223 protein-coding genes and 1 tRNA gene (2 of these 224 only partly in view) are annotated in these 224,149 nt (G+C 70.3%); 119 read left to right on the top strand and 105 right to left on the bottom strand.

Annotation, left to right across the window (positions count from 1 at the left end; genetic code table 11):
- The 5 genes from OHS58_RS36990 to OHS58_RS36970 all read right to left on the bottom strand — a co-directional run.
- A protein-coding gene (locus tag OHS58_RS36990; protein ID WP_328645516.1) for a DUF3558 domain-containing protein crosses the window boundary here: on the bottom strand, positions 1 to 381 show its 5' portion. It extends 237 nt beyond the left edge of the window; 381 of the gene's 618 nt are visible here — the first part of the coding sequence; its start codon is at positions 379 to 381; the stop codon falls past the left edge of the window.
- Positions 378 to 788, bottom strand: a complete 411-nt coding sequence (locus OHS58_RS36985; protein ID WP_328645515.1) for a hypothetical protein — start codon at positions 786 to 788, stop codon at positions 378 to 380. The genes OHS58_RS36990 and OHS58_RS36985 overlap by 4 nt, the downstream gene beginning before the upstream one ends.
- Complete coding sequence (locus OHS58_RS36980; RefSeq protein WP_328645514.1) at positions 785 to 1,531, bottom strand: ESX secretion-associated protein EspG; 747 nt, start codon at positions 1,529 to 1,531, stop codon at positions 785 to 787. Before OHS58_RS36980 ends, OHS58_RS36985 begins: the two co-directional genes overlap by 4 nt.
- Complete coding sequence (locus tag OHS58_RS36975) at positions 1,528 to 2,901, bottom strand: hypothetical protein (protein ID WP_328645513.1); 1,374 nt, start codon at positions 2,899 to 2,901, stop codon at positions 1,528 to 1,530. Before OHS58_RS36975 ends, OHS58_RS36980 begins: the two co-directional genes overlap by 4 nt.
- A 78-nt stretch (positions 2,902 to 2,979) precedes the next feature.
- On the bottom strand, positions 2,980 to 3,360 hold the full coding sequence (locus OHS58_RS36970; protein ID WP_326945392.1) for a hypothetical protein: 381 nt from the start codon (positions 3,358 to 3,360) through the stop codon (positions 2,980 to 2,982).
- A gap of 160 nt (positions 3,361 to 3,520) precedes the next feature.
- Here OHS58_RS36970 and OHS58_RS36965 point away from each other — a divergent pair, with 160 nt between their 5' ends.
- From OHS58_RS36965 to OHS58_RS36930, 8 genes are all read left to right on the top strand, one after another.
- A complete protein-coding gene (locus OHS58_RS36965; RefSeq protein ID WP_328645512.1) occupies positions 3,521 to 4,030 on the top strand; it encodes a YbaB/EbfC family nucleoid-associated protein in 510 nt (169 codons plus the stop codon).
- A gap of 25 nt (positions 4,031 to 4,055) precedes the next feature.
- Positions 4,056 to 4,394, top strand: a complete 339-nt coding sequence (locus tag OHS58_RS36960; RefSeq protein WP_328645511.1) for a hypothetical protein — start codon at positions 4,056 to 4,058, stop codon at positions 4,392 to 4,394.
- Entirely contained in the window at positions 4,387 to 5,418 is a 1,032-nt protein-coding gene (locus tag OHS58_RS36955; protein WP_328645510.1) for a hypothetical protein, read from the top strand. Before OHS58_RS36960 ends, OHS58_RS36955 begins: the two co-directional genes overlap by 8 nt.
- A gap of 49 nt (positions 5,419 to 5,467) precedes the next feature.
- Positions 5,468 to 6,613 carry a DUF6346 domain-containing protein gene (locus OHS58_RS36950; protein ID WP_328645509.1) on the top strand — a complete coding sequence of 382 codons (1,146 nt, stop codon included), beginning with the start codon at positions 5,468 to 5,470 and terminating at the stop codon, positions 6,611 to 6,613.
- 258 nt (positions 6,614 to 6,871) lie between these two features.
- Positions 6,872 to 7,741, top strand: a complete 870-nt coding sequence (locus OHS58_RS36945) for a ribokinase (RefSeq protein ID WP_328645508.1) — start codon at positions 6,872 to 6,874, stop codon at positions 7,739 to 7,741.
- Between the two features lie 121 nt (positions 7,742 to 7,862).
- The gene (locus OHS58_RS36940) at positions 7,863 to 8,519 is read left to right on the top strand and encodes a hypothetical protein (RefSeq protein WP_328645507.1); all 657 of its coding nucleotides are present in this window, start codon (positions 7,863 to 7,865) and stop codon (positions 8,517 to 8,519) included.
- Positions 8,509 to 10,179 carry a phosphoenolpyruvate--protein phosphotransferase gene (gene ptsP / locus OHS58_RS36935; protein ID WP_328645506.1) on the top strand — a complete coding sequence of 557 codons (1,671 nt, stop codon included), beginning with the start codon at positions 8,509 to 8,511 and terminating at the stop codon, positions 10,177 to 10,179. Before OHS58_RS36940 ends, ptsP begins: the two co-directional genes overlap by 11 nt.
- A gap of 685 nt (positions 10,180 to 10,864) precedes the next feature.
- Entirely contained in the window at positions 10,865 to 12,256 is a 1,392-nt protein-coding gene (locus OHS58_RS36930) for an MFS transporter (RefSeq protein ID WP_328645505.1), read from the top strand.
- A gap of 74 nt (positions 12,257 to 12,330) precedes the next feature.
- Here the strand turns inward: OHS58_RS36930 and OHS58_RS36925 are convergent, their stop codons facing one another.
- Positions 12,331 to 12,996: a DUF1707 SHOCT-like domain-containing protein gene (locus tag OHS58_RS36925; protein ID WP_326945384.1), complete on the bottom strand. Its 666-nt coding sequence runs from the start codon at positions 12,994 to 12,996 to the stop codon at positions 12,331 to 12,333.
- Between the two features lie 96 nt (positions 12,997 to 13,092).
- On the opposite strand from OHS58_RS36925, the gene OHS58_RS36920 reads away from it, so the two are divergent.
- Positions 13,093 to 14,115 (top strand): hypothetical protein, encoded by a 1,023-nt coding sequence (locus tag OHS58_RS36920; RefSeq protein ID WP_328645504.1) that lies wholly within the window; start codon positions 13,093 to 13,095, stop codon positions 14,113 to 14,115.
- Here the strand turns inward: OHS58_RS36920 and OHS58_RS36915 are convergent, their stop codons facing one another.
- The 3 genes from OHS58_RS36915 to OHS58_RS36905 are packed head-to-tail and all read right to left on the bottom strand — an operon-like array spanning position 14,116 to position 17,161.
- Entirely contained in the window at positions 14,116 to 14,772 is a 657-nt protein-coding gene (locus tag OHS58_RS36915; RefSeq protein WP_247059576.1) for a response regulator, read from the bottom strand.
- The gene (gene macS / locus OHS58_RS36910; RefSeq protein ID WP_328645503.1) at positions 14,769 to 15,905 is read right to left on the bottom strand and encodes a MacS family sensor histidine kinase; all 1,137 of its coding nucleotides are present in this window, start codon (positions 15,903 to 15,905) and stop codon (positions 14,769 to 14,771) included. The genes OHS58_RS36915 and macS overlap by 4 nt, the downstream gene beginning before the upstream one ends.
- On the bottom strand, positions 15,902 to 17,161 hold the full coding sequence (locus OHS58_RS36905) for an AI-2E family transporter (protein WP_247059573.1): 1,260 nt from the start codon (positions 17,159 to 17,161) through the stop codon (positions 15,902 to 15,904). Before OHS58_RS36905 ends, macS begins: the two co-directional genes overlap by 4 nt.
- A gap of 200 nt (positions 17,162 to 17,361) precedes the next feature.
- Here OHS58_RS36905 and OHS58_RS36900 point away from each other — a divergent pair, with 200 nt between their 5' ends.
- Positions 17,362 to 18,291: a hypothetical protein gene (locus OHS58_RS36900; protein WP_328645502.1), complete on the top strand. Its 930-nt coding sequence runs from the start codon at positions 17,362 to 17,364 to the stop codon at positions 18,289 to 18,291.
- Between the two features lie 210 nt (positions 18,292 to 18,501).
- Entirely contained in the window at positions 18,502 to 21,663 is a 3,162-nt protein-coding gene (locus OHS58_RS36895; protein ID WP_328645501.1) for a beta strand repeat-containing protein, read from the top strand.
- A 154-nt stretch (positions 21,664 to 21,817) separates the two neighbouring features.
- Here OHS58_RS36895 and OHS58_RS36890 read toward each other — a convergent pair whose 3' ends face one another.
- Both OHS58_RS36890 and OHS58_RS36885 read right to left on the bottom strand, forming a co-directional pair.
- Positions 21,818 to 22,582 carry a dioxygenase family protein gene (locus tag OHS58_RS36890; protein WP_247059570.1) on the bottom strand — a complete coding sequence of 255 codons (765 nt, stop codon included), beginning with the start codon at positions 22,580 to 22,582 and terminating at the stop codon, positions 21,818 to 21,820.
- Between the two features lie 67 nt (positions 22,583 to 22,649).
- A complete protein-coding gene (locus OHS58_RS36885; protein ID WP_328645500.1) occupies positions 22,650 to 23,030 on the bottom strand; it encodes a MarR family winged helix-turn-helix transcriptional regulator in 381 nt (126 codons plus the stop codon).
- 65 nt (positions 23,031 to 23,095) lie between these two features.
- Here OHS58_RS36885 and OHS58_RS36880 point away from each other — a divergent pair, with 65 nt between their 5' ends.
- Positions 23,096 to 23,551 carry a MarR family winged helix-turn-helix transcriptional regulator gene (locus OHS58_RS36880; RefSeq protein ID WP_247059568.1) on the top strand — a complete coding sequence of 152 codons (456 nt, stop codon included), beginning with the start codon at positions 23,096 to 23,098 and terminating at the stop codon, positions 23,549 to 23,551.
- 3 nt (positions 23,552 to 23,554) lie between these two features.
- On the opposite strand, the gene dnaB is transcribed toward OHS58_RS36880, so the two are convergent.
- The 12 genes from dnaB to OHS58_RS36820 all read right to left on the bottom strand — a co-directional run bounded on the left by dnaB (position 23,555) and on the right by OHS58_RS36820 (position 33,458).
- The gene (gene dnaB, locus OHS58_RS36875; protein WP_247059567.1) at positions 23,555 to 24,961 is read right to left on the bottom strand and encodes a replicative DNA helicase; all 1,407 of its coding nucleotides are present in this window, start codon (positions 24,959 to 24,961) and stop codon (positions 23,555 to 23,557) included.
- Positions 24,962 to 25,470: 509 nt separating this feature from the next.
- Positions 25,471 to 26,259: an ESX secretion-associated protein EspG gene (locus OHS58_RS36870; protein WP_328645499.1), complete on the bottom strand. Its 789-nt coding sequence runs from the start codon at positions 26,257 to 26,259 to the stop codon at positions 25,471 to 25,473.
- Positions 26,260 to 26,347: 88 nt separating this feature from the next.
- A complete protein-coding gene (locus OHS58_RS36865; RefSeq protein ID WP_328645498.1) occupies positions 26,348 to 27,754 on the bottom strand; it encodes a hypothetical protein in 1,407 nt (468 codons plus the stop codon).
- Position 27,755: 1 nt separating this feature from the next.
- Positions 27,756 to 28,358, bottom strand: a complete 603-nt coding sequence (locus tag OHS58_RS36860) for a DUF3558 domain-containing protein (RefSeq protein WP_247059563.1) — start codon at positions 28,356 to 28,358, stop codon at positions 27,756 to 27,758.
- Complete coding sequence (locus tag OHS58_RS36855; protein ID WP_326945375.1) at positions 28,355 to 28,708, bottom strand: hypothetical protein; 354 nt, start codon at positions 28,706 to 28,708, stop codon at positions 28,355 to 28,357. Before OHS58_RS36855 ends, OHS58_RS36860 begins: the two co-directional genes overlap by 4 nt.
- 127 nt (positions 28,709 to 28,835) lie before the next feature.
- Positions 28,836 to 29,291: a 50S ribosomal protein L9 gene (rplI, locus tag OHS58_RS36850; RefSeq protein ID WP_247059561.1), complete on the bottom strand. Its 456-nt coding sequence runs from the start codon at positions 29,289 to 29,291 to the stop codon at positions 28,836 to 28,838.
- 12 nt (positions 29,292 to 29,303) lie between these two features.
- Positions 29,304 to 29,552: a 30S ribosomal protein S18 gene (gene rpsR, locus OHS58_RS36845; protein ID WP_003098744.1), complete on the bottom strand. Its 249-nt coding sequence runs from the start codon at positions 29,550 to 29,552 to the stop codon at positions 29,304 to 29,306.
- Positions 29,553 to 29,593: 41 nt separating this feature from the next.
- Positions 29,594 to 30,124, bottom strand: a complete 531-nt coding sequence (locus OHS58_RS36840) for a single-stranded DNA-binding protein (RefSeq protein ID WP_328645497.1) — start codon at positions 30,122 to 30,124, stop codon at positions 29,594 to 29,596.
- A gap of 17 nt (positions 30,125 to 30,141) precedes the next feature.
- Entirely contained in the window at positions 30,142 to 30,477 is a 336-nt protein-coding gene (rpsF, locus tag OHS58_RS36835) for a 30S ribosomal protein S6 (protein ID WP_247059559.1), read from the bottom strand.
- A gap of 113 nt (positions 30,478 to 30,590) precedes the next feature.
- Positions 30,591 to 31,505: a hypothetical protein gene (locus OHS58_RS36830; RefSeq protein ID WP_328645496.1), complete on the bottom strand. Its 915-nt coding sequence runs from the start codon at positions 31,503 to 31,505 to the stop codon at positions 30,591 to 30,593.
- 100 nt (positions 31,506 to 31,605) lie between these two features.
- Positions 31,606 to 32,511: a hypothetical protein gene (locus OHS58_RS36825; protein ID WP_328645495.1), complete on the bottom strand. Its 906-nt coding sequence runs from the start codon at positions 32,509 to 32,511 to the stop codon at positions 31,606 to 31,608.
- Between the two features lie 122 nt (positions 32,512 to 32,633).
- A complete protein-coding gene (locus OHS58_RS36820) occupies positions 32,634 to 33,458 on the bottom strand; it encodes a hypothetical protein (RefSeq protein WP_326956490.1) in 825 nt (274 codons plus the stop codon).
- 114 nt (positions 33,459 to 33,572) lie between these two features.
- Between OHS58_RS36820 and OHS58_RS36815 the strand changes: the two genes are divergently transcribed.
- Positions 33,573 to 34,346 carry a deoxyribonuclease IV gene (locus tag OHS58_RS36815; protein ID WP_326945371.1) on the top strand — a complete coding sequence of 258 codons (774 nt, stop codon included), beginning with the start codon at positions 33,573 to 33,575 and terminating at the stop codon, positions 34,344 to 34,346.
- On the opposite strand, the gene OHS58_RS36810 is transcribed toward OHS58_RS36815, so the two are convergent.
- A complete protein-coding gene (locus OHS58_RS36810; RefSeq protein ID WP_326945370.1) occupies positions 34,343 to 35,893 on the bottom strand; it encodes a glycosyltransferase family 87 protein in 1,551 nt (516 codons plus the stop codon). The two genes, OHS58_RS36815 and OHS58_RS36810, sit on opposite strands and share 4 nt — an antisense overlap.
- A gap of 48 nt (positions 35,894 to 35,941) precedes the next feature.
- Positions 35,942 to 37,000, bottom strand: coding sequence for an ROK family transcriptional regulator (locus OHS58_RS36805; protein WP_328645494.1), 1,059 nt, complete (start codon positions 36,998 to 37,000; stop codon positions 35,942 to 35,944).
- Between the two features lie 56 nt (positions 37,001 to 37,056).
- Between OHS58_RS36805 and OHS58_RS36800 the strand changes: the two genes are divergently transcribed.
- Positions 37,057 to 38,103, top strand: a complete 1,047-nt coding sequence (locus OHS58_RS36800) for a Gfo/Idh/MocA family oxidoreductase (protein WP_247059547.1) — start codon at positions 37,057 to 37,059, stop codon at positions 38,101 to 38,103.
- 69 nt (positions 38,104 to 38,172) lie between these two features.
- Here OHS58_RS36800 and OHS58_RS36795 read toward each other — a convergent pair whose 3' ends face one another.
- From OHS58_RS36795 to OHS58_RS36780, 4 genes are all read right to left on the bottom strand, one after another.
- Positions 38,173 to 40,638 carry a transglycosylase domain-containing protein gene (locus OHS58_RS36795; RefSeq protein ID WP_328645493.1) on the bottom strand — a complete coding sequence of 822 codons (2,466 nt, stop codon included), beginning with the start codon at positions 40,636 to 40,638 and terminating at the stop codon, positions 38,173 to 38,175.
- 78 nt (positions 40,639 to 40,716) lie between these two features.
- Positions 40,717 to 42,984 (bottom strand): transglycosylase domain-containing protein, encoded by a 2,268-nt coding sequence (locus OHS58_RS36790; RefSeq protein ID WP_328649917.1) that lies wholly within the window; start codon positions 42,982 to 42,984, stop codon positions 40,717 to 40,719.
- Between the two features lie 407 nt (positions 42,985 to 43,391).
- Positions 43,392 to 45,875, bottom strand: a complete 2,484-nt coding sequence (locus OHS58_RS36785) for a transglycosylase domain-containing protein (RefSeq protein ID WP_328645492.1) — start codon at positions 45,873 to 45,875, stop codon at positions 43,392 to 43,394.
- A gap of 331 nt (positions 45,876 to 46,206) precedes the next feature.
- The gene (locus OHS58_RS36780; protein WP_247059540.1) at positions 46,207 to 46,605 is read right to left on the bottom strand and encodes a DUF5318 domain-containing protein; all 399 of its coding nucleotides are present in this window, start codon (positions 46,603 to 46,605) and stop codon (positions 46,207 to 46,209) included.
- Positions 46,606 to 46,850: 245 nt separating this feature from the next.
- On the opposite strand from OHS58_RS36780, the gene OHS58_RS36775 reads away from it, so the two are divergent.
- The 4 genes from OHS58_RS36775 (at position 46,851) to OHS58_RS36760 (ending at position 49,913) form a co-directional block, all read left to right on the top strand.
- Positions 46,851 to 47,405: a PadR family transcriptional regulator gene (locus OHS58_RS36775; RefSeq protein ID WP_247059539.1), complete on the top strand. Its 555-nt coding sequence runs from the start codon at positions 46,851 to 46,853 to the stop codon at positions 47,403 to 47,405.
- Between the two features lie 68 nt (positions 47,406 to 47,473).
- Complete coding sequence (locus OHS58_RS36770) at positions 47,474 to 48,562, top strand: inositol-3-phosphate synthase (protein WP_247059538.1); 1,089 nt, start codon at positions 47,474 to 47,476, stop codon at positions 48,560 to 48,562.
- A 92-nt stretch (positions 48,563 to 48,654) separates the two neighbouring features.
- A complete protein-coding gene (locus OHS58_RS36765; protein WP_247059537.1) occupies positions 48,655 to 49,185 on the top strand; it encodes an RNA polymerase sigma factor in 531 nt (176 codons plus the stop codon).
- Complete coding sequence (locus tag OHS58_RS36760) at positions 49,182 to 49,913, top strand: hypothetical protein (protein WP_328645491.1); 732 nt, start codon at positions 49,182 to 49,184, stop codon at positions 49,911 to 49,913. Before OHS58_RS36765 ends, OHS58_RS36760 begins: the two co-directional genes overlap by 4 nt.
- Here OHS58_RS36760 and OHS58_RS36755 read toward each other — a convergent pair.
- Complete coding sequence (locus OHS58_RS36755; protein WP_328645490.1) at positions 49,879 to 50,517, bottom strand: HAD family hydrolase; 639 nt, start codon at positions 50,515 to 50,517, stop codon at positions 49,879 to 49,881. The two genes, OHS58_RS36760 and OHS58_RS36755, sit on opposite strands and share 35 nt — an antisense overlap.
- Positions 50,518 to 50,583: 66 nt before the next feature.
- On the opposite strand from OHS58_RS36755, the gene OHS58_RS36750 reads away from it, so the two are divergent.
- The 5 genes from OHS58_RS36750 (at position 50,584) to OHS58_RS36730 (ending at position 56,760) form a co-directional block, all read left to right on the top strand.
- The gene (locus OHS58_RS36750) at positions 50,584 to 51,042 is read left to right on the top strand and encodes a MarR family winged helix-turn-helix transcriptional regulator (RefSeq protein ID WP_326945364.1); all 459 of its coding nucleotides are present in this window, start codon (positions 50,584 to 50,586) and stop codon (positions 51,040 to 51,042) included.
- Positions 51,032 to 52,249, top strand: a complete 1,218-nt coding sequence (locus OHS58_RS36745) for an MFS transporter (protein WP_326956496.1) — start codon at positions 51,032 to 51,034, stop codon at positions 52,247 to 52,249. The genes OHS58_RS36750 and OHS58_RS36745 overlap by 11 nt, the downstream gene beginning before the upstream one ends.
- A gap of 93 nt (positions 52,250 to 52,342) precedes the next feature.
- A complete protein-coding gene (locus OHS58_RS36740) occupies positions 52,343 to 54,388 on the top strand; it encodes a PhoX family protein (protein ID WP_328645489.1) in 2,046 nt (681 codons plus the stop codon).
- 87 nt (positions 54,389 to 54,475) lie between these two features.
- Positions 54,476 to 56,086 (top strand): DUF7850 domain-containing protein, encoded by a 1,611-nt coding sequence (locus tag OHS58_RS36735; protein ID WP_328645488.1) that lies wholly within the window; start codon positions 54,476 to 54,478, stop codon positions 56,084 to 56,086.
- Entirely contained in the window at positions 56,083 to 56,760 is a 678-nt protein-coding gene (locus tag OHS58_RS36730; RefSeq protein ID WP_326956499.1) for an SDR family oxidoreductase, read from the top strand. Before OHS58_RS36735 ends, OHS58_RS36730 begins: the two co-directional genes overlap by 4 nt.
- Positions 56,761 to 56,933: 173 nt before the next feature.
- On the opposite strand, the gene OHS58_RS36725 is transcribed toward OHS58_RS36730, so the two are convergent.
- The 3 genes from OHS58_RS36725 to OHS58_RS36715 are packed head-to-tail and all read right to left on the bottom strand — an operon-like array spanning position 56,934 to position 60,714.
- Positions 56,934 to 58,241 carry an amidohydrolase family protein gene (locus OHS58_RS36725; protein ID WP_328645487.1) on the bottom strand — a complete coding sequence of 436 codons (1,308 nt, stop codon included), beginning with the start codon at positions 58,239 to 58,241 and terminating at the stop codon, positions 56,934 to 56,936.
- 23 nt (positions 58,242 to 58,264) lie between these two features.
- Entirely contained in the window at positions 58,265 to 58,918 is a 654-nt protein-coding gene (locus tag OHS58_RS36720; RefSeq protein WP_326945358.1) for a response regulator transcription factor, read from the bottom strand.
- Positions 58,915 to 60,714 carry a sensor histidine kinase gene (locus OHS58_RS36715; protein WP_326945357.1) on the bottom strand — a complete coding sequence of 600 codons (1,800 nt, stop codon included), beginning with the start codon at positions 60,712 to 60,714 and terminating at the stop codon, positions 58,915 to 58,917. The genes OHS58_RS36720 and OHS58_RS36715 overlap by 4 nt, the downstream gene beginning before the upstream one ends.
- A gap of 172 nt (positions 60,715 to 60,886) precedes the next feature.
- Between OHS58_RS36715 and OHS58_RS36710 the strand changes: the two genes are divergently transcribed.
- Positions 60,887 to 61,588, top strand: coding sequence for an ABC transporter ATP-binding protein (locus OHS58_RS36710; RefSeq protein ID WP_326945356.1), 702 nt, complete (start codon positions 60,887 to 60,889; stop codon positions 61,586 to 61,588).
- On the top strand, positions 61,585 to 63,834 hold the full coding sequence (locus OHS58_RS36705; protein WP_328645486.1) for an FtsX-like permease family protein: 2,250 nt from the start codon (positions 61,585 to 61,587) through the stop codon (positions 63,832 to 63,834). Before OHS58_RS36710 ends, OHS58_RS36705 begins: the two co-directional genes overlap by 4 nt.
- A 101-nt stretch (positions 63,835 to 63,935) precedes the next feature.
- On the opposite strand, the gene trmB is transcribed toward OHS58_RS36705, so the two are convergent.
- The 6 genes from trmB to OHS58_RS36675 all read right to left on the bottom strand — a co-directional run bounded on the left by trmB (position 63,936) and on the right by OHS58_RS36675 (position 68,870).
- Entirely contained in the window at positions 63,936 to 64,607 is a 672-nt protein-coding gene (trmB, locus tag OHS58_RS36700; RefSeq protein ID WP_442875574.1) for a tRNA (guanosine(46)-N7)-methyltransferase TrmB, read from the bottom strand.
- Between the two features lie 44 nt (positions 64,608 to 64,651).
- On the bottom strand, positions 64,652 to 65,203 hold the full coding sequence (locus OHS58_RS36695; RefSeq protein WP_247063827.1) for a hypothetical protein: 552 nt from the start codon (positions 65,201 to 65,203) through the stop codon (positions 64,652 to 64,654).
- A 176-nt stretch (positions 65,204 to 65,379) separates the two neighbouring features.
- Positions 65,380 to 66,141: a hypothetical protein gene (locus OHS58_RS36690; RefSeq protein ID WP_328645484.1), complete on the bottom strand. Its 762-nt coding sequence runs from the start codon at positions 66,139 to 66,141 to the stop codon at positions 65,380 to 65,382.
- Complete coding sequence (locus tag OHS58_RS36685) at positions 66,138 to 67,049, bottom strand: ATP-binding cassette domain-containing protein (RefSeq protein ID WP_328645483.1); 912 nt, start codon at positions 67,047 to 67,049, stop codon at positions 66,138 to 66,140. The genes OHS58_RS36690 and OHS58_RS36685 overlap by 4 nt, the downstream gene beginning before the upstream one ends.
- A gap of 100 nt (positions 67,050 to 67,149) precedes the next feature.
- Complete coding sequence (locus OHS58_RS36680; RefSeq protein ID WP_328645482.1) at positions 67,150 to 67,902, bottom strand: ABC transporter permease; 753 nt, start codon at positions 67,900 to 67,902, stop codon at positions 67,150 to 67,152.
- Positions 67,903 to 67,931: 29 nt separating this feature from the next.
- Positions 67,932 to 68,870, bottom strand: coding sequence for an ABC transporter ATP-binding protein (locus OHS58_RS36675; RefSeq protein ID WP_328645481.1), 939 nt, complete (start codon positions 68,868 to 68,870; stop codon positions 67,932 to 67,934).
- Between the two features lie 207 nt (positions 68,871 to 69,077).
- Between OHS58_RS36675 and OHS58_RS36670 the strand changes: the two genes are divergently transcribed.
- The 3 genes from OHS58_RS36670 (at position 69,078) to OHS58_RS36660 (ending at position 71,629) form a co-directional block, all read left to right on the top strand.
- Entirely contained in the window at positions 69,078 to 69,665 is a 588-nt protein-coding gene (locus OHS58_RS36670; protein ID WP_328645480.1) for a TetR/AcrR family transcriptional regulator, read from the top strand.
- Positions 69,662 to 70,573, top strand: a complete 912-nt coding sequence (locus tag OHS58_RS36665) for an SDR family NAD(P)-dependent oxidoreductase (RefSeq protein WP_328645479.1) — start codon at positions 69,662 to 69,664, stop codon at positions 70,571 to 70,573. The genes OHS58_RS36670 and OHS58_RS36665 overlap by 4 nt, the downstream gene beginning before the upstream one ends.
- Before the next feature lie 231 nt (positions 70,574 to 70,804).
- Positions 70,805 to 71,629, top strand: a complete 825-nt coding sequence (locus OHS58_RS36660) for an endonuclease domain-containing protein (RefSeq protein ID WP_328645478.1) — start codon at positions 70,805 to 70,807, stop codon at positions 71,627 to 71,629.
- A gap of 57 nt (positions 71,630 to 71,686) precedes the next feature.
- Here the strand turns inward: OHS58_RS36660 and OHS58_RS36655 are convergent, their stop codons facing one another.
- Both OHS58_RS36655 and OHS58_RS36650 read right to left on the bottom strand, forming a co-directional pair.
- On the bottom strand, positions 71,687 to 72,343 hold the full coding sequence (locus OHS58_RS36655; protein ID WP_247059510.1) for a response regulator: 657 nt from the start codon (positions 72,341 to 72,343) through the stop codon (positions 71,687 to 71,689).
- Positions 72,340 to 73,518 carry a sensor histidine kinase gene (locus tag OHS58_RS36650; protein WP_442788313.1) on the bottom strand — a complete coding sequence of 393 codons (1,179 nt, stop codon included), beginning with the start codon at positions 73,516 to 73,518 and terminating at the stop codon, positions 72,340 to 72,342. The genes OHS58_RS36655 and OHS58_RS36650 overlap by 4 nt, the downstream gene beginning before the upstream one ends.
- A gap of 189 nt (positions 73,519 to 73,707) precedes the next feature.
- On the opposite strand from OHS58_RS36650, the gene OHS58_RS36645 reads away from it, so the two are divergent.
- The 13 genes from OHS58_RS36645 (at position 73,708) to OHS58_RS36585 (ending at position 86,772) form a co-directional block, all read left to right on the top strand.
- Entirely contained in the window at positions 73,708 to 75,225 is a 1,518-nt protein-coding gene (locus OHS58_RS36645) for a dynamin family protein (RefSeq protein ID WP_328649916.1), read from the top strand.
- 61 nt (positions 75,226 to 75,286) lie between these two features.
- Entirely contained in the window at positions 75,287 to 75,934 is a 648-nt protein-coding gene (locus tag OHS58_RS36640) for a hypothetical protein (protein WP_328645477.1), read from the top strand.
- Between the two features lie 45 nt (positions 75,935 to 75,979).
- Positions 75,980 to 76,459, top strand: a complete 480-nt coding sequence (locus OHS58_RS36635) for a YqeB family protein (protein WP_326945346.1) — start codon at positions 75,980 to 75,982, stop codon at positions 76,457 to 76,459.
- Complete coding sequence (locus OHS58_RS36630; RefSeq protein WP_328645476.1) at positions 76,456 to 77,070, top strand: TetR/AcrR family transcriptional regulator; 615 nt, start codon at positions 76,456 to 76,458, stop codon at positions 77,068 to 77,070. The genes OHS58_RS36635 and OHS58_RS36630 overlap by 4 nt, the downstream gene beginning before the upstream one ends.
- Before the next feature lie 192 nt (positions 77,071 to 77,262).
- Positions 77,263 to 77,604, top strand: a complete 342-nt coding sequence (locus OHS58_RS36625; protein ID WP_442788314.1) for a nucleotide exchange factor GrpE — start codon at positions 77,263 to 77,265, stop codon at positions 77,602 to 77,604.
- Positions 77,601 to 79,439 carry a dynamin family protein gene (locus tag OHS58_RS36620; RefSeq protein ID WP_328645475.1) on the top strand — a complete coding sequence of 613 codons (1,839 nt, stop codon included), beginning with the start codon at positions 77,601 to 77,603 and terminating at the stop codon, positions 79,437 to 79,439. Before OHS58_RS36625 ends, OHS58_RS36620 begins: the two co-directional genes overlap by 4 nt.
- Before the next feature lie 104 nt (positions 79,440 to 79,543).
- Positions 79,544 to 80,257, top strand: a complete 714-nt coding sequence (locus OHS58_RS36615; RefSeq protein ID WP_328645474.1) for a hypothetical protein — start codon at positions 79,544 to 79,546, stop codon at positions 80,255 to 80,257.
- A 350-nt stretch (positions 80,258 to 80,607) separates the two neighbouring features.
- Complete coding sequence (locus OHS58_RS36610) at positions 80,608 to 82,431, top strand: phosphoenolpyruvate carboxykinase (GTP) (RefSeq protein ID WP_328645473.1); 1,824 nt, start codon at positions 80,608 to 80,610, stop codon at positions 82,429 to 82,431.
- A 124-nt stretch (positions 82,432 to 82,555) separates the two neighbouring features.
- Positions 82,556 to 83,398: a TIGR03621 family F420-dependent LLM class oxidoreductase gene (locus tag OHS58_RS36605; RefSeq protein ID WP_326945340.1), complete on the top strand. Its 843-nt coding sequence runs from the start codon at positions 82,556 to 82,558 to the stop codon at positions 83,396 to 83,398.
- Between the two features lie 13 nt (positions 83,399 to 83,411).
- Positions 83,412 to 84,287 carry a TIGR03621 family F420-dependent LLM class oxidoreductase gene (locus OHS58_RS36600; protein WP_328645472.1) on the top strand — a complete coding sequence of 292 codons (876 nt, stop codon included), beginning with the start codon at positions 83,412 to 83,414 and terminating at the stop codon, positions 84,285 to 84,287.
- On the top strand, positions 84,284 to 84,889 hold the full coding sequence (locus OHS58_RS36595; RefSeq protein ID WP_247059500.1) for an ABC transporter ATP-binding protein: 606 nt from the start codon (positions 84,284 to 84,286) through the stop codon (positions 84,887 to 84,889). Before OHS58_RS36600 ends, OHS58_RS36595 begins: the two co-directional genes overlap by 4 nt.
- Positions 84,883 to 86,163: a hypothetical protein gene (locus tag OHS58_RS36590; protein ID WP_328645471.1), complete on the top strand. Its 1,281-nt coding sequence runs from the start codon at positions 84,883 to 84,885 to the stop codon at positions 86,161 to 86,163. Before OHS58_RS36595 ends, OHS58_RS36590 begins: the two co-directional genes overlap by 7 nt.
- Before the next feature lie 30 nt (positions 86,164 to 86,193).
- Positions 86,194 to 86,772 (top strand): EndoU domain-containing protein, encoded by a 579-nt coding sequence (locus OHS58_RS36585; RefSeq protein WP_326945337.1) that lies wholly within the window; start codon positions 86,194 to 86,196, stop codon positions 86,770 to 86,772.
- Positions 86,773 to 86,797: 25 nt separating this feature from the next.
- Here the strand turns inward: OHS58_RS36585 and OHS58_RS36580 are convergent, their stop codons facing one another.
- Both OHS58_RS36580 and OHS58_RS36575 read right to left on the bottom strand, forming a co-directional pair.
- Entirely contained in the window at positions 86,798 to 87,070 is a 273-nt protein-coding gene (locus OHS58_RS36580; RefSeq protein ID WP_326956511.1) for a helix-turn-helix domain-containing protein, read from the bottom strand.
- Positions 87,071 to 87,184: 114 nt separating this feature from the next.
- On the bottom strand, positions 87,185 to 88,804 hold the full coding sequence (locus OHS58_RS36575; RefSeq protein ID WP_328645470.1) for an alpha/beta hydrolase: 1,620 nt from the start codon (positions 88,802 to 88,804) through the stop codon (positions 87,185 to 87,187).
- A 200-nt stretch (positions 88,805 to 89,004) separates the two neighbouring features.
- On the opposite strand from OHS58_RS36575, the gene OHS58_RS36570 reads away from it, so the two are divergent.
- A complete protein-coding gene (locus OHS58_RS36570; RefSeq protein WP_326945334.1) occupies positions 89,005 to 89,286 on the top strand; it encodes a DUF3311 domain-containing protein in 282 nt (93 codons plus the stop codon).
- Complete coding sequence (gene mctP / locus OHS58_RS36565) at positions 89,283 to 90,941, top strand: monocarboxylate uptake permease MctP (protein WP_326945333.1); 1,659 nt, start codon at positions 89,283 to 89,285, stop codon at positions 90,939 to 90,941. The genes OHS58_RS36570 and mctP overlap by 4 nt, the downstream gene beginning before the upstream one ends.
- Here mctP and OHS58_RS36560 read toward each other — a convergent pair.
- Positions 90,935 to 91,540 carry a hypothetical protein gene (locus tag OHS58_RS36560; protein ID WP_328645469.1) on the bottom strand — a complete coding sequence of 202 codons (606 nt, stop codon included), beginning with the start codon at positions 91,538 to 91,540 and terminating at the stop codon, positions 90,935 to 90,937. The genes mctP and OHS58_RS36560 overlap by 7 nt on opposite strands.
- Before the next feature lie 32 nt (positions 91,541 to 91,572).
- Between OHS58_RS36560 and OHS58_RS36555 the strand changes: the two genes are divergently transcribed.
- Entirely contained in the window at positions 91,573 to 92,148 is a 576-nt protein-coding gene (locus tag OHS58_RS36555) for a peroxidase-related enzyme (RefSeq protein WP_326945332.1), read from the top strand.
- On the opposite strand, the gene OHS58_RS36550 is transcribed toward OHS58_RS36555, so the two are convergent.
- The 4 genes from OHS58_RS36550 to OHS58_RS36535 form a co-directional block, all read right to left on the bottom strand.
- Positions 92,145 to 93,071, bottom strand: a complete 927-nt coding sequence (locus OHS58_RS36550) for a bifunctional helix-turn-helix transcriptional regulator/GNAT family N-acetyltransferase (protein ID WP_328645468.1) — start codon at positions 93,069 to 93,071, stop codon at positions 92,145 to 92,147. The genes OHS58_RS36555 and OHS58_RS36550 overlap by 4 nt on opposite strands.
- A gap of 222 nt (positions 93,072 to 93,293) precedes the next feature.
- Entirely contained in the window at positions 93,294 to 93,443 is a 150-nt protein-coding gene (locus OHS58_RS36545; protein ID WP_247059489.1) for a hypothetical protein, read from the bottom strand.
- Positions 93,444 to 93,713: 270 nt separating this feature from the next.
- Positions 93,714 to 94,904: an ATP-binding protein gene (locus OHS58_RS36540; protein WP_247059488.1), complete on the bottom strand. Its 1,191-nt coding sequence runs from the start codon at positions 94,902 to 94,904 to the stop codon at positions 93,714 to 93,716.
- A 207-nt stretch (positions 94,905 to 95,111) separates the two neighbouring features.
- A complete protein-coding gene (locus OHS58_RS36535) occupies positions 95,112 to 95,846 on the bottom strand; it encodes a MerR family transcriptional regulator (RefSeq protein ID WP_328645467.1) in 735 nt (244 codons plus the stop codon).
- 177 nt (positions 95,847 to 96,023) lie between these two features.
- Here OHS58_RS36535 and OHS58_RS36530 point away from each other — a divergent pair, with 177 nt between their 5' ends.
- Complete coding sequence (locus tag OHS58_RS36530; RefSeq protein ID WP_328645466.1) at positions 96,024 to 96,563, top strand: DoxX family protein; 540 nt, start codon at positions 96,024 to 96,026, stop codon at positions 96,561 to 96,563.
- Between the two features lie 50 nt (positions 96,564 to 96,613).
- On the opposite strand, the gene OHS58_RS36525 is transcribed toward OHS58_RS36530, so the two are convergent.
- Entirely contained in the window at positions 96,614 to 97,903 is a 1,290-nt protein-coding gene (locus tag OHS58_RS36525; protein ID WP_328645465.1) for an acetyl-CoA C-acetyltransferase, read from the bottom strand.
- A 93-nt stretch (positions 97,904 to 97,996) separates the two neighbouring features.
- Here OHS58_RS36525 and OHS58_RS36520 point away from each other — a divergent pair, with 93 nt between their 5' ends.
- Entirely contained in the window at positions 97,997 to 99,331 is a 1,335-nt protein-coding gene (locus tag OHS58_RS36520; RefSeq protein ID WP_328645464.1) for a 3-oxoacyl-ACP reductase, read from the top strand.
- Position 99,332: 1 nt separating this feature from the next.
- Entirely contained in the window at positions 99,333 to 100,175 is an 843-nt protein-coding gene (locus OHS58_RS36515) for a MaoC family dehydratase (RefSeq protein WP_328645463.1), read from the top strand.
- On the opposite strand, the gene OHS58_RS36510 is transcribed toward OHS58_RS36515, so the two are convergent.
- Positions 100,167 to 100,685: a hypothetical protein gene (locus OHS58_RS36510; RefSeq protein ID WP_328645462.1), complete on the bottom strand. Its 519-nt coding sequence runs from the start codon at positions 100,683 to 100,685 to the stop codon at positions 100,167 to 100,169. The two genes, OHS58_RS36515 and OHS58_RS36510, sit on opposite strands and share 9 nt — an antisense overlap.
- Entirely contained in the window at positions 100,682 to 101,338 is a 657-nt protein-coding gene (locus OHS58_RS36505) for a TetR/AcrR family transcriptional regulator (RefSeq protein WP_247059480.1), read from the bottom strand. Before OHS58_RS36505 ends, OHS58_RS36510 begins: the two co-directional genes overlap by 4 nt.
- A gap of 127 nt (positions 101,339 to 101,465) precedes the next feature.
- Here OHS58_RS36505 and OHS58_RS36500 point away from each other — a divergent pair, with 127 nt between their 5' ends.
- The 3 genes from OHS58_RS36500 to OHS58_RS36490 all read left to right on the top strand — a co-directional run bounded on the left by OHS58_RS36500 (position 101,466) and on the right by OHS58_RS36490 (position 104,027).
- A complete protein-coding gene (locus OHS58_RS36500) occupies positions 101,466 to 102,128 on the top strand; it encodes an SCP2 sterol-binding domain-containing protein (protein ID WP_328649915.1) in 663 nt (220 codons plus the stop codon).
- Between the two features lie 102 nt (positions 102,129 to 102,230).
- On the top strand, positions 102,231 to 102,782 hold the full coding sequence (locus tag OHS58_RS36495) for an SCP2 sterol-binding domain-containing protein (protein WP_328649914.1): 552 nt from the start codon (positions 102,231 to 102,233) through the stop codon (positions 102,780 to 102,782).
- 54 nt (positions 102,783 to 102,836) lie between these two features.
- Positions 102,837 to 104,027: a YDG/SRA domain-containing protein gene (locus OHS58_RS36490; RefSeq protein ID WP_328645461.1), complete on the top strand. Its 1,191-nt coding sequence runs from the start codon at positions 102,837 to 102,839 to the stop codon at positions 104,025 to 104,027.
- Here the strand turns inward: OHS58_RS36490 and OHS58_RS36485 are convergent, their stop codons facing one another.
- Positions 104,028 to 104,501: an FxsA family protein gene (locus OHS58_RS36485; RefSeq protein WP_326945316.1), complete on the bottom strand. Its 474-nt coding sequence runs from the start codon at positions 104,499 to 104,501 to the stop codon at positions 104,028 to 104,030. It lies immediately after the preceding gene.
- A 182-nt stretch (positions 104,502 to 104,683) separates the two neighbouring features.
- Between OHS58_RS36485 and OHS58_RS36480 the strand changes: the two genes are divergently transcribed.
- Positions 104,684 to 105,073, top strand: coding sequence for a hypothetical protein (locus OHS58_RS36480; RefSeq protein ID WP_328645460.1), 390 nt, complete (start codon positions 104,684 to 104,686; stop codon positions 105,071 to 105,073).
- Here OHS58_RS36480 and OHS58_RS36475 read toward each other — a convergent pair.
- Positions 105,047 to 105,598, bottom strand: coding sequence for a TetR/AcrR family transcriptional regulator (locus OHS58_RS36475; RefSeq protein ID WP_328645459.1), 552 nt, complete (start codon positions 105,596 to 105,598; stop codon positions 105,047 to 105,049). The two genes, OHS58_RS36480 and OHS58_RS36475, sit on opposite strands and share 27 nt — an antisense overlap.
- 85 nt (positions 105,599 to 105,683) lie before the next feature.
- On the opposite strand from OHS58_RS36475, the gene OHS58_RS36470 reads away from it, so the two are divergent.
- A complete protein-coding gene (locus tag OHS58_RS36470; protein WP_328645458.1) occupies positions 105,684 to 106,598 on the top strand; it encodes a quinone oxidoreductase family protein in 915 nt (304 codons plus the stop codon).
- Here the strand turns inward: OHS58_RS36470 and OHS58_RS36465 are convergent.
- The gene (locus tag OHS58_RS36465; protein WP_328645457.1) at positions 106,595 to 108,541 is read right to left on the bottom strand and encodes an ABC transporter ATP-binding protein; all 1,947 of its coding nucleotides are present in this window, start codon (positions 108,539 to 108,541) and stop codon (positions 106,595 to 106,597) included. The genes OHS58_RS36470 and OHS58_RS36465 overlap by 4 nt on opposite strands.
- A gap of 20 nt (positions 108,542 to 108,561) precedes the next feature.
- Positions 108,562 to 109,143, bottom strand: coding sequence for a TetR/AcrR family transcriptional regulator (locus OHS58_RS36460; RefSeq protein WP_247059462.1), 582 nt, complete (start codon positions 109,141 to 109,143; stop codon positions 108,562 to 108,564).
- 95 nt (positions 109,144 to 109,238) lie between these two features.
- Here OHS58_RS36460 and OHS58_RS36455 point away from each other — a divergent pair, with 95 nt between their 5' ends.
- On the top strand, positions 109,239 to 109,532 hold the full coding sequence (locus tag OHS58_RS36455; RefSeq protein WP_326945310.1) for a DUF6191 domain-containing protein: 294 nt from the start codon (positions 109,239 to 109,241) through the stop codon (positions 109,530 to 109,532).
- 49 nt (positions 109,533 to 109,581) lie between these two features.
- Here the strand turns inward: OHS58_RS36455 and OHS58_RS36450 are convergent, their stop codons facing one another.
- From OHS58_RS36450 to pdhA, 3 genes are read right to left on the bottom strand one after another with little or no spacing between them, the layout of a single operon-like run.
- Complete coding sequence (locus OHS58_RS36450) at positions 109,582 to 110,931, bottom strand: dihydrolipoamide acetyltransferase family protein (RefSeq protein WP_328645456.1); 1,350 nt, start codon at positions 110,929 to 110,931, stop codon at positions 109,582 to 109,584.
- Between the two features lie 16 nt (positions 110,932 to 110,947).
- Positions 110,948 to 111,940 (bottom strand): alpha-ketoacid dehydrogenase subunit beta, encoded by a 993-nt coding sequence (locus OHS58_RS36445; protein WP_326945307.1) that lies wholly within the window; start codon positions 111,938 to 111,940, stop codon positions 110,948 to 110,950.
- Entirely contained in the window at positions 111,940 to 113,145 is a 1,206-nt protein-coding gene (gene pdhA, locus OHS58_RS36440; RefSeq protein WP_326945306.1) for a pyruvate dehydrogenase (acetyl-transferring) E1 component subunit alpha, read from the bottom strand. Before pdhA ends, OHS58_RS36445 begins: the two co-directional genes overlap by 1 nt.
- A gap of 373 nt (positions 113,146 to 113,518) precedes the next feature.
- Here pdhA and OHS58_RS36435 point away from each other — a divergent pair, with 373 nt between their 5' ends.
- A complete protein-coding gene (locus OHS58_RS36435; RefSeq protein WP_328645455.1) occupies positions 113,519 to 114,940 on the top strand; it encodes a M20/M25/M40 family metallo-hydrolase in 1,422 nt (473 codons plus the stop codon).
- An 84-nt stretch (positions 114,941 to 115,024) separates the two neighbouring features.
- Here OHS58_RS36435 and OHS58_RS36430 read toward each other — a convergent pair whose 3' ends face one another.
- The 3 genes from OHS58_RS36430 to OHS58_RS36420 are packed head-to-tail and all read right to left on the bottom strand — an operon-like array spanning position 115,025 to position 118,486.
- Entirely contained in the window at positions 115,025 to 115,867 is an 843-nt protein-coding gene (locus tag OHS58_RS36430; RefSeq protein WP_247059456.1) for a transglutaminase family protein, read from the bottom strand.
- On the bottom strand, positions 115,864 to 116,811 hold the full coding sequence (locus tag OHS58_RS36425; RefSeq protein WP_247059455.1) for an alpha-E domain-containing protein: 948 nt from the start codon (positions 116,809 to 116,811) through the stop codon (positions 115,864 to 115,866). The genes OHS58_RS36430 and OHS58_RS36425 overlap by 4 nt, the downstream gene beginning before the upstream one ends.
- A gap of 10 nt (positions 116,812 to 116,821) precedes the next feature.
- A complete protein-coding gene (locus OHS58_RS36420) occupies positions 116,822 to 118,486 on the bottom strand; it encodes a circularly permuted type 2 ATP-grasp protein (protein ID WP_326945303.1) in 1,665 nt (554 codons plus the stop codon).
- 148 nt (positions 118,487 to 118,634) lie between these two features.
- Between OHS58_RS36420 and OHS58_RS36415 the strand changes: the two genes are divergently transcribed.
- The 5 genes from OHS58_RS36415 (at position 118,635) to OHS58_RS36395 (ending at position 124,459) form a co-directional block, all read left to right on the top strand.
- Entirely contained in the window at positions 118,635 to 119,570 is a 936-nt protein-coding gene (locus OHS58_RS36415) for an ABC transporter substrate-binding protein (RefSeq protein WP_328645454.1), read from the top strand.
- Between the two features lie 17 nt (positions 119,571 to 119,587).
- Complete coding sequence (locus tag OHS58_RS36410) at positions 119,588 to 120,523, top strand: amino acid ABC transporter permease (RefSeq protein WP_328645453.1); 936 nt, start codon at positions 119,588 to 119,590, stop codon at positions 120,521 to 120,523.
- Entirely contained in the window at positions 120,520 to 121,293 is a 774-nt protein-coding gene (locus OHS58_RS36405) for an amino acid ABC transporter ATP-binding protein (RefSeq protein WP_328645452.1), read from the top strand. Before OHS58_RS36410 ends, OHS58_RS36405 begins: the two co-directional genes overlap by 4 nt.
- Before the next feature lie 84 nt (positions 121,294 to 121,377).
- The gene (locus tag OHS58_RS36400) at positions 121,378 to 123,693 is read left to right on the top strand and encodes an oxidoreductase (RefSeq protein WP_326945300.1); all 2,316 of its coding nucleotides are present in this window, start codon (positions 121,378 to 121,380) and stop codon (positions 123,691 to 123,693) included.
- A 298-nt stretch (positions 123,694 to 123,991) separates the two neighbouring features.
- Entirely contained in the window at positions 123,992 to 124,459 is a 468-nt protein-coding gene (locus OHS58_RS36395; RefSeq protein WP_326956535.1) for an SRPBCC family protein, read from the top strand.
- Here OHS58_RS36395 and OHS58_RS36390 read toward each other — a convergent pair.
- Positions 124,449 to 125,024: a hypothetical protein gene (locus tag OHS58_RS36390; protein WP_247059447.1), complete on the bottom strand. Its 576-nt coding sequence runs from the start codon at positions 125,022 to 125,024 to the stop codon at positions 124,449 to 124,451. The genes OHS58_RS36395 and OHS58_RS36390 overlap by 11 nt on opposite strands.
- Positions 125,025 to 125,201: 177 nt before the next feature.
- On the opposite strand from OHS58_RS36390, the gene OHS58_RS36385 reads away from it, so the two are divergent.
- From OHS58_RS36385 to OHS58_RS36375, 3 genes are all read left to right on the top strand, one after another.
- A complete protein-coding gene (locus tag OHS58_RS36385; RefSeq protein WP_328649913.1) occupies positions 125,202 to 127,019 on the top strand; it encodes an NHL domain-containing thioredoxin family protein in 1,818 nt (605 codons plus the stop codon).
- Position 127,020: 1 nt separating this feature from the next.
- Positions 127,021 to 127,353 (top strand): GroES family chaperonin, encoded by a 333-nt coding sequence (locus OHS58_RS36380; protein ID WP_328645451.1) that lies wholly within the window; start codon positions 127,021 to 127,023, stop codon positions 127,351 to 127,353.
- Between the two features lie 1,211 nt (positions 127,354 to 128,564).
- Complete coding sequence (locus OHS58_RS36375) at positions 128,565 to 130,388, top strand: VanW family protein (protein ID WP_442875573.1); 1,824 nt, start codon at positions 128,565 to 128,567, stop codon at positions 130,386 to 130,388.
- Between the two features lie 4 nt (positions 130,389 to 130,392).
- Here OHS58_RS36375 and OHS58_RS36370 read toward each other — a convergent pair whose 3' ends face one another.
- Positions 130,393 to 131,157 (bottom strand): leucine-rich repeat domain-containing protein, encoded by a 765-nt coding sequence (locus OHS58_RS36370; protein WP_328645450.1) that lies wholly within the window; start codon positions 131,155 to 131,157, stop codon positions 130,393 to 130,395.
- On the bottom strand, positions 131,154 to 131,999 hold the full coding sequence (locus tag OHS58_RS36365) for a helix-turn-helix transcriptional regulator (protein WP_328645449.1): 846 nt from the start codon (positions 131,997 to 131,999) through the stop codon (positions 131,154 to 131,156). Before OHS58_RS36365 ends, OHS58_RS36370 begins: the two co-directional genes overlap by 4 nt.
- Positions 132,000 to 132,110: 111 nt before the next feature.
- Between OHS58_RS36365 and OHS58_RS36360 the strand changes: the two genes are divergently transcribed.
- A complete protein-coding gene (locus OHS58_RS36360; protein ID WP_328645448.1) occupies positions 132,111 to 133,514 on the top strand; it encodes an MFS transporter in 1,404 nt (467 codons plus the stop codon).
- Here the strand turns inward: OHS58_RS36360 and OHS58_RS36355 are convergent.
- From OHS58_RS36355 to OHS58_RS36330, 6 genes are all read right to left on the bottom strand, one after another.
- Complete coding sequence (locus OHS58_RS36355) at positions 133,504 to 133,797, bottom strand: GlsB/YeaQ/YmgE family stress response membrane protein (protein WP_247059437.1); 294 nt, start codon at positions 133,795 to 133,797, stop codon at positions 133,504 to 133,506. The genes OHS58_RS36360 and OHS58_RS36355 overlap by 11 nt on opposite strands.
- Before the next feature lie 159 nt (positions 133,798 to 133,956).
- On the bottom strand, positions 133,957 to 134,232 hold the full coding sequence (locus OHS58_RS36350; protein WP_326945293.1) for a GlsB/YeaQ/YmgE family stress response membrane protein: 276 nt from the start codon (positions 134,230 to 134,232) through the stop codon (positions 133,957 to 133,959).
- Positions 134,233 to 134,424: 192 nt separating this feature from the next.
- Positions 134,425 to 136,260 (bottom strand): acyl-CoA dehydrogenase, encoded by a 1,836-nt coding sequence (locus OHS58_RS36345; RefSeq protein WP_328645447.1) that lies wholly within the window; start codon positions 136,258 to 136,260, stop codon positions 134,425 to 134,427.
- A gap of 159 nt (positions 136,261 to 136,419) precedes the next feature.
- Entirely contained in the window at positions 136,420 to 137,205 is a 786-nt protein-coding gene (locus OHS58_RS36340; protein ID WP_326945292.1) for a response regulator transcription factor, read from the bottom strand.
- A 371-nt stretch (positions 137,206 to 137,576) separates the two neighbouring features.
- Positions 137,577 to 138,128, bottom strand: a complete 552-nt coding sequence (mug, locus tag OHS58_RS36335) for a G/U mismatch-specific DNA glycosylase (RefSeq protein ID WP_328645446.1) — start codon at positions 138,126 to 138,128, stop codon at positions 137,577 to 137,579.
- Between the two features lie 385 nt (positions 138,129 to 138,513).
- On the bottom strand, positions 138,514 to 139,158 hold the full coding sequence (locus tag OHS58_RS36330) for a VanZ family protein (protein WP_328645445.1): 645 nt from the start codon (positions 139,156 to 139,158) through the stop codon (positions 138,514 to 138,516).
- A 467-nt stretch (positions 139,159 to 139,625) separates the two neighbouring features.
- Between OHS58_RS36330 and OHS58_RS36325 the strand changes: the two genes are divergently transcribed.
- The 4 genes from OHS58_RS36325 to OHS58_RS36310 all read left to right on the top strand — a co-directional run bounded on the left by OHS58_RS36325 (position 139,626) and on the right by OHS58_RS36310 (position 143,710).
- Positions 139,626 to 140,705 carry a Gfo/Idh/MocA family protein gene (locus OHS58_RS36325; RefSeq protein WP_328645444.1) on the top strand — a complete coding sequence of 360 codons (1,080 nt, stop codon included), beginning with the start codon at positions 139,626 to 139,628 and terminating at the stop codon, positions 140,703 to 140,705.
- A 51-nt stretch (positions 140,706 to 140,756) separates the two neighbouring features.
- Positions 140,757 to 141,536 (top strand): alpha/beta fold hydrolase, encoded by a 780-nt coding sequence (locus OHS58_RS36320; protein WP_328645443.1) that lies wholly within the window; start codon positions 140,757 to 140,759, stop codon positions 141,534 to 141,536.
- A 114-nt stretch (positions 141,537 to 141,650) separates the two neighbouring features.
- A complete protein-coding gene (locus tag OHS58_RS36315; protein WP_328645442.1) occupies positions 141,651 to 143,345 on the top strand; it encodes a bifunctional metallophosphatase/5'-nucleotidase in 1,695 nt (564 codons plus the stop codon).
- Positions 143,346 to 143,383: 38 nt separating this feature from the next.
- A complete protein-coding gene (locus tag OHS58_RS36310) occupies positions 143,384 to 143,710 on the top strand; it encodes an MmcQ/YjbR family DNA-binding protein (RefSeq protein ID WP_328645441.1) in 327 nt (108 codons plus the stop codon).
- Here the strand turns inward: OHS58_RS36310 and OHS58_RS36305 are convergent.
- Together OHS58_RS36305 and OHS58_RS36300 are read right to left on the bottom strand one after the other, a co-directional pair.
- Positions 143,700 to 144,233, bottom strand: coding sequence for a GNAT family N-acetyltransferase (locus OHS58_RS36305; protein WP_328645440.1), 534 nt, complete (start codon positions 144,231 to 144,233; stop codon positions 143,700 to 143,702). The two genes, OHS58_RS36310 and OHS58_RS36305, sit on opposite strands and share 11 nt — an antisense overlap.
- Before the next feature lie 8 nt (positions 144,234 to 144,241).
- The gene (locus tag OHS58_RS36300; protein ID WP_328645439.1) at positions 144,242 to 144,619 is read right to left on the bottom strand and encodes a nitroreductase family deazaflavin-dependent oxidoreductase; all 378 of its coding nucleotides are present in this window, start codon (positions 144,617 to 144,619) and stop codon (positions 144,242 to 144,244) included.
- A gap of 88 nt (positions 144,620 to 144,707) precedes the next feature.
- Between OHS58_RS36300 and OHS58_RS36295 the strand changes: the two genes are divergently transcribed.
- From OHS58_RS36295 to OHS58_RS36280, 4 genes are all read left to right on the top strand, one after another.
- Positions 144,708 to 145,358, top strand: a complete 651-nt coding sequence (locus OHS58_RS36295; protein WP_326956545.1) for a hypothetical protein — start codon at positions 144,708 to 144,710, stop codon at positions 145,356 to 145,358.
- A 97-nt stretch (positions 145,359 to 145,455) separates the two neighbouring features.
- Entirely contained in the window at positions 145,456 to 145,806 is a 351-nt protein-coding gene (locus tag OHS58_RS36290) for a YciI family protein (protein ID WP_247059414.1), read from the top strand.
- Positions 145,803 to 147,014, top strand: coding sequence for an RNA polymerase sigma factor (locus tag OHS58_RS36285; RefSeq protein WP_328645438.1), 1,212 nt, complete (start codon positions 145,803 to 145,805; stop codon positions 147,012 to 147,014). Before OHS58_RS36290 ends, OHS58_RS36285 begins: the two co-directional genes overlap by 4 nt.
- Positions 147,011 to 147,304: a hypothetical protein gene (locus tag OHS58_RS36280; RefSeq protein WP_328645437.1), complete on the top strand. Its 294-nt coding sequence runs from the start codon at positions 147,011 to 147,013 to the stop codon at positions 147,302 to 147,304. Before OHS58_RS36285 ends, OHS58_RS36280 begins: the two co-directional genes overlap by 4 nt.
- On the opposite strand, the gene OHS58_RS36275 is transcribed toward OHS58_RS36280, so the two are convergent.
- A tRNA-Gly gene (locus OHS58_RS36275) sits at positions 147,296 to 147,366 on the bottom strand. The two genes, OHS58_RS36280 and OHS58_RS36275, sit on opposite strands and share 9 nt — an antisense overlap.
- A 110-nt stretch (positions 147,367 to 147,476) precedes the next feature.
- Between OHS58_RS36275 and OHS58_RS36270 the strand changes: the two genes are divergently transcribed.
- A complete protein-coding gene (locus OHS58_RS36270; protein ID WP_328645436.1) occupies positions 147,477 to 148,670 on the top strand; it encodes an oxygenase MpaB family protein in 1,194 nt (397 codons plus the stop codon).
- 23 nt (positions 148,671 to 148,693) lie between these two features.
- Positions 148,694 to 149,275 carry a dCTP deaminase gene (gene dcd / locus OHS58_RS36265; protein ID WP_247059392.1) on the top strand — a complete coding sequence of 194 codons (582 nt, stop codon included), beginning with the start codon at positions 148,694 to 148,696 and terminating at the stop codon, positions 149,273 to 149,275.
- On the opposite strand, the gene OHS58_RS36260 is transcribed toward dcd, so the two are convergent.
- On the bottom strand, positions 149,272 to 150,465 hold the full coding sequence (locus OHS58_RS36260) for an FAD-dependent oxidoreductase (RefSeq protein WP_326945279.1): 1,194 nt from the start codon (positions 150,463 to 150,465) through the stop codon (positions 149,272 to 149,274). The two genes, dcd and OHS58_RS36260, sit on opposite strands and share 4 nt — an antisense overlap.
- A gap of 73 nt (positions 150,466 to 150,538) precedes the next feature.
- Between OHS58_RS36260 and OHS58_RS36255 the strand changes: the two genes are divergently transcribed.
- The 3 genes from OHS58_RS36255 (at position 150,539) to OHS58_RS36245 (ending at position 157,764) form a co-directional block, all read left to right on the top strand.
- A complete protein-coding gene (locus OHS58_RS36255) occupies positions 150,539 to 151,009 on the top strand; it encodes a MarR family winged helix-turn-helix transcriptional regulator (protein WP_328645435.1) in 471 nt (156 codons plus the stop codon).
- Between the two features lie 133 nt (positions 151,010 to 151,142).
- The gene (locus OHS58_RS36250) at positions 151,143 to 156,941 is read left to right on the top strand and encodes a DUF7507 domain-containing protein (protein ID WP_328645434.1); all 5,799 of its coding nucleotides are present in this window, start codon (positions 151,143 to 151,145) and stop codon (positions 156,939 to 156,941) included.
- 127 nt (positions 156,942 to 157,068) lie between these two features.
- Positions 157,069 to 157,764, top strand: coding sequence for a CAP domain-containing protein (locus tag OHS58_RS36245; RefSeq protein WP_326945275.1), 696 nt, complete (start codon positions 157,069 to 157,071; stop codon positions 157,762 to 157,764).
- A gap of 1 nt (position 157,765) precedes the next feature.
- Here OHS58_RS36245 and OHS58_RS36240 read toward each other — a convergent pair whose 3' ends face one another.
- The 4 genes from OHS58_RS36240 to OHS58_RS36225 form a co-directional block, all read right to left on the bottom strand.
- The gene (locus OHS58_RS36240; RefSeq protein WP_328645433.1) at positions 157,766 to 158,770 is read right to left on the bottom strand and encodes a cation diffusion facilitator family transporter; all 1,005 of its coding nucleotides are present in this window, start codon (positions 158,768 to 158,770) and stop codon (positions 157,766 to 157,768) included.
- 17 nt (positions 158,771 to 158,787) lie between these two features.
- Positions 158,788 to 159,381, bottom strand: a complete 594-nt coding sequence (locus OHS58_RS36235; RefSeq protein ID WP_328645432.1) for a DUF742 domain-containing protein — start codon at positions 159,379 to 159,381, stop codon at positions 158,788 to 158,790.
- A 219-nt stretch (positions 159,382 to 159,600) separates the two neighbouring features.
- On the bottom strand, positions 159,601 to 160,536 hold the full coding sequence (locus OHS58_RS36230) for a hypothetical protein (protein ID WP_328645431.1): 936 nt from the start codon (positions 160,534 to 160,536) through the stop codon (positions 159,601 to 159,603).
- A gap of 90 nt (positions 160,537 to 160,626) precedes the next feature.
- Positions 160,627 to 162,852 carry a (Fe-S)-binding protein gene (locus OHS58_RS36225; RefSeq protein ID WP_328645430.1) on the bottom strand — a complete coding sequence of 742 codons (2,226 nt, stop codon included), beginning with the start codon at positions 162,850 to 162,852 and terminating at the stop codon, positions 160,627 to 160,629.
- 153 nt (positions 162,853 to 163,005) lie between these two features.
- Between OHS58_RS36225 and OHS58_RS36220 the strand changes: the two genes are divergently transcribed.
- The 4 genes from OHS58_RS36220 to OHS58_RS36205 are packed head-to-tail and all read left to right on the top strand — an operon-like array spanning position 163,006 to position 164,816.
- A complete protein-coding gene (locus OHS58_RS36220; protein ID WP_326945270.1) occupies positions 163,006 to 163,335 on the top strand; it encodes a DMT family transporter in 330 nt (109 codons plus the stop codon).
- Positions 163,332 to 163,892: a TetR/AcrR family transcriptional regulator gene (locus OHS58_RS36215; RefSeq protein WP_247059375.1), complete on the top strand. Its 561-nt coding sequence runs from the start codon at positions 163,332 to 163,334 to the stop codon at positions 163,890 to 163,892. Before OHS58_RS36220 ends, OHS58_RS36215 begins: the two co-directional genes overlap by 4 nt.
- A gap of 14 nt (positions 163,893 to 163,906) precedes the next feature.
- Entirely contained in the window at positions 163,907 to 164,353 is a 447-nt protein-coding gene (gene cynS, locus OHS58_RS36210; protein WP_326945268.1) for a cyanase, read from the top strand.
- A 28-nt stretch (positions 164,354 to 164,381) separates the two neighbouring features.
- Complete coding sequence (locus tag OHS58_RS36205) at positions 164,382 to 164,816, top strand: GNAT family N-acetyltransferase (protein ID WP_247059372.1); 435 nt, start codon at positions 164,382 to 164,384, stop codon at positions 164,814 to 164,816.
- On the opposite strand, the gene OHS58_RS36200 is transcribed toward OHS58_RS36205, so the two are convergent.
- Both OHS58_RS36200 and OHS58_RS36195 read right to left on the bottom strand, forming a co-directional pair.
- Positions 164,794 to 164,976, bottom strand: coding sequence for a GNAT family N-acetyltransferase (locus OHS58_RS36200; RefSeq protein WP_328645429.1), 183 nt, complete (start codon positions 164,974 to 164,976; stop codon positions 164,794 to 164,796). The genes OHS58_RS36205 and OHS58_RS36200 overlap by 23 nt on opposite strands.
- 139 nt (positions 164,977 to 165,115) lie before the next feature.
- Positions 165,116 to 165,649, bottom strand: coding sequence for a YbhB/YbcL family Raf kinase inhibitor-like protein (locus OHS58_RS36195; protein ID WP_247059371.1), 534 nt, complete (start codon positions 165,647 to 165,649; stop codon positions 165,116 to 165,118).
- Positions 165,650 to 165,824: 175 nt separating this feature from the next.
- Between OHS58_RS36195 and OHS58_RS36190 the strand changes: the two genes are divergently transcribed.
- The 7 genes from OHS58_RS36190 (at position 165,825) to OHS58_RS36160 (ending at position 172,781) form a co-directional block, all read left to right on the top strand.
- Positions 165,825 to 166,595 carry a DUF4097 family beta strand repeat-containing protein gene (locus tag OHS58_RS36190; RefSeq protein ID WP_326945265.1) on the top strand — a complete coding sequence of 257 codons (771 nt, stop codon included), beginning with the start codon at positions 165,825 to 165,827 and terminating at the stop codon, positions 166,593 to 166,595.
- 45 nt (positions 166,596 to 166,640) lie between these two features.
- Positions 166,641 to 166,874 (top strand): hypothetical protein, encoded by a 234-nt coding sequence (locus OHS58_RS36185; RefSeq protein WP_328645428.1) that lies wholly within the window; start codon positions 166,641 to 166,643, stop codon positions 166,872 to 166,874.
- A 67-nt stretch (positions 166,875 to 166,941) separates the two neighbouring features.
- Positions 166,942 to 168,417 carry an alpha/beta hydrolase gene (locus OHS58_RS36180; RefSeq protein ID WP_328645427.1) on the top strand — a complete coding sequence of 492 codons (1,476 nt, stop codon included), beginning with the start codon at positions 166,942 to 166,944 and terminating at the stop codon, positions 168,415 to 168,417.
- Between the two features lie 145 nt (positions 168,418 to 168,562).
- Positions 168,563 to 170,431, top strand: coding sequence for a molecular chaperone DnaK (gene dnaK, locus OHS58_RS36175; protein ID WP_326945262.1), 1,869 nt, complete (start codon positions 168,563 to 168,565; stop codon positions 170,429 to 170,431).
- The gene (grpE, locus tag OHS58_RS36170) at positions 170,428 to 171,132 is read left to right on the top strand and encodes a nucleotide exchange factor GrpE (protein WP_326945261.1); all 705 of its coding nucleotides are present in this window, start codon (positions 170,428 to 170,430) and stop codon (positions 171,130 to 171,132) included. The genes dnaK and grpE overlap by 4 nt, the downstream gene beginning before the upstream one ends.
- A gap of 36 nt (positions 171,133 to 171,168) precedes the next feature.
- Positions 171,169 to 172,350 carry a molecular chaperone DnaJ gene (gene dnaJ, locus OHS58_RS36165; RefSeq protein ID WP_326945260.1) on the top strand — a complete coding sequence of 394 codons (1,182 nt, stop codon included), beginning with the start codon at positions 171,169 to 171,171 and terminating at the stop codon, positions 172,348 to 172,350.
- 5 nt (positions 172,351 to 172,355) lie between these two features.
- Positions 172,356 to 172,781, top strand: coding sequence for a heat shock protein transcriptional repressor HspR (locus tag OHS58_RS36160; protein WP_247059360.1), 426 nt, complete (start codon positions 172,356 to 172,358; stop codon positions 172,779 to 172,781).
- Positions 172,782 to 172,861: 80 nt separating this feature from the next.
- On the opposite strand, the gene OHS58_RS36155 is transcribed toward OHS58_RS36160, so the two are convergent.
- The 5 genes from OHS58_RS36155 to OHS58_RS36135 all read right to left on the bottom strand — a co-directional run bounded on the left by OHS58_RS36155 (position 172,862) and on the right by OHS58_RS36135 (position 177,669).
- The gene (locus OHS58_RS36155) at positions 172,862 to 173,401 is read right to left on the bottom strand and encodes a DUF305 domain-containing protein (RefSeq protein WP_328645426.1); all 540 of its coding nucleotides are present in this window, start codon (positions 173,399 to 173,401) and stop codon (positions 172,862 to 172,864) included.
- Positions 173,398 to 174,159 carry a lytic polysaccharide monooxygenase gene (locus OHS58_RS36150; RefSeq protein WP_328645425.1) on the bottom strand — a complete coding sequence of 254 codons (762 nt, stop codon included), beginning with the start codon at positions 174,157 to 174,159 and terminating at the stop codon, positions 173,398 to 173,400. Before OHS58_RS36150 ends, OHS58_RS36155 begins: the two co-directional genes overlap by 4 nt.
- Positions 174,160 to 174,305: 146 nt before the next feature.
- The gene (locus tag OHS58_RS36145) at positions 174,306 to 175,010 is read right to left on the bottom strand and encodes a dienelactone hydrolase family protein (protein WP_326956564.1); all 705 of its coding nucleotides are present in this window, start codon (positions 175,008 to 175,010) and stop codon (positions 174,306 to 174,308) included.
- A 21-nt stretch (positions 175,011 to 175,031) separates the two neighbouring features.
- Positions 175,032 to 176,135 (bottom strand): globin domain-containing protein, encoded by a 1,104-nt coding sequence (locus OHS58_RS36140; protein WP_247059355.1) that lies wholly within the window; start codon positions 176,133 to 176,135, stop codon positions 175,032 to 175,034.
- Between the two features lie 358 nt (positions 176,136 to 176,493).
- Positions 176,494 to 177,669 (bottom strand): globin domain-containing protein, encoded by a 1,176-nt coding sequence (locus tag OHS58_RS36135; protein WP_247059354.1) that lies wholly within the window; start codon positions 177,667 to 177,669, stop codon positions 176,494 to 176,496.
- A 320-nt stretch (positions 177,670 to 177,989) separates the two neighbouring features.
- On the opposite strand from OHS58_RS36135, the gene OHS58_RS36130 reads away from it, so the two are divergent.
- The 3 genes from OHS58_RS36130 (at position 177,990) to clpB (ending at position 182,453) form a co-directional block, all read left to right on the top strand.
- The gene (locus OHS58_RS36130) at positions 177,990 to 178,475 is read left to right on the top strand and encodes a MarR family winged helix-turn-helix transcriptional regulator (protein ID WP_326945256.1); all 486 of its coding nucleotides are present in this window, start codon (positions 177,990 to 177,992) and stop codon (positions 178,473 to 178,475) included.
- A gap of 99 nt (positions 178,476 to 178,574) precedes the next feature.
- Positions 178,575 to 179,762 (top strand): MFS transporter, encoded by a 1,188-nt coding sequence (locus OHS58_RS36125; protein ID WP_328645424.1) that lies wholly within the window; start codon positions 178,575 to 178,577, stop codon positions 179,760 to 179,762.
- Positions 179,763 to 179,858: 96 nt separating this feature from the next.
- Positions 179,859 to 182,453, top strand: coding sequence for an ATP-dependent chaperone ClpB (gene clpB, locus OHS58_RS36120; protein ID WP_328645423.1), 2,595 nt, complete (start codon positions 179,859 to 179,861; stop codon positions 182,451 to 182,453).
- A gap of 32 nt (positions 182,454 to 182,485) precedes the next feature.
- Here the strand turns inward: clpB and OHS58_RS36115 are convergent, their stop codons facing one another.
- Positions 182,486 to 183,166 (bottom strand): SDR family NAD(P)-dependent oxidoreductase, encoded by a 681-nt coding sequence (locus OHS58_RS36115; protein WP_326945254.1) that lies wholly within the window; start codon positions 183,164 to 183,166, stop codon positions 182,486 to 182,488.
- Positions 183,167 to 183,224: 58 nt separating this feature from the next.
- On the opposite strand from OHS58_RS36115, the gene OHS58_RS36110 reads away from it, so the two are divergent.
- Together OHS58_RS36110 and OHS58_RS36105 are read left to right on the top strand one after the other, a co-directional pair.
- Complete coding sequence (locus tag OHS58_RS36110; RefSeq protein WP_328645422.1) at positions 183,225 to 183,659, top strand: MarR family winged helix-turn-helix transcriptional regulator; 435 nt, start codon at positions 183,225 to 183,227, stop codon at positions 183,657 to 183,659.
- A gap of 101 nt (positions 183,660 to 183,760) precedes the next feature.
- Positions 183,761 to 184,519 carry a hypothetical protein gene (locus OHS58_RS36105; RefSeq protein WP_328645421.1) on the top strand — a complete coding sequence of 253 codons (759 nt, stop codon included), beginning with the start codon at positions 183,761 to 183,763 and terminating at the stop codon, positions 184,517 to 184,519.
- Positions 184,520 to 184,533: 14 nt separating this feature from the next.
- Here the strand turns inward: OHS58_RS36105 and OHS58_RS36100 are convergent, their stop codons facing one another.
- The gene (locus tag OHS58_RS36100; RefSeq protein WP_328645420.1) at positions 184,534 to 185,232 is read right to left on the bottom strand and encodes a hypothetical protein; all 699 of its coding nucleotides are present in this window, start codon (positions 185,230 to 185,232) and stop codon (positions 184,534 to 184,536) included.
- A gap of 69 nt (positions 185,233 to 185,301) precedes the next feature.
- On the opposite strand from OHS58_RS36100, the gene OHS58_RS36095 reads away from it, so the two are divergent.
- The 4 genes from OHS58_RS36095 (at position 185,302) to pyrE (ending at position 190,013) form a co-directional block, all read left to right on the top strand.
- Complete coding sequence (locus tag OHS58_RS36095; protein WP_442875487.1) at positions 185,302 to 186,135, top strand: SDR family NAD(P)-dependent oxidoreductase; 834 nt, start codon at positions 185,302 to 185,304, stop codon at positions 186,133 to 186,135.
- Positions 186,136 to 186,210: 75 nt separating this feature from the next.
- Positions 186,211 to 186,972 (top strand): ABC transporter ATP-binding protein, encoded by a 762-nt coding sequence (locus OHS58_RS36090; protein ID WP_247059342.1) that lies wholly within the window; start codon positions 186,211 to 186,213, stop codon positions 186,970 to 186,972.
- The gene (locus OHS58_RS36085) at positions 186,972 to 189,419 is read left to right on the top strand and encodes an ABC transporter permease (protein WP_328645418.1); all 2,448 of its coding nucleotides are present in this window, start codon (positions 186,972 to 186,974) and stop codon (positions 189,417 to 189,419) included. The genes OHS58_RS36090 and OHS58_RS36085 overlap by 1 nt, the downstream gene beginning before the upstream one ends.
- 27 nt (positions 189,420 to 189,446) lie before the next feature.
- Positions 189,447 to 190,013, top strand: a complete 567-nt coding sequence (gene pyrE, locus OHS58_RS36080; protein ID WP_326945248.1) for an orotate phosphoribosyltransferase — start codon at positions 189,447 to 189,449, stop codon at positions 190,011 to 190,013.
- Between the two features lie 36 nt (positions 190,014 to 190,049).
- On the opposite strand, the gene OHS58_RS36075 is transcribed toward pyrE, so the two are convergent.
- Positions 190,050 to 190,238, bottom strand: a complete 189-nt coding sequence (locus tag OHS58_RS36075; protein ID WP_247059337.1) for a CsbD family protein — start codon at positions 190,236 to 190,238, stop codon at positions 190,050 to 190,052.
- 157 nt (positions 190,239 to 190,395) lie between these two features.
- Here OHS58_RS36075 and OHS58_RS36070 point away from each other — a divergent pair, with 157 nt between their 5' ends.
- From OHS58_RS36070 to OHS58_RS36020, 11 genes are all read left to right on the top strand, one after another.
- The gene (locus OHS58_RS36070; protein WP_247059336.1) at positions 190,396 to 190,962 is read left to right on the top strand and encodes an RNA polymerase sigma factor; all 567 of its coding nucleotides are present in this window, start codon (positions 190,396 to 190,398) and stop codon (positions 190,960 to 190,962) included.
- Positions 190,953 to 191,555 carry an Asp23/Gls24 family envelope stress response protein gene (locus OHS58_RS36065; protein WP_326945247.1) on the top strand — a complete coding sequence of 201 codons (603 nt, stop codon included), beginning with the start codon at positions 190,953 to 190,955 and terminating at the stop codon, positions 191,553 to 191,555. The genes OHS58_RS36070 and OHS58_RS36065 overlap by 10 nt, the downstream gene beginning before the upstream one ends.
- On the top strand, positions 191,552 to 191,914 hold the full coding sequence (locus OHS58_RS36060) for an Asp23/Gls24 family envelope stress response protein (protein WP_328645417.1): 363 nt from the start codon (positions 191,552 to 191,554) through the stop codon (positions 191,912 to 191,914). The genes OHS58_RS36065 and OHS58_RS36060 overlap by 4 nt, the downstream gene beginning before the upstream one ends.
- Entirely contained in the window at positions 191,911 to 192,207 is a 297-nt protein-coding gene (locus tag OHS58_RS36055; protein ID WP_328645416.1) for a hypothetical protein, read from the top strand. Before OHS58_RS36060 ends, OHS58_RS36055 begins: the two co-directional genes overlap by 4 nt.
- A gap of 335 nt (positions 192,208 to 192,542) precedes the next feature.
- The gene (locus OHS58_RS36050; RefSeq protein WP_326945244.1) at positions 192,543 to 192,995 is read left to right on the top strand and encodes an Asp23/Gls24 family envelope stress response protein; all 453 of its coding nucleotides are present in this window, start codon (positions 192,543 to 192,545) and stop codon (positions 192,993 to 192,995) included.
- A gap of 2 nt (positions 192,996 to 192,997) precedes the next feature.
- Positions 192,998 to 193,180 carry a hypothetical protein gene (locus tag OHS58_RS36045; RefSeq protein ID WP_326945243.1) on the top strand — a complete coding sequence of 61 codons (183 nt, stop codon included), beginning with the start codon at positions 192,998 to 193,000 and terminating at the stop codon, positions 193,178 to 193,180.
- 4 nt (positions 193,181 to 193,184) lie between these two features.
- Positions 193,185 to 193,538, top strand: a complete 354-nt coding sequence (locus OHS58_RS36040; protein ID WP_328645415.1) for an Asp23/Gls24 family envelope stress response protein — start codon at positions 193,185 to 193,187, stop codon at positions 193,536 to 193,538.
- A gap of 26 nt (positions 193,539 to 193,564) precedes the next feature.
- On the top strand, positions 193,565 to 194,056 hold the full coding sequence (locus tag OHS58_RS36035) for a DUF6286 domain-containing protein (protein WP_326956572.1): 492 nt from the start codon (positions 193,565 to 193,567) through the stop codon (positions 194,054 to 194,056).
- Complete coding sequence (locus OHS58_RS36030) at positions 194,053 to 194,610, top strand: alkaline shock response membrane anchor protein AmaP (protein WP_326956574.1); 558 nt, start codon at positions 194,053 to 194,055, stop codon at positions 194,608 to 194,610. Before OHS58_RS36035 ends, OHS58_RS36030 begins: the two co-directional genes overlap by 4 nt.
- 313 nt (positions 194,611 to 194,923) lie before the next feature.
- Positions 194,924 to 195,316 carry a DUF2784 domain-containing protein gene (locus tag OHS58_RS36025; protein WP_247059320.1) on the top strand — a complete coding sequence of 131 codons (393 nt, stop codon included), beginning with the start codon at positions 194,924 to 194,926 and terminating at the stop codon, positions 195,314 to 195,316.
- A gap of 15 nt (positions 195,317 to 195,331) precedes the next feature.
- Complete coding sequence (locus OHS58_RS36020; RefSeq protein WP_247059319.1) at positions 195,332 to 195,988, top strand: TrmH family RNA methyltransferase; 657 nt, start codon at positions 195,332 to 195,334, stop codon at positions 195,986 to 195,988.
- Here OHS58_RS36020 and OHS58_RS36015 read toward each other — a convergent pair whose 3' ends face one another.
- Entirely contained in the window at positions 195,989 to 198,127 is a 2,139-nt protein-coding gene (locus tag OHS58_RS36015; protein ID WP_328645414.1) for a molybdopterin-dependent oxidoreductase, read from the bottom strand.
- Between the two features lie 72 nt (positions 198,128 to 198,199).
- Between OHS58_RS36015 and OHS58_RS36010 the strand changes: the two genes are divergently transcribed.
- A complete protein-coding gene (locus tag OHS58_RS36010) occupies positions 198,200 to 199,198 on the top strand; it encodes a glycoside hydrolase family 76 protein (protein WP_328645413.1) in 999 nt (332 codons plus the stop codon).
- Between the two features lie 62 nt (positions 199,199 to 199,260).
- Here the strand turns inward: OHS58_RS36010 and OHS58_RS36005 are convergent, their stop codons facing one another.
- The gene (locus OHS58_RS36005; protein WP_326945235.1) at positions 199,261 to 200,127 is read right to left on the bottom strand and encodes a LacI family DNA-binding transcriptional regulator; all 867 of its coding nucleotides are present in this window, start codon (positions 200,125 to 200,127) and stop codon (positions 199,261 to 199,263) included.
- Between the two features lie 69 nt (positions 200,128 to 200,196).
- On the bottom strand, positions 200,197 to 201,234 hold the full coding sequence (locus tag OHS58_RS36000) for a LacI family DNA-binding transcriptional regulator (RefSeq protein ID WP_247059310.1): 1,038 nt from the start codon (positions 201,232 to 201,234) through the stop codon (positions 200,197 to 200,199).
- Between the two features lie 118 nt (positions 201,235 to 201,352).
- On the opposite strand from OHS58_RS36000, the gene OHS58_RS35995 reads away from it, so the two are divergent.
- The 7 genes from OHS58_RS35995 (at position 201,353) to OHS58_RS35965 (ending at position 206,989) form a co-directional block, all read left to right on the top strand.
- The gene (locus OHS58_RS35995) at positions 201,353 to 202,369 is read left to right on the top strand and encodes a substrate-binding domain-containing protein (RefSeq protein WP_328645412.1); all 1,017 of its coding nucleotides are present in this window, start codon (positions 201,353 to 201,355) and stop codon (positions 202,367 to 202,369) included.
- Positions 202,366 to 203,364 (top strand): ABC transporter permease, encoded by a 999-nt coding sequence (locus OHS58_RS35990; protein ID WP_328645411.1) that lies wholly within the window; start codon positions 202,366 to 202,368, stop codon positions 203,362 to 203,364. The genes OHS58_RS35995 and OHS58_RS35990 overlap by 4 nt, the downstream gene beginning before the upstream one ends.
- Complete coding sequence (locus tag OHS58_RS35985) at positions 203,361 to 204,170, top strand: ATP-binding cassette domain-containing protein (protein WP_247059304.1); 810 nt, start codon at positions 203,361 to 203,363, stop codon at positions 204,168 to 204,170. The genes OHS58_RS35990 and OHS58_RS35985 overlap by 4 nt, the downstream gene beginning before the upstream one ends.
- Positions 204,167 to 205,027, top strand: coding sequence for a PfkB family carbohydrate kinase (locus tag OHS58_RS35980; protein WP_328645410.1), 861 nt, complete (start codon positions 204,167 to 204,169; stop codon positions 205,025 to 205,027). The genes OHS58_RS35985 and OHS58_RS35980 overlap by 4 nt, the downstream gene beginning before the upstream one ends.
- A complete protein-coding gene (locus OHS58_RS35975) occupies positions 205,024 to 205,659 on the top strand; it encodes a nucleoside/nucleotide kinase family protein (protein ID WP_247059300.1) in 636 nt (211 codons plus the stop codon). The genes OHS58_RS35980 and OHS58_RS35975 overlap by 4 nt, the downstream gene beginning before the upstream one ends.
- Positions 205,656 to 206,399, top strand: coding sequence for an SDR family oxidoreductase (locus OHS58_RS35970; RefSeq protein WP_328645409.1), 744 nt, complete (start codon positions 205,656 to 205,658; stop codon positions 206,397 to 206,399). Before OHS58_RS35975 ends, OHS58_RS35970 begins: the two co-directional genes overlap by 4 nt.
- A 176-nt stretch (positions 206,400 to 206,575) precedes the next feature.
- Positions 206,576 to 206,989 carry a VOC family protein gene (locus OHS58_RS35965; protein ID WP_247059298.1) on the top strand — a complete coding sequence of 138 codons (414 nt, stop codon included), beginning with the start codon at positions 206,576 to 206,578 and terminating at the stop codon, positions 206,987 to 206,989.
- A gap of 1 nt (position 206,990) precedes the next feature.
- Here the strand turns inward: OHS58_RS35965 and OHS58_RS35960 are convergent, their stop codons facing one another.
- From OHS58_RS35960 to OHS58_RS35945, 4 genes are all read right to left on the bottom strand, one after another.
- On the bottom strand, positions 206,991 to 207,668 hold the full coding sequence (locus OHS58_RS35960; RefSeq protein ID WP_328645408.1) for a DedA family protein: 678 nt from the start codon (positions 207,666 to 207,668) through the stop codon (positions 206,991 to 206,993).
- A 130-nt stretch (positions 207,669 to 207,798) separates the two neighbouring features.
- Positions 207,799 to 208,620: a YceI family protein gene (locus OHS58_RS35955; RefSeq protein ID WP_326945228.1), complete on the bottom strand. Its 822-nt coding sequence runs from the start codon at positions 208,618 to 208,620 to the stop codon at positions 207,799 to 207,801.
- Entirely contained in the window at positions 208,617 to 211,208 is a 2,592-nt protein-coding gene (locus OHS58_RS35950) for an MFS transporter (RefSeq protein ID WP_326945227.1), read from the bottom strand. The genes OHS58_RS35955 and OHS58_RS35950 overlap by 4 nt, the downstream gene beginning before the upstream one ends.
- Positions 211,205 to 211,738, bottom strand: a complete 534-nt coding sequence (locus tag OHS58_RS35945) for a MarR family winged helix-turn-helix transcriptional regulator (protein ID WP_247059290.1) — start codon at positions 211,736 to 211,738, stop codon at positions 211,205 to 211,207. The genes OHS58_RS35950 and OHS58_RS35945 overlap by 4 nt, the downstream gene beginning before the upstream one ends.
- Before the next feature lie 264 nt (positions 211,739 to 212,002).
- Here OHS58_RS35945 and OHS58_RS35940 point away from each other — a divergent pair, with 264 nt between their 5' ends.
- The gene (locus OHS58_RS35940) at positions 212,003 to 212,428 is read left to right on the top strand and encodes a PPOX class F420-dependent oxidoreductase (protein WP_328645407.1); all 426 of its coding nucleotides are present in this window, start codon (positions 212,003 to 212,005) and stop codon (positions 212,426 to 212,428) included.
- Positions 212,429 to 212,559: 131 nt separating this feature from the next.
- The gene (locus tag OHS58_RS35935) at positions 212,560 to 213,951 is read left to right on the top strand and encodes an FAD-binding oxidoreductase (RefSeq protein ID WP_326945225.1); all 1,392 of its coding nucleotides are present in this window, start codon (positions 212,560 to 212,562) and stop codon (positions 213,949 to 213,951) included.
- Between the two features lie 64 nt (positions 213,952 to 214,015).
- Here OHS58_RS35935 and OHS58_RS35930 read toward each other — a convergent pair whose 3' ends face one another.
- The 4 genes from OHS58_RS35930 to OHS58_RS35915 all read right to left on the bottom strand — a co-directional run bounded on the left by OHS58_RS35930 (position 214,016) and on the right by OHS58_RS35915 (position 217,000).
- Positions 214,016 to 214,726, bottom strand: coding sequence for a DedA family protein (locus tag OHS58_RS35930; protein ID WP_326956586.1), 711 nt, complete (start codon positions 214,724 to 214,726; stop codon positions 214,016 to 214,018).
- 45 nt (positions 214,727 to 214,771) lie between these two features.
- Entirely contained in the window at positions 214,772 to 215,161 is a 390-nt protein-coding gene (locus tag OHS58_RS35925) for a hypothetical protein (protein WP_326945223.1), read from the bottom strand.
- Between the two features lie 23 nt (positions 215,162 to 215,184).
- Entirely contained in the window at positions 215,185 to 216,336 is a 1,152-nt protein-coding gene (gene nagA, locus OHS58_RS35920) for an N-acetylglucosamine-6-phosphate deacetylase (RefSeq protein ID WP_326951713.1), read from the bottom strand.
- A gap of 91 nt (positions 216,337 to 216,427) precedes the next feature.
- Entirely contained in the window at positions 216,428 to 217,000 is a 573-nt protein-coding gene (locus OHS58_RS35915) for an RNA polymerase sigma factor (protein ID WP_247063810.1), read from the bottom strand.
- 189 nt (positions 217,001 to 217,189) lie between these two features.
- Between OHS58_RS35915 and OHS58_RS35910 the strand changes: the two genes are divergently transcribed.
- Positions 217,190 to 217,474: a YciI family protein gene (locus tag OHS58_RS35910; protein ID WP_326945222.1), complete on the top strand. Its 285-nt coding sequence runs from the start codon at positions 217,190 to 217,192 to the stop codon at positions 217,472 to 217,474.
- On the opposite strand, the gene OHS58_RS35905 is transcribed toward OHS58_RS35910, so the two are convergent.
- The 6 genes from OHS58_RS35905 to OHS58_RS35880 form a co-directional block, all read right to left on the bottom strand.
- Positions 217,469 to 218,404, bottom strand: a complete 936-nt coding sequence (locus tag OHS58_RS35905; protein ID WP_328645406.1) for a PDR/VanB family oxidoreductase — start codon at positions 218,402 to 218,404, stop codon at positions 217,469 to 217,471. The genes OHS58_RS35910 and OHS58_RS35905 overlap by 6 nt on opposite strands.
- Positions 218,405 to 218,523: 119 nt before the next feature.
- The gene (locus OHS58_RS35900; RefSeq protein WP_328645405.1) at positions 218,524 to 219,393 is read right to left on the bottom strand and encodes a metal-dependent hydrolase; all 870 of its coding nucleotides are present in this window, start codon (positions 219,391 to 219,393) and stop codon (positions 218,524 to 218,526) included.
- The gene (locus OHS58_RS35895; RefSeq protein WP_328645404.1) at positions 219,390 to 220,862 is read right to left on the bottom strand and encodes a flavin-containing monooxygenase; all 1,473 of its coding nucleotides are present in this window, start codon (positions 220,860 to 220,862) and stop codon (positions 219,390 to 219,392) included. Before OHS58_RS35895 ends, OHS58_RS35900 begins: the two co-directional genes overlap by 4 nt.
- 81 nt (positions 220,863 to 220,943) lie before the next feature.
- The gene (locus OHS58_RS35890; protein ID WP_328645403.1) at positions 220,944 to 221,417 is read right to left on the bottom strand and encodes a pyridoxamine 5'-phosphate oxidase family protein; all 474 of its coding nucleotides are present in this window, start codon (positions 221,415 to 221,417) and stop codon (positions 220,944 to 220,946) included.
- A gap of 9 nt (positions 221,418 to 221,426) precedes the next feature.
- On the bottom strand, positions 221,427 to 222,341 hold the full coding sequence (locus OHS58_RS35885) for an SDR family oxidoreductase (RefSeq protein WP_328645402.1): 915 nt from the start codon (positions 222,339 to 222,341) through the stop codon (positions 221,427 to 221,429).
- 82 nt (positions 222,342 to 222,423) lie between these two features.
- Positions 222,424 to 223,332, bottom strand: coding sequence for an aldo/keto reductase (locus OHS58_RS35880; protein WP_326945217.1), 909 nt, complete (start codon positions 223,330 to 223,332; stop codon positions 222,424 to 222,426).
- Positions 223,333 to 223,404: 72 nt separating this feature from the next.
- On the opposite strand from OHS58_RS35880, the gene OHS58_RS35875 reads away from it, so the two are divergent.
- Positions 223,405 to 224,149, top strand: partial view of an LLM class F420-dependent oxidoreductase gene (locus OHS58_RS35875; RefSeq protein ID WP_328645401.1) — the 5' portion only. Its footprint extends 77 nt past the window's final position; only the first 745 of its 822 coding nucleotides appear in the window; its start codon is at positions 223,405 to 223,407; its stop codon lies off the right edge, out of view.

The following is a 224,149-nucleotide window of genomic DNA, read 5'->3' as shown; positions in this document are numbered from 1 at the left end:
GGTGTTCTTGTAGGCGAGGCTCAGGCCTTGGTCCGACTTGGTGTCGTAGCCGACCGTCAGCCCCGCGCCACTTCCGGACGTGCTGTCCCATTGACACAGCGGGCCGAGCTCGGCGTCCTCGGTCTTTCCGGGGCCGGTGTCGCCCAGGAAGTCACTCACCTGCGTGGCCGTGAGAGCGGTGTCGCACGGGCTGCCGGCCAGCACCTGGTCGGGAAGGGGATTGGCGACCGCGGGGGCTCCGTTATTGGGTACGTCGGACCCGGGGGTGGTTGCGGAGCTTGTGGGCGCGGGTGTTGCTGTGCCGTGTTCGCCGTTGCAGCCGCTCAGCAGGGCGGCGCACGTGGCGGCAACGGTCAGGGTGACGATGCTCTGCCTGTTCATTCGGCTATCCCGCGTTTCGTGGAGGTGTCGGCAGCTGCCTGCTGGTCTACGGCTTCAGTGATCCCGAGTGCTTTGCGAAGCCGGCTGATCAACTCGGTCAGGTAGCCGAACTGATAACGAAGGTGGCCCTCGTAGTAGCGGCCGGTTTCGTTGACGCCGTTCTGCCCGTTCACCGCGGCGTTGCTGGCCGGCTCATCCGCCGGAGGATCGGCCCGCGAAAGGTACGACGCGGTGCGGTACTGGGTGCCGATCGTCTGTCGTAGGTCTTCGGCCTTCTTGAGCATTGCCCGCATCTCCGAGCTGCTCATCGCGAACCCCTGCCCACCGGCCGGCCGCGCCGCGCCGCTGGGCATGTCCGTCGCCCAGAAGCCGATGCCGCTGAAGATCGCTCCTCCTGGCGCCGTCATCGCGCTCCTCCTCCCAGTCCGTTGAGCGTCGCGTACAGCACGTCGACCAGTGCCGCTCGGGTGCCCGGCTGGATGCTGACCATCCGTTCTTGCCCCGGGAACGCGTACGTCAGTACTCGTCCGACTCCCGCCGCGTCCACCGCGGTGATCGGGGCGCTGCGGGCACCGCCGTTCACCGCGTAGCACTGGTGCAGCCCCGTTCGCTTCGCCGCCATCAGCCGGCGGGCCCACGGCAGGGGGTCGCGGGTGGCGTCGGACGTCGGGTCGGCCAGGTCGTACGACTCTTCGTGGCCCGAGAACCGCGACTCCGGGATCGCCACCCGCTCGATCCGGGCGGGTGGGACCGGCGGCAGCACGTCCACCAGCGATTCGGCGATCCGCGACGGCTCCACGGCGTCGATCCGGATCGTGTCGGCCTTGCGGATCAGCCGGAACGCGCGCGGGCCGTCGGCCGAGACCAGGGCCGTGCCCGACTCGTCCGCCTCGATGTCGCCCAGCCACGCCGTGAACTGCCGTGGTCCGCGCGCCAGGACGCGCAGGACGTCGCGGAACTCGCGTGTCAGCGTGCCGCCGACGGCGAGGCGAAGCGACGCGAGGACGTCGAGCACCTTCTCGTCGAGCCGCTTGCGGGTCTCGTCGCCGAGCCAGAGGTTGTCCGGGCCGAGGACCGCCGGGGGTGGGCCGTGCCGCTCCCACTCCCAGGCCGTCAGCAGCGCGGACTTGGGCAGGTAAAGCACCGTCACAGCCCGATCACCGGGGGCACGGTCCTCTCGTCGGACGCCCCGAAGATGCTCTCCGGGTCGGCTTCCACCAGGTACGACGCCCGCTGGTGCTCTTCGTCCTCGGTCTTGCCGCCCTTGGCTCCCTGGCCCGTGCCGCCCATCCCCGGCGAGCCCGGCTTGCCCGCCGCGCCGCCGCGGATCCCGCCGGGCGCGCCTGGACGTTCTTCGCCGGGAAGCCCCGCGCCGGTGGACGCGCCGGGAGCACGGGCTCCGGTGGCGCTGCCCGTTCCCGGCGACGAGCCCGGGCCGAACCCGCCGCTGCCGCCTGGGCCGAAGCCACCGCCGGGCCCGAAACCGCCACCACCGGGGCCGAAGCCCGGGCCGAAACCGCTGCCGGGTGAAGAGGGCGAAGAAGGTTGGTAGCCCGGCGGGAACTGCGTCGACGGCGGGACGTAACCCTGCGCGCGGACGCTGTCGTCGACGCCCGGGACCTGCGTGTACGAGCCCGGCGGTGTGACCTGACCCGGAGGCGGCGGCACGACCTGACCAGGAGGCGGTGGTGGCTGCACGCCCGGCGGGTGGACCGCCGGTGGCGGCTGCACCTGCGCGCCGATCGGCCGGTGGTCGTCGTCGCCACCGCCGACGCGGGGACGCTTGGCGGGCGGCTCGACCGGGTTCTTCGGGTCCTTGACCTCGAATTCGCCGCCGGTGTACTCGCGCAGCTGGCCGTAGTCGATCGTCCGGCCCGCGGTGTTCGTGCTCGACTGCTGCGAGTACGAGGTGTACCGCTCGACGTTCTCCTGCGCCTTCCGGTTGTACTGGTTGATCTTGTCTTCGGTGTCGGTGTCCCACGGCGTCGCGACGTCCCAGGCGCTGCGCGTCGGCGGCTGGTCGGTGACGTCCGGGTGCAGCGAGTTCTTCAGCTGGTGGAACTGGTCGATCTGCGTCTGGGACAGCGTCGAGTTGCGGTCCAGCGTCGCCGACGCCGAGGTCGCCGACGCCGTCAGCGGCTGGAGCCGCTCCCGTGCCGCGTCCGCGGCGCCGCCGGTCCACGCGGATTCGAGGCCGGACGTCAGCTCGCGCGTCCCCTGCTCCAGCTGCAGCTGGTACTTCGACTGGTCCACGCCGGCCCGGTGCACGCTCTGCAGCGACTCGGTGCCGGGCCCGGTCAGCACGGCCTGCACCAGCTGCCCGGGTGACAACCCGGCGGCCTGCGGGTTGTCCGCGCCGGTGCCGGTCTGTGAAGCGATGTAGCCACCCGCGATCGCCCCGGGCAGCCCGCCCGCGAGCATGCCGATGCCGGCCCCGTTCAGGACCTTGCCGAGGCCATCGGCCCCCGACTCGACGGTGTGCGCGATCTCCGACCCGACGTGCTTGGCAGCGTCGAGCATGTCACCGAACAACCCCACCGAACTGCGCTCCCCTCGCGTTCGATCTCCCCTCTTGCGTTACGCACAATAGCGCACCGGTTACAGCTGGTGGGAGGAATCGACCTGGTCAGGGGCCCGGGTCTGCCACCGCGTCAGCGGCCGCAGCAGCCACATGCACGGAACGGCCATGCCCAGCGCGCAGAAGAAGTGCACGATCCACGCCCCGGCCAGCGAGGGCCCGCCCCACGACCCGGCCGCGTCGGCGTCGCTCCAGAAGAGCCCGTAGGTCGCGATCCGCCCGACGAGGTACCAGACCAGCAGCGCGACCGGGAACGCCGCGGCACTGGCGCCGACACCTCCCCGCCGGGTTTCGGCGCCCAGCAACCGCCGGGCCAGCCGTCGCCGCACCTCGGGGCCGCCCAGGTGCGCGGGGAGCGCGAGGAGGGCGTAGATCGTCCGCTTCCAGTCAGAAATGCTCATGACGCCGACGCTAGGACGCGCTGAGCAGCGCAAACACCCGGTTGACCGCCCACTTGGGTAGGGAAAGCCACGTCACAAAAAGCGGAACCGCCCGCGACTGTCGGTGCCCTATGCCACACTCGGTCGCCGTACGGTTACTGACGTGAACGGGGAGGTTCGCGTGACGAATCCTGAGCAGCTTTTCGCGGCCTTCGAGGCCAAGATGGCGCAGGCGCAGCAGAAGGCCGACCGGATGCGCGCCGAGATGGCGACGGTCTCCGTCGCCGAGCGCAGCAAAGACGGCCAGATCGCCGTCAAGGTCAACCACCTCGGCAACCTCGTCGGCCTCGAGATCGGCCACGCGGTCCGCGACAAGCCCGATCTGGCCGGGGAGATCCTCCGGACCGTCCAGGTCGCGCAGAGCAGGCTCGCCGCCGCGGTCGAGTCCGGTGTGCCTTCGATCGCGGGCACCGACACGATGCACGAGCTGGTCGGCCAGTTGCACCACGAATACCCCGAACCCGAGCCCGACGGCTTCGTCGAGGGCGGCGGCTACGGGGCTCGCGCCGACGACGGTTCCCGCTTCATCGCCGAAGAAGAACCACCGAAGCCGGCTCCACCCGCGGTTCGCCCGCCGGCGAACGACGGCGTGGACGACGACTACTTCGGCGACGGCGACTACCTGCGCTGAGCGCAGGAAGAGGGGGAAGGTAGACGTGGCCGGACGAACTGGCCCCGGGTTCGACGAGAACCCCGAGGCGATCGACGAGCACGCCAAGCAGATGGAAGCGACGTTCGACGTCCTCAAACAGGCGTTGGCCCTCAGCCGTGACGACCCGATCGGCCCGGACGCGTTCGGGCTGATCGGCCGGCTGTGCCAGCTCAGCACCTGGTGCGGTCACCTGGCGGGCCAGGCGACGGACACGCTCGAGTCAGTGGTCGCCGGAGCCGATTACCACGTACAAGCGGTGCAGGCCTGGGCGAAGGCACGCCGGGTGGACGAAGAATCGGCGTCGGCACTGGTGAACCGGGCCTCGGAGGTCAGCCGTGGCTGAAAGCCCGCTCATGGCGGAAGCCAAGCGCGAGACGGATTCCGAGAAGTACGGCGCCGACAGCCTCCTCGAAGGTGCCGGAGCCCTGCAGGACTACTACGGCGGCTTCGAGAAGATCCTGCACGGCGACTGGACCGAAGGCCTGTTCAGCCTCGCGAACGCCGGCCTCGGTGCCATGGACCTGGTCAAGGACGGGAATCCCCTCGAAACGCTGGTGAGCTGGGGTTTCGGCTGGCTGATCGAGCACCTCGACTTCCTGAAGGAACCGCTCGACTGGGTCACCGGTGACCAGGACGCCCTGGATCTCGAAGGCAAGAAGTGGGAGACGATCGGCGAGCACGTCCAGAAGACCGCCGAGGAAATGACCGCCGAAGTGCGGAAGAACTGTCTCGGCTGGAAGGGCAAGGTCGCCGACCAGTACCGGGTCTATGTCCAGCAGCAGCTGGACGCGTACGCGGCGCTGTCGGACGCGGCGACGAAGGTGGCGCAGGTCATCGGGATCTGCAAAACGATCCTCGACGTCGTCCGCACATTGATCCGTGACCTCATCACCGACACGCTCGCGAAAGTCGTCATGATCCTGCTCCGCTACCCGCCGCCCGGGTATCCCGCGGCGCTGGCCGCGGAAGGCGTGCCGTTCGCGGTGAAGCAGGGCGGGAAGATGGTCGAGGAGTGCAGCCGGCTCGCGCGAGCTTTCTCGCGGGCGAAAGAGTTTCTCGGCGCGCTCGGCGACTTCTTCCGCAGGGTCGTCTCCGCCGTCGGAACCGCGGGCAAGGAAATGTTCGACGGCTTCGCGAAAGCGGCAGCGCGGGAAACCGGCATGAAGGCGTTCGAGCAGCTGGCCACCGGACCCGGTCAATCCGCCGGGGAGTCGCAGCACGACCGCGACGCGACGTCGATCGTCCCGGAAGACCACTCGACCGCTTATCCGGTCGACAAGGTGCCTCGCTCCGGCCCGGTCACCGCCGACGACGGCCGGCCGTTTTCCGGGCAGCCGGGCGCTCAGCGGATCTCCGGGTCGATCTAGCCGCCGTGACCTCGACATCGGAAGAGCTCGGGACCCGGAAGGCCGCCGCATGAACGTTCCCACGGTCGGCCGACCGCAGTGGGTGCGAAGCGTCGTCATCGCGGTTCTCGCCGTGCTGTTCGTGGTGGGGTCGTGGACGGGGGTGGCGTGGGCGACCGCGAGCCACGGTCCGGACCGCGGCGGCACGCCCGTCGCTCTCGCTCGCGTCAAGTCGTGTGAGCGGCTCGGGCCGATCAGCCGCGGGGGTATCGGGTTCTACTGGATCTGCGTGGCCGACGTGACTCCCGTCGGCAGCACGACCAGGTCCGTGCGGTTCGACCTGGACGAACTGACGCCGGACGACTTCGGGAAGGCCGTTCCCGTCGTGGGCTGGGAGACGGATTTCCAGCGTGATGTCGTGAAGCGGAAGATGCCGTCGTGGGTGCCGGCTCTGGTGGTCTTGCTTCTCGTCTTTTTGGGCTGGGCGGAACGTCGACGCCTCAGGCGGCTGCGGCGTCCGGTCGTGCACCACCCGGCCGACGTCCGGCTCACGGAGCCGGTCCGGGTGCCGAACCCGCCGGCTGCCGGCAGTCCCGACCGTGGTGCGTCGGTGATTTCGCCCGCCGAGTGGTCTCCGCGGAGGTACTGGCGCACGGCCGGTGCCTTGGTGGCGGTGGGGGGCGTGATCGCCGCGCTCGCGCTGCCGCTCGACGATCCTGAAAGCCGCACAGCGCTTTTCACCCTCGCGGGGTTCGGGTTCGCCGCGCCGGTCTGGTTGATCTGCTGCACACCGCGCTGGTACCGGAAGAGCTCCCACTCCGCACAACTGATCATTTCGGCCGAAGGAATCAGCTGGAAGCGTCGCCGGCGTGAGGAGTTCTTCGCACTCGCCTGGCCGGACTTGGCCGAGGTCCGGGTCCTCACGGTCACCCACGACCCGCTGACCCTGCGCGTGGTCGATCTGCTCCCCGTCGATCAGGAGGCGCCGGAACGGCGTCCCGAACTCCGCCGCTTCTGGCAGATCGGGGCGAAACTCGGCGTGTACCGGCTGCCCGGGGAGCCTCGGACCGTTCGGGTGCCCGAGGCGTTCAGCGACGCCGCGATCGGTCAGGTGCGGGCGGCGATGGCCGTCTTCCGGCCGGATCTCTTCCGGGAGTACGCCGCGGGCGTGGCGGCGGGGGCGCCGCCGACGCCGATCACTCGGGGGGCTACGTGATCGGCGCCGGCGACCCGATGCCCTGCCCGGCTCGCGCCGGTCGGGCAACGTCATCACGTCTCCGTGCTGACGTTCCAAGAGAGCGGAGCCGGTCTGTGAAGTGACGTCCGGGGGACATGCATCCCCCGAACGAGTGACAGACATCCGCTGCTCGCATGATTGTCGCACTCAGCCCCGGATAAGTTACAAAAACCTTCACTTTCTTCCGGGCCGACCCTGATGACCTGGTCGGACGGCGTTTCGTGGCAAAGTACGGAGATGAACTCCGACGTGCTCGTTGTGGGATCCGCCAACGCCGACCTCGTCGTCGCGGCGGATCGGCGGCCGGGTGGGGGTGAGACCGTGCTGGGCGGGGACACCGTGCTCTCCCCCGGCGGCAAGGGCGCCAACACGGCGGTCGCGGCGGGGCGGCTCGGTGCGGACGTCGCGCTGCTCGGCGCCGTCGGTGACGACACCTACGGCCGGCTGCTGCTCGGTTCGCTCCGCGCGGCGGGCGTCGACACCGGGCTGGTCCGGACCAGTGACCGGCCGACCGGCATCGCCTACATCACCGTCACCCCGGACGGCGAGAACTCGATCCTGGTCTCCCCGGGCGCCAACTCGAGCCTCGAACCGGCCGACGTCGAGGCCGTCTTCGACGGGGTGCGGGTCATGGTCGCCTCCCTCGAGGTGCCGCTGCCGACCGTCGAGCACGCCGTCGCGAAGGCCGCCGAACAGGGCGTCAAGGTCCTGCTGAACCTGTCGCCGGCGGCGAAGCTCTCCGCCGGGACGCTGGCCAAGCTGGACGTCCTGCTGGTCAACGAGCACGAAGCCGCCTGGCTGACCGGACCCGGCGCGGACTTCCGGCAGCTCCTCGACCTCGGGCCGCGCGCCGCCGTCGTCACCCTCGGCGCGGCCGGCGCGGTCGTCGTCGAAGCCGGTTCCACCACCGAAGTCGCGTCGCCGAAGGTCGAAGCCGTCGACAGCACCGGGGCCGGGGACGCCTTCGCCGGCGCGCTCGCGGCGTCCCTCGCCGACGGCGCCGACCTGGTCTCCGCGGCGAAGCACGCGGTGCGCGTGGCGGCGTTCAGCGTGACCCGGCACGGCGCGCAGCCGTCCTACCCGACGGCCGCTGACCTGGGGGAATGATCGTCCGGACGCCCGTGTTGCACCTCACATGGGCGATTCATTCGGCTCGGCCTGGTGGCGTGGCTACGCGGCTCACCTGAGGGCGATCGCCGAAGCGAGACGCGCGGATCACCTCGCGATCATGCCGCTCGACGAGACGCTGAAGGCGCTCGGCAGGCAGTTCGAGATCGACGAAGGCGGCTACGACGTGCCGCTTGAGGACATCGTCGGCACCGTGGCCCGCGCCGGCGACTTCGACCGTGAGTTCCGGCCGCGCAACCGGGCGCTGCGCGAACGCTGGGAGAGCCTGACGCGGACGTCGGCCGAGCTCCCGCCGGTGCGGCTCGTGCGGCTCGAAGGCGTCACCGACATGTTCTTCGTCGACGACGGCCACCACCGCGTCGCCATCGAGCGGGCTCGCGGCGCCCGCACGATCCGCGCGCGGGTCCGGCGGATCTGCACGATCGCGTGCGCGATGCGCTGCCTGACGCTCGCGGACCTGCCGTCGAAGACCGCGGAGCGGCTGTTCCTGGAGCGCGTACCGCTGCCGGACGACGTCCGCTTCGGCCTGTGGCTCGACGATCCGGCCGACTGGTTCCGGCTCGCCGACTCGGCCGAGGCCTGGGGATTCCGTCGTATGCTGGCCGGGCGGCCGGTGTCCAGCCGCGGCGAGCTGGCCGAAGCCTGGTGGCACGAGGAGGTCCGGCCGGTACTCGAACAGGTACGCCGTCGCGGCTTGTGCCCGCCACCACGAGATATCCAGGTCTATCTGAGCTATGGTCTAGACCATGTCGTCTGAGCTTGATGCCGCCTCCGCTGCGGGACGCACGTCGGCGGGGCCTTTGTCCGGGGTCGCCGTCAGCCCCGGCCGCGCGAGTGGTCCCGTCGTCCGCGTCGCGGAGCCGCTGGGTGAGCCCGCCGCCACGCCGGCCCCGGCCGATCCGGCCGCCGAAGCCGCCCGGATCGTGCCCGCCGCCGAAGCCGTGGCCGCGCGCCTGGAGAAACAGGCCGAGACCGCGTCCGGCGAAGCGGCGACGATCCTGATCACGACCGCCGCGATGGCCGCCGACCCGGCGCTCGCCTCGCAGGCGGAACAGCTGGTCAAGACCCAGGGACTGCCCGCCACGCGCGCCGTCTACCAGTCTGCCGAGGGCTTCGCCGAGGCGCTGGCCGCCGCGGGCGGGTACATGGCGGAGCGCGTCCGCGACGTCCGCGACGTGCGTGACCGGCTGATCGCCGAGCTGCTCGGCATCGCGCCGCCCGGGGTGCCCGAGCTGGCGACCCCGAGCGTGCTGGTCGCCCGCGACCTCGCGCCCGCCGACACCGCCGGCCTCGACCCGGCGAAGGTGCTCGCCCTGGTCACCGAAGAGGGCGGCCCGACCAGCCACACCGCGATCCTGGCCCGCGCGCTCGGCATCCCGGCCGTCGTCGCGGTCCGCGGCCTGCTGGCGCTGGACGCGCAAGCGCTTGCGGTCGACGGCGACACGGGTGCCGTCGAGGTCGCCGACCCCGCGGCCCCGGTCGTCACCGCGACGGTGGCCCAGCTGGCCGACTGGAACGGCACCGGCGCGACGTCCGACGGCCACCGCGTGAAGGTCTACGGCAACGTCGGCTCCCCGGCCGACGCGCAGGCCGCGGCGGACGCGGGCGCCGAGGGCGTCGGCCTGTTCCGCACCGAGTTCTGCTACCTGGACGCGCCGGCCGAGCCGTCGGTGGCCGACCAGCGCGCGGCCTACACCGCGGTGCTGTCGCCGTTCCGCGGCAAGCCCGTGATCGTCCGGACCTTGGACGCGGGCGCCGACAAGCCGCTCGCCTTCCTGTCGCCGGAGGCCGAGCCGAACCCGGCGCTCGGAGTGCGCGGGCTGCGCGTGGCGTTCGACCGCCCGGAGATCCTGGACCGCCAGCTCGAAGCCATCGCGGGTGCCGCGGAGGACTCGGGCGCCGAGGTCTCGGTGATGGCGCCGATGGTCGCGACGGTCGAGGAAGCCGCCTGGTTCGCCGACCGCGTCCGCGCGGCGGGCATCGCCCGGGCCGGCGTGATGATCGAAATCCCGGCGGCGGCGCTGAGCGCCCGCGAAATCCTCGAGGCCGTCGACTTCGTCTCGGTCGGCACGAACGACCTGGCGCAGTACACGTTGGCGGCGGACCGCCAGCTGGGCGCGGTCGCGAAGCTGAACGACCCCTGGCAGCCGGCGCTGCTGCGCCTGCTCAAGCTGATCGGCGACGCGGCCAAGGCCACGGGCAAACCGGCAGGAGTCTGCGGCGAAGCGGCGGCCGACCCCCGGCTGGCGCTGGTCCTGGCGGGCCTCGGCCTGACGAGCCTCTCGATGAACGCCCCGGCAGTCCGCACGGTGGGCGCCGGCTTGGCGAGCGTGACGCTGGCGGAGTGCGAGGAGTTGGCGGAAGCGGCCCTGGCGACATCGAATCCGACGGCCGCGCGAGCAGCTACCCGCCCCTGACCTGCGGATCGGCCTTCGGTGCCCGGTCGCGAGGCTGGGCACCGAGGCAGATCCCCCGGAAACGGCGCGAACTCAGCCTCCGATGCAGGGCCCTGGCGAAGTCGCCACTCCGCCCGCCCGACTCACGGTGCCTGGGCGAGGTGCGACCCGGCCGAGATCCAAGACAAGCCGCCGCCGGCCGAGTGCACGAGAGAACCGGCTTGCGAGGGCCCGGCCAGGGAGCCGCTCTGGGAGAGTCCTCGTCAGGTGAGCACGGCAACGGCCACCATGCCGACCGGAGTGGCCAACGCGCCCGACAACGGAGTTCCGCTGTCGGCCTCGCACACCGTTCCCGTAGCCATGTTGGCCGTTTCGGACGGTGTGTCGGTCGTTCCGGAAGAAGTGCGGCGAACGCTTGAACCGACTCGGCCTCCGACGCGCGCCCCCCACCCTCCCCAGGGGGGCAGCCCCACGCTCAGTCTATCGGTCATCACCGACGGTCCGGGTTTGTGCGAACCTAGGACGCGGAGTTGTCCACAACGTTCGAGGGGTGTGGACAACGACGTCCCGTGAAGGCCACTTCGGACCCCGGTCCGAGGTGGCCTTCACGGCGTTCGGACGAAAAGAAGACAGAAGAACTGTCGATTCCGGCCCGGCTCGCTCGACGCGTAGGTGAAGGAGAAAGCCGAGTCGGGAGGTAACGGTCATGACCACAGGTACCCGGGCCGGGCGGCGGGAGTGGGTTGGGCTGGCCGTGCTCGCGCTGCCCACCCTTCTCGTGTCGCTCGATGTCTTCGTGCTCATCCTCGCGCTGCCGAAACTCGCCGTCAGCCTGCACGCCGATGGCACCGAACAGCTGTGGATCATGGACACCTACGGCTTCATGGTCGCCGGGTTCATGGTCACCATGGGGACCCTTGGGGACCGGATCGGACGGCGGAAGCTGCTGCTCATCGGGGCCACCGCCTTCGGGCTCGCCTCCGTCGTCGCCGCGTTCTCCACCAGTGCCGCGATGCTCATCGGGGCGCGGGCCGTGCTCGGGATCGCCGGGGCGACGCTCGCTCCCTCTACCCTCGCGCTCATCGGGACGATGTTCACCGACCCTCGGCAACGCGCGTCGGCGATCGGGATCTGGGCCGGGTGCTTCTCCGTCGGCGCGATCATCGGGCCGGTGGTCGGCGGGTTCCTGCTCGAACACTTCTGGTGGGGCTCGGTCTTCCTGCTCGGCGTCCCGGCCATGGTCCTGCTGCTGGTCATCGGCCCGAAGCTGCTGCCCGAATACCGCGACGAGACCGCCGGCCGCCTCGATCTGCCCAGTGTCGCGCTGTCGCTCGCCGCGATCCTGCCCGCCGTCTACGGCGTCAAGGAGCTCGCTCGCGACGGCGTCCGCCCGCTGCCGGTCGCGGCTCTGATCACCGGGATCGCCGTCGGGTACGTCTTCGTGAAACGGCAGCGGACGCTCGACGAGCCGCTGCTCGACCTGCGGCTCTTCGCCGGGACGGCGTTCCGCACCGCGCTCGGCGGGATGCTGCTGTTCAGCATGCTCGGCGGCACCACGATGCTGTTCGTCGCGCAGTTCTTCCAGCTCGCACTGCACCTTTCGCCCATCGCCGCGGCGCTCGGGCTGCTGCCCGGGATGGTCACCTCGACCATCAGCTTCCTCGTCGCTCCCGTGCTGGCCCGGCGCGTTCCGACCGGCACGCTCATCGCGGGCGGGGTCGTCACCGCCGCGCTCGGCATGGTCGTGCTGGCCTTCGCCGACGCCGACCCCGTGTGGCCGGCGATCGGGTTCGCGGTGACGTCGCTGGGGGTCGGGCCGATGGTCACGCTCGGGACCGATCTCGTCGTCGGGTCCGTGCCGCCGCGCCGGGCCGGGGCCGCCGCGTCGCTCGCCCAGACCGCCAACGAGTTCGGTTACGCCCTCGGCATGGCGACCGTCGGCACCCTGGGCAACGCCATCGTCCGCGCCCACACCGAAGCCGACGGCCTCCACGCCGTCGCCGGGCTGAGCGCGGTCGCCTTCGCCGTCCTCGTCTACTTCGTCGCCCGGCACCTGCGGACCGCCCAGCCGATCGCCGCCCAGCCGGTCGCCGTCTAACGGGCGAAGGCCTCCCCCGCCCGATGCCTGGGCAGGGGAGGCCTTCTTGACGCCGGGGGCAGAGGGGCCCCGGGCTAGCCGAAGAGCCCGCGTCGCGGGTGGCGGATGACCAGCGAACCGCCGTGGACGCGGCCGCTCAGCACGTACCGCGGGTTGCCCATGCGGCCGTTGCTGTGGGTCTTGTCCTCCATCGAGCCGAACTTGACGTCGCTGATCGCGTTGACGTCGACCGCCGCGTGCTCGGGGATGACGATCTCGACCGAGCCCCACTTGGCGTCCAGCTCGATGTGCACCACCGGCGACTGGACCTGGGCCTCGGTGAAGTCCAGCTTGGTCGAGCCGTACTTGTTCCGCACGACCATCTCCGACGGCACCACCCACGGGCCGCCGCGGTGCAGGGACGAGTACTTCGCGTTGAGCTCGAAACGCTGACCGGGCACGTAACCGCCGCTGAAGCCCACCGGGGGCGCGTACGACGGGGCCGCCGCGCCGGCCGCGGCCGGGTGGTAGAGACCGGCGAGGTCGGCCAGCACGGTGTTCAGCTCGCCCCGCGTCTTCGACGCGAGCGCGCGGTCCGTGCGCTCGGTGAACTCGTCCAGGTCGATCATCCCGCGGCCGATGGCCTTCTGGAGCACCCCGACGACGTGCTCGCGCTCGTCGTCGGACACCCGAAGATCGCGCTCGCTCAACGGCTTGGTCTCGGTAGCCGGCTGTACCGTCGTGGTCTCTTCCTCGCCCATGTCCACGATGGTAGAACCGGATTCCTCCAGGGAGATCGGGGGAAAACCCTGAACGGACCCGTACTTCGCGGTGCCGCGCTCGGCGCGGCGCTCTTCGTGCTGGCCGGGTGCACCGGCGACGAGCCCACCCCGCCGCCGGCTCCGGCGCCGACCAGCGCGCCGCCGACCTCCGCGGCTGCCCTGCCGGAGGGCCTTCACGGCGTGGCCGCGTCCGGCGGGATCGGCGTCACCGCGCTGCTCCCCACCACCGGCCCGACCCTCTTCGACGCCGACCGCGGGCCCGCCGGCACTCCGCCCGGTTACCCCGGCGGTGGCGCCGAGATGAGCGTCGTGCGCGTCGGGAAGTCCGCCGTCCTGACCGCCCACCACGACAACGACCTGTTCGACGTCTTCGTTTACACGGGCCCGGCGAGCCCGCCGCGGTCGCTCGGTCGCGCCTGGTCGGTGGCGCCCGGCGTCGACGACGTGAGCGTGTGGGTGATCCGGCAGGACGCGCCGGACAGCTGCCGGCTCCAGCACGTGCAGCTCGACGGCGGCGAGGTCGGCCACGGCCAGCCCGCCAGCTGCCACACCCAGGTCCGCGCCGAAACGAAGAACGGCCTCCTGATCACCATCAACGCCGACGGCGCCGAGTCGACGGACGCGCTCATCGAGCCGGCGACCGGCCGCACCGTGCAGCAGGCGCCGCGCATCCTCGCCGTCGCCGGGGACCGGATGCTGCTCGACGGCCTGACCGATCTCACCCTGGTCGACCTGCGCGACAACAGCCGCAAGAAGCTCAGCCGGCCGACGATCGGGCCCGCGCCCACGGTGGTGCCCTCCCGCGAAGGCGCTCTGTTCGCCGCCGACTTCGCCGTCCACTCCTACCGGGCCACCAACACGCAGCTGCGTGACGTCTGGCTGCTCCGCCCGGACTCGCTGAGCTGGGAACACGCGCCGGGGATGCCGTTCGTCACCGAGCACCTCAACGACGGTGGCGGGATGGACTGGAGTGACTCGGGTGATCTGGTGCTCGCCGACGGCGTCCTCGCCGCGTGGCACCCGGGCGAGCCGGCCTGGCGGCTGGGTAAGGCCGCGCTGCCCGCGGGCGACTGGGGCGGCATCACCGTCCTGCCGTGACTACTCCTCGTCGAGGCCGTGCTCGATCGCGTACCGGGCCAGCTCGACGCGGTTGTGCAGCTGCAGCTTCCGCAGCGTCGACTGCACGTGGTTCTCGACGGTCCGGTGCGACAGCACGAGCCGCTCGGCGATCTGGCGCGCGGTGAGCCCCTTCGCGACCAGGCGCAGGACGTCGGTCTCGCGCTCGGTCAGCCGCGGCGGCTCGGCCCCTTCGGCGGGGGCGTCGGCCATCCGCCGGTACTCGCCGAGCACCAGGCCGGCCAGGCCCGCGGTGAACACCGGGTCGCCGACGGCGGTCCGGCGCACGGCGTCCACCAGCTCGGCCGCGGACGCCGACTTCACCAGGTAACCGGACGCGCCGGCCTTCACCGCTTCGAGGACGTCCTTGTGCTCGCCGCTCGCCGAGAGCACCAGCACCCGCGTCGACGGCAGGGCCGCCGTGATCTCGCGGGTGGCGTCGACGCCGGAGGTGGTGCCGAGGTTGAGGTCCATCAGCACGACGTCCGGCCGCACGGTCCGCGCGATCCGCAGCGCCGCGTCGGCGTCCGGGGCGGTCGCCCGCACGTCGAAGCCGTGTTCGGTGAGGTCGCGGGCCACCCCGTCCCGCCAGATCGGGTGGTCGTCGACCACCATCACCGAAATCCGTGGTTCGCTCATGACGCGCTCCTGGTGCTCGGCACCCTGACCTCCCACTCCGTGCCCCGGCCGGGACCGGTGTCGAGGGCCGCGCTCCCGCCGAGGTCGCGCACCCGGCCCCGGATGGATTCCACCACGCCGAGGTGCCCGTTCGCGGCCGCTCGCTCGAGAACGCCGTCCGGAATGCCCGGTCCGTCGTCGCGGACGCTCACCACCACCTCGGTGCCGAGGTCTTCCAGCAGCACCCACGCGTGCGCGCCCGCCCCCGCGTGCTTCTCGACGTTGGCCAGCGCTTCCCTGGTGACGGCGACGAGCTCGTCCGTGACGTGCGCGGGCAGCTCGACGTCGTCGGCCGGGGTCGCGACCTGCACCGACGGCGTCGCGAGCAGCTGCAACGCCGTGCGCAGGCTCGTCGTCCCGGTCTCGCTCGGCTTCAGCGGTTCCGTCGTCACCAGCGACCGCAGCGCGATCTCCTGCTCGCCCGCCAGCCGGGCCAGCTCGGCCGCCTCGCCGCCGACCTCGTTGCCGCGCTTGCGGACGCGGGCCAGGACCTGCAGCACGCTGTCGTGGATCGACCGGGCCAGCCGCTCGCGTTCGGCGGTCGCCGCTTCCTTCCGCAGCGCCTGCGCCAGCCGGGTCGCGGCCTGCCGGCTCAGCGTCGCCGCCATCCCGACCAGCAGCCCGGCGGCGGCGAGCAGGACGCCGTCCCGCGCGACGTCGAGGTCGAACTTCTCGCGCGCGAGACCGGTCGCCACCCCGACGACCAGGCCGGCGAGCACGCCGCCGACCGCGCCGAACCGCGCGCCCGCGGCCACCGGCGGCACCGCCGCCCACACCGTCGTGATGAGCGGGACGCTCAGCGCGAACTGCGCGTCGCTCAGCACAAAAGGCGAGGTGAGCAGCAGCCCGGTGCCGACCACGACGTCGGCGACGACCAGCCACGGCGGCCGCGTCCGCTCGCGCAGGTACAGCAGGCTGATCACGACCGACCAGACCGCCATCGCGCCCAGCAGCGTCCAGGCCAGCCACTCACGCCGGTACTGCTCGTGCTGCACGACGACCGTGCCACAGGCGAACGCCCAGGTGAGCACGCGGAACGCGTTCACGCCGCGCCACAGCGGCGTGATCGGGTCCGGCGTCCGCGCAGTGGTCATTCCTTCTTGTCGTCCTTGTTCACGGCCGTCGCCGCGCGGGCGTTCTTCTCTTCGTCTTCTTCGTCGTCCTCACCGATCGTCGGCACCTCCGCGTCGGGGGTGCCGGGTTCGGCGTCGTTCGGCTGCGCGGCCTGGTCCTTGAGGACGTCGACCTCGGCCGGGTCCGGGTTCCGCTCGTGCAGCAGCGACCGGACGCCGGCGTTCAGCACGGCCAGCAGCGGCACGGCCAGCAGCGCGCCGGCGATCCCGCCCGCGACCAGGCCGGCGGTGATGGCCAGGACCACGGCCAGCGGGTGCAGCTTCACCGCCCGCCCGAGCAGCAGCGGCTGCAGGATGTGGCTCTCCAGCTGCATCACGCCGATGACGATGCCGAGCACGATGACCGCGCCGATGGGGCCGTTCGTCACCAGCGCGATCAGCACGGCGACACCACCGGTCAGCACGGCGCCGATGATCGGGATGAACGCGCCGATGAAGACCAGCGTCGCCAGCGGGATGACGAGCGGCACACCCATGATCCACAGGCCGACGCCGATGCCGACCGCGTCGACGACGGCGACCGCGGCCGTCGCGCGGACGTAGCTGACCAGCGAGGCGAACCCGCGGCGCCCGGCGACGTCGACCCGGTTGCGGACCCGGCCCGGCACGACGCGGACCAGGAACGTCCAGATGCCGTCGCCGCCGCTGAGGAAGAAGATCGTGATGAACAGCGTCAGCAGGAAGCCGGTGAGGATCTCGCCGACGGTGCTCGCCGTGGTCAGCGCCGTCGTGGTGATGGACGCCTGGTTGTTCTGGATGAAGCCGATCGCCTGGTTGATGAAGTCCTGGATCTGCTCCTGCCGCAGGTGCGGCGGGCCGTTGAGCAGCCAGTTCTTGATCTGGTCGAGGCTCGCGTTCAGCTGTTGCTGCAGCTGCGGCAGGCCGGAGGAGAACTGCGTGATGACGAACGTCAGCAGCCCGCCCAGCACGGCCAGCCCGGCGATCACCACGATCGCGGTCGCCAGCCCGCGGGGGAACTTCAGCGCCACCAGTTTTTGGACGGCCGGCGCGAGCAGCGCCGAAACCAGAAGGGCGATGGACAGCGGGATGACGACCACCGAGAGGTAGCCGATCACCCACACCACCGCGTACAGCGCGGCGACGATCACGATGAACCGCCACGCGAGCGCGGCGCTGATGCGCAGCCCCCGGGGGATCAGTCCCGTGATGTCCTCGTGCTCCGGCAGGAACGGGTCTTCTCCTCGCGCGTGGCTCACCGCCACACCGTACTGGCTGAGACGTCCGATTCGCCGGACTGCCAGCCGTGATCACTGATCGTCAGAACGAAATACACCGTGTGTTCTTCACACGATGGGGGCATCAAGTCGTTTCGAGGGTGCGCGTCACGCCGTGTGTTTGGTTAGGTCGCTACCGCAACGTTATGTGGCAACGGGTCGAGTGCGTCAGGAGACAACGAGTGGCGAACACCGCGACGAACGAGGGGCAGGGCGCCAAGCGCTCACGCCGTCTCGTGTCGCGTGCGCTGCTCGTCCTCGGTGGCGCCGTCGCCGGCACCGCCGCCGCGTGGCTCGTCTCCGGCGGCACCGCGTCCGCCGACACCGTCGAGGTGGGCACCACCCCGATCGCCGAAGCCGCCACCGGCAGCCTCGGCGACGTGAACGAAGGCGCGGCGAACGCGGCGACCGACGTCTCGGCTTCGAGCTGCCACCAGGACGCCACGGCGTGGAGCAAGCCGTGCGCCCGCACCCTCGAGCACGAGGTCTCCGAGCGCGTCAGCGACTCGGTCTCGGACCTGGCCGAGGACGCCGTGGTCAGCCCGGCGCACCGCACCCTGGGCGCGGTCGAGCACATCGCCCGCAAGCCGCAGGACACCCGCGAGGTCCTCGAGCAGACCTTCACCCCCGAGCCGGCGCACGATGTGCTGCAGCTGCTCGACCCCGCCGGCCAGGGCAACCTGGTTCCGCTCCCCCAGCTCCCGGGCCTCGCCCCGGTCGAGCAGCAGGAGCCGGTGACCGAGGAAATCGGTCAGGCCACGGACTCGGTCGCCGTCTCGGCCGTCCAGCTCCCCGCCGTGTTGCGAGCAGCGCTCGCGATGCCGACGGGTGTCCAGCAGAACGACGTCACCGGTGCCGCGGGCGAGTCCCGCGACTCGCACCGTGATCTGCCGTCGTCGCCGCTGGTTCCGGTGCAGCTTCCGGCCGCACCGTCTGTTCCCACCGCCCCGGGTGGCAGCTCTGCCCCCGGTGGTCACCTCGACGGCTTGAACTTCGGCGTCCCCTCGTGGGTCTCCTCGGCCGTCAGCGATGCCGCCGCCAGCGCTTACCGCGGCGGCCTGCGGCACACGCCGCGCACCCCGGGCACGCAGCCCGGTGTCACTCCTGACTGAAACACCTCCCTCCACGGGTAGCTGACGCGCCCAAGTCCGTCTTCATCTGACGGCGCAGCGTCCGCACGAATCCCCGTGGCACGGCGGTGCGCTTTGTTGCGCCCGCAAGAAGTTCCTTCCCCTCCCGGTGCGGCTCGGACTCCATTTCGAATTCGACGAGCGCACCCCCATAAGCCCGTAAGGGAACCCGAAATAAAGGAGAAACACCCCATGCAGACGTGGGCAAAGCGCGGCCTCCAGACCGCGCTGGTCACGGGTGGTTTGCTGATGCTGGGCACCGGCATCGCCTCGGCTGACGAGAACGTCAACCCCGACTCCCCGGCCTCCCCGCTCGACCTGAACGTGACGGCTCCGATCTCGGAAGCCAACAACGCGGTCGGCACCCCGTTCGGCCAGCTGGACCTGCCCGCCGGGCAGACGGAGCTGAGCACCAAGCCGGCCACCAAGGCCGCGAACGAAGCGGTCAAGCAGCTCGACGAAGCGAGCCCGATCAGCCAGAGCACCCTCGGCGGTGCGACCAAGGCTGACGGCGCGGGCGCCTTCACCCCGGGTCACCGCAACCTCAAGGGCAACAAGGTCGCCGGCGACGTCGTCGTGCCGATCCAGATCGTGGACAACGCGGTCGGCGTCATCGGCGACGCGCAGGTCGACGGCACGGACCACTCGCAGACCTGGAGCCACAACCAGGACGTCGCGACCGACGGCTCCAAGTCCGGCCTCGCCGGCAACGCCGTCGTCCTCGACTGGGCGCTCCCGGTCCAGATCGCCGGCAACTCCGGCGGCGTGGCGGGCGGCAGTGGCGCGGTGCACGGCGGCTCGGCCAGCCAGAGCACCAGCGAGACCGGCAACATCGACACCGACGGCACCGGCTCCGGCCTGTCCGGCAACGTGGTGGCCGGCCAGTTCGCCACCCCGGTCCAGGTGACCGGCAACGCCGTGTCCTACCTCCTCGGCAACGCGTACAGCCAGTACGACGCCGACAGCGACGCCACCTCGGGTGGCTCCATCAAGTCCGCCGGTGACGGTGGCTCGGGCTCGGGCAACATCATCGGTGCGCCGATCGCCCTGCCGGTGAAGTTCAACGGCAACGCCGGTGGCGTGTGGGGCTCGGACGCGGACACGCTGTCGAACTCCTCCGCCGACGCCAAGGCCGGGGACACCCGCGAAGGCTCGCTGGGCATCCCGACCTACGAAGAGACGAGCGGCAACGACTCGTTCCTCGACGGCAACGCGGGCGCGGTGTCGCTCTCGCCGGTCGCCAACGTGGCGGGTGTCGCGGCGTCGTGGATCGGCAACGCGGCCACCGGCAACGCGACCGCGGGTCGCGACGGTGAAGAGACCCAGGGCGGCAGCTCCTCCAGCACTGTCGACTCGGGTGGCTTCGTCAAGACGGCCGGCGACGGCTCGGCGGCGGGCGGCAACGTCCTGAACCCGTCGGTCGCGCTCCCGGTCGAGGCGTTCGGCATCGGTGGCACGTACATCGGCAACTCGCACGCCAGCCACGACAACACCACCGACGTCAACGCCGGCAACGGGTCCTACACCAAGGGCAACGACGGCTTCCTCGGCGGCAACATCGTCAACACCCAGACCGCGGGCGCGCCCGAGGTCTACGGCATCGGCGCCAGCCACATCGGCAACGCGACCGGGCAGTCCACCGAGGACAAGACGGTCACCGCCGGGGCGTACGACGGCTCGCAGGGCGACGACTCGTCCGGCTCGGGCAACGTCGTCCAGGTGCCGGTCGCCGTCCCCGCCGAGGTCTTCGGCATCGGTGGCTCGTTCATCGGCCAGGGCTCCGGCTCGGCGGAGGAGACCAAGGTCGTCTCCGGCGGCGGCGGTGGCAGCACCAAGGACGACAACGGATTCCTGAGCTCCAACCTGGGCACCGTCCCGGCGTCGCTCCCGGTGCAGGTCGCCAACATCGGTGGCGCCTTCATCGGCCAGGGCCACGGCAAGGGCTCGACCGACACGACGTCCAACGCGGGCGGCGACGTCACGGCGAACGGCCCCGCGGGTGCGGGCGCCGGCAACATCGTCGAGGCCCCGGTCTCCCTGCCGGTGCTGGCCGCCGGCTCGGGTGCCGCCCTCGGCGGCATCGGCACCGGTGAGAACGACAACATCACCGACTCGTCGGCGGGTGGCGACGCCCTCACCGACGGGCAGGACGGCGCGATCGCCGGCAACATCGTCAAGGCCCCGATCGCGGGTGCCGCGCAGCTGTTCAGCGACGGCGTCGCGGGTGCGGCCCTGGGCCACGGCACCGGCACGAACGACACCGTGTCCACCGCGGGCGGCGACGCCACGACCAACGGTGACCGCGGCGCGATCGCCGGCGACATCGTCGGTGCGGACGCGCTGCCGGTCGTGCAGGTCTTCGGCGACGCGGTGAGCGCGGCCGGGGTCTCCAGCGGCAACGGCATGAACACCACCACCGTCACCAACGCGGGCGAAGACACCACCTCCGGTGTCGAAGGTGCCATCGCGGGCGACATCCTGGACATCCCGGTGACGGCGATCCCCCAGGTGTTCGGTGACGGCGTGGCCGTGGGTGGCGTCGCGCACGCCATCGGCGACAACTCGCTGACCACGGAGAACGGCGGCGAGCCGGTCACCGAGGGTGACGGTTCGAGCCTGTCGGGCTTCGACTTCTACCACGACCTCGTGGTGCCGGTGCAGATCTTCGGGGTCCCCCTGGAGCTGATCGGCAACGCGACCGCCGACGCGACCGACATGACCAGCGTCGACGGTGACGACGCGGACGCGGCCGACGCCATCTCCAACCCGGTCGAGGGTTCGGAGCTGGGTGCCGGCGAGCTGCCGTCGCTGACCGGTCTGGCCAGTGGCCTGCCGACCGCCGGGCTGCCCACCCAGGGCCTGCCCGCGCTGCCGACGGCCATCCCGACCCAGCGCGCCGACGTGCCGGTGAGCGGCCCGATGTCCGGGCTGCCCCACCTGCCGACCCCGGGCCTGCCCACCGCGGGTGGCCTCCCCGGCCTGAGCAGCCTGTCGGCGCTGGGCGGTGCCCTGCCCGGGCACGGCACCGAGCGTGCGGACCTGCCGACCGGTGGCCTGCCGGTGCACGTCCCGGCCCTCGGCGGCGGCCTGCTGCCCACCCTCCCGGCCGTCCCGGCCCTGGGTGGCGGCGTCCCGACGCTGCCCGTCGCGCTCCCGGTGACCCCGGCCCTGCCGGTGAACCCGCAGCTGCCCGCCGCCCCGACGACGCTGCCGGCCGCGCCGGCCGCGCTGCCGGTCAACGCGAAGCTGCCCGTGCTCGACGGTGCGGCCCCGGCCGCGCAGGTCCCGGCCATGTCGGGCCTGGACTCCACCAGCCTCCTCTCGAAGCTGCTGGGTTTCGTCAAGCGCAAGTAGTACCTGCACTACCTGAATTGGTGTCGGGGGCTCCGGGTGGCGGAGCCCCCGGCCCGGGGCGAAGCCCCGGTTGTAACTGAATAGACTCTCCCTCCCTGGAGACGACGAGCCCCAGGAGCCAGCGCCGGCTCCTGGGGCTCGTTCGCGTCCCGGGTCAGGAGAACTGGAGAGACCGCTTCGCCAGGCCGTGCCAGAACCCGTCGATCACCGTGCGCCCTTCGGCGGAACTGGCGCCGAGCGAGACGAACAGCGGCGCGAAGTGCTCGATCCGCGGGTGCGCGAGAGCCGCCGCGGGCGCCTTGTGCCGGAAGTCGAGCAGCGTGTCGACGTCGCCGCTGCGCAGCACCTCGTCACCCCAGTGGTCGAACTCGGCCGACCACGCCGGCGGCGTCCCGTCGGTCGAGCGGGCCATGCCGCTCAGGTTGTGCGTGAAGAAGCCGCTGCCGATGATCAGCACGCCTTCGTCGCGCAACGGCGTCAGCTTGCGGCCGAGGTCGTAGAGCTCCTGCGGGTCGAGTGAAGGCATCGAAACCTGCAGCACCGGGATGTCGGCGTCCGGGTACATCTCGACGAGCGGCACGTAGGCGCCGTGGTCGAGACCGCGGTCGGGCGCGTCGTGGACCGGCGTCTCGGTCGCGCGAAGCAGCTTCTTCACCTTCGCCGCGAGCTCCGGCGCGCCGGGCGACGCGTACTTCACCTGGTAGTAGCGGTCCGGGAAGCCCCAGAAGTCGTAGACCAGCGGCACGGTCGTCGTGGCCGAGAGGGTCAGCGGCGCTTCTTCCCAGTGCGCCGAGACGACCAGGATCGCGGTGGGTTTCGGCAGGCCGGCGGACCAGCCGGCGAGCTGACGGGTCCACGTGGCGTCGTCGGCGAGCGGCGGCGCACCGTGGCTGAGGTAGAGGACCGGGCTGCGGGTCATCGACGGCTCCAGTGCTTGAAAGTTCAACTACTAGAGTACCTGACGCCGACGCGGTCGTGGTTATTCCTCAGGCGGCTTCGAGGTTCGCCGCGCAGCGCTCGAGGGTGCGGATCGTCGTGCGGTAGTCGTCGTCGCTGACGCCGTCGGTCACCGCCGTGCGGAACGCCTTGACGCGCGCTTCGACGCGGGCGTGCGCTTCGCGGCCTTCGCCGGTGAGCTCGCCGGTGTCGGCGACCCAGCCGCGCTCGCGCAGGTCGGCGACCTGGGCGGACGTCGAGCCGAACGGTGCCATGACGACGTCGATCTCCGCCTGCGTGCGGGCGCCGAGGGCGATCGTGTTGAGGACCTGCCACTGCCGGCGGGTCAGCGACTCCGCGTCGAGGGCCCGGGCCATGGAAGTTTCGAGGAGCTCGTGGACGTGGCGAAGCCACCAGCCGAGGGGTTTCATGGATACTCCGAATGTTGTCGGACAACTACATGTAAAAGTACATGCAGTTCGGGAGTGGAGCAACCATGACGGACGCGGTGGCCGAGGTCGAGCGCGCGATGATCGCGATCCGCCGCAGCCAGCAGCGGCGGGCGCTGAGCCGGATCGCCAAGGAGCGCGGCCGCGGCGGGCACGACCCGGTGCACGAGCTGCTCGACGTCGTCGAGGAGCTCGCCGAACGCGGCGAAGCCGGCACGGTGACGGCGCTGAGCACGGCGATGGGCGTCGACCAGCCGCGCGCGAGCCGGCTGGTCGCGCGCGCGGTCGAGCAGGGACTTCTCCGGCGCGAAGCCGATCAGCACGACGGACGGCGTGCGGTGCTCGTGCCTACGGAGGCCGGTCAGGCCCACCTCGACGAGCTGCACACCTTCCGCCGCGCGGTGTTCGCCGAGGTCATGGCCGGCTGGCCGGCCGACGACCGCGAGAACTTCGGCCGGCTGCTGACGGCGTTCGTCCGCGGGTACGGCGAACTCGGCCGCTAGCCGCTAGTCGTGGGACAGGTCGACGAAGCGGCTGTAGTGCAGCTGGTGCGCGACGACGATCGTCGCGGTCGGGCCGGCGCGGTGCTTCGCGATGATCAGGTCCGCTTCGCCGGCGCGCGGGTCGTCCCGCTCCCAGGCGTCCGGCCGGTTGACCAGGATGACGAGGTCGGCGTCCTGCTCCAGCGAGCCGGACTCACGCAGGTCGGACAGCATCGGGCGCTTGTCGGTCCGCTGCTCGGGACCACGGTTCAGCTGGCTGATCGCGATCACCGGGACCTCGATCTCCTTCGCCAGCAGCTTCATCTGCCGCGAGAACTCCGAGACTTCCTGCTGCCGCGACTCGACGCGCTTGCCGGACGTCATCAGCTGCAGGTAGTCGAGGACCACGAGCTTGAGGTCGTGCCGCTGCTTCAGCCGGCGCGCCTTCGCGCGGATCTCCATCATCGTCATGTTCGGCGAGTCGTCGACGAACAGCGGTGCTTCGGAGACCTCGCTCATCCGGCGGGCCAGGCGCGTCCAGTCGTCGTCGGACATCTTGCCACCACGCATGTCGGCGAGGCGGATCTTCGCCTCGGCCGAGAGCATGCGCATGACGATCTCGGTCCGGCTCATCTCCAGCGAGAAGATGACGCTGGTCAGGCCGTGCCGGATGGACGCTGAGCGCGCGAAGTCCAGCCCCAGCGTCGACTTGCCGACACCGGGCCGGGCCGCGACGATGATCATCTGGCCCGGGTGCAGGCCGTTGGTCAGCTCGTCGAAGTCGGTGAAGCCGGTCGGGATGCCCTGGGACTGCCCGCCGCGGGACGCGATCGCGTCGATCTCGTCCATCGTCGGCTGCAGCAGCTCTTCCAGCGCGACGTAGTCCTCGCTGGTCCGGCGCTCGGTGACGTCGTAGATCGCGGCCTGGGCGCGGTCGACGACCTCGTCGATGTTCGCGCCGTCCGCGGCCGCCGCGCCGTAGCCGTACTGCACGATCCGGGTGCCCGCCTCGACCAGCCGGCGCAGCACCGCCTTCTCCGCGACGATCTCCGCGTAGAAACCGGCGTTCGCCGCTGTCGGCACCGTCGCGATCAGGGTGTGCAGGTACGGCGCGCCGCCGATGCGGCCCAGCTCGCCCCGGCGCTCCAGCTCGGCGGAGATGGTGATCGGGTCGGCGGGTTCGCCACGGCCGTAGAGGTCGAGGATGCAGTCGTAGATCGCCTGGTGCGCCGGGCGGTAGAAGTCGTCGGGGCCGAGGGCCTCGATGACGTCGGCGACGGCGTCCTTGGACAGCAGCATGCCGCCGAGCACGGACTGCTCGGCCGTGATGTCCTGCGGCGGCTGGCGGTCGAACCCGCCACCGGAGCCGGGGTCGCTCGGACCCGGGTCGTTCTCCGCATACATCGGACCGCGGTCGTCGGTCAGCGCCACCGCTCCGGACACCTCCTCGTCATCATGCGAACACCCGTTCGATTATGCCGGAACTTCACTCTCGAAGCACGTGGCGCGAGCCGCGCCACCAGTCCTCTTCCGCCGTGTCCACCGATGATCGGCGAAGACGGGTCACGAGTGTCCGACCGCCACGCCGGACACCACCGTGAGTACCGGCTCGGCGGGGACGCTATGTCCCCCGGAAGGCCGAAAGCAATTCAGGGTGGGGACCCATCTGTGGACAACCTGTGGATGAATGGGGGCAACCAGTCACAGGTGCCGCGATAGCTGTGGACAAGTTGGGGACAAGGGTGATCGGCATCCGCGAATCCCCAGGTCAGGGCCTGTGAGTAAGGTGTGGAGAACTTCCGCAAAACTCGTGCGGCGTGTCGTGTGAAACCCGTCGCTCGGCGTGTCGTGGACCAGCTCAGGCCCATTGACCCCCACAGCCTGTGGATGAAAACTACGGACGGTAGAGGCGTAACCCGGTGGGCTGAACGGCCGTCGCGTCACGCCGCGGTGAGCCGGGCCTGTGCGCTGCGTAACCGATCGGCGAGAACGCGCTGGTCGGCCGGGGTGAAGGCGATCCGGCTCTCCCCACGCCCCGGAATCTCCTCGGTCAGCCAGCGGCCTTCCGAGGTATCGATGTAGTTCACCGGCCGTTCGATGCGATGCCACGATCCGGTACGGCTGCGGGCCGCGACGTACAGGCTGCCGCTCCCCATTCGGCGTAGCGCGAGGATCCGCCGGAGCTCGTCGGCCTCCTGCGAGCCGTCGGCCGGCCGGTCGTTGCGCATCAGCGCGAAGCCGTCGTCGTCGCGGCGGCCGCCGCCCTCGAGCTGGCTCTTCGGCACCGCGAGCGGCGTCCCGCGGCCCGGCGCGAGCTTCGGGATCTGGCCGAGGAAGTCGTCCAGCACCTCACCGGGCCGGGTCGACTCCAGCACGACGACGTCCAGCTGCTCGTGCTTGGCCAGCACGAACGCCTCGCCGCCGGCGCTCCCGGCCAGCAGCCGGTAGCTGACCGCCTTGCCCTGGAAACCGCCGTCCACCCAGCCGTAGTACTCCAGCTGCGGCCGCGCGACGGCTTCGATCGTCGCGACGAACCCCGGGTGCATGCCGCGCGGGCCGAACAGCCCCGCCTTGGTGAGCTCGGCGTTGACGCGCTCGTCTTCGGCGCGCTGCGCCTCGTCGCTGTACCAGGTCGGCGTCTCGGCCAGCACCGTGTGCGGCTCCCCGCCACGGCGCCGGATCAGGTTGATCACGGTGCCGGTCGAAAGGGTGACCTGCCTGTCCAGCACCGCTCTTCCCCCTAGTGAAGATCAGCTTTGATGAACCCGGAAAGCCGGGCGCGCCCATCTTGGCACGCGCCCGGTGGCCCCGCGTGCGTTACTCGCCGATGACCGGCGGCGCGGTCAGCTCGTCCGTGCCGAAGATGTCGTTCGGGTCGTCGCCGAGCAGGTACTTCGACATGCGTTCCTCGTCGCCGCCGCCCTGGCCCTTCGCGCCGTGGCCCATGCCGCCCATGCCACCCATCCCGGTGGAGCCGCCGCGCCCGGCCGCCGCGCCGCCCGCGCCCATCGCGCCGCCGGCTCCGGCCCCCATGCCGCCGCGGCCGGCGCCGGACGCGCCCGCGCCGCCCGGCATCGCCGCGCCGGTCGAGCTGCCGGGCCCGAAGCCGCCGCTGCCGCCCGGCCCGAAGCCCGCCGTCGGGTCGCCGATCCCGCCGACTCCACCGACCCCGCTCGAGCCGCCCGGTCCGAAACCGCCGGCACCGCCGCCCGAGAAGCTCGGCGAGCTACCCGGCCCGAACCCCGGCATGCCGGGCACGTCCGAAGGCGAGAAGCCCGAGGAGTGCGTGCCGTCGCTGTTGAAGTTCGGCGGGGTGTAGTTCCCCGTCGGGATCTTGGACGGGTCGTAGTTCCCGCCGGGGACCTGTGACGGGTCGAAGCCCGGCACCTTGGACGGGTCGTAGCTCCCGCCCGGCACCTTCGACGGGTCGAAGCTGCCGCCGGGGACGTTCGGGCTGCCGAACGACGGGACACTGCCCGGCCCCGGCATGTTCACGCCGCCGGGACCTCCGCCCGGCCCGCCGCCCGGACCCCCACCGGGGCCGCCGCCCGGACCGCCGCCGGGTCCGGTCCCGTCGCCGTTGCCGTTCTTGTCGTCCTTCTTCTTGCCGTTCTTGCCCTGGTCGACGTCGACGTTCTCCTGCTGGCCCTGCAGCGCGGAGTACGTCGGCATCTTCTGGCCGTTGTCGTTGCTCGACTTGTAGTAGGTGTTGAAGGCGTCGACGTTGGCCTGGCCCTTGGTGTTGTAGTCGCGGATCGCCCGGTCGGTGTCGGTCGTCCACGGCGTCACCGCGTTGAGCAGGTTGTTCTTCGGCGGGTCCTTCGGGACCTCCTGCACCTGGGCGTGCACCGTGGTGAAGGCGTTGTTCTGCTCGCCGAGGTACTTGTCGGAGTCGGTCAGCTTGGTGCCCGAGTCCTCCATCCAGGTCCGCAGCGGGTGCGCGCCCGCGTTCTGCGCCGCCTCGGAACCGCCGCCGGTCCAGGCCGCGTCCATGTCCTTGGCCAGGCCGTCGATCGTGGTGAGCCGGTCCTGGTAGGCGCCCTTCAGCCGGCTCGCCGCCGCCTGGCCGTTCGAGATCGAGCCCGTGCCGGGGCCGGTGGTGATCTGGTTCCAGATGTCGTAGCAGTCGATCTTGCGATCACCCTGCACGGAGTTGTGGTCGTCCGAGTGCGTCGTCGCCATGTTGTACGCGGCGAACCCGCCGAGCAGGACCAGTTCGAGCATCTCAGCCCCCCATCAAGGTCTGGATCATCGACTCGCCGAACTTCTGCACCACCGCGCAGGGGTCCGTCGCGCCGGCGCCGTTGTCGTACTGCACCAGGATGTTGACCGCCAGCTGGTCGGTCACCCCGATGAAGACGCCGCACTTGCCGTCCTTGCGGTCGTCGACCGCGGCGGCGTAGACGGCGGGGTACCCGTAGGCCTGCGTCTCTTCGAAGTAGGCGTCGTTCGCCTTGGTGTCGTAGACGTCCTGGAGCCCGTTCTTGTTCGCCGTCACCGTGGTCACGTCGATCTGGTTGCCCGGATCGGCGGCCTCCTGGAAGGTGCAGCTCGGGCCGTTCGCCGTGGTGCGCGGGGTGCCGTCGCCGAGGGCGAGCTTGGCCCGGCCGGTCGCGTCGATCGTCGTGCAGGCGTCCGACGTGATGTTCGCGGTGTTCAGCGGGCTCGGCACCCGCGGCGCGGAGTCGGCCGCGGACCGCGACGTCTCGCTGCCGCCGGAGTCGGCGGTCGGCGCCGGGTTGGCGGTGCCCCCGGTCTTGCTGGAGCAGCCGGCGACCGCGAGCACGGCGAAGGCCACGGCCGGGACGGCGAGCAGTCGGCGGTTCACGTGGCCTGGTTCCCCGTCTTCGAGAGGTCGGCCTGCGTGTCCGACTCCTTGGTGGTGATCTTCTGCTTCGCGGCGGTCAGCGCCTCGATGTAGTTCTTGACGTACTCCTGCATCTTCTTGTTCTGCTCGAGGAACGCCTTGCCGGACGGGTTCGCGAGCTTCTCCCAGTCGCCGCTGGCGAACTCCTTGCCGGGCGCCTTGACGTTCGCCATCAGGTTGGCGTCGTCGTAGTCGCGCTTCAGGTCGGCCTGGAGGTCCTGCCACTGCTTGATGACGCCGTCGATCTTGGCGGCGTCGAACGTGAACCCGCCGCCACCGGCCGGCGCGGACATGTTGACCTCGTTACCCATCCGGATCCATCCCCTTCGCGTCCCCGCCCATTCTCCTACGACGTGGCCGTTGTGTCCGGGGTTCCCCCGAAACGCGTGAAGGCGGACCGCCCACCAGGGGCGACCCGCCTTCAGCACGTGCTACTGGCTACTTGGCCTTGACCTCGAGCCGGACCTCGACCTTGACGTCGGGGTGCAGCCGGGCGCCGACCGAGTGCTTGCCGACCGTCTTGATGTGGTCGCGCAGCTCGATGACGCGCTTGTCGAGCAGCGGGCCACCGGCCGCCTTGATCGCGTCCACGATCTCGGCCGAGGTGATCGAGCCGAAGAGCTTCTTCGAGCCCTCGGCCGACTTGCCGGTGAGCTGGATGGCGCCGAGGCCCTCCAGCGTCGCCTTGATCTCCTTGGCGTGGTCGAGGTCGCGGATGCGACGGCTCTCCTGCGCGCGCTGGATCGTGCGGACGTTCTTCTCCGCGCCCTTGGTGGCCGCGATCGCGTAACCCCGCGGGAGCAGGTAGTTGCGCGCGTAACCGTCCTTGACCTCGACGATGTCGCCGGGGCCGCCGAGGTTGGCCACGTCGGTGGTGAGGATGATCTTCGCCATCTCCGGGCCTCCTTAGCGCGCGGTCGAGGTGTAGGGCAGCAGCGCCATTTCGCGGGAGTTCTTGACCGCGATGGCGATGTCACGCTGGTGCTGGCTGCAGTTGCCGGTGACGCGACGGGCACGGATCTTGCCGCGGTCGGAGATGTACTTCCGCAGCAGGTTGGTGTCCTTGTAGTCGATCAGTTCCGGACGGCCCTTTTTCTCGGCCTTGCAGAACACGCAGACCTTCTTCTTGGGCTTGCGAATGGGTGGCTTGGCCACTGGTTACTCCTGGAATTCAACTCTTGTGGATGTGTACGAGATCAGAAGGGAGGCTCGTCGGAGAAGCCGCCGCCACCGCCACCGCTGCTCGCGGCCGGGGCGGAGCCCCACGGGTCGTCGGCCGGCATTCCGCCGCCGCCACCGCCACCGCGGTTTCCGCCGCCACCGCCACCGCCGCCGCCGAAGTCACCACCGCCGCCGCCACCGCGGCTGACCTTGTTGACCTTGGCCGTGGCGTACTTCAGCGAAGGGCCGATCTCGTCGACCTCGAGCTCGACGACGGTGCGCTTCTCGCCTTCCTTCGTCTCGAACGACCGCTGCTTCAGCCGGCCCTGGACGACGACGCGAGCGCCGCGCGTCAGCGACTCGGCGACGTTCTCCGCCGCCTGCCGCCAGATGTTGCAGCGCAGGAACAGCGCCTCGCCGTCCTTCCACTCGCCCGACTGCTTGTCGAGCGTGCGGGGCGTGGACGCGACGGTGAAGTTCGCGACCGCCGCACCGGACGGGGTGAAACGCAGTTCCGGGTCGGACGTCAGGTTGCCGATCACCGTGATGACGGTGTCTCCAGCCATCGGGAATACCCTTCGGCTCAGGCCTTGGCGGCGACGACGGGCGGCTTGGCCGCGGCGGCGCGCTTGATCTCGCGACGCATGACCTTGGTGCGGAGCACGGTCTCCTGAAGCGACAGCTGGCGGTCCAGCTCCTTCACCGCGTCCGAGGACGAGTTCAGGTCCAGCAGGGCGTAGATGCCCTCGGCGTGCTTCTTGATCTCGTACGAGAGCCGGCGCCGGCCCCAGACGTCGACCTTCTCGACGCTTCCGCCCGAAGTGCGGATCACGTTGAGGAAGGTGTCCAGCGTCGGAGCGACAGTGCGCTCGTCGAGCGTGGGGTCCAGGATGACCATTACCTCGTAATGGCGTGACACAACCACTCACCTCCTATGGGCTCGCGGCCACGGACTGTCCGTAGCAGGAGGGTTTGTCCAGGTAAGGCTACCTGGGGGTGCCGATCGGGCCGGACGGCGGGGTCGGCTGGGGCTCAGGCGGCCCGGCGCAGGACCCAGGTCCGCACGAGCGCCGCGGTGACGCCGGCGAGCACGATCACCGCGAGCAGCATCGGCAGCTGGACGTCGTCCGGGCCGACGGGCGAGGACATCGACTGCGCGTTGCCGGCGTCGCGGATGTCGGCGCCCTGGCCGGCCTGGTCGCCGGTGCCGACCTGCGGCGCGGAGGCGTCACCGGGCAGCGTGCCGTTGGCCGGGTAACGCACCCCCGGCGCGACGGCGGTGCCCGGGGTCGCGGTGGGGAGGCCGCTGTAGTCGCGCATCGGCGCGGTGCCGCCACTGCCGCCCGCGGTGCCCGGGTTCAGGTTCGAGAGGTTGCCGGTCGAGCCGCCGCCGGGGTTGGTCGCGGTCCCGCCGCCCTGCTGCGCACCGGTCCCGCCGGCACCGGGCTGGCCGCCCGGGGTGCTCGGCGCGACGTAGTTGGCGGCGAGCAGGGTGAGGTTGCAGCTCTTGGCGACCGTGCTCTCGACGCTGTTCAGCGTCTTGTTCCAGTCCAAGCCGAGACCCCACGTGCCGGAGGCCGACAGGGCAGCGCGCACGGCCTTGCCGATCGCGGCGCCGTTCGCTTCACCGCCGGCTGTGTTCGGCACCTGTCCCACCAGGATGGCGTGGTTCTTGGCGATCGAGTCGCCGGCCCAGCTGCCGACCGCCAGCGTTCCGGCGTTGTTCGCGCCGTTCGTGACCAAGGTCTTCACCGAAGCGCCGTCGATCGCGACCTGGTCACCCATCTGCCCGGAGACCGTGCCCGTGCAGCTGTTGCTCACAACCTGCTGGCTGGCCGAGGCGGTGCCCGCGGACAGGAAGGCACCCCCGGTGACGAAGGTGGCGATGGCGGTGACGGTCAGTGCGCGGCGGGTCGTCTGCCAGGTGGGGATCTTCCGCACGAGCACTGACCTCCGGAGGTCTATCGGGGCGTCGTCCTGGGCAACAGCAACACCAGGTGTACCAGGATCAACGACAGGGGTACGTGAAAGATACTCGGCAGTCGGCTCAATTGGCAGCGGCCATCCGGCGGAGCACCCAAGTGCGGACCAGGCCCGCGCTGACTCCGGAGAGTGCCAGAACGGCGATCAGCAGGGGCAGGTTCGACCCGTTCGTGAAACCGTCCTGTGCGGACGGTAGCGCTTCGGCCCGTCCCGCGGTCTGGATCCCGGAGTTGCCGGCGGCCGCGTCGTTCGGTCCGGTGAGGCCGTACTGCGGGGCGTAACCCGGGATCTGGCTGCCGTACCGGATCGCCGGCGACGGCGTGAACAACCCGGCCGTCGCGAACGGGATGCCGCCGTAGTCGCGCATCGGCGCGTAACCGGAGCCGACGGAGAACGGGAAGCCGCCGAACACCGGGCTCGTCGCGAAGCCGGGCAGGAGCGGGCTGTTGGCGTCCGGGATCGGGGTGGTGCCCTGCGGGGTCCCGCCCTGCGGCGCGCCCCCGGTCCCGCCCTGGGCGGGCGGTTGCTGCGGGTTGCCACCGGTGCCGGGCGCCGGGGACTGCTGCTTGCCGCCGCCGCCGTTGATCGTGTTGAGGCCGCCGGTCGCGGCGGTGTTGAGGCCGTCGGCGCCCTGGTTGACCGCGCTCGCGAGCGGGGCGCCGACCACCGGGACCGGCGACACCACGGTGTTCACGACGTTGACGGTGACCTTGCAGAGCGTGTTGAGCAGGCCGCCGACGGTGGCCGTGAGCACGGTGGTCGCCTGGCCGACGATGCCCAGGTCGATCGGCGCCAGGCCGAGCAGGGTGCCGGTGATCTTGTCGCCGGGTTTCGCGGTCACGGTGCTGCCGCAGGGCACGGTCTTCGTCTCCGCGGCCGAGGCGGTGCCCGGCACGCCCAGCACAGCCGAACCCGCGAGGACGAACGCCGTCGCACCGACCGCCGTTGCTCTGCGTGCCCGGTTCTCCATGCTCGCCGCCCCTCGTCTCGTGCCCTCTGCCCAGGACAACGACGTTAAGGCAGACGAGTAACGCCCGCTCGCTCAGGAATGTCCGGCATTCGAGTGGAAGCGGGCGTCACGGTGGGTGAATCTCACGCGGGGCGGCGGCGGATCCAGGCTCGGACGAGGGCCGCCGCGACGATCGCGAGGGCCAGCACCGCGAGCAGCATCGGCAGTTTCGCCGGCGGCGTGACGCCGGGGAGCGCCACCGCGGAGCCGGACTTCTGCTCGTCGACCGTCGGGACCTGCGCGCCCGGGATGATCTGGGCGATCACCGGCACCTGCACCAGGCTGCCGGGCAGCAGCGCGGCGTTGGTGAAGACGCCCGAGATCGCGTCACCCGGCAGGCCCGCGCCGCCGGAACCGGGACCGGTGAGCACCGGGCCGAGGCTGTCGCCGGGCGGGGTCTGCCCAGGCGGCGTCTGCCCCGGCGGCGTCGTCGGCGGGGGCGGCTGCTGGGGCGGCGTCGTCGGTGGCGTGCCGGGCGGCACGGGCAGCTGCGGCACGCCGACGTCTTGCAGGATGCTCTGTGTCGTGTTCCCGACGGCGTTGACCGTGCCCTGCGCGACGGGGCAGACGGCCTTCGCGGCGACGTCGCCGACCACCGGGACGTCACCGAGGCCGAGCGCCCGCACGGTGTCGCCGACCGGGAGGGTCAGCAGGGGCGCCGAGCCGTTCGTGTTCTTCGCGCTCGAGTCGAGGCCGACGGTCAGCCGGTCCGGGGAGTTGAGGGGCGCACCCGCGTCCAGCAGCAGGCCGTTCGGCCCGCTGCGGGCCTGGCCGTTCTGGAGGGTGGCCGCGCAGTCGCCGCCGAGGGTCGGACTGGAAGCGGCGCTCGCCACGCCCGGTGCCGCGAGGGCGGCGGAAGCGGCGAGCGTGAACCCCAGTGCGGTGATCCGGGCGACGTGCTTCCCCATCGATGCCCTCCGGCAGTCGGACCAATCTGGATCACGGAACGCGCTCACGGTACTCCACGAGCGTCACCATCCGGGTCCGCAGGCCGAAGTTCATCCGGGAGTAGCGTGCTCGGCATGCTGATTGGCGCCCATGTCCGTGACGACGACCCGTTGACCGCGGTCGCCGACCGCAAAGCCGACGTCGTCCAGTTCTTCCTCTCCGACCCCCAGGGCTGGAAAGCCCCGAAGCCGCACCCCCACGGCGAGGCCATCCTGGCCGACCCGGTCGAGGTGTTCATCCACTCGCCCTACCTCATCAACGTGGCGTCGCTGAACAACAAGATCCGGATCCCGTCCCGCAAGAACGTCACGCAGCACGCGGACGGGGCCGCCGCGGTCGGCGCGAAGGGCCTGATCGTGCACGGCGGGCACGTCGGCGCCAACGACGACGTCGAGGCCGGGCTCGACAACTGGCGCAAGCTCTTCGAGCGCGAGCAGGAGAAGGGCGGCTTCAAGGTCCCGATCCTGATCGAGAACACCGCCGGCGGCGAGAACGCGATCACCCGTGACCTCGACGTCATCGCCCGGTTGTGGGACAAGGTCGGCGAGTTCGGCGCCGGGTTCTGCCTGGACACCTGCCACGCCTACGCCGCCGGCTGGGACCTCGCGACCGCCGTCGAGAAGGTCAAGGCCATCACCGGCCGGATCGACCTGGTGCACCTCAACAACTCCCGCGACGAGTTCGGCTCGACGCGGGACCGGCACGCGAACGTCGTCGAGGGCGAGGGCACGATCGACCCCGAGGCCCTGGTCGCGGTCGCCCGCGAAGCCGGCGCCCCGGTGATCGTCGAAACCCCGGCCGACGGTCAGGCCGCCGACATCGCGTACCTGAAGGAACAGCTCGCCTAAACGGCCACGGCCCGCCGGCGGCGCCGGGTGGCGTTCGGGATGATCACGTCCCGGGCGCCGTCGAGGAAGCCGCCGGCCGGGTCGTCGTCGCCGGCGATCCGGACCAGGTCGGTCGCCGGGCGGTAGATCTCGCGGACCACAAGCACGCACAGGCCGACGACGGCCAGGTCGCGGAGCACGACCGTGCCCAGGAAGAAGCCTTCGGGCAGGCCCTTGTGGTCGACGCCGAGGTAGTAGAACATCCGCGGCACCCACACCAGCGCGTCGATCAGCATCCAGCCGAGCAGCAGCCGCCAGCGCGGGATGGCCAGCACGGCCAGCGGCACCAGCCACAGCGAGTACTGCGGGCTCCACACCTTGTTGGTCAGCAGGAACGCGGCCACGACGAGGAACGCCAGCTGCCCCAGCCGCGGCCGTCGTGGCGCCGCCAGCGCCACGTACGCGATGCCCGCGCAGCAGGCCAGGAACAGCACGGCGATCGTCCAGTTGAGGTAGGTCGGCGGCTGGTTCTTCTGCAGCACGCCGTCGAACCCGGCCCAGCCGGTCGTGTACGAGAAGACGTTGTAGAGCGAGTCCGGGTCCATCGGCCGCAGGGTGTTCAGCCGGAAGAACTCCCACCAGCCGCGGGTCGCGGTGAGGATGAACGGCGCGTTCACCGCCACCCACGTCACGACGGCGGCCGCGGCGGTGCGCCAGAACGGCGTCAGCTTCCCCGCGCGCAGGCAGAGCACGAAGAGCACGCCGAGCAGCAGCAGCGGGTAGAGCTTCGCCGTCGCGCCCAGGCCGAGCAGGAGCCCGGCGAGCAACGGCCGTTTCCGGGACCAGGCGAGCAGGCCGGTGGCCGTGAACGCGGTCGCGATGGCGTCGAAGTTGGTGAACGCGTGCACCAGGACCAGCGGTGACGCCGCCACGAGCACCATGTCCCACGGCCGGCGTTTCATCGTCCGGCCGGTGGCCCACACGGTGATCAGCCAGGCCATCGACAAGAAGAACGCGGAGATGTTGAAGTAGATCGCCACGGGTAACGCGCCGGGCAGCCAGCCGGTCTCGGCGATGTTGAGCCAGCCCGCCGCGAGCTTCGCGTTCACCCACTGGAAGAGCCCGGTGAACACCGGGTACTCCATGTACCGGGTGTCGTTCTCCGCGGTCTGCGAGCTCTCCTTCCACGACGTGTAGTACGGGAAGGTGCTCGGCCGGTCGAGCCGCTCGGAGCTGTAGAGCGGCACGATGTCGGAGTAACACATCGCGACGAACGGGCGGCCCGCGCGCCAGTCGAGCTGGGTGGCGCCGCTGGAGTCCTGGTACTGCTGGATGCAGGAGCCCTTGCCGAACCAGCAGAGCATCAGGGCCAGCGTCGCCAGCAGCAGCCCGACGCGCTGCGGGGACCAGAACCAGTGCCTGCCGACCGCGGCGTGCTCGCCCAGCGGCCCGCCGACGGGTCTGGTGACCGCCGCCGCGAGTGGGTCGTTCCAGCTCGGGACGACCCGATCCGCCCTGCTCAGCGTCACGGGGCCGGGGTCCGGCTCGCGCGTGGTCTCCTCTGGCACGACCGGGATGTTATCGGTGATCGCCCGACGGCGAAGTGAAGGCGACGATCATGCCGGATTCGCGTAGTACGAGGCCAGGACCTCGGCGGCCGCGCCACGCGTGACGATCTCCTCGCCGAAGGAGTCCTCGACGACCTCGATGCGCTGCCAGTGCGGCAGCGGCAGCAGCTCCTCGAGCCGCTCCGAAACGGCGTCACGGTAAGTGCCCGGTTCGTCCCGCACCGCGCGTCCGGCCAGCACGATCCGTTCCAGATCGAGCACCTGGACGAGGTCGGCGAGGCCGATCCCGAGGAAGCCGGCGGCGGTCCGCGTGTCGGGGGCCTGCTTGGCCATGATCTCGACGCAGCCACGCCGCCCGCAGGCGCAGCGGGGGCCGTCGTAGGCGATCGTGGTGTGCCCGAACTCACCCGCGTTGGTCCGCGGGCCGCGGTAGAGGTGCCCGTCGATCAGCAGGCCGACGCCGATGCCGGTACCGACCAGCACGACGGCCGTCGCCGTCGGCTCGCCGTGCGGCCACAGCTGGGCGAACGCGGCGGCGTTGGTGTCCTTGTCCAGCACCACCGGCAGCCCGGTGCGCTTCTCGAGCAGGTCGCGCAGCGGGACGTCGTGCCAGCCGGGCATGCTCGTCGCGTCGCGGACCAGGCCGGCGAGGTGGTCCAGCGGGCCGACCGCGCCCAGGCCGAGGCCGAGCACTCCGAAGCCGTCCGCCAGTTCGAGCGCGGTGGTCCCGATGGCTTCGACGGCCTGGTCGGGGGTGAACCCGACCGGGAGCGGGCCACCCGCCGTCTCCTCGACCTCGCCGATGAGGTTGGTCCGCAGCACGCGGTACTCGTCGCGGTCGAGGCGCGCGCCGAGCGCGTGGCGGGCGCCGGAGCGGACGGTCAGCTGCGTGCGGGGCTTGCCGACACCCGCGGACGGCTGCCGCTCCTCGTCCAGGAGGCCGGCGTCGAGCAGTTCGGGCACGATCTTGGACACGGCCTGCTGGGTGAGGCCGGTGCGTTCGGCGAGCTCGACCCGGCTGAGGCCACCGGCTCGCAGGATGTGCGAGAGCAGGAGGGCGCGGTTGTGCTCGCGCACGTTGCGCAGGTTCCGCCCGGTGGCCGCCATGGTCTAGATCTTCGCACGCCTGGTCAATTTCGCAACACTGTTGTTTAATGGGCGCCATGGTTGACGACTTGCGGGTGGGCATCCTCGGCTACGGCATCGGGGGACGCGTCTTCCACGCACCGCTGGTGGCGGCGACGCCCGGGCTGACCCCCGCGGTGATCACGACGTCGAGCAACGCCGTCCAGGCGCGCACCGACAACCCCGGCGCGGAGATCGTCCCGGACGCCGACGCGTTGTTCGAGCGCGCGGGCGAGCTCGACCTGATCGTGGTCAGCACGCCGAACCGCACGCACGTCCCGCTCGCGCTGCGGGCCATCGCGGCCGGCGTGCCGGTGGTCGTCGACAAGCCGTTCGCGCCGACCGCGGCCGAGGCCGAGCAGGTCGTCGCCGCGGCGAAGGCGGCGGGCGTCGGGCTCACCGTCTTCCAGAACCGCCGCCTCGACTCCGACTTCCTCACCGTGCGGCAGGTCCTCGACTCGGGCCGCCTCGGCGAGGTGTTCCGCTTCGAGTCCCGCTACGACCGCTGGGTGCCCAAGCCGAAGGACAACTGGCGCGAGTTCGGCGACCCGGCCGAGGCCGGCGGGCTGCTCTACGACCTCGGCGCGCACATCGTCGACCAGGCGCTGCAGCTGTTCGGCCCGGTCACCCGGGTCTACGCGGAGGTCGACCGCCGCCGGGCGGGCGTCCAGGTCGACGACGACGTCTTCGTCGCGCTGCACCACGCGAACGGCGTCCGCTCGCAGCTGTGGGCGTCGGCGCTCGCGGGCACCCAGAACCCGCGGTTCCGCGTGCTCGGCGACCAGGCGACGTTCACCAAGTACGGCCTCGACGTCCAGGAACCCCAGATCAAGACGGGCATGCGCCCCGGCGACGACGGCTGGGGCGTGGAACCGGCGGCGGACGCGGGCAAGATCGGCGTCGGCAACGACGTCAAGACCGTGCCCACCGAAACCGGTCGCTACGAGCAGTTCTACGCCCAGGTGCGCGACGCCCTGCGCGGCGAAGGCGAGTTCCCGGTCGACCCGGAGTCGTCGGTCGCGGCCCTGCGCGTGATCGAGGCGGCGCACCGCTCCGGCGTCGAAGGGATCGTCGTCGAGCTCTGACCCCCAGACCGGCCGTGACCTCGGTGTCCCCCAGCTCCGAGGTCACGGCCTTCTTTTCGGCTACAGGGGTCAGCCGCCCGGATTCGGGTTCCCGCTCTGACCGGAATCGTTGCCGCCGTTGTTGTTGGTGGTAGTGGTCCCGGTGGTGACGCCGTTGTTGTTCCCGTTGTTGCCGCCGCCGTTGCGGTTGCGCTGGCGGTCCTGCAGCTCCTGAAGCCGTTGCTGGAACTGGCGGAGCTGGTCCTGCTGTTGCTGCCGGTCGCCGGGCTGGGCCTGGTTCCGCTGGTCACGCGGCTGCTGTTGTTGTTGTTGCGGCGGCGGGGGTAGCTGGACCTGCACCTGCTGCTGGTCCACCGGCGAGCTGATCGCCGCGACGCGGTCGAAGCGTTCGGCCGGTTTGCCCTGCAGGTACAGCTGCATGAAGCGGTCCCAGATCGGGCCCGCCAGCGTCGACCCGAACAGCGGGGCGCCGCCCGGGCCGTGCAGCGCCTTGTCGCCGTCGCTGCCCACCCAGACCGCCGCCGAGACCGACGGCGTGTAGCCGACCATCCACGTCTGGGCGTTCGCGTTGGCGGCCGACGCCGGTTCGTCGTTCTGCGGGGTGTGCTGCTGGGTGCCGGTCTTGCCCGCGCACTCGTGGCCGGCCGGGCAGGTCAGGTGCGAGAACTGGATGACCGGCGCCAGCGCCGCCGTCACGTTGCCCGCGATCTGCGCGCTCTTGGCCGCGTCGTTGTCGGCGAAGGCGTCCGTGGACCGGTCCTGGGCCTCGTACGCCGTTTCGCCGTTCGCGTTGGTCACCTTCTGCACGAAGTGCCGCTGACGCTGGACGCCGCCCGCCGCGAACGTCGCGTAGCCCGAGGCCATGTCCGCCGGCGTCACCTGCGTCGCGCCGCCGCCGATCGAGATGTTGTTGTCACCGGTGAACAACGCGCTGCGGCCGCCGTTGTCCTTCGTGCGGATGCCCGCTTCCTGCGCGGCTTCCGCCACCCCGGACGGCTTCGTCACGTTCAGCACCATGTCGTAGAACACCGTGTTCGTGGACCGCTGCATCGCCTCCGCGACCGTGCACTCGTCGGAGCAGCTGCTGCTGTCACCCGCATTGCGGATCGGCAGGTTGACGCCGGGGAACGTCCGCGGTGAGGTGCCGTCGAACCGCGCGTCGAGGCCGCGGCCGAGCTTGAGGAACGCGGCCAGGTCGAACGGCTTCATCGACGACCCGGGGTTGTGCGCCTCGTCGGCCCAGTCGCGCCCGGCCTGGTCTTCGCCGTTCGGGCCCTTCACCACCGGATCGCCGCCGTAGTAGGCGAGCACGCCGCCGGTCTTCGGGTCGACGGCGACCAGCGCGTCGAGGATCTGGGTGTCGGTCTGCTCGGCCATCTGCTCGGTCACGGCCTGCTCGGCCGACTGCTGCGCCTGCGAGTCGATCGTGGTGAACACCTGGAAGCCGCCGCGGTAGTACTCCTGCTCGCTGATCCCCTGCGCCGCCAGCTCGGCCTTGACCTGCTTCTTGACGAACGGGTTCAGCGCGCCGGCCTGCTTGCTCTCCACCAGCGGGATCGGGGCCGGGAACTTCGCCGCGGCGCGCTGGGCCGGTGTCAGGTAACCGTTCTTGAGCATCCGGTCCAGCGCCGTCGTCCAGCGGGCCGTGGCGACGGCGGTGTTCTCCGAGCGGCCCGGCTGCTGGATCAGCCCGGCCAGCAACGCGGCCTGCGAGTAGTCGAGCTGGCCGACGTCCTGGCCGAAGTAGGCCTGCGCGGCGGCCTGGATGCCGTACGCGCCGCGGCCGAAGTAGATGATGTTGAGGTAGGCGGTGATGATGTCCGCCTTCTCGTAGGTCTGGTTCATCTTGAACGACTTCGCGAGCTCGGTCCACTTGCGCGTGAGCGTCGGATCGTCGTCGCCGGACGCGTTCTTGATGTACTGCTGGGAAATCGTCGAACCACCGCCGGACCCGCCGGTGACCTGGTTGTACGCCGCCCGCAGGATGCCGCCGACGTCGAAGCCCGAGTTCGTCTCGAACGACGCGTCCTCGGTCGCGATCACGGCTTTCTTGACGACGTCCGGGATCTGGTTCGCCGCCAGGATCTGCCGGTTGCCGCCGGTGGGCACGTCCTTGCCCATCTCGGTGCCGTCGCGGTAGAGGTACGTCACGGCTTGGCCCTGTGCCTGCGCGACGGTCTCCGGTGACGGGACGTCGACGGCCAGGTAGGTGATCGCGAACGCGATCCCGGGTACGACGACGAACAGCCCCGCCGCCACGTATCCGATCCGCCGGATCCGCCGCCAGCGCCGTTTCCGCACGTCCTGCTCGGTGCTCGGCCGGGGCCGCCGCGGCGGCTGACCGGGGCGGGGCAGCAGGATCGGCACCGTCGGCGGGTCGTCCGGCTCGGTGCCGTTGTGGACGTGGTGGGTGATCAGCTCCGGTTCGCTGCCCTGCAGCCCGGCGCGGGGCAGCGGCCGGGCGCCCGGCCGCCGGGGACGTCGGCGGGGATCGGGAGCGCGACCGCGCGAAGTGCGGGTTCGGTCGTTGGTCACGGGCCGGCCTCCACGGTGGGCTGCGGACGCAGTCCTCTCGGAGGGCACACGTACCGCGGCCCACCGTGGTTCAGGCCGTCAGTGGCCCGGATCGTCCCCCGAGGTCGGCGTCTCCTTCGACGACGTCGGCTTCGTGTGCTTCGGCGTGCTCTCCTGCGACGACGACTGGTCGCCGTCGTGGCCGTGGTCGCCGCCGTCGTTCCCGCCGTTGTCGCCCTGGTCGCCGCCCTGGTCGGGGTTCTCGCCCGTGGGCGTCGCGTCGGTCGTCGTCGCGACGTCCGACGACGGCGGCGGGGCGACCTCGCCGCCGATGCGGTCCACCTTGTCGAACTTCTCGCCCGGCTTGCCCGCCAGGTAGAGCGACATGAACTTCTGCCACATCGGGCCGGCGATCGTCGAGCCGTAGATCGGCGAGTTGTTCTTGCCGTGCAGCGGCTTGTTGCCGTCGCCGCCGACCCAGGCCGCTACCGAGACGGACGGCGTGTAACCGACCATCCACGTCTGCGAGTTCGCGTTCGCCGCCCATGACGGCTCACCCGCGGTCTTCGTGTGCTGCTGCGTCCCGGTCTTGCCGGCGCACTCGTGGCCGGCCGGGCACTTCAGGTGCGAGAAGTCGATGACCGGCTTCAGCGCTTCGGTGACGTTCCCGGCGATCTGGCGGCTCTTGTCCGAGTCGCTGTCGAACGCGGGCTTGGCGTCGGTCGGCGCTTCGTACGCGACCTCGTTCTGCCCGTTGACGACCTTCGTCACGAAGTGCCGCGCGCGCTGCTCGCCGTTGGCCGCGAAGGTCGCGTACGCCGAGGCCATGTCGACCGGCGTGATCTGCGTTTCGCCACCGCCGAGCGAGATGTTGTTGTCCTTGGTCGAAATGATCGACTGGCCGCCGTCGTCCTTGGTCGTGACGCCGGCCTCCTGCGCGGCCTGCTTGACCGGGCCCTGCTTCGTGTCGTTGAGGACCATGTCGTAGAACACCGTGTTCGCCGAACGCATCATCGCCTCGGAGACGGTGCACTGCGTCGAGCAGCTGCTGCCCGGGCCGGCGTTGCGCACGACGCGGCCGTCGAACGTCCGGTTGTTGGAGCCGTCGAACGTCGAGTCGAGGCCCTTGCCCATCTTGAGGAACGCCGTGAGGTCGAACGCCTTCATCGACGAACCCGGGTTCTGCGGGGTGTCCGCCCAGTCGCGTCCGGCCTGGTCCTGCCCGTTGACCTGGATGATCGGCTTGCCGCCGTAGTAGGCGAGCACACCGCCGGTCTTCGGGTCGACCGCGACGAGCGCGTTGAGCAGCTGGTCGTCGACCTGGCCCTTCATCGCTTCGGTGGCCGCCTGTTCCGCGGCCTGCTGTGCCTTCGGGTCGATCGTCGTGTGCACCTGGAAGCCGCCGGAGTAGTAGCGGTCCTCCGGGATGTCGTGTGCGGCGAGCTCGTCCTTCACCTGCTGCACGACGAACGCGGGCGGCGCGCCGGCCTGCTGCTTGCTGTCCTCGAGCGGGATCGGCGTCGGGAACTGCGCCGACTGGCGCTCGGCCGCGCTGATGTAGTTGTTCTTCAGCATCCGGTCGAGCGCGGTGGTCCAGCGGTCGTGCGCGACCTTGTCGTTCTCCGACCGGCCCGGCTGCTGGATCAGGCCGGCGAGCAGCGCCGCTTCCGAGTAGGTCAGGTCCTTCGCGTCCTTGTGGAAGAAGGCCTGCGACGCCGCGCCCACCCCGTACGCCCCGCGCCCGAAGTAGATGATGTTCAGGTACGCGGTGATGATGTCCTTCTTCTCGTACGTCTGGTTCATCTTGAAGGACTTGGCCAGCTCGGTCCACTTGCGCGTCAACGTCGGGGCGTCGTTGTCGGTGGCCTTCTTGATGTACTGCTGGGAAATCGTCGAACCGCCACCGGTACCGGCGGTGGCCTGGTTGTACACCGCGCGCAGCAGGCCGCCGACGTCGAAGCCGGAGTTCGTCTCGAACGACGAGTCCTCGGTCGCGATCGCCGCGTGCTTCATGATGTCGGGGATCTGGTCCGGGCTGAGCAGCACGCGGTTGCCGCCGCGCGGCACGTCCTTGCCCATCGGTGAGCCGTCGGCGTAGAAGTACGACACCGCCTGGCTCTGGTTCTGCGCGACCTCCGTCGGCGACGGGACGTCGACCAGGAAGTACGTGATGACGAACGCGATCGCCGGGAGCACGACGAACACCCCGACGACGCCGTAGCCGACGCGCCGGATGATCTTCCAGCGCCGCTTCTTGCGTTGTTCCGGGGTGAGGACCGGCTTGCCGTCGCCGTCCGGCTCGACGTCGTCGTAGGCGTCCTGCTCCTCGTACGCGTGGTGCGTCATCAGCTCGGGCCCGCCGCTCATCGGCGGCGGCTCGGGCCGGTAGCCACGCGGCTGCTGCCACGGCTGTTGCGGCTGCGCCGGGGGTTGCTGCTGCGGCCGGCCCCCGGGCGGCGTCGGCGGGCGGCGCGGGCCCTGGCCGCGCGGTCCCTGTGGTCCGGACGGCCCCTGACGGCGCGGATCAGGACCCTGGCCGGGCCAGGAGCGGGATCGATCGTCGGGCACGGGGCAGTCCTCCAGTCGATGACATCCGGGGCTTCGCCCCGGCCGGGGGCTCCGCCACCCGGAACCCCCGCAAAACAGCCAATGGGCAGCAATGGTCGCCACCCCTGTGTTGGAAGGGACGCGCGTGAACCCCGTGGGTTGCCGGATGATCACCCCGGAAACGGTTCAGGGCCCTCCGCGCGATCGCGGAGGGCCCTGAACGTCGGCTATCCCGGGCCTGCGCCCGGTGGGGCGGCGATCCCGCCACCACCTCCGTTGCCGAACGTGTTGCCGATCCCGGGATCGGGGGTTCCTCCCGGCGGGCCGGGTCGCGTCCGGCTCGTCTTCGTGGTCGACGTGTTCGTGTCGGTGTCCGTCGGCTCGGTGCTGGTGGTCGTCTCCGGGGTGCTCGGCGGCGGCGTCGTGGTGGTCGGCGTGTCCGGCGGCTTCGACTGCGTGGTCGTCACGTCGTTGACGTCCTTGCCGATCGCCTGCACCTTGTCGAACTTCTCCGCCGGTTTGCCCTTGAGGTAGAGCTTCATGAAGTTTTCCCACGTCGGACCGGCGACGGTGGCACCGAAGATCGGCTTGTTCTTCGGGTCGTGCAGCGGCTTGTTGCCGTCACCGCCGACCCAGACCGCGGCCGACACGGACGGCGTGTAGCCCACCATCCACGTCTGCGCGTTGCGGTCCTTGTACGCGGCCGGGTCGCTGTCCTTCGCCGTGTACTGCTGCGTACCGGTCTTGCCGGCGCACTCGTGGCCGGTCGGGCACTTCAGGTTCGAGTGCGCGATGACCGGCTGCAGCGCCTCGGTGACGTTGCCCGCGATCTGCTGGCTCTTCGACGCGTCGTCGGCGAACGCCGGGTTGGTCTTGATGTTGTTCTCGTCGAACTCCACCTCGTCCTGCCCGTTCGTCAGCTTCCCGACGAAGTGCTGCTCGTGGTAGACACCGCCGCTGGCGAACGACGCGTACGCCGCCGCCATGTCCTCCGGCGTCACGGCCGTGCCACCACCACCGAGCGAGATGTTGTTGTCGTCGGTGTAGAGGACGCTCTTGCCGTCCGGCGCGACCTTGACCCCGGCTTCCTTCGCCGCTTCCGCGACCCGCGACGGCTTCGTCACGTTCAGGACCATGTCGTAGAACACGGTGTTCGCCGAGATCTCCATCGCCTTCGCGACGGTGCAGTCCTTGCCGCAGCTGGCGCTGTCACCCGCGTTCCGGACGACACGGCCGCCCAGCGACCGGTTGTTGGAGCCGTCGAACGTCTCGCCGAGGCCCTTGCCCATCTTCAGGAACGCCGTGAGGTCGAACGCCTTCACCGACGAACCCGGGTTGCGGGCCTGGTTGGCGCGGTCCTGGGCGATCTGGTCCTTGCCGCTGGCGTCCTTCACCAGCTCCGGACCGCCGTAGTAGGCGATCACCCCGCCCGTTTTCGGGTTGACCGCGACCAGCGCGTTCAGCAGGTTCTCGTCCGTCTGGCCCTTCATGCCTTCCTGGGACGCCTGCTCCGCGGCCGCCTGGGCCGCCGGGTCGATCGTGGTGTAGATCTTCGCGCCGGTCGAGAACAGCTTGTTTTCGTCGTAGCCCTTGGCCGCCAGCTCGTCCTTGATCCGCTGCTGGAGCTGGTAGGTCATCTTCCCCGAGTCCTGCTCCTTGTTGGAGTTCTTCGCGATCGGGGTCGGGTACTGGAAGCCGGCGCGCTCGTCCGCGCGCAGCCACTTGTTGGCGACCATCTGGTCCATCACGTACGCCCAGCGCTTCTGGGCGTACGCCTCGTTCTCCGAGCGGCCGGGGCCCTGGATCAGGCCGGCCAGCAGGGAGGCTTCGGAGGCGTTGAGGTCCTTGGCGTCCTTGTTGAAGTAGGCCTTGGCGGCCGCCTGGATACCGTTCGCCCCGCGTCCGAAGTAGACGATGTTCAGGTAGGAAGTGATGATCTCTTCCTTGGACTGCTGGTTGTTCATCTTGAACGACTTCGCCAGCTCGGTCCACTTGCGGGTCAGCGTCTGCTGGTCGTTCTGCGTCGCCTGCTTGATGTACTGCTGGGAGATCGTCGAACCACCGCCCTGGCCGCCGGTCACCTGGTTGAAGACCGCGCGCAGGATGCCGGTGACGTCGAAGCCCGAGTTGGTCTCGAACGTCGCGTCCTCCGCCGAGTAGACGGCGTGCTTGACGACCTCGGGCACCTCGCCCGGCTTCAGCAGCTGGCGGTCGCCGCCCGGGGGCAGCTCGCGGCCCAGCTGCTGGCCGTTGGCGTCGAAGTAGGTGATCGGCTGGCTCTGCAGCGCCTTGATGCTCTCCGGCGTCGGCACGTCGACCAGGAAGTAGGTGATGACGAACGCGATCGCGGGCACCACGACGAACAACCCGAAGAAGACGTACGCGCACCGGCGGATGATCTTCCAGCGGCGCTTCTTCTTCTGCGCCGGCGTCAGGACCCTCTTGCCCTTTTCGTCGAGCTCTTCCTGAGGCTCGACGTCGTCCGCGTACTCGTTGAAGGCGGCGTCTTCGTAGCCGTCGTCGTACGGGTCGCGGCCGATGTCGTCGGTGCCGTTGTGCGCGTGGTGGGTGATCAGGTCCGGCTCGCGCCCGGGCGGCGGCACCGGGCGGCGGCCGGGCGGTGGCTGGCGGAAGCCCTGCGGCGGCGACCCGGGCGGACCCTGCTGCGGCCGCTGGCCGGGCGGCGGCGGGACCGGCCGGCGCGCGGGCATGCCCTGCTGCCGGGGTCGCTGCGGACGGCGCGCGGGTTCGTCGGCGGGCCACTGGGGACCGCCTTCGTCGCCGGCCGGCCACTCGGGCGCGGCGCCACGGCCACTGGGGACACCGCGCGGCGGCGTGCCGCGCTGGGGTCGCCGGGGGGCTTCTTCGCCGGGCCAGGCCGGTGCGGGGTCTTCCCCCGGCCACGGGCCTGACTGGGCACGGCGAGGTGCATCTGGCTCCTGGCCGGGCCAGGAGCGGTTGCGATCGTCGTTCACGAATGGGCCTCCCAGACCGGCGCCCGGTAGTGCGCCGTTCTGCGCTCTTCAGCGGTAGTGATGCAGCTCACCGGCCCGCGGTCCTTCGCGGACCGTCGGCCGGCTCCCCCGTGCCGAGGACGTACGACCGGACCAGGTGGTTCCAGTGGCACGCCCGGCACACCTCGACGTCGTACACGGTGAACTCGGCGAACGAGCCGGCCATCCTGGCCAGCTCTTCGGGGGTCCTCGCCGAGCCCGCGACGTGCTTGAGTTCGTCACCGTAGACCCAGGACACCAGGGTCAACGGTTCCTGGCGGCAGATCGGGCAGGGCTGGTCACCGGCCCGGCCGTGGAACTTCGCCGCCCGCAGCAGGTACGGGCTCGCGTCGCAGGCCTCATGGCTGCCGACGCGCCCGGAGCGGACTTCGGCCAGCAGCGCACGGCGCTGCAAGGCGAAGTCCACGACCTGCCGCTGGTTAATCACCAGGACAGAGTACGGGCTCTTCCTGTGTGGTCCACGCCCCCTAGCGTGACCTCTCTCGCGACCGGTGGGGACACGCCGGACGTTCGATAACTCTCCGGTGACTTTCGCCCACGATCTGCTGATCTCGCCTGTTGGCTTCGCCACTTCGATGTATCGGGGCGATATAGTGGCTGGGTAGGTTGAACCGAGGCGATCATTCGGAGCAACGCCGATCGCCGAGGTTTGTTCCCGGAAGGGGGTGCGGTGTGCTGGAGTTCGCGATCCTGGGTCTTCTGCACGAAGCGCCCATGCACGGGTACGTGCTGCGCAAGCGGCTGCACGACACGCTCGGCACGCTCCGGACGTTCTCGTACGGCTCGCTGTACCCGACCCTGCGGCGGCTGCTGCGGGCCGGGTACCTGGTCGAAGAGCTCGACGAAGCCGACGACCGAGCGTGGTCGAGGCGGGGAAAGCGGGTCTACAAGCTCACTGCGGAGGGCAAAGAGCGCTTCAGTGAGCTCCTCGGCGACGCCGGGCCGCAGACCTGGGACGACGAGGGGTTCGGCGTGCACCTGGCCTTCTTCTCGCGGACCCCGGCCGACGTGCGGATGCGGATCCTCGAAGGCCGGCGGCGGCGCGTCGAAGAGCGCCGCGAAGGTTTGCGCGCCGCGCTGGCCAGGACCGAGGAGAGGATCGATCGCTACACCCGCGAGCTGCACCGGCTGGGCCTGGAGACCAGCGAGCGGGAGGTGCGCTGGCTCAACGAGCTCATCGCGCACGAACAACACGAACAAGCCGAGCGGCAGGGTCCCGAGACCTGAGCCGGGCGGCCGCGCCGCAGCGTAGCGGCAGACCTACTGAACAGACACGGATTGAAGGAGAAACCCCCATGGGCGAGAACCGCCGCGTACGGGTGGCCATCGTGGGCGTCGGCAACTGCGCGGCGTCGCTGGTCCAGGGTGTCCAGTACTACCGCGACGCGGACCCGGCCACCCGCGTCCCCGGTCTGATGCACGTCGACTTCGGCGGCTACCACGTCCGCGACATCGACTTCGTCGCCGCGTTCGACGTGGACGCCAAGAAGGTCAGCCGCGACCTGTCGGAGGCGATCTTCGCGTCCGAGAACAACACCATCAAGATCGCCGACGTGCCGCCGCTCGGCGTCACCGTCCAGCGCGGTCACACCCACGACGGCCTCGGCCGCTTCTACCGCGAGACGATCGAGGAGTCCGACGAGACCCCGGTCGACATCGTCGCCGCGCTGCGCGAAGCGAAGGTCGACGTGCTCGTGTCGTACCTGCCGGTGGGCTCCGAGGTGGCCGACAAGTTCTACGCGCAGGCCTGCATCGACGCGGGCGTCGCCTTCGTCAACGCGCTGCCGGTGTTCATCGCTTCCGACCCGGAGTGGGCGAAGAAGTTCACCGACGCCGGCGTCCCGATCGTCGGTGACGACATCAAGTCCCAGGTCGGCGCCACCATCACGCACCGCGTGCTGGCGAAGCTGTTCGAGGACCGCGGCGTGCAGCTCGACCGGACGATGCAGCTCAACGTGGGCGGGAACATGGACTTCCTGAACATGAAGGAGCTGGAGCGCCTCGAGTCGAAGAAGATCTCGAAGACCCAGTCCGTCACCTCGCAGATCGACCGCGACCTCGGCAAGGCCAACATCCACATCGGCCCGTCCGACTACGTCCAGTGGCTCGACGACCGCAAGTGGGCCTACGTCCGGCTCGAGGGCCGCGCCTTCGGCGACGTCCCGCTGAACCTGGAGTACAAGCTCGAGGTGTGGGACTCGCCGAACTCGGCGGGCATCATCATCGACGCCGTCCGCGCCGCGAAGATCGCGCTCGACCGCGGCATCGGCGGCCCGATCCTGTCGGCCTCCTCCTACTTCATGAAGTCGCCGCCGGAGCAGTACGACGACTCCACCGCGCGCGACGCCGTCGAGAAGTTCATCCGCGGCGAGCTCGAGCGGTAGAGCAGTCCCCCCGTCGAAGGCCGTCACCGCTGGTGGCGGCCTTCTTCGCGTGGTGCACTAAACCGGTGGGGTGGGGCGCGCGTGAGCGTGGTGTGAGTGCGAGCGTTGGGGAGAGCGTGCCGGGGGACCTGGGCGCGCCGACCTTCCACGCCCTGTTCCAGGAGTACTTCGCCCAGATGACCCGGCTCGCGCACCTGCTCGGCGCGGACGACGCGGAAAACGTCGCCCAGGAGGCTTTTGTCAAGCTCCACCAGCGCTGGGACACCCTGACCGACCACACCCGCGTGGCGGGTTACCTGCGCGCGACCGTGGTGAACATGTCGCGGTCGCGCACCCGGCACCTGCGGGTGGTCCGGCGGACGCCGCAGGAGCTGCCGCCGGACGAGCTGTCGGCGGAGGTCCGGGCGGTGGCCAACTGGGAACACCAGCGGATCCGCGCGGTTCTGGGCAAACTGTCCAGGAGGCAGCGCGAGGTGCTGGTGCTGCGCTACTGGCTGGACCTGAGCACGGCGGGCATCGCGGAGACGCTGGGGATCTCCCCGGGCACGGTCAAGGCGACCACGCACCACGCGATGGAGAATCTGCGCAAGCACCTGGGGGACGACCTGGGAGGTGAGCGATGACCGACCTCGAACGCAAACTGGCCGAGACACTGCGGGAGCAGGGCGGGGAGGTCACGCCCGACCTCGCCGGCGCGTGGGCGGAGCAGCTGCGCCGCCAGCGAAGGCCGCGAGCGGCCCGCCGCCGGTTGACGGTGCTGGTCGCCCCCCTGGCCGCGGTGCTGGTGGTGCTGACCAGCGTGCTGCTGGCCACCCAGCTGAACTCGGCGCCGGTTCCGGTGCCGCCCGCGAGCCGGGGCCAGGAGCTGACGCTGCCCAAGCCCGAGTACTCGCCCGTGGGTCTTGTCGAGAAGGGCGAGCCGATCGCCCTCACCGACTTCGCGGGGCAGACGGACAACTGGACTTCCTACGCGGTCTTCGCCTCGGCCATGGGCACGACCTTGTTCTGCGTCGAGGCGTTTCCCAAGGGGCTGACCGGAGCACCGGTCCACGGTGAGGTGGCGTCGCAGTTCGGCACCAAGTCGCCGTCGTGCGTTCCCCTCTCGACGGGCACCGTGTGTGCCGGGTACGTGGGCGAGACCGGCGGCCCGTTGCCGGCGGGCAAGGCGATCTACCTCGTCAACCCGGCCGTGCGGGAACTGAGTCTCTTCGACGCCAAGGGCGACCTGAGCCAGGCCAAGCGGGTCGGCATGCTGGGCCAGCAGCAGCTCTTCCTCGCCGACGTGACGCCGGGCTCGCCGCCGGTGCGCTTCGACGTCAGCTCGGACGAAGCGCGTCCGGCAAGTCGGTGATCTTCTCCACCACCGCCGTGGCCTGCTTCAGCACCTCGGGGTCCGGCGGGAAGTGCGGGTTCGGCACCGCATAAACCGCCATCCTCGCGGCCAGCGCCGACCGCAACCCGTTCGTCGTGTCCTCCACCGCCGCGCACTCCGCCGGCGCCACGCCCAGCAGCTCCGCCGCCCGCAGGTACACGTCCGGCGCCGGCTTGCCCGCGCCGACCTGCTCGGACGACACCGCCGCGCCCACCGGCAGGCCCGTGACGTCCAGGAAGCCCTTGATCAGGATCACCGGCGACGAGCTGGCGATCGCCACCGGCCACTTCTTCGCCACCGCCCGCACGACGTCGACCGCGCCGTCGATCAGCGGCGGCCGCTCGGCGTACCGCGCGGCCATCCGCTTGACGACGATCGTCGCGATCTCGGGTGGCGTGAGCCGCGCGCCCAGCTCTTCGACCAGGTAGCGCGCCCATTCCGGGGTGCTCATCCCCTGCTGCGCGCGCGTCGCCTCCTCGCGCCAGGTCCCGCCGTGTTCGGCGACGACCGCGCGGCGGACCTCGTCCCAGATCCGCTCGGAGTCCACGAGTACGCCGTCGAGGTCGAAGATCACCGCGTCCATGCCCCGAGAGTAGCTTGTGAGCCGACTTACTTAGCCACCCTTACTAATATTTGTTAGCATGGCTAAGTGACTTCCCCGATCGCCGATCTCGCCCACCGGCTGCGGCCGCTGGTCTTCCGGCTGTACCACCAGGTGCGCCGCCAGACCCCGCAGCTGACGCTGACCCTCACCCAGGGGTCGGTGCTGAGCGAGCTGGTCAACGGCGGGCCGCGGCGGATGAGCGCGCTGGCCGAGTTCGAAAAGGTGAAGCTGCCGTCGATGACCGACGTCGTCAGCCGTCTCGAACGGCTCGGGCTCGCCACCCGCGCGCCGGACCCCGCCGACCGGCGGGCGGTGCTCGTGGACGTCACCGACGAGGGTCGTCGCTTCTACGCCGAGATGGTCACCGCCCGCGAAGAGTTCCTTCGCGAACGCTTGATCGCGATGGACGACGCCGACCGCGCCGCGATCGAAGCCGCCCTGCCGGCTCTCGCCAAGCTACTCATCGACACGAAGAAAGAAGCACTGATCAGTGATGAGCGCTGAACACCACTCGAGCCTGCTGGACGCGGTCAAGGGCCAGCCCAAGCAGGTGTGGATCACCGCGTTCGCCGCGGTCATCGCCTTCATGGGAATCGGTCTCGTCGACCCGATCCTGCTGTCCATCGCCAAGGGCCTGGACGCGACGCCGTCGCAGGTCACCCTGCTCTTCTCGTCCTACCTCGGCGTCCAGGTCATCGCGATGCTGGTCACCGGCGCGGCGAGCGCGAAGTTCGGACCGAAGCGCACGGTGCTCGTCGGGCTGACGCTGATCGTCGCGGCCACCGCGCTGTGCGCGGCCGCCGGTTCGATCGAGCAGCTCGTCGGGCTGCGCGCGGTCTGGGGTCTCGGCAACGCGTTCTTCATCGCGACGGCGTTGTCGGTGATCGTCGGCGCCGCGACCGGCGGCCAGTCCGGCGCGATCCTGCTCTACGAAGCCGCGCTGGGTGTCGGCCTGTCGGTCGGCCCGCTGCTGGGCGCCCTGCTCGGCAGCATCTCCTGGCGCGGCCCGTTCGTCGGCACGTCGATCCTGATGGCCGGCGCGCTCGTGCTGTGCGCGATGTTCCTGAAGGGCGACAAGCACGAGAAGCGTGATCCGATCAAGCTGCTCGACCCGCTTCGCGCGTTGAAGCACACCGGCCTGCTGCGCACTTCGGTCGCTTCGGCGCTGTACACCGCCGCGTTCTTCACGGTGCTGGCCTGGTCGCCGTTCGTCCTCGGCTGGAGCGCCATCGCCGTCGGCCTGATCTTCTGCGGCTGGGGCCTGTGCGTCGCCGTCGCGGGTGTCGCGCTCGCGCCGCGACTGGCCGCCAAGCTCGGTGAACGCCACGCCGCCGCGGCCGCCGTCTTCGGGTACGCCGTGCTGATGCTCGTGCTGGCCGTGCCGAGCAAGCCGGTGCTGGTCGTCGGGATCATCGTCTCGGGGCTCGTGTCGGGGCTGCTGAACACGCTGTTCACCGGCACCGCGATGTCCATCAGCGACGCGCCGCGCCCGGTCGCCAGCGCGGGGTACAACTTCTGCCGCTGGCTCGGCGGTGCTGTCGCGGCGACGCTGGTCGGGCACGTGGCCGAGTGGTTCGGTTCGCCGCAGGCGCCGTTCGTGGCCGCCGCCGTGCTGTGCGTCGTCGCCGGTGGCCTGCTCTCGCTGCGGGAGAAGAAGGCGGACGCGCACGCCGTGCCGCAGGAAGCCGCGCTCGTCGGCGAAGAGTTCTGAGAGGGCCAGTCAGGCGTTCACTCGAATGTCTGTATTGACTGGTTTGGGAGACTTACGGTCGGTTCGTTCCCGAACTCCCACCATGGAGGCCTCGTGCCCGACCGTCTGCTCCCGCTCTTCCCCGCCCATCCCGGCGGCCGCTCCCCGGTCACCTGCGAATACCGCTGCGGCAACGCTTGCGCGCACCCCGAGCCGAACGAGTCCGGCAACGCGTACTTCGGTGACGTCGTCAAGGACATCTCCCGCCGCCGGGTCTTCAAGGCGGGCGCCGTGATGGCCGCCGCGGCGGGCGGGTTCGCCGCGCTCTCGGGGACGGCGTCAGCTTCGAAGCCGCGTCCGGCGCCCGGAACCGACTTCGACCCCGTCCCGCCGAACAAGCTCGACGCGGTCGTCGTCCCGGACGGTTACGCGCAGCGCGTCGTCATCCGCTGGGGCGACCCGGTGGTGCCGGGCGCGCCGAAGTTCGACTTCACCAAGCAGACGGCGGCCGCGCAGGCGAAGCAGTTCGGCTACAACAACGACTTCGTCGGCCTCATCCCGCAGGACGCGTTGGGCCTGAACAACTTACTCGTGGTGAACCACGAGTACACCGCCGAGGTGCACCTCTTCCCGGCCGACCAGTACGACCCAGCGAACCCGACCGAGGAGCAGGTGAAGATCGCCTGGGCGGCGCACGGTCTTTCGGTGCTGCAGGCCCGGCGCGACCCGGTCCGCGGCGGCCTCGAGGTCGTGCCGAGCCGGTTCGCCCGCCGGATCACGCTCGACACCGTCTTCGAGGTCCGCGGGCCGGCCGCCGGCTCGCAGTACCTGAAGACGTCGGCCGATCCGAGCGGCCGCAAGGTCCGCGGCACGCAGAACAACTGCTCCGGCGGCGTGACGCCGTGGGGCACCGTGCTTTCCGGCGAGGAGAACATCCACCAGTACTTCGCGAACTCCGAGACGGTCACCGACCCGGTGGTGGCCGCGAGGCTGAAGCGGTACGCCATCGGCACCGGCGCCAGCACCCGCAAGTGGGAGCGCTTCGACAAGCGCTGGGACGTCGCCCAGGAGCCGAACGAGCCGAACCGGTTCGGCTGGGTCGTCGAGATCGACCCGAACGACCCGCACTCGACGCCGGTCAAGCACACCGCGCTGGGCCGCTTCAAGCACGAGGGCTCGAACATCAAGATCACTGCTGACGGCCGGGTCGCCGCGTACTCCGGGGACGACGAACGTTTCGAGTACATCTACAAGTTCGTCTCCAAGGGGAAGTACAAGCCGGGCAAGAGCGCGCACGCGCGGCGGCACAACTCGGCGCTGCTCGACGACGGCACGCTGTACGTCGCGCGCTTCACCGGCGACAGCCCGGCGTCCGAGATCGACGGCACCGGCAAGCTCCCGGCCGACGACGAATTCGACGGCACCGGCGAGTGGCTGCCGCTGGTGAGCGGCAATAGGTCCTTTGTGGACGGATTCACCGCCGAGGAGGTCTACGTCTTCACCCGGCAGGCCGCCGACAAGGTGGCCGCCACGAAGATGGACCGGCCCGAGGACATCGAGCCGAACCCGGTCACCGGCCGGATCTACGCGGCGCTGACCAACAACAGCGACCGCGGCGCGGCGGGCAAGGCGGGTGTCGACGAGGTGAACCCGCGCGTGGCCAACCGGAACGGGCAGGTGCTGGAGTGGGCGGAGGCCCGCGGCGATGCGGCGTCGACGACGTTCTCGTGGCGGCTGCTGCTCGTCTGCGGTGACCCCGCCGCGGCCGACACGTACTACGGCGGCTTCGACAAGAGCCAGGTCAGCCCGATCTCCTGCCCGGACAACGTGGCCTTCGACCGCCACGGCAACCTCTGGGTCTCGACCGACGGCAACGCGCTCGGCGCGAACGACGGCCTGTTCTCGGTGCCGGTGACCGGTCCGGAACGCGGCCACGTCAAGCAGTTCCTGTCGGTGCCGCCCGGCGCCGAGACGTGCGGCCCGAACGTCACCGACCACGTCGTCCTCGTCGCGGTGCAGCACCCGGGTGAGAACGCGCCCAGCTCGGCCACCCCGACGTCGCACTGGCCCGACGGCGGCACCGCGCAGCCGCGGCCGTCACTCGTCTCGGTGTGGAAGAAGGGCCGCTTCGGGCGGCCCGGCCGCATCGGCGAGCGCTGACGCAGCGGGTTCGCGCCGGCCGAGGTTCACCCTGAAGGGGACCGCTCTCGGCCGGTGCGGGCCCGGGCCCCGCGCCATAGTCGGGGGGTGATCTTCTCGGCGCGCGCGATGGCAGTGGCGATGGCGGTCTCGGGCGCGGCGGTGCCCGTGGCCGCGGCTTCCCCCGCGGACCCGCCCCCGGCCTGCGGCGGCGTCGCGGCGAACCCGAGCGTCGAAACGACGGCGGCGAACGGCGCGCCGGACGGCTACGTCTTCACCCCGGCCGCACCGGTGCCACCCGGGACGCCGGCCGCGAAACAGCCGAAGCTGCTGACCGACCAGGCGTACGCCGTCGACGGCCGGCGGTCCGCGGTGATCCAGACGCCGGACGGCAAGGCGAGCACCGCCTACCAGACCGAGAAGTTCGTGCCGGGCGGCGTTTACACGCTCAGCGTGTCGACCGGCGCCGCGCTGCCGAGCGCGAACCCGGCCACCGGCCTGCGGTTCTACGACGCGACCGGCGCCCAGGTGCTGGAGAACAAGCTCGTCGCCGACCACAACACGAGCGACGGGCACCTGGCCGAGCAGGACTTCCCGGCGTCGACCGCGCCGGCCAAGGCGTCGGCGGTGAAGTTCTTCGCCACGACCAGCGCGGAACGGCTCCGCTGGGACTGCGTCGTCGTGCAGCTCGCGGCGTACTCGGTGAAGAAGGAGGTGCAGAACCCGGCGACCGGCGCGTGGGGCCCGTTCGCGACGGTCACGGCGGGCGAGACCGCGCACTACCGCGTCACCGTGACGAACGACGGCACGCAGGACCTGACCGGGATCACCGTCCAGGACCCGTGGTGCGCCACGCCGTTCGCGCCGTTCACGCTCGCCGCGGCCGCGAACAAGCAGCTGACCTGCGACCACCCGAACCTGACGGTGGCCGACACCGGGCACGTCAACACGGCGAAGGTCACCGGCGTCCACTACCCCGGCGGCACGCTGGGCGACAAGACGTCGTCCGCGACGATCACCGTGGTCCCGCCGCCGGCGATCGCCAAGATCGGCGACTTCGCCTGGAACGACCGCAACCGCGACGGGCTGCAGGATCCGGGCGAGCCCGGCGTCGCGGGCGTGAAGGTGACGTTGAAGGACGGAGCGGGCGGCACGGTCGGCACCGCGACGACGGATGCGAACGGCAAGTACGGCTTCGAGAAGCTGAAGGACGGCACCTACCAGGTCTGCTTCGCCGTCCCGGCGGACTTCACGGTGACGCGCGAGGACGCCGGCAACGACGACCAGGACTCCGACGCGGACCCGGACGGCTGCACCGCGCCACGCACCCTGGGCGGCCCGAAGCGCGAGGACTTCTCGGTGGACCTCGGCCTGGCCCCGCCGACGAACCGGATCGGCGACTTCGCCTGGACCGACACCGACGGCAACGGCCTCCAGGACGCGGGCGAGCCGGGGCTGGCCGGGGTGAAGGCGGTGCTGAAGGACGGCACGAGCGTCGTCACCGGCCCGGACGGCGCCTACGCCTTCACCGGCCTCGAAGACGGCACCTACGAGGTGTGCTTCACGGCCGAGGGGCACACGCCGACGAAGAAGGACGCCGGTGACGACACTCGCGACTCGGACGTGGACCCCTCGGGCTGCGCCTCCCGGACACTCGGCCCGGGCAACCGCGACGACCGCACGGTGGACGCCGGGTTCGTCGTTACGGTGGGGGCATGACGGATCTTCCCCTGGCCCTCGTGACCGGCGCCTCGCGCGGAATCGGCGCGGCGGTCGCCCACCAGCTCGCCCCGACGCACCGCCTCCTCCTCGGCGGCCGCGACGAGGACGCGCTGGACGCACTGGCGAAGGAGCTGCCGGGCGCGACCCCGTGGCCGGTGGACCTGACCGACCAGGCCTCCCTCGAACGGGCCGCCGCGGACATCGCGTCCCTGGACGTCCTGATCCACTCGGCCGGAGTGGCCCGCCTGGGCCGGGTCGAAGCCACGCCCGCCGACGCGTGGCGGGAGAACTTCGAGGTCAACACCGTGGCGGTGGTCGAGCTGACCCGCCTCCTGCTCCCGGCCCTGCGAGCGGCCCACGGCCACGTCGTGGTGATCAACTCGGGAGCGGGCCTGAACGCCCGCCCGGGCTGGTCCCCGTACGCGGCGAGCAAGTTCGCCGTCCGCGCCTTCGCCGACGCCCTGCGCGAGGAGGAGCCGGACCTGCGCGTGACGTCGGTCTACCCGGGCCGCACGGACACGGAGATGCAGCAGAAGATCTTCAAGGGCGAAGGCCGCGAGTACGACACGTCGCACCTGCTGAAGGCGGACTCGGTAGCCACAGCGGTGGTCACGGCGGTCTCGGCAACCCCGGACGCCCACGTAACCGAGGTCATCCTCCGCTCCCGCTGACCAGGCGGCCCCCCACCCGCCCCAGGGGGGCTGCCCCGTGTCCAGTCTATCGGTGGCGGCCGACAGACCAGGCGTTTCGCGGCCTCACGGCCCGGGTTGTCCACATCCAGCGGGGGCTGTGGACAACCCCGCGCTAGGCCCGCAACGTGCGTGCGTCGGGACCGCGCCGTGGGTCAGGCCCGCAGCCGGGCCGCGGTTTCGGCTACGCCGGCCTGCACCTTCGAGCGGTCCACCCGCAGCGACTCGCCGTCGGCCACCACCTGCTCGCCCGCTACCCACACGTCCCGGACCCGGCGGGAGCCTGCCGCCCAGACGAGGTTCGACAGCAGCTGGACGTCCGGGACGTCCAAGCCGCACGCGAACGCCGGGTCGTCCAGGTCGATGTGGACCAAGTCGGCCCAGCGGCCCGGCTCCAGTGCGCCGATGTCGTCACGGCCCAGGGCCGCGGCGCCGCCGCGAGTCGCGAGCAGGAACGCGTCCGCCGCCGTCAGTACCGTCGAGTCGCCCGTCGCGAGGCGGGCGAACATCGCCGAGAGCTGCAGTTCTTCCCACAGGTCGATGTCGTCGTTGGACGCCGGGCCGTCGGTGCCGAGGCCGACCGCGACGCCCGCCGCGCGCAGCTCGGCGATCCGCGCGATGCCCGAAGCCAGCTTCGCGTTCGAACCCGGGCAGTGCGCCATGCCCACCCCAGAAGCGGCGAACAGCGCGATGTCCGCGTCCGACAGGTGGATCGCGTGCGCGGCCAGCACCCGGCCGTCCAGCATGCCGAGCTTGGCCAGGAACGCGGGCACCGAGCCGTGCACTTCGCGAACCGCAAGGTCCTCCGCCGCCGCCTCGGCGATGTGGATCTGGATCAGCGCGCCACGTGAAGCAGCCGACTCCGCCGTCGCGCGCAGGCCCTCCTCCGACAGCATGTACGCGGAGTGCGGGCCGTAGCCGAGTTCGACGCGGTCGCCCGGGCCGAAGCGCAGGCCGTCCGCGTCGATCCAGCGCTCGATCGCGGCCAGCTGGGCGCGCCAGTCGAGGCCCGGCAGCTCCATCACCGGCGGCGCGACCAGCACGCGCCCGCCCGTCGTGAGGACGGCGTCGACCAGCTGCTCGCCTTCGAAGTACATCTCGGCGCTGGTCGTGACGCCGTGACGCAGCATCTCGACCGAGCCCAGCAGCATGCCGGTGCGGACGTCTTCGGGCCGCAGCTTCGCCTCGGCGGGCCAGATGATCTCGTTGAGCCACGGCAGCAGCGGCAGGTCGCCGCCCATGCCGCGCAGCAGCGTCATCGGGCTGTGCGCGTGCGTGTTGATCAAGCCGGGCAGCAGGATGCCGGTCAGGGTGGTGACCGGAGCGGCGGACTCGGGGGCGGTGGCCACCGGTCCGCAGTACGAAATTCGCCCATCGGTGTCGACATCGACGACCGCGTCGCGCAGGAGTGAACAGGACGGGTCGGCGGGGAGAACGACAGGAGCGTGGAAACGGCGTTGCATGTCGGGATACTACGCACCCGGAATTACGAGACGACTCCGCTCCGCCACGCCCAAGCCGCGATCTCCACCCGGTTCCGCGCGCCGATCTTGCCCTGCACCGACGCGAGGTGCGTCTTCACCGTCGAGAGCGACAGGTAGAGCTCCGACCCGATCTCGGTGTTCGTCAGCCCGCGCGCGGCCGCCTTCACGACGTCCATCTCGCGCGCGGTCAGTGGCTCGGAAGGCGGCTTGACCTGCGGTTTCGCCGGGCCGCTGCCGTCGAAGTGCTTGAGCAGCCGGACGGTGATCTGCGGCGACACCAGCGCGTCGCCGCGGTCGGCCGCGCGGACCGCCTCGATCAGCAGCGCCGGGCCGGCGTCCTTCAGCAGAAACCCGGACGCGCCGTTGCGCAACGCCGTGTGCACGTACTCGTCGAGGTCGAAGGTGGTGACCACCACTACCTTCAGCGGGTCGGTGACGTCCGGGCCGGCCAGCTGCCGGGTGACTTCGAGGCCGTCGAGGCCGGGCATGCGGATGTCGAGCAGGCAGACGTCCGGGCGCAGTTCGCGGGCCTTCGAGACCGCCGAGACGCCGTCCGCGACGTCGGCGACGACCTCGATGTCGTCGTGGGAGTCCAGGATCATGCGGAACCCCATCCGCACCATCTCCTGGTCGTCGGCGATCAGTACCCGGATCACTCGTCCCCTTCCGCTTCTTCCGTGGCGGCCAGTGGCAGCCAAGCCTCGACGCGCCAGCCGCCGTCCGGGCCGCGCCCGGCCGAGAGCCGGCCCTTCAGCAGCGCGACGCGTTCGCGCATGCCGACCAGACCGTAGCCGCCCGAGCCGCCGGCGGGCCGGTGCGTGCGCTCGCGCCCGTTGTCCGTCACCCGCAGGTGCAGTTCCGTGCCGTTCGCCTCGGCGAGCACGAACGCGTCGGTTGCGTCCGCGGCGTGCTTGCCGACGTTCGTCAGGGACTCCTGCACCAGCCGCAGCGCCGAGCGGCCGACCTCGTGCGGCAGGTCCGGCGGCAGGTCGAGGTGCATCGACGTCGGCACGCCGTGGTTGGCGCCTTCGACCAGCTTCCGCAGGTCGGCGCCGAGATCGGTGGTGGCCTGCTCGCTGAACTCGCTCGACCCGGCGGGCGCGTCACCGCGCATCGAGCGGACCAGCCGCCGCATCGCCGCCAGCGCCTCGACGCCGGCGTTCTCGATCCGGCCCATCGCCTCGACGGCGATCTGCGGGTTCTTCTCGGCCATCATCCGCGCGGCCTGCGCCTGCACCACGATCCCGGTGACGTGGTGGGCGACGACGTCGTGCAGCTCGCGGGCCAGCGCCATCCGCTCGGCGGTCTGCGCCTCGGACACCGCCGACTGGACGACCGTGGTGCGCTCGGAGTCCCGCGACCGCAGCATCAGGCCGACGGCGATCGAGATGCCCAGCATCAGCGCCGCGGCGAAGGCCAGGATCGACAGCGTTTGCGGGTCGGTCTGCAGGTTGCCGGCGGGCTGGTTCGAGTTGACGATCGCCGCGAGCGCGACGACGGCCGACAGCACGGCCACCCGGGCCCACGAGGCGCTCAGCCCCCGGGCGCGGGTCAGGGTGACCACCACGCCCATCCCGGCGATGACCTGCACGAACGGCACTCCGCCGGGCATCGGGTAGGAGCTGCGCAGCTGCAGCAACGGCGTGATGACCGCGGAGAGCAGCAGAACCCCGGCGATGGCGAGGACCGCGTCCGCGGGCCGCCGCGGCGACAGCACCGCGATGACGGCCGCGACGAGCGAGCAGAACAGGATCGGGAAGCCGCGGGCGGTGCTGGAGTACGTGTAGCCGAACTCGAAGATGAGCGCGAACCCGAGCAGTCCGATCAGCGGCCACTGCCCCATCGCCAGCTCGTTGACCCGGCGCAGCTTGCGCGTGCGCGGATCGGCCTTCGGGCCGCGGTCGCGGATCGCGATGGCGGGCACCACCGCGCCGGCGAGCAGCAGCACGCCGAACAGCAGGGCCTGGTAGAGCGATCCGCCGTCCAGGTCGCCGACGCCCCGGTAGCGGCCGAAGACCGCGACCAGGCACCCGACGACCAGGGCGCTGACCACGCAGAACGCCACGCCCGCCCGCGCCCGGCGAGTCACGTAGTAGAGCATCAGCTCCCCCGCCACGATCTCGGTGATCGTCACCTTCGGCAGCACGCTCGAGTACGGCGGGATGTGGAACGCGTGGATGAAGAGGGTGGAGAACACCAGCACGGCGGCACCCGCCGCACCGGCGACGGCGGCCCGCTTCTGGGCCCAGAGGGCACAGGCCACCATCGCGAACATGCCGGGCAGCAGCCCGAAGTCGACGAAGCGCGAGCCGTGTTCGTCGAGTGCGGCCTGTGTTGTGTAGACGAGGTCGAAGAGCAGCGCGGCGAACAGCACGGCCGCGGGCACACCGATGCGCCGCACCAGGGCGGCGGTGCGGGTGTAGAGGGTGTTCGGCGGAGGCGCGGCGGTCACAACGTGACGTTAGAGGATCCGCGGGCGTCCGCACCTTGGCCGAGTGGCCCGCGTTCCCTCGGCCGATCGGCCGATGCGGGCGGGCCCGTGACTGGCCGTCTGCCCGAAGTGGACATCCCTTGCTCTCGGCGAAGCTCAGCGGCATCAAGATCCGACCGACAGGGAGAACCTCGTGGACCCGAACACTCCACAGTGGACCGATGGCCCGGTGTTGTCCGGCCGTGGGCTCGTCAAGCGCTACGGCGCGCAGTACGCCCTGGCCGGCATCGACATCGACATCCAGCCGCGGGACGCCGTCGCCATCGTCGGGCCGTCGGGCTCGGGCAAGACGTCGCTGCTGCACGTGCTGGCCGGCATCCTCCGGGCCGACGACGGGCAGATCTTCCTGGCGGGGCAGCGGATCGACCACCTCGGCGAGAAGAAGCGCAGCGAGCTGCGCCGCACCGAGTTCGGTTTCGTCTTCCAGTCCGGGATGCTCGTCGCCGAGCTGTCGGCCGAGGAGAACGTCGCGCTGCCGTCGCTGCTGGCCGGGCTCGGCCGCAAGGAGGCCATCGAGGCCGGGCGCCAGTGGCTTTCGCGGCTCGGCTTGGCCGGCAAGGAGCGCCGCCGTCCCGGTGAGCTGTCCGGCGGCGAGGCCCAGCGCGTCGCCATCGCCCGCGCGCTCACCCACCGGCCGAAGGTGATCTTCGCCGACGAGCCGACCGGCGCCCTCGACACGCGCACCGGCCGCGACACGATGGACGCCCTGCTCGGCGCCGCCCACGAGACGGGTGCCGCGGTGATCGTCGTGACGCACGACCGCGAACTGGCCGAGTCGATGCCGAAGACCGTCGCCATCCGGGACGGCCTGATCGCCACGAGGCTCGCGGCATGAACTCGCTGCAGATCGCCCTGCGGGTGCTGAAGGTCGACCGGCGGACCCGGACGTCGGCGATCCTCACCGCGGTCGGGGTGGCCGTCGCGACCGGGCTGGTGCTGCTGCTGGCGACGCTGCCGTTCGCCACGGTGCAGCGCGAGGAACGCGCCCTCTGGCAAGGCGACCACTTCTACAGCCGCGGTTCCGACGGCCCGGCGAAGCTGGTGTACTCCGCCTCGAAGGACTACTTCGACGGCAAGCAGATCATCCGCGTCGACGTCGCGCTGGCGCCCGGCGCCACCGCGGCCGGGCTCGAGCTGCCGCCGGGGGTGCCGCAGCTGCCCGGGCCGGGCGAGACCGTCGTGTCGCCCGCGCTCGGCCGGTTGCTGCAGAGCAACTCCGCCGCGCAGCTCGGCGACCGGTTCGGCAAGCCCGTCGGCGCGCTGGGTGACGACAGCCTGCGGTTCCCCGAACAGCTCGTCGCGCTCACCGGGCACACGGCGGACCAGATGCCGGAGGCCTCTTCGCATGTCGCCGGGTTCCCGAAGGGCGAAGCGCGTCCGGACGGCCTGCTGATGCTGCTGTCCTGGGTCGGCATCATCGTGCTGCTGGTGCCGAGCCTGGTGCTGGTCGCGTCGTCGGCGCGGCTGACCGCGGCCCGGCGCGAGCGGCGGCTGGCCGCGCTCCGGCTGGCCGGCGCGACGCCGGGGCAGGTCACGAACATGGTGGCCGCCGAGACGACGTTGTCCGCGGGCATCGGTGCGCTGCTCGGCCTGCTGCTCAGCCCAGCGTTGCGCGGCCTCGCGTCGTTCGTGCCCTGGGCGGGCGGCACCTGGCAGGCGGCCGACTTCGCGCTGCCGGTCGGCCTGACGGTGTTCATCGTCGTGGCGATCCCGGTGCTCGTGGTGCTGGCCGGCGTCCTCGGCCTGCGGCGGGTGCTGAAGAACCCGCTGTTCGCCACCGGCGGGCACACGAAGAAGCCGTTGCGCTGGTGGCGGCTGCTCGCCCTGCCCGCGGCCGGGCTGTTCTTCCTCTACGCGGTGTCGACCTCGGGTGACTCCGGCGGCATCGGGATGGTCATGGTGGGGCTGTTCCTGCTGGTCGGCTCGGCCGCGATCGTCGGGCCGTGGGTGACGTCGGCGGTGGGCGGCACGTTCGTCCGGATCTGGCGGCGGCCGTCGTCGCTGCTCGCCGGCCGTCGCCTGCGTGATGACCCGAAGAGCGCCTACCGCGCGTCCGCCGGGATCGTGCTCGCGGTGTTCGCCGGGTCGATGGCGCTGACGCTGCTGCCGACGTTCGAGTCGATGGCGGGCGGCGGCCGGTCCTTCCAGGACTCCGTGCTCTACGTCGACACCGACGGTCAGCACGCGAGCAAGATCGTCGAGCAGGCCAACGGCTCGCTGCAGAAGTACGGCCAGTCCGAGAAAGCCGTCGCGGTCGGGCAGGTCTACCTGGTCCAGGGCGAGGGCTCGCACCGCACCGGCAACCGGGCGCTGGTGATGAGCTGCGCGGACGCGGTCAAGCTGACCCGCTTCGGGCTCACCGCGGAGAACTGCACGGGCGGTCCGGCCGTCTTCGGCGACTCGGCGCTCGACCTGGCGCAGTACAAGATCGCCGACGACTGGGACGGGACGGCCGTGGCCGTCAAGTCGGGCACGCGGACGGAAGCCGTCCACCTGCCGGACTCCGACCTGGCCGGCACGTCGATCATCGACCCGGCCGCGCTGCCGGACGGCCTGGCGCGGAAGTACGTCACCGTGGTCGCGCCGACCACCGACGCCAACCGCGAGATCGTCCGCACGGCGCTGGCCGCGCCGGCCGCCGGCGAGGAGATCGGCAGCCGCGACCAGTACCTGTTCAACCAGCAGACCGAGCTCGGCGACCTGCGCCGGGTGACCGTGATCGGGCTGCTCGCGGCCGGTGTCCTGGCCGGGTGCAGTGCCGCGGTCGCGACCGCCGGCTCGGTGATGGACCGCCGTCGCACCTTCGGCGCGTTGATGGCCGCCGGCACGCCGGTGCGGGTGCTGTCGAGGGCGTTGCGGATGGAGGCCGCGCTGCCCGCGCTGGTCGCCACCATCGGCGCGGGAATCGTCGGGGTACTCGTCGGTGTTGGGCTCTACAGCATGGTCGATCCACGCGGGATCGTGCTGAGTCCGTGGCTCCTGGCGCCGGTGGTGCTGGGGGTCGGTGTGGCCCTGCTCGGCGCGTCGGTCTGCACGCCCGCCCTCAAGCGGGTCCAGGCCGAGCCGCTGGCCGAGGAATAGGACGTTCGCCCTTCTGTCGGGGGAGGGGCGAGCACCGGGGGTAGTGAGCTGAAGGGGACCTTTCTCCGCGGGGATCCGGGGAGAGGTCCCCTTCAGCGTTTCTAGCGCTTCTCGAAGATGAGGTCGTGCGAGACGCGGCCGTCGACGTCGGCGCGCTGCTCGAACTTGGTCACCGGCCGCCACTCCGGGCGCGGCGCCCAGCCGTCGTACCGGTTCTTCAACGCCGGCTCGGCGGAGCAGACCTCGAGCATCTGCTCGGCGTAGTTCTCCCAGTCGGTCGCCATGTGGAACGTCCCGCCGGGCGCGAGCCGCGACGCCACGAGCGCGGCGAACGACGGCGACACGATCCGCCGCTTGTGGTGCTTCTTCTTCGGCCACGGGTCCGGGAAGAACAGCCGGACGCCGTGCAGCGTCCCGGGCTCGACGTGCTCGGTGAGCAGCACGACGGCGTCACCGTGCAGCAGCCGGAGGTTTTCGACGCCCAGCTTTTCGGCGCGCAGCATCAGCTGGCCGAGGCCCGGGTCGTAGACCTCGACGGCGACGTAGTTCAGCTCCGGCGCCGCGGCGGCCAGCTGCGACGTCGTCTCGCCCATGCCGGAGCCGATCTCGATCAGCACCGGCGCCTCGCGGCCGAACCACGCGCCGAAGTCCAGCGTCCCGGCGGGCAGCTCGCCCACCGTGCGGCCGACTTCCGGCCACAGCTCGTCCCACGCGCGTTGCTGCCCGACGGTCATCCGGCCACCGCGCTTGACGTAGCTGACGACGCTGCGCAGCCGTCGACTGTCCTCGTTTTCCACCAAGCGAGGCTAACCGGTGGTCACCGAGCGGCTTCGAACTCCCCGAGCCGGGACCGCAGGCCGGCCAGTCCGGCGACCGGGATCGGGTCCGGCGTCGGCCCGGTGTGCGCCGGGAGGACGTCGATCCAGCCGCCGTGCCGATCGGTGTTCATCACCGTCGTGGGAATCGCGTGTCCCGATTTCCCGCGTTCGGACGGCATGAACTCCCAGTAGCCCGATTCGCCGTCCGCGGCCCAGGGGACGAATTCCCAGCCCGGCCGCCTGCCGAGCAGTTGCGCGATGCGGTCCTCGACGCGGAAACCCTGTTCCCGGGAATCGAGCTTGCCGTCCGCGACCGCGCGCAGCCACCACGGCGCGGGGATCGGTCCGGCCATCCCGGCCGACGCGCGGAACAGCGCCAGCACGCTGTCCTCGGGCGCGCGATGCACCCAAGCACGGCGAAGTTCCGCGGGCGTGCCCGCCGCCATGGCGTTCTGCGGGAGTTCGATGGCCCGCGACCATTCAAGATCCAACATGGGTTCGAGCCGCGGTGCGTCGTCTTCGACGCGGGCCCGGGGAATCGTGCTGCCCAATTCTTGACCGGTGTCCACCGCCAAGGATCACCTCCAGGGGAGCTCAGACGGGTCCGGTTCACTCACTTACGAATATTGCCTGGTCATAGCATTATGTCCGGCGCCTGTGAGAGAAGCCACAACGTTTTCATCTTCTCTTAACACAGTTTTGTGGAGTAGTGAGACGGCGATCACGCTCAGGCGTCACGCTTCGCCGTGACGACCACGCCGGCCACGAACAGGGCAACGCTGATGGCCGCGAAGTAACCGAGGTAGCCCCACGGGCTCAGCGGCGCGGCCGACAGCTGCAGCGGCCCGGCGGCGAAGCCACCCGCGCCGACGAACTCGTCCGCGGCGTGGAACGGCATCCACTGGTAGATGTGCCTGCCCGCGCCCGGGATGAAGACGACCAGGCCCTCCAGCAGCTGCGTCCACACGAGCACCGCGGCCAGCGCGAAGGCGACGTTGCGCAGCAGCAGCGCGACCCCGACGCCGGCCACCGCGGTGAACAGGAAGACCAGGCTCTGGCCGAGCACCGAGCGCCACTCCGCACCCGAGTGCAGCGCGAGATCGGCGTCCGGCTGCACCAGCGTCCCGACGCCCCAGGCGCCGAAGCCGACGACCAGCCCGAGCACGGCACCCACCGCGCCGATGATCGTCACCTTCGCCAGCAGCGCGGGCACCCGGCGCGGGACGGCCTGGAAGGTCAGCCGCATCGTGCCCCAGCCGAACTCCGCCGCCGTCGCGAGCACGGCGAGCACGAGCAGCACGGTCCGGCCGTTGCCGCTCGCGAGCTGCGTGTTGCCGACGGTCGCCGGGATCTCCGGCCCGGCCAGCGCGAAGAACAACGCGGTGAAGCCGAGCGGCGCGACGAACGCGAGGGTCAGGCACCACCACGGCGCCCGGGTGCTGAAGAGCTTGATGCGCTCGGCGCGGAGCAGGTTCGACGTCGTCGTCACTTCGCGACCTCCGGAGTGGCGGAGAATTCGACGGCCTCGCGGGTGAGGTCGAGGTAGGCCTGCTCGAGCGAGCCGGTGATCGGGCTCAGCTCGTGCAGCGTCGCGCCGGCGTCGAAGGCGAGCTGCCCGATCCGGTCACTGTCCACTCCGGACACCACGAACGCGCCGTCGGCTTCGGTGAACTCCACCTGCCCGGTGAGCGCGGCCCGCAGCTCGTCGGCGTGCGGGGTGCGCACGCGCACGCCGTGGTGGCTCGTGCGGGCGACGAACTCGTCCATCGTGCCCTGGTAGATCAGCCGGCCCCGGCCGATGACGACCAGGTCCTGGGCGGTCTGCGCCATCTCCGGCAGCAGGTGGCTCGACACGAACACGGTCCGGCCCTCGGCGGCCAGCGAGTGCAGCAACTGCCGGATCCAGGCCATGCCCTCGGGGTCGAGGCCGTTGACCGGCTCGTCGAACAGCAGCACACGCGGGTCGCCGAGCAGCGCGGCGGCGATCCCCAGCCGCTGCAGCATGCCGAGCGAGTACCGGCCGGCCCGCGTCTTCCCGACGCTCGTCAGCCCGACCAGCGCCAGCACCTGATCGACGCGCTTGTCGGGGATGCCGTTGGTCGCGGCCAGCCAGCGCAGGTGGTCACGCCCGCCGCGGCCGGGGTGGCGCCAGCCGGCGTCCAGCATCGCGCCGACCGTCGTCAGCGGGTCCTTCAGCTCGGGGTACGGAACGCCGTCGATGAGCACGGTCCCGGCGTCCGGGGTGTCGAGGCCGACGATGAGCCGCATCGTCGTGGACTTGCCGGCGCCGTTCGGGCCCAGGAACCCGGTGACGCGGCCGGAGCGCGCGGTGAAGGTCAGCTGGTCGACGGCGGTCGTGTCGCCGTACGCCTTGGTCAGTGCCGTCGCTTCGATCATCCGCCCACCCGTCCCGTCGCGGTGAGCCTAGCGAGAAACGAAAAATCCGGGTCGCCCCCCGACAGCGCGACCCGGATTTCCCGTTTTCCCCTGTTTCCCCTCAGGCGTCCCGCTTCTTCGCCACCCCGAGGGCGATGAGCAGGAACACGATCGAAACCCCGGCGAAGTAGGCCAGCGCCCAGCCCGGGCTCAGCGGCGAATCCGACGGTGCCGGGCCGTTCCCGGCCGGCGTCGAGCCGACGAGGAACTTGTTGGCCACGTTGAACGGCATCCACTCGTGGATGTGGTTGCCGATCTTCGGGATCAGCTGCACCAGGCTCTCGACGGCCAGCGCGTAGATGAGCAGCAGCGCGATCGCGCCGGCGCTGTGCCGGATCATGATGCCGATGGCGACGGCGAGCACCGCGCTGAAGGCGAAGACGAGGCCGAGCCCGGCGACGTTCGCCCAGTCCTGGCCGGTGGTCAGCGCGAGGTTGTCGTTCGGGCGCATCAGCTTGGCGAGGCCCCACGCGCCGAACCCGGCGATCTCGCCGAGGATCAGCGCCATCAGCCCGACGACGACGGCCTTGGCGACCAGCGCCGGCGAGCGGTGCGGCACCGCCTGGAACGTGGTGCGGATGGTGTTGAAGCGGTATTCGGTGGTCACCGCGAGGGCGGCGAGCACCATGACGACGGCGATGCCGAACTGCGAGCCACCGAACTGGGTGGCCGAGACGGTCAGCGAGTCGCCGGCCTCGGTGGCGCCGGCCAGGATGGCGGCGAAACCGACGGACAGGACGAGGGTGATGAGCGCGCACCACCACGGCGAGCGGGTGGTGAACAGCTTGATGCGTTCGACCGCGAGCAGGTTCATGATCTTGGTTTCCCCGTTGAGGTCTTCGGTTACTTGGCGGACTCGAGCACTTGGTGCGCCTCGGCTTCGAGACCGGTGTGGTACTCGACGGAGTCGCCGGTGATCTGCATGAAGGCCTGCTCGAGCGAGCCGGTCTGCGGGCTCAGCTCGTGCAGCACGATCCGGTGCTCGGCGGCGATCTCACCGATCTTGTCGCTGTCCATCCCGGACACGACGAGCGCCTTCTCGTCGCCGGTGACGCCGGCGCTCGCGCGCTGCAGGAGGTCACGCAGCTCGGTCAGCTGCGGCGAGCGGACCTTGACCGTGTTCTCCGCGGCGCGGGAAACGAAGTCTTCGGTCGACGACTGCGAGATCAGCTGCCCGCGGCCGATCACCACGAGGTTGCTGGCGGTCAGCGCCATCTCCGAGAGCAGGTGGCTCGACACGAAGACCGTGCGGCCTTCCTCGGCCAGCCGGTGCATGAACTTCCGGATCCAGAGGATGCCCTCCGGGTCGAGGCCGTTCACCGGCTCGTCGAACAGCAGCACCTCGGGGTCGCCCAGCAGGGCGGCCGCGATGCCGAGCCGCTGCGACATGCCGAGCGAGAACCCGCCGGCGCGCTTGCTCGCGACGTTGCTCAGGCCGACGGTGTCGAGCACCTCGTCGACGCGGGCGGCCGGGATCTTGTTGGACTTCGCCATCCACTGCAGGTGGGCGCGCGCCGAGCGGTTGGGGTGCACCCACTTCGCGTCGAGCAGCGCTCCGACGGTCCGCAGCGGCTGCTTGAGGTCGTGGTACTTCTTTCCCCCGATGGTGACCTGGCCCCCGGTGGGGTTGTCCAGGCCGAGGATCATGCGCATGGTGGTCGACTTGCCCGCTCCGTTGGGACCGAGGAAGCCGGTGACCTGCCCCGCGGCCACGGAGAACGACAGGTTGTTCACCGCCAGCGTCTTTCCGTACCGTTTGGTGAGGCCCGTTGCCTCGATCATGGCTTGCTCCTCTTCGCCCCTCGCTTACGACGTACCTATCGTCGCGGGTGAGGACCTGTTCGCGCGTCACCCTGTAGACCGAACCGGGCCCCCTACCTGAGTAGTACCTTCCTGGCTTTTCGGCCGATGCGCGATCGGTGATGACCCTGACCCGACCCTGATGCCGACCCGGGTGACACCATTAATGAACTGTGGTTCAATAACGCCGTGGCCCGGCCGAGGAGCATCACCGACGAGCGGCTGCTGGCCGCGGCGGAGACCGTGATCGGCCGGTGCGGACCCGGCTTCACCCTGGCCCAGGTGGCCGCCGAGGCCGGGGTCGCGGTCGGCACGGCCGGGCAGCGCTTCGGGTCGAAGGCCGGTTTGCTGCAGGCGCTGAGCCGGCGCGCGACGACCCGCGCGGTCGAGCAGATGCGGGCGTGCGCGGATTCCTGGGATGACCCGATCGTGGGACTGCGCGCGGCGGCCGTGACGGTCTACGCGGTGCTCGGCGACGCCGAAGAGGCGGCCAACCACCTGGGCCAGCTCGGCGTGGACATCGGCGACCCGGTGCTGCGGGCGCTGCTGGGCGAGCACTACGCGGCGGTGGAGGCGGAGCTGGGCCGCCTCGTCCGCGCGGCGGCGGGCGAGCTGCCGCACGCGCCGAGCGTGCCCCGCGCCGCGCGGGCGCTGCTGGCGGTGATCAACGGGGTGTCGCTGGACTGGTCGATCCGGCCGCAGGGGCGGCTGGCCGACCGGCTGGCCGAGGACGTCGACGCGGTGCTGACCGCGTGGCGGGGACGGGAGAAGACATGAGTTTGCTGGGCAAGGTCGCGGTGGTCACGGGGGCGACCCGGGGCTGCGGCCGCGCGATCGCGGTGGAACTCGGCCGTGCGGGGGCGACGGTATACGTCACCGGCCGGTCGACGCGCGAGACGACGTCACCGATGAAGCGCCCGGAAACGATCGAGGAGACGGCGGAACTCGTCGAGGTGGCGGGCGGCAAAGCCGTCCCGGTGCGCTGCGACTTCACGTCGGTGTCCGATGTGGACGCTCTGAAGGCGCGCATCGAGTCCGAAGTGGACGGAGTCGACATCCTGGTCGACGACGTCTGGGGCGGCGACATGTACTTCCACTTCGACGCGCCCTTCTGGGAGACGCCGCTGGAGGACGCGCTGAGCCTGACGCACAACGCGCTCGACACGCACCTCATCGCGCTGCACAAGCTGCTGCCGCTGGTCGTCGCCCGCCGCGGGCTCGTGCTGGAGGTGACCGACGGCGACAACGACGACTACGTCGGCGCGGGCCTGCCGTACTACCTGGCCAAGTGCGGCATCCGCGCGCTCGGCCGCGCACTGGGCGTCGAGCTGAAGAAGAACGGCTGCGTCGGCCTCGCCGTCACCCCGGGCTTCCTGCGCTCGGAATCGATGCTGGACATCTTCGAGGTCACCGAGGCCACTTGGCGCGACGCGGTGGGCAAGCTCGCCCCGGTCGACTTCAAGATCTCCGAGACCCCCTACCTGCTGGCCCGCGGCGTGGCGGCCCTGGCCCAAGACACCGACGTCGCCCGCTTCGCCGGCCAAACGCTGGCGTCCTGGACCCTGATGAAGGAGTACGGCTACACGGACATCGACGGCGACCGCCCGGACTTCGGCCGCTGGCTCACCGAAGTCCGCAACACGGGCAAGGACCCGGCAACCACACCCCCGGACGACTACCGCTAGCCCAAACTCGCCACTTTCCCGGGGAAAGGCGCGCATCCCGAGGGCTAAAGCGTCACTTTCCCTAGGAAAGATGCGGGGTTGTGGAGGGATTTCGGGGGGTGTGGACAAGTAGGCCGTAGTTGATCTTTTGGGGGCTTGGTTGTCGGTGATGTGACGCAGGTTTGATGGGTGTCCCGCCTTCGCAGCAGTGACCTGGTCGACTTCGTCGAGCCCTTCGTCGGGAGCCATGCCGTGGCCGAAGACGTGTTGACGTTGTGCGACTTGCGGTCCCCGTCGTTCACTCGGTTGTTCCGGAACGTCTACGTCGCCTCGACGACTGAAGTCACGCACTCGATGCGATGCCGGGCCGCTGCACTGCTTGCACCGAGTGGCGCCGTCCTGACCGGGTGCTCGGCGGCGGCCGTCTGGGGCCTTGAACTGGCCGGTCCCCAAGATCTGGTCGAATTCGTCGTGCCCGAGAACCTGAAGTTCAATCGGCAGGCCGGACTGCACATCCGGCGAACCAGCCGGGTGATCGACAGTGAGCCGTGGGGTGACATCCAGCTCGCTACGCCACTGCGGCTGGCGTTGGACGTCGCCACGAACACCAAGCTTCATCGTTCGCTTCCCCGGACTGTCGGCTACCTTGATGCCTTCCTCAGCAGCGGGCTGGTGAACCTGGCCGAGCTGCGCCTTTATCTCGTGCCGCGCCGTGACAACGGAATGGTGCGAGCCAGGAAAGCGGTCGCCCTGGTGGACGCGCGTTCAGAGAGCGTTCCCGAGTCCGAGCTGCGAGTGTGGCTCACCGTCGCCGGGCTCAAGCCCGAGGTCCAAGTCGACGTCATAACAGGAGCAGGTGACTTCCATGGCCGTCTTGACCTGGCATTCCCTGCGCAGAAGCTGGCCGTCGAATACGACGGTGAGTGGCATCTCGACGGCATCCAGCCGCGCCTCGACGCGCAACGCCGCGCCGCGATCGAGGCCGAGGGCTGGCGCTTCGTGATCGTCACCAAGGCAGACCTGTACGGCGATCCGAAGCGAGTGGTCGCAACCGTCCGAGCGTCACTTTCCCTATGAAAGATGCGTCCGCAGGGCCTCTGGACGCATCTTTCATAGGGAAAGTGCAGCATCCCGCTAGGCGAGGCCGGGGCGGGCGAGGCCGGTTTCGTAGGCCAGCACCACCGCCTGCACCCGGTCGCGCAGGTCCAGCTTCGCGAGGATCCGGCCGACGTGCGTCTTCACCGTCGCCTCCGAGAGGAACAGCGCCTCGGCGATCTCCAGGTTCGACATGCCCTTGGCGATCAGCACGAGCACCTCGCGCTCGCGGTCGGTGAGCACGTCCAGCTCGGCCGTGTCGCGCATCGGCGTGCCGCCGGCGCCGACGAAGCGGTCCAGCAGCCGGCGCGTCACCGACGGTGAGACGACGGCGTCGCCCGAAGCCACCGCCCGCAACGCCGAGACCAGGTGGTCGGGCTGGGTGTCCTTCAGCAGGAACCCGCTCGCCCCGCCCTGCAGCGCCGCGTAGACGTACTCGTCGAGGTCGAACGTCGTCATCACGAGCACCCGCGCGGTGCCGTCGGCGACGATCTTCTTCGTCGCCTCCACCCCGTCGAGCACCGGCATCCGGACGTCCATCAGGACGACGTCGGGGCGCAGCTGTTCGGCCAGCCGGATGGCCTGGGCGCCGTCGCCGGCCTCGCCGACGACGTCGATGTCCTCCTGCGCGCCCAGCACCATCCGGAACCCGACACGCATCAGTTCCTGGTCGTCGACGACCACCACACGGATCACTGCGCCAACCTAACCGGCAGCGCCGCGCGGACCTGCCACCCACCACCCGGTGCCGGGCCGACTTCGAGCGTCCCGCCGTAGACGTGGGCGCGTTCGCGCATGCCGATCAGCCCGTTGCCGCCCGGCACGGCCAGCCGGGGCGTGGCGCGGCCCGCGGGGATCAGCTGCGGGAGGCGGCCGGCGCCGTCGTCCGACACCAGGACCTCGACCAGGTCGCCGGTCCGGTGCAGCCGCACGGACGCGGTCGCGCCGCGTCCGGCGTGCTTGAGCGTGTTGGTCAGCGACTCCTGCACGATCCGGTACGCCGCGAGCGACACCCCGGCGGGCAGGTCGCCGAGCTCGTCGGTCTCCAGCGTCACCGGCACACCCGCCGCGCGCATCCGCTCGGCCAGGTCGGCGATGGCGTGCGCGTCCGGCTGCGGGACCCGCGGCTCGCCTTCGGCACGGTCGTTGCGCAGGACGTCGAGCAGCGCGCGCAGCTCGCCGAGCGCGCCGCGGCCGGTCTCGGAAATCGTCTGGAGGGCTCGCTGGGCGAGCTCGGGGTTGCTGCGGATCGCGTACGAGGCGCCGTCGGCCTGCACCACCATCACGCTGACCGCGTGCGCGACGACGTCGTGCAGCTCGCGCGCGATGCGGCCGCGTTCCTCGGCCACCGCGATCCGGGTGGCCTGGTCGCGTTCGGTTTCGAGCAGGTGCAACCTCGCCTCCACTTCCACGTCGTAGGCGCGGCGCGCCCCGACGAACTCGCCGAGCGTCCAGCACAGCGCGATGCCGAACGCCAGGAACAGCACCGCGATGAGGATGTCCCCGGACTGCTCGATCAGCAGCTGGACGGCCGACGCGACCACGACCGCGCCGACGAACACCACGCCCTGGCGCCGTCCGGCGTAGACGACGACGGAGTAGATGCTCATCGCCAGCCCGGCCGCGCTGCCGATGCCGAGCATCAGCGCCGCGTGCACGATGCTGATCACGAGCACGACGTACGCCGACCACAGCGGCGACTTCCGCCGGAACACCAGCGGCGTCACCATCGCGATGATCACCGGGATCCCGACGTACCAGGGCGGCAGTTCGGGCACCTCGGCGAAGCCGTCGGCGGCGAAGAGCATCAGGTCGAACAGCCCGAGCAGGACGGCCAGCACCGAGTCGCCCGCCATGGGGTGGGCACGCATCCAGAGACTCAGCCGTCGCACCAGGCAACACTAGGTCCCGGCCCGCGGATCCCGCGTCGGTCGCCGGTACCACCTTCGGTGCGACCCAGGGATGAGGCTCGTGGGACGATTCCCGGGGTTGTCCGTACGACGGGAGGGCTGGGGGCCGTGACGTCACCGGAGCAGGGCCGGCTCGCCGGTCCGCTGTCGATGTCCGTGGCCAACCTGTGCCACCGCCTGCAGTCGCAGGTGTCCGCGCGGACGTCGGCCGGGTTCGCCGAGGTGCTGCGCCGGCTCGGCGCGCCGCTGCAGGTGGCCGTCGCCGGGCGGATCAAGTCGGGCAAGTCGACGCTGGTCAACGCGCTGATCGGGCGCCGGGTCGCGCCGACCGACATCGGCGAGTGCACCCGGCTGGTGACCCGCTTCCAGTACGGCACGGTGGACCGCGTCGAGATCGTCTTCACCGACGGCCGCAAGCAGGTGCTCCCGTTCGCCTCGGACGGGATGATCCCGGCCGAGCTGGGCGTCGACATCACCAAGGTCTCGCACATCGAGGCCTACCTGACCAACGCCGTCCTGCAGGGCATGACGGTGATCGACACCCCCGGCCTCGGCTCGCTCGACGCCGCGTCGGTGTCGCGCACCGAGCTGCTCCTCGGCGCCGCGAAGCACCGCAAAGACGACGAAGAGGGCTCCGACGACCTCGACGACACCTCGCGCAACGCCGTCGCCGGCGCCGAGGCCGTCCTCTACGTCGTCACCCAGGGCGTCCGCGCCGACGACCAGCAGGCGCTCGCCGCGTTCACCGCGGCCACCGCGAGCCGCGAGGCCGGCCCGGTCAACGCCATCGCCGTCCTGAACAAGGCCGACACCATCGCGCCCGAGTCGGTCGAGGGCTCCGACGGCGACATCTGGAAGGCCGCGACGATCCTCTCGGAGAAGCAGGCTTCGACGCTCAAGCCGCGCGTCGCCGACGTGCTGCCGGTGATCGGGCTGATCGCGGAGTCCGCCGAGTCGGGCGGCTTCACCTCCGCCGACGCCGAGGCGCTGCGGGCGCTGGCCGACCTCGACGACGACGTCCTGCAGACCATGCTGATCTCGGCCGACATCTTCACCAGCTGGGAGTGCGACGTCCCGGCCGGCACCCGGCTTCGCCTGCTGGAGAAGCTCGACCTGTTCGGCGTCTCGCACGCCGTCGACGTCATCCGCAAGGAACCGGAGATCACGGCGGGCGCGCTCCGGCGGTCCCTGCTGGACGCGTCCGGCCTGGAAGCCGTGCGGCAGCGGCTGTCGGTCGTGTTCGCCGCCCGCGCCGACGGGATCAAGGCGGCCGCGGCGCTCGCGTCGGTCACCGCGCTCGCGCACGCCTCCGGCGACCCGGCCGAGCGCCAGCGCGTGCACGACGCCATCGAGGTGCTGCTCGCCAAGCCCGAGGCCCACCAGCTGCGGCTGCTCGAAGCGCTGACGCTGGTCGCCTCCGGCGCCGTCGACATGCCCGAAGACCTCTCCGAAGAGGTGCTGCGGGTGGGCAGCAACGCCGACATCGGCGCCCAGCTCGGCAAGCCGGGCGCGCCCCGGCCGGAGCTGGCCGCGCACGCGCTGGAGCGCGCGGGCTGGTGGCGGTCCTTCGCGTCGTTCGGCGCGACGCCCGCGCAGAGCCGCGTTGCGCACGTGGTGCACCGTGCATATTTCCTGATCTGGCAGCAGGTGCGCGAGCCACAAGCCTGACGCTTGTTTCACCTTGCCGACTTCTCCTGGAACAGTGGCTTTTCCGCGTACTGTGGAAAACGTGCAGCTGGAGAACACGACATCCTGGCGAGCGAGCTGGAGCAGCGAGACGGAGATCGACGTCGCGCTGTACATCCGTGACGCCTTGGCGCTGTCCGTTTCCGAAGGACAGGTCCTGCCGCCGGTGGAGCCGCAAGTCCCGGTGCACGTCCCGCCGGAGATCGACCGCGCCGCCGTCCAGGAGCAGTGGGCGGACTGGTGGAACGACCTCCTCGCGTTCCTGCGCGGCCGCGTGGACCCGGATCCGCGCAGCCCGCGCAACCGCTACGGCAGGCCCGCGCTCGCCCACGATTCGGCGATGCGCCAGGCGATCGAGTACTTCGCCCCGGCCGCGTCCCGGCACTTCGCCAACGCGCGCGGCCCGGCGCTGCGCGGGGCGGGCGAGCCGTCGGGCACGACCCCGTGGGCACCCGGCTTCTACCGGCGCCAGATCGTCGCCGGCGAGCGGCTCGGTCAGCTCGTGCGGGAGGCCGAGGTCCGGCAGGGGCGGCGCGCGTACCCGTTCCGGCTGAACGTCATCGAGATCTCCGTGGCCGGCTCGATCTGCCTGCGCACGGCCGACGACCAGCTGCTGGTCTCGTCCCGGTTCGCCGAGGACGGCCCGGGGCTGGAGGCCAAGCTCCGCGAGGTCATCAACGAGCTGGTCTGACCCCCGGCTTTCATAAACCGAGCGCGCGGTCTGATAATGGACGGCATGGAGACGACCGTCGACGAGCCGTCGTGGCTGCGCACCGGGTCCTGGGTCGGCTGCCCGCTGGCGGGCGCCGCGCTGGGCGTCGGGGTGTGGGCCATCGCCGCGTGGGTCACCGGCCTGCCGGCCTTCCCGTTCCAGGGTGTGTTCAAGGTGCTCACGAAGCTGCCGCAGCCGTGGGCGACGCTCGCCGCCGTCGCCGGCGGCCTGGTGCTCGGGTTCGCGTTCGCGGTGATCTGGGCGCACGACCGGCTGGTCGTCACGGTGTCGCCGGCCCGCGTCACGCTGGTCCGCGGTGAGAAGACACGGCGCATCGAAGCCGAGCTGGACGCCGTCTACCTCGACGGCAAGGAGCTCGTCCTGCACACCGTCGACGGCCGGGAGATCGCCCGCGAGAAGACCGACCTCGGCGGGCCCGAGCTGGCCAGGGCGTTCGCCGAACACGGCTACCCCTGGCTCGACGAACCGCCGGCCGAGCGATGAGGACGGTCGACCCCGCGAAGCACGCGGCCAAGCGCCGGGCGATCGTCGACGCCGCCGCCGGGTGCTTCGCCGAGAAGGGCCTGGAGCGGACGACGACCGCGGACATCTGCCGCGCCGCGGGCATCAGCTCCGGCAGCCTCTTCCACTACTTCCCCACCAAGCGCGCGGTGTTCACCGCGATCTTCGAGGAGGACGCGCGCGACACGGCCGAACGGCTCGCCGCGGCGGCCGAGGCGGCCGACCCGTGGACCGCGCTGCTCGACGTCGCGCTCGCGCTGGCGGCCGAGGTCGCGCACCCCGCCATCGCCCGGCTGGTGCTCGAGGCCGCCGCGCAGGCCGCGCGCGACGACGTGTTCGCCGCGCTGATCCGGCGCAACGAACGCGCGCTGGCCGACGGCCTCGCCGTCTTGATCGAGCGGGCCGTGGCCGCCGGGCTGATCGACCCCGGCGTCCCGCCGCAAGCCGCGGCGGGCTGGGTCGCCGCCCTCGCCGACGCGCTGATCACGCGGGCGGCGTTCGACCCCGACGTCGACACCGCGGCCGAACTCGCGGTCCTCCGGACGATCTTGATCCGGTTCCTTCGCCCGGTTTCGCCCCCGGATGGCGTCTGAGTGCTCCAAACTGGTGGAATCTGCGGTGAGCCGGACGGGGTGGTGCGGGTGGCGTGGTTTCGGAAGGACGGCGTGGTGGATGCCGACGAGACGCCCACCGGCCAGATCCCGGCGCTGAGCATCGCGCAGATCATCGAAGAGGCCGACGCGGAGAAGGGAACCGACGGTGCGAAGCCGGCGTCGGACACCGATGTGCACCCCTTGCAGCCGGTCATCACCTCCCCGATCGACCTAGAGCACGCACTCGCCGATCGCCAGGCCTTGATCCAGATGTGCTTGTACGCACTGGATCGCGCCCGCAGCGGCGGTGTTGTCGAACGGCTCGAAGAGGGGCTGGCCGCGATCGGCGTCCAGGCCCTGCGGCCCGACGGCGAGCGGTTCGACCCGGCCCGGCACGAAGCCGGCGGCGCGCTGCCGACCGAAGACCCGTCGCTGGACGGCGTCGTCGCGGAAACCGAGGTCACCGGCTTCGCCGACCACGACCGCCTGCTGCGTGCCCCGATCGTCATCGTCTACGCGAAGAAGACCCCGTGAGCGCACCCACCGCGCCGAGCCTGCCCGCGCAGGTCCAGGCGGCCCGTGACCAGCTGCTGACCGTCGTCCGCGACGCCGACCCCGACGCCGCCAGGTGGGTCGACGCCATCCGGAAGGCGCGGCCGAAGAAGCCGGCCGTCGTGGTCGTCGGCGAGACGAACCGCGGCAAGAGCTCCCTGGTCAACGCCCTGCTCGCGCGCCCGGGACTGTCCCCTGTGGACGCCGACGTCGCCACCGCCACCTACCTCGTGTTCGACCACGCGGAGGCCTGGGGCGCGCAGGCCTGCTACCCCGGCCAGCTGGCGCCGGTGCCGATCGACCTCGGCCAGCTGATCAACTGGGTGTCGGCCGCGCACGAGCTGCCGCCGGGCCAGATCCCGCCGCGCTACGTCGAGGTCACCGGCCCGGTGCCGCTGCTCGAACGCCTTTCGCTGGTCGACACCCCCGGCGTCGGCGGGCTCGACTCGATGCACGGCGAGCTGGCCAAGGAGGCCGCCGCGGGCGCGACGGCGCTGCTGTTCGTCGTCGACGCGTCGGCGCCGTTCACCTCGACCGAGCTGCAGTTCCTGCGCGACGTCGGCGAGCGCGTCGAAACCGTGGTGTTCGCGCTGACCAAGGTGGACATGTTCCGCGGCTGGCGCGAGGTGCTGGCGGCCGACCGGCAGCTGCTGGCCGAGCACGCGCCCCGCTTCGCCGACGCCGTGTTCCACGCGGTGTCGCCGCGGATGTTCGAGACGGCCGCGAAGGCGCCCAACGAGCAGATGGCCGCGATGCTGCGGGAGAAGTCCGGCATCGCGAGCGTCCAGACGGCGTTGCAGGAGCTGCTGGTCGGCCGCTCGGCGATGCTCGGCGAGGCCAACACGCTGCGCGCGTTGTCCAGCGCGCTCGCCGTGCTCAAGGCGAAGCTGCAGGCCGAGAGCCGGGCGCTGTCGGCGGGCGAGGCCGAGGCCGAGCAGCTGCGCGAACGCCGTGACCAGCTGCAGGCCGAACGCCGGACGTCGACCCGCGGCTGGCAGCTGAAACTGCGGGGCGAGGTGCAGCGCACCCGCGTCGAGGTGCTGCACGAGAGCAGCCGCCAGATGCGGGACGCGCAGACCCACTTCCGCCAGCTGATCGACGCCGCGAAGCGCGACGAGCTGACCGCGTTGCCGCAGCAGGTCGACATCGCGCTGCAGACGACGTCGCAGCGGATCTCGATGCTGCTTTCCCAGCGGCTCAACCAGGTCACGAACGTCTCGCTGTCGGAGCTGTTCTCGCCGGAGGAGCTGGACGTCATCCGCGCGCAGTTCGCGCGCGCCGGCGGCCCGCCCGTCGTGCTGCGCCCGCCGGACAAGAAACCGCCGACGGCCGAGGACAAACTGCTCGTCTTCATGGGCATCTCGGGCGGCGTCGGTGCGGGCAAGGTGGCCGCGCTGCCGCTGGCCGGCGTCGCGATCCTCAACCCGGTGGTGCTGCCGGTGACGATCATCATCGGCCTCGGCGCGGGCTGGTGGATGGCCCGCACGCGCAAGCACGCGGCCGACAAGCAGCACATGAAGCAGTGGCTCGTAGAAGCCATCGCGGACGCCCGCTCGACGCTCGACCAGCTCGTCGCCGAGCAGCTCATCGAGGCCGAGCAGCAGCTGTCGATGGCCCTGGACGAGGCCCTCGGCCGGCGCATCGACGCGATCGAGGCCGAGCTGAAGGAAGTCGACAAGACGATCAAGATGGGCGCCCAGGAACGGGCGAAGAAGATCACGATCGTCTCGAAGCGGCTGAAAGAAGTCAGCGACGGCCGTGACCGGGCCGAAGCGTTCCTGACCCGGATCCGGGCATTGCGGGACAAGCCGGCCTGAGCGCGCGTCCGGTTGTGGTGGGGAACCGAACCGGCCTACGGTGAGTCATACCCTCAGACAGCAGGTCGGAGAACGGCGTTACCCGGTTCGAAGGGGGAAGTCCCATGTGGGTCGACGAGAGTGGCGGCAGCGACACCGACGCCAGTGGTGCCGAGGCGATGACCGTGCACGTCGACGGCCAGGAGTACCAGGCCGAGGTCAACTACGACGTGAACGACGACGGCGTCAACGACACCGCGATCGTCGAACACGACGACGGCACGGCCCAGGCCTTCATCGACACGAACCACGACGGCCAGGCCGACCAGTACGCCGTCCTCGACGAGACGGGACACGTCGTCGAGCAGGCCGTCTACGACGAGGCCAGCGGCGAGTGGATCCAGTCGGAAAGCGGGGGCCACGACGACTCCGACTCCGGCACCGGCCACGAGGACAGCTCCGGCGGCCACATCCACGCGGACATGCCGGACGGTGAGGTCGACGCGGGGGCGGCGACCATCGACACCGACCACGACGGACACAACGACACCGCCGTCGTCGAAACGAAGAGCGGCGGCACCATCGCCTTCACCGACAAGGACGGCGACGGCGAAGCGGACATCGCGGTGCAGGTCGACGCGGACGGCACGTCCACGACGTTCGAGCACAGCGGCCCCGGCCAGTGGACCGAGGTCTCGAGTGGACTGCTGGATTCGGGCAGCGACCAGCAGATCGGCGACCCCGCGGGTGACGCCGAGTGGGGCGGCGCCGGCACGCAGACGCTCGAGGGCGTCGCGCACATCGACTCCGGCACCGGGCAGTGGATCTCGCCCAACTGAAACGTTACCCAGGTCACAGTTTGAAAGCCCGGCGCACGCGCGCCGGGCTTTTTTCATGTCGCAAATGAAAACAAGCAGGTCACGGGTGTGAGGCCGCCCACCGCAAGATTTACTGCGAATGCACCGATCCGGTGACGTCTGAATCGATTCCCTTATCGTTCTTGTGAGAGAACGTACACGTCAGCTCTCGGTTACCTGCCGGTCATGCGGCTACTCTCGGGGAATCCCAAAAAACGCACACCGGCTTCGCCAGCCGGTGTGCGAAGCCATTCGGTCGCCGGCAACGCAGCCCGCTCCGGAACACAGCCGTTCCGAGCGGGCTCATTTGTCGTCGGAAGTCAGGAGCAGAGATGACCGCAGTCGCCATCCCCGGACTGGACACCGCGCCGACGACGCACACCGGCGTGCTGTCCTTCGTCCGGGAGGTCGCCGAACTGACCACCCCGGACCGCGTGGTGTGGGTCGACGGGTCTGACGAAGAAGCCGCCCGGATCAACCAGGAGCTCGTCGAAGCCGGCACGTTCGTGCAGCTCAAGTCGAAGCCGAACTCCTTCTGGGCCACCTCCGACCCCAACGACGTCGCCCGCGTCGAGGACCGGACCTTCATCTGTTCGGAGCGTCCCGAGGACGCCGGTCCCACCAACAACTGGACCGACCCGGCCGAGATGAAGGCCACCATGACCGAGCTCTTCCGGGGCTCGATGCGCGGCCGCACGATGTACGTCATCCCCTTCTGCATGGGCCCGCTCGCCGACGAGAATCCCAAGCTGGGTATCGAAATCACCGATTTCGCCTACGTTGTCGCCTCGATGCGCGTGATGACCCGCGCCGGGCGCGCCGCCCTCGACAAGTTCGTCGGGCCGGACGGCAGCGAGCGCGAATTCGTGCCCGCGCTGCACTCCGTCGGCGCGCCGCTCGAGCCCGGTCAGAAGGACTCTTCCTGGCCGTGCAACGAAACGAAGTACATTTCGCACTTCCCGGAGGAGCGCGCGATCTGGAGCTACGGCTCGGGTTACGGCGGCAACTCGCTGCTCGGCAAGAAGTGCTACTCGCTGCGCATCGCTTCGGTGATGGCGCGCGACGAGGGCTGGCTCGCCGAGCACATGCTGATCCTCAAGCTGATCTCCCCCGAGGACAAGGTCCACTACGTCGCGGCGGCGTTCCCGAGCGCCTGCGGCAAGACCAACCTCGCGATGCTGCAGCCGACCATCCCGGGCTGGCGCGCCGAGACCCTCGGTGACGACATCGCCTGGATGCGCTTCGGCGAAGACGGCCGGCTCTACGCGGTCAACCCGGAGTTCGGCTTCTTCGGCGTCGCGCCGGGCACCGACTGGCACACCAACCCGAACGCCATGCGCACCATCGAGCAGGGCAACACGGTCTTCACGAACGTCGCCCTGACCGACGACGGCGACATCTGGTGGGAGGGCATGGAGAACCAGCCCGAGCACGCCACCTCCTGGAAGGGCCAGGAGTGGACGCCGGAGTCGAGCGAGAAGGCCGCGCACCCGAACTCGCGCTACTGCACGCCGATGTCGCAGTGCCCGATCCTCGCCGACGAGTGGGACGACCCGAAGGGCGTGCCGATCTCGGCCATCCTGTTCGGCGGCCGCCGCAAGACCACGGTGCCGCTGGTCAACGAGGCCCGCGACTGGCAGCACGGCGTCTTCATGGGCGCCACCATGTCGTCGGAGACGACGGCCGCGGCCGCCGGCGCGGTCGGCAACGTGCGCCGCGACCCGATGGCGATGCTGCCGTTCCTCGGCTACCACGCCGCCGACTACTTCAAGCACTGGCTGACGCTGGGCAAGAACGCCGACGCGAACAAGCTGCCGAAGATCTTCTACGTCAACTGGTTCCGCCGCGGCGACGACGGCCGCTTCCTGTGGCCGGGGTTCGGTGAGAACTCGCGCATCCTGAAGTGGGTCGTCGACCGCGTCGAGGGCAAGGGCAACGCGGTCGAGACGCCGATCGGCTTCGTGCCCCGCGCCGAGGACCTCGACACCGAGGGCCTCACCGAGCCGCTCGAGGACATCCAGGCCGCCCTCGACGTCAAGCCCGAGGAGTGGCGCGCGGAGCTGCCGCTGATCGAGGAGTGGTTCGACAAGATCGGCGGCACCGTGCCGACGTCGCTGCGTGACGAGCTCGACGCGCTGGCCCAGCGCCTCGCCTGAGTCTCTCTGCCGAGAAGGGGACGTCCCGTGTGGACGTCCCCTTCTCTGCTGTCACCGGGGCTTCGCCCCGGGCCGGGGGCTCCGCCACCCGGACCCCCCGAAAGATCCCAGGTAGGTTCGCGCCATGAGACCGTTCCGCTTCGGGGTGGCACTGGTGACGCCCGGCTCACGGGCCGGGTGGGTGGCGAAGTGCCGCCAGGCCGAGGACCTCGGTTACGACGTCGTCGGCGTGGTCGACCACCTCGGGCGGGTCGCGCCGGTGCCGGCGCTGCTGCTGGCGGCCGAAGCGACCGAGCGCGTCAAGCTGAACACCTACGTGCTCAACGCGAGCTTCCACAACCCCGTGCTGCTGGCCCGCGACCTCACCGGGCTCGACGAGTTCACCGGCGGCCGCCTCGAGATCGGGATCGGCGCGGGGTACGTCCGCGCGGAGTTCGAGGCCGCCGGGATCGAGTGGGGCACACCCGGACAGCGGTTCGCGCGGCTGAAGCGCGTGGTCGCCGAGATCGAGCGTGCGTACGCGGGGCGCCCCCGGCCGCCGCTGCTGCTCGGCGGCCGCGGTGACCGGATGCTGGAGTTCGCCGCCGAGCACGCCGACACCATCGCCTTCACCGGCACCGCGCCCGGCGCGGCCGAGGGACGGCTGGCCCTGGCCGGTCCCGCCGCGGTCGCCGAGCGCGTCGACTTCGTGAAGCGGGCGCTCGGCGGTCGTGACACCGAGCTCAACCTGATGGTCCACCTCGTCCGGATCACCGACGACCGGCAGACGGCGCTCGAAGAGGCCCACCGGCTCGTGCCGCACCTCGGTGCCGACGAGCTGGGCGAGCTGCCCACCGTCCTCATCGGCTCGGCGGAAGCGGCGGCCGAGCAACTGCTGCGCACGCGCGAGACGCTCGGCATCAGCTACTTCACGGTGATCGAGGACGACCTGACCAGGCTGGCCCCGGTGATCGAAAAGCTCCGCTGAGTACCGTGTCCCTATGACTGGGGACTTCCGCTTCGGCGTGAACATGGTCGTGCCGGACAGTCGCGCCGCGTGGGTCGGGAAGTGCCGCCAGGCCGAGGACTTCGGCTTCGACGTCGTGTCCGCGGCCGACCACCTCGGGTTGGCGCCGCCGTTCCCGGCGCTCGTGCTCGCCGGCGAGGTCACTTCGCGCGTCAAGCTCAACACCTACGTGCTCAACACGCCGTTCTACAACCCGGTGCTGCTCGCCCGCGACGTCACGGGCACCGACCGGTTCACCGACGGCCGCCTGGAGCTGGGGCTCGGCGCGGGGTACGTCAAGCAGGAGTTCGAGGCCGCCGGGCTGCCGTTCCCGTCCGCCCGCGAGCGCGTCGACCACCTCGAACGCACGATCCTCGAACTCAAGCGGTCCTACGCCGACCCGGAGCACAAGCCCGCGCCGGCGCGTCCGGAAGGCCCGCCGCTGCTGCTCGGCGGCCGCGGCGACCGGATCCTGACCCTCGCCGCCGAGCACGCCGACATCATCGGCTTCACCGGCACGGCCAAGTCGCCGGACGCCGGCGCGCTGGTCCCGGCGAGTGCCGAGGACATCGGGGAGCGCGTCGAGTTCGTCCGGTCGAAGCTCGGCGACCGGGCCGTGGAGTTCAACCTGCTCTGCCACTTCGTGAAGATCACCGAAGACCGCGCGGGCGCGCTCGAGGACCTCGCGAAGCTGACGCACGGCGTGCTGAGCGCCGAGCAGCTCGCCAGAGTCCCGACCGCGCTGGTCGGCCCACCCGCCGCGGTCGCCGAGCAGCTCCACGCGCACCGCGAGCGGTTCGGGCTGACCTACTTCACCGTCCTGGAGCACAACATGGCCCAGTTCGCCCCGGTCCTCGAAGCGCTCCGATGATCGACGCGAAGGGGATCGGCGTCCGCGCCGGCGACATCTGGCTGTTCGACGACCTCGACTTCAGCGTCGACGCCGGTGAGGTCGCCGCGATCGTCGGGCCGAACGGAGTCGGCAAGTCGACGTTGATGCGCTGCTTCTACGGCATGCAGCGGCCGCAGCGAGGCCGCGTGCTGGTGGACGGCAAGCTGCCCGACGAGCGGGACGTCGAGTTCCGGCGGAAGGTGTCGGTGCTGTTCGACGACTCCGACTTCTTCGCCGAGCTGACCCCGTTGCAGCACCTCGACCTGCTCTCCGGCACGTTCGGCGCCGACCTCGGCGACCACCAGGACCTGCTGCGCGACGCGGGCCTTGGTGAACGCATGCACGTCACGTCCGGGCACTTCTCCGCCGGCCAGCGCCGTCGGTTGCTGCTGCTCGGCGTCACCGCGCGGCCGCACCGCGTCCTGCTGCTCGACGAGCCGGAACGCGCGCTGGACACCGCGGGCAAGGAGTGGCTGGTCGAGGTCATTGCCCGGTCGACGGCGGCCGGCGCGGCGGTCGTGGTGGCCACCCACCACCCGCCGCTGCTGGAGGCCGCGGACAGCGTGCTCGAACTGTGGTGACCGTCGCGCCGCGGCGGATGAAGATCCCGGGCCGCAAGCGCTTCGGCGGGATCTTCAGCGGCGACACGGCGTCGTTCGTCTTCCTGTTCGGCTTCGGGTTCCTCTTCACGGCGTTCTTCCACGTCGACGGCTGGCGCCCGGCGGTCTACGGCTCGTCGCGAGTGGACTTCCCGGCCGTCCTCGGCCTGCTGACGCTGAGCTGCGCGGTCGGCTGGCGCGGCCTGCTGCGCCGCGGTTTCGCCTGGGTCGAGCCGGCCGAGCTGACCTGGCTGGACTTCGCGCCGGTCGACCGCGGCCGCGTCGTCGCGCTGCGGCTGCTCGGCGCGTGGACCGGGGTCGTGGCGGTGACCGGTTACCTGGCCGCGCTGCTGCTCGCGGTCGGCGGCGGCGGGCTCGGCGAGTGGCGCGCGGGGATCGCCGTCGTCGCGGCGACCGCTGTGATCGCGTACGTGACGGCGCGGCGGACGGCGTTGTGGTTCGACGCGGCCGGCCCGCTGGTGCTGGCGGTGCTCGGGCTGGCGATCGCCGCGTTCCACCTCGGCGCCGCCACGGTGGAGTTCGTCGCGGCCGGCGTGGTCGTCGCGGCCCTGCCGCTGGCGTTCGGCGGCGAACCGGTGACGCGCGCGGGCCGGTCGGCGCTGCTCGCCGGCTGGGAGGGCCGGGTGCTGCGCTCGGTCGCCGTCACCTTCCTCGACCCGATGATGCTGCTCCCGCCGTCGGCGCCGGTCGGGCGGATCTCCGTGCGCCGGCCGACGCCGCTGCGGCTGGCCGTGGCGGAAACCGTCGGCCGGACCAAGTACGCGGGCGCGGCCGTGCTGGTCGGCTTCGCGATCGTGGTCGCGCACATCGCGCTGCCGACGCTGCCGGGCCCGGTCCTCGTCGGCCTCGGCGCGTACCTCGCGTTGACGCCGTTCAGCGCCGGGCTCGGCGAGCTGTGGCGCAACCCGGGGCGCCGCCGCTGGCTGGGCTCCCCGGACCGCGACCTGGTGCTGGCGAACGGCCTGGTGCTCGCCGGCGCCGGCCTGCTGTGGGCGGTGGTGCTGTACGGCGTCACGCTGGCGGCCGGGACGTCGTTCGCCGGGCCGGCGTGGCTCGCCGTGCCGCTGTCGGTGCTCTCGATCCTGCGCACGGTCACCCGCAAGGCCGTCGACTACGGCAACCCGGCGTTCGTGGACACCCCCATGGGCCCGATGCCCGCCAACCTCGTCCGCCAGCTCTTCCGCGGGCTCGACCTGCAGGTTATCGGGATCGTGCTGCTTTCTTTGCGCATCTGACCTACCCTCGATGCGACGAATGGAGCAGTCATGGGTGGCGGACACGCGTCAGGGGTGGGGCGCCGGGCGACCAGCGAGTTCCCGCCGGGCTGGAACGACGAGCACATCATCTCGGTGGTGAAGGACGTCGCGAACGACCCGAGCGAGGCCCGGCGGCAGCAGCGGAACGGCCGTTGGCGGTGTGCCGGCGAGCGGTTCAACGTGCACATCGTCGTGCTGGTCGAGGAGAACGGGTACGTGCACACGGCCTACCCGGTGGCGGGCCCCGGCGTGACCCGCAACCCGGACGCGGCCCGCGACCCGGCGAACCCGACGGTCGCTGACCTCAAGGAGAACCGCATCAGCTTCTTCGCCGACAGCGTGCTCACGATGCTCGGCGACCGGCTCTCCCCCGAGGACTTCACGCACTACCGCACGCTGCTCTGGTCAGGCGAGTGGGAAGAGCTGGCGGACGTCCTGGCCGCACACGCGGCCAAGGTGGACCTGAAGTTCTCGGCCGACGAGCTGTCGGACTTCGAGAAGCTGCTGAACAGCTACGACCTGCCGGTAGCGGGCTGCGCATTCCTCAACGACCGCGACCACATCCTGACGCAACTACGCCAGAGCTAGGCGAAGGGAGCCGGGCCAACTGCACCTAGCTGGCCTGCGAAAGCGGTGGTGACGGAGCCGGCGCGACGGCCGCGCGCAGCTCGTCCAGCGGCAGGCCGACGGCGTCCGCGATGGCCGTGACCGTGAAGAACGCCGGTGTCGGGATGCGGCCGGTCTCGATCTTGCGGAGGGTCTCGACCGAGATCCCGGCTTCGCCCGCGACGTCGACCATGCTCCGGCCGGCCCGTGCCGTCCGCAGCGCCTGACCGAGGCGTTCGCCTCGCTCGCGCTCTTCCTCCGTCAGCGGTACTCGCACCATGAAACCAATTCTAATACCAGTAGTTATCCACTGCCTGTGGACAACTCTGTGCACAGGTGTGGAAAAGCCCCGCCGAACCGGAGTTCGGCGGGGCTTCCACAACACCTGGTGGCGTCAGGCGCCCGGAGGCACCGGAAGTGCCACACCGGGCAGGCTCTGGTCGTTCGGCACAACACCGTCGACCAGGTAGGCCTCCACGACCTTGTCCACACCCGCGTTGCCGCCGGCGTAGATCCCGTGGTCACCCTCGCCGGTGATCGTCAGCATCCGCGAACCCGCGAACGCCTTGTGCGCGCGGCGCGCGCCCTCGATCGGCGTCGCCGGGTCGTGCTCCGACTCGACGATCAGCACCGGCGGGACACCCTTGCCGTCCAGCACGGGCAGCGGCGCCGGGGTCTTCTTCCAGAACAGGCACGGCTGGATGAACCAGCCGGCGCCCAGCAGCGGCTGCTGCTTGTCGATCAGCTTCTGCGAGTCCTTGATGGCACTGTTCGTCGTGCCGGTCCACGGACCCTCGTTGCAGGGGATGCTCCAGAAGCTGGCGTCGTACGAGTCGCCGTCGCTCGGCACCATCAGCGGCTGCGGGCCGAAGGTGGTGGTGCTCGTGTCGCCGGCCTTGACCTTCTGCGCGGCCGCGGCCTTGGCCTGCACCGAAGCTCCGCCCTGGGTCAGCGTGCGGACGCTGACCAGGTAGTCGGCCAGCGCCGGGAAGGCGCGCTTCGAGTAGATCTGCGACGCGATGAAGGCGTCCAGGCCGTTGGCCGACACGCTCGAACCGTCGGGCAGGGTGACCGCGCCCTGGGTCAGGGCGTAGCGGACCTGCTCGTAGGTCTGGCGGGCCGCCTCGCCGGTGGTGCCGAAGTGGTAGAGCTTGTCGTACTTCGCCACCCACGGGAGGAAGTCGGACCGGAAGCGGCGCTCGAAGCCGAGCGGCTGCCAGTCGAACGACTTCTGCCAGGTCGTCGTGAACTCCGTCGAGGAGTCGAGCACGAACCGGCCGGTGCGCGCGGGGTAGGCCTGGGCGTAGTGCGCGCCCATCCAGGTGCCCGCGGAGTAGCCGACCCAGTTGATCTTGTCGCGGCCGAGCAACACGCGCAGCAGGTCGATGTCCTTGACCGTCTGGTCGGTGTTGATCAGCGGGCCGAGCTCGCCGGACTTCACCTGGCACGACTGCGCGGCGTACTTCGTCGCCTGCAGGATCAGGTTCAGGTTCGCGCGGTCGCGGTCACGCGGGTCCAGGTCCGAGCCGGTGCCGATGGCGCCGCCGCACGTGATGTTCGTGCTCTTGCCGGTGCCGCGCGGGTCGAACCCGACGATCTCCTGGTGCTCCCGCAGCTTCGGCTGGTTGCGCAGCCGCGCCGGGAAGTTCCGGCCGGGCGCGCCGGGGCCGCCGGGGTTGGTGACGACGCTGGCCGTCGCGTCGCCGGTCGCCTTCAGGCGGCTGACGGCGATGGTCAGGTCGATCTGGGCGTTCGCCTGGTACCAGTTGCGCGGCGTCTTGTAGGTCGCGCACTCCATGTCCTCGGCGCCCGCGGGCGGGGCCGTCGGCAGCTCGGAGGGGACTGCGCACTTGTGCCAGTCCAGCTTCTGGTTCGCGTACTGCACCGGGATGTTCGTGGAGTTCCGCGGCAGCTTGGCCGCCGCGGCCTCCTGACCTGCGAACGCAGGCGTGAACCCGGCCAGCAGGGTGCCGGCGATCGCCGGGATCACCACCGCGTAGCGGAGTCGTGTCATACGGTTGCCCCTTTGGATTTTCTTCAAGTGGAGTCGCGCTATTGATATAGGGCGGGTAACGACGGGGCAACCGACGTTGGTCGGGGTGTTGGCCGGCAACGCGGTACGCGGCGATCAAATCGATATCGGACAGACGTGACGTCCCGTCAGCCAGGTTCTAAGGTCAGGCGGTCGGTTACGGGAGTGTTAGGTGAGGTCCGATGTCGACTGTGAAGCACGACGACGGGAAGGTGCGCGGGAAGCCCTTCAACCCGTGGTACCTGCTCTTGATCGTCCCGCTGCTGGTCCTGGTCACGCCACTGTTCAACATGGACGGTCCGCGGCTGTTCGGGATGCCGTTCTTCTACTGGTTCCAGTTCCTCTTCGTCGTGGTCGGCGTCCTCAGCACGTGGATCGTCTACCTGATGACGCGGGAGAAGCCGGCCGGTGACGCCCCGGACAAGCTGAGCGTCGACGACCTGGACGAGGGGGACGCTCGATGAGCAACCTGCAGTGGCCGGAACTGATCATCTTCACGGTCCTGTTCCTGCTGGTCACCGTGCTCGGGTTCATGGCCGCGCGCTGGCAGCGTGGCGGTGGGCTGGACCACCTGGACGAATGGGGCCTCGGCGGCCGCAAGTTCGGCTCGTGGGTCACCTGGTTCCTGCTCGGCGGTGACCTCTACACGGCGTACACGTTCGTCGCGGTGCCCGCGCTGGTGTTCAGCGCCGGCGCGCTCGGCCTCTACGCGCTGCCGTACACGATCGTCGTCTACCCGATCGTCCTGCTCCCGGCCCTGCGGATGTGGTCGGTGTCGCGGGTCCGCGGCTACGTCACCCCGGCCGACTTCGTGCGCGGCCGCTTCGGCTCACCGATCCTCGCGCTGCTGATCGCCATCACCGGCATCGTCGCGACCATGCCGTACATCGCGCTGCAGCTGGTCGGCCTCGAAGCCGTGCTGCGGACGATGGGCATCAACGGCTCCGGCATCGTCGGGCACCTGCCGCTGCTGATCGCCTTCATCATCCTGGCGGTCTACACCTACCAGTCCGGCCTGCGGGCGCCCGCGCTGATCGCGTTCGTCAAGGACATCCTGATCTACATCGTCATCCTCGTGGCGATCATCTACCTGCCCTCGAAGCTGGGCGGCTGGTCGCACATCTTCGACACGGCGGCGGCGAAGCTCGGCACGCCGAACCCGGCCACCGGCAAGCCGGCCGGGTCGATCCTGCTGAACGCGAACAACCAGCTGCAGTACGCGACGCTGGCCCTGGGTTCGGCGCTCGCGCTGTTCCTCTACCCGCACTCGCTGACCAGCGTGCTGGCTTCCCGCGGCCGCAGCGTCATCAAGAAGAACATGGTCGCGCTGCCGGCGTACTCGCTGGTGCTGGGCCTGCTGGCGCTGCTCGGGTACGTCGCGATCACGGCGGGCGTCAAGCCGCTGACGAACGCGGCGACCGGCAAGCCGGACGGCAACACGATCGTCCCGGTGCTGTTCGACAACCAGTTCTCGTCGTGGTTCGCCGGCATCGCGTTCGCCGCGATCGGCATCGGCGCGCTGGTGCCGGCCGCGATCATGTCGATCGCCGCGGCGAACCTGTGGACGCGCAACATCTACAAGGAGTACATCCGCAAGAACGCGACGCCGCAGGAAGAAGCGAAGCAGGCGAAGCTCGCGTCGCTGGTCGTGAAGCTGGGTGCGGTCGCGGTGATCATCCTGATCGACCCGCAGTTCTCGATCGACCTGCAGCTCATCGGCGGCGTGCTGATCCTGCAGACGCTGCCGGCGGTCGCGCTCGCGCTGTACACGCGCTGGTTCCACCGCTGGGGCCTGATCGCGGGCTGGGTCGTCGGCATCGGCTGGGGCCTGATCATGCTGTACGGGATCCCCAACCCGGCCAACGGAAAGCTCCACTTCGGCGGTTCGGCGTTGTCGCTCGGCAACCTGTCGATCTTCGGCTGGCACCCGTTCTCGGGCTCGCTGGTGCAGATCTACGTCGGCTTCGTCGCGTTGATCGCCAACCTGGTGGTCGCCGCGATCGTCACGGTGATCGCGCGGCAGATGAAGGTGTTCAACGGCACCGACGACACCAACCCCGCGGACTACCTGGCCGACGAGAACGACAAGAACCTGCGTCCGATCGGCGCGGCTCACTGAGCGGTGCGTCTGAGGATCACCGTGCGGGAAACGAGGTAGAGCACCACGCCGTTGAGCAGGTGCCAGAGGAAGTGCGTGCCGGCCGGGACGTAGTCGCAGACGTCCCGGTCGAGCGTGCGCAAGCTCAGTGACAGCGCGAAAATCGCGCCCGCCACAGCGAAGTGCGTCCAGGAGGCGTCGCGCGAAAAGGCGAGAAGCGCGACGACGACGCCGAACGCGATGAGCGCGGAGAGGTAGAGCCCGCCCCCGAGCAACGCCGTCACCACGGTGAGGGCGAGGAACGCGGGTGCGGCCAGCCAAGCGAACCGCCAGCCGTAGAACACGCGCGCGAACACCACGACGTACACCAGCACGAAAACGAGGATGCTCACCGAATCCGCGACGCCGGCCCAGCGCGTCGCGAGCAGGTGAAACGCTGTGCTGGCCGCGAAAACGAGTCCGATCAGCCCGGCCAGCAGCCGCCCGGCGCGGTCCCCGGCGGCCAGCCGCCACACGAGCACGGCGGCGAGGAGGAACGCGAGATTGCCGAGACTGTTGAAGGGTTCTCCCCAGAGCCCGGGCGCGACCCGTTCGCAGTACCCGTCGACGTAGTCCGTCACGGTGACAGCCAACCATGACTAGCGTGGAGTGTATGAGCGACGCGGTGAGCCGGTTCCCGGTGACGGAACTCGAAGACCTGCCCGACGACCTGCGTGAGCGCGTCGGCGTGATCGCGGAGAAGTCCGGGTTCACGCCGAACATCTTCCGCGCGCTCGGCCACCGGCCGGCCGAGCTGCGGGCGTTCCTCGACTACCACGACGCGCTGATGGAACGCTCCGACGGACTCAGCAAGGCCGAGCGCGAGCTGGTCGTCGTCGCGACGTCGGGCGCCAACCACTGCACCTACTGCGTCGTCGCGCACGGCGCGATCCTGCGCATCCGCGCCAAGGACCCGGAGCTCGCCGACCGCGTGTCGAGCAACCCGTGGCAGGTGGAGCTGGACGAACGCGGCCGCGCGATCGTCGACCTGGCGCTCGCGCTGGCCCAGGACTCGGCGCTGTTCGGCGAGGGCGACCTCGAAGCCGCGCGCGAGGCGGGCCTGACCGACGACGAGATCTGGGACGTCGGCGCGATCACGGCGTTGTTCGCGATGTCGAACCGGCTCGCGCACCTGACGGCGTTGCGGCCGAACCCGGAGTTCTACACGCTCGGCCGCGTCCCGCGTTAGAACTCCCGGCGCCAGATCTCCTCGGTCAGCTTCGGACCCCAGCCGTCGAAATCCGCTTCTTCGACGAGTTCGAACCCGGCCGCGCGGTAGAGCGCCCGCGCGGCGTCGAGGATGGACACCGTCGACAGCTCCATCACGCGGTAGCCGTGGGCCCTGGCGAACTCGACGCACTCGGTCACCAGCCGCTTGCCGACGCCGCGACCCCGGGCCGACGGCTCCAGCAGCAACAGCCGCAGCTTCGCGGTGTCCGCGTCGGAGCCGCGGGCGCAGCCGATGCTGCCGACGCGCTCGCCGTCGAGCTCCGCGATCCAGAAGGCCTGGCGCGCGTCGTCGTGCACGGCGAAGTCCGCGACGATGCGGGCGACCAGCCCCTCGAACCGGCTGTCGAAGCCGTACTCGCGGGCGTAGAGCGCGCCGTGCCGCTGCACCACCCAGCCGAGGTCGCCCGGTCGTGGCGGGCGGAGGACGAGTGCCGGGTCGCGCCGGCGCTCGCCGACGACGTCGCCGATCGTGCGCATGGCGGCCAGCATGCGCCGCTGGTCTTCGTCGGCGAAGCGCCGGAGCAGGCCACCGATCTGTTCGGTGGATCGGCGGTTGAGCAGCGCGAAGGCGTCCCGGCCGGCGGCGGTCGGCCGGACGAGCTGACGGCGGGCGTCCTCGTCGGACCGCTCGCGGGTGATCAGGCCGCGGCCCTCGAGGCGGGCGAGCAGCCTGCTGGCGTACCCGGCGTCGAGGTCGAGGCGTTTCCGCAGGTCGGTGACGGCCAGCGGGTCGCGCTGGGTCAGCTCGAAGAGCACCCGGGCTTCGGGGAGGGAGTACTCGGCGTCGGCCGGGCCTTCGTCCAGGACACCGATGACTCCGGTGTACAGCCGGTTGAAGGCGCGGACCGCGGCGACCCGTTCGGCCAGCTCAGTGTCGTTCATTGACCACCTCAACAAAGTCGTTGACGGAGTCAATGATTACGCCATGAGGCGGCGCAGGCAAGAAGGTTTCGGGGAAATGGGAAACCCCGTGATGCTGCCAGGTCGGGGGTCCGCCAGCATCACGGGGTCGTAGGGGGTATCGACGCGGATTTGCGCGGCGTTACACCTTCACCAGTTTGTGGGCTAGGTCACTCGAATGGGCGACCGCCACTGGTGAGTTGGTCAGCGCATGTAGCCCGAGCGGGCCTGCGCGATCGCGATGAGTTCCTGACGAACCGTCGCGGTGGCAGCGGTGTCGATCGCCCGGTCCAGCGCCCGGCGAGTACGAACCTCGGCGCGACGGGCTCGGAGCTTGGCGGCGATGTTGTTCATCGGTTTCTGCATCCCCTTCGGAGGGTCTCGGTGGCTTGTAGCTCTAGTATGCACCTTTTTTCACAAGGAAGCCAACGAATGTCCGGTGATGTGGCGCACTCACCGATGAATCATCGGCAAATTTGGGAAAGAGCCGAAGAGATCATGGTGTCGGCGGTCACGATGAGGCAACCCCTCTGTCGTTGTCTACGACTGTCTAGCGATTCGCCGATACTCGACTAGCGACACTCATATAACGCGATACGGCCAGTTCAGGAGCGTCAGGCGCGGTCAGTCGCGGCTGAGCAGGTAGTGCCCGAAGTGCGGGACGGTGAAGGCGATCTGTCCCCGCTCGGCGGAGAACACGAGGCCCTTCTTCATCAGGCTGTCGCGCGCCGGCGACAGCGACGACGGCTTCCGCCCCAGGAAGACGGCGACGTCGGCGGTGCCGGCGGCCTCGTCGCGGCCCTGGGTCAGCTCGGCCATTGCGAGCAGGTACTCGCGCTCGGCCGGCGTCGCGCGCTCGTAGCGCGAGCCGAAGAACCCGACGGCCAGCTCGGACTCCGCCTCCGGCGCGGCGACCTGGACGTCCTTGAGCGTGATCGGGTCGGCCGGCGCCGCGTCCCAGGCCGCTTTGCCGTAGGCCTGGATGAAGTAGGGGTAGCCGCCGGACGCGTCGAAGAGCGCGTCGAGAGCCTCGGGCTCGATGCTGGCGTCCTCGCGCTCGATCGGCGCCATCACGGCGAAGTCGGCGTCCGCGCGGTCGAGCCGGTCGATGCGCGCGTAGCGGAAGAGCCGCTCGGAGTAGGACTTGGACGCCGAGAGCACCGCAGGCACGTGCGGCAGCCCGGCGCCGACGACGACGAGCGGCGCCCCGGACTGCGAGAGCTCGTGACAGGCGGCGCAGAGCGCGGAGACGTCGTCGGGCTGCAGGTCCTGGATCTCGTCGATGAGCAGCGCGACGCCGGTGCCGACGTCCGCGGCCAGCTCGGCGACGTCGGTGAACAGTTCCACCAGGTCGATCTCGATGTCCCCGGAGTCGGCCCGCCCCTGCGCGGCGGGCACGTCGATGCCCGGCTGCCACCGGTCACGCAGCTTCGCGTCGGCCTTGTTGGCCCGCAGCGCGAACGCCTTGAGCACCCCGAGCACCTCTTCGACCCGATCCGGCGCCCGGTGCCGCACGGCGAGATCCCGGATGGCCCGGTGCAACGCGGCGGAGAGCGGCCGCCGCAGTTCGGCGTCCGGCCGCGCCTCGATCTTCCCGGCCCCCCACTTGTGCCGCACGGCCATCGCCCGCAGCTCACCGAGCAGCACGGTCTTCCCGACCCCACGCAGCCCGGTCAGCACAAGACTGCGTTCAGGCCGCCCCCGCGCCACGCGCTCCAGCACCACTTCGAAGGCCTTGAGCTCACGCTCACGCCCGGCCAGCTCGGGAGGCCGTTGCCCGGCGCCCGGCGCGAAGGGGTTGCGGATGGGGTCCACTCTGCCAAGCTATCGACGTATCTAGCGCCAGGACGATATTCGGCCATAGACAGCTAGCGCGTGTCGCCGGAGTTCGACCGGATGGCCGAACGATCTCCAACCGAGCGATCCTCGCCGCCTCGACCCACTGCGCCCAGCCGGTACATAGAGACGAACAGGTCTGCAGCCCTGCTCGTCTCTACCCCCAGCGCGCACTACGACGCAGCGCTAGTCGCTCAGGTTCCGCTCCGCGTAGATCTTCATCGCGTCGCGGACGAACTCCGCCGTCGCGCCCTCGAACCCGTAGCGCGGGTCATCCACGTACAGCTGGCCCAGGCCCGCGAAGTAGCCCGCGGACACCGACGAAACCGCCGGCCGGAGCCACGCGTGCAGCCGGCCCGTGATCGCTTGCACCTCGGCCGAGTCCGGGGAAAGCCCGGCCGCGCGGGCCGCGCCGAACGCCGTGGAGACGTCCACCTGCTCCTGCTGGTGGGCCTGCTTCTCGTCGGCCGACAGGGAACTCCACCACCGGTCCCCCGTCGCGTACGCCGAAGCGCCCCAGCGCCGGGTGACCTCTTCCTGGTACTGCGTGTGGTCGAAGCCGTCGAACACTTCTTCTGCCATAAGTCGTTCACCTCCCTTCAGTTTCCGTAGCGTCGTGCGGACCGACGCGATCTGCCGCCCGATCCGCCGCTGCTCCTGTTCGAGCAGGTCCAGGTGGGTCTCGAGCGCGGCCGCGCGGTCGCGTTGCCCGTCGAGGACTTCGGCGATGGCCGGGAGCCCGAGGCCGAGATCGCGCAGCAGCAGGATCCGCTGCAGCCGGACGAGCGCGTGCTCGTCGTAGTAGCGGTAGCCGTTGCCGCCGATCCGGCTGGGCTCGAGCAGGCCGACCGCGCCGTAGTGGCGCAGCGTCCGGCTCGTGGTCCCGGCCGAGCGGGCGATGTCCTGGATCGACCACTCCATGACGTCGACGATAGAAGTTGACGCAGCGTCAAGGTCAAGCGCTAACGCTTTCTAGCGTTCTCTAGCAACGACACGATATTCGCGCAGACAACGCTAGGAGGGTTCGGCGCCGGGCCGAGCGGGCATTCCAGCTGTAGGTTTGACCAGGAAGAAGCCCGGACCAGGAAGGCAACGACCGTGATACTCCGTCGTGTGGCTCGTCCACTGATCGCCGCGACATTCGTGTACGGCGGGATCAACGTGCTCCGGAACACGCAGTCGCACGCGAAGACCGCCGAGCCGTTCCTCACGGACGCCTTCGACAAGCTCGAAGGCGTCATTCCCGAGCAGGTGCCGCGCGACCCGGCCACGCTCGTCCGCATCGACGCCGCCGTGAAGATCGGCGCCGGCCTCGCGTTCGCGACGGGCAAGGCGCCGCGGCTGACGTCCGCGCTGCTGCTCGGCAGCCTGGTCCCGACGACGCTGGCGGCGCACAGCTTCTGGACGCTCCAGGACCCGGCCGAGAAGAAGAAGCAGCAGATCCAGTTCCTGAAGAACGCCGGCCTGGCCGGTGGGCTGATGCTGGCCGTCGCCGACACCGCGGGCAAGCCGTCGGTCGGCTGGCGGGCGCGTCGTGCGGCGAAGGACGCCGGTCACGGCGTCGAGAAGCTGGGCCGCAAGGCCGAAAAGCGCGCCAAGAAGCTGGCGAAGAAGGCCGAGAAGGCCCTCCCCAGCTGACGAACGCGAAAAGGGGCCGTCCCCAACCGGGACGGCCCCTTTCGTGTGCCTTACTTCTCCAGGATCGCGGTGACGCCCTGGCCGCCCGCCGCGCAGATGGAGATCAGGCCGCGGCCGGACCCCTTCTCGTGCAGCAGCTTCGCCAGCGTCGCGACGATCCGGCCGCCGGTCGCGGCGAACGGGTGCCCGGCCGCCAGCGACGAGCCGTTGACGTTCAGCTTCGTCCGGTCGATCGAGCCCAGCGGCTCGTCCAGCTCCAGCTTCTCCTTGGCGAACGCCGGGTCCTCCCACGCCTTGAGCGTGGCCAGCACCTGCGACGCGAACGCCTCGTGGATCTCGTAGTAGTCGAAGTCCTGCAGCGAAAGCCCGGCCCGCGCGAGCATCCGCGGCACGGCGTACGCCGGCGCCATCAGCAGGCCTTCCTCGCCGTGCACGTAGTCGACGGCCGCGGTCTGCGAGAACGTCAGGTACGCCTGCACCGGCAGCTTGTGCGCCTTCGCCCACTCCTCGGTGGCCAGCAGCACGGTCGACGCGCCGTCGGTCAGCGGCGTCGAGTTGCCCGCGGTCATCGTGCCGCCCGGTCCGCCGAACGCCGGCTTGAGCTTGGCGAGCTTCTCCGCGGTCGAGTCCGCGCGCAGGTTCTGATCGCGCGCCAGCTTGAGGAACGGCGTCACGAGGTCGTCGAAGAACCCGCGGTCGTAGGCGGCGGCGAGGTGCTGGTGGCTGGCGGCGGCCAGCTCGTCCTGCGCCTCGCGCGTGACCTCCCAGATCTTCGCGGTCAGCGCCGCGTGCTCGCCCATCGACAGCCCGGTGCGCGGCTCGGAGTTGCGCGGGATCGCCGGGACGATGTGCCCGGGGCGGATCTTCGCGACGAGCTTCAGCCGGTCGCCGAGCGTCTTCGCGGCGTTGAGCCGGATGAGGATCTGGCGCAGGTCCTCGTTCACGGCCAGCGGCGCGTCGCTGGTGGTGTCGACGCCGCCGGCGATGGCCGAGTCGATCTCGCCGAGCGCGATCTTGTTCGCGACGTTGACGATGGCCTGCAGGCCGGTGCCGCACGCCATCTGCACGTCGGACGCGGGTGTCGCGGGTGAGAGCTTGCTGCCGAGCACGCTTTCGCGGGCCAGGTTGAAGTCCTTCGAGTGCTTGAGCACGGCGCCGGCCGCGACCTCGCCGATGACCTCGTCCTGCAGGGAGAAGCGGCTGACCAGGCCGTCGAGCGCGGCGGTGAACATGTCCTGGTTCGACGCCTTCGCGTACGGGCCGTTCGACCGCGCGAAGGGGATCCGGTTGCCGCCGATGATCGCGACCTTGCGGACGGCTGGTGCTTTCTTGGGCGGCATGAACGTCACCTCTCTGGTCGGCTCTCTCACACTGTAACCTACTCGCAAGTAGGTTAGACTGCGACGTGACGCAGACTGCACGGGAGGCAACCGATGGCTGACAGGTACCAGCAGTTCACGAAAACCCCGTTGGGGAAGTTCGTGGTGCCGAAGCTCGGCCTGCCCAGCCCCGCCACCCTGCGCCGGTACCAGCCCGGGCAACCCGCCCTCGAGGGTCCCGCACTTCTCGGCGCCGCGCCCGGCGGACGGCTGGAGAAGAAGGTCCGTGACCAGCTCGCGGACGCGGGCATCACCGTCGTCACCACTTCGGGTGACAGGCATGCGGCGCTGGTCTTCGACGCCACCGGCGTCACCGAGCCCGGCCGCCTGCGCGAGGTCTACGACTTCTTCCACCCGGTGATCCGCAGCGTCGGCCCGTCCGGCCGCGTCGTCATCCTGGGCACCCCGCCGGAGCAGGTCGAGGGCCGCGAGCGCATCGCGCAGCGCGCTCTCGAAGGCTTCGTGCGCTCCGTGGGTAAAGAGCTGAAGCGCGGCGCGACCGCTCAGCTCGTGTACGTCGCCGAAGGCGCCGAAGACGCGACGGAGTCGACGCTGCGCTTCCTGCTGTCCGCGAAGTCGGCCTTCGTCGACGCCCAGGTCATCCGGATCGGCGCCGAAGGCAAGACGGCGACCGCGCCGGCCAGCTGGGAGAAGCCCCTCACCGGCAAGGTCGCGCTGGTCACCGGCGCGTCCCGCGGCATCGGCGCGGCGATCGCCGATGTCCTGGCCCGCGACGGCGCGCACGTCGTCGCCCTCGACATCCCCGCCCAGGGCGCCGACCTGTCGAAGGTCGCCAACAAGATCGGCGGCTCGGCGCTGCAGCTCGACATCACTTCGCCGAGCGCGCCCGCGAAGCTCGCGGAGTACCTGAAGGAGCGTCACGGCGGCGTCGACGTCGTCGTGCACAACGCGGGCATCACGCGCGACAAGACGCTGGGCAACATGAGCGAGAGCGCGTGGGACTCGGTGATCGCGGTCAACCTCGCGTCGCAGCTCGCGGTGAACGACAAGCTGCTCGCCGACAAGATCCTGAACGAGAACGGCCGCGTCATCGGCGTCTCGTCGATCGCGGGCATCGCCGGCAACGTCGGCCAGACGAACTACGCGACGTCGAAGGCGGGTGTCATCGGCATGGTGAACGTCGGCGCGCCGCAGCTCGCGGCGTACGGCGGCACGATCAACGCCGTGGCGCCGGGCTTCATCGAGACGAAGATGACGGCGGCGGTCCCGCTGTTCATCCGCGAGGCCGGCCGCCGGCTGTCGAGCCTCGGCCAGGGCGGCCTGCCGGTGGACGTCGCCGAGACGATCGCCTGGTACGCGAACCCGGCGTCGGCCGCGGTGAACGGCAACGTGGTCCGCGTCTGCGGCCAGGCCCTGCTGGGGGCCTGACGTGGCGATCCGCGAACTCGACAGCACGCCGAGCCTGGCGACGCTGTACCCGAAGGCGCTGCTCGGCGGCGTCCTGCGCAAGCCGGCCGGCTCGTCGCTGCCGGACACGGAGCTGGTGCGCACCGGCGTCGTCGTCGACCCGGCGCACCTCGCCGCGTACAACACGGTGTGCGGCTTCCGGCTGAGCGACGAGCTGCCCGCGACGTACCCGCACATGCTGGCGTTCCCGCTGCAGATGGCGCTGATGACCGAGCAGGGCTTCCCGTTCCCGCTGCTGGGCATGGTCCACGTCGCGAACCGCGTCACCCAGCACCGCGCGCTGCGGCTGGGCGAGCCGCTGACGGTGCGCGTCCGCGCGGAGAACCTGCGCGCGCACGAGAAGGGACGTCAGTTCGACGTCATCAGCGAGGCGCAGGTAGGCGACGAGACGGTGTGGACGGACGTCAGCACGTACCTGCGCCGCAGTGGCTCTACTGGCACTACCTCTCGCCGCGAACAGCTCGCACCCCCGACCCCGGACGCGATCTGGCGAGTCCCGGGCGACATCGGAAGGCGCTACGCGGAGGTCTCGGGCGACCGCAACCCGATCCACCTGCACCCGCTGACGGCGCGCCTGTTCGGCTTCCCGAAGGCGATCGCCCACGGCATGTGGACGAAGGCCCACGCGCTCGCGGCGTTCGAAGGACGTCTGCCGGAGGCGTTCACGATCGACGTCCGCTTCAAGCAGCCGGTGCTGTTGCCGGCCAAGGCGGGCTTCACGTCGTGGTCCACGCCGGAGGGCTGGGCGTTCGAGCTGTGGAGCAAGTCGAAGCCCCACCTGGACGGCACGATCACCTCACTCTGACGGCGGTGTGTTCGCATAGGTGATGAACTGGCTTGGATGAACGATCGCTGACAGGTGGAGGGTGAAGGTCGCCAGCTCCACCCACCTCCGTCGGTGTCCGGTCTTCGCCTCCAGCCGGACCGCGCGGTCGATCTTGCCCAGTTCATGCCGCGCATCGAACTCTGCGAAGAGTTGGTGTGCCTGGTGGCCCGGGACGCTGAAGACCGACGCAAAGTCTGGCTCTTCGTCGCTCCTCGGCCTTAGCTGCCTGCGCGTTCGTGCCCACCGAAGTGGCTCGAGCTTCGGCTCGCCCAAGACGGCCAGTCGCAGATCTTGGACCACGATCGATTGGGCTCCGGTGTTCTGCAAGACGAGTGGGAGCAAGATGATCGCCCGGTCAGGCGTGTTGGATCCGGAGAATGTCTGAGGTGCGAAAGACCTCAGCCGTCCTGTCCGTGCGTTCAACCACCAGAACGAGATGACCGTGAACGCCAGCGCGCAGATCGAGACAACGAACGCTGCGGCCGTCACTCCGACGGCTTCCAGACCTCGCCCTCGATGAGGTCGTTGAAGCCGAGCCAGACGAGGTTCATCAGCCAGGACGCCAGGACGCCGTCCGAGATGTCGGGGTGGTCGAGGGCCCAGTCGGCCAGCGACTCGGCCGCCCCGACCAGGGCCGCGGACAGGCCTTCGCCGGAGAACTCGGCCTGCTCGCCAACGCCCTTGCGGGTGCCGGCGGACACGACGAGCGCCGCGACCAGCTGGATCGCGCGGGCCCGCATGTCGGTGACCTCCGCCGCGAACGCGCCGCCGACCGTCAGGGCCTGGCGGTGCAGCACCGTCCACGACTCGCGGTACTCCGCGACGAACCGGTAGAACGACCGCAGGCCGTGCCACAGCTGCATGTCCGGCGGCAGGTCGGGCTTCACACCGGCCTGGATGGCCTCCAGCAGCCGCGTCGCCTCGCGGCGGATGCACGCGCCGAACAGGTCCTCCTTCGAGCCGAGGTAGGTGTAGATCATCGGCTTCGAGACGCCGGCGACGTCGGAGATCTCGTCCATCGACGCCGCGTGGTACCCGTGGCGCGAGAAGACCTGGACGGCGGCGTCCAGGATCTGGCGCTCGCGCACCGCACGGGGCAGCCGCCGAGCCCGTTCGGGCGGACGCTGATCATCCTCTGACACGCTGGACCTCCCTGTTACTGACCGGAGACGGTACCGGGCGTTGACCCGGTGGGGTGATTTCGGCACGCTTGCCCGCCTACCTACTGGCGGGTAGCCTTACGCTCGGGTAACTGGAGAGGGAGTGACCATGGCCGACAATGCCGGGATGACCAGCGCCGATCAGATCGTCGGCCTCCGCGGGGCGGCGTTGCTCGACACCCTGGAACGGCTCGACCCGCTCGGCCCCGAGGCGCACGCCTTCGACGTCAACACCCTCGCCGACGCGGTCAACCCCCGCGATCTCGGCAAGGACGACTTCCGCCGGCTCCTGAACGCCCTGCTGCGCCTGGCCGAGCGCGCCCCCGCGTTCGACCTGAGCAAGGTCGACCCGGCGCGCTTCGCGTCGCTGGTCGCCGCCGCTTCGCGCGCCCAGCTCGAAAGCGTCGTCGCCGAGCGGCCACTGCGCGAGCGCGTACTGGACGAGATCTTCGCCCGGATGGGTGCCCACATCCGTCCCGACCGCGCCCGCGACCTGCACGCGGTCGTCCACTGGCGCATGGCAGGCGGAACCGGCGACGGCGGCTACGACCGCTACGAGACGGTCATCTCCCGCGGCTCGTGCACGGTCAGTCGCGAGATGCGCGAACGCCCCCGCGTCACGATCACGATCGCCCCGGTGGACTTCTTCCGGCTCATCACCCACCAGGCGACACCCGCAGTGTTGTTCGTCACGGGAAAAATCAAAGTCAAAGGTGACCTCGCCTTTGCCGCCGGCCTGATCGGATTCTTCGATCTTCCGAAACCCGCCTGACCGGATACACTTTCGGCCGTGCCCCGAAATGCGGAAGACCGCCCCTGGCGATCCCGCCTGCGCGCTTCCCGCCGCCCGGTCCGCATCCGGGCGAGCCACGCGATCAACGGCTTCGCCGAGAAGCTGGTCATCGGCAACCTGACGGCCGGCCAGTTCATCCAGGTCCTGGAAACCCTGCACATGCTGGGAAACGCGGGCGCGGGCATCGAGCTGAGTTCACTGTCGACAGACGTCCTGGTCGACGTGGTCCGCCGAGCATCCCGCGACCAGCTGAAGGCCATCGCCGACCACCCGGAACTCCGCTCGGTCTTCCTGGACGAGATATTCCGCAGAATGTCGGAACACTTTCTCCCTTCCCGCGCTCGTCACGTGGACTTCGTAGTTTCTTGGCGCTTTTCCGACGGCGCCGGCGAGGACGGCTACGACCGCTTCCAGACAGTGATCGAGGACGGCGTGTGCGTTTCCAGCACAGACCTGTCCCGCAGCCCGGACACCACGATCACCCTCTCGGTGGACGACTTCATCCGCATGGCCACGGGCAACGCAGCGGTAGCAGCAATGTTCGTGACGGGCCGAGTGAAGGTGAAAGGCGAGTACGCCCCGGCGGTGAGGTTCTCAAGCTACTTCGACATCCCGCGGCCCACGGTGGACTAGCTGTCGCACGCGGGTGACACCAAACTGTCGGTGCCCCGCTTTAGAGTGGTCCTCATGAGTCTTGCCGATGTTGACCGGGAGCACGTCCTCAAAGCCATCGCAGAGTTCGATGAACTTGGCCAAGGGGCGTTCTTGAGCAAGTACGGCTTCAAGGAAGCTCGCCAGTACGTCGTCCACTATGAGGGCAGGGAGTACGACTCGAAGGCGCTGATCGGTGCCGCCCATGGCGTTGCTACTGGCAGGGCGCTTGCGGCGAAAGACTTCAGCGGCGGGGTCAGGACAGTGGGTGCCCGCCTAACTGACCTCGGATTCGATTTCCGCGACCTCGAGCTGATGCCTGACGCTGCTGATGGTTTCGGCGAGCTGTCGAACTACCCGGAAGGCACCACGTTCAAGAACCGGGCGGAGGTGTCCGCGAGCAAGGTGCATCGTGCGCTACAAGCAGGCATCGTCGGGACAGGGAAGTCTGGAGCTGAGTCGATCGTCTCTTCCGGCGGCTACGAGGACGACGATGATCGAGGCGATGAACTGATCTACACCGGGCACGGCGGTCGAGACGATCGTGGTCGACAAATCGAGAACCAGTCGTTCGCCGCCTCGGGCAACGCGGCCCTGCGAACGAGTTGGCTCACGGGCGACCCGGTTCGAGTCGTACGCGGCCCAGACCCGAAGTCGCCTCATGCACCTGACCAGGGGTATCGCTACGACGGGCTGTTCCGAGTCGAAGATGCGGCGATCGTCCCGGGCCAAGGTGGATTCCAGATCTGCCGATTCCAGATGGTCAAGGTGAGTCGGGCCGCCGACGTGACTTTTGGTGTCGGGGACTACCTCCTGCCCGCGGCACCCCATCACCCCACGGTGCCGGTGGGGAATGCGGCGCCAGGTCGCAAGCCGGTTACTGCGCAGCGCATTGTTCGCTCGACCAAGGTCGTGGAGTACGTGAAGAAGATCCATGATCACACGTGTCAGATCTGCAGTACTCGCTTGTCCCTCGGCAACGGCGAAGGATATTCAGAAGGTGCACACATTCAGGCGCTGGGCGGCCTTCACCGCGGTCCCGATGTGCTGCCCAATGTGCTCTGCTTGTGCGCCAACTGCCATGTCCAGTTCGATCGCGGTGCCATCGTCATCGACACGGACCGGACTGTGGTTCGTGACGGCAAGCCGGCAGGATCGTTGAACGAACTCGACGTGCACAAGGTCGGTGATGAGTTTCTTGAGTACCACCGCAAGACGCACTCGTGATCAACCCTCGATGACGCGGCCTTCGATCACCGGGTGCGGCTTCTCCTCCGAAGACGACGACGAAGGCGGCACCACTTCGCTGTCCACCACCATCACCGGCCCGCGGCGTTGGTTGGCGAACTTCAGCGCTCGCTTCTCCATCCGCTTCAGCCACAGCCGACGGGCCACCGCGCGTGATGGCGGCAGCATCAACAGCAACCCCAGGACGTCACTCACGAACCCCGGGATCAGGATCAACACCCCGCCCAGGCCGACGAGCATGCCGTCGGTCAGTTCCTTCTCTGCCGAACGCCCGGCTCGGGATGTCTCGATGAACGCGCGCATCGCCTTGGCGCCTTCGCGGCGGGCCAGCCAGGAGCCGATGAAGGCGCCGGCCAGGAGGAGGCCCAGCGTGCCGAGCACGCCGACGGCCGAGCCGACCGCCCAGATCGCGGCGATCTCGGCGAAGACGTAGAGCAGGAACGCGACAGCCATACCGGGACAACGAACGAGCTGTCCGATTTGCTCCCGGGCCCGCGGGCCACCGGCTAGTCTCACCGATCGTGTCCGACTGGCTCGCTGGCTCCTGATCGCGCTCGCCGTGCTTGCCGCGGTCGCGATCAGCGCGGGACGGCGACGGTCTCGGCTCAAGTTTCCGCAGGTCAGGGTGCATTGCGATGTCCGTTCTCGCGTGGCTGTTCATCGGGATCGTCGTCGCGGGCGTGACCGCCTGCGGGTTGCTGTGGTTCCTCGGCTGGCCGCACCTGCCGAACGACGCTGTCTTCGACGTCACCCAGGTGCTCGACCTGCTGAAGATCGCCCTCTCCGTGGTTGCCGGGTTCGGCGGGGGTCGTGCTGCTGGCCGTCAACTACCGCAAGCAGCGGGCGACCGAGAACGAGCACGCTCTCGCCGTCGAGAAGGCCGAGCGCGAGACTACGCAGACGTCCTCTGCGGTTCGAGAACGCCCGCCCGCCTGGTTGAACCTCCGCAACGTCGAGTTGCGCAGCGGCACCAAATCCCCGAGCGGTGCGTCCGGCGGTCAGCGCAGCAGCGTCTCGATCATTGATCGCAACCCCAGCGCCAAGCGGTGGGATTCCCCGGTGCGCAGCAGGTGGAGCATCAGGTCGCTGTGCAGCGAGCCCAGTAGCAGGTGCGCGATCAGGTCCGCGTCCAGCGACGGGGCCGCCGCGGTGAGCAAGCTTGCCACGTGTGCGTGCCACGACAGGTAGATCGGGCTGTTCAGGCGGTCCGTCGAGGCCTGCTCGAACGCCGCCATCACCGTGACGTTCTTCGTCGCCAAGTCGACCACCGCGTCGAAGAACGCCGCCAGCCTCGACGCCGGTGGGGCGCCCGGGCCGAGCGGGGGCGGGCCGTCGGAAAGGGCCGTGGACAGTGCTCGGACTCGCTCCTCCACCACCGCGCGCATCAGGCCTTCGCGGTTGCCGAAGCGGTGGAACACCGTGCCCTTGCCGACGCCGGCCGCCTGTGCGACGCGGTCCATCGAGACGTGCTCCAAGCCTTGGGTGGCCAGCAGTTCCTCGGTCGCGCGCAGGATCGCGCGGCGGTTGCGGGCCGCGTCGGCGCGTTCCATACATGCTCCTCGACAAGTTGACTGGCGGTCCATATAGTAGGCGACCGTAAGTTGACCGATGGTCCAGTTACTGGGGAGAAGCAACATGCGAGCAGTGGTGCAGCACGGCACGGGTGGTCCTGAAGTGCTGAAGGTCGAGGAACGACCTGAGCCCGCGCGCCGTGAAGGCGAGGTGCTGATCCGCGTCGAGGCGATCTCGGTGCCGTTCTACGAAACCCAGCTGCGGGCCGGGATGCTGTCCGGTGGGGAGTCCGCGATCTTCGGGCACGAGGCCGCGGGCGTTGTCGTCGAGGCTGACGATCCGGAATTGATCGGCAAACGCGTTGTCAGCATGTCCTACGTCGGTGGTGCCTACGCCGAAGTCGTCGCCTCCGGCAGGTACACCCTGGTTCCCGAGCACGTCTCCGCGGAAAGCGCGGTCGCCGCCGCTGTGCCCGCGTCGGTGGCGCTCGTCCTGTTTCGCACGGCGGACGTCGGCGACGGCGAGACCGTGCTGGTCGAAGCCGCGTCCGGGTCGATCGGCGGTTACCTGACGCGGCTGGCGAAGGACGCGGGCGCGCGGGTCGTCGCGACCGCGGGTGCGGGGAAGAGCGTGAAGGGCGCCGACGTCGTGCTCGACCACGACGATCCGGACTGGCGAACCCAGGTCCCCGACGGGATCGACGTCGTCTTCGAGTCGATCGGCGGGCCGCGGGCGGCCGAAGTACTGCCGAAGATCGTGCCGCGTGGGCGTGTTCTCGCGTACGGCCTGCTCAGCGGCGAGTTTCCGGTGATCACGGTCGCCGACCTCATCCCGCGTGGGCTCACGCTGATCGGTTTCGGTGGGCCGGACGCCTACGGCAAGGACGCCGGCGCCGCCACCGGCGAGGCGCTGGGCCTCGTCGGCGACGGCACGCTGACACCCGTGATCGACCGGACGTACGCGCTCGACGACGTCGTCGAGGCGCACGCCCGGGTCGAGAGCCGCGAAGGCGTCGGCAAGGTCCTTCTCGTGCCCTAGCTCGGAATCTCGTCCAGGTACGCCTGCGCCTGGAGCGTGAACAGGTCCGCGTAGCCCGCCTTCGCCGCCATCAGCTGCTCGTGCGTGCCGTACTCGGCGACCTTTCCGTGCTCCAGCAACAGGATCCGCTCCGCCTGGCGCACGGTCGAGAACCGGTGCGAGATGTACAGCGTCGTGCGGCCCTCGGACAGTTCGCGCAGGCGCGCGAACAGGTCGTGCTCCGCCTGCGCGTCCAGGGCCGACGTCGGCTCGTCGAGGATCAGGATCGGCGCCTCGCGCTGGAACGCCCGCGCCAGTGCGATCTTCTGCCACTCGCCACCGGACAAGCTGACGCCCTGGTCGAACCAGCGGCCGAGCGGGGTTTCGTAGCCGTTCGGCAGCCGCTCGATGCGCTCGTCGGCCCCGGCTCGGCGGGCCGAGTCCTCGATGTGGGGCCGGTCCTCGAGCCGGGTCTGGTCGCCGAGGCCGATGTTCTCCGCCGCCGTGCCCTGGTAGGTCACGTAGTCCTGGAACATCGCGCTGATCCGCGTCCGCAGCTCGTCCGGGTCGTACTCGCGGATGTCGACGCCGTCGAGGCGGATCCGGCCGCCGGTCGGGTCGTAGAGCCGGCAGAGCAGCTTGAACAGCGTCGACTTGCCCGCGCCGTTGCGGCCCACGACAGCGACTGTTTCGCCCGGGCGGATCTCGAAGCTGACGCCGTCGAGCGCCGGCTCCTCCGCGCCCGGGTAAGCGAAGGTCACCGAGTCGAACTCGATGTGACCCTCCACTGTGGACGGCATGGGCCGCGGCTCCTCGGGCGCCGTGATCTCCGGTTTCGTGCCCAGGAAGCGGTAGAGCGTGTCGAGGTAGAGGTTGTTCTCGTACATCCCGGAAAACGCCGTGAACAGCCCGGACACCGACGTCTGCACGGACGTCGCCGCGGCCGTGTACAGCGCCAGGTCACCGAGCGTGAGCCGGCCGCCGACGGCCTCCAGCGCGATGTACAACGCGATCGCCGAGCCCACGAACGTGCTCAGCAGGCCCCAGGACGTCGAGCTGATGTTGCGGTTGATCGTCAGCTTCCGCTGCCGCTCGTAGGAGACGACGCCGAGCCGGCGGAACCGGTCGACGAAGTACGGGCCGAGCCCGAACAGCTTCGTCTCCTTGGCGTAGGTGTCCGTCGTGACCAGCGAGGACAGGTAGTCCATCCGGCGCTTGATCGGCGACATCAGGAAGGTGAGCCAGAACGCGCGCGAGCCGTACTTCGACTGCGAGATGAACGCCGGGATCGGCGCGAGCAGCGCGACCAGCGCCAGCAGCGGGCTGACGGCCACGAGCAGCGCGATCATGCTGCCGAACGTGATCAGCGTCCGCACGAGCCCCAGCGCGGAGTTCATCATCGACAGCGGGCGCGTCGGCGCTTCCTGCGCGGCCTGGCGCAGCATGTCGTAGGACGCCGAGCCCTCGAAGTACGCCAGGTGCAGCTCGCTGGCGTGCGCCATCACCTGGTGGCGGATGGTCAGGGTCATCCGCTCCTGCAGCAAGGTCTGCGCGATCGACGTCACCGCGCTGCTGACCGCGGTCGCGACGAGCACGCCGAACTGGAACAACGCGACGTTGACGATGTCCATCGTGGTGCCGCGGTGCTGGATCGCCGCTACGACCGAGTCGAGCAGCAGCTTCGCGATGTACGCGGTGGCCGTCGGCAGCAGGCCTGACAGCAGCGTGATCAGCGCCAGCAGGATGGTCAGGATCGGGCTCGCCTGCCAGGTCAGCTTCACGACCTTCGGCAGGCCGCGGACCGTGCCCGAGACCGACGTCTTCGCGCGTTTCAGCCGGGAACGCCAGTCCTTCGGCTGGTCGTCCTGTTTCGGCTCCGGGATGTCGACCGGGCCGGTCAGCCCGCTGTCCGGGACCGTCGAGATGGCTCGCCGCCGGCCGCGCCGGGCGATCGCGAACTCCATCCCACCCCCACCACCCGGGATCATTCAGCCTCCAACGCGCCGTGCAGGAACAGATCGACCACCTGGCGCGTGGTGGGCGCGTCGTCGTCCGGGGCCATTCGGCGGCCGCCGAACAGCATGGTGAGGAACAGCGCGGCGAGGTGCTCGGGCGACAGCCGCAGCCGGTCCTTCTCGGGCTCGAACAGCTCGGTCATCGCGCCGCGCATGGCGGCCATCGACTCCCGGCGGCCGCCCTTCCAGCTGCCACGCAGGCGCTGCTCGGGGTCGCGGTGCTTGATCCGGCCGGACGCGTGGAGGGCGCCCATCAGCGCGCCCATCCGCTCGAGGTGAGCGCCGAGCGCTTCGGCGGCTTCGACGAGCCGGTCTTCGAGCGGCTGGTCGACGGGGATTTCGGCGATGGCGTCGAGGACGTGGTCGGGACGCAGGGCCTCGGCTGTGCAGGCGTCGAACAGCTCGTCCTTGTCCTTGAACGCGCGGAAGATGGTGCCCTCGCCGATGCCGGCGGCGCGGGCGATCTGGCTCGTGGTGACGGTGGCCCCGTGCTCCATCAGCAGGGGCAGCACCGCGTGCACGATCATGCTGCGCCGGGCTTCGGCGCTCATGCCCGGCGCTCTACGCCGGGTTTCGGGTGCTGGTGTCATGGCACCAGTGTGCGGAGTGAGTGCTCACTCCGTCAAGCGAGTATAAGTTGGCTCTCATGGGTGTGGTCTGGGCGATGGCGTTCCCGATGCTGCTCGTGCTGCTGTTCCTGCTGGCTGTGCTCGAGGTCTGGGGCCGCCGGTTCCTCCCGTGGCACCGCCGCGGCGACGGCCAGCGGGTGGCGAGCGTGGCCGCGACCGAGGAGGTCGAAGCGCTGCTCGGCGGCACGAAGCACCACGACCTCGAGCAACGCCAGGTCCAGCTGATGCTGGTCGACGACGAGGCCGACGGCGCCCCGCCGCGCACCCGCGTCGACCTCGACGCCGGGAAGTTCGTCGTCCGAGAGCCGTGAAGGCCTCCTTACCGGCCGTAAGAGCCGGTAAGGAGGCCTTCACGGACGATCAGTAGGTCATCGCCATGGCCGGGTCGGCCAGCAGCGCGCCGACGTCGGCCAGGAACTCCGAGCCCTGCTGGCCGTCGACCACGCGGTGGTCGAAGCTCAGCGACAGCTGCAGCACCTTGCGGACCTTGATCTCGCCGTCCACCACCCACGGCTGGTCCTTGATCGCGCCGAGGCACAGGATCGCGGACTCACCCGGGTTGATGATCGGCGTGCCGGTGTCGACGCCGAACACGCCCACGTTGGTGATCGTGATCGTGCCGTTCGCCATGTCCGCCGGGGACGTCTTGCCCTGGCGGGCGACCTCCGTCAAGGCGGTCAGCGCGCCCGCGAGCTCCTTCAGCGACAGCGAATCGGCGTCGCGGACCTTCGGCACGATCAGGCCGCGGGGCGTCGCCGCCGCGATCCCGAGGTGCACGTAGTCCTTGTAGACGATCTCCTGCGCCGCCTCGTCCCACACCGCGTTGATGTCCGGCGTGCGCTTCGCCGCCAGGCACACGGCTTTCGCCGCGAACGTCAGCGGCGTGACCTTCACGCCGGCGAACTCCCGCGACTTCTTCAGCTTCTCGCGGAACTCCATCATCGGCGTGACGTCGATGGTCAGGAACTCCGTGACGTGCGGAGCGGTGTACGCGCTCTGCACCATCGCGGCCGCGGTCATCTTGCGGACGCCCTTGATCGGGACGCGCCGCTCGCGGGTGGCCGGGTCGTAACCCGAGTCCACAGTGGACGCGGCCGCGGCGGGCGGGGCCGAGCCGTTGGCCGCCTTGTGGACGTCGTCCCGCGTGATGACGCCGCCGTCGGCGGTGCCGGTCAGCGCGTGCAGGTCGACGCCCAGCTCCTTGGCCAGCTTCCGCACCGGCGGCTTCGCCAGCGGCACGTAACCGCCGCGCGGTGCGGGAGCAGCGGGCGCGACAGGAGCAGGGGCGACAGGAGCAGGTGCGGCGACGGCGGCCGCGGGAGCAGGCGCCGCGCCCTTCCGGGCCCGTCGCTGCGTGACAACGGCCTTGGAGCCGTAGCCGACCAGCGGCTTCATCTCCTCTTCCTCGGCCGGAGCCGAAGCGACGGCCGGAGAAGCGGCCGGAGCCGGAGCCGCCGCGCCGCCCGGGTCGACGTCGATGGTGAGGATCGGTGTGCCGACCTCCACCGTCTGGCCCGGCTCGACGTGCAGCTCCGTGACCACACCGGCCCACGGGATCGGCAGCTCGACGGCGGCCTTCGCGGTCTCGATCTCGACCACGATCTGGTTGACCGTCACCGTGTCGCCCGGCTTGACGTGCCACGAAAGGATGTCGGCTTCGGTCAGCCCCTCGGCCGTGTCGGCCAGGGGGAACTGCTTGAACGTTGGCATGACGCGGAAATCCCCCTTACCAGGCGAGCGAGCGGTCGATGGTGTGCAGCACCCGGTCCAGGTCGGGGAGGTAGTGCTCCTCGAGCTTGGCCGGCGGGTACGGCGTGTCGAACCCGGTCACCCGGAGGACGGGCGCCTCCAGCGAGTAGAAGCACTCCTGCTGGACGCGCGCGGCGATCTCCGACGTCAGCGACGACTCGGACGGCGCCTCCGACAGCGCGATCAGCCGGCCGGTCTTGCGCACCGACTCGAACACCGGGCCGAGGTCCAGCGGCGAGAGCGTGCGCAGGTCGATGACCTCGAGGGACTTGCCCTCGTCCGCGGCCGCGGCGGCCGCGTCGAGGGCGACCTTCACCGTCGGGCCGTACGCGACGACCGTCGCCGTCGTGCCCTCGCGCACGACCTGCGAGGAGAACACCGGCGACGGCGTGCCGGCGACGTCGATCTCCGCGCGCAGCGCGCCCGAGTGGTAGAGCCGCTTGGGCTCGAAGAACAGGATCGGGTCGTCCGACTTGATCGCTTCCTGGATGCCCCAGTAGGCGTCGACGGCGTTCGAGATCGAGACGACCTTCAGGCCCGGGATGTGCGCGAACAGCGACTCCGGCGACTCGGAGTGGTGCTCGACCGCGCCGATCCCGCCGCCGAACGGCACCCGGATCACGACGGGCATCTTGATCTTGCCCTGCGTCCGGTAGTGCAGCTTCGCCAGCTGGGACGAGATCTGGTCGAACCCGGGGAAGATGAAGCCCTCGAACTGGATCTCGCACACCGGCCGGAACCCGCGCACGGCCAGGCCGACCGCGGTGCCGATGATGCCCGACTCGGACAGCGGCGTGTCCAGCACGCGCTGCTCGCCGAAGTCCTTCTGCAGGCCGTCGGTGATCCGGAAGACGCCGCCGAGCTTGCCGACGTCCTCGCCCATGATCAGGACCTTGGGGTTCTCTTCCATCGCCCGGCGCAGGCCGAGGTTGAGCGCCTTGCCGATGGTGAGTTTCTGGAGGTCGGTCATCAGTGCTCACCCGCCGCGGCGAAGCCGTCGAGGTAAGACAGGAACTCTTCGCGCTGCGCGTCCAGCACTGGGTTGCCCTCGGCGTAGACGTTGCTGAAGATCCGCTCCGGCGGCGGCTCCGGCATGTTGAACGTGTACTCGCGCAGGTCCGCGGCGAAGGCGTCGGCCTCGGCCTGGACCTGGTCGAAGAAGTCGTGGTCGGCGCCGCCCTTGCGGGCCAGGAACGCCCGGACGCGCTCGATCGGGTCCTTGAGCTTCCACTCTTCGAGCTCGTCGGAGAGCCGGTAGCGCGACGGGTCGTCGGTCGTCGTGTGCGCGTCCATCCGGTAGGTGAACGCCTCGATCAGGACCGGGCCGTTGCCGTGGCGGCACTCGTCGAGCGCCCAGCGGGACACCGCGAGGCAGGCCAGGACGTCGTTGCCGTCGACGCGGATGCCGGGGAAGCCGTAACCGCGGGCGCGCTGGTAGAGCGGCAGGCGCGACTGGCGCTCGGTCGGCTCGGAGATCGCCCACTGGTTGTTCTGGCAGAAGAACACGAGCGGCGCGTCGTAGACCGCGGCCCAGACGAAGCCCTCGTGGACGTCGCCCTGCGAGGTCGCGCCGTCACCGAAGTAGCAGATCGTGGCTTCGCCGTCGTCGTCACCGACCTTGCCCTCGAACCGCTGGCCCATCGCGTAGCCGGCGGCGTTGAGCACCTGGTTGCCGATGACGATGCAGTACGGGTGGAAGCCGTGGGCCTTGTAGTCCCAGCCGCTGTGGTCGGTGCAGCGGAAGATGCCGAGCAGGTCCTTCATGTCGACCCCGCGCGCGTACGCGACGCCGTGCTCGCGGTAGCTGGGGAACGCCATGTCGTTCTGCTTCAGCGCGCGGCCCGACCCGATCTGCGCGGCCTCCTGGCCGAGCAGCGGGACCCAGATGCCGAGCTGGCCCTGGCGCTGCATCGCGTTGGCCTCGCGGTCCGCGCGGCGGACGAGCACCATGTCGCGGTACAGGTTGCGCAGGGCTTCGTCGTCGATGTCGTCGACGTACTTGTCGAACTGCGGCGACGGGACCCGCTCGCCTTCGGGGGTGAGCAGCTGAGTCAGCTCAGCGCCACCTTCGCTGGTCGCTCGCAATCCGGCGATCACCTGCTCGGGGGAAGGCTGGGCCGCGACGGCGGCCGGTCCATCTCCAGGCTCCGGGTGCGTCCACTGTTCGGACGGCATGGGCGTTGCTCCTCGGTGTCGGTGCCTCTGGCGGCCGCTTGTGGCGACCACAGCGACTGCACCGGCGGGGACCAGCGTTTCGGGTCTCCGAAGCGCTCGGTCACCGTCGGCGTTGACGGTTCACGCCGACATCCTGGCACGAAGGTCCACGTCTTGGTCAGACGCGGTTGCTGATTTGTTGCTGAGAAACGGGCTCTGAACAGGCAAAACGCTAGGAAGCCCGAGCATTGGACCTACGAGAGTATGGCGCCGGTCCGCGCGTTCACCAGGCTCGCACGCGTGGGTGCGTACCTGTGCGTGTGCGTCTTTGTGCCCTGCGGAGTCGACCTTGTGATGTGCCGCACGCCGGAACCCGCGTGGCACGATGGACGCCGTGGAGCACAAATCCGTTCGTGAATCCGTCGTGTCCGGCTGGACCGACGACGTCATCCCGAGCCTGTCCGGGCTGGTGGCCATCCCCGCCTTGTCCCCGGCGTTCGACGCCGACTGGGCGAAGACCGGGCACCTGGCCGCCGCCGTCGAGCACGTCCGCGCGTGGATCGCCGCGCGCGACCTGCCGGGCGCGACGATCGACGTCGTCGAGCTGCCGGACCGGACCCCCTTGCTGCTCGTCGACGTCCCGGCGACCCCGGGCGCGGCGGCCGAGGGCACCGTCCTGATGTACGGCCACCTGGACAAGCAGCCCCCGGTGGGCGGCTGGTCCGAGGGCCTCGACCCGTGGACGCCGGTGATCCGCGACGGCCGGCTGTACGGCCGCGGTTCCGTCGACGACGGCTACTCCGGCTACGCGGCGACGACGTCGATCGAAGCCGTGCACGCCGCCGGCGGCGAGCACGCCCGCATCGTCGTGCTGCTGGAGACCGGCGAGGAGTCCGGCAGCCCCGACCTGCCCGCCTACGTCGAGCACCTGGCCGACCGGATCGGCGAGGTCTCGCTGGTCGTCTGCCTCGACGCCGGCGGCAGCGACTACGAGCGGTTGTGGCTGGTCACGAGCCTGCGCGGGATGCTGCACCTGGACGTCAACGTCCAGCTGCTGGGCTCGGCGCAGCACTCCGGCGTCGCCTCGGGCGTCGTGGCGAGCTCGTTCCGCATCCTGCGAAGCCTCATCGAGCGCCTCGAGGACAGCGCCACCGGTGAACTGCTGCTCGACGAGCTGAAGGTCGACGTCCCGGCGGACCGGCTGGCCGAGCTGGAGGCCGTCTCGAAGGACTTCCCGGAGGCGCTGTCGAAGGCGTTCCCGCTGGTCGAAGGTGGTCGCGTGATCACCGAGGACGCGCTGGAGCTGATGCTCAACAACGCGTGGCGCCCGACGCTGTCGATCATCGGCGCCGACGGCTTCCCGAAGCCGGCCGACGCGGGCAACGTCCTGCGCGAGAGCACGACGTTGACGCTGAGCTTCCGCCTCCCGCCGACGGTCGACGCCGCGAAGGCGCTCGAAGCCGTGAAGCGCACCCTGACCACGGACGTCCCGTACGGCGCGAAGGTGACCTTCGGCGACAATACGCAGTCGGAAGACGGCTGGAACGCGCCGTCGGAGGCGCCGTGGCTGACGGCGGCACTGCAGACGGTCAGCGACGGCGTCTTCGGCCAGCCGCACCGCGCGACGGGCATGGGCGGCTCGATCCCGTTCATGGGGCTGCTGTCGCGCAAGTACCCGGAGGCGCAGTTCCTGGTCACGGGGGCGTGCGGGTCGGACTCGAACATCCACGTACCGGACGAGTGGCTGCACATCGAGTACGCACAGCAGGTCACGGAGGCCGTCGCGCACATCCTGGACGCCCACGCCCGCGGCTGACCCAAGTCGAGCTTTCGCTACGAAAGTGTTCCGGAGGAGGCCTCTCCACAACACTTTCGTAGCGAAAGTGCGGTATACGGAGAGTTACGCCAGCCGGGTCAGGTGGACCGACACGTCCAAAGTGGACTGCCCACCCCCGGTGAAGATGCCCTTCAGCGGCGCCACGTCCGCGTAGTCCCGTCCCATCGCCACCCACACGTGCCGCGGTCCCACCGGGATCGCGTTCGTCGGGTCGTACGCCCACCAGCCGCCGGTCCAGACGTCGACCCAGGCGTGTGACTCGCCCTCCACCACTTCGCCGAGCTTCGCTTCCCGCCTCGTGTGCAGGTAGCCCGACACGTACCGCGCCGGGATGCCGATCGCACGCAGCATCACCAGCGTCACGTGCGCGAAGTCCTGACAGACGCCTTCGCGCGCGTTCCACGCGTCCGTCGCCGTGGAGTGCACGCCGGTCGTGCCCGGCTGGTACTTCAGCTGCTTGTGCACCCATTCGCACACCGCCAGCACCGCCTCCGCCGGGTCGAGGCCGGTGCGCAGCGCGCGTGCCTCGCGGGCCAGCGCGAGGTCACGCGGGGTGTAGTCGGTCGGCGTCAGGTACTCCGTGCGGTGGTCGACGACCGTGTCGCTGCGGAGGTCCTTCCAGGACGCCACGCGGATCGGCTCGGCCTCGTCGGCCGTCTCGACCACCGACGTCGCCAGCACGGTGAACTCCGTGTGCGGCGCGTGGAGGTCGAACGACGTCACGACCGTGCCCCAGTAGTCGGTGTACCGGTACGCGCGGGTCGCGGGCGTCGTCTCGATGCGCGTCGCCACCGTCGTCTGACGGCGGTCCGAGCGCGGGGTCAGCCGCGCCTCGTTGTAGGACTGCGTGGCCGGCGTCGCGTACCGGTACCCCGTCCGGTGGGCCACCCGAAGCTGCCAGGTCACAGCGAAACCTCCGCACCGCTCCACGCCACCCACGGCGACGTGCTGAAGTACTGCATGGACACGGCCTCGCCGATCTCCTTGATCGACGTCTGCAGCGTCCCGAGCCGCCGCGGCAGGTCGGTCAGCAGGTCCGACGGGCGCAGGAACTCCAGTTCGCTGCGGGCCCGGCCGAGTTCGCGCAGCGCCTCGGTCTTCTCGTTGTTGCGTGACGCGCCACCGGTGTCGAGCCGCTGCAGGCACTCCTCCGCCTGCCGCAGCGCGTGGAACACCGATCGCGGGAACAGCGTGTCCCGCAACAGGAACTGGACGACGCGGCCCGCGTCGAGCGCGCCGCGGTAGGTGCGCAGGTAGGTGTCCTGAGCGCCGGCCGAGCGGAGCACCGTGATCCAGCCGGGCGACGACGCGCGGTCCGAAACCCGGGACAGCAGCAGCCGCACGACCATGTCGGCGCGTTCGATCGACCGGCCGAGCACCATGAACAGCCAGCCGTCGTCGCGGCTCATCGTCGAGTCGGCGAGGCCGGCGAACATCGCCGCGCGCTCCTCGACGAACGACAGGAACGCGTGCGGCCCGGCGCGCCGGGCGTAGCGCTGGCGGTCCGGCACCGCGTTCCACGTCGCGTTCAGGCATTCCCACAGCTCGGTCGAGACGACCTCACGGGCGCCGCGGGTGTTCTCGCGCGCCGAGTTGATCGACCCGACGATCGACGCCGGGTTGTCCTTCGCGTACGCCACCAGCTCGGTCAGCTTCCACACGTCGAGGGACTCGGTGCCCTCCGACTCGATGCCCAGGACGGCGAGCAGCTGACGGCTCGCGTGGTCCGAGTCGACACTCGCGTCCTCCAGCAGCTGGTGGACCGAGACGTTGAGGATTCGCGAGGTGTCGTCGGCGCGTTCGACGTACCGGCCGATCCAGTACAGCGACTCCGCGTTGCGTGCCAGCATTTCGAACCCCCTAGCTCTGCTGTTGCTGCTGTTGTTGCTGCTGCTGTGACAGAGACAGCTCGGGACCCTGCTCCGCGACCATTCCGTCCACAGTGGACACCGCGCCCAGTGCCGGTTGTTCCAGCTCGCGCTCGGCGGTGGACGTCCGGGAGGCCAGCACCCACGTGTCCTTCGAGCCGCCGCCCTGCGACGAGTTGACGACCAGGCTGCCTTCCGGCAGCGCCACCCGGGTCAGCCCGCCGGGCAGCACGAAGATGTCCTTGCCGTCGTTGACCGCGAACGGGCGCAGGTCGACGTGCCGCGGCGCCAGCCGGTCCTCCACCTTCGACGGTACGGTCGAGAGCTGCACCACCGGCTGCGCGATCCAGCCGCGCCGGTTCGCCCGCACCTTCCGCCGCAACGCCGTCAGCTCCGCCGGCGTCGCCTCCGGCCCGAAGACGATGCCGTACCCGCCGGAGCCTTCGACCGGCTTGACGACCAGCTCGTCGAGGTGCGACATCACGTAGTCGAACTCGTCCGGCAGCCAGCAGCGGTAGGTGTCCACGTTGGGCAGCAGCGGCTTCTCGCCGAGGTAGTACCGCACCATCTCCGGCACGTAGGTGTAGACGAGCTTGTCGTCCCCGACGCCGTTGCCGATGGCGTTCGCGACGACGACGTTGCCCGCGCGCGCCGCGTTGAGCACGCCGGCGATGCCGAGCACCGAGTCCGGCCGGTAGTGCACCGGGTCGAGGAACTCGTCATCGATCCGCCGGTAGATGACGTCGACCGGGCGTTCGCCCTCGGTCGTGCGCAGGTAGACGACGTTGTCACGGCAGAACATGTCGCGGCCTTCGACCAGTTCGACGCCCATCAGCCGGGCCAGCAGCGAGTGCTCGAAGTACGCCGAGTTGTGGACGCCGGGGGTGAGCACCACGACCATCGGGTCGGCGACGTTCGCCGCGGCCGCCGCGCGCAGGGCCCGCAGCAGGTGCGACGCGTAGTCGCCGACCGGGCGCACCCGGTGCTGGGCGAACAGGTCCGGGAAGACCCGCGCCATCGTCCGCCGGTTCTCCATCACGTAAGAGACCCCGGACGGGTTCCGGAGGTTGTCCTCCAAAACTCGGAAGGTGCCCTCCTCGTCGCGCACCAGGTCCACACCGGACACGTGGATGCGCACGCCGTTGGGCGGGTTGATGCCATACGCCTCGCGCTGGAAGTGCTCACACGACGTGATCAGCCGACGCGGGAAGACGCCGTCACGCAGGATCTGCCGGTCGCCGTAGATGTCGGCGAGGAACGCCTCGAGCGCGCGGACCCGCTGCGCCACCCCGCGTTCGAGCTTCGACCACTCGGCCGCCTGGATCACCCGCGGCACCAGGTCCAGCGGGAACGGCCGCTCCTGACCGGACAGCGAGAACGTGATGCCCTGGTCGACCATCGCCCGGTCCAGCGCGAGCGACCGCGAGTTGAGGTCGTGCGCGTCGAGCGCCGCGATCGACTCGTACAGCGCCCGGTACGGGCCGCGGACCGTGCCGTCGTCGGCGAACATCTCGTCGTAGGCGTCCGCGTGCGGACGTTCCGGGGAGAGGTAGCCGTCGAACCGGGCACCCGGCCGGGTGATCCGGCGGGTCGTCGCCTTCCGCGCGCGTCGACCGGAGGGGGGCAGCCGGGGCGGGATCGCGTTCATGAACGACATCCTCACCTACGTGCCCACCAACGCGCGACACTCCCACGCTGGTTGAAGCGTTGCGAAACTTCGCTGTAACTCGACAGTGCTGTGCTTTGGTATGGATGAGTGGCAATATGCGTGCTCTCACGAACTGAGAACTACGAGGAGTGACGACGTGGCCCGAGGACCCCAGCTCAAGGCGCTCGCCCTGTTGCCGGCATTCGCCCTGGTCGGACTGACCATGGCCTGCGGCGCGGGTGGTAGCGGTGCCGGCGACGTCGGCTCGAGCAGTGCCGCTCCGGCGGGTACTGGATCGGGTGACGCAGGCACGGTCGCGAAGGACGACGCGCTCGCCGCGCTGGTGCCCGCCGACGTCAAGACCGACGGCAAGATCCTCGTCGGGCAGGACCAGAGCTACCCGCCGAACGAGTTCCAGGACAACGGCAAGGCCACCGGCTTCGACGTCGACCTCGGCACCGCCATCGGCCAGGTGCTCGGCGTGCAGATGGAGTTCCAGAACGCTTCGTTCGACGGCATCATCCCCGGCATCGGCTCGAAGAAGTACGAGCTGGCGATGTCGTCGTTCAGCATCACGAGCGAGCGGCTGCAGACGGTCGACATGATTTCGTACTACAAGGCCGGCACCTCGCTGGGCGTGCTGAAGGGCAACCCGGACGGCATCAAGGTCGACGACCTCTGCGGCAAGAAGGTCGCCGTGCAGAAGGGCACCACGCAGGTCGAGGACCTCGACAAGAAGAACGCCGCCTGCACCGGTGGCGGGAAGCCGGCCATCGAGGTCACCCAGCTGCAGGCCCAGACCGACGTCAACCTGGCCCTCACCGCCAAGCGCGTGCAGGCCGAGCTGGCCGACTCGCCGGTCATCGACTACGCGGTGAAGCAGACGAACGGCGCGCTCGAGGTCGTCGGCGAGCCCTACGACACCGCGCCGTACGGCATCGTGCTGCCGAAGAACAGCGGTGACTACGGAAAGGCCGTCCAGGGCGCGATCCAGAAGCTCATCGACAGCGGGGCTTACAAGAAGATCCTCGACAAGTGGGGCCTGTCCTCGGCCGGTGCGGTCACCAAGTCGGAGATCAACCCGGCCAGCTGAGTTAGGACGTAGCTCGCGTGTCCAGTTCTTCCGAAGCGCCTCCGAGCGAGGCGCCGGCCGACGTCAAGCCCATCAAAGCCGTCCCGGTGCGCCACTACGGACGCTGGGTGGCCGGGGTGATCATCCTGTTCGTCGCGTTCATCGTGGCGCGCAGCGTGATCACCAACAACGCCCTGCACTGGCCGGTCGTCGGGGACTACCTCTTCGACGACCGGATCCTGCGCGGCCTGCAGAACACCCTGATCCTGACGGTGATCTCGATGGTGATCGGGATCGTCGGCGGGATCCTGCTGGCCGTCATGCGGCTTTCGCCGAACCCGCTGACGTCGGGGGCCGCGGCTGTCTACATCTGGTTGTTCCGCGGCACGCCGCTGATCACCCAGCTGATCATCTGGAACTTCCTCGGCCTCGCGTACTCCCGGATCGGGCTCGGCATCCCGTTCGGACCGACGTTCGTCAGCTGGGACACGAACCTGCTGATCACGCAGTTCACGGCGTCGTTGCTCGGTCTCGGCCTCAACGAAGCCGCGTACATGGCGGAAATCGTGCGAGGCGGCATCCAGTCGGTCGACGACGGCCAGCTGGAAGCGGCGAGCGCGCTCGGCATGAGCCGCACCAGGACTCTTCGGCGGATCATCCTGCCGCAGGCGATGCGGGTGATCATCCCGCCGACCGGCAACGAGACGATCTCGATGTTGAAGACGACGTCGCTGGTCGTGACGATCGGGTACTTCGAGCTGATGGTCGCGGCGCAGACCATCTACTCGCAGAACCTGCAGACTGTGCCGTTGCTCATCGTCGCCGCGCTCTGGTACCTGTTCATGACTTCCGTGCTGACGTTGGTGCAGATCCAGATCGAGAAGCGCTTCTCGCGCGGCACCTCGCGAGACGTGGTGCAGCGGCCCGCCTGGCGGTCGAAGTTGTTCAGCCGGGGTGGAGGGAACGTCACATGACCCCCGTCGTGTCCGCGCAGAAGATCTGCAAGAGCTTCGGCACCGTCGACGTCCTCAAGGGCATCGACCTCGAGGTGCAGGAGCGTGAGGTGCTCTGCCTGATCGGGCCGTCCGGCTCGGGCAAGTCGACGCTGCTGCGCTGCATCAACCACCTCGAGAAGATCGACGCCGGCCGGCTCTACGTCGACGGCGTGCTCGTCGGCTACCGGCAGCGCGGCGACAAGCTGCACGAGCTGCGCGAGAGCGAGGTCGCGTTCCAGCGCAAGGACATCGGCATGGTGTTCCAGCGGTTCAACCTCTTCCCGCACATGACCGCGCTGGAAAACGTGATGGAGGCGCCGATCCAGGTGCGTCGCGAGCCGAAGGCCCAGGTGCGGCAACGCGCGTTGGAGCTGCTGGACCGCGTCGGCCTCGGTGACAAGGCGAAGAACTACCCGGCGCAGCTGTCCGGTGGGCAGCAGCAGCGCGTCGCGATCGCCAGGGCGCTCGCGATGAAGCCGAAGCTGATGCTGTTCGACGAGCCGACGTCCGCGCTGGACCCGGAGCTCGTCGGCGACGTCCTGGGCGTGATGAAGCAGCTCGCCAAGGACGGCATGACCATGGTCGTCGTCACCCACGAGATGCAGTTCGCGCGTGAGGTGGCGGACAAGGTCCTGTTCATGGACGGCGGCGTCGTCGTCGAAGAGGGCCCGCCCGACCAGGTCATCGGGGACCCGCGGGAGGAACGGACCAAGTCGTTCCTCGCGCGCGTGCTCAACCCCAACGCCTGAGGATCTCGCGGCGGAAACGGTGTTCCGGCACCGTTTCCGCCGCGATTTCGCTACCTTGGTGGCGGGGCGAGGGGAGATCGGGCCATGTCGACCGAAAGCGCGCTGCCGCCGTTGGACCCCTTCGCGGGGATCCCCGACAAGCGCTACGAGGTCAAGGCCTCCGAGCTGCTGAAACCCGGCAACGGCGGGTTGCTGCGCTGGCGCCGGCAGGCCACGAACGCGCCGATCGTCTACGTCGAGGACGCGTACATCACCGGCACGCTGGACCTGCGGGCCGCGGACCTGAAGTACCTGTTCCGGTTCGAGCGCTGCCGGTTCGAGCAGCCGCCGGACGTGCGTGAGGCGAACCTGCTCGGCTTGGTCTTCCGCAAGTGCTGGTTGCCCGGGCTCAAGGCCCGCAACATGCGCAGCCGCAACGACGTCCGGCTGATCCGCTGCGTCGTGCAGGTCGATGGCGACGACCGCGAGATCGAGGAGACCACGGTCCAGCGCGGCGACGACCGCGAACGCGGCATGCCGAACGCCGCCGTCAACCTGACGGACGCGGTGATCGAAGGCTCGATGGTGCTGACCCGCACGGTGATCTCGCACCCGCACGGCAAGGCGATCCAGGCCGACCGGCTGGTGCTCACCGGCGCGCTGCTGGCCTACCGGATGGTCGCGAACGGCGAAGTGCGGCTCCCGGGCCTGCGAACCGGCGGTAACGTCAACTTCTCCGGCGCCACGCTGAACAACCCGGACGGCTTCGCGCTCAACGGCAACGGCCTGCACATCGGCGGCAGCCTGCTCTGCGAGGTCGACAACTACGGCCCGGCCAGCCAGCGCAAACGCTTCTCCGCCACCGGGATCATGTACCTGCCGAGCGCCACCGTGGACAGCGACATCATCCTGCGCGAGGCGAAGCTGACGGTGTCGCAGCAGGGCCCGATCGCCGTCGACGCGTGGAAGTCGAACGACCCTTACCTCGACCCGCGCCCGGCGCTGGTCGCCGACCGGCTGAGCGTCGACGGCAACCTCGAGCTGTCCGACGGCCTGCAGGCGCTGGGCACGTTGCGCATGGTCAACGCGCGGATCGGCGGCTCGCTGCGGCTGGCCGGCGCCGAGATCAGCGTCGTGCGCGGCAAGACCCCGCCGTACTACGACCGGGCGCTGCACCTGGACGGCACCGAGATCGGCGGCGACATCGAGGCGACCAGCCTGCGCGTGCCGGCCGGGCAGCTGCGGCTGGCCGACGTCACCATCGGTGGCAACTTCCTGGCCTGGAACTCGATGTTCCGCCACCCCGGCCGGGACGTGTTCTCGGCGCGGCGCTCGAAGATCGCCGGCAACTTCCAGCTCACGGACGCCACGATCCACGGCACGCTGCGTCTGCAGGGCCTCGAGGTCGGCGGCAGCATCAACCTCGCGGGCACCCGGCTGACGGATCCTGGACGCCGCGCGACCAGCAGTTTCTCCCTCGACGTCCGCACCGGCCGGATCGGCCGCGACCTGCTGCTGCGCGACGACAACAGCCGCCCGTTCGTCGCCGAAGGCGGCGTCAACCTGGACGGCGCCCAGGTCGCGCGGCGCGTCGACATCCGCGGCGCCCAGCTGGGCTCGTTCCCGCCGTTCAACGTCGCCCTCGACGCCGGCGACGTCGCCGCGGACGAGTTCACGTTCACGCCGAGCAGTCCTCCGGCGGGCCGCGTGGTGCTGCGCCGCGCGCACTGCGGGACGTTGACGGACAACGAGGCGTTCTGGGCCTCGACCGAGGGCATCGAGCTGGAGGACTTCCGCTACGACGCCCTGAAGAAGGGCATCCCGCTCGACGACGACAAGTCCCTGGACCACCGCATCGAGCTGCTGCGCAAGGCCATGCGCGGCTACCGCCCGGGCCCGTACGACCAGCTCGCGCACATGCTCCGCGCGGCGGGCAACGAAGAGCACGCGTCGACGGTCGCGCTGCGCAAACAGCAGTTCCGCTACGAGGCACTGGCCCGCGGCTTCAAGTTCTTCGGCCCCGGCGTCCGGCTGTGGAGCTGGCTCCAGCGTTCGATGGTCGGCTACGGCTACCGCCCGGTCCGCGCGCTGGGCTGGCTGTTCACGCTGCTGGTGCTGGGCAGCCTGTGGTTCGGCCTGGGTACGGACGACTGCGTCAACTGGCCGGCCACGGACCAGGCCCACCAGATCATCGCGAACGGCCCCAGGTGCGTGGTGAACCAGCAGGACACAGGCCTGCAGTGGAACCCGGTGATCTACACAGCGGACCTGCTGGTCCCGATCGTCGACTTCGGCAACAAGTCCCGCTGGTACATGCACGGAGCGGACAACTGGGTAGCGGCGGGCTTCACGGCGTCAGGCTGGATCCTGGCGACGACGGTAGCCGCGGGTGTGAGCCGGATGCTGCGCCGGGAGAACTGAGTCTCGCGCTCTCTGCCGATCTCTAGAACCAGCGCGATAAAGCCGCAGAAACCCCAATCCGCTCCTCGACACCCGCGCACCCCGCCGGCTGCGGCGCCCGCTCGGACCCCCAGACAGCCCCCACCACTCCCTGGGGGGCGTCCCACGTCCAGCGTATCGGTCACCCCCGACAGAACCGGCTTTTCCGGCCGCTGGGCGTCGAGTTGTCCACATCGCCCGAAAGTCATCCACAGGCAGCTTCGCTGAACCGCGGTCGGTGACATACCCTCGGTATGTCATCCTCGACGCGGAGGTCACCATGAGCCAACCCGACGCCATCGGCCGGATCGAGGTCGGCGCGGCTCCGGAAGCCGTGTACGCACTGGTCAGCGACCCGGCGAGGCTGGCCGACGTCGCCGAGGAGTACGCCGGGCACCGGTGGGTCGGCCGGGCGCGCGGGCCCGTTGTGGGCGCCCGGTTCCGCGGGCGCAACCGGCGTGGCCTGAGGCGGTGGAGCACCTTGTCCACCATCACCGACGCCGATCCGGGCCGCCGGTTCGGCTTCGAGGTGACCTCGGTCGGGTTGCCCGTCGCGCGGTGGCAGTACGACTTCGAACCCGCCGGTGCCGGCTGCGTCGTCGTCGAAAGCATGTGGGAGCGGCGGCCGGCGTGGTTCCGCGTGCCGACGTCGACGGTCACCGGCGTCTGGAACCGGCGCGAGGCCAACACGGCGAACATCGCCGCGACCCTCGCGCGGCTCAAAACCGCCGTCGAAGCTAGTCGATGAAGCGGGACCAGAAGGGTATGTAGCGCGGGCCGTCCGGTGGGGCCGTGCAGATGCCGCCCGTGCCGAACTCGCGCTGCAGGTAATCCCGCAGGTCGGAGCCGTACACGACGATGTCGGTCTGGTACACCGACAACACCGGGTAACCGGACGTGCCGGCGAGACCGGGCAGGTAGCGGTGGCCGCACACCGGCACGAGCTGCGGCACGTCGGCCAGGCGGTGCCCCGCTTCGCGGACCGCGTCCTCGGGCCCGACCGGGCGCGTGCCCCAGTCGGGCAGCCAGAAGCCGTTGTGTTCGACGTCGTACAGGACGCCGTCGACCGGCCAGGCCAAACGTTTGCGCAGCTGCTCGGGGTTGCCGCAGCGCCAGTCCGGCCAGCGGTCGCCGATCGGGACGCCCGCGGCGAGGAACGTGCGGTGGTCCGCGGCGAAGCGGAAACCGAACCGGCGCTCGACGTCGTCGAGCTCGGCCTCGCTCAGCCCGGGACGCACCGGTTCCCGGAGGTTTTCCTGCAGGTGCCGCGCCTCCTCCGGGGAGAGGGCGCCGGTCGGCTGGACGGGAGTCATGACCCAAGAGCGTAAGTGGCGCCCGACCCCGCCGCGCGTTCTTTTCTGCTCTCTTGACGTGCGGCCAGGGGTGACCCCGGTCGGGTGAGTTTGTTCTCTCATCGGCTGGACTCCGGAACAGAGCGTGAGCGCGTGTAGTTCACTCTTGCCGTGACATCTCCCCGACCGCAGGCCCGCGTGCGCGCTCCCGAGCTGCGCGGCGACGTCTGGCTGAACACCGGCGGCCGCCCGATCACCCTGGCCGAACTGCGCGGCCGCATCGTGCTGCTGGACTTCTGGACCAGCGGCTGCGTCAACTGCCTCCACGTCCTCGACGAGCTTCGTCCGCTCGAGGCCGAGTTCGCGGACGTGCTGGTCACGATCGGCGTCCACTCGCCGAAGTTTCTGCACGAGGGCGAGCGCGCGTCCATCGAGGCCGCGGTGCGCCGCTACGAGGTCCACCACCCGGTGGTCAACGACCCGAAGATGGAGCTGTGGTCGCAGTACGCGGTCCGCGCGTGGCCGACGCTGGCGGTCATCGACCCCGAGGGTTACGTCGTCCACGTCGCCGCCGGTGAAGGGCACGAAGAGGCGCTTCGCCGCGTCATCGCCGACCTCGTGAAGAAGCATGAAGCGAAGGGGACGCTTCGCCGCGGCGGCAGCCCGTACGTGCCGGTCGAGGAGCAGCAGAGCGAGCTGCGGTTCCCGAGCAAGGCCGTCGCCACCGCCGAAGGCCGCATCCTGGTCGCCGACACCGGGCACCACTCCGTCGTCGAGTTCGCTTCGGACGGTGAGACGGTCATCCGGCGCTTCGGCAGCGGAGAGCGTGGCGGGCAGGACGGGCCGTTCGACGTCGCCACGTTCACCGAGCCGGCGGGCATCGCACTGCTGCCCTACGACGTCGCCGAGCGCGCCGGCTACCACGCCGTCGTCGCCGACACCGCCGGTCACCGGCTGCGCGGCCTCGACCTGATCACCGGCGAGGTGACCACGGTCGCCGGCACCGGCGCGCAGTGGCGCAACGGGCCGGACTCGGGCAAGGGCGTCGAGGTCGAGCTGAGCAGCCCGTGGGACGTCGAGTGGTGGGGCCCGGCCGGCGGGGTCGTCGTCGCGATGGCCGGCAACCACACGCTGAGCGTGTTCGACCCGGTGTCGGGGAGTATCCGCCGCTTCGCCGGGACGACCGTCGAAGGCCTCCGCGACGGCGACGTCAGCGAAGCGTTCTTCGCGCAGACGTCCGGCCTCGCCGCCGACGGCGACAAGCTGTGGCTCGTCGACGCCGAGACGTCCGCCCTGCGCTGGATCGAGCCGGCGGGCGACTCGTTCACCGTGCAGACGGCGATCGGGATCGACCTCTTCTCCTTCGGCCACACCGACGGCCCGGCCGACAAGGCGCTGCTCCAGCACCCGCTCGGCCTCGCTGTGCTGCCCGGCGCGCGGATCGCGATCGCCGACACCTACAACGGCGCCGTCCGCCGCTTCGACTTCTTCACGCGTGAGGTGACGACGCTCGCCACCGGCCTCGCCGAGCCGCAGGGCCTGTTGCTGACCGACGGCCGGCTGCTGGTCGTCGAGTCCGCGGGCAACCGGATCGGCCCGGTGCCGGCGAGCGAGCCTTCGGTAGTCACCGGCGACGCGCACGCCGTGCGCCGCCCGCCGACGGTCCTCGCGCCCGGCGAGGTCGACTTTTCGGTCGTCTTCACCGCGCCGCCGGGCGAGAAGCTGGACGACCGGTACGGCCCGTCGACGCGGCTGGAGATCAGCGCGTCACCGCCGGAGCTGCTGGCCGACGGCACCGGCGCCGGAACCGAGCTGACCCGCAAGATCCGGTTCGCGCCGGGGGTGACCGAGGGCGTGCTGCAGGTCGTCGCCCAGGCGGCGAGCTGTGACGACGGCGGTGCGCACCCCGCGTGCCGGATCACCCGGCAGGACTGGGGCGTCCCGGTGCGGTTCGAGGAGGGCGGGGCGAGCGAGCTGAGCTTGGTCATGGCCGGGGAGCCGCGCGACGCCGAGTAGGATGCGGACCGTGTCTGACGGGCCGAAACTCGAGATCCAGATGCTGCACGACCGGGTACTCGTGCGGCTGTCGCCGGAAGAGGGCGAGCGGCGCAGCAGCGGTGGCATCGTGATCCCCGCCACCGCGCAGGTCGCGCGCCGCCTCTCGTGGGGTGATGTACTGGGCATCGGGAACAGTGTGCGGAACGTCAATATCGGCGACCGCGTGCTCTTCAACCCGGAGGACCAGCTCGAGGTCGAGATCCAGGGCGAGGGGCACCTGGTGATGCGCGAACGCGACATCCACGCGGTGGCGACCGAGCGAACCGAACACGGCACCGGGCTCTACCTCTAGAGCCCCGCGGAGGGCAGGGCGTGGCAGACGACGAGGCGCACGATCGCGCCGACGCGCGCGAAGCACCGGACGCCGGCCAACCGAAGCCACTCGCCACTACCGCGGAGCTAGCTGTCGCGCACGGGTCAGCTACGGAGCCACCCGCCGCGAACGGGTCGGCTGCCGCGGAGCCGGGTGCTGGTGCGGACTCGCCGACGGAGGAGCCTGCGGCCGAGGTGCCGCCTGCCGAGGCACAACCCACCGCTGAACCTGACCCTGCTGCGGCGACCGGATCGCCCGACGGTGAGTTGCCCCTCGCCGCCGCCTCCGGGTCGCTGCGGAATGAGTCCACAGCCGGGGCGCGGTTCGCCGCTGATTCCGAGTCGGCGGCTGCGGACGGAGCGGCTGGTGTCGAGGTATCAACCGCCGCTGATCCCGGGGTGTTGCCGATTGGGCCTGAGGGCGAGGTGCGGTTCGCCGCTGATTCCGAGTCGACCGCTGCGGACGGAGTGGCCGGTCCAGCCGCCGCTGATTTCGGGGTGTCGCGGGGCGGGTCTGCGAGTGAGGCGCAGTTCACTGCTGAATCCGAGTCGACCGCCGTGGACGGAGTGGCTGGTCCTGAGGTGCCAGCCGCGGCTGATTCCGGGGTGTTGTGGGACGGGTCCGCGGGCGAGGTGCAGTTCGCCGCCGAATCCGGGGTCGTTGTGGCGATCGGTTCGGCCGGTGCCGAGGTGCTGACCGCCGGCGACCCCGCGCTGTCGCCGGAAGTGCCTACGGTCGAGGTGCCGTCCGTCGCCGGTGGATTCGGGAACCCTGTGGCTACCGAGGCCGCTGCGGAGGTACGGCCCGCCGCTGAGTTCGGGCCGTTGCCGGAAGGGGTCGCGGTTGAAGTGGCGCCTGCCGAGACGGGGTTCGTTGCCGAGCCTGCGTTGCAGCCGGACGAGCCCGTGGCGGTGGAGTCTGCGGCGCCGGCCACAGACGGTGCCGAATCTGTGCTGTCGCTGAATGAACCAGCTGCCGCGGCTGAGGACGTGGCGCAGCCAGGGCCGTGGCCGGACGAGCGTGCTGCTGCCGAGGGTGCGGCGCGGTCTGAGCCGTGGCCGGTTGAGTCTGATGGGGTTGCGGCGCCGCTTGGGGCGTGGCCCAGTGAGTCCGCTGGGGGTGCGGGGCAGCTTGGGCCGTGGCCGGATGAGCGGGCTGTTGCCGCTGCTGAGACTGTGGCCATCGAGGCTGTGCCTGGTGCTGAGCCTGTCGACGATGCCGTTGTCACCACTGATCTCTTCGCTGAGGACCTGCTTGGCGAACTCCTCGAGAACCCCGCGGCCCCGCCTCCGCCGGAGACTCCTGCGCGGAAGCTGCGCAAGGGGGTTGCTCGCACGATGATGATCGTCGGGCTTGCGCTGGGGCTCTTCGTCATTCTCTACGCCGTCGACCTTCTCTCCAGTGCCGGTGATGTGCCGCGGGGGGTTACCGTGGCCGGGATCGGTGTCGGTGGCATGACCCATGCCGAGGCGGAAGCCAAGCTGCGCAAGGAACTCGAGCCTCGGCTTACCCGGCCGGTTGTTGTGCACGGTGGGGATGTCCAGGCCGAACTCGTTCCGTCGCAGTCGGGGTTGGGGCTCGACTGGCCCAACACCCTGGGGCTCGCCGGGCACCAGCCGCTCAGTCCGATCACCCGGATCATGTCTTTCTTCACCAGTCGCGAGGTCGGTGTCGCTACCCGGACCGATGAGAACCAGACCAGTCAGGCCGTCCGCGCGCTGGCCGACGGCAAGCTCGACCACGCCGCCACCGAAGGTGCCGTGGGGTTCATGCCGCTGCCGGGCAGCGATGGCGGCGTCACGCCCTATCCGATCCTGCCGCGCCAAGGGCAGCAGCTGACCGATCTCGCGGGCGCCGTCCACGCCGTCACCGAGCACTGGCTGGACCCGGGTGGCGTCAAGCTGGCGATGGCCATCACGCCGGTGCGGGCGACCGCCGCCGGGGTGCAGGCCGCGTTCCAGCAGATCGTCGTGCCCGCTGTGGCGAAGCCGGTTGTCGTGCACGGGCAGGGCAAGGACGTGCCGCTCAAGCCGGACGCGATCGCCTCCTCGTTCCAGTTCGCGCCCGTCGAAGGCGGTGCCGTCGAGGTGCGGATCGACCAGGGCAAGCTGCAAGCCGCGCTCAAGGACGGCCTGGCGAGCACCGAGTCCGACGGCAAGGACGCGCAGATCGTCTTCGCCGGCGACCAGCCGACCGTCGACCCGTCCGAAGACGCCCGGAAGATCAACTGGGAGAAGACCTTCCTCCCGCTGATCGACGTCCTCAAGAAGACCGACGGGCGCGATCTGCCCGTCGCCTACAACGCGTCGAAGCCCGGCGTGACCATCGAAGCCGCGGGGGCGCTCGGCATCACGGAGGTCATCGGCGAGTTCACCACCGGCGGGCTCACCGGTCCGGCGGCGACGAACAACCGCACGCTGGCCGACCGCGTGTCCGGCACGATCGTCAAGCCCGGTGAGACGTTCAGCCTCGGCGGCCGCTCCGGCCCGCGCACCGCGGACAACGGCTACGTGCCCGCCCCGGCCAACGAGGACGGCACCGGTCCGACCGTCGTCGGTGGCGGCGTCTCGCAGCTGGCGTCCACTTTGTACAACGCGGGCTACCTCGCCGGCCTCGCCGACGGCGGTCACCTCGAGCACGACACCTACCTCGACCGCTACCCCGTCGGCCGCGACGCCAAGGCGATCAACGCCGACGGCAGCCCGGTCGAGCTCAAGCTGACCGACGACGCCCAGACCGGCATCGCCCTGCAGGCCGTGGTGTCCGGCGACTCCGTGACGGTCCGGATCTGGGGCACCCGGCACTACCGCGTCGAGGGCTCGACCGGCGGGCAGACGCCCGGCGACCCGCCGCCGGTGCAGTTCGGGGGCGCCACCCCGTGCCAGCCGTCGATCGGCACGCCCGGCTTCAGCGTCACCGACACACGCGTGCTCTACGACGTCGCGAGCGGTGCCGAGGTCCGCCGGACGTCGCACACCGCGACCTACGGTCCGCGTCCGACGATCCTGTGTTGAGTTGTCAGCGAAGGACCATGCAACCCGCCTCCTCGAAGTCCCGCAGCCACGACGGCTCCCGGAAGTGCTTGTTCCACCGCAGATCCAGCTTGTCCAACTTGGACAGTCCGGCCACCGACGCCGGCAGCGTCACGAGCGAGTTCTCCCGCAGGTCCAGCTGACGCAGCTCGCTCAACGCCCCGATCGACGCCGGCAGCTCGCGCAGCCGGTTGCCCCGCAGGTGCAGCTCCCGCAGGGAACCGAGCGCGCCGATCGACTCCGGCAACGCCGTCAGTTCGTTGTGGTAGAGCCGGAGTTCGCGCAGCGACGCGAGCCCGGAGAGGTCGGGCAGCGATTCGATCCGGTTGTCCGTGCACCCGAGGTACCGCAGCTTTCCCAGGCGGCACAACGACGACGGGAACTCCGTCAGCCGGTTGTCGCTGACGTAGAGGTACTTGGTCAGCCCGGCCAGGTCACCCAGCTCGTCCGGCAACGCCGGGAACCGGTTGTGCCCCAGGTCGAGCGTGTGCAACGACGACAACGCGGAGATCCCCGGTGGCAGCTCGGTCAACGAGTTCGTGGCCAGGTTGAGCACGCGCAACCCGGTCAGCCGCCACAGCGACGGCGGAACGACAGAGATCTCGTTCGCGTACAGGCTCAAGTGCTCCAACGCGGAACCCAGCGCCGGCACGGACGTCAGCCGGTTGCGATCCAGATCAAGGCGCGTGACGTCGTCCGGCACCGACGGCACCGAAGTCAGCCCCTGCCCGCTCAGATCGAGCCACGTCATGAGCCCTCCCGGCGGCGGGTCGCGGGCAGCAACGCCCAGGTGGCCGCGTCGTCCGGCGTCGACACCTGGATCCGCAGGCCCGGCACCTCCGACACCGCCAGCTCGGTCAGCCGGAAGTTCAGCCGCCCGGCCCGCGGGTGGTCGAACCGCCGCAGCCGGGCCAGCGGCTCGGCGACCTCGTTGCGCGCCCACAGCTCGGCGAACTCCGGGCTCAGCGCCGAAAGCCGCCGGATGTCCTCCGCCCAGCACGGGTCGCCGAGGTGCCGGCCGTACTCGGCCCGCATCCGCGCGACCATGTGCGGCACCTCCTCGTCGTAGTTCAGCAGGAACGCCCGCGCGTTCGGTTCGGTGACGCAGCACCAGAGCAGGTTCTTGTGCAGGCACGGCAGGCTGTGCCACTCCCAGAACAGCTCCTCGTGCGCCGCGTTCGACTCGAGGATGTCGAACCGGCCGTTGACGACCGTGGCCGGCAACGGTTCCAGTGCGCGCAAGACCTCGCACACCGCGTCCGGCACCACCTCGACCGCAGACGGCAGCCGCGAAGGGGTCAGCTCCGCCAGCCGGTAGAGGTGTTCCCGCTCGGTGTGGTCCAGCCGCAGTGTGCGCGCGACGGCGTCGAAGACCTGCGCGCTCGCGTTGATCGGCCGGCCCTGCTCCAGCCACGTGTACCAGGTGACGCCGACGCCGGCGAGCAGCGCGACCTCCTCCCGCCGCAACCCGTTCGTGCGACGGCGCGGGCCGGGCACGAGCCCGACCTCCTCGGGGCCGATCCGCGCCCGGCACGCCTTGAGGAACCGGCCGAGTTCCTCTCGGCGGCTCACGGGGACCTGCGTCTGGGTCATGTCGGCATAGTGCCCGAGGGGTACGACAGTTTTGGAACGAAGCAGGTGCCGCCAGTACCAGCATCACCGGACTCTCGGTACCGCAAGCGAAAGAGCCGCAGGGTCAGGGGCATGACACTCACCACCCCGGCCCCGGCCGTCCCGGGCCGGAGCACGCGGCCGTGGTTCATGCTCGGCGTGCTGCTGCTCGGCCAGTTCATGGCGCTGCTGGACGTCACCGTCGTGAACGTCGCCATGACCGACATCCGCACCGACCTGCACGCGTCCGGCGCCGCGCTGCAGCTGGTCGTGTCCGGCTACACCGTGGGCTACGCGATGCTGCTGATCACCGGCGCCCGGCTCGGCGAGCTGTACGGGCGACGCCGGATGTTCGTCACCGGCGTCGTCGCCTTCACGGTCTTCTCGCTGTTGTGCGGCTTGGCGCCCGGTGCGGGAACGCTGATCGTCGCCCGGATCGCCCAGGGCGCCGGCGCCGCGCTGATGATGCCGCAGGTCATCAGCGTCATCCAGGCGCAGTTCAGCGGTCCCGCGCGGGCGAAGGCGCTCAGCGCGTACACCGCGGTCATCTCGGTCGCGTTCGTCGCCGGTCAGGTGGTCGGCGGCGTGCTCGTCGGCGCGGACCTGTTCGGCGCGGGCTGGCGGCCGATCTTCCTGGTGAACGTGCCGATCGGCGTGCTCGTCGCGGTGCTGGCGGCGAAGCTGGTGCCCGGTGGCGGCGCCCGGAACGGCCGTCGGCTCGACTTCGCCGGGCTCGCGATCGCCGTGCCGGCCGTGGTCCTGGTCGTGCTGCCGCTGGTGCTCGGGCACGAGACCGGCTGGCCCGCCTGGACGTTCGCCTCGCTGGTCGCCGGCGCCCTGCTGGCCGTGTTGTTCGTGGTCGTGGAACGCCGGGTGCGCGATCCGCTGGTGAACCTCGACGTGCTGCGGATCCGCGGCGTCGCACCGGGCCTGGCCGCGCTGGCCGCCGGGGTCGCGTCGTACGGCGGTTTCCTGTTCTGTCTGGCCCTGCACCTTCAGACCGGATTGGGTGACACAGCGTTGACGGCTGGGCTCACCATGGCACCCGGCGGTGTGGTCTTCGGCCTGTGCGGGTTCTTCTGGCACAAGCTGCCCGCGCGCGTCCACGCGGCGGTGACGCCGATCGGGTACGTCGGATCCGCCGCGGCGTACGCCTTGCTGGCGCTGAGCCTGCGCGACGGCGGCCACGGCGGCGCGCTGTTCTTCGTGGCGCTGATGCTCTTCGGGCTCTCGATGGGACCGGCGTTCGGGTCCCTGATGGCGCATTCGCTGACGCACGTCCCGCTCGCGAGCGCGGCGGACGTCAGCGGGCTGCTGACCACGACGTTGCAGCTGGGCCAGGTCGTCGGCGTCGCGACGTTCGGGAGTGCTTTCCTGACCCTGGCCGGGGGTTCGTCCGCGCACGCCATCACCACGACGATGACCGGGGCCGCCGTGCTGCTGCTCGTCGGAGCCGGGTTCGCCGTGGTGCTGGCGCGCGCGTCGGTCAGGCGTTAGTGCGGCTGCCGCCCTTGATCCGCGCGTAGATCGCCGAAGCCGCGATGACGCCGACGACGGCGGCGACGATCTGGAAGACGTGCCGGATCCAGTCGATGCCGTTCGTGTCCCGGACGCCGAACACGCCGGCGAGCCAGTTGCCGATGAACGCGGCCACGATGCCGACGACGATCGTCAGCCAGATCGGGATCTTCTGGTCGCCGGGCGCGAACAGCCGGCCCAGCACGCCCAGGATCAGGCCCACGATGATCGTCGAGATGATGCCCCAAAGTCCGCCGAGCACGGGTGCCTCCTCGGATTGCCGAATAAGAACAACCGTGACACCGCCCGGCGCGACCTGCCCGTTTGAACCCTCGATGGGGTGACACACAAAAAGATCCGGCCCGGCCCGCCCCCGACGGCGAACCGGGCCGGATCGGCCTGGTGGTGGTGCGCTGGCGCGTTACCTCGATACGCCGCGTCGGCCGTAGGCCCCGGCGGCGATGCTGACGCCGATGGCGGCGAGGACGACCTGGGTGAGGATCTCCAGCCAGTCGATCCCGTTGGTGTCGGCGTAGCCGATGCCACGCGCGATCGCCGTGCCGATGAACGCGGCGACGATACCGATCAGGATCGTCAACCAGATCGGGATGCTCTGCTTGCCCGGTGCGACCAGCCGCCCGAGCACACCGATGATCAGGCCGATGATGATGGCGCTGACGATGCCGGCGATAGTCATCGCTTCTCCTCTCAAGGGATCCGCGGTCCCGGTGTTCCGGGGCTCCGCGGCTCGATGGTCGGAATGCCCCGGGTGGGTGACGGCGAAACACGGTGTACCGGGAATTACCCTCCTCGCCGCCGCATCGTTACTACGTCTGCCGGACACGGCGAAGGGGCCCTCCCCAGCGGTAAGGGCCCCTTCGGACGTGACTCAGAACGCGGCTTCGTCGAGCTCCATGAGCGCGTTGTCCGCGGCCTCCACGATCGCGCGGCGCGCGGTCAGCTCCGGCAGCACGCTCTTCGAGAAGAACGACGCCACGGCGATCTTGCCCTCGTAGAACGGGACGTCCTTGGCGGACGCGCCCGCGTCGAGCTTGGCGATGGCGACCTCGGAGTGCTTGAGCAGCTGCCAGCCGATGAGCAAGTCGCCGACGGACATCAGCAGCCGGACCGTGTGCTGGCCGACCTTGTTGATGTTCTGCGGGTCTTCCTGCGACGCCGTCAGGTAGCCGATCAGCGAGCCCAGCATGCCCTGGGTGTCCTCGAGGGCCTGCTTGAGCAGCCCGCGCTCGTTCTTGAGCCGGCCGTTGCCCGCCTCGGACTCGATGAACTTCGTGATCTCGCCGGCGACGAAGGCCAGGGACGCACCCTTGTCGCGGACGATCTTGCGGAAGAAGAAGTCCAGCGACTGGATCGCCGTGGTGCCTTCGTACAGCGAGTCGATCTTGGCGTCGCGGATGTACTGCTCGATCGGGTAGTCCTGCAGGAAGCCGGACCCGCCGAGGGTCTGCAGCGACTGCACGAGCTGCTCGGTGGCGCGCTCGGAGCCGACACCCTTGACGATCGGCAGCAGCAGGTCGTTGACGCCGTGCGCGACCTTCTGGTCACCTTCGCCGGTCCACAGCTGGTCCTGGAACGACGCCGTGTACAGGTACACCGCGCGCAGGCCCTCCGCGTACGCCTTCTGCAGCATCAGCGAGCGGCGGACGTCCGGGTGGTGCGTGATGGTGACGCGCGGCGCGGCCTTGTTCAGCATGTTCGGCAGGTCGGCGCCCTGGACGCGCTCCTTGGCGTACTCGAGCGCGTTGAGGTAGCCGGTGGACAGCGTGGCGATGGCCTTGGTGCCGACCATCATCCGGGCGTACTCGATGACCTGGAACATCTGCGCGATGCCGTCGTGCACCTCGCCGAGCAGCCAGCCCTTGGCCGGGGTGCCGTGCTGGCCGAAGGTCAGCTCGCACGTCGTCGAGGCCTTGATGCCCATCTTGTGCTCGACGTTCGTGACGAAAGCGCCGTTGCGCTCGCCCAGCTCGCCGGTCCTGGTGTCGAAGTGGAACTTCGGCACGAGGAACAGCGACAGGCCCTTGGTGCCGGCCTTGGTCTCGATGCCGGGACCCTCGGGGCGGGCCAGCACGAGGTGCATGATGTTTTCGCTCATGTCGTGCTCGGCGGAGGTGATGAACCGCTTCACGCCGTCGATGTGCCAGGAGCCGTCCTCCTGCTGGACGGCCTTGGTGCGGCCGGCGCCGACGTCGGAGCCGGCGTCCGGCTCGGTCAGCACCATCGTGGCGCCCCAGGCCCGGTCGATCATCAGCTCGGCCCAGTGCTTCTGCTCTTCGGTGCCGTTCTTGTTCACGATCATCGCGAAGTTGGGGCCCGCGAGGTACATGAACAGCGGGGCGTTGGCGCCGAGGATCAGCTCGGACGCGGCCCACTGGACGGTCGGGGGCAGGCCGAAGCCGCCGAGGTCCTCGGTCAGGCCCAGACGCCACCACTCGCCGTCGAGGAGCTGCTGGTAGCTCTTCTTGAACGACTCGGGGATCTTGACGCTGAAGGTCTTCGGGTCGTACACGGGCGGGTTGCGGTCCGCGTCGGCGAAGGACGCGGCCAGCGGGCCGGACGCGAGCTTGTTCAGCTCGGCCAGCACCCCGCGCGCGGTCTCCTCGTCCGACTCGGCGAGCACACCCTTGCCCAGGCGCTCCTGAACGCCGAGTACCTCGAAGAGGTTGAACTCCAGGTCTCGGACGTTGCTCTTGTAGTGGCCCATGTCGTCACTCCAATGTGTTCGGCTCCCCGGCCGGGCACACACTCGCCTTACTCGCCGGTAACTTCAGGATATTACCTGCGGGTAACTGGAGCAAGCAGATCCGCACTTCCGAGTACTGGAAATCCCCCGAAAAGTGGGCCCCGAGCAGCGTGACCCGGGTCAGCGGTTGCCGGGGATGGCCGTTGTGTCCGCCGTCACCGGCACGTGGCCGTCGTCCGCTCGGACGATCAGTATCCCGCCCCGGAAGGCGATCGTCACGGCGTGTGTCCGGTCGCGGGCCGAAAGCTTCCGCAGGATGCTCTTCACGTGGGTCCGCACGGTCTCGACGGACAGGAAGAGCAGCTTCGCGATCGCCGAGTTCTCGAGCCCCTCGGCGACCAGCTGCAACACCTGGTATTCGCGCCTGGACAGCGGCATCCCGCCGCGCGGCGCCGGTGGGCTGTCGTGGGCGAGGTCCCCCTTCGGCACGGTCGAGCGCTTCGGCCTGGCGGTGAGCGCGGCCAGTCCGGGGTCGATGTACCGGCGCTCGGTGTGGGCCCGCCGGATCGCTTCGGCGAGCCGTCGTGAATCGATCGACCGCGGCACGATCGCGTGCGCCCCGGCGGCGATCGCGGCCGCCAGGTACTGCTGCGTGCGATTCGCGTCACGGACGAGCGTGACGATGATCAGCGCCGGGTCGCCGGCGTTGAGCAGCTTCGTCAGGTGGCAGTTCGGATCCAGCGCCGAATCGAGCACGACGACGTCCGGTTTCACCTGCTCGCACAGCTGCAACGCGGCGTGGTGGCTCGCCGCTTGGCCGGCCCAGTGCAGCCCCTGGCTGCGGTGGACCAGCGCGGCGAGGCCGTCGCGGTAGATCGGGATCGGATCGACGACAGCCACGCCGAGACTGCGCCCGCCGGGTCCGGCCGGCCCGGTGGGCCTGCGGGTGGGCTCGATGCCGTGCATCGTGGGCCTCCGTCTCTGCGCCGTCGCTCTTGGGACGCCGGACGTGTCCCCTCGGTTTCACGCGATCCGGCACCACCCGGTCCCCCCTGCCGGGACCGGCCAAAAGTGACTCCCTCTGCTTGGTACGAGTCGCAAGTTCGCAGCTCATGACGCCAGTTCCCCCTCATGGCCCAACCCGCCGGTTACAGCAAACTCTGGGTAGAAAACCCCTCCGGGACGGCTGCTCGACCGGGAGCAGAACGACCTGATGGGGCGGCGGGTGCTACTGAGGGTGGCCCGTGTCGATTCGCGTCCTCCCGGCTCGTCCCCCTCTAACGTCCAAGGTGCCGGTTGGATGCGGGTTGTGACTGGTCAGCAGGGTGCGGGCGGGGCTAGCGACTCACGACCGCGGCCCGCAGCGCGGCGAACTCCGCCGCCAGCCCGTCGGGCGTCCAGTGGGCGTTCAGGCCGCTCGGGTTCGGGAGTACCCACACGTGTGTCCCTCCGATGAGCAGCTCCTGCGGGCCGACGCGCGCCTTCGGGAAGCCGAACGCGGTCCGGTACGCCGTGATCCCGACCACGGCCAGCCACCGCGGCCGGAATTCGAGCACCTTCGCGGTCAGCAGTTCCCCGCCGTCACGCAGTTCGTCGTCGGTGAGCTCGTCCGCGCGGGCGGTGGCCCGGCCGACGACGTTCGTGACCCCGAGCCCCAGGTCGAGCAGCTTGTCCTGCTCGGAGGGGGTGAACCGCCGCGGGGTGAAGCCGCCGCCGTGCAGCGCCGGCCAGAACCGGTTCCCGGGCCGCGCGAAGTGCTGCTTGAGGGCACCGGAGTAGAGGCCGGGGTTGATCCCGCAGAACAGCACGTCGAGGCCGGCCGCGATGACGTCCGGAATGGTGGTGCCGTACGCGGCGGTCAGCTGGTCCTTGGTGGGTCGGGTGTTCACCCGTCCAGTCTCCGGTACGACTTTCGGACCGGCACGGCACAAGTCCCCCTGCCCGCGACGTCGATCACCCATCCGGTTCCGCGTGTTCGGCTCGCGAACCGGCTGCGCGCGACGTCGTCCTGACCTCGGCCGACCTGAGCTTCGACGCCCGGCTCTCCGCGGACCGGACCTGGTTCGCCGCACGGGCTCGTTGCCGGGGGTAGCGAATTCGCCACTGACCTGCGTACCCTGTGTGATCTCCCGCACAGCGTCGTACCGAGGAGGATTCGTGCAGCTTCCGATCGTCCTCGGGCTGGTCGCGCTGGTCCTGGCCGTGGCGGCCATCGTGGTCGTTCTCGAGGACCGCCGTGCCGCGAAGCGCGCCGCTCTGCAGCGCAAGGCTCGGTTAGCGCGTCTGGGCGAGGTGGATCCGCTGGCTCCGGGCCGGCTGCACATCGACCGTTGAAGGCTTGGCCCGCAGCAGGGCCAGCAGGAGCGCCCCGAACACCCAGCCGACGCCGGCGCCGAACGTGTTGTTCACGAGGTCGTCGACGTCGAAGATGCGGTAGACGTACGGCGCGGTGCCGAAGTTCGCGGTGACCTGCGTGATCTCGATGAGCAGTGACGCCGTGAAGCCGATCAGCGTGGTGCCGACGAGCCCGCGGCGCCACAGGATCCGCGCGAACACGCCGAGCGGGACGAACAGCAGGACGTTCATGCAGGCCTGCTGGAACGTCTGCGTCATGAACCACTGCGACAGCGGCTCACCGTGCTTCAGCAGCTCGGTGTGGATGTCGGTGATCCACTGGAACGGGTGCAGCTGCACGGTCTGGCCCAGCCGCCGGGTGCCGGGCCCGGGCAGCGGCAGGAAGACGACCGCGAAGGTCATGCACCCGTAGAGCAGCACGGCCGCGGTGGTGACGATGCCGCGCAGCCGCAGGCCACCGTGCCGCGCGAGCTGGGTGAGCAGCTGCGGCACCAGCACGACGGTCCACAGCGCGAAGAAGCCGATGAGTCCGTACTGCAGGGCGGTGACCTGTGCGTTCGTCATGCCACCGACGTTATGGATCTTGCCCGGGGTGCCGCTTCGGTCGAACAGCCGGACGCCGGACACCCCCATCGGCCACTTGGCCGACCCGGCGACGGGCCGATCGGTCAGGGCCGGTGGCCGCGACATCCGGTGTTACCGGACACACCGGAGAACTCCGGCTCGCTCGTCCGCGTGCGGCCGAATGGCTGGTCTTCCCGATGTGCGTTGCGCCACAGCCGCGGGGTCACGGCCCGGCCGCGCGGCTCGTGGACGCGGTCCGCGTGGCGGCCGCGGAAGCCGTCGCTGTGCACGTCTTCGAGGGGAACGCCGCGCGAGACGCGGCTGCGAGCGGCTCCGTTTCATGCCCACCGGAGACAGCGAAGACGTTCCGGGCAACGGCCGCCGCCATCTGGTGTGGCTTGCGCTCACGCGGGAATGACCGCGACGCTCGGCACGTAAGTCTTGTGGGGGAAACGAAAGGAACGCTCATGGCACCGGTCCGGGTCGGCATCGTCGGGCTCAGCGCGAACGGCGGCTGGGCCGCGACCGCGCACGTGCCCGCGCTGGCCGCGGTGGAGGGCTACGAGCTCCGCGCGCTGAGCGCGAGCAGCGCCGAGTCGGCGCGCGTGGCCGGCGAGAAGTACGGCGTGCCGCTGACCTTCGGCGACGCCGGGGAGCTGGCGCGGCATCCGGAGGTCGACCTGGTCGTCGTCGCCGTGAAGGTGCCCGAGCACCGGGCGCTCATCGAGCCCGCGCTGGCCGCGGGCAAGCAGGTGCTGAGCGAGTGGCCGCTGGGCGTCAGCCTCGCGGAGACCCGGGAGCTGACCGAAGCCGCGAAGGACGGTCAGACGGCCGTCGGGCTGCAGGGCCGCTCCGCGCCGGCGTTGCGCTACCTGCGTGACCTCATCAAGGACGGCTACGTCGGCCGCGTGCTCTCGACGTCGTTGATCGCGTCCGGCGGGAACTGGGGCTCGAGCGTCCGCGCCGGCCGTGACTACCAGCTGCACCCCGAGGGCGGGGCGACGCTGCTGACCATCCCGTTCGCGCACACCGCCGACACGCTGCACATGGTGCTCGGCGGGTTCGCCGAGCTGTCGGCCACGATGGCGACCGTCCGGCCGCGGGTGCGCGACGAGGTCACCGGCGACGCCGTCCCGATGACCGTGCCCGACCAGATCGCCGTCTCCGGCGTGCTGACCGGCGGCGCGATCGTGTCGCTGCACCTGCGCGGCGGGACGTCGCCGGCCACGGACTTCCTCTGGGAGATCAACGGCACCGAGGGCACCCTGGTCGTCGAGGCCGCGGACCCGCTGTTCTGGATCTCGAAGCTGACGTTGCGCGGCAGCCGCACCGGGACGCTGGAGCGGCTCGCCGTGCCGGCGCGGTACGAGCTGCCGCAGCTGGCCGGGCGCGCGTCCGAACCGTCGTACAACGTCGCGCACGCCTACGCGCGGCACCTCAAGGGCGACCTGCCGGACTTCGGGCACGCGCTGCGCGTGCACCGGGTGCTCGACGCCGTCCAGCGGTCGGCCGACGCGGGGACGCGGGTTCACCCGGACGCAGAGTAACTGTTACCGGCGGTTGTAGCTTTTCCGCGGACCCGGACCTACTCTCGGGTAATGGACGACGTTGTCTACGACCGCGCGGGCCACGGCGAACCGCTGGTGCTGATCCACGGCATCGGGCACCGCCGCCAGGCGTGGGCGCCGGTGTTTCCGCTGCTCACGCCGCATCGTGACGTCATCGCCGTCGACCTGCCCGGCTTCGGCGAGTCGCCCGAGCCGGCCGGCGGTTACGGCGTCGAGCCGGCGCTGGTGATGTTCAAGGACCTCTTCACCGAGCTCGGCCTCGACCGGCCGCACGTCGCGGGCAACTCGCTCGGCGGGCTGCTTTCCCTGGAACTCGGCCGCGCCGGGCTCGTCCGCAGCGTCACGGCGCTGTCGCCGGCCGGGCTGTGGAACCGGCGGCAGAAGCTCTACGCGATCGCGACGCTCAAGGCCCACCGCGCGCTCGCCCAGCGCACCCCGCCGAACGTCGTGCGCCGGCTGGCCGCGACGGCGGCCGGGCGGAAGGCGCTGGTGGGGATGATCGTCGGCCGCCCCGAGCTGCTCTCGCCCGAGATCGTCGCCGAAGACGCGCACGCGCTCGCGACCGCGCCGGGCTTCGAGCCGACCGCCGCGCAGTCCCGCGGCAGCTTCCGCTTCACGGGCCCGGTCACCGGCGTCCCGGTGACGATCGCGTGGGCCCAGCGCGACCGGGTCCTCGCCCGGCCGCGCGTCGCCGAGCTGCGGAAGGTCGCGCCGAACGGGACGTTCACGCTGCTGCCGGGCTGCGGGCACGTGCCGATGAGCGACGACCCGGAGCTGGTCGCGAAGACCCTGCTCGCCGGAAGCCGTTAGATGACATTCGCTTTACGTCCGTCTTTTGACCCTGGTAGTTGACTCCGCCGCGAGGCAGAATCCTCCGCCGTGCGCCCGTGTGGGGACCTTGGGCGCGAATCGGAGGAAACACGCATGAGGCTTTCAACCCGGCTCGTGGTGCTCGCCGCGGCCGCGCTGGCGACGACGGCGGTGACCACCGCACCCGCGTCCGCGGGCCAGCGCCCGGATCCGACGACGGACGTCCGGATCATCACGTTCAACGACTTCCACGGCAACCTCGAGCCGCCGTCGGGTTCCAGCGGCCGGGTCACGCAGTCGGACGGGACCACAGTGGACGCCGGCGGCGCCGCTTACCTGGCGACGCACGTGAAGCAGCTTCGCGCGCAGGTGCGCAACTCGCTCGTGTTCTCCGCGGGGGACAACGTCGGCGCGTCGCCGGTGGTCTCGGCGCTGTTCCACGACGAGCCGACCATCGACTTCCTGAACCAGATCGGCGTGAGCGCGTCCGTCGTCGGCAACCACGAGTTCGACGAGGGCTACAAGGAACTGCAGCGCATGCAGTTCGGCGGTTGCAACCCGACCGACGGTTGCCAGTTCGACAAGAAGTTCAAGGGTGCGGACTTCCCGTTCCTCGGGTCCAATGTGTACTTCACCAACGGCCTGCCCGCGTTGCTGCCGTTCACCGTCAAGTTCGAAGGCGGTGTGCCGATCGGTGTCATCGGCGCGACGCTGAAGGACCTGCCGACCGTCGTCACGCCGGAGGCCATCAAGGGCCTGAAGTTCGGTGACGAGGTCGAGGCGATCAACCGCACCGCGAACCTGCTCGACTTCCTCGGCGTCAAGTCCCAGGTCGTGCTGCTGCACCAGGGCGACAGCACCGAGATCGAGGGCCCGAACGACTGCCGGGTGCTGCCCGGCCCGGCCACCGCGATCGCGAAGGCGGTGACCCCGAAGGTCGACGCCATCTTCACCGGGCACAGCCACCAGCAGTACAACTGCGTGATCAACGACCCGGCGGGCCAGCCGCGCACGGTCATCCAGGGCGCGTCGTTCGGCCGCCTGCTGTCCGTGGTGGACCTGAAGATCAACCTGAAGACGCGCGACGTCGTCCGGTCGGCCACGCAGGCCCACAACGAGATCGTCACGCGCACGGTCACGCCGGACCCGGCCGTCTCGGCGCTGGTCGCCGACGCCAAGGCGAAGTCGGCGCCGATCGCGAACAAGCCGGTCGGCACCATCACCGCCGACCTGCCGGCGGCGGGCAACGCGGCCGGTGAGTCCTTGCTCGGCGACGTCATCGCCGACGCGCAGCTCGCGGGCACGCAGTCGAACAACGCCGTCATCGCGATCACCAACCCGGGCGGCATCCGCGCCGACCTGACGTACAAGTCGTCCGCGAACAACGAGGGTGACGGCGTGGTGACCTACGGCGAGGCGTTCACCGTCCAGCCGTTCGCGAACATCATGCAGACGATCACGCTGACCGGCGCGAACCTGAAGAACGTGCTGGAGCAGCAGTGGGCGCCGGGGGTGAACCCGAAGTTCCTGCAGATCTCGAGCTCGCTGCACTACAGCTACTCGGCGTCCGCGCCGCAGGGCTCGCGGATCTCGAACATCACGGTGAACGGCACGCCGGTCGACCCGGCGGCGACGTTCCGCGTGTCGGTGAACAACTTCCTCGCCGCCGGCGGGGACGGCTTCACCGAGTTCACCAAGGGCACGAACCTGGCCGGCGGACCGGTGGACCTGGACGCGCTGATCGCGTACCTGGGCGCCCACCCGAACCTGGCCCCGCCCGCGGCGGACCGGATCACCCTGCTGCCGTAGCTCCGGTATTTCCAAGACGCCGGGTCGACAATGGACCCATGACGACTTGGGAAGACGTCGTCCGCCTGGCCACGGGACTGCCCGAGGTCGAGGCGGCGACCTGGTACCGCACGCCCGCGCTGAAGGTGGCGGGCAAGGGGTTCGCGCGGCTGCGCACCGAGGCCGAAGGCGGCCTGGTCGTGATGTGCGGGCTCGACGAGAAGGCCGCGTTGCTGGAATCCGGCGACGCGGCCTTCTTCACGACACCGCACTACGACGGCTCCGGCTCGATCATCGTCGACCTCGACAAGGTCGACGTCGATCAGCTGCGTGAGCTGCTCGAAGAGGCGTGGCGACTGAAGGCGCCGAAGCGGCTCACGACTTGAGCTCGCCCTTGAGCATGCTCATCAGGATCATGTCGTGGCGCTCGCCGTCCATCGCGACGAACGCCTCGCGGTGGCGGCCGTCCTCGGAGAAGCCGACCTTGCGGTAGACGTGCCGGGCGCGCTCGTTCCCGGCGACCACCCAGAGCGTGATCATGTGCAGGCGCATGGCGTTGAAGCCGTAGCGGCACATCAGGCGCAGCGCTTCGGTGCCGTAACCGCCGCCGCCCCGGTACCCGGCGTCACCGATGTAGACGTCCAGCTCGGCGTTGCCGATCTCGGGCTCGGCGTCCCGCAGGTCGATGACGCCGATGAGCTTGCCGTCGGCCTTGGCCTCGATCCCGAGGACGACCAGTTCGTAGCTGTTGACCGGGCGTTCCTCGGCGCGCTTGCGGATCTGCGCGAGCGAACGCGGGTGGCTGTTGTTCATCCACCGGCCGACCTCGGGGTCGTGAACCCACAGGTGGATCTTCTCGGCGTCCTCCGGCTCCAGCGCGCGCAGCCGGACGAGCTCCCCCTCGAGCATCGTTCCCCCTAGTCCCGCTTGAGCAGCAGGAAGTCGTGGACGTTCAGCAGGCCGAGGAACTGCCGGACGGGCGTCGGCATGGCCTGGCGCGACTCATCATGCACGAGCCGGGCGTCGTGCACGTGGTGGTTTTTCCGCCGGGTGACGACCGTGCAGCCGCCCTCGGCCAGCACGTTCTTCACCCAGTCGGCGTCCGGCCCGTAGGTCAGCGCGACGACGTAGCCCTCCGCCGTGCCGAAGACGTTCACCGGCGTCCGGTACTCCCGGCCCGACTTCCGTCCCTTGTGGACGATCATGCCGAACCCGGGCGCCCAGTTGACGACGTACTTGTTGACGCGGTTGGTCGCGACGCGGTTGAAGCGGGCGAGACCCTTGGGGAGCACCATGGTGGCCATAATATCAACGTGCGATGAATTAAGCGACCGGACGACCCCGGCTCCCGGGCCGCCGTCGCCCGATGGTGGGATACGGGGCATGTCGACCGAATGGCCGCTGCGCCAGGACCCGGAAGCACCGGTCATCATCGCCCTGGCTCTGGTGACCGACGCCGACGCGCTGGGCTTCGTCGTCCTGGACGACGAAGACGACTGGTTCATCAGCGACGGCACCGAGCTGTCGGAAGACGTGCTGGTCAACCGCGAGAACTTCGGCAAGCTGTCGGTCCGGGAAGCGCTCGAGCTGCTCCCGCAGCTGGCCGCGCTCGCGGAGCTGCCGACGGGCATGGCCGCCGACTGGGACCCGGACCACCGCGCGTGGCTGCTGTCCTCGGTGACCGGCTCCGACGACGAGGACGAGGACATCCGCCTGCTCGCCCAGCGCCGCGCGGCCTGGGAGTTCGAAGGTTCGCCGGACGACGAGGTCCAGATCAGCAGCGGCCTCACCGAGCTGCCGACCGGGTCGGAGCGTCCGGTCCGCGCGGTCCGCCAGGTCGTCCGCGAGCAGGACGGCACGTGGCTCTTCGTCGGCTTCGAGGTCCCGGAAGCGGAAGACTTCGAGGTCGAGGGCTTGGAGCTGGAGCACGTCGCGAAGCTGTATCCGGACGTCCGCACGGTGCTGAAGGCCGCACCGGGCCAGGTCTACGACCGCGAGACGCCGGACGCCGAGTGGGAGCTCGTCGAAGGCTGAGAAAAGTCCGGCGCGGTTGTCCTGGAGACGTCCGCGCCGTTCGTCCTTACAGTGAGAGCCGGCGATCGGCGCCGGCCGACCTCTGTGAGGAGCTGTCATGCCCAAGTACGCCGCCATCATCTACGCCTCCGACGTCGACCCGACCCAGCCCGAAGCCGCGGGCATGATGCGGGACTACGACGAGTTCGGCGCGGCCGCGCAGGCCGTGATCCGCGGCGGCGCGGCCCTGTACCCGACCGCGACCGCGACGACCGTCCACGTCACCGGCGGCAAGGGCGGCGACATCGTCACCACCGACGGCCCGTACGCCGAGACGAAGGAAGCCCTCACCGGCTTCTACCTCATCGAATGCGCCGACCTCGACGAAGCCGTCAAGGTCGCGGCGCAGATCCCGGGCGCCTGGGACGGCGCCATCGAAGTCCGGCCGGTCGTCGAATTCGGCAAGTGACCTTCGCCGGTGACGCGGTCGCGCGGCTGGTCCGGGACGAGGGCACCCGGGTACTGGCCACGCTGGTCCGCGTCACCGGCAGCGTCGACCGCGCCGAAGACGCCGTCCAGGACGCGGTGGTCCGCGCCCTCGAGACGTGGCCACGCGACGGCGTCCCCGCCAACCCCCGCGGCTGGCTGCTGGTCGCGGCCCGCAGGCGCGCGGTCGACGTCGTCCGCCGCGAAGCGAAGCGCCTCGGGAAGGAGGCCGACGCGATGCCGGCCGTCGACCCGTCCCCCGACCCACTCTCGGTCCGCGACGACCTGCTGAGGCTGGTCTTCACGTGCTGCCACCCGGCGTTGTCCCTGGATGCGCAGGTCGCCCTGGCCCTCCGAACGCTGGGCGGCCTGTCGACGGCGGAGGTGGCCCGCGCGCTACTGCTCCCTGAAGCGACGCTGGCGAAGCGCCTGACGCGCGCGAAGCAGAAGATCGCGCAGGCCCGGATCCCCTACCGCGTGCCGTCTTCCGAAGAACTGCCCGCACGCCTGGCCGGCGTAGCGTCGACGGTGTACTTGATCTTCAACGAGGGCTACACGGGCCGCGCGTCGCTGACCGCCGAGGCGGTGCGCTTAGCCCGCCTGCTGGTCTCGCTGATGCCCGACGAGCCGACGGCGTTGGGTCTCTTGGCGCTGGTACTACTGCAAGACGCCCGCCGCGAGGCCCGTTTTTCGTCGGGCTCGCCGGTGCTGCTGGCTTTCCAGGATCGCTCGCTCTGGGACCCTGAGTTGATCAAGGAAGGCGTGTCGTTGGTGGGCGCGGGCCTACGCCGAACCCCCTCGGTGCCGAACCAGTACGTCATCCAGGCGGCGATCGCTGCGTGCCACGACCTCGCGCCGACGTACGAGGAGACCAACTGGGACGCGGTGATCTCCTGGTACGACGTGCTGTTGTCGATCCAGGACACGCCGGTAGTCCGCTTGAACCGCGCGGCCGCGGTGGCGGAACGGGACGGCCCTGCGACGGCTTTGGCTTTGGTGGACGCATTGCCGGGCCTGGAGGACTACCCGTGGTGGCACGCATCGCGGGCGGAGTTGTTGCACCGCTTGGGTTCCCCGGCGGCCTCCGAGGCGCTGGACCGCGCGGAGGCGACCGGACTTCCGGACGGTCACGCGGCCCACCTGCGTCAACGGATAAATCAGTTGCGCCAGACCCGGACAATGGACTTATGAGTTTGAAAGAGCGATTGGTCGACTGGACCGACTTGGAGGAAGCGGAATATTATCTGGCGATCGAACTCGGCGTATTTCGCGGTGACGAAGAGTGGGTCGGGATCAAGTGGATCTTCTGGTCCGCGAACAAGCTGGGCAACGGTCTCTACAAGGCACTGCTCGGGTTGGTCGACGCCGGCGTGCTCGAATACCGCGACGAACCCGACCATCAGGTGCGCTGGTGTCACGCTCGTGAATCGGAAAGCGAAAAGCCCCGGAAGGATCCGGGGCTTTCGACTGAGAGCGGATGACGGGAATCGAACCCGCGTATTCAGCTTGGGAAGCTGATGTTCTACCATTGAACTACATCCGCAGTGCGTGGCAAGCATACACGGCGTGGTGATCCCCTTGTCCAGACCCTCCCCTCCTTGACGTCGGCGCGTCAAGTGACAACACTTGTTGTCGACGTCGGAGGTGTGCCGGATGGATGATCCCGAGCTGTTCCGGGAGGGCGGGTTCCGGCTCGCTTCGCGGCTGTTCATCGAGGGTGACATCCGGGGTGACGAGCGGCAGGTCGCTCGGCTTCGGGAGTTCGCGCAGGTCGAGGATCGGCTCGCCGATGACGTTGTCGCCTGGATGGCGCAGCAGCCGAGGGGCCAGGGGCACCGGCTCTTCGAGGACGCTCTCGAGAGCGGCGCCGGGACCGAGGGGCCGCTGGAGGCCTTCTTCGCCGCCGTCGAAGCGAAGCCCTACTGGGTTGATGACGAGCGGCTCGAGCGCGGTGCGAAGGCCATCACGCGGGCCGGGTTGCTCGGGCTCTTTCCGCTTGGCGACATGTCGCTCATGGGTGGCTACCTCGCCTCGCGCGCGACGAAGTCGCTGGTCGGGACCGGGGAGATCGAGTACAAGGCCACCCGGCGGCTCGTCGAGACCGCGGCCTGGTGGATCGACGTCACCACGCCCGGTGCCCTGAAGCACGGGGCCAAGGGGTACGCCTCCGCTCTCCGCATCCGGGTCGTGCACGCCCACGTGCGCGCCGCCATGCATCGGCGGGACGACTGGGACTACGCCGCCTGGGACAAGCCCGTCAACCAGGTGCAGACCGCCGGCACGCTGCTGCTCTTCTCGCTCGTCTACGTCTTCGGGACGCAGCTGCTCGGCCTCCGCTACTCCGCCCGCGAGCGCGGCGACATCCTGCACCTCTGGCGCTACATCGGCTGGCTGATGGGCGTCGACGACGAGCTGCTGCCCAGTGACGAAGAGGACGCGTGGCGGCTGCTCTGGCTGCTCGCCGCCACCGAGTTCATCCCCGACGACGACTCCAAGCGGCTCGCGAAGGCGCTGGTCGAGGCCAACGCCGCCGTCGGGGAAGGGCGTGGGGCCGTCGGGAAGGTGCTGTCGCACGTCTCCGTCGCCGTGCACTCCTCGATCTCGCGGCTCGTGCTCGGGAAGACCAACGCCGACTTCCTCGAGCTGCCGAACGACCTTCTCGCGCAGGCCGTGATCGTCACCGCGGCGGGTGTCAATTTCGCCGCCGAGACGGTGCGGCGGTTCATTCCCGGGGCCACCGCGCTGCAGGAACGGATCGGCGAGGCCGGGCGGCGTGGGTACGTGAAGCGGCTTGAGAAGCTCTTCTCGCCCGATGCCACCTATGCGCAGCACATGCGTGCGGCCTGAACCCACCGGATAGGCTTTGCGACGTGCTGCTCAGTGACCGTGACCTTCGCAAAGAGCTCGACGCCGGCCGGCTCGGCATCGACCCCTTCGATCCCGGCATGGTCCAGCCGTCCAGCGTCGACGTCCGGCTCGACCGGTTCTTCCGCGTCTTCAACAACAGCAAGTACACCCACATCGATCCCCAGCTGCAGCAGGACGAGCTGACCTCGCTCGTCGAGAAGGAGGGCGACGAGCCCTTCGTGCTGCACCCGGGCGAGTTCGTGCTCGGCTCGACGTTCGAGCTCGTCACCCTGGCCGACGACCTGGCCGGCCGCCTCGAAGGCAAGTCGTCGCTCGGGCGGCTCGGGCTGCTCACGCACTCGACCGCGGGCTTCATCGATCCCGGCTTCTCCGGGCACATCACGCTCGAGCTGTCGAACGTCGCGAACCTGCCGATCACGCTCTGGCCGGGCATGAAGATCGGCCAGCTGTGCATCTTCCGGCTGTCCAGCTCGGCCGAGCACCCGTACGGCTCCAGCGAGGCCGGCTCCCGCTACCAGGGCCAGCGCGGGCCGACGCCGAGCCGGGCGTACAAGAACTTCCACCGCGTCGACACCTGGCGCTAAGCCGCGACCTTCTCGTTCCAGTCGATGTGGTGGTTCCACATGAACGCGTTCGGGTCCTCGCTCTGCGGCTTCGCGAACGCGCGCTTGATGAAGAAGTCGCGGATCACCCGGCCGACCGGGCCGATCACCTTGTCGTCGCCGTTGCGCTTGCCGCGCGCGACGACCGCTTCGACGCGCTCGCGCCGCAGCCCCTCGTAAGTGGTCAGCGCCTGGGCGATGTCCGGCACGTCGCGCAGGCACTTCCCCAGCGTGACGGCGTCTTCGATGGCCATCGACGCGCCCTGGCCCGCCGCCGGTGACGTCGCGTGGGCCGCGTCGCCGATGATCACCATGCGGCCGCGGTGCCAGATCGGGACCGTCGGGAAGTCGAACGTCGGCCAGGCCGGGTAGACGTCGCGGGTCGCGCGGATGATCTCGGCGGCCGGCGTCCGGTCGCGCGACACCAGGTCCAGCAGCTCGGTGCGCAGTTTCTCGCCGGCGAGCGCGGCCAGTTCCGAGCCGGTCGGCTCGGTCTTGCGGGCCGGGTTCGCGAACCACCAGACGCGGCCGTCCGGGCTGACGACGTGGCAGAAGAACAGGCGCCGGCCGAAGACCATGTTCAGCACGCCCGGCTCGTCCGGCAGCGTCAGGCCCTCGGCGAACCCGCCGGTGTTGAGCAGCGGCACGTACCGCGGCGACGGCGCGTCCGGGTCGATGATCGTCCGGACGCGGGAGCGCAGGCCGTCGGCGCCGATCAGCAGGTCGCCCTCGGCGTGCGAGCCGTCCGAGAACTCGGCCCTGACCTGCGAAGACGTCTGGTTCGCGCCGATCAGGCGCTTGCCGTACCCGGCGTGGATCCCGCGCCGCGCGGCTTCGTCGCGCAGGGCGACGTACAGGTCCGAGCGCAGCACCGTCTGGCTCACGGTGCCGTCCGGCAGCGTGCCGCCGAGCGGGAACTCGGCCAGCCGCGTGCCGTCGCCCAGGCCGATCGACATCCGCGGCGAGTCGAAGCCCGTGCTCTTGACGACGTCCTTCAGGCCGAGCGGCAGCAGCGCGTCCAGGCCGTTGACCGCCAGGGTCAGGAACGCGCCGACGCCCTCGGCGCCGCGGTCGTAGGCCTCGAACAGCAGCGGCTCGTGGCCGGCTTCGTGCAGTGCGATGGCGGTGATCGTCCCCGCGATCCCGCCCCCGATGATCAGCGCCCGTGTCATGTCCTTCGTCCCCTCGAAACTCTTAGAAACTAATTCGTTCTGTCGAACTAAAGAGTGGGCTACGCTGGTCGCCGTGTCAAGCGAGCGAGCGAAGCTGGTCGAAGAGGTCCTGCTCGGGGCGCGGGAACTCTCGACGGAGACGGTCATGTTCCACACCGCGATCGCCGAGACGCGCGGGCTGTCGCCGGTCGAGAGCAAGGTGCTGGACTACCTCGCCCGGCTCGGCCCGCAGATGCCGAAGGAGCTGGCGCGGCTGTCCGGGCTCGCGCCGGCGTCGGTGACGGCGCTGGTCGACCGGCTCGAGCGCAAGGGGTTCGTCGCCCGCGAGCCGCACCCGGACGACCGGCGCAAGGTCCTCATCGCGCTCGACCCGGGCGCGATCGAGCGCAGCGTGCACCTCTGGGACCACCTGGTCGCCAAGGTCCTCGAGCTCTGCGAGCGCTATTCCGACGACGAGCTCCGCACGGTGATCGGGTTCGTCGCGGCCGCCGCGGCCATCACCCACGAGTCGACGACGCGGCTCACGCATTCCCCGGGCGGGTGATCACCGGGGTCAAAAAGGGCGGGAAAGACGGGAGCGTGTCAGGCTCCGAAAAGTCGCCTCGGCCCCCGGGAGTACCCGTATGTCGCTGTCCAGGAAGTCACTCCACCTCCTAGTGGTCCTGGCACTGGTCCTGATGGCCTCGGCAATCGCTCCACTTGCGGAAGCGGCGGTCGTCAAGCCGTTCCAGTTGAACTACGACGAAGTCGTCTACGGCGATTTCCTCTACGCGGGCAACGGCGTGGTGCGGTGCCCGGTGAACGCGGACAACGCGCCGACGACCGGCACCGGCAACACGCCCGCGACCTGCGCGAACACCGCCGATCGGCGGGACACGCTCGTCAACGACAACTTCTTCATGCAGTGGGCCGACGTCGACGCCGACCGCGGCACGTTCGATTCCGCCAAGGCGACGGTCACCATTCCGCCGGGCGCGAAAATCCTCTTCGCGCGGCTCAACTGGGCGGGTAACACCGGCGCTTACACGACGTCGCCGGGTGTTTTGTCGCCGACGAAGATGTGCCAGTCGCGCAACAACAACACCGCCGCGATCGTGCCGCCCGGAACACCCGCGAAACAGGACGTCCGGCTGACCGTCGGCGCCGGGAAATCCGTCGACGTCCCGCCCGCGGTCTACACCGAGGACCCGCTCGACACGTTCAGCGGCGGCCAGTACTACTCGGCCTACGCCGACGTCACCAAGCAGTTCGCCGACGCACCGACCGGGTCCGCGCTCGACCTGACCGTCGGCAACGTCTGGGCGCCGAAGGGCTTCAACTGCATGGGCGGCTGGTCGGTCGCCCTGGTCTACGCCTACCCCGAACGCAACGCCGACTACGCGCCGAACAAGCGCGAGGTGTTCATCTACGACGGGCACGTCCGGCAGAACAGCACCGACAAGCCCACGACCACGACGATCACCGGGTTCCGCGCCGCCGCCGCGGACGCGCACGTCGGCGTCACCGCCTACGAGGGCGACTGGGGCATCTCGGGTGACCAGTTCCTGATCAACGACAAACCGGCCGCCGAACCGTCGGCCGGCGGGACGTCGAACTTCTTCATCTCGAACGCCGACGGCGCTAGCGACCCCGCGGTGAAGAACAACTTCAGCGTGGACGCCAAGTCGTTCAACGTCGACACCATTCCGGCCGGCGCGACCAGTGCCAAGCTCGGCTTCGCCACCACCGGCGACTCCTACCTGGCGCAGAACCTCGCCTTCTCGACGCCGGTGCCCGAGCTCCAGATCAGCAAGCGCGCGGAACCGGCCCAGGTGCACCCGGGCGAACCGGTCACGTTCACCATCGTCGTGACCAACCCCAGCGGCGCCCCGGCGTCCGGAGTGAAGGTCGCCGACGACGCGTTCCCGGCGTGCAGCAAGGACATCGGCTCGCTCAAGGGCGGGCAGACGGTCAGCTACACCTGCACCGCGACCGCGCCGGACAAGGACTTCACGAACACCGCGAAGGCCACCGGCACCAGTGCGCTCGGCGATCCGCTCGACGGCACGGCGACCACCTCGGTGAACGTCATCCACCCGGCCATCGGCATCACGAAGATCGCCGACAAGCCCGCCTACCGCGCCGGCGACACCGTGACCTTCACGCTCAAGGTCACCAACACCGGCGACGCCAACCTCACCGCCCTGCAGGTCACCGACCCGAAGACGCCGTCGTGCGCGCAACGGCTCGCGGGCGTGCTGAAGCCCGGCGAGACCCGCACCCTCACCTGCACGACGAAGGCACCGGTCGCCGACGGCGTCAACACCGCCACCGCCAGTGGCGTCGACGGCCTCGGCAAGCAGGTCACGGCCACCGCCGACGCGCCAGCACCGACGATCGCCCCGGCCATCGACGTCACCAAGACGGCCGGCCCGACGGTGATCCACGCCGGTGAGGCCGTCACGTGGACGATCACCGTGAAGAACACCGGCGACAGCCCGCTCGCCCCGGTGAAGCTCACCGACGACACGACGACGTCGTGCTCGCGCACCATCGACAGCCTCGACGCGGGCGCGTCGCAGACCTACACCTGCACCGCGAACCCGTCGAAGACCACGACGAACACGGTCACCGCCACCGGCACCGACCGCTCAGGCCAGCCGGTGACGGACACCGCGTCGGCCACTGTCACGGTGATCAGCCCGGCGCTGACCATCACGAAGGACGCCGCACCGGCGACCGTCCGCACCGGCGACCAGATCACCTTCACGATCACCGTCACGAACTCCGGTGACGTGCCGCTGACCGACGTCGCCGTCACCGACGACCGGACCCCGGCGTGCGCCAAGACGTTCGGCACGCTGGCGCCGCAGGCGAAGCAGACCTACACCTGCACCACCCCGGCACCGGCCGACGACTTCACGAACACCGCGTCCGCCACCGGCAAGGACCAGCTCGGCCGCGAGGTGAAGGTCACCGACGACGCCGTCGTCGACGTGATCCACCCGGCGATCGCGATCGTCAAGGACGCCGCGCCCGCGCAGGTCCGCGAGGGCGACACCGTGACCTGGACGATCACCGTGACCAACACCGGCGACGTGCCGCTCACCGACGTCGGCGTGGCCGACGACCGGGTCGCCCCGTGCGCGAAGCCGCTCGGAACCCTGGCGCCGCAGGCGAAGCAGACGTACACCTGCACCACCGTCGCGGGCACCACCGGCTTCACGAACACCGCGAAGGCCACCGGCACTGATCCGACGAGGCGGCCCGTGGACGCGTCCGACGACGCCTCGTTCACCGTGCAGCACCCGGCCGTCACGATCACCAAGGACGTCACCGGCGGACCCTTCCGCCAAGGCGACACCGTGCCGTTCCGGATCACCGTCCGCAACACCGGTGACGTGCCGCTGACCGGCGTCCAGGTGACGGACGCGCTCGTCGCCGGCTGTGCGCAAGCCTTCGACGGCACGCTCGAACCCGGTGGCACGTGGGGCTTCGGCTGCACCGGCACCGCGCCGGCCGACGACTTCACGAACACCGCGCAGGTCACCGGCACACCGCCGGTCGGCCCCGCCGTGACCGCGGCCGACGACGCCGCCGTCGACGTGATCCACCCCGGCATCGCGATCACCAAGGACGCCGACCCGAAGGTGGTCCGCGCGGGCGACACCGTGACGTTCACGCTCACCGTGACGAACACCGGCGACAGCCCGCTGCGGGACGTCTTCGTGGCCGACCAGCTCGCGCCGGAGTGCGCTCAGCGTCTCGGCACGCTGGCGCCCCAGGCGAAGCAGACCTACACCTGCACGCTCGTGGCCGGCGAAGCGGACTTCACCAATACCGCCACCGCCAACGGAACCGACGGCACGAACCGCCCGGTGACGTCGACCGCCGAGGCCGCGGTGGACGTGATCCACCCGGCGATCAGCATCACCAAGGACGCCGCGCCCGCCCAGGTTCGTGAGGGCGACACAGTGACGTTCACGATCGTCGTGAAGAACACGGGCGACGTGCCGCTGACCGAAGTGTCCGTTGTGGACAGCCGGACGCCGTCGTGCGCTCAGACCATCGGCTCCCTCCCTCCCGGTGCCGAACAGCACCACTCCTGCACCGTAACCGCGGGCACCGACAGTTTTACGAACACGGCGACCGCGACCGGAACGGATCCGATCGATCGCCAGGTCACGGCCACCGACGACGCGTCCTACACCGTGCTGCATCCCGGGCTGGCCATCACGAAGGACGTCAAGGGCGGCCCGTTCCGCGAGGGCGACGCGGTCACGTTCACGATCACCGTCGAGAACACCGGCGACGCCCCGCTCACCGCGGTGACGGTGACCGACGAGCTCGCGCCGGCCTGCGCCAAGACGTTTGAGACGTTGGCCCCCAAGGAAAAGCAGACCTACGACTGCACGATGACCGCGCCGGCGGACGACGTCGTCAACCGGGCCGAGGTGACCGGGAAGCCGCCGACCGGGCCGCCGCTGGACGCCGACGACACGGCCAAGGTCGACGTCATCCACCCGGCCGTGAAGATCACGAAGGAAGCTTCGCCGACGACAGTGCGCGAAGGCGACGAAGTCACCTTCACCATCGTCGTGACGAACACCGGCGACGTCCCGCTGACCAACGTGTCCGTTGTGGACGATCAGACGCAGTCGTGCCCCCGGACGTTCGACACCCTGGCGCTCGCCGGCGTCCAGACCTACACCTGCACCATCACGGCCCCGTCGGACGACTTCACGAACACCGCCGGCGTCACCGGCACCGACCCGACCGGCCGCCCGGTGACCTCGACCGCCACCGCCGCTGTCGACGTCATCCACCCGCAGCTCGCGCTGATGAAGGACGTGACGCCGTACGAAGTCCGCGAAGGCGACACTGTCACCTTCTCCATCCTGGTGAAGAACACCGGTGACGTGCCGCTGACCGACGTGACGGTCGCCGACGACCGCACCCCGGCCTGCGCGCACACCGTCGCGACGCTGGCGCCCGACGCCGAAGAGACGTACACGTGCACCACGGTGGCGGGCCGGGACGGCTTCACCAACACGGCCACGGCCACCGGCCAGGACCCGACGAACCGGCTGGTGACGGCGACCGACAGCGCCACCTTCGTCGTCCAGCACCCAGGCCTGAGCATCACCAAGAACGTCCGCGGCGGTCCGTTCCGCACCGGCGACTCGGTGCCGTTCGACATCGTGGTGACCAACACCGGCGACGTCGACCTGCACTCGGTGACCGTCGCCGACACGATCGCCCCCGAGTGCGTGCGCAGCATCGGCGCGCTGCCGGCCAAGGGCGTCGAACGCTACGAGTGCACGATGACCGCGCCCGCCGACGACGTCACGAACGTCGCGAAGGTGACCGGAACGCCACCGACGGGCGACCTCGTGACCAGTGAGGCGCAGGCGGACGTCGACGTCATCCACCCGGCGGTCAAGATCGACAAGTCGGTCTCGCCCGCGCAGGTCCGCCCGGGCGACGAGGTCACCTACACGATCGCGGTGACCAACACCGGCGACGTGCCGCTGTCCACTGTGGTCGTCACCGACGACAGGACGCCGGGTTGTGCCTTCACCGTCGCGAAGCTGGACGTCGGGGGCAAGGAGACGCACCAGTGCTCGGCGACGGTCCGCGAGGACGTCACCAACGTCGCGTCGGTGACCGGCGACGACCCGACCGGGCGCCCCGTCACCGCGACCGATGACGCCAGTGTCGACGTGATCGGCCCGGGTATCACCGTGACGAAAACCGGCCCGGCGAAACCGCTTCTCCCGGGGCAGGAGGCCGTATTCACGGTCGTCGCGAAGAACACCGGCGACGTTGCGCTGACCGGCGTAACGCTGAATGACCCGATCGCGCCGAAATGCTCGGTCGAGATCGGCACGCTCGCGCCGGGAGAATCGTCGAAACCGATCTCCTGTTCCGTGACGATGGGCAATGACGACGTCACGAATACGGTGACCGCGACCGGGCACGATCCGAACGGAAAACCCGTCACGGCGACCGACGACGCGGCGGCCAGGGTGGCGAAACCCGCGATCGACCTGCAGAAGAAGGCCGACCCGACGATCCGTCCGGGTGGGACGGTGACCTTCACGCTCGTCGTGCGCAACACCGGGAACGTCGACCTGGCCGACGTCGACGTCACGGATCCGGCGTACCCCGCCTGCGCCCGGAAGTTCCCGCGGCTTCCTGTCGCCGGCCAGCAGGAATGGACGTGCACGACGACCGCGCCGGCCAGTGGTGATGTGAGCAACACCGCGACGGCCACCGGGACGCCCGACACCGAGCAGCCCGGGAAACCCGTGCGGGACAGCGCATCCACCACCGTCCGCGTCGTGACGACGCCGGTTCCCCCTGGTCAGGACCCGGAGCCGGCGCCGTTGCCGAACACCGGTTACGACCCGGTTCCCGCGGGCCTGACGGCGTTGTCGCTGCTGGGGTGCGGTGTCCTGCTGCTACTGGGCGTCCGGCGGTCGCGTCGGAGCTGACGGAAACCGTTCTCGAAATCGTGTGTTCGCCACAATGCGAAGAGTCACAGTTCGTTAGGAGGGTTCTCGCTGTAATCGTTCCGTGATACGTTCCTGCGCCGTGTCCCCCATTGGTGAACGTGCTCGCGTGGTGATGGTGTCACTCAGTGTGCTGCTCGGCGTCTTTTCCGCCGCGACCGGCACCTGGATGGCCACCGCCGAAGGAAACACCTCCGAGGCGGCCGCCGCGGCTCTGGTGCTCCCGAACGAGCCCGGCGGGTCCGGTGGCACCAGCGGCACGGACCTGAACGGCCACGCCCAGAACCACGGGGGACAGCAGCAGCCGGCTCCGACGACCTCGGCCGCGGCGCCGACGACGTCCAGCGCGGCTCCGGCGCCGACCGAGACGTCCACGCCCCCGCCGCCGTCCACTTCCGAGGCGCCGCCGACCACGAAGCCCGCGGCCCGCGTCGCGCCGTCGGTCGCCGGCCAGGTCCTCGACCTGGTCAACGTCGAGCGCGGGAAGGCGGGCTGCAAGGCGCTGACCGAGGAATCGCACCTCACCAAGGCCGCGCAGGACTACAGCGACGACATGTCGGCCCGGAACTTCTTCTCCCACACCAACCCCGAGGGCGTCACGTTCGACCAGCGCATCAAGACCGCCGGCTACTCGAAGCCGGGCGCGGAGAACATCGCGAAGGGGCAGACGTCGGCGGCGCAGGTCATGGACTCGTGGATGAACTCCGAGGGCCACCGCGCGAACATCCTGAACTGCTCGCTCACGAAGCTCGGCGTCGGCTTCACCAAGGCGGGCAACTACTGGGTCCAGGACTTCGGGTACTGAGCTAGGCCGGGTTGTTCCACCGCTCCGCGACGTCGCCGTAACGAGCGAGCACGGTCGCGCGCAGGTCGGGATCCGTCCGCGGCACCGGCTCGATGAACACCTCGGTGACGTCGTTGAACGCCTCGGTCAGCTCGGCGGCGATCCGGACGCAGGCGCGTTCGAGGTCCGCGGCGCCGAGGGAGTCGTCGAAGTCCACCCGGGTGCAGACGAGGACCTGGTCGGTGCCCATCAGCATGGTCTGCAGGTCCACGACGGCCTCGATCTCCGGCGCGGCCGAGAGGTGGTCGCGGACGCCGCGGACGATCTCCGGGTTGGCCTGGCGGCCGATGAGCAGGCCGCGGTTGGTCCGCCCGAGCAGGTAGGCGACGCAGGCGAGCAGCACGCCGATGACGATCGACGCGACGCCGTCCCAGACCTCCGAGCCGGTGAGCTGGTGCAGCCCGATGCCGGCGAAGGCGACCAGCAGGCCGACCAGCGCGGCCGAGTCCTCGAACAGCACGGTCTTGGGTGTCGGGTCGTCGATCAGCCGCAGGTAGGCCCAGAAGGACCGGTTCTCGGCCTTGGACTCCCGGCGGGTCTGGCGCACGGCCTGCACCCACGACGTGCCTTCGAGCAGGAACGCCACGGCCAGCACGATGTAGCTGAGGATCGACGTGCTCTGCGCTTCACCGTGCCCGAAGAGCGTCGAGACGCCTTCGTAGAGCGCGAACATCGAGCCCGACGCGAAGATCGACACCGCGGCGAGCAGCGACCAGAAGTAGCGCTCCTTGCCGTAACCGAAGGGGTGCACGCGGTCGGCCGGGCGATCGGAACGTTTCAACGCCGTCAGCAGCAGGGCTTCGGTGAACGTGTCGGCCACCGAGTGCGCGGCCTCGGACAGCATCGCGCCCGAGCCGGTGATGATCCCCGCGACCAGTTTCATGATCGCGATCGCCAGGTTCACCCCACCGGCGAGCAGAACGGTCAGGGTGCTTTCGCCGCCGGAGTTGCCGGAATCCTCGCTCACCTTGGTGAGCGTAATGGTCAGAGCCGGCGCAGGCCGTGCAGCACGCGCTCCATGAGGGCGACCGCCGGCCGGCCGTCGACGCTCACGCGGGTGTCGTGGATGGTCACCAGGCCCTGGTCGGCCATGTCGTCGAGCAGCACCCGGGCGACGCCGAGCGGGACGCTGAGCCGGGCCGCGACCTCGGCGACCGAGAGCGGGTGGTGGCACAGCGTCCGCACCGACCGGAACTCGCCGGACAGCCGGGCGCCGTTCCAGTGCGCGCCGGCCCGCGTCGAGACGAGGGCCTCGATGGCGAGGTGGCGTCGCGACTTCGTGCGGCCGCGGGTGAGGACGTACGGGCGCACGAGCGTCCGCGAGGCGGTGGCGTGGTCCTGGGGCGGGATGACGGGTTCGGCGAAGTCCTCGTCGAGCTCGACGTCGCGGGCGGGCGGCGGCACCGGGGCCGGCTCGCGCACCGCCGGGGCGGGCTGGTCGGCGGCCGGTGCGGCCGGGAACCGGGCACCGACCCGGCCGACCGAGGAGGACGGTCCGGGCAGCGCGACGCGATCCTCGACGTCGTCCGGGAGCGTGTTGAGGGCGTGCCGCCCGGACGACGGGAACCGTGCGCCCACTCGTCCGGTGGTGGTCCGCCGGTCCTCGCCCATCCTTGCCGCCCCCTGATTTTTCACGATCGTCAAAGGTGATCCCGGCGGCTGCGCCGACGTCGGGGAAAGGCCAGGATACGCCGGTTGTCCGGCGGACAGTCCAGGATTTGTCCTCGTCTTGCTCCGCCATTTCGGTGATTTTTGCGATCGCTATTGGGGTAATCGATTGCCTTGAGGAATTCCCAGCTAGTGGACCATGCGAACACTCACCTGGGTACGAACTCGGCGGGCGGTGACAACGAGTAGTGCCACGGACACGACAATCAGCGCGGACTGTTCGAATATCGCGGCGGGTCCGTGTTCGATCGCCGTTTTCAGCCCCAGCCAGCAATAAGTGAGCGTCGCTCCGGCGGCCAGCGGGAACGCGGGCGGCCGCAGCCGCACGACGGCGACCACCGCGGCCGCCTCGATCGCCAGCAGCAGCCCGACGAGCAGCCACGGCAGGCTGTCCACCGACCGGAAGACCAGCTGGAACGCGGTGCTCGCGCCGAGGCCGAGCGCGAACGCGGCCCACGGGCGCCCCGGCGTCGACGACCACGCCGGCGCGCGGAACCGGAACGCGGCGACGGCCAGCGCGACGACGACCAGCGCGGCCCCGGCGAGCTGCGCGGGGTGCGCGACGAAGGGCGCGAAGGCGTAGGTGATGGCGAAGGTCGCGACGGCGCCGACCAGCAGAGACACGCTCCACAGGCTCAGGCCCACCTTCTTCAGCCACGGTTCGCGGCCGAAGAGCGCCTCGGCGATCGCGATCGGCGCGCCGATGCTCCATACGACGTGCAGCGTCAGCACGTAGAGCGTCCACGGGCCACCGATGCCGAGCAGCGGCACGTGCCCGAACGACAGCAGGTCCTGGCCCAGGTAGTGCGGGTTGAACAGCGTCTGCGTCAGCAGGCCCTCTTCGAAGACGCCGAACGCCAGCGCGAGAGTGAGGATGGTGGGCCAGCCGCGTCCGGCGCGTCTCGCGGCTTCGCGGATGAGCAGCGCGGCCGCGCCGTAGAAGGCGACGTAGAGCGCGAACATGCCGAGCTGCTGACCCAGCTCCGGCGGACCGGCGAGGTACTGGTCGGCGAGCAGGAACTCGGCCGTGAACGGGGCGAGCAGCGCCAAGGTGAGTATTCGCATGCCCTCATCGTCGAGCGGCCGCGACGTCGGGACCTGGGCCAACGATCACGGCCCGGCCATGACATCCGTCGTGGCCGGGCCGTGTGCGCGTCAGGCTTCTTCGGACGTCTCCGCGAGCGACGGCGCCCCGAGGGCCACCGGCTTCGGCTCCGGCTTGCGCTTCACCGACTCGAGCAGCATCTGCGCGACGTCGACGATCTCGACCTTCTCGCTCGCGCTGCCGTCGGCCTGCCGGGCCGTGAGGCCGTCGTTCAGCATGACCTTGCAGAACGGGCAGCCCGTCGCGATCTTCGATGGCGCGGTGCCGAGCGCCTCGTCGACGCGCTCGACGTTGATCCGCTTGCCGATCTTCTCTTCCATCCACATCCGCGCGCCGCCGGCGCCGCAGCACATCGACTTGTCGCCGTGCCGCGGCATCTCGCGCAGCTGGGCGCCCGTCGCGCTGACCAGCTCGCGCGGCGCGTCGTAGACCTTGTTGTGGCGGCCGAGGTAACACGGGTCGTGGTAGGTGACGTCCTCGGCGACCGGCGCCACCGGCACCAGCTGCTTCTCCCGCACCAGGCGGTTCAGCAGCTGCGTGTGGTGCACGACGTCGAACTGGCCGCCCAGCTCCGGGTACTCGTTGGCGAGGGTGTTGAAGCAGTGCGCGCAGGTCACGACGACCTTGCGCGTCTTGCGCTCGCGGCCCTCGAACACCGAGTTCAGGATCTCGACGTTCTGCTGCGCCAGCATCTGGAAGAGAAACTCGTTGCCCGCGCGGCGGGCCGGGTCACCGGTGCAGGACTCCTCCGAGCCGAGCACCTTGTACTTGACGTCGGCCATGTGCAGCAGCTCGGCGACCGCCCGCGTCGTCTTCTTCGCGCGGTCCTCGAACGCGCCGGCGCAGCCGACCCAGAACAGGTACTCGGCGTCGCCCATGTCGCCGTCGAACACCGGGACCTCGAAGTCCAGGTCCTCGGTCCAGGCCAGCCGGTCCTTGGCGTTCTGGCCCCACGGGTTGCCCTTGTTCTCCAGGTTCTTGAACATGCCGTTCAGCTCACTGGGGAACGACGACTCGATCATCACCTGGTAGCGGCGCATGTCGACGATGTGGTCGACGTGCTCGATGTCCACCGGGCACTGCTCGACGCAGGCGCCGCAGCTGGTGCAGGACCACAGGACGTCGGGGTCGATGACGCCGTCGTCGTCGCCGATCAGGGCCTTCTGCGACTCGGCGATGGCGAGGACGTCGATGCCCGCGTACATGTTGTCGCCGCTGAGACCCACCTCGTCACCGGCCATGTCGCGCTGGCCGCCGGCCAGCAGGTACGGCGCCTTCGCGTAGGCGTGATCACGCAGCTGCGTGATGAGCAGCTTCGGCGACAGCGGCTTGCCGGTGTTCCACGCGGGGCACTGCTCCTGGCAGCGGCCACACTCGGTGCACGTCGAGAAGTCCAGCCAGCCCTTCCAGCTGAAGTCCTCGATCTTGCCGACGCCGAAGGTGTCCTCGTCCGGGTCGGCTTCCTCGAGGTCGAGGACCTTGCCGCCGCTCATCATCGGCTTGAGCGCGCCGAGGGCGACGCCGCCGTCCTGCTCGCGCTTGAAGTAGATGTTGAAGAACGCGCTGAAGCGGTGCCACGCGATGCCCATGGTCATCGTGCGGGCGACGACGATCAGCCAGACCGTGGCGCTCATCAGCTTGACGAATGCGAAGACCGTGACCAGGTTCGGGCTGGCCGGCAGCAGTTCGCCGAGCGGGTTCGAGACGAAGGCGGCCCAGGTCGGCGTCTCGTGCGCGCCCAGTGCGGCCTTGGCGGCGCGGACGCCGATGATCCCGATGCCCTCGATGAGGACGACGGCCTCGATGAAGTAGGCCCACTTGAAGTTGGAGCCCTGGAAGCGCGACTGGCGGTCGGCGCGGCGCGGGTGGTTGCGCTGGCGGATCGCCATCAGCACCAGGATGCCGACGATCGTGCCGAGCCCGAGCAGCTCCATGAGCAGCTGGAACGGCGGGAAGTCGTCGAGGACCGGCCAGCCCCAGGTCGGCACGAACACCTCGCCGTAGGCCTCGAACAGGGCGAGCGAGCCGAGCAGGAAGCCCCACATGACCAGCCAGTGGGCCGGCCCGACACTGCGCTTCCGGTTCATCCGGGTGTGCGCCGCGAACTCCTTGACCAGCGTCATGAGACGCGGCACGAAGGGCCCGTTGCGGGTCGCGTCGGGCTGGCCGAGGCGGATGACCCGCACGAAGCGGGCGATCGTCGCGGCGAACATGCCCCAGGCGACGAGGCCGAGCAGGACGGAGAGCCCGCCGAGCGTCAGTTGCAGAGCGCCCATCTTTCGGGTGCCTTTCGTCCGGATGGATCAGTGGTGGTGCCGGGAGACTAACCTTCCTTACTGATGAGTAACCCGCTGAGTGGGGCTAAGTCCCACCGATGTGGTGTACGTCGCTCTTTGTTTTGGGACGATCGTTCAGGTAGTTTTCACCCTATGGGTGCGTACCTTCTCCTCGCGCTGGCGATCGCCGCCGAGGTCTCCGCGACGGTCTCCCTGAAGCTCTCCGAGGGCTTCTCGAAACTCGGCCCGTCGATCATCGTGGTGCTCGGGTACGCCGTCGCGTTCGTCGCGCTGTCGTACGTCCTGAAGAAGGGGCTGCCGATCGGCGTCGCGTACGCGATCTGGGCCGCCGCCGGCGTCGCGCTGGTCGCGATCGTCGGCGTCGTGTTCCTCAAGGAACCGGTCAACGCGGCCATGATCGCCGGGCTGGCGCTGGTGATCGGCGGCGTGGTGTTGATCGAGATCGGGAGCGCGGCGTCGTGAAACTGCAGGTCGACGGCCGGAAGGTTCGCGGCGAGAAGCGGCGCGCGGAGATCATCGCGGCGACGCTGCGGGTGATCGAGCGGGACGGCGTCGCGGGCGTCACCCACCGCACGGTCGCGACCGAAGCCGGCGTCCCCACGACGTCCACGACGTACCACTTCTCGTCGCTGGACGACCTCCTGATCGCGACGCTCATTTCGTGCGCCCGCGACATGGCGACCGAGGTCTACTGGATGATCGACCGCGCCCGCTCGCGCGGCAGCCGCGGCGCCGAGGAGGTCGCGGGCCTGCTGGCGGAGGCGTTGGGACCGCGCCGCGGCCGCACGATGGCGGAGTACGAGCTGTACCTGCTCGCGGCCCGCAAGCCCGAGCTGCGCCCGGCCGCGCGGCGCTGGCTGGACGTCCTGACGTCGATGGTCCGCCACGACGACGAGGTGTCCTTCAGGGTCTTCCTGGCCGGCATCGACGGGCTGCTGATCCAGGGCCTGATCGACGACGAGCCGCCGTCCGCCGACGAGCTTCGCCCGGTTGTCGCCTACCTGCTGAAACCCAGGTGATCTAGCGTCGGCGCATGACGACGAAGCAAGAAGCCGCAGAGGCCGTTCTGGCCGCGAAGGTCCGGCTCGGCCTCAGCTGGGCCCAGCTCGCCGAAACCCTGGACGCGCCGCTCGCCTGGACGACGTCCGCGCTGCTCGGCCAGCACCCGGTGCCCGCGGAGATCGCCGCGAAGGCCGCGCAGGTCCTGGAGCTGGACGCCGACGCCGAAGCCGCGTTGCGCCTGCAGCCGACGCGCGGCGCGCTCGACGACGTGGTGCCCACCGACCCGACGATCTACCGCTTCTACGAGGTCCTGCAGGTCTACGGGCCCACGATCAAGGAGCTCATCCACGAGCAGTTCGGCGACGGGATCATGAGCGCGATCAACTTCAAGCTCGACGTCTCGCGCCGGGAAGACCCGGGCGGCGAGCGCGTGGTCGTCACGATGGACGGCAAGTTCCTGAAATATCAGTGGGGCTGAGCCGCCGGTCTTGGGTAGCTTGCCGATCATGCGGACATTCGGCGACTACGAACTCGACGACGACCGGGCGCGGCTGGACCTCGAGGTGGTGTGGAAGTTCCTCTCCGCCGAGGCGTACTGGGGCCGCTGGCGCACCCGCGCGCAGATCGAGGCGGCCGTCGAAGGCTCATGGCGGGTCGTCGGCGCCTACCGCGGCGGCGAGCTGGTCGGCTTCGCCCGCGCGTTCTCCGACGGCGTCTCGTCGGCGTACCTGGCCGACGTGTTCGTAGTGGACTCCGCGCGCGGAACCGGCGTCGGCAAGGAGATCGTCCGCGAGATGATCGACAACGGCCCTGGCGCGGGCTTCCGCTGGATGCTCCACACGGCCGACGCGCACGGGCTGTACCGGCAGTTCGGCTTCGGTGAGCACACGAAGGGCCGCTACCTGGAGCGCGAGGGCGTCAACGCGGAGTCGTTGCGCTGACCCAGATCGGGCCGGTGCCGGTGAACCCGTGCCGCCGGTAGAGCGCGGCGGCCGCGGTGTTGCCGTCGGCGACCCGCAGCGTCACGCGCCGGGGTCCGGCCCAGTCGAGAACGGCGCGGACCAAGGCATTGGACCCGCCTCGACTGCGGCCCGCGAGCATGTTTTCACCGAGCACAAGGAATATCCCGGCCTCGGCGTGGAGAACCGGTGCTCTCGATCGGGGTATCGCCATCGGTGGTGACATGACCGCAGTGTGTCACCGAGGTTCGACAATTTCGCGATACCCCGATCCAGCGCCGTCAGCCCTTGTTCTCGTAGACCGGCGTGAGCACCGCGCGGGCCAGGGTGTGGCCGAACATGTTGAAGCCCAGGAACGCCGGCGTCGAGTCCTCGCCGATCTCCAGCTTGTCGACGTCGAGCGCGTGCACCGCGAAGTAGTAGCGGTGCGGGCCGTGTCCGGGCGGGGGCGCCGCGCCGAGGTACTGCTTGACGCCGCCGTCGCCCTTGAGCGTCACCGCGCCGTCGGGCAGGCCGGAGCCGTCGCCCGCGCCCGAGGCCAGCTCCGTCACCGTCGCCGGGAGGTTGAACGCCGCCCAGTGCCAGAAACCGCTGCCGGTGGGCGCGTCCGGGTCGTAGCAGGTCACGACGAAGCTCTTGGTCTCCGCCGGGAAGCCCTCCCACGCCAGGTGCGGCGAGCGGTCCTCGCCGCCGGCGCCGAAGATGCCGGACAAGTGGGGCGTCGCCAGCGTTTCGCCGTCGGCGACGTCGTTGCTGCGGAGGGTGAAGGACGGCACGTCGGGCAGGGATTCGTACGGGCCGGGTTGCTGCGGCATGGATCCTCCTGATCACGGAACTGGAGACGTCCGCCAGGTTAGGCCCCGGAGCGCGACCCCGCGTGTCAGGGACGGATCTCAGGGTTCTTCGGGGGGTTACCCCCATGTACTGGGTGGTGCCCCGGTCCTAACGTTTTCCGGGCAGAGGGAAACTTCACTGAGGGGACCAAAGACCATGGCGCGCCCGCTTCTGGCTCTGGGTGGTATCGCACTGATCGGCGTCGGCCTGGCGACCGCGTTCGGCTGGGGCTGGGGATCGGACTTCCAGAACGACAACACGCTTTCGCAGACCATTCGCAGCGTGAAGCTCGAAGGCGACTCGGGTGACGTGAAGATCCGCACCGGCACCGGGCCGTCGACCGTGCACCAGGAGATCAACTACCACTGGCGCGGCAACCCGGGCGACACCTTCTACCGCGTCGACGGCGACCAGCTCGTGCTCGGCGACTGCGGGAACAACTGCTCGGTCGACTTCGAGGTCGTCGTGCCCGCCGGCGTGCCGGTCACCGGCAAGGTCGACTCGGGCGGGCTGGACATCGCCGGCGTGGCGAGCGTCGACGTCCAGGCCGACTCCGGGAGCGCCCGCGTCGAAGACGTCTCCGGCGCGGTGAAGCTCCACCTCAGCAGCGGGTCCATCGACCTGCACGACGTCGGCGCGGTGACGGTGCAGAGCGATTCCGGCAGCGTGACCGGGGACGACGTGCGCGGCCCGGTCGACGTCGGCGCCGACAGCGGCCGCGTCGAGTTCACGCTGGCGCAGGCGAACGACGTCAAGGTGCACGCCGACAGCGGCAGCATCGAGCTGACCGTGCCGGGCGGCCCGTACCGCGTCCAGGGCGACAGCGACAGCGGGCACCGCGAGATCGACGTCCCGACCGACGGGTCCGCCGCGCACACGCTCGACCTCAACACCGACAGCGGCAGCGTCACGGTCCGCGCGGCCTGACGCTTCTCTCACACCGACTTTTATTACGACACAGGGGAAATTCCGATGGGCAAGATCGAACGGCGCGTGCTGGCGGCCGCGCTGCTGGGGGCCGTCGCGATGTTCGGCGTCGTGGGTTTCACGCGCGGCGAGAACGCCGAGACGCCGGCGCAGGGGGTGCCGGTCACGGTGGATTCCCACTATCGAGTGACTTCGTGGGACGGCACCGCGGCGGAAACCGTTGCGCTGCAAGAAACTCCGGATTTCTTCTTCTCCGCCTGGACCGGCCGCCGCTCCTGAATTGTCGGGGGCCGCTGTTAGGAAGGGGGCACGCCGAAAGCCGGCGTGCAGGGGGAGGAACCAGATCATGGACATGCGCCGGGTCGTCGCGTTCGCAGCGGCGGTCGTGGTCCTGGCGGCGGTGCCGGCCGTCGCGGAGGCAGCTGTCCTGCCGTGGCACCCGTGTGCCACCCAGCAGGAACCGGCCGCCGAGTGCTCGGTGGTCGACGTGCCGATCGACCGCGCGCAACCAGGCCTGGGTTCGGCGCGGCTCGCGCTGGCCCGGTTGCCGGCGCTCGATCCGGCCCACCGGATCGGCGCGCTGCTGGTGAACCCGGGCGGCCCGGGCGGCTCCGGTGTCGGGTTCGTGCAGTACGGCGGGCTGGCGTCGCCGGACCTCGCGCGGCTGCGCGAGCGGTACGACATCGTCGGCTTCGACCCGCGCGGCGACTGGTTCAGCACGCCGCGGATCACCTGCGACCCGGCGACGCTGTATGACCCGGCGCTGGACCGGTTCCCGGCGACCGGGCCGGGGTTCGCCGCGCTGGTGGCGCACAACCGCGCGGCGGGCCAGGACTGCTTGGCCCGCACCGGGCCGCTGCTGGCGAACGCGGACACGCAGAGCGCGGCCGAGGACATCGAGACGATCCGGGCCGCGCTCGGCGAAGCGAAGATCTCGTGGCTCGGCCTCTCCTACGGCACCGAGCTGGGCGCGGTCTACGCGTCGAAGCACCCGGACCGGGTGCGCACGATGGTGCTCGACGGCGCCGTCGACCACGCCCGGCCGCTGCGCCGGGCGATCCTGGAGGAGGCCGCGGCTACCGAAGACGCGCTGGTCCGGTTCGCGGACTGGTGCCGCGGCTCGGCGGACTGCGCGCTACACGGCCGGGACGTCCTGCGCTTCTACGACGACGTCGTGGCCCGGGCGGGCAGCGGTGCCGTCTGGTCGAGCGAACTGAGGCGGTCCGCGACGGCCGACGAGATCTCGGCGGGCGTCTACAACCACCTCTACATCCGCGAGGAGTGGCCCGCGCTGGGCCGGGCCCTGGCCGCGGCCGGCGGGGAGTTCCCCGACGCCAAGGGCCTGACCGAGCGGAACCAGTTCCTCTCCCCGATCTACGGGGCCTACCGGGCGATCGGCTGCCACGACTTCCCGTCGCCGTTCACCGGCCCGGCGGACATGGGGCTGATGGCCGGGTTGCTCCGCGTCGCGGCGCCGCACAGCTGGCGGTACTCCGAGTACTGGGACTTCACGAGCGGCTGCACCGGCTGGCCGGTCCCGGCGAAGAACCCACCGCAGCCCCACCCGGTGCACGGCGCCCCGCCGATCCTGGTGGTCGGCGGCACCCACGACCCGGCGACGCCACTGGCCTGGGCCCGCGGCCTGGCGGCGAGCATCGACGGCGCGACCCTGCTGACCCGCACCGACGACGGCCACACCGGTCTGTTCAACTCCGCGTGCGTCCGCGCGGCCGAGGTGGACTACCTGGTGAGCGGCCTCACACCCACTCGGGACCAGGTCTGCTGCCGACTCCGGGAACAAGAACCCCGGACCGCTCGTTAGCCACCATGTAAGGTTGAGCGCAGTCGACTCAAGTCCGACTTGACGAGTCGCGTGAAGGCCCGATAGAACTTGCCAGTACCTCGCTCAAGGCGAGGACGAATTTGCAGGTCACGAACCATAGCAGGCATACACAGGAGGAAGCACCATGGCGCGAGCGGTCGGCATCGACCTCGGCACGACCAACTCGGTCGTCGCCGTCCTGGAGGGCGGCGAGCCGACGGTCATCGCCAACTCGGAAGGCTCCCGGACCACCCCGTCGATCGTCGCCTTCGCCAAGAACGGCGAAGTGCTGACCGGTCAGCCGGCGAAGAACCAGGCGGTCACGAACGTCGACCGGACCATCCGGTCCGTGAAGCGGCACGTCGGTACCGACTGGAAGACCGAGATCGACGGCAAGAACTACACGTCGCAGGAGATCAGCGCGCGAGTGCTGATGAAGCTCAAGCGCGACGCCGAGGCGTACCTGGGCGAGACGATCACCGACGCGGTGATCACCGTCCCCGCGTACTTCGAGGACGCGCAGCGGCAGGCCACCAAGGAAGCCGGCCAGATCGCCGGCCTGAACGTGCTCCGCATCGTCAACGAGCCGACCGCCGCCGCGCTGGCGTACGGCCTGGACAAGGGCGAGAAGGAACAGACCATCCTGGTCTTCGACCTCGGTGGCGGCACGTTCGACGTCTCGCTGCTGGAGATCGGCGAGGGCGTCGTCGAGGTCCGCGCGACCTCCGGTGACAACCACCTCGGTGGCGACGACTGGGACGAGCGCATCGTCAAATGGCTGGTCGACAAGTTCAAGGCCACGAACGGCATCGACCTCACCAAGGACAAGATGGCGCTGCAGCGCATCCGTGAGGCTTCCGAGAAGGCGAAGATCGAGCTGTCCAGCTCGAACTCGGCCGGCATCAACCTGCCCTACATCACGGTCGACGCCGACAAGAACCCGCTGTTCCTCGACGAGCAGCTTTCCCGCGCCGAGTTCCAGAAGATCACCTCGGACCTGCTCGAGCGCACCCGCAACCCGTTCAACAACGTGATCCGCGACGCCGGCATCGCCGTCGGCGACATCGACCACGTCGTGCTCGTGGGTGGTTCCACCCGCATGCCGGCTGTGTCGGACCTGGTCAAGGAGCTGACCGGCGGCCGCGAGCCGAACAAGGGCGTGAACCCGGACGAGGTCGTCGCGGTCGGCGCGGCGCTGCAGGCCGGTGTGCTCAAGGGTGAGGTCAAGGACGTCCTGCTGCTGGACGTGACCCCGCTGTCGCTGGGCATCGAGACCAAGGGTGGCGTGTTCACCAAGCTCATCGAGCGCAACACCACGATCCCGACCAAGCGCTCGGAGATCTTCTCCACCGCGGACGACAACCAGCCGTCGGTGCAGATCCAGGTGTTCCAGGGTGAGCGCGAGATCGCGGCGCACAACAAGAAGCTCGGCATGTTCGAGCTGACCGGTCTCCCGCCGGCTCCGCGTGGCGTGCCGCAGATCGAGGTCACCTTCGACATCGACGCCAACGGCATCGTGCACGTCCTGGCGAAGGACCTGGGCACGAACAAGGAACAGTCGATGACGATCACCGGTGGCTCCGCGCTGCCGAAGGACGACATCGAGCGGATGGTCAAGGACGCCGAGGCGCACGCCGAGGAGGACAAGACCCGTCGCGAAGAGGCCGAGACCCGCAACCAGGCGGAGACGCTGGTCTACCAGACCGAGAAGTTCCTCAAGGACAACGACGACAAGCTGCCCGAGGACCTCAAGGGCAAGGTCAAGTCCGCGATCGACGAGTCGAACGAAGCCCTGAAGGGCACCGACTCGGCGAAGATCCGCGAGTCGATCGAGAAGCTGAACACCGCCTCGCAGGAGCTGGGCACCGCCCTGTACGCCAATGCGAACGCCGACGCCGCGGCCGGTGCGGCCGGAGCTTCGGGTGCGGCCGGTGACACCGGCGCGGCCGGTGCTCAGGACAAGGCCGACGACGTGGTGGACGCCGAGATCGTCGAAGAGGACGAGAAGAAGTGACCCACAGCTACGACGAATCCGAGAACCAGGGCCGCGGCCCCGAGGAGCCGGTGGTCGTGCGTGATCGACGTCGCGTGGACCCGCAGACCGGGCAGGTTCGCCCGCCCGGTCCGGCCCACGCGGCGCCGGAGCCCGAGGCGCCCGTGGAACACGCGGGCCCCTCGCTCGGCGAGTCCATCATGGACGATTCGGTGGCCGTGGTCTCCGACGTCGAGAAGGAGCTCTCCGAGCGCACCGCCGACCTCCAGCGCCTGCAGGCCGAGTACGCCAACTACCGCAAGCGCGTCGAGCGTGACCGCGAAGCGGTCGTGATCGGCGCGAAGGCGACGGTGGTCAACGACCTGCTGCCGCTGCTCGACGACCTCGAGCGGGCCGACCAGCACGGTGACCTCACCGGGGCGTTCAAGGCCGTCGGCGACAAGCTGATCAGCGGTCTGCAGCGCGCGGGGCTCGAGTCGTTCGGCAGCGAGGGCGAGCCCTTCGACCCGAGCGTGCACGAAGCCGTGCAGCACAACACCTCGCCGGACGTGGCGGGCCCGACGGTCACCGTGGTCATGCGCCGCGGCTACCGCTTCGGCGACCGCGTGCTGCGGGCGGCGCTGGTCGGCGTGACCGACCACGAGCCCGGCGCGGCCCCGGTGGACCCGCCGGTCGGTGGCGAGCTGCCGCTCGACAGCGGACTCGATGAGCAGCAGCAGTAAGCAGTATCCGGTTCCAGCGGAAGGAGGAGGCGCCCGATGAGTGCTCGGGAATGGATCGGTAAGGACTTCTACCGGGAACTGGGCGTCTCCTCCGACGCCACGGCGGACGAGATCAAGAAGGCCTACCGCAAGCTGGCCAAGGAGAACCACCCGGACGCGAACGCCGGCAACGCGCAGGCGGAGCAGAAGTTCAAGTCGGTCTCCGAGGCCTACGGCGTGCTCTCCGACGCGAGCAAGCGCAAGGAGTACGACGAGGCGCGGCGCTTGTTCGGCGGCTCGGGTGGTGGCGGGTTCAACTTCCCCACCGGCGGCGGTTCCGGCGGCTTCGACATGGGCGACATCTTCGGCCAGGCCGGCGCGGGTGCGGGCCAGCAGGGCGGGATGGGCGGGCTCGGCGACATCCTCGGCGGGCTGTTCGGCCGCGGCCGGTCGTCGGCCGGCGCGACGGCGAACCGGCCGCAGCGCGGTGCCGACGTCGAGACGGACGTCCGGATCGACTTCACCGAGGCGGTCAAGGGCGCGACCCTGCCGCTGCGGTTGTCGAGCCCGGCGACCTGTTCCACGTGCGGCGGCAACGGCGCGAAGCCGGGCACGTCGCCGCGGACCTGCCCGACCTGCAGTGGGTCGGGGCTGGTCAGCCGGAGCCAGGGCGCGTTCGCGTTCTCGGAGCCGTGCCGCGACTGCCGCGGCCGCGGGCAGATCATCGACGACCCGTGCCCCGAGTGCGGCGGCGAAGGCATCAGCACGCGGACCCGCACGCTGACCGTCCGGATCCCGCCGGGCGTCGACGACGACCAGCGCATCCGGCTGGCCGGTCAGGGCGAGCCGGGCCGGGGTGGCGCGCAGGCGGGCGATCTTTACGTCCGGGTGCACGTGGCTCCGCACGCGCTGTTCGGGCGCAAGGCGCTCGACCTGACGATCGCAGTGCCGGTGGACTTCACCGAGCTCACGCTCGGCACCACGATCACGGTGCCGACCCTCGAGGGCAAGGTCTCGCTCAAGGTGCCCCCGGGCACGGCGAGCGGGCGGGTGCTGCGCGTGCGCGGCAAGGGCATCGCGAAGCGCGACGGTGCGCAAGGTGACCTGCTCGTCACCCTGCAAGCGGCGATTCCCGCCAAACTGGACGACAAGGCGCGCGAGGCTCTGCAGTCGTACGCCGAGGCGATGGCCGGGCACGACCCCCGGCCGGAGATCACTGAGCTGCTCGAAGGCAGGTGAGTGGGATGTTCGGCGGGATTCCCCCGGAGGGGGACGAAGAGACCCCGGTGTTCGTCATCTCGGTGGCGGCCCAGCTGGCGGGGATGCACGCGCAGACGTTGCGCACCTACGACCGGCAGGGCCTGGTGTCGCCGGGCCGCACCTCCGGTGGCGGGCGCCGCTACTCGATGCGGGACATCGCGCTGCTGCGCGAGGTCCAGCGGCTGTCGCAGGAAGACGGCGTGAACCTGGCCGGCATCAAGCGCATCATCGAGCTGGAGAACCAGGTCGACGCGCTGCGGGCGAGGCTGTCGGAGATCACCGAGGAACTGGCCGCGGCGTACGCCGCCGGGGAGCAGGCCGCCGCGGCGGCACACGCTTCCTACCGCCGGGACCTGGTCCCGATGAACCAGCAGACCGCGATGGTGGTCTGGCGCCCCAAGCGCCGTTAGTCCGCAAGGTCCGTGAAGGCCTCCTTACCGGCTCTTAAAGCCGGTAAGGAGGCCTTCACGGCTTTCAAGCCCCGGGCGCGTCAGGGCTTGAAGTTCAGCAGCTGCTTCACTTCGGCGCTACGCGACTCGATGACGCGGCGGGCCAGGTCGCGGGCCTGGGCGTTGACGCCGCCGCTCGTGCCGTTCTCCGTCTGGGCCAGCTCGACGGCTCCTTGCTGCTGACCCGTCAGGACGTCCAGGAACTTGCGGCCGAACTCCGTGTCCGGTGCGGTCTTCAGCGTGCCGACCAGGTCCGGGGCGGTCATCTGCATGCCGCCGTGGCCGGCGTGGGCCGCCGGGTTCATGTCCATCGTTTCCGGCTGCTTCCAGCTGCCCAGCCAGCTCTTCATGTCGTTGATCTCGGTCTGCTGCGTCGACTCGATCGCCGCCGCCAGGACCTTCAGGTCCGCAGGCAGCTGCCGCGTCTGTGCCAGGCCGGCGATCTCGATGCCCTGCTGGTTCTGGGGGATCAGCATCTGCAGGAACATCACGTCGGCCGCGTTGTACGCCGGGGCGGCCGCCGTCGCGCCGCTGCCGCATCCGGCCAGCAGCAGCGCGACGGCGACCAGCAGGAACCTCACTGGCGCTGCCAGAGGGCCGGGGTGTTCGGCGGCTCCCAGCCCGCGATCGCCGTGTGCGGCTGGAGGCAGCGGTAGCTCGCGCCGCCGTACGTGACGACGTCACCGGCCTTGTACGCCGTGCCCGCGGCCCACGTTCCGCCGGCCGGCGGGGTCGTCGTCGGGGGCGGGGTCGTGGTGGGCGGCGGGGTCGTGGTCGGGGGCGGCGTGGTGGTGGGCGGCGGGGTCGTCGTGCCGCCACCACCGATCTGGAGGTCGACGCAGCTGTAGAACGCGTTGGACGTGTCGGAGATGTTCCAGATGGCCAGCACCTTCACCCGGCCTGAATAGCCCGAGAGGTTCACCGTGTGCGACAGCGTCGCCGGCGGCTGCTGGTTGTTGCCGGGGAACGTCGCGACGCGGGTGTTGCCGATGTAGTAGTCGTAGCTCGACGTGGCGTGCCGGGCGGTGAACACCCAGTTGAACGTCACCGTCGTGCCGACGGACTTGGCCGGCCACGGCTTCGACTCGTCGGTCAGCTCGGCGAACTGGGACAGCCCGCCGTTGCAGCTGCGCAGGCCCTTCGGGCCCTCGACGCTCTGGGGTTCGTAGACGATCTGCCCGCAGTTCGGCACCTTCCCCGCCGCGCAGTTGGCCTGCCTGCTGGGTGGGTCGGAGATGTAACCGTGGGCACTGGCTGAGGCGGCAGGGAGGACGACCACCAGCACCGGCGCGAGGATCGCACCGGCGGCGGCCGCCAAGAACTTGCGCTTCAAGGTCATTTCGGCTCCTCGAAGGGGGAACGACGTCGTTCCGGAGGGAGGGCGAACGAGCACATCCGGGGGAGATGTGGTCTAGACCATAAGTTGATTCGGGCACAACGGTCAACGAACTACCGCCATTCGGCGGTTTTCCTGCTCCGGTCGGCTCAGCGCGAAGGTCGGTCCAGGTGTTCACCGAAGAAGTCCGTCACCCGGCGCCACGCGTCCTCGGACGCTTCGTGGTGGTAGGTGAAGCCGACGACCTTGAGCAGCAGGTTCAGCGGCGCCGCGACGTCGATCTTGTTGGCGAACCCGTGGCTGGCGCCCGGGTACTCCTTGACGTCGTGCGGGACCTCACGCTCGGTGAGCGCCGTCTCGAGTTTCGCGGCCGCGCCGCGCAGGCCGAAGTCCTTCTGGCCGAAGCTCGCGACGATCGGGCAGGCGTCGTCCAGCACGGACAGGTTCTTCGGCAGCTGGCCGTAGTAGGGCGCGGACGCCTGGAAGCCGCGTGACGCCGCCACGAGCGCGAAGCCGCCGCCCATGCAGAACCCGGCGATGCCGATCCGGCCGCTGCAGTCCGGGCGCGCGGCCAGTAGCGCGCGGGACGCCTCGATGTCGTCGAACGCCTGGCCCCGGTTCGCGAACATGTCCGAGAACACGCGCCGCACGCACCGGCGCATGCCGCCGCGCGAGTACAGGTCGGGGCTGAGGGCCAGGAAGCCCTCGCCGGCGAAGCGGTCGGTGATGTTGCGGGTGTCCTGGCTCAGCCCGAACGCGTCGTGGATGAGCACCACACCCGGGTGCGGCCCCGCTCCCTCGGGTTCCGCCAGGTAACCGCCGATGCCGCCCGAAACCGGAATAGTCGTCTCCATATCGGCGACGATAGCGAGCGATCAGTCGAGCGTGAACGGGTCGTACGATATTCGTTCCAGATCGACGCCCTTGGTCAGCAGTTTCGCAATGGTCGCCTGGATCATCTGCGGAGATCCGGAAACGAGCACGTCGTGGTTCTTCCACGTGCCGCGCTGGGTCACTGCGTGGGCGAGCGTGCCACGGTCGCCGCCGGACAAAGCGCCCTCTTCGGTAACCGGGGTTACCGTAAGCCACTTCGACGTAGCACTCAGCCGTCGCAAATCTTCCAGTGCGTAGAGATCTTCCGGTCTGCGGCCGCCGAAGAACAGGTGCACCGGCGGGTTCCGCTTCCACCGCTGGAGGTCGTCGAGGATGGCGAGCAACGGCGTGAGCCCGGTGCCACCGGCGATCATCAGCAGCCGTTTCTTCGTGGTGCTCGGCCGTACGCTCAGTGCGCCCATCGACGGCCCGAGCCGCCAGACGTCACCCTGCTTGGTGTGGTTGACGATGGCGCCGCTGACCCAGCCGCCCGGCACGGTCCGCACGTGGAAGGTGAGCTGGCCGTCGCCGCGAGGCGCGTTCGCCGGCGAGAGGTACCGCCACAACCGCGGTCGTTGCGGCACCTCCACGCTGACGTAACCGCCGGCGCGGTACGGGAGCAGGCCCTCGGTCTGCACCTTGACCAGCGCGACGTCGCGGGTGAGCTTCCGATGTTCGAGCACGGTCGCCGACCACGACGCCGGCCCGGTCTCGGCCTGGGCGGCCTCGCGCATGGTCTTGGCGATGATCCCGTACGCCGTGGACCACGCGGACTCCACCTCGGGCGTCCACTTGTCCTTGAGGAACCGCTTCAGCGCCGCGAGCAGGGCGATCCCGACGGCGTCGTAGTGACGCGCGACGACCGCGAACTTGCGGTGGTCGCGGCCCAGCTGGCCGAGGAAGGTGACGAGCTCGTCCGGCCGGTCGACCATCTGCACGACGTACACCAGCGCGCGCAGCAGCCTGCTGCGCTGGGTCGTCATGGAGACCGGGAACAGGTCACGGCAATCGGGCGCGACCACGAACAGCGCACCGTAGAAGTACTGCGCGAGTTCGTCGGCTTTCGCCTCGACCACCGCAAAACTTTCCCGGATCAGCCGGGCCATCTCTCGGCCCTCTCCAGCCGAAACGGGAACGGGGGTGGACACGGGCAGGGTGGGGATCTTCACGGATTCAGCAGTCATCGGGAACGGTTTTCTCCAGTCGTGCATGGCTTTGTGGCGCCGTCCACGCGGCACAGCTGTAGCGGTACCGCCCCCGAGGGTTCCCGACTGTAGGCGCATTCCCGTGCAGATGCGCGTGATTCCGCGCGTTCCCCTCGAACGGAGCAATTTCGCCACGCGCGGTCAACCCGGCCTGGCACTGCGTAAAAACGATCACCCGGAAGGATTCACGAAAACCCGTAACAATTGCCGAAGTGCAACCGACTCATTCATCGGACGAGTGCGTCACCATTGTCGGGCGCTAGTCGATCGTGAACGGGTCGTACTGGATCTGGTCCAGCGCGCTGCCCGCGACGAGCATCCGGGAGACGGTCGCCCGGATCATCGCCGGCGAGCCGGAGACGAGGACGTGGTGCCCCGGCCAGGAGCCGTAGCGCGTGACGGCCTCGGCGAGCGTGCCCTGCTCGAACCCGGGGACGTCGCCGCCGCGCTCCACCACCGGCGTCACGTTCAGCCAGGGGTTGATGGAGGCGAGCGCACGCAGTTCTTCGAGGTCGTAGAGGTCCTCGCGGGCCGCGCCGCCGTAGAAGAGGCGCACCTTGGGGTTCTCGCCCCACAGCGCGAGGTGGTCGAGGATCGAGCGCAGCGGCGCGATGCCGGTGCCGCCGGCGATCATCAGCACGTTCCGCGCGGCCTCGCGGTCGACCGCCAGCCGGCCCAGTGGCGGCCCGAGCCGCCAGACGTCGCCGGGCTGCGTGTGGCTGACGATGGCGCGTGAGACCCAGCCGCCGTCGACGGCGCGGACGTGGAACTCGATGCCGCCGTCCTCGCGCGGCGCGTTCGCCGGGGACAGGTAGCGCCACAGCCGTGGCCGCTGCGGTACTTCGACGCTCATGTACTGGCCGGGGTGGTAGGGCACCAGCTGGTCCGGGACGAGCCGCACCAGGGCGAGGTCCCAGGTCAGCCGTCGGTGCTCGACGACGGTGGCGTGCCACGACGGCGGGTTCTGGTCGGCCGCGGCGGCGTCCTGCATGGCGCGCGCGGCGATGGTGAACGCCTCGGCCCAGGCCCGCTCGACCTGGGGCGTCCACTCCCGGCCGAGGTGGTTCTTCAGCGACGCCAGCAGTGCCGTGCCGACGGCTTCGTAGTGCCGGGGCGCCACGCCGAACTTCCGGTGGTCGCGCCCCAGCTGCCGCAGGAACGGCGCCAGGTCGTCGGGCCGGTCGACCATCTGCACGATGTGCACCAGCGCGCGCACCAGCCGGCCGCGCTGGATCTCCATGTTGATCGGGAAGAAGTCACGCGTGGTCGGCGCCAGGGTGAACAGCATCCCGTAGAAGAACTGGGAGATGTCCGCGATGTACGGCTCGGACCTGGCCCAGCTGTCCCGGATGAGCTGGACCATCGCGGTGACGGCCGGGGGTGCCTCGCGCGAGGTCGAGGAGCGGGGGAGCGGGCTGACCGAGTCGGCTGTCATGGGCCGGGGTTCACCGGTCGGGGACGGAGGGAGGACGGCACCCGGTCGGTCACCGCCGGTCCGGGCACGACGACGGCAGTTCCGCGCACAGCCGCCTCCCGGTGTCCATCGCTTCCGCCCAGCCACTCCGCGCACGCTTCGTGCGCGGCCCGTCCGCAGGGTAGCGGCCGGGCGCCCTTTTGCCCGCATTGTTGCTCCGACCGGGTGTATTGCCGCCAGTGTCGGCGTGGGGGACCTCACCGGGCCGATGCTTGCCCTGCGCAAGTGTCCGGCAATAAACTTGTATTGCACAACTAACAGGCAGTACCGGGAGGGCTCCGATGAGTTTCGACGACACCGAGGACGACGTCCGGGTCGAGCTCATGCGTGAGCTGAAAACTGCGTCCCAGCTGCAGCACGCCTGGATCATGCAGGCCTGGCAGGACGCGCCGGGGCTGCACCCCGCGGCCGCGATGCTGCTGTCGGACCTGGCGAAGAACGGTGAGGCGCGGCCGTCCGAGCTGGCGAAACGCCGGTTCGTCGACCTGTCCGTCGTCAGCAGGCAGATCACCCAGCTCTCCGCCGCCGGGCTGATCGACCGCCGTCCCGCGCCCGAGGACGGCCGGGCGACGCTGGTGAGCGTCTCCGAGAAGGGCCGCGCGGAGCTCGCCAACTGGCGGACCAACTACCTCGAGTTCATGGAGCAGGCCCTCGGCGGCTGGGACGACGCCCGCGTCACCGACCTCACCGGGCGGCTCGCGGAGATGAACACCGACCTCCGCCGCGCGCTCGGCAGCGTGGCGTGTCTCGCTGACACGACCAAGTGACGGACGGGCAATCGGTCACACCGCCAGTTGCATTCGGCGTGACCGATTGTCTCCGTTCGGTCCTGACTTCCCGGTGCTGACCAGAGCTAACGTCGATGCGTGACGCGTAGCCGGGTCGCACTGCTGTGCGCGTTGGGGATCGACAACTTCGGCTCAGGTCTGTTTCTCCCGCTCGCCCTGGTCTACGTGACCCAGGTGGTCGGCGTGCCGCTCGCCGTCGCGGGCACCGCGGTCACCCTCGGTACGGTCGGCGGCCTGGTCGTGCCGCCGCTGGCCGGACGGCTGGTGGACCGCGTCGGCCCGCGCGTCGTCGTCATCTGCGCCCAGCTGCTGCAGGCCGCCGGCGCCGGCGCGTACCTGGTGGCCGACGGCGCCGGGGCCGTGGTGTTCGCCGCGGTCCTGCTCGCGGCCGGGCAGCAGCTGTTCTACAGCTGCCTGTTCGTGCTCATCGCCGACGTCGCGGGCGACGTCCCGAAGGATCGGCCGTTCGCCGAGGTGGGGATGGTGCGGGCCGGCTGCTTCGGCCTCGGGGGTCTGGTGGCGGGAGTGCTGCTGACCTGGCAGGGGCTGGCCGGGTACCGGGTCGCGCTCCTGCTGGACGTCGGCACGTTCGTCGTCGCCGCCGGCATCCTCGGCTTCTGCGTCCGGCTCGTGCGACCGCACCAGAAGGACTGCGAGCGGCCCGCGCGGGTGCTGCGCAACCGGCCGTACCTCGCGTTGATCCTGTTCAGCGGCCTGTTCGGGCTCTCGCTCGAGTTCTTCCTGATCGGCACGCCGGTGTTCGTCCTCGACCGGCTGCACGGCCCGGCCTGGCTGCCGGGCGCGATCCTCGCCCTGCTCACCGTGCTGACCAGCGTCGGCGGCACGCTCGCGCTGCGGCTCACGGCGAAGCTGACCCGGATCGGCGCGATGCGGGCCGGCTCGGCGTTGTTCTCCGCGTGGTGCCTGGTCAGCCTGGGCGTGCTGCTCGTCCCCGAAGGCTGGCGGGTGGTCTACCTGCTGGTCTCGACGCTGGTGTTCGCCGCCGGCGACCTGGTCTTCGGGCCGCGCTCGGGGGCGCTCGCCGAGGCCGCGGCACCTCCGGACGCCCGTGGACGTTATCTCGCTGCGTACCAGTACGCGTTCACCATGGCGCAGGTCCTCGCGCCCGCTGTGGTGGCCTTGTTCTCGGTCGCCGACTGGTTACCCTGGGTGCTGGTCGGGGTGTGCGCCGGGCTCGCCGTCGCCGGGCTCGGGACGCTCGCGCCCCGGCTGCCGGCGGACGCGGTCGCACCCGGCCAAAGTTGAGCGGAACAGACTCAAGTCTTCGTGCGTTGTAGAGACTGACGGGCTTCGGTCAGGCCTGTCACCAGGACTTTCTTGTAATCGAGCATGAGGTGAGGGATGGACGCTTTCAACCCGACCACGAAGACCCAGCAGGCGATCTCGTCCGCGGCGCAGGCGGCCACCATGGCCGGCAACCCGCACGTGTCGGCCGCCCACCTGCTGGGCGCCCTGCTGGCGCAGGGTGAGGGGCTGACCGCACCGCTGCTGACCGCGGTCGGGGCCGACCCGGGGGTGGTGCACAAGGAGCTCGAGCCGATCACCGCGGCGCTGCCGTCGGCGACCGGCGCGACCGTGTCGAGCCCGCAGTTCGACACCTTCGCCGTGAAGTCGCTGACGCACGCGCAGAAGCTGGCGACCGAGCTGGGCGACGAGTACGTCTCGACCGAGCACCTGCTGGTCGGGCTGGCCACCGAGGGCGGCCAGGTGGCCGACCTGCTCAAGCGGCACGGCGCCACCCCGGACGCGCTGCGGGAGGCGTTCGCCAAGGTCCGCGGCTCCGCCCGGATCACCAGCGCGGACCCGGAGAGCACGTTCAAGGCGCTGGAGAAGTACGGCGTCGACCTGACCGCGCGCGCCCGCGCCGGCGAGCTCGACCCGGTCATCGGCCGGGACACCGAGATCCGCCGCGTCGTGCAGGTGCTGTCGCGGCGCACGAAGAACAATCCGGTCCTGATCGGCGAGCCGGGCGTCGGCAAGACGGCGATCGTCGAGGGCCTGGCCCAGCGCATCATCGCCGGCGACGTCCCCGAGTCGCTGCGCGGCAAGCGCGTCATCGCCCTCGACCTCGGGTCGATGGTGGCCGGCGCGAAGTTCCGCGGCGAGTTCGAGGAGCGGCTGAAGGCCGTGCTCAAGGAGATCACCGACTCCGCGGGCGAGGTCGTCACCTTCATCGACGAGCTGCACACCATCGTCGGCGCCGGCGCGACCGGCGAGGGCGCGATGGACGCGGGCAACATGATCAAGCCGATGCTCGCCCGCGGTGAGCTGCGGATGGTCGGCGCGACCACGCTCGACGAGTACCGCCAGCACATCGAGAAGGACGCCGCCCTGGAGCGGCGCTTCCAGCAGGTGCTGGTCGGCGAGCCGTCGCCGGAGGACACCATCGCGATCCTTCGCGGGCTGAAGGAGCGCTACGAGGTGCACCACGGCGTCCGGATCACGGACGCCGCGCTGGTCGCCGCGGCGACGCTGTCCGATCGCTACATCACCGCGCGCTTCCTGCCGGACAAGGCCATCGACCTGGTCGACGAGGCCGCGTCCAAGCTGCGCATGGAGATCGACTCGCGGCCGGTGGAGATCGACGAGGTCGAACGCGCTGTGCGCCGACTCGAGATCGAGGAGATGGCGCTCGCCAAGGAGAGCGACGCGGCTTCGAAGGACCGGCTCAGCGCGTTGCGCGCCGAGCTGGCCGAGAAGCGCGAGACGCTGACCGCGTTGACCGCGCGCTGGCAGAACGAGAAGGGCTCCATCGAGAAGGTCCGCGAGCTCAAGGAGCAGCTGGAGCAGCTGCGCGGCGAGTCCGAGCGCGCCGAGCGCGACGGTGACCTGGGCAAGGCCGCCGAGCTGCGCTACGGCCGGATCCCGGCGCTGGAGAAGGAGTTCGAGGCCGCGACGGCCGCGAACGAGGCGAGCCAGCAGAACGTGATGCTCAAGGAAGAGGTCGGCGCCGACGACGTCGCGGACGTCGTGGCCGCGTGGACCGGCATCCCGGCGGGACGGCTGCTCGAGGGCGAGACCGGCAAGCTGCTCCGGATGGAAGAGGAGCTGGGCCGGCGGGTCATCGGGCAGCCCGAAGCCGTGCAGGTCGTGGCGGACGCGGTGCGCCGCGCCCGGGCCGGCGTCGCCGACCCGGACCGGCCGACCGGGTCGTTCCTGTTCCTCGGCCCGACCGGCGTCGGCAAGACCGAGCTGGCCAAGGCGCTGGCGGAGTTCCTCTTCGACGACGAGCGGGCGATCCAGCGGATCGACATGAGCGAGTACGCCGAGAAGCACTCGGTGGCGCGCCTGGTCGGCGCCCCGCCGGGGTACGTCGGGTACGACCAGGGCGGGCAGCTGACCGAAGCCGTCCGGCGCCGGCCGTACTCGGTGGTGCTGCTCGACGAGGTCGAGAAGGCCCACCCGGACGTCTTCGACGTGCTGCTGCAGGTCCTCGACGACGGGCGGCTGACCGACGGCCAGGGCCGGACGGTCGACTTCCGGAACACCATCCTGATCCTGACCTCGAACCTCGGTTCGCAGGCCATCGCCGACCCGAACCTGGACGAACGCCGGCGGCGGGACGCGGTGCTGGACGTGGTGCAGCGGCAGTTCAAGCCGGAGTTCCTCAACCGGCTCGACGACATCGTCGTGTTCCACTCGCTCGGCACCGAGCAGCTGACGTCCATTGTGGACATCCAGGTGGCCCGGCTGGCCGCGCGGCTGGCCCAGCGCCGGCTGCACCTGGAGGTCACCGACGGCGCCCGCGAGTGGCTCGCCCTCAACGGCTTCGACCCGATCTACGGCGCCCGCCCGCTGCGGCGGCTGGTCCAGTCGGCGATCGGCGACAAGCTCGCGAAGGAACTGCTGTCGGGCGAGGTCCGCGACGGCGACACGGTCCGGGTCGACATCCCGGACATCGAGGCGGGCAACGCGCTGACGGTGACCCGCGTCTGATCCGCCACTCGGAAACCCCGAAAGTGCAAGTATCACCAGGCCAACCGGCGCTCGTCTTCGAAGACGGCGCCGGTTGGCCCGTTTTCGTCCACAGTGGCCAGCCGGATGGCCACTTCGGCGCCTTCTTCGGGAGTGCGGCTCCCGCGAAAGCCGTTGAAATCCGTGGCGACGTGGCCGGGTGCGGCGCCGTTCACCTTGATCTTCGTGTCCGCGAGTTCCCGCGCGTAGTGCGCGGTCAGCGCGTTGAGGGCGGTCTTCGAGCCGGAGTAGGACATGGACGGCTGCCCGGCCCAGGCCCCGTCTTCGCCGATCGAGCCGCGTTTGCTGGTCACGTTGACGATCCGGCCCGCGGGTGACCGCCGCAGCAGCGGCAGGAACGCGTTCGTCACGCGGACGACCGCGAACACGTTGGTCTCGTAGACCCGCCGCAGTGTCTCCGCGGTCTCGTCCGACGGCTTCCCGTACCCGCCCGCGTTGATCCCGGCGTTGTTCACCAGTACGTCCAGTTCCCCGATCGCCGCCACCGCGTTTTCGACGTCCTCGTCGGAAAGCACGTCGAGCCGGACGAACTTCGCGCCGATCTCCGCCGCGGCGGCCGCACCGCGGCCGACGTCACGCGCTCCCGAGTAGACGGTGAATCCCCGCCGGACGAGTCCGGCCGCGATCGCCTTGCCGATGCCCCTGTTCCCGCCCGTCACCAATGCTGTTGTCATGACAACACCGTACGCCGGATCTTGTTGTCATGACAACACCGTCGTAGAGTTGCCGCTCGTGGACCGGCTCAGCAAGGACGACATGGCGTTGTGGCACGCCTGGAAGCGCGCGGCCGAAACCGTGCGGGCCCGGGTCGTCGAGGACGTCGCCGCCGCGACCGGACTGTCCGATCCGGACTTCGGCGTGCTCACACGCGTCGCCGAGGACGGGAAGGGGAGCCTGCGGCAGAACCAGCTCGCCGACTCGATGGGGTGGCACCGCAGCCGGTTGTCGCACCACCTGACCCGCATGGAGCAACGCGGGCTCGTGACGCGGCGGCCGGTCGACGGCGGAGTCGAGGTCGTCATCACCGACGCCGGCCGCGCGGAAGTCGCCCGCGCGCGGCCGGTGCACGCCGCCGCCGTGCGGGCTCACCTGGTCGAACCGCTCGGAAAGGCCGACCGGGCCACGTTCTTCGCGTGCCTTGCAGCCCTGGCCGAATCGTGTGATTAAGCGATTTGTCGACGTTGTAGGCGGGAAATGCTTCGAATGGGCGCGGCGACACGGGTACCGGCGATCATCTCTTCGGCGTAGCAGGCGATACGCTGACGATCGTGGGTATTCCGGCGTGGATCTGGTTCGTCATCGCGGCCGTCGCCCTGGTGGCGGGGCTGGGGCTGCTCGCCGCCGATCGGGCGAAGGAGGGCTCGCGCAACCGCGAGCGCATGCGCTGGGCACAGTTGCGCGGCTGGCAGTTCGTCGAAGAGGACGAGCGGCTGCCGCAGCAGTGGTCCAACGGTGCGATCGGCTACTTCGGCGCGGACGCCGCCGTCAACGTCGTCGCGGGCTCGACCTTCACCTCCGACGGCCGCCGCCCGGTGTTCATCTTCGACATCGAGTCCGAGGGGCAGATCCCGGCCGTCGTCGTCGCGGTGCGCTGCAACAAGAAGCACAAGATCCCGATCGAGATGTGGCTGTCCAGCGTGCCGTTCCAGCGCGCCGACATGCCCGAGATGCTCGGTCCGATCGGCTCCCGCTACGCCTTCGCGGACGACGCCGACGGCGCCCGCGCGGTGATCACCCAGGAGCTCGTCGACGCCGCGGACCAGCTCGGCGGCGACGTCGGTGTGGCCTGGCTCGAGAGCGAGTGGGTGCTCGCCAGCGTCGTCCCGACCGCCGGCCCGTCGCGCCTCGAGCGCCTGCTGCGCGACCTCGGCGAGATCGCGGACATCGTCGACCCGTTCGACGGGGACTACGACGCCGGCCGCCACCAGGCGAGCGCGCCGATCCCCGCCGTGGGTTCCGCGCCGGGCACGCCGGCCACCGGGATCCCGGTGCAGCAGCCGCCGCCCGCGGACACCCCGCAGGACTAGCAGGACTAGCAGGACTAGAGCACCGGCCGGTCCAGCACGCTCAGCGACACCGAGGGGTGCTGGTCCAGCGTGCCGCGCACCGACGTCGTGCTGCCCTGGACGTGAACCACGCGGTCGACGCCGAAGTCGCCGCCGAACGAGCCCGATGACAGGCTCTGTGACGTCCTGACCAGGCCGGACGCCGGCCCCAGCGTGCCGCCCACCTCGTGCTTCTGGCCCACGTCGAGGACGCCGGTGAAACTGCTGATGACGTGCTGCTCGGACGTCGTCCCGACCGCGCCGAACTGGCCGAGGTCGACCGCCTGCCCGGACGAGCGGCGGGCGGCGATCCCGCCGGTGAGGTCTCCGGTGAACAGCCCGGTGTCGAGCTGCTCGGCGTGCTCGCTCAGGACGTCGACGCCGTGACCCAGCCAAACGCCCTGGTGGGCGCTCTCGGCGACACCCGCGCGTTCGCCGCCCGTGGCGACGGCCTCGGTGCGGTCGGCGGCGAGCCGCACGTCACCGAGCCGCTTGCCGACGACGTCGCGGCGGGTCGCGGTGAGAGCGTCGCCGTCGTTGTTCAGCGTCGTGGTGTGCCGGTGGTCGATCGGCAGCGTCAGGTCGGACGGGGCGGCGAACGCCGAAACGGGGGCGGCGAAGAGGAGGGCGACGGGTGCCGCGCCGGCGGCGACCCTGGGCAGATAGCCGCTCTTGCGCCTGCTGTGCTTACCCATGCCGGGACGATAGCCCGGGCGTCAAACGGCTGCACCTCGGGCCCTGACCAGCGCGTATGGTTCACCCACATGACCACCACCAACGTCTTTGCCGGGGGTCCGGGTGGCGGCGCCCCCGGCCCGGGGCGAAGCCCCGGACATCACACCGCCGTGATCACCGGAGCCACCGCGGGCATCGGCGCGCAGTTCGCGCGCACGCTCGCCGCCGAGAAGTACGACCTGGTGCTCGTCGCCCGGGACGCCTCGCGACTGGAGACCTACGCCGCCGAACTGCGCGAACGCCACGGCGTCGCCGTCGAGGTGCTGCCCGCCGACCTGTCCGAAGTGGACGGACGAACGGCCGTCGAGGAGCGGCTGGCCGCCGGCCCGGTCGACCTGCTCGTGAACAACGCCGGGTTCGGGCTGGGCGGCGACTTCTGGACCGTCTCGCCGGACGCGCTGCAGCGCCAGCTCGACGTCAACGTCACCGCCGTCCTGCGGCTGACCCGCGCGGTGCTGCCGGGCATGGTCGACCGCGGCCGCGGTGACGTCATCCAGGTCAGCAGCGTCGCGGGCTTCTTCAGCGGCCGCGGCTCGACCTACACCGCGAGCAAGAACTGGGTCACGTCGTTCACCGAGGGCATCGCCGCGTCGCTGCCGAAGGGCGTCCGGATGATGGCGCTCTGCCCGGGCTTCACCGCGACCGAGTTCCACGAGCGGGCCGGCCTGGACCGGCCGGGCCCGAAGATCGCCTGGCTGGGCGTCGAACAGGTGGTCGACGAGGCCCTCGCGGACCTGCGCCGCGGCAAGGTGATCTCGGTGCCGAGCCTGCAGTACAAGGCCGTCGTGGCGATCGGCGGCCTGCTCCCGCGCGCGGTGCTGCGCAAGATCAGCGGCGGTTTCGGCGGCAAGGGCCGCACCTGAGTAGGGCTGTCCCTACCTTCGAAACGCGCGTCAGCACCAGGGAGGTCCGGGCGCTACCTGCCTAGCGTTCTTCCCATGACAACTGGGTGGCACGAGGCAGCCGACGCGGTCCGGCTCGAAGCCGTGCGCAAGGAGTACGGCGAAGGCGTGGTCGCGCTGGACGGGGTCTCGATCTCCTTCCCGCGCGGCGGTTTCACGGCCGTGATGGGCCCGTCGGGCTCGGGCAAGAGCACGTTCCTGCACTGCGCGGCGGGCCTCGACCGGCCGACGTCGGGCCGGGTCGTGCTCGACGGGCAGGACCTCGACGGCAAGAGCGAGACCTACCTGACCAAGCTGCGGCGCGACCGCGTCGGCTTCGTGTTCCAGGCGTTCAACCTGCTCCCGGCGCTGACGGTCGAGCAGAACGTCGTCCTCCCGCTGCAGCTGGCCGGGAAGCGCGCGGACAAGCGGCTCGTCTCGCGGATCCTCACGCACGTCGGGCTCGACGGCCGCCGCAAGCACCTGCCCGGGCAGCTCTCCGGCGGGCAGCAGCAGCGCGTCGCGATCGCGCGGGCCCTGGTCACCGACCCGGCCGTGCTGTTCGCCGACGAGCCGACCGGCGCGCTCGACACCCGCACCGCCGCCGACGTCCTGGGCCTGCTGCGCGAGTCCGTCCGGGCGTCCGGCCAGACGGTGATCATGGTGACGCACGACCCGGTCGCCGCGTCCCACGCCGACGACGTCGTGTTCCTGGCCGACGGCCGGATCGCCGGCCGGCTGGCCCGGCCGACCGCGGAAGCCGTCGCCGAGCGGATGACCCACCTCGGTGCCTGGGACCGGTCGGCGGTGCGGGCCTGATGTTCAGACTCGCACTGCGCACCCTGCGCCTGCGCAAGGGCGCCTTCCTGGCGACGTTCGTCGCCGTCTTCTTCGGCGCGGTGATCGTCTCCGCGTGCGGTGGCCTGATGGAGTCCGGCATCCGGTCCGAGACGCCGGTGCAGCGGCTGGCCGCGGCGCCGATCGTCGTCGGCGGGCAGCAGACGCTCAAGCTGCCGGAGGACGACCCGGCGACCCTCGACCCCGAGGACAAGCACAAGTTCGAGAACGGCACCCTGGCCGAGCGCGTCCGGGTCGACGCCGCGCTGGCCGACCGCATCCGCGCGGTCCCCGGCGTCACGAACGTCGTCGGCGAGGTCAGCTTCGCCGCGCAGATCGGCTCCGCGAGCGCGCTCGGGCACGCCTGGGACTCCGCCGTGCTGACGCCGTACACGTTGCAGGGCCAGGCACCGCAGCCCGGCGAGGTCGTGGTGGACGCCGGGCTGGGGCTCGCTGTCGGCGCCACGCTGCCCGTCGCCGCGCACGGCGAGGTCGCCCAGTACCGCGTCTCGGGCATCGCCACCGCGCCGCAGCCGATGCGGGACGCGGCCGTGTTCTTCGCGCCTTCGGACGCCGAGCGCCTGGCCGGGCACCCCGGCCGGTTCGACACGATCGGCGTCTTCGGCGGCGACGTCGCCGCGGTGACGGCGGCGGTCGGGGACGCCGGTGTCGTCCTGACCGGCAGCGACCGGGGCCTGCTGGAGTTCCCCGAGGTCGACGCGGGCGGCGAGAACCTCATCGTGCTGTCCGCGGTGTCCGGCGGGCTGTCGGCGTCGGTCATGGTGTTCGTCGTCGCCGGGACGCTCTCGCTGTCGACGCAGCAGCGCCAGCGCGAACTCGCGTTGCTGCGCGCCATCGGCACGACCCCGCGCCAGCTGCGGCGGATGGTGCTCGGCGAGGCGCTGGTCGTCGGGCTGCTCGCGGTGGGGGCCGCGATCGCCCTCGGCCCGCTGCTCGGCCGGTGGCTGTTCGACCAGCTCGCGGCCAACCACGTCGTCCCCGACGTGCTGCGCTTCGAGCAGGGCTGGCTCCCGGCGACGGTCGCCGCGGGCGCGTCCCTGCTGGCCGTCATCGGCGCCGCGTTCGTCGCGGGACGGCGTGCGTCGAAGGTCCGCCCGACCGAGGCGCTCGCCGAAGCCGCCGTCGAGCGGCGCTGGCTGACGCCGATCCGGCTGATCACGGCGATCCTGTGCTTCGGCGGCGGGACGGCGCTGGCGATCGTCACGGTCGCGGTGATGACCGGCCCGGTCGCGGCCAGCACGTCCGGCCCGGCCGTGATGCTGTGGGCGTTCGGCCTGGCGGCGATCAGCCCCGGCGTCACGAAGGTGATGGCGACGCTGCTGCGCTGGCCGCTGCAGGCGGTCACCGGCGTGGTCGGCCGCGTCGCGCTGCTCAACACCCGCGTCGTCGCGGTCCGGACGGCCGGCGCGGTCACGCCGATCATGCTCGCCGTCGGCATCGCGACCGCGAATATCTACCTGCAGACCACCCAGGAAGCCGTCTCGAACCAGGCGTACACCGAGGACCTGCGCGCGGACGCCGTCGTCGGCTCGCCGATCGGGCTCGATCCGTCGGTGGTCGACCGGGTCCGTTCGGTGCCCGGGGTTGCGAGCGCGTCGGAATACGTCACGAGCACGGTCTTCATCGAGAAGCCGTTCGACTCGAACCAGGACAAGGACGGCTGGCCCGCGATCGGTGTCAGTGAGCTGACCGGGAACGCCGTCACGGTGCCGGACACGCTCGGCCGCCACGTCGGCGACACGCTGTCGCTGCGGCTCGGCGACGGCACCCCGGTGGACGTGCGGGTGGGGGCCGTCGTGAGCCAACGCGCCGGGTTCGAGAACCTCGTCCTGCCCGCCGGGCTGCTCGCGCCGCACACGACCACCGGGCTCGTCCCGCAGCTGCTGGTCCGCGCGGCTCCCGGCGTCGACCCGGCGACGCTGGCTTCGCACCTTCGCGCGGCGACAGCGGGGTTGCCGGTGCAGATCGGCGACCGGAACGCGCTGATCGCGGCGCACGCCAAGGGCAACGAGGTCGGCGCGTGGGTCAACTACCTGCTCGTCGGGATGATCATCGCGTACACCGTGATCTCCGTCGTCAACACGCTGGTGATGGCGACCGGCAAGCGGCGCCGCGAGTTCGGGCTGCAGCGGCTGAGCGGCTTCACCCGCGGCCAGGTGCTGCGGATGGCCGGCGTCGAAGGCGGGCTGATCGCGACCATCGCGATCCTGCTCGGCACGGCGACGGCGGCCGGCGCGATCGTCCCGTTCTGCCTCGTGGTGACCGGTTCCGTGCTGCCGCAGGGGCCGATCACGATCTACCTGACGGTGCTCGCCGTCGCCATAGTGCTTGCGCTGGTGGCGATCTTGGTCCCGGCCTGGGCGGCGACGCGCGGGCGTGCGGTCGACGCCACATCCATCGGGGAGTGAACCCGGTCGTGTGTAAGACTCACGGCCGTGGCGAACCCCGTTCTGGATCAAGCGGCGAAACTCGAACTGGCCAGGTTGGTCACCGATCTTTCCGTGGTGCACGGAAAAGTGACCCTGGCGTCCGGCAAGGAAGCCGACTACTACATCGACCTCCGGCGGGCGACGCTGCACCACGCGGCCGCGCCGTTGATCGGCAAGCTGCTGCGGCAGCTCACGGCGGACTGGGACTACGTGGCGGCCGGCGGGCTCACGCTCGGCGCCGACCCGGTCGCGCTGGCGATGCTGCACTCCGCGGCGACCGACGGTGTCGTGCTCGACGCGTTCGTCGTCCGCAAGGACACGAAGGCGCACGGGATGCAGCGGCGCATCGAGGGCATGGAGGTCCGCGGCCAGCGCGTGCTGGCCGTCGAGGACACCTCCACGACCGGCGGCAGCGTGCTCACCGCGGTGGCGGCGCTGCGTGAAGCCGGCGCCGACGTCATCGGGGTCGTGACGGTCGTCGACCGCGACACCGGCGCGCGCGAGGCCATCGAGAAGGAAGGCCTCGAGTACCGGTTCATCCTGGGCCTGGACGACCTGGGGCTGGAAGGCTGACGCGGGGCCGGGGGCGGCCGCGCGTCAGCCCCCGGCTCACTTCTTGCCGAAGAGGTCCTTCGCGGCGTCCTTGACGTGCTCGACGGCGTCCTTCAGGCCCGCCTTGGCCTGGTCGCCCTGGCCCTCGGCCTTCAGTTGCTCGTCGCCGGTGACGTTCCCGGCGGTCTCCTTGGCCTTGCCGCCCAGGTCCTCGGCCTTGTTGCTGATCTTGTCGCCCAGCGACATGGGACACCTCCCGATCCGTGGCACCCCGGTGGGTGCCTGGTGCCGGAAGGACCCCGGCGGTGATCTTTCGTCACGGATTCGCACGAGTGATGGCTGTCACCCACAATCAGTGCGTGACGTTTCCCGGGCTCCCGTGTCCTCTTGCCGAGGAGGTGCCGTGACGACGACCAGCGCGGATCCCGGCACGCCGCTCGACGACGCGACCCTGGTGGGCCGCGCGCGGGACGGCGACGTCCGGGCGTACGAACAGCTCGTGCTGCGCTACCAGGGCCCGATGTTCCGGCTCGCGGCGAAGATGCTCGCGAACCGCGGTGACGCCGAGGACGTCGTGCAGGAGGTGTTCCTCAACGCCTGGCGCAAGCTCGACCAGCTCGGCGAGGACGCCGCGTTCGTCGGCTGGCTCTACCGGGCCACGACGAACCGCTGCCTGAACGCCATCCGGGCGCGCCGGCCGCAGGCCGACGTCGATCTGGACACGGCGGAGTCGCCGCGCCGCGACCTCCAGCCGGAGCGGGCCGCGCAGGTGAGCGGCCAGCTCGCGGCGTTGAACACGGCCTTGGCGCAGCTCACCCCGGAACAGCGGGCGTGCTGGCTGCTGCGTGAGGTGCACGGCCGGTCCTACGAGGAGATCGGCGAAATCGTCGGCGTGAACGGCACCGCGGTGCGGGGCCGGATCGCGCGGGCCAGGGCACAGCTGGCGGAGGTGATGAAGCCATGGCGATGACGGACTACGAACTGCCCTGCGAACGCGATGTCGAGCAGGTGTGGGAGCGGCTCGACGCGGTCGGCGCCGGGCTGGCCGACGAGCACGAGCTGACCTGCCCGCACTGCCGGGCGGCGCGCGAAAGCCTGCTCGCGTTGCGCGAGGCGACGTCCGAGATGGTGGCCGAAGCGGACGCGCCGCCACCGGACCTGTTCGGCCGGATCATGTCGGCGGTCCGGGCGGAGGTGCGGCGCGGCTCGATGGTGCCGCTGCCGAGCCCGGAACCCGGGAGCGTCGAGATCAGCGAGCAGGCGGTGGCGGCGGTGCTGCGCTACGCGGCGGACACCGTCGTGGGCATCCGCGCCCGGCGCTGCCGGATCCACGACGACGGCGCGGGTGTCGTCGAAGTCCAGCTCACCCTCGCGGTGAGTCTGCGGAACGCTACGGGCGGTGAAGCGTTGTCGCTGGTGCGGGAGCGGGTGACCGCGGCGGCCGCGGCCCGGGTGGGCCTGACGCTGGCGAAGCTCGACCTGCTGGTGGACGACGTTTTTGAAGAGGACGCTGTCGAGGAAGACACTCTCGGCGAGGACACTGTCGGGGAGCCAGGGGAATGACTGTGGAGTACGTCGTCGCCGACCCGGTGATCGCCAGTGTGGCGGCCCGGGCGGCGATCACCGCGCCGGGCGTGGTGCGGCTGGAGCCGGGCCTGCGGGGGCTGGTGACGGCGTGGACGCGGGCGGCCCGCCAGCGCTGGAAGGGCCTCGACCCGGCCCCGGCCGACGGCGTCCGCGTCCGCACGGTGGACGGCAGGCTGAGCGTCCAGGTGGACCTGATCGCGTCGGGCGCCGACCAGGCCGCGACGGTCGGCCGGTCGGTGCAGCGCGCGGTCAGCCGGTACGTCACCGCGCAGACCGGCCTGGTCGTCGACGAGGTGTCGGTGTCCATCATGGACATCGAAACGGCGAACCGGTGATCGCGGGCGAGGCGGTCGAGAAGATCATCGTCGCGATCAAGGGCGTCCCGGGCCTCCGCCCGGCGACCCCGGTCTCCGCCGGGACGACGTGGCTCCCGGTGGACTGGGAAGGCATGGCGGTCGACCTGACGCCGGAACTGGTCCAGATCCGCCTGATCGCGTCCCGGCTGCCGATCCCGCCACTGCTGGACCGCGCGACGGAAGTCGTGCGCCCGGTGCTGGCGGGCACGGAGTGGGAGAACGCCCACCTGCGCTTGGTCGTCACCGACCTCGACGGCGCAGCCTTCGCCTGATCGCCCCCACACACACACATACCCCCACCGCTCCCTGGGGGGACGTCCCACGCCCAGCGTACCGGCGCCCACGGACAAAACCGTTGTCGTGCGGCCGATTCCGCCGAGTTGTCCACATGTGGTTCACCCTGGGGACAACCGGCCTGAGGCCCACGGATCCGAGCCACCGTCAGCGTTTCGGGGCAGCGGACACCAGCGGACACCCGCGGCCCAAGCCGAGACCCACGTCACACGATCGGGGCAGTGACGATTCCCCATCCCCGGTGTCCTTACCTACGAACCAGGCGGAAAGCCTTGTTCCCCAGGACATTCCCAGAACACCCGAGGAGGACCTCATGACCGCGACCGCCGAGAAGACCGTGGTGACCACCGCGAACGACGCCACCAGTGCGCTCGTCTCGAAGCAGGGCACCACCACCATCGCCGACACCGTCGTGCAGAAGATCGCCGGGCTCGCCGCCCGTGAGGTCAACGGTGTGCACGAACTCGGCGGTGGTGGGGCCGCTCGCGCTCTGAGCGCGCTGCGCGACCGCATCCCCGGCGCGTCCTCCAGCGTCGGCCAGGGGGTTTCGGTCGAGGTCGGCGAGAAGCAGGCCGCCGTCGATCTGCAGCTCGTCGTCGAGTACGGCGTCGCCATCGCGGATCTCGCGCGGTCGGTGCGGCGCAACGTGATCACCGCGATCGAGCAGATGACCGGGCTGCAGGTCGTCGAGGTGAACATCAACGTCAACGACGTCCACATCCCGGGTGACGACGACGTGCCCGTCACCAGCGACCGGGTGCTGTGACCGTGAACGGCACCCTGATCGGCCTGCTCTTCGGACTGGCGCTGGGGTTCGCGGCCGCCTTCGGCGGGTTCGGCGCTTTTGTCGCCGTGCTCGTGCTGGGCGGCCTCGGCCTCCTCGCCGGCCGTTGGGCCGACGGCAAGCTCGACCTGTCCGCCCTCGTCGGGGCCGCCCGGGATCGGAGGTAACCCCATGTCGACGGTCACCGCGCGGCACCGCCGCGACGACGTCGAGACGGTCGAAGAAGAAGAGCGCGGCGAGACGACCGTCGAGCCGCGGGCGGTCGGGCGCATCGCCGCCCGGGCCGCGCGTGAGGTCGACGGCGTCGCCGCCGACGTCACCGCGAAGGCCACAGTGGACGGTGAAGTGACCACTGTGGACATCCGGTTGCCCGTGGTCTACCCGGCGCCCGTCACCGGCACCGCCGACCGGGTCCGGGCCCACCTGCTCGGCCGCACCACCGAACTGACCGGCCTGCGCACCCAGCGCGTCGACATCACGATCGCGCTGTCGCCGGTCGAGCAGCCGAAGCGGCGGGTCCGATGAGGCGGCCACGGCGGAGCGTGCCGGCGATGCTCACCGCGCTCGTCCTGCTCGCCGCGTGCGCGTTCGTCGTGACGGCGCTCGTGCAGCGGCTGCTGGGCGTGCCGCCGGTGCTGTCCTACGACGCGGTCGCCGCCCGCGTCCACGACACCTCCTGGAACGAACTGCCCGTGCTCGTCGGGGGCGGGGCCGCGGTTCTCGTGGGGTTCGTGCTGCTGGCGGCGGCGCTGCTGCGCGGCCGCCCGGTCGTCCTGCCGCTGGCGCCGGAGCCGGGTTTCGACACCGGCACCACGCGCCACGGCCTGCGGACGTCGTTGCGGGCGACCGCCGCGCACGTCGACGGCGTCTCGGCGGCCGCGCTCAAGCTGCGTCGCCGCACCGTGCGGGTGAAGGTGAAGACCCAGCGGACGCGCACCGACGGGCTCGCCGACGCCGTCCGCTCCGCGCTCGAAACGCGGCTCGGCCAGGTCGATCTGGCCACGCCGCCGCGGGTCCGCGTCCGCGTGCGAGGTGCGCGATGAACCGGCCCGCCGCGCTCAACCGCACCCTGCTCGCCCTGATCGGCCTCGTGCTGCTCGCCGCCGGCGGGTTCGCGCTGGCCACCCACTTCGGGCGGCTGCACGTCCTCGACCCGGAATCTTCGCTGGTCCCGGGCTCGACGGCGCCGCCGACCTGGGTGTTCTACGCGGCGATCGCGGTCGCCGTCGTGCTGGGGCTGCTGTGCCTGCGCTGGCTGACGGCCCAGGCGTTCCGGCGGCCGAAGACCGTCGCCTGGCGGACCGAGGAGGCCGAGGGCGCGACCACGCTGGACTCGTCGACGGCCGCCGCGCCGGTCGCGGCCGACGTCGAGGGCTACGCCGGCGTCCGGTCGGCGTCGGCCTGGCTCACCGGGCCGCGCGAGGCGCCGGCACTGTTCCTGATCGTCACGACCGACGCCGAGGCCGACGCGGGGGCGATCCGCGCCCGGATCACCGAGCACGCCGTCCCGCGGTTGCGCCAGGCCCTGGAGGTCGACGCCCTGCCGGTGCGGCTCGAAGTTCGGCTGACGGCGAAATCCGGCGCTCGCGCCCGGTGAAGCGGTGGCCGCCGGGGTTACCGTCGACGGATGGACGAGCAGCCGTCGACGCCCGGTGAGCCGCACCGCCCGAACGACCCGAACCGGAAGAAACCGGACGGCGCACCCGATCAGTACCCGCACGAGGAGCCGACGAAGTACCCGGCGAAACGGCCCCCCGAATTTCCACCCGGTGTGACGCCTCCGTCACCACCCAGGTGAAGAAGTTGCTCCGGTGGGTTGAACATCACACGCCTGGGCATTCTTCGAGCAGGCCGATTCCGATCAGCGGAGTAAAGTCCCTGGTAGGGGGATCGGGGTAAGGGGGTGGGCGGTGGCGAAGTTCCTGGCCGACGTGACCGTTGCGGTGCACATCCTCGCCTTGCTGCTGATCGGCCTCGGCGGGTTCCTCGCCTGGCGCTGGCCCAAGCTGATCTTCGTGCACATGTTCGCGGCGTTCTGGGGCATCCTCGTGAACGTCACGCCGGTGCCGTGCCCGCTGACCGCGCTGGAGAACTTCTTCCGGAACCAGGAAGGCCTCGGCGACCTGCCCGGCGGGTTCAACGCGTACTACCTCTACGACACGGTGTTCCCGCGTTCGTGGCTGCCGGCGATCGGCATCATCGCGGTCGTGCTGGTGATCTACTCGTACGTCGGCGTCTACCACCGGTGGCGCCACCGCGATCACCACGAGGACGCCCGCGCGCACGCCGTCCACCTGGGTTAGGCGACAATCGACGCCGTGAGCACACCCCACGACGTCGGGCCCACCGAGTGGGTGAGCCGCGAAGAGGTCGGCGTCGGCCCCTGGCCGGGTGACTGGCCCTCGGACGACCGCTACGACCCGGACCTGCTGCGCGACGGCGACCGCCGCAACGTCGTCGACAAGTACCGCTACTGGCGCCGTGAGGCGATCGTGTCCGATGTGGACGCCCGCCGCCACCCGTTCCACGTGGCCATCGAGAACTTCCAGCACGACCACAACATCGGCACGGTGGTCCGCACCGCCAACGCTTTCGCCGCGGCCGAGGTCCACATCGTCGGCCGCCGCCGCTGGAACCGCCGGGGCGCCATGGTGACCGACCGCTACCAGCACCTGCGCCACCACGACGACGTCGCCGGCCTGCTCACCTTCGCGGCCGAGCAGGGCCTCGCGGTCGTGGCGGTCGACAACACGCCGGGGTCCCAGCCGGTCGAGACGGCGGACATCCCGCGCGAGTGCGTGCTGCTGTTCGGCCAGGAAGGACCGGGCCTGTCGGAGGCCGCCCAGGCCACGGCGGCGCTGGTGGTGTCGATCGCCCAGTTCGGCACGACGCGCTCGATCAACGCCGGCGTCGCGGCGGGCATCGTGATGCACGCCTGGGTCCGGCAGCACGCGGACCTGTCCCAGGCCTGGTGATCAGGCCGGCGCGACCTCGACCGGGATGCCGTTCAGCACCGAGGTTCCCGACGGCACGTCCAGCAGCGTCTCGTCGGCGACCAGGTTCGAGTTGACGCCCGGGTTCGCGCTCGCCACCCGCGTGCGCGAACCGGCCACGTCGTGCCCCCAGCCGTGGGGGATGCTGATCACGCCCTCGCGGACCTCGTCCGTCACCTCCACCGGGACCTCCAGTTTCCCGGCGCGCGATGTCACCGACGCGAGACCGCCGTCGGTCAGGCCGAGGCGGGTCGCGTCGCTCGGGTGGACCTGGACCGTGCAGCGGTTCCCGCCGCGGACCAGCGGCGCGAGGTTGTGCATCCACGAGTTGTTCGAGCTGAGGTGCCGCCGGCCGATCAGCACCAAGCCGTCGTCCAGGGGGCGGGCCAGCTCGTCGCGCAGCCGCGGGACGTCCGCGACGATCGGTTCCGGCGCCAGCTCGATCCGTCCGGACGCCGTGCACAGCACCTCCGGGATCCGCGGCTTCAGTGCGCCGAAGTCGATGCCGTGCGGCGCGGCTTCGAGGTCGGCCAGCGTGACGTCGTACGGGCCGCTGCGCAGCATCAGGTCGACCAGCCGCGCGGGCCCGGTCCGGTCGCCGGTGACCTCCAGCTTGGCGCGCCGCGCGGTTTCGGCGGCGACGAAGTCGTCCAGCGCGGCGACGTCCGCTTCGGGCCCCTGACCGGTGACGATGCCGGTGAGGCGCAGCATGGTCTCCCATTCCTGCGGGAGCTTCGACGGCAGCGTCGGCGGCGTCCAGTTCGCGATGTTGCGCACCGAAAGCTGGTAGAACGCCAGGTCGAAGTGCGGCCGTTCGAGCGGTGACGGCCCGGGCAGGATGACGTCGGCCTGGCGGGACGTCTCGTTGAGGTAGACGTCGACCGAGATCATGAAGTCGAGGCCGTCGATGGCCGCGGCCAGGCGGCCCGCGTTCGGCGTGCTCAGGCAGGGGTTGCCGCTGACCGTGATCAGGGCGCGGACCTGGCCCTCGCCCGGGGTTTCGATCTCGTCGGCCAGCGTCGCGACCGGCAGCTCGCCGACGACCTCGGGGTAGCCGCGCACCCGGCTGTGCCAGCGGCCGACGGCGAACGGGCGCCGGTTCCCGGTCGGCGTGCACGCGGCCAGCGGGAACATCGCGCCGCCGGGCTCGTCGAGGTTGCCGGTGAGCACGTTGAGGACGTCGACCAGCCAGCTCGCGATCGTGCCGAACGTCTGGGTGGTGGTGCCGATCCGGCCGTAGACCACGGCGTTCTCGGCGTCGGCCAGGTCCAGGGCCATCCGGCGGATCTCGGCGGCGCCGATGCCGACGCGCGGCGCGACGGCCTCGGGGGTGAACGGCTGAGCCAGCGCGCGGACGTCGTCGAGGCCGTTGACGTGCTCCGCCAGCCGGCCGAGCTGGACGCGCTCTTCCGAGACCAGGACGTTGACCAGCGCGAACAGCAGCAGTGCGTCGGTGCCGGGCCGGATGGCGTGGTGCTCGTCGGCGAACTGCGCGGTGCGCGTGCGGCGTGGGTCGACGACGACGATCTTGCCGCCGCGCTCGCGGATCCCGCGCAGCCGCCCGCGCATGTCGGGCGCGGTCATCAGGCTGCCGTTGGACACCAGCGGGTTCGCGCCGAGGATGAGCAGGTGCCGCGTGCGGTCGACGTCGGGCACCGGGATGGCGAGCGGGTCGCCGAACATGGTGCCGGACGAGTAGTGCTTCGGCATCTGGTCGACCGACGTCGCGCTGTAGAAGTTCTTGGTGCCCAACGCTTTGTAGAGCACACGGCTGTAGAGCGTCAGCGCGATGTTGTGCACGCCGGGGTTGCCCGCGTAGACGGCGACGGCGTTGCGGCCGTACTTCTCGAGGAGCGGCGGGAGCCGCCGGTCGATCTCGTCGTAGGCCTCCTGCCAGCTGACCTCGACGAACTCGCCGTCGCGCTTGAGCAGCGGCGCGGTCAGCCGGTCGGGATCGTGGTGCAGCGCGCCGAGCGATGCGCCCTTCGGGCAGATGTAGCCCTTCGAGAAGACGTCCTGCTGGTCGCCGGTGACGCGGGTGACCTGCTGGTTCTCGTCCAGCGTCACCTCGAGGCCGCAGGTCGCTTCGCACAGCGGGCAGGTGACGTGTGCCGTGGTCATGAGTACCTCGCAGGCCGTCGGGTCCTTCAACATACCGAGCGGTATGTCGGTGGGCAAGGCAGGATTGCCCGCATGGACGTCTCGGCCGCCGAACGCGCGGTGACCTCGCGGCACCTGCGCCGGGTGTGGGGGCTGCCCGGCACGGTCCTCGGCCGCAGCGGCTGGCCGGCGACGCCGGGGCAGCGGCTGCACTGGCACTGGAACTACTGGTGGCAGGCGCACCTGCTGGACACGCTGATCGACGCCCAGCTGCGTGCGCCCTCGGCGTCCCGGCTCGCCCTGATTCGTTCGTTCGTCCGCTCGGTGCGGCTGCGCAACTTCGGCCGCTGGACGAACGACTTCTACGACGACATCGCGTGGCTGGGCCTTGCGCTGCAACGGGTTCAGTCACTGGGCATCGACGTCGGCCCGGCACTGGCGGCGATCGACACGCAGCTCCTGTCGGGCTGGACGGAGGCGGCGGGCGGCGGCATCTGGTGGCGCGTCGGCGACGAGTTCAAGAACGCCCCGGCCAACGGCCCGGCGGCGATCTTCCACGCCCGCTCCGGCAACCGCACCCGCGCCCGCGAGATGACGGACTGGCTGACGTCGACCCTGGTGGACCCGTCGACGGGCCTGGTCTGGGACGGCATCCGGACGGACACGGGCGAGCTGGTGAAGCACATTTACACGTACTGCCAAGGGGTCTACCTCGGCGCGTGCCTAGAACTGTCCTTAATGGACGAAGCGGCGCGGACGGTCCGGGCGGTGGCTGAGCATTGCGCGCCCGGCGGCGTGATCCGCGGCCAAAGCGGCGGCGACGGAGGTTTGTTCGCGGCGATCCTGGCGCGCTACCTGGCTTTGGCGGCGCGGTCCCTTCCCGGCCCCGAGGCCTCGGTGGCGCGATCGCTGGTGCTCACGTCGGCCGATGCGTGCTGGTCAGGCGCGTCGGAGGGCCCGGTGTTCAGCGCGTTCTGGGACCGCCCGGCACCCTCGCCGTTGCCGAAAGACGCCCCGGAGCGCGACATGTCGGTCCAGGTCGGCGGCTGGATGCTGCTCGAAGCGGCGGCGACGCTGTCCCAGACGTCGTGAGTGTTTAGGGCGGTTAGAACCGCCCTAAACACTCACGACAAGCCGCGGTAGGACGCTCGGCCTCAGCAGCCGCAGGACGCGCCGTGCAGGAACCTCGGTGTCAGCAGCACCGACTCCGGGGGCCGGTCCGGGTCGGCCATTCGGGACAGCAGCAGCTGCACCGCCCGGCGGCCGATATCGGCGATCGGCTGGACCAGTGTCGTCACCGCCGGGCTCACCCGGCGGGCCCAGTCCATGTCGCCGTAGCCGACCACGGCCAGCTCCGAGCCGATGCGGATGCCGCGGCGGTGGGCCTCGTACTGGACGCCCACCAGCATCGCCTCGTCCGCCACCACCAGCGCCGTCGGGGAGGGCCAGCCGTCCAGGAGCTTGGCCGTCGCGCGGGCCGCTCCGCCCGACGTCGACAGGCCGCTCTCCACCAGTTCGCGGTTCCAGCGCAGGCCCGACTGCTCCAGGCCGAGGCGATACCCCCGGACGCGCTCGCGGCTGACGTCCTGGCCGTCGTCGCCCGAGATCAGGCCGATCTTGCGGTGGCGGCGCTCGATCAGGTGCTTCACCAGCGTGCTCATCGAGTGGACGCTCTCCGTGCCCACCTGGTCGACGTCGTTGCGCGCCGCGACGCGGTCCATCAGGACCGTCGGCACGCCCATCCGGACCAGGCCGTTGACCACCGCTTCGTCGCCCGGCGTGGGAACCAGCAGCACGCCGTCCACGAGGTCCGCCCGCAGCGCGCGGACGACCGCGGCCTCTTCGCTGACGCTGTCGCCGGTGTCGGCCAGGGTGACGTCGCAGCCGGCCTGTGCGGCGGCGGCCCTGATCGAGCGCAGCAGCTCACCCGAATCGGGGTGCGCTTGCGCACCCAACGCGACGCCGATCCGGTAGGTGACCGGGGGGTCCCAGAACCGGAGCTCCGGCGAAAGTGCCGTCATAAGCCCTCGCAGACGCTCAGCCGAAAGGTATCCGCTGAGCGGCCGGGCAGCGGCCTTAACACCCCAGAATCACTGATGTGAGTGAACCGCCGGGCAGCCGCACGACTCTCGGTGACGCAGGGTTGGCGGTAGGCGCACGGTTTCGGCCTTGCGGGCCGGGTCGTTGATGCGCGCCAGCAGCAGCCGCACCGCCTGCCGGCCGATCTCCTCGATCGGCTGCGCCATCGTCGTCAGGGGCGGGTCCACCAGGTCGGCCCACTCGACGTCGTCGTAGACGACCACCGGCAGGTCCTGCCCGATCTTGAGCCCGCGCCGCCGCGCTTCGTGCAGCACCCCGACCATCATGCTGTCGTTGCCGACCACCAGCGCGGTCGGCGGTTCGGGAAGCGCCAATAGCTGGCTGACGGCCAGCGCGCCGCCCTCGTGCGACGAGTTTCCGCAGGCCACGAGGTCGGCTGACCACGTCAGCCCGGAGCGGCCGAGCCCCAGCCGGTAGCCCAGCACGCGCTCCTCGCTGGTCGAGAGCCCGGGCGCGCCGCTGATCATGCCGATCCGCCGGTGCCCGAGCGTGGCCAGGTGCGCGGTCAGCGCCGACGTCGCCTGGATGTTCTCCGTACCCACCTGGTCGACGTCGACGCGGGTGGTCAGCCGGTCGATCAGCACCGTCGGGACGTCGAGGGAGACCAGCTCGCCGATCACCGAGCCGTCGCCCGGCGCCGGCGTGATGAGGAGGCCGTCGACGCGACGGGAGCGCAACGTCCGGACCGTGTCACGCTCCGTGTTCACCGTGTCGTGGGTGTCGGCCAGCAGCACGGTGTACCCGTGCGTGGACGCCTCCCGCTCGATCGCCTGCATCAGCGTCGCGAAGTACGGGTTCGCGACGAGCGAGATCGCCATCCCGATCGAGCGGGTGCCGCCGGTGACCAGCGAGCGCGCGATGGCGTCGCCGGTGTAGCCGGTCGTCTCGATCGCCCGCAGCACCGCCGCCTTGGTGTCCTCGGCGACCGCGCGCGTTCCGTTCACCACGTGCGAAACGGTCGTGATCGAGACGCCGGCGAGCTCGGCGATGTCCCGCTGGGTCGGCCGCGATGATCTCGGCTGGGGCATACCAATCCTTACCTGGGGGTAACTCGGCAAGCGTTTGCGCAAACGCTTGCGTCCGGGGTTGAGTCTGTCTACCTTCCCGACCATCGGCAAGCTTCGACCTATAAAAGGGTGGGAACCCATGAGACAGCGAAGTCTCACAGCACTCGCGCTGGCCGCCGTCCTCGCCACGACGACCGGGTGCACCGTGGAACGCCACTGGGGTGGCAACACGAACACCGGTGGCAGTGGAAAGGCGAAGGTCGGCCTGGTCACCAAGACCGACACCAACCCGTACTTCGTGGCGTTGCGCGAATCCGCGAAAGCCACCGCACAGGCCAACGGCGCCGATTTCAGCGCCCTCGCCGGTCAGTTCGACGGCGACAACGACGGCCAGGTCCGCGCCATCGAGAACCTCGTGCAACAGGGCGCGAACACCATCCTCATCACGCCCAGCTCGTCGACCGGCGTGCTGAAGGCGATCAAGGACGCCCGCGACGCCGGGATCCTGGTCATCGCGCTCGACACCGCGACCGAGCCGCCGGACGCCGTCGACGCCACCTTCGCCACCGACAACTTCGCGGCCGGCCAGCAGCAGGGCGCGTACGTCAAGGCGGCGCTCAAGGGCACTCCGCCCAAGCTGCTGATGGTCGACGGCACGGCCGGCAGCTCGGTCGACACCCAGCGCCACGGCGGCTTCCTCAAGGGCATCGGGCTGACCGACGGCTCGCCCGAGATCAAGGGCCACACCGCGGCCAACGGCGACCAGAGTCTCGCCCAGCAGGGCATGGAGAACCTGCTGCAGCGCACCACGGACATCAACGCCGTGTACTCGATGAACGAGCCGATGGGCCGCGGCGCCAACGCGGCGCTGAAGGCCCGCGGGCTCACGAACCAGATCGTCATGGGCTCGATCGACGGCGGCTGCGAAGGCGTCCAGAACGTCAAGGACGGCCTCTACGCCGCGACCGTCATGCAGTTCCCCAAGAAGATGGCCGAGCAGGGTGTGCTCGCCGCCGTCGAGTACGCGAAGACCGGCAAGAAGCCGACGGGCTTCGTCAACACCGGATCCGCCGTGATCACCGACAAGCCCCTGCCCGGCGTCGAAAGCCACGACACCGCGTGGGGCCTGCAGAACTGCTGGGGAGGCGCGAAATGACCACGGCCACCGTCGCTCGTTCGTCCACAAAGGAACGTGAGTCGCTCGGCGAGTTCCTCCTCCGCGCCCCCGCGGTCGGCCCGGCACTCGCGCTGATCGTCGCGATCGTGGTGTTCTCGCTGTCCACGGACACCTTCTTCGACCTCGACAACCTCTCCACCGTCGTCCAGCAGTCGCTGGTCGTCGGGACACTCGCGCTGGGCCAGACGCTCGTCATCCTCATCGCGGGCATCGACCTGTCCAACGCGTCGTCGATGGTCGTCGCGACGCTGATCATGGCGAAGCTGGCCGCGGCCGGCACCAACGGCTTCGTCGCGCTGCTGGCCGGCGTCGTGCTGACGATCATCGTCGGCATCTTCATCGGCTCGCTCGCCACGCGGATCAAGCTCCCGGCGTTCATCATCACGCTCGGCACGTTCACCATGCTCACCGCGGTGTCCAAGCTGATCGCCGGCGGCCAGGCCGTGCCGGTGACCGACGGCCTGCTGCAGTGGCTCGGCACCAAGCGCTACCTCTTCGGCGGCATCCCGATCACCTACGGCATGACGCTGGCGCTGCTGATGTACCTCGGGATCTGGTACGCGCTGACGAAAACCGCGTGGGGCAAGCACGTCTACGCCGTCGGCAACGCGCCGGAGTCCGCGCGGCTGTCCGGCATTAAGGTCAACCGCACGGTCCTGTCGGTGTACATCGTGGCGGGCCTCGCCTTCGGCCTCGCCGCGTGGCAGGCGCTCGGCCGGACGCCGAACGCCGACCCGAACCAGTTCCAGCTCGGCAACCTCGACTCGATCACCGCCGTCGTCCTCGGCGGGACGAGCCTGTTCGGCGGCCGCGGTTCGGTGCTGGGCACGTTGATGGGCGCGCTGGTCGTGGCGGTGCTGCGATCCGGGCTGACGCAGATGAACGTCGACGGCAACTACCAGGACCTCGCCACCGGGGCCCTGCTCATCGCCGCCGTCGTGGTGGACCGGATCGCGAGGAGGCAGCAGTCATGACCGAACCGATCCTGCAGGCCCGTGGCCTGGTGAAACGCTACGGCCGGGTGACCGCCATCGACGGCGCCGACTTCGACCTGCTCCCCGGCGAGGTGCTCGCCGTCGTCGGCGACAACGGTGCCGGGAAGTCGTCACTCATCAAAACCCTGTCCGGGGCGGTTATCCCGGACGAGGGCGAGATCAAAGTGGACGGTGAGACCGTCCACTTCAAGTCCCCGTTGGACGCTCGCCAGTACGGGATCGAGACGGTGTACCAGGATCTCGCCGTCGCGCCCGCGCTGGACATCGCGTCGAACATGTTCCTCGGCCGCGAGAAGCGCATCGGCGGTGCGTTCGGGCTGTTCCGCAAGCTCGACACCGCCACCATGCGGTCCGAGGCGCAGCGGATCCTCGACGAACTGGGCATCAACATCAAGTCGATCACCCAGCTCGTGGAGACGCTCTCCGGTGGCCAGCGCCAGGGGGTCGCCGTCGCGCGCGCGGCGGCGTTCGGCACCAAGGCCGTGATCATGGACGAGCCCACCGCCGCGCTCGGCGTCGCCGAGTCCGGCAAGGTGCTCGACCTGATCGGCCGGATCCGCGACCGCGGCCTGCCGGTGGTGCTGATCAGCCACAACATGCCGCACGTGTTCGACATCGCCGACCGCATCCACGTGCACCGCCTCGGCAAGCGCGTCGCGGTCGTCTCGCCGAAGACGCACTCGATGAACCAGGTCGTCGGCCTGCTCACGGGGGCGTTGCGGCTCAACGAGAACGGCGAGATCGAAGAGGCGGCTGCCGCGACCCACGTGGCCGGCTTGAAATGAGGGTGCTGCTGGCGGGCTTGTGCACCGTGGACGTCGTCCAGCGGGTCACGGAGCTTCCGGCACCGGGCGAGAAGGTGCAGTCGCTGCAGGTGGACGTCGCGGCCGGGGGGCCCGCGACGAACGCCGCGGTGACGGCCGCCGCGCTCGGGGCCGAGGCGACGCTGCTGACGGTCCTCGGTGCACACCCGCTGGCGGCGCTCGCCCGCGCCGACCTCGAAACCCACGGCGTCCAGGTCGTCGACCTGGCCCCCGAACACCCCGATCCACCGCCGGTCAGCGCCGTCGCCGTCCGCGACCGCGACGGCGAGCGCACGGTCGTCTCCCGCAACGCCGAAGACCGCACTTTCCTGGCGAAAGATCGGTTTTTTGGGGCTGGCGGGGTTGGTGGGGCTGATGTGGTGCTGCTGGACGGGCATCTTCCGGAACTCGCGCTGGACGTCGCGAAGGCGGCCAGGGCCGCGGGTGTGCCGGTCGTGCTCGACGCCGGGAGCTGGAAGCCCGTGCTCGACGCGCTGCTGCCGCTGGTCGACGTCGCCGCCTGCTCCGCGCACTTCCGGGCACCGGAACCCGGCCTCCACCAGCGGGGCGTGCCGACCGTCATCACCACGTCCGGCCCTGGTCCGGTGCGGTGGTCGACCGCGGACGGGCGTTCGGGAGAGGTGCCCGTGCCGGCCGTCGAAGCGCGGGACACACTAGGTGCGGGAGACGTCTGGCACGGCGCGCTCGCCGTCGCCGTGGCGCGAGAACACACGGTGGCGGACCGGATCCGCTTTGCCAACGAGGTGGCCGCCGAACGGGTGCGGTTTGTGGGACCGCGGTCTTGGACGACCGCGATCGCAGGAAGGAACAGGACATGACGGCGTTCGACGACCTGCTCGCCCGGGCCGAGGGGCTGACCGTGCGCGGGCAGCGCAACGTGCTCGGCATCATCGGGGCGCCCGCGTCCGGCAAGACCACGCTGGCCTGGGCGCTGGCCAACGCGCTCGGTTCGCGCGCCGCCGTGGTCGGGATGGACGGTTTCCACCTGGCGCAGGTCGAGCTGCGCCGGCTCGGCCGCGCCGAGCGCAAGGGCGCGCCGGACACCTTCGACGCGGCCGGCTACTACCACCTGATCCGCCGCCTCGCCGAAGGCCGCGAGACGGTGTACGCGCCGGAGTTCCGCCGCGAGATCGAAGAGCCGATCGCGGGCGCGGTCGCCGTCGCCCCGGAGGTCCAGCTGGTCATCACGGAGGGCAACTACCTCCTGCTGCCGGACGACCCGTGGAGCGCCATCCGGCCGCTGCTCACCGAGGCCTGGTTCCTCGCGCCGGACGAGCCCGAACGCATCGAACGGCTGGTGTCGCGCCACCGCCGTTACGGCCGTTCGCTCGTCGAGGCGCGCCAGCGGGCCCTCGGCTCGGACCAGCGCAACGCCGACCTGATCACGCAGACGCGGGACCGCGCGGACCTCGTGCTGGAGAACCTCCCGCTGGTCAACTTCGCGCTGTGAGCGTCCTGATCGTCACCGGCGGCAGCCGGGGGATCGGTGCCGCCATCTGTGAACTGGCCGCATCGCGGGGGTACGACGTCGTCGTCAACTTCTCGGGTGCTGCCGCGCCCGCGGAGGAGGTCGCGGAGCGCGTGCGGGCCTTCGGGCAGCGAGCGCTGGCGGTCCGCGCCGACGTCTCGGCCGAGGACGACGTGCGCGCGTTGTTCGACGCCGCCGCGTCCCTCGGGCCGGTCGACGCGCTGGTCAACAACGCCGCCACCACGGGAAACACCCCCGGCCGGCTCGACGGGTACGAGGTCGACGTCGTCCGGCGCACCCTCGACGTGAACGTCACCGGCGTCTTCCTCTGCTGCCGCGAGGCGGTCCGCCGGATGTCGACGCGGCACGGCGGCGCGGGCGGCGCGATCGTCAACATCTCCTCGACGGCCGCGCGCACCGGCTCGGCCGGGGAGTGGGTGCACTACGCCGCGTCGAAGGCCGCCGTCGACACCCTGACCTTCGGGCTCGCCCAGGAGGTCGCGGGTGAGGACGTCCGGGTCAACGCCGTCGCGCCCGGGATGATCCACACCGGGCTGCACGCGGCGGCCGGCCTGCCGGACCGGATGGCGAAGTACGCCCCGCTGATCCCGATGGGCCGCGCCGGCCAGCCGGTCGAGATCGCCGAAGCGGTGCTCTGGCTGCTGTCGCCGGCGGCGTCGTTCACCACCGGCGCGGTGCTGGCCGTCGGTGGCGGTCGGTGATCGTGCGCGTACGTTACGATACCTCGAAATAACGGTCGGTCACCAGCGTCCGCGTACTGGGACGGCCGGAGACGGCGAGATCACGATTGTCCCGGGAACTTGGTCACCGACGTTTTGCCAAGCGAACGCTGTGCAACTCTGGGGAGCCGCCACGCGAAAGGACGGCTTCGAAAGCCATGGCGAAACTCATGTCCGTGCACCACCTGGCGCTGACCGTGACCGACGTCGACCGCAGTGTGCCGTGGTACGCCCGGGTCCTGGACCTCGAGGAGGTCACCCGGCGCGAAGAGCCGGACACGGGACTGCGGAAGGTCGTGCTGCGCTCCGCCGGGGACGAGTTCTCCGTCGTGCTGGTGCAGCACGCCGACACCGGCCGACGCGGCTTCGACGAACGCCGGACCGGGCTGGACCACGTCGCGTTCAAGGTGGGTTCGGTGACCGAGCTGGTCGAGTGGGAGGACCGGCTCGCCGAGTTCGGCGTCTCCTACCTGCCGGCCGCGCCGTCGCGCACCTTCGAGGGATCCCGGGTGGTCGTGTTCCGCGACCCCGACGGCATCCAGCTGGAGATCTGGGCCGACCCGGAACTCTGAGTCAGGCGCGCGCGTCGTCCGTCTCATCGGCCTTTTCGACGGGACGGCGCATTTCCTGGCGGTAGCGCAGCACGCCGTACGCGGTCCCGAACACGAAGAACGCCACGCTGGCCCAGAGCGCGGCCGTCTTCAGCCACGGCAGCACGTCCAGCAGGCCGGCGCCGTAGTAGCCGAGCAGCACGAGCGTCGGCACCCAGAGCAGCCCGCTGAGCGCCGTCGCCAGCATGAACCGGCGCGGGTCCATCCGGGCGGCCCCGGCGATGAGCGGCGCGAGCGTGCGGATCCACGGGATCCACCGCGCGGCGACGATCGCGAAGAAGCCCCGGCGGTCCAGGAACTCCTGCGCGCGTTCGAGGCTCTGCCGGTTGAGCACCTTGCCGTCGCGCCGCGCGATCAGCTTGGAGCCACCGGTGCGCCCGATGTAGTAACCGATCTGGTTGCCGAGCACGGCGACGATCAGCGCGGCGCCCGACAGCAGCCACGCGTTGAGGTCCGAGCCGTGCTGGGCCAGCACCACGCCGGCGCCGAACAGCAGCGAGTCGCCGGGCAGGAACAGCCCGATGATCAGCGCGCATTCGACGAGCACGAAGCTCAGCACGATCACCCAGACGAGCACGGGCCCGGCGGTGTCCAGCCAGCTCACGCCGACGCCCGCGGCCTCCACGCTCACGACGTTCACCCCCGAAGCCTACGTGCCCCAGGTGAACGCCCCGCGGCCAACGACCGAATCGAGCGGTCCGGAAGCCGCGCCCCGCACCAACCGTGAAGGCCCCCTCACCAGCGGTGAGGGGGCCTTCGACGAGGGTTTCTCAGAACTGCGGCAGTGACTCGCCCTGGACCGCTTCGATGTCCAGCTCGACCTTCACCGTCGTGCCGACCGCCGCGACGCCGGCGCGGACCATCGCGCTGTAGTTGATCGCGAAGTCGTTGCGGTGCAGTTGCGTCTCGGCGTGGAACGCGACGCGGACGCCGCCCCACGGGTCCGGGCCCCAGCCGCCGTAGGTCAGCTCCAGCTCGATCTCGCGGCGCTCGCCGTGCAGCGTCAGGTCGCCGACCAGCGTCCACGAGTCCACGCCCCGCTGGCGCATCCCCCGGCTCGCGAACGTGATCACCGGGTGGACGTCGACGTCGAGGAAGTCCGGCGACCGCAGGTGGTCGTCGCGCATCCGGATGCCGGTGTCGATGCTCGCCGCCTTGATCTCGGCGTGCACCGACGACTGCTCGGCCGGGCGGCCGATCTCGAGCCGGCCCGACACGTCCGGGAACCGCGCCTTGATGCTCGCGATGCCCAGGTGGCGGGCGGTCGCGACGACCGACGAGTGCATCGGGTCGATCGTCCACGCCCCGGCGGGCGGCAGGTCGATCGCCTCGGCGACCGGGGCCAGCACGACGTCGCCGAGCGAGCCGGTGCCGTCCGAGGCGATCTGCGCCATCCGGGCGACCGGGGTGTACCCGGCCGCCGTGACGACCGCGGTGTAGGTGCCCGGCGCGAGCGCGTCGGTGGCCACCTCGCCGCGGACGTCGGCCGCCTGCCGCGAGACCTGGCGCCCGGCCGGGTCCGTGACGGTGAGCACCGCGTGCTCCACCGCCCAGCCCTCGGCCGTGCGCAGGGTGGCGCGCAGTCCGGTCATGACCGGTCGACCAGCTCGTCGAGGGCCTGGTCGTAGCTCAGCCGGACGTCGTGGTCCGCTTCGCCACCGGTCAGCTCCACCTGGCTGGTCGCCGGCGGGTAGCCGCTCGCGACCACGGTGTAGGCGCCCGCGGGCAGGTCGCTGACCAGGTACCGGCCTTCGCTGTCGGTCCGGGCCACGGCGGCCACGTTGCCTTCGGGGTCGAGCACGGTGATCCGCGCGTCCGGGACGATCCGGTCGCCCTCGGTCCGCGCGGTGCCCGCGAGGAGCACCGAGCTGGCCAGCTCGACGTCGTGGCGCAGCACGCCGCTATCCGGCACGGTGAGCGTCACCGCGACGGGCCGGTAGCCCGGGCCGCTGGCGACCAGGGTGTAGGCCCCGGCGCCGACGCCGATGAAGGCGTAGGTGCCGTCCGTGGTCGTGATGAACGCGCCGTTCACCTCGCCGCGGCTGTCGGTCAGGGTGACCGTGACGCTCGCCAGCGGCGCGCCGGTGGCGGCGGCCTTCACGGTGCCGGTCAGCTCGCCGGACCCGGTGAGCGTGACGTCGACCGTCGCCGGCCCGTTGCCGATCACGACGCTGGAGGCCTGCGGCTGGTGGCCGTGGGCCGACACGATCAGGACGTAGGCGCCCGGGCCCTGGCTGGGCACCGAGTAGCTGCCGTCGCCCGATCCGGTGGCCCGCGCGACCTGGCGGCCGCGCTGGTCGATCAGGGTGAGCGCGGCGCCCGCCACGTGGCTGCCGTCCTGGCGGCGCACGTGCCCGATGACCGGCACGCCACCCGCGCCGACCGGAGTGTCGATTTCGGCGTCCGAGATCGAGTTCGTGATCGGCAGCGCGCCCGACACGGCCTGGTAGTCACCGTGCCCGTTGCTCAGTGCGTGCTTCCCGCCGCCCACGAGCGCCGGTTCGCGGTCGAGCGGGCGGACCGGCTCGACGATCTCGGTGGGCGCGTCCGCGAAGTCGTCGGCCTCGGCATCGGCGTCGAGGAACGCTTCGCCGCCTTCGACCGCCGCCGCGGCGGGGTTCATCCCGGCCAGCGGGATCTCCTTCATGAACAGCAGCACGACGGTGGCCAGCAGGGCCACCGCGCCCGCGACGTAGAACACCGTGGTGATCGACTCGGTGAAGCCGATCAGCACCGGGGTCTTGATCGCCTCGGGCAGGTCCTGGATGCCGCTGGTGTTCTCGGACAGGTTGGCGACCCCGGCACCCGCACCCGCCGGCAGCTTGCCGCCGAAGGCCTTGGTGATGTTCGGGCCCAGCGTGTTGAACAGGATCGTCAGGAAGATCGCGACACCGGCGGTACCACCGATCTGGCGGAAGAACGTCGCCGACGCGGTCGAGGCGCCCATGTCGCTGCGCGGGCCGGCGTTCTGCACCGCGATGACCAGCGTCTGCATGCACTGGCCGAGGCCGAGGCCGATGATGGCCGCGGCGACCAGCGGGTGCCACAGCGCCGAGTTGTACTCGACCTGCGCGAAGAAGAACGCGCCGACCGCGATCAGCAGGGTGCCGAGGATCGGGAAGATCTTGTAGTGCCCGGTCTTGGACGTGATCCGGCCGGAGACGATCGAGCTGGTCATGATGCCCGCCATCAGCGGCAGCATCAGCAACCCGGACTCGGTCGGCGTGTAGCCCTGCACGACCTGCATGAACTGCGGGATCATCGTGATCGCGCCGAACATCGCCACACCGACGATGACACCGCCGATGATGGCCACGGTGAACGTCGAGTTCTTGAACAGCCGCAGCGGGATCAGCGCGGCGTCCTTCATCAGCCGTTCGATCAGGATGAACGCGATCACGCCGACGCCGCCCACGACGTAGCAGAGGATCGCCTTGCCGTCGCCCCAGCCCCACTTCTGGCCCTGCTCGGCGACGATCAGGAACGGCACGACCGCGACGACGAGCGCCAGCGCGCCCCACCAGTCGATCTTCTGGTCGTGGCGCTCGTGCGGCACGTTCAGCACCTTCGCCACGACGAACAGCGCGATGATGCCGATCGGGACGTTGATCAGGAAGACCCAGCGCCAGCCGGAGATGCCGGCCAGGGTGTCGAAGCCGGCGAAGAAGCCGCCCAGCACCGGGCCCAGCACGGTCGAGAGACCGAACACGGCGAGGATGTAACCCTGGTACCGCGGGCGTTCCCGCGGCGGGACGACGTCACCGATGATGGTCATGGCCAGCGACATCAGACCGCCGGCGCCGAGGCCCTGGACCGCGCGGAACGAGGCCAGCTCGTACATCGACGTCGAGAAGCTCGAGGCCAGCGAACCGGCGACGAAGATCGTGATCGCGGCGAGGTAGAACGGCTTGCGGCCGTAGATGTCGGACAGCTTGCCGTAGATCGGCGTGACGATCGTCGAGGTGATCAGGTACGCCGTGGTGGCCCACGCCTGCAGGTCGAAGCCGTGCAGGTCGTTGGCGATCTTGACGATCGACGTGCCGACGATCGTCTGGTCGAGCGCCGCCAGGAACATGCCGCACATCAGCCCGCTCAGGATCGTGACGATCTGGCGGTGGCTCAGCTGCGGCAAGGCCTTCGACGGCAATGGCAGATCGGGTTTTTCGACGGTGGTGCTCATGCAGTGGCCCCCTTGGCCGGTGCAGCGGTCGGCGCCTGCGCGTCCGCCAGCTGTGGAGAGTGTTTCTCGATACCTGTGTTGAGCCGGCCGAAGAGCCGGTTGAGGTTCTGGCGGTCCGTTTCCGACCAGTCCTCGAGCACTTCGGCCAGCCACTGATTGCGTTGCTTGCGGTTCTCTTCGAACACCCGGAGGCCCTCGGCTGTCGGCGCGAGCAGGCAGGCCCGCCCGTCCTCGGGGTCGGCCTGGCGCTCGACCAGGCCGTGCTGGACGAGCGAGCTCGACTGCCTGCTGATCGTCGAGATCTCGGCGTGCAGCGACTCGGCCAGCCGGCTGGTGCGCTGCGGGCCCTCGTGGATGAGGGTGAAGAGGATCGCGTAGGCCGCCCGCTCGATCCCGTCCGGTCCCTGCTTGGAGACCTGGGACTTCGCCTTGTTGATCAACCGGATGAAGCGCACGAGCTCATGGCCGAGCGAGTCGGCCAGATCCAGTTCGGCCCGTGGCCGGGCTGCTGCTGAGCTGTCGGGTGCCATGGTTGGTCCTCACGCGGCTTTGGTTGGCGGCTGCAACTAGTTGCCTCAGGCAAGGATGTGCCTTTACGGACGGTTCTGCAAGCGAGGACCGCCCGATGTGTCACAACACACTTTAGTTGCCGTATGCAAGCAGATTCCCGTGCCCCAGTTTGTCGCTTCTGTGCGGTTCGAGGGCGCTGAGCTGCGCTTATGGGTGACACCCGGCCGTGTGAGCGCGTCCTCCGGACTGCGGAACAACGACGGCGCCGACGGGTTGGAAGGGGTATGACCGACGACACAGCGTTGAAGGAATTCATCACCGCGCGCCGCCACGGCGTCCTGGCCACCATCCGCCGCGACGGCCGGCCGCAGCTGTCCACCATCACCCACCTCTACAACCCGGAGACGGACACCGTCACCGCGTCCATCACCGAGACCCGGGCGAAGACGAAGAACATGCGCCGCGACCCGCGGGTCACCTACCACGTGGGCAGCGAGGACGGCTGGAGCTACGTGGTCGCCGAGGCCCGCGCGGAGCTGACGCAGCCGGCCGCCGCGCCGGACGACGCGACCGTGGAGGCGCTGGTCGACTACTACCGCCGCGCGGCGGGCGAGCACCCGAACTGGGCCGAGTACCGCGAGGCCATGGTCACCGACCAGCGCGTACTGCTGACCCTGCACTTCGACAAGGTCTTCGGCGTGATCCGCTGACCCGGGCTTGTCCTGAAGGGCACCCTCATGGCTTGTATGTCCCTGAAGGTGCCCTTCACGGCATTGCGCGGACCGGGCGGATTCGAAAGAAGATTTCCGCAGTGCGGACTATCCGGGCTTACCATGAAGTCATGAGCGACGAAGCTTTGGTCACCCGGCTCCGCGACCTGCTCGGCAAGAGCGCCGTGCTCACCGACTCCGACGTCACGGCGTCGTACTCGCGCGACATGATGCCGCTCGCGCCCTCGGGCACGCCGCTGGCCGTGGTGCTGCCCGAGAACACCGAGCAGGTGCAGGCCGTCGTGAAGGCCTGCGCCGAGGCGAAGGTGCCGATCGTGCCGCGCGGGGCGGGGAGCGGGCTGTCCGGCGCCGCCAACGCCATCGAGGGCTGCGTGGTGCTCGCGCTGACCAAGCTCAACGAGATCGTCGAGATCGACGCCGGGAACCGGCTGGCCGTCGTCCAGCCCGGGGTCGTCAACCTGGACTTCCGCAACGCCGTCGAGAAGCACGGCCTCTTCTACCCGCCGGACCCGTCCAGCTACGACTGGTGCACCCTCGGCGGCAACCTCGCCACCAACGCCGGCGGCCTCTGCTGCGTGAAGTACGGCGTCACCACCGACTCCGTCCTCGGCCTCGAAGTCGTCTTGGCGGACGGCGAGATCCTCCGGACCGGGCGGCGGACCGTGAAGGGGGTCGCCGGGTACGACCTCGCGCGGCTGTTCGTCGGCAGCGAGGGCACGCTCGGCGTCATCACGCAGGCGACTGTGCAGCTCAAGCCGCTGCCGCAGGCGCCGGCGACGTTCGTCGCGGGCTTCAGCAGCACCGAAGCCGCCGGTGAGGCCGTCGCGCGGGTCGTCCGTGAAGGGCTCGTGCCGTCGCTGCTGGAGATCATGGACGCGTCCTCGATCAAGGCGTCCGAGGCCTACCTCAAGACCGACCTCGGCGCGGGCTCGGACTGCCGGGCCCTGCTGCTCGGCCAGTCCGACGCCGGCGGCGAGGTCGCCCGTCGCGAGCTGGCCAAGCTCGAGCAGATCTGCGTCGACTGCGGGGCCGACCTCGCGTACACCACCGAGGACCTCGAAGAAGGCCGGATGCTGCTGCAGGCCCGCCGGGTCGTGCTGACGGCCCTGGAGACCTACGGCCTCTGGCTCACCGACGACGTCTGCGTGCCGCGCACGCGCATCGCCGAGCTCATCCGCGGCTGCGAGAAGGTCAGCGAAGACGTCGGCCTGCGGATCGCCGTGGTCGGGCACGCCGGCGACGGCAACATGCACCCCACGATCGTCTACCGGCCCGAAGACCCGGACGAGTTCGCCCGCGCCCAGCGCGCGTTCGACGAGATCCTCGAGATCGGGCTCTCGCTCGGCGGCACCGTGACCGGCGAGCACGGCGTCGGCAAGATCAAGCGCGAGTGGCTGGAACGCGAGATCGGCCCGGTCGGGATGCGCGTCCACCGGGAGATCAAGCGGGCCCTCGATCCGGAGAACCTGTTCAACCCCGGCTCGATGTTCTCGATGACCTGATCCCGTGGAACGGCGAAGGGCCCTCACCGCCGACCGGTGAGGGCCCTTCGCCGTCTTCGGAAAGTCAGTCCTTGATGCGCGGGATGCGCTGCGTGACCTCGGGGTCGGACGACGCCATCGCGGCCGACGCCTTCTTCTCGCGCCGCGACTTGAGGTACTCGAACAGGATCGGGACGACCGAGACCAGCACGATCAGCACGAAGATCGAGTCGACGTTGTTCCGGATGAAGCCGATGTTCCCGAGCAGCGACCCGAGGATCGTGATGCCCGCGGCCCACAGGATGCCGCCGATGACCGTGTACGTGAAGTAACGCTTCGGATCCATCCGGCCGATGCCGGCGATCCAGGTGATGAACGTCCGGACGAAGGGCACGAACCGGGCCAGCACGACCGCCTTGGGGCCGTGCTTCTCCAGGAACTCGTGCGTCTTGTCGATGTACTCGCGCTTGAAGAACTTCGAGTCCGGCCGGTTGAACAGCTTGGGCCCGGCGAAGTAGCCGAGGTAGTACCCGACGACGTTGCCGAGCAGCGCCGCGACCGTGACCAGCACACACACCAGCCACAGCGAGGCGTCGAGGGTGCCGTTCGCGATGAACAGGCCGGCGGTGAACAGCAGGGAGTCACCGGGCAGCACCGGGAAGACGCTGCTCTCGATGAAGATGATCAGGCACAGCACCGCCAGGACCGGCGTAGTCAGGCCGCTCAGCAAGTGCTGCGGGTCCAGCCATGACGGCAGCAGCGACATCGTGTTGACCGTGCTCTGGGCGAGAATCACCTCAAAAACGGTACAGGGTCACCCTGAGTGCCTGATAAGACCCGTTCAGACCAGGGTGAGCAGGCCCACCACGGACCCCGCGGCGAGGCCCAGCAGGACCGCCAGCATCAGGATCCAGTACGCCGGGAGCTGCGCGCCGGACGACGCCGGCTGCCGGACGGTCTCCGGCTCCGGGCGCGGGGTGAACGTCGTGGGCGCGTCGGCGTCGGCGTCGTCCAGCGCCGCGCGTTCCCGTTCGAGGGAGTCCGCGCTGGCGCCGGAAAGCAGCCCGTACGCCGAGGGCAGCTCGGCGGGGGTGGCCAGCGCGTCCGTGGGCACGGCGTCGGTACCCGGCTCGGAGTCCCGGGCCGGGGCGGGCGACACCTGCGGGGCGAAGACGGCTTGCGCGCGAAGGGCGTCCGCCAGCAGCTGCTCGGGGTCCTTCGGCTCGCTCATCCCGCCCGTCTCCTCGTGGTCGTTCAGGTGCTCAAGGTAGCCGTTCCCACCTCGGCGACCCATTGTCCCCGCCGCAGCACCTTGGCCGGCCGCAGGTCCGTGTCGAGCACGACGATGTCCGCGACCTTGCCCGGCGTGAGCGAGCCGGTGCGGTCGGCGATGCCGAGCAGCTCGGCGGGCCGCAGCGATGTCGCGTGCACGGCGTCGAGGATGCCGAGTTTCGCACCGTTGAGGAGGTTGCGGAAGGCGGTGTCCATCGTCAGGGTGCTGCCGGCCAGCGAACCGTTGTCCGCGAGGGTGGCGACGCCGTCGTGCACGTCGACCTCGAGCCGGCCCAGCGTGTAGCGGCCGTCGGCGGCGTCGGTGGCCGACATCGCGTCGGTGATGAGCACCGTCCGGTTGCGCCCCGCGTGCTTGGCGGCCAGCCGCACCACGGTCGGGTGCAGGTGCACCAGGTCGCAGATGAGCTCGATGGTGATGCGCTCGTCGTCCAGCAGCGCGCCGACCGGGCCGGGCTCGCGGTGGTGCAGCGGGCGCATGCCGTTGAACAGGTGCGTCGCGACGCTCGCGCCGGCGTCGATCGCCGGCAGCAGCTGCTCCTCGACGCCGTCGGTGTGCCCGATGGCGGCGATGACGCCCGATTCGGCCAGCTGGCGGACGGCCTTCACGCCGCCGTACAGCTCGGGGGCGATGGTGACCATCCGGATCGCGCCCTGGCCGGCCCGCAGCAGCTTGTCGACCGTGCCTGTGTCGGGCTCGAGCAGCGTCTCCGGGTCGTGGGCCCCGCAGCGGGCCTTCGAGATGAAGGGCCCCTCCAGGTGGATGCCCGCGACCTCGCCGTCCTGGACGATCTCACGCAGCGCGGCCACCTGCTCACGCAGGATGTCCACCGGATCGGAGACCAGGCTGGCGAGCATGGTCGTGGTGCCGTGACGGCGGTGCGCTCGCACCGCCGTCAACAGCTCTTCGGGATCGAGGGAGGTGAACGAAGCACCTCCCCCGCCGTGGCAGTGGGTATCGACGAATCCAGGTACGACCAGTGCCCCGCCGACGTCCACGTGCTCGCCGGACGGCGGGGTCCCCGAACCCACGCCGGCGATCCGCCCGTCGGAGACGGCTACCCAGCCGTCGTCGAGTACACGGTCCGGGGCGGCGACCCGGCCGCCCATGATCACGAAATCTCCGGCGCCTCTCACGCACCCCAGCATATATTGGTCTGGACCAAGCATGGTGATACGACTCAGTGATCGGGATGGTCCACCCGGGTCACTGTGGGGCCTGCATGGCCTTCTGGAGGGCCTCGAGCGCCCGGCTGGCGGTCGACTTGACGGTACCCTTCGAAATGCCTGCGGCCTCAGAGATCTCGGCTTCGCTCAGTCCGCCGTAGTAACGCAGCACCAGCACCTCGCGCTGGCGGGGCGGCAGCTTGGACAGCGCGCTGACCACGGCCTGGTGCTCGCTGGAGAGCATCGCGAGGCTCTCCGCGGACCGCGCGTTGACCGCGTGCGGCGGCACGTACTCCCGGGCGGTCTTGCGGCGGCGCAGCACGCTGCGCGACCCGTTGACCACGGCGGTGCGCAGGTAACCGACAGCAGCGGCGGCGTCACGCAGCCGGCCCCAGTTGCGGTGCAGGCCGGTGAAGGCCTCCTGGACCACGTCTTCCGCGGTCGCGGGCTCGTCCACCAGCAGAATCGCCAGCCGGACCAGCCGCATCCGGTGCTGGCGGTAGAGGTCTTCGAGGTTCAGCGGCGCCGGCGTCTGCACCGGCGCCGGTCCGTCCATGACCCGCAAGTGGCCGAGGGTCGCCTCGACACTGCGTTCCGCATTGCCTTCGAGCATGAACCCCTGCCTGTCCTCGACCCCGGTTTGCACGGTGTGCCGCGTCAGCAGGTTCACGGTATTCACAGCGCTCACACAGGTACTGACGCACACCTAGCCTATCGGGTTGGCCCCGCGTCGCCAGCGTTCGGATGCTGGGACACAGAGTAGCGTCGGTCGCATCCCGCCCGTCCGAGCACGGAGATCCACATGGCCTGGTACCTCGTCGAAATCACCTACGTCCAGGAGAAACTGCAGGAGGTGCGGCCCCGCCACCGCGAGTTCTTGACCAAGCTCGCCGAGGAGGGCCGCGTCGCGGTCGCCGGCCCGCTCGGCGACGGCACCGGCGGCGTCACGCTCTACCAGGCCGACGACGAGGCGCACCTGCAGGAGACGATCGGCAAGGACCCGTACTTCCTGGAAGGCGTCATCGCCGAGCGGACGGTCCGCGAGTTCAAGCCGGTGATCGGCGCCTGGCTGCCCGAGGGCTCATAACTCCAGCACCGCGGGGCCGCGGTCGACGCAGATCCGCATCGATCCGCCGTCGGCCGTCGGCACCGCGCAGGTCCCGCAGAAGCCCTGGCGGCACGAATACGGCGTGTCGGGCAGTGCTTCCCGGACGACGTCGAGCGCGGACCGGTCGCCCGGGACGTCGAGCACCCGGCCGGACCTGCGCAACGTGAGCGTGAACGGCGCCCCCGCCACGATCGGCGGCGGGGCGAACCGTTCGAAGTGGACCGCGCCCGTGGTCAGGGCCAGGTCCACCCGGAGGCCGGCGATCATCGGCACCGGACCGCAGCAGTACACCGAAGCGCCGTCCGGCATGCCGTCGAGGAGTTCGGCGCCCGACGCCGGGACGCCGTACTCCGTGTCCGGGCGGATCCGGACGCGGTCGTAGCGCGCGAGTTCGTCCAGGAACGGCATCGACGCCCGGCTGCGGCCGGTGTAGACCAGCCGCCAGTCGGCTCCCTTGGCGGCCGCGCGGTGCACCATCGGCAGGATCGGCGTGATCCCGATCCCACCGGCGACGAACCAGAACGGTCCCTCACCGACGAACGGGAACGCCGTCCGCGGCCCGCGCACGACGACGCGGGTGCCCGCCCGCAGCGCGTGGACCTCGGCCGACGCGACGCCGATCCGCCGGACGGCAATGCGGTAATGGTCGTTTTCGGTCGGGTCGCCGCACAGGGAGTACTGCCGGACCAGGCCCGACGGCAGCACCAGGTCGATGTGCGCGCCGGGCCGCCAGCTCGGCAACGGCGCGCCGTTCGCCAGGCGCAGGCTGACGACGCCCTCGGCTTCGGGACGCACCGCTTCGACCGTCAGCGGCAGGTTCCGGTCGACCGCGCGCACCGGCGGCCGCCGCTTCCCGCTGACCTGCGAGAGCCTGCGGTAGGCCCCGACCACGCCGACCAGCGTGGACATCAGCCGATCGGGCCGGTCGCTGCCGTCCAGCCGGGTGGGGCGGCCAAGACCGGCACTTTCACGTGAAAGCGCCCACCTGGGGGCGGCACTTTCACGTGAAAGTGCCGCTTCGGGCTCGGTCACCTCGGTGCGTCCGCCGCCCGCGCGGCGGGCGACGAAGCCAGGTAGGCCACGGCCTGCTCGGTGTTGCCGGTCTCGGTCGGGTGGTACGACTTCCGGAAGTACGGCCGGATCTCGCGCAGCAGCTCACGCCCGGTCGGCAGCAGGCCCTTCTTCGCCGCTCGGCGATAGCCCCGGAGTGACGCGCGGCCCGGGCGTGTCGGGTCGTTGCGCATCAGGAACCGCGTCCCGCGGGCGAAGACCCACGCCAGCACCGGCGTCACCGCGGCCATGCTGCGCACCCGGCGGGTGTAGCGGCCGTCGAGGTGCGTGAACAGGTCGTAGGCGACGGACCGGTGTTCGACTTCTTCCGCGCCGTGCCAGCGCAGCAGGTCGAGCATCACCGGGTCCGCGCCGGCCTCGGCGAGCGGCGCGTCGAGCACCCACTGGCCGAGGAACGCCGTGTAATGCTCGATCGCGGCGATGATGCCGAGCCGTTCGACCAGCCACTCCTCGGCGGCCCGGCCGGTGAGGTCGCGGTCGCCGAGCAGCTTCCGGAACAGCCACTCCATCTGCGCGATGTACGGCCGCACACGCACGCCCGCGGCCTCCAGGTGCGCCGCGGCGCCGTCGTGCGCCTCGGCGTGCACGGCCTCCTGGCCGATGAAGCCGAGGACGTCCTCCTTGAGCCGCTCGTCGCGGATCAGCGGCACGGCCTGCTTGAACACCTCGACGAACCAGCGCTCGCCCTCGGGCAGCGCGAGGTGCAGCACGTTGATGGTGTGCGTCGCCTGCGGCTCGCCGGGGATCCAGTGCATCGGCAGGCTCGCCCAGTCGAAGTGGACGTCCCGGGCGTGCAGGACGACCTGCTCGGTGTCCTCGCCGGTCATTGCGCACGACCGGAAAGCTCGTAGTCGGCGGGGTCCACCTTCCGCGTCTCCAGCCAGTAGCGCCAGGTGAAGCCCGGCCAGATGGTCCGGTTGACGCCCTTGGCGTCGAGGTACCAGCTCTTGCAGCCGCCCTGCGTCCAGACGCCCTTGACCAGCTTGTCCTGGATCTCGCGCTGGAACTCGTCCTGCACGCCCGGCCGGACGTCGATGGCGGCGGCCGCGCGGGAGTCGGCCAGCTTGATGGCGTCGACGACGTAGCGCGACTGCGACTCGATCATGAAGACGACGGAGTTGTGGCCCAGCGCGGTGTTCGGGCCGAGCAGGAAGAACAGGTTCGGGAAGCCGGACACGGTGATGCCCTTGTGCGTCCGCATCCCTTCGACGGCCCACTCCTTGGCCAGGTTGCGGCCGTCGACGCCGGTGATGTCCAGGTACTCGAGCGCGTCGGTGACCTTGAAGCCGGTGCCGTAGACGATCGCGTCGACCTCGTGCTCGACCCCGGCGGCGTCGACGATCGAGTGCGCCTTGACCTCCTTGATCCCGGCGGTGTTCACGTCGACGTTCGGCCGGTCCAGCGCCGGGTAGTAGTCGTTGGAGATCAGGACGCGCTTGCAGCCCATCGTGTAGTCGGGCGTGACCTTCTTGCGCAGCGCGCGGTCCTTGATGCCCTTGGAGATGTTCCGCTTGGCAATCAGCTCGCCGGCCTTCATGACGCCGGGGTGGCCGTTGAAGCCGATGGCGCGCGCTTCGAGGACCCAGTAGAGCGCGTTGCGGTAGGCGCGCTGGGTGCCGGGGACGCGGCGGAACAGCGTCTGCGCCCACTCCGGCATCGCGTGGTCGGGCTTGGGCATGATCCACGGCGGCGTCCGCTGGAAGAGCGTCAGCTCGGCGACGTCCGGGGCGATCTTCGGGACGAACTGGACCGCGCTGGCGCCGGTGCCGACGACGGCGACGCGCTTGCCGCGCAGGTCGTACTCGTGGTTCCACTGCGCGGAGTGCCAGGTCTGGCCCTGGAAGTCCGCGATCCCGGGCAGCTCGGGGACCTGCGGGATGTGCAGGCCGCCGACGCCGGAGACGAGGAACTGCGCGGAGAACTCCCGGCCGTCCTTGGTCGTCGCCGTCCAGCGGCGCTCGCGCTCGTCCCAGTGCGCGCCGGTGAGCTCGACGCCGAAGCGGATCTTCTCGCGCAGCCGGTACTTGTCCGCGACGCCCTTGAGGTAGCCGAAGATCTCCGGCTGCGGCGAGAACGACCGCGACCAGTCCGGGTTCTGCTCGTAGGAGAACGAGTACATGTGCGACTGCACGTCGCAGGCGCACCCGGGGTACGAGTTGTCGCGCCAGGTGCCGCCCACCTCGGTGGCCTTCTCCAGGATCACGTAGTCCCGGATGCCGGCCTTTTCGAGCTGGATCGCCTGGCCGAGCCCGGAGAACCCGGTGCCCACGATCACGACCTTGAACCGCTCGGTCATCTGTCGGCCTCCGCTGCGCTGGGGGTCTGCCGCAGATGACGTTACCTCAAGTAACAGTTACTTGGAAGTACTACCTACCCGTTAGTACGCCCCGCCGAGCTTCGTGTGGTCCCAGCTGACGATCTTCGTCGGGCGGAAGACCAGCCCGACCCGCTTGGGGGCCTGACCTGCGATGAAGCCGCTCAGCTCGGACGGTACGGGGTCGCCCGGCTTGGCGCCCGCGTAGCGCTGCATGAGCGTGATCCCCATCCGGGTGACTTCCTCGGTGTCTTCGACGAGCTCGACGTCGGCCTCCAGTGAGACGCCGCGGAGCTTCTCGTAGCTGCCGCCGTCCTCGATGAGCACGGTCGCCTCCGGCAGCCGCCGCAGGTTCCTCGCCTTCTGCGACGTGCCGTACGTCCAGGTCGCGACGCCGTCCTCGTGCGGGTAGTACCAGAGCGGCGCCAGGTGCGGGCGGCCGTTCGGGCCGACGCTGGCGACGTTGATGACCTTCTGCTCGGCGAAGAACGCGCGGACCTCGTCCTCGGTCATCCTGATCTGGTCGCGACGTGACATCCGCAGCTCCTACGACTTGGTGGTGGCCGCGCGGCCGCCGTGCCCGGTGACCGCGGACTCGAACGCGCCGCGGGCCTCGATGTCGGCGAGCGCGGCCCTGTCCGCCGAAGGTACCCGGCTGCGGGACCCGATTTCGATGATCGGCGGCAGGAACGCGCGGAACAGCTTGAGCCCGCCGACCCAGCGCGGCACGTGGATCGTCCTGGCGCGCTTGAGGATCCCGGCTTCGAGGTCGTCGAGGGCGACGTCGAGCGGGTAGGTCTTGCCGATCAGGCCGGGCATCGACGAGCGGAGCTTGCCGAACACCGGGTGCGCGTCGGCGCTCTCGACCAGGTCGGTGCGGATCCACGTCGGGTGCGCGACGCCGACCTTGACGCCCAGGTGGGCGACCTCGGCGCGGAGGCTGTTGGAGAACGCCTCGACGCCGGCCTTGGCCGCGGAGTAGTTGGCCATGCCCGGCGCGTGCGTGATCGCGGCGAGCGACGAGATGGCCAGCAGGTAGCCCTTGCGGTTGATGACGTGCGGCAGCGTGACGCGGAACGTGCGCCAAACGCCGAGCAGGTCGACCTCGATGACCTTCTCGAACGCGGCCCGGTCGACCGAGCGGACGAAGCCCGCCGTCGCGATGCCGGCGTTCGCGATGACGATGTCGATCCCGCCGAAGTGCTCGACGACGCCGGCCGTGGCCGCTTCGAGCGCGTCCCAGCTGGTGACGTCGGCTTCCCAGGACTTCGCGTTGGCGCCGATGCGGTCGGCGACCTTCCGCTGCTCCTCGGCTTCGAGGCCGACGAGAGCGACCTTCGCGCCGCGCGCGGCGAGGCGCTCGGCCAGTCCGGCCCCGATGCCGCGGGCGGCGCCGGTGATCAGGACGACTTTGCCGTCGACCTTCTTGGTGCCGCTGAGCAGCGAAAACGGGTTGGCCACGGTGCCCTCCTGGACGTCGCACGTCGCTTCTGAAGGGCACCGTACCCCAACTTACCCGCAGTAAGCTACCCAAGAGTAGGCATCAGGCTTCGCTCAGCTCGGTGATTTCGGCGCTGGTCAGGTCGAGCGTCACCGACGCGATCAGGTCGGTCAGCTGCTCGGGCGTCCGGGCGCTGGCGATCGGCGCGGCGACCGTCGGCTGCGACCGCAGCCAGGCCAGCGACACCGTGGCGACCGAAACGCCGTGCGCCTGCGCGATTTCGTCGAGCGCGGCGAGCACGCGCTCGCCGTGGGCGTCCAGGTAGGACGACGCGCGGGCGGCGCGCGGGCTGTCGACCGTCTCGTCCTTCGAGCGGTACTTGCCGGTCAGGAACCCCTTGGCGAGGGCGAAGTACGGCAGCGTGGCCAGGCCTTCGCGCTCGACGAGCGGCGCGAGGTCCTGCTCGTAGTCGCGCTCGACGAGGTTGTAGTGCGGCTGCAGCACGGCGTAGCGCGCGAGGCCGTTCTTGTCCGAAATGGACAGTGCCTCGGTCAGCCGCTCGGCGTTGTAGTTGGACGCGCCGAGGTAGCGGACCTTGCCCGCGCGGACCAGGGCGTCGAACGCGGTGAGCGTCTCCTCGAGCGGGGTGTCCGGGTCGTCCCGGTGCGCGTAGTACAGGTCGATGTGGTCGGTTTTGAGGCGGCGCAGCGAATCCTCGGCCGCGGCCTCGATGTTCTTCGCCGAGAGGCCCGGCCGGCCGTCCCACATGCCGACCTTGGTCGCGACGACGACGTCGTCCCGGTTGCCGCGCGCGGCGAGCCAGTTGCCGAGGATCTCCTCGGAGCCGCCGCCCCCGCCGTAGAGGTCGGCGGAGTCCACGAAGTTGCCGCCGGCCGCGGTGTAGGCGTCCAGCACGGCGAAGGACTGCGGCTCGTCCGCCGTCCAGCCGAAGACGTTGCCGCCGAGGTTGAGTCCGTACACGTCGAGGTCGGTGTTGCCCAGCTTGGTCATGTCACCACGCTAGCTTTCCCACGAACTGGGAGAGTGGGAGGAAAACCGCCGTCCCACGCGTTGGAGTGTTCCATGGCAATCGAACTGGGCAAGCTCGGAATCTGGCGGTACCACGGGAACGTCGACGCGAAGTTCGCGGCCGACGCGGAGGAGCTCGGCTACGGCGCGATCTGGCTGGGCGGCTCGCCCGGCGGCGACCTGGCGCACGTCGACGACCTGCTCGCCGCGACGGACTCGCTGGTCATCGCGACCGGCATCGTGAACATCTGGCAGGACGAGCCCGCAGACATCGCGAAGGCCTACCACCGGCTCGCCGGGAAGTTCCCGGACCGCTTCCTGCTCGGCGTCGGCGCGGGGCACCGCGAGGCGACCAAGGAGTACAAGAAGCCGTACGCGGCGCTGGTCGACTACCTCGACGGCCTCGACGCGGCGGGCGTCCCGGTCGAGGGCCGGGCACTGGCGGCGTTGGGCCCGAAGGTGGTGGCGTTGTCGGGCGAGCGCACGGCGGGCGCGCACCCGTACCTGACGACGCCGGCGCACACGCGCGACACCCGCGAGATCCTCGGCGCGGGCAAGCTGCTGGCCCCGGAGCACAAGGTCGTCGTGTCGACCGACGTCGCCGAAGCGCGGGCGATCGGCCGCAACACCGTGAAGTACTACCTCGGGCTGTCGAACTACGTCGCCAACCTGCGGAAACTCGGCTTCACGGACGAGGACCTCGAGGGCGAGGGCAGCGACCGCCTGATCGACGCGCTGGCCCTGCACGGCGACGCGGACACGGTGGCCCGCGGCCTGGCGGCCCACCTGGAGGCGGGCG

It is taken from the genome of Amycolatopsis sp. NBC_00348 (genome assembly GCF_036114655.1).
Lineage (GTDB): Bacteria > Actinomycetota > Actinomycetes > Mycobacteriales > Pseudonocardiaceae > Amycolatopsis.
Note: the sequence above shows the minus strand (reverse complement) of the source record. Positions and strands in the feature narration are given on the sequence as shown.

Coding starts and splice junctions, on each gene's coding strand:
- OHS58_RS36470 (WP_328645458.1), top strand. CDS start 105,684: ATGCGAGCAGTGGTGCAGCACGGCACGGGTGGTCCTGAAGTGCTGAAG.
- OHS58_RS36480 (WP_328645460.1), top strand. CDS start 104,684: ATGTCCGTTCTCGCGTGGCTGTTCATCGGGATCGTCGTCGCGGGCGTG.
- OHS58_RS36150 (WP_328645425.1), bottom strand. CDS start 174,159: ATGACCTTGAAGCGCAAGTTCTTGGCGGCCGCCGCCGGTGCGATCCTC.
- OHS58_RS36460 (WP_247059462.1), bottom strand. CDS start 109,143: ATGAGCGCCGAAGCCCGGCGCAGCATGATCGTGCACGCGGTGCTGCCC.
- OHS58_RS36555 (WP_326945332.1), top strand. CDS start 91,573: ATGAGCGACGCGGTGAGCCGGTTCCCGGTGACGGAACTCGAAGACCTG.
- OHS58_RS36290 (WP_247059414.1), top strand. CDS start 145,456: ATGCCCAAGTACGCCGCCATCATCTACGCCTCCGACGTCGACCCGACC.
- OHS58_RS36520 (WP_328645464.1), top strand. CDS start 97,997: ATGGCTGACAGGTACCAGCAGTTCACGAAAACCCCGTTGGGGAAGTTC.
- OHS58_RS36855 (WP_326945375.1), bottom strand. CDS start 28,708: ATGGGTAACGAGGTCAACATGTCCGCGCCGGCCGGTGGCGGCGGGTTC.
- OHS58_RS36895 (WP_328645501.1), top strand. CDS start 18,502: ATGCAGACGTGGGCAAAGCGCGGCCTCCAGACCGCGCTGGTCACGGGT.
- OHS58_RS36270 (WP_328645436.1), top strand. CDS start 147,477: ATGGATGATCCCGAGCTGTTCCGGGAGGGCGGGTTCCGGCTCGCTTCG.
- OHS58_RS36330 (WP_328645445.1), bottom strand. CDS start 139,158: ATGACGAACGCACAGGTCACCGCCCTGCAGTACGGACTCATCGGCTTC.
- OHS58_RS36085 (WP_328645418.1), top strand. CDS start 186,972: ATGTTCAGACTCGCACTGCGCACCCTGCGCCTGCGCAAGGGCGCCTTC.
- OHS58_RS36005 (WP_326945235.1), bottom strand. CDS start 200,127: ATGACGGCACTTTCGCCGGAGCTCCGGTTCTGGGACCCCCCGGTCACC.
- OHS58_RS35980 (WP_328645410.1), top strand. CDS start 204,167: ATGAGGGTGCTGCTGGCGGGCTTGTGCACCGTGGACGTCGTCCAGCGG.
- OHS58_RS36685 (WP_328645483.1), bottom strand. CDS start 67,049: ATGATCGAAGCGACGGCACTGACCAAGGCGTACGGCGACACGACCGCC.
- OHS58_RS36985 (WP_328645515.1), bottom strand. CDS start 788: ATGACGGCGCCAGGAGGAGCGATCTTCAGCGGCATCGGCTTCTGGGCG.
- OHS58_RS36050 (WP_326945244.1), top strand. CDS start 192,543: ATGACCGCGACCGCCGAGAAGACCGTGGTGACCACCGCGAACGACGCC.
- OHS58_RS36185 (WP_328645428.1), top strand. CDS start 166,641: ATGGGCAAGATCGAACGGCGCGTGCTGGCGGCCGCGCTGCTGGGGGCC.
- OHS58_RS36675 (WP_328645481.1), bottom strand. CDS start 68,870: ATGATCGAGGCAACGGGCCTCACCAAACGGTACGGAAAGACGCTGGCG.
- OHS58_RS35965 (WP_247059298.1), top strand. CDS start 206,576: ATGGCGAAACTCATGTCCGTGCACCACCTGGCGCTGACCGTGACCGAC.
- OHS58_RS36140 (WP_247059355.1), bottom strand. CDS start 176,135: ATGGCCCGGCTGATCCGGGAAAGTTTTGCGGTGGTCGAGGCGAAAGCC.
- OHS58_RS36500 (WP_328649915.1), top strand. CDS start 101,466: ATGGCCGACAATGCCGGGATGACCAGCGCCGATCAGATCGTCGGCCTC.
- dnaJ (WP_326945260.1), top strand. CDS start 171,169: ATGAGTGCTCGGGAATGGATCGGTAAGGACTTCTACCGGGAACTGGGC.
- OHS58_RS36595 (WP_247059500.1), top strand. CDS start 84,284: ATGATCGACGCGAAGGGGATCGGCGTCCGCGCCGGCGACATCTGGCTG.
- OHS58_RS36300 (WP_328645439.1), bottom strand. CDS start 144,619: ATGGTGCTCCCCAAGGGTCTCGCCCGCTTCAACCGCGTCGCGACCAAC.
- OHS58_RS36015 (WP_328645414.1), bottom strand. CDS start 198,127: ATGACCACGGCACACGTCACCTGCCCGCTGTGCGAAGCGACCTGCGGC.
- OHS58_RS36065 (WP_326945247.1), top strand. CDS start 190,953: ATGGCGATGACGGACTACGAACTGCCCTGCGAACGCGATGTCGAGCAG.
- OHS58_RS36325 (WP_328645444.1), top strand. CDS start 139,626: ATGGCACCGGTCCGGGTCGGCATCGTCGGGCTCAGCGCGAACGGCGGC.
- OHS58_RS36370 (WP_328645450.1), bottom strand. CDS start 131,157: ATGACGTGGCTCGATCTGAGCGGGCAGGGGCTGACTTCGGTGCCGTCG.
- OHS58_RS36785 (WP_328645492.1), bottom strand. CDS start 45,875: ATGCCCGCGCGCCGGCCGGTCCCGCCGCCGCCCGGCCAGCGGCCGCAG.
- OHS58_RS36445 (WP_326945307.1), bottom strand. CDS start 111,940: ATGACCGACCTCCAGAAACTCACCATCGGCAAGGCGCTCAACCTCGGC.
- OHS58_RS36545 (WP_247059489.1), bottom strand. CDS start 93,443: ATGAACAACATCGCCGCCAAGCTCCGAGCCCGTCGCGCCGAGGTTCGT.
- OHS58_RS36145 (WP_326956564.1), bottom strand. CDS start 175,010: ATGGAGACGACTATTCCGGTTTCGGGCGGCATCGGCGGTTACCTGGCG.
- OHS58_RS35880 (WP_326945217.1), bottom strand. CDS start 223,332: ATGACCAAGCTGGGCAACACCGACCTCGACGTGTACGGACTCAACCTC.
- OHS58_RS36260 (WP_326945279.1), bottom strand. CDS start 150,465: ATGACACGGGCGCTGATCATCGGGGGCGGGATCGCGGGGACGATCACC.
- ptsP (WP_328645506.1), top strand. CDS start 8,509: ATGTCGTCTGAGCTTGATGCCGCCTCCGCTGCGGGACGCACGTCGGCG.
- OHS58_RS36730 (WP_326956499.1), top strand. CDS start 56,083: ATGACGGATCTTCCCCTGGCCCTCGTGACCGGCGCCTCGCGCGGAATC.
- macS (WP_328645503.1), bottom strand. CDS start 15,905: ATGACCACTGCGCGGACGCCGGACCCGATCACGCCGCTGTGGCGCGGC.
- OHS58_RS36280 (WP_328645437.1), top strand. CDS start 147,011: ATGAGTTTGAAAGAGCGATTGGTCGACTGGACCGACTTGGAGGAAGCG.
- OHS58_RS36450 (WP_328645456.1), bottom strand. CDS start 110,931: ATGCCAACGTTCAAGCAGTTCCCCCTGGCCGACACGGCCGAGGGGCTG.
- OHS58_RS36535 (WP_328645467.1), bottom strand. CDS start 95,846: ATGGAGTGGTCGATCCAGGACATCGCCCGCTCGGCCGGGACCACGAGC.
- OHS58_RS36915 (WP_247059576.1), bottom strand. CDS start 14,772: ATGAGCGAACCACGGATTTCGGTGATGGTGGTCGACGACCACCCGATC.
- OHS58_RS35995 (WP_328645412.1), top strand. CDS start 201,353: ATGAGACAGCGAAGTCTCACAGCACTCGCGCTGGCCGCCGTCCTCGCC.
- OHS58_RS36580 (WP_326956511.1), bottom strand. CDS start 87,070: ATGGTGCGAGTACCGCTGACGGAGGAAGAGCGCGAGCGAGGCGAACGC.
- OHS58_RS36650 (WP_442788313.1), bottom strand. CDS start 73,518: ATGCGTGCCCACCCCATGGCGGGCGACTCGGTGCTGGCCGTCCTGCTC.
- pdhA (WP_326945306.1), bottom strand. CDS start 113,145: ATGCCGTCCGAACAGTGGACGCACCCGGAGCCTGGAGATGGACCGGCC.
- OHS58_RS36820 (WP_326956490.1), bottom strand. CDS start 33,458: ATGGGGAAGCACGTCGCCCGGATCACCGCACTGGGGTTCACGCTCGCC.
- OHS58_RS36395 (WP_326956535.1), top strand. CDS start 123,992: ATGAGCCAACCCGACGCCATCGGCCGGATCGAGGTCGGCGCGGCTCCG.
- OHS58_RS36205 (WP_247059372.1), top strand. CDS start 164,382: ATGCGGACATTCGGCGACTACGAACTCGACGACGACCGGGCGCGGCTG.
- OHS58_RS36000 (WP_247059310.1), bottom strand. CDS start 201,234: ATGCCCCAGCCGAGATCATCGCGGCCGACCCAGCGGGACATCGCCGAG.
- OHS58_RS36195 (WP_247059371.1), bottom strand. CDS start 165,649: ATGCCGCAGCAACCCGGCCCGTACGAATCCCTGCCCGACGTGCCGTCC.
- OHS58_RS35910 (WP_326945222.1), top strand. CDS start 217,190: ATGGCCTGGTACCTCGTCGAAATCACCTACGTCCAGGAGAAACTGCAG.
- OHS58_RS36130 (WP_326945256.1), top strand. CDS start 177,990: ATGAGTTTCGACGACACCGAGGACGACGTCCGGGTCGAGCTCATGCGT.
- OHS58_RS36680 (WP_328645482.1), bottom strand. CDS start 67,902: ATGAACCTGCTCGCGGTCGAACGCATCAAGCTGTTCACCACCCGCTCG.
- OHS58_RS35925 (WP_326945223.1), bottom strand. CDS start 215,161: ATGAGCGAGCCGAAGGACCCCGAGCAGCTGCTGGCGGACGCCCTTCGC.
- OHS58_RS36615 (WP_328645474.1), top strand. CDS start 79,544: ATGTGGGTCGACGAGAGTGGCGGCAGCGACACCGACGCCAGTGGTGCC.
- OHS58_RS36605 (WP_326945340.1), top strand. CDS start 82,556: ATGAGACCGTTCCGCTTCGGGGTGGCACTGGTGACGCCCGGCTCACGG.
- OHS58_RS36890 (WP_247059570.1), bottom strand. CDS start 22,582: ATGACCCGCAGCCCGGTCCTCTACCTCAGCCACGGTGCGCCGCCGCTC.
- OHS58_RS36815 (WP_326945371.1), top strand. CDS start 33,573: ATGCTGATTGGCGCCCATGTCCGTGACGACGACCCGTTGACCGCGGTC.
- OHS58_RS36030 (WP_326956574.1), top strand. CDS start 194,053: ATGAACCGGCCCGCCGCGCTCAACCGCACCCTGCTCGCCCTGATCGGC.
- OHS58_RS36345 (WP_328645447.1), bottom strand. CDS start 136,260: ATGGGCCACTACAAGAGCAACGTCCGAGACCTGGAGTTCAACCTCTTC.
- OHS58_RS36160 (WP_247059360.1), top strand. CDS start 172,356: ATGTTCGGCGGGATTCCCCCGGAGGGGGACGAAGAGACCCCGGTGTTC.
- OHS58_RS36800 (WP_247059547.1), top strand. CDS start 37,057: ATGGTTGACGACTTGCGGGTGGGCATCCTCGGCTACGGCATCGGGGGA.
- OHS58_RS36380 (WP_328645451.1), top strand. CDS start 127,021: ATGCGGACCGTGTCTGACGGGCCGAAACTCGAGATCCAGATGCTGCAC.
- OHS58_RS36135 (WP_247059354.1), bottom strand. CDS start 177,669: ATGACAGCCGACTCGGTCAGCCCGCTCCCCCGCTCCTCGACCTCGCGC.
- OHS58_RS35945 (WP_247059290.1), bottom strand. CDS start 211,738: ATGGCACCCGACAGCTCAGCAGCAGCCCGGCCACGGGCCGAACTGGAT.
- OHS58_RS36525 (WP_328645465.1), bottom strand. CDS start 97,903: ATGCCGCCCAAGAAAGCACCAGCCGTCCGCAAGGTCGCGATCATCGGC.
- OHS58_RS36600 (WP_328645472.1), top strand. CDS start 83,412: ATGACTGGGGACTTCCGCTTCGGCGTGAACATGGTCGTGCCGGACAGT.
- OHS58_RS36035 (WP_326956572.1), top strand. CDS start 193,565: ATGCTCACCGCGCTCGTCCTGCTCGCCGCGTGCGCGTTCGTCGTGACG.
- OHS58_RS36310 (WP_328645441.1), top strand. CDS start 143,384: ATGACGACTTGGGAAGACGTCGTCCGCCTGGCCACGGGACTGCCCGAG.
- OHS58_RS35990 (WP_328645411.1), top strand. CDS start 202,366: ATGACCACGGCCACCGTCGCTCGTTCGTCCACAAAGGAACGTGAGTCG.
- OHS58_RS35985 (WP_247059304.1), top strand. CDS start 203,361: ATGACCGAACCGATCCTGCAGGCCCGTGGCCTGGTGAAACGCTACGGC.
- OHS58_RS36490 (WP_328645461.1), top strand. CDS start 102,837: ATGAGTCTTGCCGATGTTGACCGGGAGCACGTCCTCAAAGCCATCGCA.
- OHS58_RS36100 (WP_328645420.1), bottom strand. CDS start 185,232: ATGGGTAAGCACAGCAGGCGCAAGAGCGGCTATCTGCCCAGGGTCGCC.
- mctP (WP_326945333.1), top strand. CDS start 89,283: ATGAGCAACCTGCAGTGGCCGGAACTGATCATCTTCACGGTCCTGTTC.
- OHS58_RS36010 (WP_328645413.1), top strand. CDS start 198,200: ATGGACGTCTCGGCCGCCGAACGCGCGGTGACCTCGCGGCACCTGCGC.
- OHS58_RS35955 (WP_326945228.1), bottom strand. CDS start 208,620: ATGACCGGACTGCGCGCCACCCTGCGCACGGCCGAGGGCTGGGCGGTG.
- OHS58_RS36360 (WP_328645448.1), top strand. CDS start 132,111: ATGACACTCACCACCCCGGCCCCGGCCGTCCCGGGCCGGAGCACGCGG.
- rplI (WP_247059561.1), bottom strand. CDS start 29,291: ATGGCGAAGATCATCCTCACCACCGACGTGGCCAACCTCGGCGGCCCC.
- OHS58_RS35935 (WP_326945225.1), top strand. CDS start 212,560: ATGAGCGACGAAGCTTTGGTCACCCGGCTCCGCGACCTGCTCGGCAAG.
- OHS58_RS36865 (WP_328645498.1), bottom strand. CDS start 27,754: ATGCTCGAACTGGTCCTGCTCGGCGGGTTCGCCGCGTACAACATGGCG.
- OHS58_RS36705 (WP_328645486.1), top strand. CDS start 61,585: ATGAACTCGCTGCAGATCGCCCTGCGGGTGCTGAAGGTCGACCGGCGG.
- OHS58_RS36350 (WP_326945293.1), bottom strand. CDS start 134,232: ATGACTATCGCCGGCATCGTCAGCGCCATCATCATCGGCCTGATCATC.
- OHS58_RS36585 (WP_326945337.1), top strand. CDS start 86,194: ATGGGTGGCGGACACGCGTCAGGGGTGGGGCGCCGGGCGACCAGCGAG.
- OHS58_RS35895 (WP_328645404.1), bottom strand. CDS start 220,862: ATGACCGAGCGGTTCAAGGTCGTGATCGTGGGCACCGGGTTCTCCGGG.
- OHS58_RS36610 (WP_328645473.1), top strand. CDS start 80,608: ATGACCGCAGTCGCCATCCCCGGACTGGACACCGCGCCGACGACGCAC.
- OHS58_RS36550 (WP_328645468.1), bottom strand. CDS start 93,071: ATGAACGACACTGAGCTGGCCGAACGGGTCGCCGCGGTCCGCGCCTTC.
- OHS58_RS36095 (WP_442875487.1), top strand. CDS start 185,302: ATGACCACCACCAACGTCTTTGCCGGGGGTCCGGGTGGCGGCGCCCCC.
- OHS58_RS36635 (WP_326945346.1), top strand. CDS start 75,980: ATGGAGACGACCGTCGACGAGCCGTCGTGGCTGCGCACCGGGTCCTGG.
- OHS58_RS36075 (WP_247059337.1), bottom strand. CDS start 190,238: ATGTCGCTGGGCGACAAGATCAGCAACAAGGCCGAGGACCTGGGCGGC.
- OHS58_RS36180 (WP_328645427.1), top strand. CDS start 166,942: ATGGACATGCGCCGGGTCGTCGCGTTCGCAGCGGCGGTCGTGGTCCTG.
- OHS58_RS35915 (WP_247063810.1), bottom strand. CDS start 217,000: ATGCTCGAAGGCAATGCGGAACGCAGTGTCGAGGCGACCCTCGGCCAC.
- OHS58_RS36645 (WP_328649916.1), top strand. CDS start 73,708: ATGTCCGTGGCCAACCTGTGCCACCGCCTGCAGTCGCAGGTGTCCGCG.
- OHS58_RS36305 (WP_328645440.1), bottom strand. CDS start 144,233: ATGCTCGAGGGGGAGCTCGTCCGGCTGCGCGCGCTGGAGCCGGAGGAC.
- OHS58_RS36200 (WP_328645429.1), bottom strand. CDS start 164,976: ATGCTCGCGGGCCGCAGTCGAGGCGGGTCCAATGCCTTGGTCCGCGCC.
- OHS58_RS36805 (WP_328645494.1), bottom strand. CDS start 37,000: ATGGCGGCCACCGGGCGGAACCTGCGCAACGTGCGCGAGCACAACCGC.
- OHS58_RS35900 (WP_328645405.1), bottom strand. CDS start 219,393: ATGACCGGCGAGGACACCGAGCAGGTCGTCCTGCACGCCCGGGACGTC.
- OHS58_RS36425 (WP_247059455.1), bottom strand. CDS start 116,811: ATGCTGGCACGCAACGCGGAGTCGCTGTACTGGATCGGCCGGTACGTC.
- OHS58_RS36455 (WP_326945310.1), top strand. CDS start 109,239: ATGGGTGTGGTCTGGGCGATGGCGTTCCCGATGCTGCTCGTGCTGCTG.
- OHS58_RS36945 (WP_328645508.1), top strand. CDS start 6,872: ATGAACTCCGACGTGCTCGTTGTGGGATCCGCCAACGCCGACCTCGTC.
- OHS58_RS35905 (WP_328645406.1), bottom strand. CDS start 218,404: ATGTCCACGCTGGTCGGCGTGGTCGGGGCCTACCGCAGGCTCTCGCAG.
- OHS58_RS36885 (WP_328645500.1), bottom strand. CDS start 23,030: ATGAAACCCCTCGGCTGGTGGCTTCGCCACGTCCACGAGCTCCTCGAA.
- OHS58_RS36060 (WP_328645417.1), top strand. CDS start 191,552: ATGACTGTGGAGTACGTCGTCGCCGACCCGGTGATCGCCAGTGTGGCG.
- OHS58_RS36405 (WP_328645452.1), top strand. CDS start 120,520: ATGACCCCCGTCGTGTCCGCGCAGAAGATCTGCAAGAGCTTCGGCACC.
- OHS58_RS36770 (WP_247059538.1), top strand. CDS start 47,474: ATGGGCGAGAACCGCCGCGTACGGGTGGCCATCGTGGGCGTCGGCAAC.
- OHS58_RS36465 (WP_328645457.1), bottom strand. CDS start 108,541: ATGGAGTTCGCGATCGCCCGGCGCGGCCGGCGGCGAGCCATCTCGACG.
- OHS58_RS35975 (WP_247059300.1), top strand. CDS start 205,024: ATGACGGCGTTCGACGACCTGCTCGCCCGGGCCGAGGGGCTGACCGTG.
- OHS58_RS36090 (WP_247059342.1), top strand. CDS start 186,211: ATGACAACTGGGTGGCACGAGGCAGCCGACGCGGTCCGGCTCGAAGCC.
- OHS58_RS36340 (WP_326945292.1), bottom strand. CDS start 137,205: ATGCACGGCATCGAGCCCACCCGCAGGCCCACCGGGCCGGCCGGACCC.
- OHS58_RS36950 (WP_328645509.1), top strand. CDS start 5,468: ATGAACGTTCCCACGGTCGGCCGACCGCAGTGGGTGCGAAGCGTCGTC.
- OHS58_RS36390 (WP_247059447.1), bottom strand. CDS start 125,024: ATGACTCCCGTCCAGCCGACCGGCGCCCTCTCCCCGGAGGAGGCGCGG.
- OHS58_RS36295 (WP_326956545.1), top strand. CDS start 144,708: ATGTCGACCGAATGGCCGCTGCGCCAGGACCCGGAAGCACCGGTCATC.
- OHS58_RS35950 (WP_326945227.1), bottom strand. CDS start 211,208: ATGAGCACCACCGTCGAAAAACCCGATCTGCCATTGCCGTCGAAGGCC.
- OHS58_RS36115 (WP_326945254.1), bottom strand. CDS start 183,166: ATGACAACAGCATTGGTGACGGGCGGGAACAGGGGCATCGGCAAGGCG.
- OHS58_RS36570 (WP_326945334.1), top strand. CDS start 89,005: ATGTCGACTGTGAAGCACGACGACGGGAAGGTGCGCGGGAAGCCCTTC.
- OHS58_RS36220 (WP_326945270.1), top strand. CDS start 163,006: ATGGGTGCGTACCTTCTCCTCGCGCTGGCGATCGCCGCCGAGGTCTCC.
- OHS58_RS36760 (WP_328645491.1), top strand. CDS start 49,182: ATGACCGACCTCGAACGCAAACTGGCCGAGACACTGCGGGAGCAGGGC.
- OHS58_RS36755 (WP_328645490.1), bottom strand. CDS start 50,517: ATGGACGCGGTGATCTTCGACCTCGACGGCGTACTCGTGGACTCCGAG.
- OHS58_RS36315 (WP_328645442.1), top strand. CDS start 141,651: ATGAGGCTTTCAACCCGGCTCGTGGTGCTCGCCGCGGCCGCGCTGGCG.
- OHS58_RS36970 (WP_326945392.1), bottom strand. CDS start 3,360: ATGAGCATTTCTGACTGGAAGCGGACGATCTACGCCCTCCTCGCGCTC.
- OHS58_RS36925 (WP_326945384.1), bottom strand. CDS start 12,996: ATGGGCGAGGAAGAGACCACGACGGTACAGCCGGCTACCGAGACCAAG.
- OHS58_RS36475 (WP_328645459.1), bottom strand. CDS start 105,598: ATGGAACGCGCCGACGCGGCCCGCAACCGCCGCGCGATCCTGCGCGCG.
- OHS58_RS36930 (WP_328645505.1), top strand. CDS start 10,865: ATGACCACAGGTACCCGGGCCGGGCGGCGGGAGTGGGTTGGGCTGGCC.
- OHS58_RS36745 (WP_326956496.1), top strand. CDS start 51,032: ATGAGCGCTGAACACCACTCGAGCCTGCTGGACGCGGTCAAGGGCCAG.
- OHS58_RS36940 (WP_328645507.1), top strand. CDS start 7,863: ATGCCGCTCGACGAGACGCTGAAGGCGCTCGGCAGGCAGTTCGAGATC.
- OHS58_RS36250 (WP_328645434.1), top strand. CDS start 151,143: ATGGCCTCGGCAATCGCTCCACTTGCGGAAGCGGCGGTCGTCAAGCCG.
- dnaK (WP_326945262.1), top strand. CDS start 168,563: ATGGCGCGAGCGGTCGGCATCGACCTCGGCACGACCAACTCGGTCGTC.
- OHS58_RS36825 (WP_328645495.1), bottom strand. CDS start 32,511: ATGGAGAACCGGGCACGCAGAGCAACGGCGGTCGGTGCGACGGCGTTC.
- OHS58_RS36975 (WP_328645513.1), bottom strand. CDS start 2,901: ATGCTCGACGCTGCCAAGCACGTCGGGTCGGAGATCGCGCACACCGTC.
- OHS58_RS35890 (WP_328645403.1), bottom strand. CDS start 221,417: ATGTCACGTCGCGACCAGATCAGGATGACCGAGGACGAGGTCCGCGCG.
- OHS58_RS35940 (WP_328645407.1), top strand. CDS start 212,003: ATGACCGACGACACAGCGTTGAAGGAATTCATCACCGCGCGCCGCCAC.
- OHS58_RS36190 (WP_326945265.1), top strand. CDS start 165,825: ATGGCGCGCCCGCTTCTGGCTCTGGGTGGTATCGCACTGATCGGCGTC.
- OHS58_RS36880 (WP_247059568.1), top strand. CDS start 23,096: ATGACGGACGCGGTGGCCGAGGTCGAGCGCGCGATGATCGCGATCCGC.
- OHS58_RS36420 (WP_326945303.1), bottom strand. CDS start 118,486: ATGTCGTTCATGAACGCGATCCCGCCCCGGCTGCCCCCCTCCGGTCGA.
- OHS58_RS36630 (WP_328645476.1), top strand. CDS start 76,456: ATGAGGACGGTCGACCCCGCGAAGCACGCGGCCAAGCGCCGGGCGATC.
- OHS58_RS36485 (WP_326945316.1), bottom strand. CDS start 104,501: ATGGCTGTCGCGTTCCTGCTCTACGTCTTCGCCGAGATCGCCGCGATC.
- OHS58_RS36365 (WP_328645449.1), bottom strand. CDS start 131,999: ATGACCCAGACGCAGGTCCCCGTGAGCCGCCGAGAGGAACTCGGCCGG.
- OHS58_RS36840 (WP_328645497.1), bottom strand. CDS start 30,124: ATGGCTGGAGACACCGTCATCACGGTGATCGGCAACCTGACGTCCGAC.
- OHS58_RS36320 (WP_328645443.1), top strand. CDS start 140,757: ATGGACGACGTTGTCTACGACCGCGCGGGCCACGGCGAACCGCTGGTG.
- cynS (WP_326945268.1), top strand. CDS start 163,907: ATGACGACGAAGCAAGAAGCCGCAGAGGCCGTTCTGGCCGCGAAGGTC.
- OHS58_RS36725 (WP_328645487.1), bottom strand. CDS start 58,241: ATGCAACGCCGTTTCCACGCTCCTGTCGTTCTCCCCGCCGACCCGTCC.
- OHS58_RS36230 (WP_328645431.1), bottom strand. CDS start 160,536: ATGCGAATACTCACCTTGGCGCTGCTCGCCCCGTTCACGGCCGAGTTC.
- clpB (WP_328645423.1), top strand. CDS start 179,859: ATGGACGCTTTCAACCCGACCACGAAGACCCAGCAGGCGATCTCGTCC.
- OHS58_RS36790 (WP_328649917.1), bottom strand. CDS start 42,984: ATGAGCGGCGGGCCCGAGCTGATGACGCACCACGCGTACGAGGAGCAG.
- OHS58_RS36225 (WP_328645430.1), bottom strand. CDS start 162,852: ATGGGCGCTCTGCAACTGACGCTCGGCGGGCTCTCCGTCCTGCTCGGC.
- OHS58_RS36040 (WP_328645415.1), top strand. CDS start 193,185: ATGTCGACGGTCACCGCGCGGCACCGCCGCGACGACGTCGAGACGGTC.
- OHS58_RS36665 (WP_328645479.1), top strand. CDS start 69,662: ATGAGTTTGCTGGGCAAGGTCGCGGTGGTCACGGGGGCGACCCGGGGC.
- OHS58_RS36575 (WP_328645470.1), bottom strand. CDS start 88,804: ATGACACGACTCCGCTACGCGGTGGTGATCCCGGCGATCGCCGGCACC.
- OHS58_RS36400 (WP_326945300.1), top strand. CDS start 121,378: ATGTCGACCGAAAGCGCGCTGCCGCCGTTGGACCCCTTCGCGGGGATC.